Source organism: Eubacterium sp. Marseille-QA0814 (assembly GCF_965119675.1).
Taxonomy (GTDB): Bacteria; Bacillota; Clostridia; order Lachnospirales; family Lachnospiraceae; genus Eubacterium_G.
This window is the reverse complement of the sequence record NZ_CBCPMG010000001.1, coordinates 1,527,501-1,758,186: the sequence shown is the minus strand read 5'-3', so window position 1 is coordinate 1,758,186 and position 230,686 is coordinate 1,527,501. Positions and strand designations below refer to the sequence as shown.

205 protein-coding genes, 5 tRNA genes and 1 pseudogene (2 of these 211 only partly in view) are annotated in these 230,686 nt (G+C 34.5%); 192 read left to right on the top strand and 19 right to left on the bottom strand.

From position 1 onward, the window contains the following. The 6 genes from glgD to ACQY63_RS08120 form a co-directional block, all read left to right on the top strand. Positions 1–564: the 3' portion of a glucose-1-phosphate adenylyltransferase subunit GlgD gene (gene glgD / locus ACQY63_RS08145; RefSeq protein WP_412335301.1), read on the top strand. It extends 555 nt beyond the left edge of the window; only the last 564 of its 1,119 coding nucleotides appear in the window; its start codon lies beyond the left edge, outside the window; it ends in the stop codon at positions 562–564. A 25-nt stretch (positions 565–589) separates the two neighbouring features. Next, complete coding sequence (gene spoVG / locus ACQY63_RS08140; RefSeq protein WP_022164900.1) at positions 590–868, top strand: septation regulator SpoVG; 279 nt, start codon at positions 590–592, stop codon at positions 866–868. Positions 869–1,237: 369 nt separating this feature from the next. Continuing rightward, positions 1,238–1,792, top strand: a complete 555-nt coding sequence (gene pth, locus ACQY63_RS08135) for an aminoacyl-tRNA hydrolase (RefSeq protein ID WP_022164901.1) — start codon at positions 1,238–1,240, stop codon at positions 1,790–1,792. Positions 1,793–1,931: 139 nt separating this feature from the next. Beyond that, positions 1,932–5,429: a transcription-repair coupling factor gene (gene mfd, locus ACQY63_RS08130; protein WP_428245041.1), complete on the top strand. Its 3,498-nt coding sequence runs from the start codon at positions 1,932–1,934 to the stop codon at positions 5,427–5,429. 140 nt (positions 5,430–5,569) lie between these two features. Further along, complete coding sequence (locus tag ACQY63_RS08125) at positions 5,570–6,223, top strand: hypothetical protein (RefSeq protein WP_022164903.1); 654 nt, start codon at positions 5,570–5,572, stop codon at positions 6,221–6,223. Between the two features lie 238 nt (positions 6,224–6,461). Continuing rightward, positions 6,462–7,499: a D-alanyl-D-alanine carboxypeptidase family protein gene (locus ACQY63_RS08120; RefSeq protein ID WP_022164904.1), complete on the top strand. Its 1,038-nt coding sequence runs from the start codon at positions 6,462–6,464 to the stop codon at positions 7,497–7,499. A 366-nt stretch (positions 7,500–7,865) separates the two neighbouring features. Here ACQY63_RS08120 and ACQY63_RS08115 read toward each other — a convergent pair whose 3' ends face one another. The 3 genes from ACQY63_RS08115 to ACQY63_RS08105 form a co-directional block, all read right to left on the bottom strand. Beyond that, on the bottom strand, positions 7,866–8,369 hold the full coding sequence (locus ACQY63_RS08115; protein WP_428245039.1) for a hypothetical protein: 504 nt from the start codon (positions 8,367–8,369) through the stop codon (positions 7,866–7,868). A 145-nt stretch (positions 8,370–8,514) separates the two neighbouring features. Then, positions 8,515–9,938 (bottom strand): IS3 family transposase gene (locus ACQY63_RS08110; protein WP_428244771.1). Its coding sequence is split into 2 segments (ribosomal slippage): positions 8,515–9,449 and positions 9,449–9,938, totalling 1,425 coding nucleotides; the frame shifts between segments, so codons are not numbered across the junction. Between the two features lie 35 nt (positions 9,939–9,973). Then, positions 9,974–10,507: a hypothetical protein gene (locus ACQY63_RS08105; RefSeq protein ID WP_428245038.1), complete on the bottom strand. Its 534-nt coding sequence runs from the start codon at positions 10,505–10,507 to the stop codon at positions 9,974–9,976. A gap of 565 nt (positions 10,508–11,072) precedes the next feature. On the opposite strand from ACQY63_RS08105, the gene ACQY63_RS08100 reads away from it, so the two are divergent. Then, on the top strand, positions 11,073–12,566 hold the full coding sequence (locus ACQY63_RS08100) for a fibronectin type III domain-containing protein (protein WP_022164541.1): 1,494 nt from the start codon (positions 11,073–11,075) through the stop codon (positions 12,564–12,566). A 94-nt stretch (positions 12,567–12,660) separates the two neighbouring features. On the opposite strand, the gene ACQY63_RS08095 is transcribed toward ACQY63_RS08100, so the two are convergent. The 3 genes from ACQY63_RS08095 to ACQY63_RS08085 form a co-directional block, all read right to left on the bottom strand. After that, positions 12,661–13,419 (bottom strand): J domain-containing protein, encoded by a 759-nt coding sequence (locus ACQY63_RS08095; RefSeq protein ID WP_428245036.1) that lies wholly within the window; start codon positions 13,417–13,419, stop codon positions 12,661–12,663. Continuing rightward, positions 13,412–14,347 carry a DUF5685 family protein gene (locus ACQY63_RS08090; RefSeq protein WP_428245034.1) on the bottom strand — a complete coding sequence of 312 codons (936 nt, stop codon included), beginning with the start codon at positions 14,345–14,347 and terminating at the stop codon, positions 13,412–13,414. The genes ACQY63_RS08095 and ACQY63_RS08090 overlap by 8 nt, the downstream gene beginning before the upstream one ends. Before the next feature lie 72 nt (positions 14,348–14,419). Then, entirely contained in the window at positions 14,420–14,887 is a 468-nt protein-coding gene (locus ACQY63_RS08085; protein WP_428245032.1) for a hypothetical protein, read from the bottom strand. Between the two features lie 496 nt (positions 14,888–15,383). Here ACQY63_RS08085 and ACQY63_RS08080 point away from each other — a divergent pair, with 496 nt between their 5' ends. The 26 genes and pseudogenes from ACQY63_RS08080 (at position 15,384) to ACQY63_RS07955 (ending at position 49,114) form a co-directional block, all read left to right on the top strand. Next, entirely contained in the window at positions 15,384–16,835 is a 1,452-nt protein-coding gene (locus ACQY63_RS08080; RefSeq protein WP_428245030.1) for a sugar transferase, read from the top strand. A gap of 326 nt (positions 16,836–17,161) precedes the next feature. Next, complete coding sequence (locus ACQY63_RS08075; protein WP_428245282.1) at positions 17,162–18,400, top strand: nucleotide sugar dehydrogenase; 1,239 nt, start codon at positions 17,162–17,164, stop codon at positions 18,398–18,400. 239 nt (positions 18,401–18,639) lie between these two features. Continuing rightward, on the top strand, positions 18,640–23,343 hold the full coding sequence (locus ACQY63_RS08070; protein WP_022164546.1) for a glycosyl hydrolase: 4,704 nt from the start codon (positions 18,640–18,642) through the stop codon (positions 23,341–23,343). A 193-nt stretch (positions 23,344–23,536) separates the two neighbouring features. Next, positions 23,537–23,944 carry a hypothetical protein gene (locus tag ACQY63_RS08065; protein ID WP_302689375.1) on the top strand — a complete coding sequence of 136 codons (408 nt, stop codon included), beginning with the start codon at positions 23,537–23,539 and terminating at the stop codon, positions 23,942–23,944. Between the two features lie 172 nt (positions 23,945–24,116). After that, positions 24,117–25,244: a UDP-galactopyranose mutase gene (gene glf, locus ACQY63_RS08060; protein WP_022166155.1), complete on the top strand. Its 1,128-nt coding sequence runs from the start codon at positions 24,117–24,119 to the stop codon at positions 25,242–25,244. A gap of 67 nt (positions 25,245–25,311) precedes the next feature. Beyond that, positions 25,312–26,394, top strand: a complete 1,083-nt coding sequence (locus ACQY63_RS08055) for a glycosyltransferase (protein ID WP_022166156.1) — start codon at positions 25,312–25,314, stop codon at positions 26,392–26,394. Position 26,395: 1 nt separating this feature from the next. Further along, entirely contained in the window at positions 26,396–27,529 is a 1,134-nt protein-coding gene (locus tag ACQY63_RS08050) for a glycosyltransferase (protein ID WP_428245028.1), read from the top strand. Positions 27,530–27,629: 100 nt separating this feature from the next. Then, positions 27,630–28,082 carry an acyltransferase gene (locus ACQY63_RS08045; protein ID WP_022166158.1) on the top strand — a complete coding sequence of 151 codons (453 nt, stop codon included), beginning with the start codon at positions 27,630–27,632 and terminating at the stop codon, positions 28,080–28,082. Between the two features lie 21 nt (positions 28,083–28,103). Beyond that, the gene (locus ACQY63_RS08040) at positions 28,104–29,600 is read left to right on the top strand and encodes a hypothetical protein (RefSeq protein ID WP_022166159.1); all 1,497 of its coding nucleotides are present in this window, start codon (positions 28,104–28,106) and stop codon (positions 29,598–29,600) included. 1 nt (position 29,601) lies between these two features. Further along, on the top strand, positions 29,602–30,747 hold the full coding sequence (locus ACQY63_RS08035) for a glycosyltransferase family 1 protein (protein WP_022166160.1): 1,146 nt from the start codon (positions 29,602–29,604) through the stop codon (positions 30,745–30,747). Next, positions 30,722–31,870, top strand: coding sequence for a hypothetical protein (locus ACQY63_RS08030; RefSeq protein WP_022166161.1), 1,149 nt, complete (start codon positions 30,722–30,724; stop codon positions 31,868–31,870). Before ACQY63_RS08035 ends, ACQY63_RS08030 begins: the two co-directional genes overlap by 26 nt. Beyond that, positions 31,851–33,011 (top strand): glycosyltransferase family 2 protein, encoded by a 1,161-nt coding sequence (locus ACQY63_RS08025; RefSeq protein ID WP_022166162.1) that lies wholly within the window; start codon positions 31,851–31,853, stop codon positions 33,009–33,011. The genes ACQY63_RS08030 and ACQY63_RS08025 overlap by 20 nt, the downstream gene beginning before the upstream one ends. Before the next feature lie 26 nt (positions 33,012–33,037). Next, on the top strand, positions 33,038–34,129 hold the full coding sequence (locus tag ACQY63_RS08020; protein ID WP_022166163.1) for a glycosyltransferase family 4 protein: 1,092 nt from the start codon (positions 33,038–33,040) through the stop codon (positions 34,127–34,129). 15 nt (positions 34,130–34,144) lie between these two features. Beyond that, a complete protein-coding gene (locus ACQY63_RS08015; protein ID WP_022166164.1) occupies positions 34,145–35,155 on the top strand; it encodes a glycosyltransferase family 2 protein in 1,011 nt (336 codons plus the stop codon). Continuing rightward, positions 35,145–36,170: an acyltransferase family protein gene (locus tag ACQY63_RS08010; protein ID WP_022166165.1), complete on the top strand. Its 1,026-nt coding sequence runs from the start codon at positions 35,145–35,147 to the stop codon at positions 36,168–36,170. The genes ACQY63_RS08015 and ACQY63_RS08010 overlap by 11 nt, the downstream gene beginning before the upstream one ends. A gap of 89 nt (positions 36,171–36,259) precedes the next feature. Further along, positions 36,260–36,691, top strand: a pseudogene (locus ACQY63_RS08005) (acyltransferase family protein); the annotation flags it as partial. Positions 36,692–36,699: 8 nt separating this feature from the next. Continuing rightward, a complete protein-coding gene (locus ACQY63_RS08000) occupies positions 36,700–37,896 on the top strand; it encodes a glycosyltransferase family 4 protein (protein WP_428245023.1) in 1,197 nt (398 codons plus the stop codon). A gap of 9 nt (positions 37,897–37,905) precedes the next feature. Continuing rightward, the gene (locus ACQY63_RS07995) at positions 37,906–38,877 is read left to right on the top strand and encodes a glycosyltransferase (RefSeq protein WP_022166167.1); all 972 of its coding nucleotides are present in this window, start codon (positions 37,906–37,908) and stop codon (positions 38,875–38,877) included. Positions 38,878–38,889: 12 nt separating this feature from the next. Next, entirely contained in the window at positions 38,890–40,083 is a 1,194-nt protein-coding gene (locus tag ACQY63_RS07990; protein WP_022166168.1) for a glycosyltransferase family 4 protein, read from the top strand. A 40-nt stretch (positions 40,084–40,123) separates the two neighbouring features. Continuing rightward, a complete protein-coding gene (locus ACQY63_RS07985) occupies positions 40,124–41,245 on the top strand; it encodes a glycosyltransferase (protein ID WP_428245021.1) in 1,122 nt (373 codons plus the stop codon). Between the two features lie 216 nt (positions 41,246–41,461). Further along, positions 41,462–42,598, top strand: coding sequence for a polysaccharide pyruvyl transferase family protein (locus ACQY63_RS07980; protein ID WP_022166170.1), 1,137 nt, complete (start codon positions 41,462–41,464; stop codon positions 42,596–42,598). A gap of 15 nt (positions 42,599–42,613) precedes the next feature. Beyond that, positions 42,614–44,140: an oligosaccharide flippase family protein gene (locus ACQY63_RS07975; protein ID WP_022166171.1), complete on the top strand. Its 1,527-nt coding sequence runs from the start codon at positions 42,614–42,616 to the stop codon at positions 44,138–44,140. A 52-nt stretch (positions 44,141–44,192) separates the two neighbouring features. Beyond that, positions 44,193–45,167 carry a Coenzyme F420 hydrogenase/dehydrogenase, beta subunit C-terminal domain gene (locus ACQY63_RS07970; RefSeq protein WP_022166172.1) on the top strand — a complete coding sequence of 325 codons (975 nt, stop codon included), beginning with the start codon at positions 44,193–44,195 and terminating at the stop codon, positions 45,165–45,167. A gap of 22 nt (positions 45,168–45,189) precedes the next feature. Further along, positions 45,190–46,023 (top strand): immunoglobulin-like domain-containing protein, encoded by an 834-nt coding sequence (locus ACQY63_RS07965; RefSeq protein WP_022166173.1) that lies wholly within the window; start codon positions 45,190–45,192, stop codon positions 46,021–46,023. Between the two features lie 12 nt (positions 46,024–46,035). Beyond that, the gene (locus ACQY63_RS07960; RefSeq protein WP_428245017.1) at positions 46,036–47,442 is read left to right on the top strand and encodes a polysaccharide biosynthesis tyrosine autokinase; all 1,407 of its coding nucleotides are present in this window, start codon (positions 46,036–46,038) and stop codon (positions 47,440–47,442) included. Then, positions 47,435–49,114, top strand: a complete 1,680-nt coding sequence (locus tag ACQY63_RS07955; RefSeq protein WP_022166174.1) for a polysaccharide biosynthesis tyrosine autokinase — start codon at positions 47,435–47,437, stop codon at positions 49,112–49,114. The genes ACQY63_RS07960 and ACQY63_RS07955 overlap by 8 nt, the downstream gene beginning before the upstream one ends. Positions 49,115–49,256: 142 nt before the next feature. Here ACQY63_RS07955 and ACQY63_RS07950 read toward each other — a convergent pair whose 3' ends face one another. Together ACQY63_RS07950 and ACQY63_RS07945 are read right to left on the bottom strand one after the other, a co-directional pair. Further along, the gene (locus ACQY63_RS07950; RefSeq protein WP_022166175.1) at positions 49,257–50,429 is read right to left on the bottom strand and encodes a nucleotidyltransferase domain-containing protein; all 1,173 of its coding nucleotides are present in this window, start codon (positions 50,427–50,429) and stop codon (positions 49,257–49,259) included. Between the two features lie 226 nt (positions 50,430–50,655). After that, entirely contained in the window at positions 50,656–51,108 is a 453-nt protein-coding gene (locus tag ACQY63_RS07945; protein WP_022166176.1) for an Lrp/AsnC family transcriptional regulator, read from the bottom strand. Between the two features lie 161 nt (positions 51,109–51,269). On the opposite strand from ACQY63_RS07945, the gene ACQY63_RS07940 reads away from it, so the two are divergent. The 24 genes from ACQY63_RS07940 (at position 51,270) to ACQY63_RS07825 (ending at position 84,909) form a co-directional block, all read left to right on the top strand. Then, positions 51,270–51,566, top strand: coding sequence for a helix-turn-helix domain-containing protein (locus ACQY63_RS07940; protein ID WP_022166177.1), 297 nt, complete (start codon positions 51,270–51,272; stop codon positions 51,564–51,566). Positions 51,567–52,033: 467 nt separating this feature from the next. Beyond that, positions 52,034–54,079 (top strand): sodium-translocating pyrophosphatase, encoded by a 2,046-nt coding sequence (locus ACQY63_RS07935; protein WP_428245015.1) that lies wholly within the window; start codon positions 52,034–52,036, stop codon positions 54,077–54,079. Between the two features lie 213 nt (positions 54,080–54,292). Beyond that, a complete protein-coding gene (locus tag ACQY63_RS07930; RefSeq protein WP_302689401.1) occupies positions 54,293–55,261 on the top strand; it encodes a putative ABC transporter permease in 969 nt (322 codons plus the stop codon). 21 nt (positions 55,262–55,282) lie between these two features. Next, positions 55,283–56,278, top strand: coding sequence for an ornithine carbamoyltransferase (gene argF, locus ACQY63_RS07925; RefSeq protein ID WP_022166181.1), 996 nt, complete (start codon positions 55,283–55,285; stop codon positions 56,276–56,278). Positions 56,279–56,595: 317 nt separating this feature from the next. Then, positions 56,596–57,369: a basic amino acid ABC transporter substrate-binding protein gene (locus tag ACQY63_RS07920; protein ID WP_022166182.1), complete on the top strand. Its 774-nt coding sequence runs from the start codon at positions 56,596–56,598 to the stop codon at positions 57,367–57,369. A gap of 113 nt (positions 57,370–57,482) precedes the next feature. Further along, complete coding sequence (locus ACQY63_RS07915) at positions 57,483–58,247, top strand: amino acid ABC transporter permease (protein ID WP_022166183.1); 765 nt, start codon at positions 57,483–57,485, stop codon at positions 58,245–58,247. Next, positions 58,237–58,983, top strand: coding sequence for an amino acid ABC transporter ATP-binding protein (locus tag ACQY63_RS07910; protein WP_117999432.1), 747 nt, complete (start codon positions 58,237–58,239; stop codon positions 58,981–58,983). The genes ACQY63_RS07915 and ACQY63_RS07910 overlap by 11 nt, the downstream gene beginning before the upstream one ends. A gap of 56 nt (positions 58,984–59,039) precedes the next feature. Further along, on the top strand, positions 59,040–59,294 hold the full coding sequence (locus ACQY63_RS07905) for a hypothetical protein (protein ID WP_428245012.1): 255 nt from the start codon (positions 59,040–59,042) through the stop codon (positions 59,292–59,294). A 433-nt stretch (positions 59,295–59,727) separates the two neighbouring features. Beyond that, positions 59,728–60,276 (top strand): stage V sporulation protein T, encoded by a 549-nt coding sequence (spoVT, locus tag ACQY63_RS07900; protein ID WP_428245010.1) that lies wholly within the window; start codon positions 59,728–59,730, stop codon positions 60,274–60,276. A gap of 181 nt (positions 60,277–60,457) precedes the next feature. After that, positions 60,458–60,730 (top strand): HU family DNA-binding protein, encoded by a 273-nt coding sequence (locus ACQY63_RS07895; protein ID WP_118435686.1) that lies wholly within the window; start codon positions 60,458–60,460, stop codon positions 60,728–60,730. Positions 60,731–61,045: 315 nt separating this feature from the next. Next, on the top strand, positions 61,046–64,456 hold the full coding sequence (locus tag ACQY63_RS07890) for a cellulase family glycosylhydrolase (protein ID WP_428245008.1): 3,411 nt from the start codon (positions 61,046–61,048) through the stop codon (positions 64,454–64,456). Positions 64,457–64,591: 135 nt separating this feature from the next. After that, on the top strand, positions 64,592–71,971 hold the full coding sequence (locus ACQY63_RS07885) for a discoidin domain-containing protein (protein ID WP_428245006.1): 7,380 nt from the start codon (positions 64,592–64,594) through the stop codon (positions 71,969–71,971). Positions 71,972–71,991: 20 nt separating this feature from the next. Beyond that, a complete protein-coding gene (locus ACQY63_RS07880) occupies positions 71,992–72,180 on the top strand; it encodes a hypothetical protein (RefSeq protein WP_022166191.1) in 189 nt (62 codons plus the stop codon). Between the two features lie 30 nt (positions 72,181–72,210). Further along, a complete protein-coding gene (locus ACQY63_RS07875; protein WP_428245004.1) occupies positions 72,211–74,991 on the top strand; it encodes a cellulase family glycosylhydrolase in 2,781 nt (926 codons plus the stop codon). A 213-nt stretch (positions 74,992–75,204) separates the two neighbouring features. Next, positions 75,205–75,447: an RNA-binding S4 domain-containing protein gene (locus ACQY63_RS07870; RefSeq protein WP_022166193.1), complete on the top strand. Its 243-nt coding sequence runs from the start codon at positions 75,205–75,207 to the stop codon at positions 75,445–75,447. Between the two features lie 70 nt (positions 75,448–75,517). Continuing rightward, entirely contained in the window at positions 75,518–75,802 is a 285-nt protein-coding gene (yabP, locus tag ACQY63_RS07865; RefSeq protein ID WP_296964753.1) for a sporulation protein YabP, read from the top strand. After that, the gene (gene yabQ / locus ACQY63_RS07860; protein ID WP_428245002.1) at positions 75,802–76,302 is read left to right on the top strand and encodes a spore cortex biosynthesis protein YabQ; all 501 of its coding nucleotides are present in this window, start codon (positions 75,802–75,804) and stop codon (positions 76,300–76,302) included. Before yabP ends, yabQ begins: the two co-directional genes overlap by 1 nt. Then, the gene (locus ACQY63_RS07855; RefSeq protein ID WP_022166196.1) at positions 76,263–76,595 is read left to right on the top strand and encodes an FtsB family cell division protein; all 333 of its coding nucleotides are present in this window, start codon (positions 76,263–76,265) and stop codon (positions 76,593–76,595) included. The genes yabQ and ACQY63_RS07855 overlap by 40 nt, the downstream gene beginning before the upstream one ends. A gap of 96 nt (positions 76,596–76,691) precedes the next feature. Next, positions 76,692–77,021, top strand: a complete 330-nt coding sequence (locus ACQY63_RS07850) for a DUF2007 domain-containing protein (RefSeq protein ID WP_022166197.1) — start codon at positions 76,692–76,694, stop codon at positions 77,019–77,021. Between the two features lie 301 nt (positions 77,022–77,322). Further along, positions 77,323–79,026, top strand: a complete 1,704-nt coding sequence (locus ACQY63_RS07845) for a SpoIIE family protein phosphatase (protein ID WP_428244999.1) — start codon at positions 77,323–77,325, stop codon at positions 79,024–79,026. A gap of 73 nt (positions 79,027–79,099) precedes the next feature. Then, the gene (gene tilS / locus ACQY63_RS07840) at positions 79,100–80,467 is read left to right on the top strand and encodes a tRNA lysidine(34) synthetase TilS (protein ID WP_022166199.1); all 1,368 of its coding nucleotides are present in this window, start codon (positions 79,100–79,102) and stop codon (positions 80,465–80,467) included. 5 nt (positions 80,468–80,472) lie between these two features. Beyond that, positions 80,473–80,994 (top strand): hypoxanthine phosphoribosyltransferase, encoded by a 522-nt coding sequence (hpt, locus tag ACQY63_RS07835; RefSeq protein WP_022166200.1) that lies wholly within the window; start codon positions 80,473–80,475, stop codon positions 80,992–80,994. 39 nt (positions 80,995–81,033) lie between these two features. Further along, positions 81,034–82,863, top strand: coding sequence for an ATP-dependent zinc metalloprotease FtsH (ftsH, locus tag ACQY63_RS07830; protein ID WP_428244997.1), 1,830 nt, complete (start codon positions 81,034–81,036; stop codon positions 82,861–82,863). A 21-nt stretch (positions 82,864–82,884) separates the two neighbouring features. Next, the gene (locus tag ACQY63_RS07825; RefSeq protein WP_302689410.1) at positions 82,885–84,909 is read left to right on the top strand and encodes a glycoside hydrolase family 13 protein; all 2,025 of its coding nucleotides are present in this window, start codon (positions 82,885–82,887) and stop codon (positions 84,907–84,909) included. Between the two features lie 155 nt (positions 84,910–85,064). Here ACQY63_RS07825 and ACQY63_RS07820 read toward each other — a convergent pair whose 3' ends face one another. The 3 genes from ACQY63_RS07820 to srtB (ACQY63_RS07810) form a co-directional block, all read right to left on the bottom strand. Beyond that, positions 85,065–85,439, bottom strand: coding sequence for an NPXTG-anchored protein (locus ACQY63_RS07820; protein WP_022166203.1), 375 nt, complete (start codon positions 85,437–85,439; stop codon positions 85,065–85,067). A 92-nt stretch (positions 85,440–85,531) separates the two neighbouring features. After that, complete coding sequence (locus tag ACQY63_RS07815; protein WP_428244994.1) at positions 85,532–86,926, bottom strand: LCP family protein; 1,395 nt, start codon at positions 86,924–86,926, stop codon at positions 85,532–85,534. Further along, positions 86,910–87,668 (bottom strand): class B sortase, encoded by a 759-nt coding sequence (gene srtB / locus ACQY63_RS07810; RefSeq protein ID WP_022166205.1) that lies wholly within the window; start codon positions 87,666–87,668, stop codon positions 86,910–86,912. Before srtB (ACQY63_RS07810) ends, ACQY63_RS07815 begins: the two co-directional genes overlap by 17 nt. A 288-nt stretch (positions 87,669–87,956) precedes the next feature. Between srtB (ACQY63_RS07810) and ACQY63_RS07805 the strand changes: the two genes are divergently transcribed. The 19 genes from ACQY63_RS07805 (at position 87,957) to ACQY63_RS07715 (ending at position 104,424) form a co-directional block, all read left to right on the top strand. Further along, positions 87,957–88,038 (top strand) — tRNA-Tyr (locus ACQY63_RS07805). 31 nt (positions 88,039–88,069) lie between these two features. After that, positions 88,070–88,153: transfer RNA gene (locus tag ACQY63_RS07800), tRNA-Leu, on the top strand. A 234-nt stretch (positions 88,154–88,387) separates the two neighbouring features. Beyond that, positions 88,388–88,843: a ribose 5-phosphate isomerase B gene (rpiB, locus tag ACQY63_RS07795; protein ID WP_022165180.1), complete on the top strand. Its 456-nt coding sequence runs from the start codon at positions 88,388–88,390 to the stop codon at positions 88,841–88,843. Between the two features lie 112 nt (positions 88,844–88,955). Continuing rightward, entirely contained in the window at positions 88,956–89,342 is a 387-nt protein-coding gene (locus ACQY63_RS07790; protein ID WP_022165179.1) for a hypothetical protein, read from the top strand. 12 nt (positions 89,343–89,354) lie between these two features. Beyond that, positions 89,355–90,077, top strand: a complete 723-nt coding sequence (locus ACQY63_RS07785) for a hypothetical protein (protein WP_428244992.1) — start codon at positions 89,355–89,357, stop codon at positions 90,075–90,077. 198 nt (positions 90,078–90,275) lie between these two features. Continuing rightward, complete coding sequence (locus tag ACQY63_RS07780; RefSeq protein ID WP_412335202.1) at positions 90,276–91,856, top strand: sodium:solute symporter family protein; 1,581 nt, start codon at positions 90,276–90,278, stop codon at positions 91,854–91,856. Between the two features lie 291 nt (positions 91,857–92,147). Continuing rightward, the gene (locus tag ACQY63_RS07775; protein ID WP_428244989.1) at positions 92,148–93,164 is read left to right on the top strand and encodes a beta-ketoacyl-ACP synthase III; all 1,017 of its coding nucleotides are present in this window, start codon (positions 92,148–92,150) and stop codon (positions 93,162–93,164) included. 179 nt (positions 93,165–93,343) lie between these two features. Beyond that, on the top strand, positions 93,344–93,568 hold the full coding sequence (locus ACQY63_RS07770) for an acyl carrier protein (protein WP_022165175.1): 225 nt from the start codon (positions 93,344–93,346) through the stop codon (positions 93,566–93,568). A gap of 24 nt (positions 93,569–93,592) precedes the next feature. Continuing rightward, positions 93,593–94,531 carry an enoyl-[acyl-carrier-protein] reductase FabK gene (fabK, locus tag ACQY63_RS07765; protein ID WP_428244987.1) on the top strand — a complete coding sequence of 313 codons (939 nt, stop codon included), beginning with the start codon at positions 93,593–93,595 and terminating at the stop codon, positions 94,529–94,531. Positions 94,532–94,634: 103 nt separating this feature from the next. Further along, entirely contained in the window at positions 94,635–95,549 is a 915-nt protein-coding gene (gene fabD / locus ACQY63_RS07760; RefSeq protein WP_428244985.1) for an ACP S-malonyltransferase, read from the top strand. Between the two features lie 348 nt (positions 95,550–95,897). Next, positions 95,898–96,635, top strand: coding sequence for a 3-oxoacyl-[acyl-carrier-protein] reductase (gene fabG / locus ACQY63_RS07755; RefSeq protein WP_412335197.1), 738 nt, complete (start codon positions 95,898–95,900; stop codon positions 96,633–96,635). Between the two features lie 11 nt (positions 96,636–96,646). Continuing rightward, the gene (gene fabF / locus ACQY63_RS07750; RefSeq protein ID WP_412335196.1) at positions 96,647–97,882 is read left to right on the top strand and encodes a beta-ketoacyl-ACP synthase II; all 1,236 of its coding nucleotides are present in this window, start codon (positions 96,647–96,649) and stop codon (positions 97,880–97,882) included. A gap of 10 nt (positions 97,883–97,892) precedes the next feature. After that, positions 97,893–98,384: an acetyl-CoA carboxylase biotin carboxyl carrier protein gene (gene accB, locus ACQY63_RS07745; RefSeq protein ID WP_022165169.1), complete on the top strand. Its 492-nt coding sequence runs from the start codon at positions 97,893–97,895 to the stop codon at positions 98,382–98,384. 36 nt (positions 98,385–98,420) lie between these two features. Further along, the gene (gene fabZ / locus ACQY63_RS07740; RefSeq protein WP_022165168.1) at positions 98,421–98,843 is read left to right on the top strand and encodes a 3-hydroxyacyl-ACP dehydratase FabZ; all 423 of its coding nucleotides are present in this window, start codon (positions 98,421–98,423) and stop codon (positions 98,841–98,843) included. Between the two features lie 159 nt (positions 98,844–99,002). Further along, positions 99,003–100,361 carry an acetyl-CoA carboxylase biotin carboxylase subunit gene (locus ACQY63_RS07735; protein ID WP_022165167.1) on the top strand — a complete coding sequence of 453 codons (1,359 nt, stop codon included), beginning with the start codon at positions 99,003–99,005 and terminating at the stop codon, positions 100,359–100,361. Continuing rightward, the gene (locus ACQY63_RS07730; protein WP_302689421.1) at positions 100,358–102,163 is read left to right on the top strand and encodes an acetyl-CoA carboxylase carboxyltransferase subunit alpha; all 1,806 of its coding nucleotides are present in this window, start codon (positions 100,358–100,360) and stop codon (positions 102,161–102,163) included. The genes ACQY63_RS07735 and ACQY63_RS07730 overlap by 4 nt, the downstream gene beginning before the upstream one ends. Continuing rightward, positions 102,163–103,233, top strand: a complete 1,071-nt coding sequence (locus ACQY63_RS07725) for an NAD(P)H-dependent flavin oxidoreductase (RefSeq protein ID WP_302689422.1) — start codon at positions 102,163–102,165, stop codon at positions 103,231–103,233. Before ACQY63_RS07730 ends, ACQY63_RS07725 begins: the two co-directional genes overlap by 1 nt. Before the next feature lie 210 nt (positions 103,234–103,443). Beyond that, positions 103,444–103,773 carry a hypothetical protein gene (locus tag ACQY63_RS07720; protein ID WP_022164566.1) on the top strand — a complete coding sequence of 110 codons (330 nt, stop codon included), beginning with the start codon at positions 103,444–103,446 and terminating at the stop codon, positions 103,771–103,773. A gap of 84 nt (positions 103,774–103,857) precedes the next feature. Then, a complete protein-coding gene (locus ACQY63_RS07715; protein ID WP_428244981.1) occupies positions 103,858–104,424 on the top strand; it encodes a TetR/AcrR family transcriptional regulator in 567 nt (188 codons plus the stop codon). A 59-nt stretch (positions 104,425–104,483) separates the two neighbouring features. Here ACQY63_RS07715 and ACQY63_RS07710 read toward each other — a convergent pair whose 3' ends face one another. Both ACQY63_RS07710 and ACQY63_RS07705 read right to left on the bottom strand, forming a co-directional pair. Beyond that, complete coding sequence (locus ACQY63_RS07710; protein ID WP_302689426.1) at positions 104,484–105,128, bottom strand: sce7726 family protein; 645 nt, start codon at positions 105,126–105,128, stop codon at positions 104,484–104,486. A 186-nt stretch (positions 105,129–105,314) separates the two neighbouring features. After that, positions 105,315–106,898, bottom strand: a complete 1,584-nt coding sequence (locus ACQY63_RS07705) for an Ig-like domain-containing protein (protein ID WP_428244980.1) — start codon at positions 106,896–106,898, stop codon at positions 105,315–105,317. Positions 106,899–107,113: 215 nt separating this feature from the next. On the opposite strand from ACQY63_RS07705, the gene ACQY63_RS07700 reads away from it, so the two are divergent. The 15 genes from ACQY63_RS07700 to ACQY63_RS07630 all read left to right on the top strand — a co-directional run bounded on the left by ACQY63_RS07700 (position 107,114) and on the right by ACQY63_RS07630 (position 126,866). Further along, positions 107,114–108,103, top strand: a complete 990-nt coding sequence (locus tag ACQY63_RS07700) for an ABC transporter substrate-binding protein (protein ID WP_302689428.1) — start codon at positions 107,114–107,116, stop codon at positions 108,101–108,103. A gap of 21 nt (positions 108,104–108,124) precedes the next feature. Beyond that, the gene (locus tag ACQY63_RS07695) at positions 108,125–108,910 is read left to right on the top strand and encodes an ABC transporter permease (RefSeq protein ID WP_302689429.1); all 786 of its coding nucleotides are present in this window, start codon (positions 108,125–108,127) and stop codon (positions 108,908–108,910) included. Continuing rightward, on the top strand, positions 108,907–109,671 hold the full coding sequence (locus tag ACQY63_RS07690; RefSeq protein WP_302689430.1) for an ABC transporter ATP-binding protein: 765 nt from the start codon (positions 108,907–108,909) through the stop codon (positions 109,669–109,671). Before ACQY63_RS07695 ends, ACQY63_RS07690 begins: the two co-directional genes overlap by 4 nt. Positions 109,672–109,685: 14 nt before the next feature. Next, positions 109,686–111,266, top strand: coding sequence for a hypothetical protein (locus ACQY63_RS07685; protein ID WP_412622983.1), 1,581 nt, complete (start codon positions 109,686–109,688; stop codon positions 111,264–111,266). Further along, positions 111,263–112,873: an MBOAT family O-acyltransferase gene (locus ACQY63_RS07680; protein WP_428244979.1), complete on the top strand. Its 1,611-nt coding sequence runs from the start codon at positions 111,263–111,265 to the stop codon at positions 112,871–112,873. The genes ACQY63_RS07685 and ACQY63_RS07680 overlap by 4 nt, the downstream gene beginning before the upstream one ends. 29 nt (positions 112,874–112,902) lie before the next feature. Beyond that, positions 112,903–114,471 (top strand): class I adenylate-forming enzyme family protein, encoded by a 1,569-nt coding sequence (locus ACQY63_RS07675; protein ID WP_428244978.1) that lies wholly within the window; start codon positions 112,903–112,905, stop codon positions 114,469–114,471. Between the two features lie 20 nt (positions 114,472–114,491). Next, positions 114,492–114,713, top strand: coding sequence for an acyl carrier protein (locus ACQY63_RS07670; RefSeq protein ID WP_022166309.1), 222 nt, complete (start codon positions 114,492–114,494; stop codon positions 114,711–114,713). A gap of 175 nt (positions 114,714–114,888) precedes the next feature. After that, positions 114,889–116,616: an indolepyruvate ferredoxin oxidoreductase subunit alpha gene (iorA, locus tag ACQY63_RS07665; RefSeq protein ID WP_366557485.1), complete on the top strand. Its 1,728-nt coding sequence runs from the start codon at positions 114,889–114,891 to the stop codon at positions 116,614–116,616. Between the two features lie 2 nt (positions 116,617–116,618). After that, positions 116,619–117,194 (top strand): indolepyruvate oxidoreductase subunit beta, encoded by a 576-nt coding sequence (locus ACQY63_RS07660; RefSeq protein ID WP_117999387.1) that lies wholly within the window; start codon positions 116,619–116,621, stop codon positions 117,192–117,194. Beyond that, positions 117,194–118,030 carry an amidohydrolase family protein gene (locus ACQY63_RS07655; RefSeq protein ID WP_428244977.1) on the top strand — a complete coding sequence of 279 codons (837 nt, stop codon included), beginning with the start codon at positions 117,194–117,196 and terminating at the stop codon, positions 118,028–118,030. The genes ACQY63_RS07660 and ACQY63_RS07655 overlap by 1 nt, the downstream gene beginning before the upstream one ends. 201 nt (positions 118,031–118,231) lie before the next feature. Continuing rightward, complete coding sequence (locus tag ACQY63_RS07650) at positions 118,232–119,866, top strand: class I adenylate-forming enzyme family protein (RefSeq protein WP_022166304.1); 1,635 nt, start codon at positions 118,232–118,234, stop codon at positions 119,864–119,866. 405 nt (positions 119,867–120,271) lie between these two features. After that, positions 120,272–122,962: a YfhO family protein gene (locus ACQY63_RS07645; RefSeq protein WP_428244976.1), complete on the top strand. Its 2,691-nt coding sequence runs from the start codon at positions 120,272–120,274 to the stop codon at positions 122,960–122,962. 145 nt (positions 122,963–123,107) lie between these two features. Further along, positions 123,108–124,151, top strand: a complete 1,044-nt coding sequence (potA, locus tag ACQY63_RS07640) for a spermidine/putrescine ABC transporter ATP-binding protein (protein WP_022166302.1) — start codon at positions 123,108–123,110, stop codon at positions 124,149–124,151. 10 nt (positions 124,152–124,161) lie between these two features. Further along, positions 124,162–124,989 carry an ABC transporter permease gene (locus ACQY63_RS07635; RefSeq protein WP_022166301.1) on the top strand — a complete coding sequence of 276 codons (828 nt, stop codon included), beginning with the start codon at positions 124,162–124,164 and terminating at the stop codon, positions 124,987–124,989. Beyond that, positions 124,989–126,866, top strand: a complete 1,878-nt coding sequence (locus tag ACQY63_RS07630; protein WP_302689437.1) for an extracellular solute-binding protein — start codon at positions 124,989–124,991, stop codon at positions 126,864–126,866. Before ACQY63_RS07635 ends, ACQY63_RS07630 begins: the two co-directional genes overlap by 1 nt. 130 nt (positions 126,867–126,996) lie before the next feature. Here the strand turns inward: ACQY63_RS07630 and ACQY63_RS07625 are convergent, their stop codons facing one another. Next, positions 126,997–127,416 (bottom strand): hypothetical protein, encoded by a 420-nt coding sequence (locus tag ACQY63_RS07625; protein WP_022166299.1) that lies wholly within the window; start codon positions 127,414–127,416, stop codon positions 126,997–126,999. Positions 127,417–127,825: 409 nt separating this feature from the next. Here ACQY63_RS07625 and ACQY63_RS07620 point away from each other — a divergent pair, with 409 nt between their 5' ends. The 14 genes from ACQY63_RS07620 to ACQY63_RS07555 all read left to right on the top strand — a co-directional run bounded on the left by ACQY63_RS07620 (position 127,826) and on the right by ACQY63_RS07555 (position 140,676). Beyond that, positions 127,826–129,115, top strand: coding sequence for a serine/threonine-protein kinase (locus ACQY63_RS07620; protein ID WP_302689438.1), 1,290 nt, complete (start codon positions 127,826–127,828; stop codon positions 129,113–129,115). Between the two features lie 112 nt (positions 129,116–129,227). Continuing rightward, on the top strand, positions 129,228–129,827 hold the full coding sequence (locus ACQY63_RS07615) for a hypothetical protein (RefSeq protein ID WP_428244975.1): 600 nt from the start codon (positions 129,228–129,230) through the stop codon (positions 129,825–129,827). 177 nt (positions 129,828–130,004) lie between these two features. Then, positions 130,005–130,565: a CDP-alcohol phosphatidyltransferase family protein gene (locus ACQY63_RS07610; protein ID WP_412622978.1), complete on the top strand. Its 561-nt coding sequence runs from the start codon at positions 130,005–130,007 to the stop codon at positions 130,563–130,565. 109 nt (positions 130,566–130,674) lie between these two features. Beyond that, entirely contained in the window at positions 130,675–130,785 is a 111-nt protein-coding gene (locus tag ACQY63_RS07605) for a DUF6054 family protein (protein WP_412622977.1), read from the top strand. Positions 130,786–131,005: 220 nt separating this feature from the next. Continuing rightward, positions 131,006–131,078, top strand: a tRNA-Phe gene (locus tag ACQY63_RS07600). A 6-nt stretch (positions 131,079–131,084) separates the two neighbouring features. After that, a tRNA-Gly gene (locus ACQY63_RS07595) sits at positions 131,085–131,155 on the top strand. A gap of 306 nt (positions 131,156–131,461) precedes the next feature. Continuing rightward, the gene (locus tag ACQY63_RS07590; protein WP_412623076.1) at positions 131,462–133,183 is read left to right on the top strand and encodes a B12-binding domain-containing radical SAM protein; all 1,722 of its coding nucleotides are present in this window, start codon (positions 131,462–131,464) and stop codon (positions 133,181–133,183) included. A 15-nt stretch (positions 133,184–133,198) separates the two neighbouring features. Beyond that, on the top strand, positions 133,199–133,918 hold the full coding sequence (locus ACQY63_RS07585; RefSeq protein WP_412335164.1) for a 3'-5' exonuclease: 720 nt from the start codon (positions 133,199–133,201) through the stop codon (positions 133,916–133,918). Positions 133,919–134,226: 308 nt separating this feature from the next. After that, positions 134,227–135,630, top strand: a complete 1,404-nt coding sequence (locus ACQY63_RS07580) for a VanW family protein (RefSeq protein WP_428244974.1) — start codon at positions 134,227–134,229, stop codon at positions 135,628–135,630. A gap of 12 nt (positions 135,631–135,642) precedes the next feature. Beyond that, a complete protein-coding gene (locus tag ACQY63_RS07575) occupies positions 135,643–136,704 on the top strand; it encodes an AIR synthase-related protein (RefSeq protein WP_428244973.1) in 1,062 nt (353 codons plus the stop codon). Between the two features lie 132 nt (positions 136,705–136,836). Continuing rightward, positions 136,837–137,328 (top strand): Lrp/AsnC family transcriptional regulator, encoded by a 492-nt coding sequence (locus ACQY63_RS07570; protein ID WP_022166288.1) that lies wholly within the window; start codon positions 136,837–136,839, stop codon positions 137,326–137,328. Next, on the top strand, positions 137,328–138,506 hold the full coding sequence (locus ACQY63_RS07565) for an aminotransferase class I/II-fold pyridoxal phosphate-dependent enzyme (RefSeq protein WP_022166287.1): 1,179 nt from the start codon (positions 137,328–137,330) through the stop codon (positions 138,504–138,506). Before ACQY63_RS07570 ends, ACQY63_RS07565 begins: the two co-directional genes overlap by 1 nt. 85 nt (positions 138,507–138,591) lie before the next feature. Beyond that, on the top strand, positions 138,592–139,083 hold the full coding sequence (locus tag ACQY63_RS07560) for a tRNA (cytidine(34)-2'-O)-methyltransferase (protein ID WP_022166286.1): 492 nt from the start codon (positions 138,592–138,594) through the stop codon (positions 139,081–139,083). A gap of 234 nt (positions 139,084–139,317) precedes the next feature. Next, complete coding sequence (locus ACQY63_RS07555) at positions 139,318–140,676, top strand: uracil-xanthine permease family protein (protein ID WP_428244972.1); 1,359 nt, start codon at positions 139,318–139,320, stop codon at positions 140,674–140,676. A gap of 366 nt (positions 140,677–141,042) precedes the next feature. Here ACQY63_RS07555 and ACQY63_RS07550 read toward each other — a convergent pair whose 3' ends face one another. Next, entirely contained in the window at positions 141,043–141,678 is a 636-nt protein-coding gene (locus ACQY63_RS07550) for a Crp/Fnr family transcriptional regulator (RefSeq protein WP_022166284.1), read from the bottom strand. 393 nt (positions 141,679–142,071) lie between these two features. Between ACQY63_RS07550 and ACQY63_RS07545 the strand changes: the two genes are divergently transcribed. The 6 genes from ACQY63_RS07545 (at position 142,072) to ACQY63_RS07520 (ending at position 147,436) form a co-directional block, all read left to right on the top strand. After that, positions 142,072–142,614, top strand: coding sequence for a nitroreductase family protein (locus ACQY63_RS07545; RefSeq protein ID WP_022166283.1), 543 nt, complete (start codon positions 142,072–142,074; stop codon positions 142,612–142,614). Between the two features lie 56 nt (positions 142,615–142,670). After that, positions 142,671–144,743 (top strand): formate C-acetyltransferase, encoded by a 2,073-nt coding sequence (gene pflB / locus ACQY63_RS07540; protein WP_022166282.1) that lies wholly within the window; start codon positions 142,671–142,673, stop codon positions 144,741–144,743. Between the two features lie 25 nt (positions 144,744–144,768). Next, the gene (gene pflA, locus ACQY63_RS07535) at positions 144,769–145,536 is read left to right on the top strand and encodes a pyruvate formate-lyase-activating protein (protein WP_428244971.1); all 768 of its coding nucleotides are present in this window, start codon (positions 144,769–144,771) and stop codon (positions 145,534–145,536) included. Between the two features lie 12 nt (positions 145,537–145,548). Continuing rightward, a complete protein-coding gene (grcA3, locus tag ACQY63_RS07530; protein ID WP_022166280.1) occupies positions 145,549–145,791 on the top strand; it encodes an autonomous glycyl radical cofactor GrcA3 in 243 nt (80 codons plus the stop codon). A gap of 210 nt (positions 145,792–146,001) precedes the next feature. After that, complete coding sequence (locus ACQY63_RS07525) at positions 146,002–147,306, top strand: ATP-binding protein (protein ID WP_022166279.1); 1,305 nt, start codon at positions 146,002–146,004, stop codon at positions 147,304–147,306. Positions 147,307–147,363: 57 nt separating this feature from the next. Continuing rightward, positions 147,364–147,436 (top strand) — tRNA-Gln (locus ACQY63_RS07520). A 212-nt stretch (positions 147,437–147,648) separates the two neighbouring features. On the opposite strand, the gene ACQY63_RS07515 is transcribed toward ACQY63_RS07520, so the two are convergent. The 3 genes from ACQY63_RS07515 to ACQY63_RS07505 are packed head-to-tail and all read right to left on the bottom strand — an operon-like array spanning position 147,649 to position 148,903. Then, a complete protein-coding gene (locus ACQY63_RS07515) occupies positions 147,649–148,251 on the bottom strand; it encodes a manganese catalase family protein (protein ID WP_117999410.1) in 603 nt (200 codons plus the stop codon). Next, positions 148,251–148,508, bottom strand: coding sequence for a spore coat protein CotJB (locus ACQY63_RS07510; protein WP_022166277.1), 258 nt, complete (start codon positions 148,506–148,508; stop codon positions 148,251–148,253). Before ACQY63_RS07510 ends, ACQY63_RS07515 begins: the two co-directional genes overlap by 1 nt. Continuing rightward, positions 148,508–148,903 (bottom strand): spore coat associated protein CotJA, encoded by a 396-nt coding sequence (locus ACQY63_RS07505; RefSeq protein ID WP_302689750.1) that lies wholly within the window; start codon positions 148,901–148,903, stop codon positions 148,508–148,510. The genes ACQY63_RS07510 and ACQY63_RS07505 overlap by 1 nt, the downstream gene beginning before the upstream one ends. A gap of 131 nt (positions 148,904–149,034) precedes the next feature. Here ACQY63_RS07505 and ACQY63_RS07500 point away from each other — a divergent pair, with 131 nt between their 5' ends. The 7 genes from ACQY63_RS07500 (at position 149,035) to ACQY63_RS07470 (ending at position 157,583) form a co-directional block, all read left to right on the top strand. Beyond that, positions 149,035–150,279, top strand: coding sequence for a 6-phosphofructokinase (locus tag ACQY63_RS07500; protein WP_117999411.1), 1,245 nt, complete (start codon positions 149,035–149,037; stop codon positions 150,277–150,279). Positions 150,280–150,391: 112 nt separating this feature from the next. Then, the gene (gene fba / locus ACQY63_RS07495; protein ID WP_022166274.1) at positions 150,392–151,258 is read left to right on the top strand and encodes a class II fructose-1,6-bisphosphate aldolase; all 867 of its coding nucleotides are present in this window, start codon (positions 150,392–150,394) and stop codon (positions 151,256–151,258) included. 186 nt (positions 151,259–151,444) lie between these two features. Next, positions 151,445–152,434, top strand: a complete 990-nt coding sequence (locus ACQY63_RS07490; protein ID WP_302689748.1) for a class B sortase — start codon at positions 151,445–151,447, stop codon at positions 152,432–152,434. A gap of 264 nt (positions 152,435–152,698) precedes the next feature. Further along, a complete protein-coding gene (locus ACQY63_RS07485; protein ID WP_412623082.1) occupies positions 152,699–154,792 on the top strand; it encodes a glutamine synthetase III in 2,094 nt (697 codons plus the stop codon). 330 nt (positions 154,793–155,122) lie between these two features. Then, complete coding sequence (locus ACQY63_RS07480) at positions 155,123–156,136, top strand: calcium/sodium antiporter (protein WP_022166271.1); 1,014 nt, start codon at positions 155,123–155,125, stop codon at positions 156,134–156,136. A 703-nt stretch (positions 156,137–156,839) separates the two neighbouring features. After that, positions 156,840–157,361 (top strand): peptidylprolyl isomerase, encoded by a 522-nt coding sequence (locus ACQY63_RS07475; RefSeq protein ID WP_022166270.1) that lies wholly within the window; start codon positions 156,840–156,842, stop codon positions 157,359–157,361. A 12-nt stretch (positions 157,362–157,373) separates the two neighbouring features. Beyond that, positions 157,374–157,583, top strand: coding sequence for a DUF1858 domain-containing protein (locus tag ACQY63_RS07470; protein ID WP_022166269.1), 210 nt, complete (start codon positions 157,374–157,376; stop codon positions 157,581–157,583). Positions 157,584–157,723: 140 nt separating this feature from the next. Here the strand turns inward: ACQY63_RS07470 and ACQY63_RS07465 are convergent, their stop codons facing one another. Continuing rightward, entirely contained in the window at positions 157,724–158,263 is a 540-nt protein-coding gene (locus ACQY63_RS07465) for a DUF6465 family protein (protein ID WP_428244970.1), read from the bottom strand. Positions 158,264–158,722: 459 nt separating this feature from the next. On the opposite strand from ACQY63_RS07465, the gene ACQY63_RS07460 reads away from it, so the two are divergent. From ACQY63_RS07460 to ACQY63_RS07095, 74 genes are all read left to right on the top strand, one after another. Next, positions 158,723–159,184 carry an SH3 domain-containing protein gene (locus ACQY63_RS07460; RefSeq protein WP_428244969.1) on the top strand — a complete coding sequence of 154 codons (462 nt, stop codon included), beginning with the start codon at positions 158,723–158,725 and terminating at the stop codon, positions 159,182–159,184. Positions 159,185–159,376: 192 nt separating this feature from the next. Beyond that, entirely contained in the window at positions 159,377–159,805 is a 429-nt protein-coding gene (locus ACQY63_RS07455) for an NfeD family protein (RefSeq protein WP_022166266.1), read from the top strand. Between the two features lie 21 nt (positions 159,806–159,826). Then, positions 159,827–160,741, top strand: a complete 915-nt coding sequence (locus ACQY63_RS07450; protein ID WP_022166265.1) for an SPFH domain-containing protein — start codon at positions 159,827–159,829, stop codon at positions 160,739–160,741. Between the two features lie 182 nt (positions 160,742–160,923). Continuing rightward, positions 160,924–161,253, top strand: a complete 330-nt coding sequence (locus ACQY63_RS07445) for a DUF6145 family protein (protein ID WP_117999416.1) — start codon at positions 160,924–160,926, stop codon at positions 161,251–161,253. Beyond that, positions 161,253–162,023, top strand: a complete 771-nt coding sequence (locus ACQY63_RS07440; protein ID WP_022166263.1) for a type III pantothenate kinase — start codon at positions 161,253–161,255, stop codon at positions 162,021–162,023. The genes ACQY63_RS07445 and ACQY63_RS07440 overlap by 1 nt, the downstream gene beginning before the upstream one ends. Positions 162,024–162,042: 19 nt before the next feature. Then, positions 162,043–162,996, top strand: a complete 954-nt coding sequence (gene dusB, locus ACQY63_RS07435) for a tRNA dihydrouridine synthase DusB (RefSeq protein WP_302689745.1) — start codon at positions 162,043–162,045, stop codon at positions 162,994–162,996. A 232-nt stretch (positions 162,997–163,228) separates the two neighbouring features. After that, entirely contained in the window at positions 163,229–163,717 is a 489-nt protein-coding gene (gene greA, locus ACQY63_RS07430; protein WP_022166261.1) for a transcription elongation factor GreA, read from the top strand. A gap of 66 nt (positions 163,718–163,783) precedes the next feature. Beyond that, positions 163,784–165,328: a lysine--tRNA ligase gene (gene lysS, locus ACQY63_RS07425; protein WP_117999419.1), complete on the top strand. Its 1,545-nt coding sequence runs from the start codon at positions 163,784–163,786 to the stop codon at positions 165,326–165,328. A gap of 229 nt (positions 165,329–165,557) precedes the next feature. Continuing rightward, a complete protein-coding gene (locus tag ACQY63_RS07420) occupies positions 165,558–165,812 on the top strand; it encodes a DUF6462 family protein (protein WP_428244968.1) in 255 nt (84 codons plus the stop codon). Further along, complete coding sequence (locus ACQY63_RS07415) at positions 165,809–166,045, top strand: DUF6462 family protein (protein WP_428244967.1); 237 nt, start codon at positions 165,809–165,811, stop codon at positions 166,043–166,045. Before ACQY63_RS07420 ends, ACQY63_RS07415 begins: the two co-directional genes overlap by 4 nt. Further along, a complete protein-coding gene (locus tag ACQY63_RS07410; protein WP_118030578.1) occupies positions 166,045–166,254 on the top strand; it encodes a DUF6462 family protein in 210 nt (69 codons plus the stop codon). The genes ACQY63_RS07415 and ACQY63_RS07410 overlap by 1 nt, the downstream gene beginning before the upstream one ends. A gap of 10 nt (positions 166,255–166,264) precedes the next feature. Further along, the gene (locus ACQY63_RS07405) at positions 166,265–167,047 is read left to right on the top strand and encodes a ParA family protein (RefSeq protein ID WP_428244966.1); all 783 of its coding nucleotides are present in this window, start codon (positions 166,265–166,267) and stop codon (positions 167,045–167,047) included. After that, entirely contained in the window at positions 167,040–167,903 is an 864-nt protein-coding gene (locus tag ACQY63_RS07400) for a ParB/RepB/Spo0J family partition protein (protein WP_428244965.1), read from the top strand. Before ACQY63_RS07405 ends, ACQY63_RS07400 begins: the two co-directional genes overlap by 8 nt. Continuing rightward, positions 167,893–168,897: a DUF6017 domain-containing protein gene (locus ACQY63_RS07395; protein WP_428245281.1), complete on the top strand. Its 1,005-nt coding sequence runs from the start codon at positions 167,893–167,895 to the stop codon at positions 168,895–168,897. Before ACQY63_RS07400 ends, ACQY63_RS07395 begins: the two co-directional genes overlap by 11 nt. Before the next feature lie 174 nt (positions 168,898–169,071). Then, positions 169,072–169,995 (top strand): CAP domain-containing protein, encoded by a 924-nt coding sequence (locus tag ACQY63_RS07390; protein WP_428244964.1) that lies wholly within the window; start codon positions 169,072–169,074, stop codon positions 169,993–169,995. Between the two features lie 86 nt (positions 169,996–170,081). Continuing rightward, a complete protein-coding gene (locus tag ACQY63_RS07385; protein ID WP_428244963.1) occupies positions 170,082–174,395 on the top strand; it encodes an MSCRAMM family protein in 4,314 nt (1,437 codons plus the stop codon). Then, a complete protein-coding gene (locus ACQY63_RS07380; RefSeq protein WP_428244962.1) occupies positions 174,379–175,086 on the top strand; it encodes a class B sortase in 708 nt (235 codons plus the stop codon). Before ACQY63_RS07385 ends, ACQY63_RS07380 begins: the two co-directional genes overlap by 17 nt. A 55-nt stretch (positions 175,087–175,141) precedes the next feature. After that, the gene (locus tag ACQY63_RS07375) at positions 175,142–175,561 is read left to right on the top strand and encodes a nuclear transport factor 2 family protein (RefSeq protein WP_055147790.1); all 420 of its coding nucleotides are present in this window, start codon (positions 175,142–175,144) and stop codon (positions 175,559–175,561) included. Between the two features lie 47 nt (positions 175,562–175,608). After that, positions 175,609–176,037: a hypothetical protein gene (locus tag ACQY63_RS07370; protein ID WP_008118560.1), complete on the top strand. Its 429-nt coding sequence runs from the start codon at positions 175,609–175,611 to the stop codon at positions 176,035–176,037. A gap of 20 nt (positions 176,038–176,057) precedes the next feature. Continuing rightward, positions 176,058–177,059 carry a helix-turn-helix transcriptional regulator gene (locus tag ACQY63_RS07365; RefSeq protein WP_428244961.1) on the top strand — a complete coding sequence of 334 codons (1,002 nt, stop codon included), beginning with the start codon at positions 176,058–176,060 and terminating at the stop codon, positions 177,057–177,059. Between the two features lie 240 nt (positions 177,060–177,299). Further along, positions 177,300–178,067: a zinc ribbon domain-containing protein gene (locus ACQY63_RS07360; RefSeq protein WP_002594697.1), complete on the top strand. Its 768-nt coding sequence runs from the start codon at positions 177,300–177,302 to the stop codon at positions 178,065–178,067. Positions 178,068–178,255: 188 nt separating this feature from the next. Beyond that, positions 178,256–178,855: a transcriptional repressor LexA gene (gene lexA, locus ACQY63_RS07355; RefSeq protein ID WP_002587849.1), complete on the top strand. Its 600-nt coding sequence runs from the start codon at positions 178,256–178,258 to the stop codon at positions 178,853–178,855. Positions 178,856–178,997: 142 nt separating this feature from the next. Continuing rightward, positions 178,998–179,711, top strand: a complete 714-nt coding sequence (locus ACQY63_RS07350) for an ImmA/IrrE family metallo-endopeptidase (protein WP_240386305.1) — start codon at positions 178,998–179,000, stop codon at positions 179,709–179,711. Between the two features lie 556 nt (positions 179,712–180,267). Next, on the top strand, positions 180,268–180,855 hold the full coding sequence (locus ACQY63_RS07345; RefSeq protein ID WP_055291085.1) for a hypothetical protein: 588 nt from the start codon (positions 180,268–180,270) through the stop codon (positions 180,853–180,855). A 105-nt stretch (positions 180,856–180,960) separates the two neighbouring features. Further along, positions 180,961–181,527 carry a type II toxin-antitoxin system PemK/MazF family toxin gene (locus ACQY63_RS07340; RefSeq protein WP_428244960.1) on the top strand — a complete coding sequence of 189 codons (567 nt, stop codon included), beginning with the start codon at positions 180,961–180,963 and terminating at the stop codon, positions 181,525–181,527. Further along, a complete protein-coding gene (locus ACQY63_RS07335) occupies positions 181,514–181,720 on the top strand; it encodes an excisionase (RefSeq protein ID WP_002594704.1) in 207 nt (68 codons plus the stop codon). The genes ACQY63_RS07340 and ACQY63_RS07335 overlap by 14 nt, the downstream gene beginning before the upstream one ends. A gap of 99 nt (positions 181,721–181,819) precedes the next feature. Beyond that, positions 181,820–182,047: an excisionase gene (locus tag ACQY63_RS07330; RefSeq protein ID WP_002594705.1), complete on the top strand. Its 228-nt coding sequence runs from the start codon at positions 181,820–181,822 to the stop codon at positions 182,045–182,047. Continuing rightward, positions 182,013–182,294 (top strand): excisionase, encoded by a 282-nt coding sequence (locus ACQY63_RS07325; RefSeq protein ID WP_428244959.1) that lies wholly within the window; start codon positions 182,013–182,015, stop codon positions 182,292–182,294. The genes ACQY63_RS07330 and ACQY63_RS07325 overlap by 35 nt, the downstream gene beginning before the upstream one ends. A gap of 9 nt (positions 182,295–182,303) precedes the next feature. Next, positions 182,304–183,533, top strand: a complete 1,230-nt coding sequence (locus tag ACQY63_RS07320) for a tyrosine-type recombinase/integrase (protein WP_055291087.1) — start codon at positions 182,304–182,306, stop codon at positions 183,531–183,533. A gap of 506 nt (positions 183,534–184,039) precedes the next feature. Next, on the top strand, positions 184,040–184,192 hold the full coding sequence (locus ACQY63_RS07315) for a hypothetical protein (RefSeq protein ID WP_296965646.1): 153 nt from the start codon (positions 184,040–184,042) through the stop codon (positions 184,190–184,192). Positions 184,193–184,516: 324 nt separating this feature from the next. Next, the gene (locus ACQY63_RS07310; RefSeq protein ID WP_428244957.1) at positions 184,517–186,280 is read left to right on the top strand and encodes a sensor histidine kinase; all 1,764 of its coding nucleotides are present in this window, start codon (positions 184,517–184,519) and stop codon (positions 186,278–186,280) included. After that, entirely contained in the window at positions 186,274–187,827 is a 1,554-nt protein-coding gene (locus ACQY63_RS07305; protein WP_302690012.1) for a response regulator, read from the top strand. The genes ACQY63_RS07310 and ACQY63_RS07305 overlap by 7 nt, the downstream gene beginning before the upstream one ends. 116 nt (positions 187,828–187,943) lie before the next feature. Continuing rightward, complete coding sequence (locus ACQY63_RS07300; protein WP_428244956.1) at positions 187,944–189,257, top strand: ABC transporter substrate-binding protein; 1,314 nt, start codon at positions 187,944–187,946, stop codon at positions 189,255–189,257. A 20-nt stretch (positions 189,258–189,277) separates the two neighbouring features. After that, positions 189,278–190,162 carry a carbohydrate ABC transporter permease gene (locus ACQY63_RS07295; protein WP_302690010.1) on the top strand — a complete coding sequence of 295 codons (885 nt, stop codon included), beginning with the start codon at positions 189,278–189,280 and terminating at the stop codon, positions 190,160–190,162. A 9-nt stretch (positions 190,163–190,171) separates the two neighbouring features. Continuing rightward, positions 190,172–191,002 carry a carbohydrate ABC transporter permease gene (locus tag ACQY63_RS07290; protein WP_022164561.1) on the top strand — a complete coding sequence of 277 codons (831 nt, stop codon included), beginning with the start codon at positions 190,172–190,174 and terminating at the stop codon, positions 191,000–191,002. 510 nt (positions 191,003–191,512) lie between these two features. Beyond that, positions 191,513–191,932 (top strand): hypothetical protein, encoded by a 420-nt coding sequence (locus ACQY63_RS07285; protein ID WP_428244955.1) that lies wholly within the window; start codon positions 191,513–191,515, stop codon positions 191,930–191,932. 209 nt (positions 191,933–192,141) lie between these two features. Then, positions 192,142–192,330: a hypothetical protein gene (locus tag ACQY63_RS07280; protein WP_178515475.1), complete on the top strand. Its 189-nt coding sequence runs from the start codon at positions 192,142–192,144 to the stop codon at positions 192,328–192,330. Between the two features lie 569 nt (positions 192,331–192,899). After that, positions 192,900–194,063 carry a CAP domain-containing protein gene (locus ACQY63_RS07275; RefSeq protein ID WP_428244954.1) on the top strand — a complete coding sequence of 388 codons (1,164 nt, stop codon included), beginning with the start codon at positions 192,900–192,902 and terminating at the stop codon, positions 194,061–194,063. A gap of 113 nt (positions 194,064–194,176) precedes the next feature. Continuing rightward, complete coding sequence (locus ACQY63_RS07270) at positions 194,177–198,436, top strand: SpaA isopeptide-forming pilin-related protein (RefSeq protein WP_428244953.1); 4,260 nt, start codon at positions 194,177–194,179, stop codon at positions 198,434–198,436. A 76-nt stretch (positions 198,437–198,512) separates the two neighbouring features. Then, the gene (locus ACQY63_RS07265) at positions 198,513–199,457 is read left to right on the top strand and encodes a hypothetical protein (RefSeq protein ID WP_428244952.1); all 945 of its coding nucleotides are present in this window, start codon (positions 198,513–198,515) and stop codon (positions 199,455–199,457) included. A gap of 129 nt (positions 199,458–199,586) precedes the next feature. Beyond that, entirely contained in the window at positions 199,587–199,814 is a 228-nt protein-coding gene (locus tag ACQY63_RS07260) for a hypothetical protein (RefSeq protein ID WP_302810072.1), read from the top strand. A 68-nt stretch (positions 199,815–199,882) separates the two neighbouring features. Next, positions 199,883–202,234, top strand: a complete 2,352-nt coding sequence (locus ACQY63_RS07255) for a type IV secretory system conjugative DNA transfer family protein (RefSeq protein WP_428244951.1) — start codon at positions 199,883–199,885, stop codon at positions 202,232–202,234. Continuing rightward, positions 202,227–204,251 (top strand): pLS20_p028 family conjugation system transmembrane protein, encoded by a 2,025-nt coding sequence (locus ACQY63_RS07250; RefSeq protein ID WP_428244950.1) that lies wholly within the window; start codon positions 202,227–202,229, stop codon positions 204,249–204,251. Before ACQY63_RS07255 ends, ACQY63_RS07250 begins: the two co-directional genes overlap by 8 nt. 11 nt (positions 204,252–204,262) lie before the next feature. Further along, a complete protein-coding gene (locus ACQY63_RS07245; RefSeq protein WP_415993425.1) occupies positions 204,263–204,583 on the top strand; it encodes a DUF5592 family protein in 321 nt (106 codons plus the stop codon). After that, on the top strand, positions 204,570–205,139 hold the full coding sequence (locus tag ACQY63_RS07240; protein ID WP_428244948.1) for a hypothetical protein: 570 nt from the start codon (positions 204,570–204,572) through the stop codon (positions 205,137–205,139). Before ACQY63_RS07245 ends, ACQY63_RS07240 begins: the two co-directional genes overlap by 14 nt. Before the next feature lie 9 nt (positions 205,140–205,148). Then, the gene (locus ACQY63_RS07235; protein ID WP_428244947.1) at positions 205,149–207,068 is read left to right on the top strand and encodes a VirB4 family type IV secretion system protein; all 1,920 of its coding nucleotides are present in this window, start codon (positions 205,149–205,151) and stop codon (positions 207,066–207,068) included. A gap of 11 nt (positions 207,069–207,079) precedes the next feature. Further along, a complete protein-coding gene (locus ACQY63_RS07230; RefSeq protein ID WP_428244946.1) occupies positions 207,080–208,327 on the top strand; it encodes a lysozyme family protein in 1,248 nt (415 codons plus the stop codon). Between the two features lie 17 nt (positions 208,328–208,344). After that, positions 208,345–208,863: a hypothetical protein gene (locus ACQY63_RS07225; protein WP_428244945.1), complete on the top strand. Its 519-nt coding sequence runs from the start codon at positions 208,345–208,347 to the stop codon at positions 208,861–208,863. Positions 208,864–208,874: 11 nt separating this feature from the next. Further along, positions 208,875–209,189, top strand: coding sequence for a hypothetical protein (locus ACQY63_RS07220; protein ID WP_290851353.1), 315 nt, complete (start codon positions 208,875–208,877; stop codon positions 209,187–209,189). Next, positions 209,173–209,976 carry a coiled-coil domain-containing protein gene (locus tag ACQY63_RS07215; RefSeq protein WP_415993420.1) on the top strand — a complete coding sequence of 268 codons (804 nt, stop codon included), beginning with the start codon at positions 209,173–209,175 and terminating at the stop codon, positions 209,974–209,976. The genes ACQY63_RS07220 and ACQY63_RS07215 overlap by 17 nt, the downstream gene beginning before the upstream one ends. Next, entirely contained in the window at positions 209,973–210,902 is a 930-nt protein-coding gene (locus tag ACQY63_RS07210) for a DUF3991 domain-containing protein (protein WP_428244944.1), read from the top strand. The genes ACQY63_RS07215 and ACQY63_RS07210 overlap by 4 nt, the downstream gene beginning before the upstream one ends. Positions 210,903–210,918: 16 nt before the next feature. Then, on the top strand, positions 210,919–212,004 hold the full coding sequence (locus ACQY63_RS07205; RefSeq protein WP_428244943.1) for a hypothetical protein: 1,086 nt from the start codon (positions 210,919–210,921) through the stop codon (positions 212,002–212,004). Between the two features lie 11 nt (positions 212,005–212,015). Continuing rightward, entirely contained in the window at positions 212,016–212,165 is a 150-nt protein-coding gene (locus ACQY63_RS07200) for a hypothetical protein (protein ID WP_256278788.1), read from the top strand. Continuing rightward, a complete protein-coding gene (locus ACQY63_RS07195) occupies positions 212,155–214,854 on the top strand; it encodes a zincin-like metallopeptidase domain-containing protein (protein WP_428244942.1) in 2,700 nt (899 codons plus the stop codon). The genes ACQY63_RS07200 and ACQY63_RS07195 overlap by 11 nt, the downstream gene beginning before the upstream one ends. An 11-nt stretch (positions 214,855–214,865) precedes the next feature. Continuing rightward, entirely contained in the window at positions 214,866–215,525 is a 660-nt protein-coding gene (locus tag ACQY63_RS07190; RefSeq protein WP_256278786.1) for a hypothetical protein, read from the top strand. Beyond that, positions 215,512–215,814: a hypothetical protein gene (locus tag ACQY63_RS07185; RefSeq protein WP_178515528.1), complete on the top strand. Its 303-nt coding sequence runs from the start codon at positions 215,512–215,514 to the stop codon at positions 215,812–215,814. The genes ACQY63_RS07190 and ACQY63_RS07185 overlap by 14 nt, the downstream gene beginning before the upstream one ends. Before the next feature lie 394 nt (positions 215,815–216,208). Then, entirely contained in the window at positions 216,209–217,096 is an 888-nt protein-coding gene (locus ACQY63_RS07180) for a hypothetical protein (protein WP_428244940.1), read from the top strand. Between the two features lie 796 nt (positions 217,097–217,892). Beyond that, complete coding sequence (locus ACQY63_RS07175) at positions 217,893–218,543, top strand: recombinase family protein (protein WP_428244939.1); 651 nt, start codon at positions 217,893–217,895, stop codon at positions 218,541–218,543. A 673-nt stretch (positions 218,544–219,216) separates the two neighbouring features. Then, on the top strand, positions 219,217–219,501 hold the full coding sequence (locus tag ACQY63_RS07170) for a hypothetical protein (protein WP_290851368.1): 285 nt from the start codon (positions 219,217–219,219) through the stop codon (positions 219,499–219,501). Between the two features lie 61 nt (positions 219,502–219,562). Then, the gene (locus tag ACQY63_RS07165) at positions 219,563–220,447 is read left to right on the top strand and encodes a DUF5688 family protein (protein ID WP_428244938.1); all 885 of its coding nucleotides are present in this window, start codon (positions 219,563–219,565) and stop codon (positions 220,445–220,447) included. 63 nt (positions 220,448–220,510) lie between these two features. Continuing rightward, positions 220,511–220,780, top strand: a complete 270-nt coding sequence (locus ACQY63_RS07160; RefSeq protein WP_428244937.1) for a hypothetical protein — start codon at positions 220,511–220,513, stop codon at positions 220,778–220,780. Then, entirely contained in the window at positions 220,773–221,231 is a 459-nt protein-coding gene (locus tag ACQY63_RS07155) for a JAB domain-containing protein (protein ID WP_428244936.1), read from the top strand. The genes ACQY63_RS07160 and ACQY63_RS07155 overlap by 8 nt, the downstream gene beginning before the upstream one ends. A 544-nt stretch (positions 221,232–221,775) precedes the next feature. Then, positions 221,776–222,015: a hypothetical protein gene (locus ACQY63_RS07150; protein ID WP_428244935.1), complete on the top strand. Its 240-nt coding sequence runs from the start codon at positions 221,776–221,778 to the stop codon at positions 222,013–222,015. 9 nt (positions 222,016–222,024) lie between these two features. Then, entirely contained in the window at positions 222,025–222,228 is a 204-nt protein-coding gene (locus ACQY63_RS07145) for a hypothetical protein (protein WP_428244934.1), read from the top strand. A gap of 190 nt (positions 222,229–222,418) precedes the next feature. After that, positions 222,419–222,625 (top strand): hypothetical protein, encoded by a 207-nt coding sequence (locus ACQY63_RS07140; protein WP_302630215.1) that lies wholly within the window; start codon positions 222,419–222,421, stop codon positions 222,623–222,625. 80 nt (positions 222,626–222,705) lie between these two features. Next, a complete protein-coding gene (locus ACQY63_RS07135) occupies positions 222,706–222,963 on the top strand; it encodes an AbrB/MazE/SpoVT family DNA-binding domain-containing protein (RefSeq protein ID WP_302630216.1) in 258 nt (85 codons plus the stop codon). Then, positions 222,964–223,230 carry a type II toxin-antitoxin system RelE/ParE family toxin gene (locus tag ACQY63_RS07130; protein WP_290851381.1) on the top strand — a complete coding sequence of 89 codons (267 nt, stop codon included), beginning with the start codon at positions 222,964–222,966 and terminating at the stop codon, positions 223,228–223,230. A gap of 365 nt (positions 223,231–223,595) precedes the next feature. After that, positions 223,596–223,847 (top strand): hypothetical protein, encoded by a 252-nt coding sequence (locus ACQY63_RS07125; RefSeq protein ID WP_178514806.1) that lies wholly within the window; start codon positions 223,596–223,598, stop codon positions 223,845–223,847. Positions 223,848–223,891: 44 nt separating this feature from the next. Next, positions 223,892–224,302, top strand: a complete 411-nt coding sequence (locus ACQY63_RS07120) for a hypothetical protein (protein WP_178514804.1) — start codon at positions 223,892–223,894, stop codon at positions 224,300–224,302. 20 nt (positions 224,303–224,322) lie between these two features. Continuing rightward, positions 224,323–225,063 carry a class B sortase gene (gene srtB, locus ACQY63_RS07115; RefSeq protein ID WP_349181439.1) on the top strand — a complete coding sequence of 247 codons (741 nt, stop codon included), beginning with the start codon at positions 224,323–224,325 and terminating at the stop codon, positions 225,061–225,063. A 221-nt stretch (positions 225,064–225,284) separates the two neighbouring features. Further along, positions 225,285–228,251 (top strand): MobP2 family relaxase, encoded by a 2,967-nt coding sequence (mobP2, locus tag ACQY63_RS07110; RefSeq protein ID WP_428244933.1) that lies wholly within the window; start codon positions 225,285–225,287, stop codon positions 228,249–228,251. 119 nt (positions 228,252–228,370) lie between these two features. Beyond that, the gene (locus ACQY63_RS07105; RefSeq protein ID WP_428244932.1) at positions 228,371–229,186 is read left to right on the top strand and encodes a ParA family protein; all 816 of its coding nucleotides are present in this window, start codon (positions 228,371–228,373) and stop codon (positions 229,184–229,186) included. 51 nt (positions 229,187–229,237) lie between these two features. After that, on the top strand, positions 229,238–230,221 hold the full coding sequence (locus ACQY63_RS07100; RefSeq protein WP_428244931.1) for a ParB/RepB/Spo0J family partition protein: 984 nt from the start codon (positions 229,238–229,240) through the stop codon (positions 230,219–230,221). Between the two features lie 100 nt (positions 230,222–230,321). Beyond that, a protein-coding gene (locus ACQY63_RS07095) for a hypothetical protein (RefSeq protein ID WP_178514794.1) crosses the window boundary here: on the top strand, positions 230,322–230,686 show its 5' portion. Its footprint extends 7 nt past the window's final position; the window shows 365 of its 372 coding nt (coding positions 1–365); the start codon lies at positions 230,322–230,324; the stop codon falls past the right edge of the window.

Below are 230,686 nucleotides of genomic sequence, written 5' to 3'. Positions count from 1 at the left end.
ACATTGGTATCAACAGGAATTTATGTAATCAGAAGAAGATTGCTTATTCAGATGTTAGAAGAGTGTGTTGCAGAAGACAGATATGATATTGTTAATGACATTATTATAAGAAATAAGGAATCTAAAAAGATTTATGCATATCAGTTAGATTCTTACTGGAATAATTTATCTAGCATAGAGAAATTCTACAACGTAAATATGGATTTCTTAAAACCGGAAGTTAGGGATTTCTTCTTTAAACAATATCCGGATGTTTATTCAAAAGTTGAAGACATGCCACCGGCAAAATACAATTCGGGCTCAAACGTTAAGAATAGTTTGATATCCAGCGGATGTATTGTTAATGGTACTGTAGAGAATTCAGTAGTGTTTAAACAGGCATACATAGGAAATAATTGCACAATAAAAAATTCAGTTATTCTAAATGATGTATATATTGGAGACAATGCTGTGATAGAAAATTGTATTGTGGAAAGTCACAGTACAATTAATCCAGGAGATCATCTTGGAGAAGAAAATGAAATTAAAATTATAAACGAACGTAATTTTAGATATAGTTTGTAGGTTACAAGGAAAGGAAGACAAGCATATGAACATAACAGACGTTAGAGTAAGAAAGATGACTAAAGAAGGAAAAATGAAAGCTGTAGTGTCTATAACTATCGATGATGAATTTGTAGTACATGATATTAAAGTAGTAGAAGGTGAAAAAGGATTATTTATCGCAATGCCTTCACGTAAAGCAGCAGATGGAGAGTATAGAGATATTGCTCATCCAATTAACTCGGCTACCCGCAATTCAATCCAGAGTATCGTTTTAGAAGCTTACGAAAAAGCTTTACTTGAGCCGGATGAGCCAAGAGAATAATTAGGTTTACTTTAGAATTGCATCAGAGTAAGATGTGTGTTCCTTTAAAGTAATATATACACAATGAGACGGGGTACTGTCGTTTTCACGATTTAGAATCGTGAGGCGGCAGTTCTTTGTTTCTATAATAAGAAAATCCTTTAGAATTTCTTATTATAGAAATAACATTACACTATGGATGAACACTCGCTTTACTATCAATGCTTTGGGCTTTAACAATGCTTTTTTCATCACAGGCATTTAGCGAGTCAGTTTTTGCAGCATACAAAGTTTCAAATAATGTAAAACATCATTAAATCTCTTAAATTGAATTTAGGCCTTTATAATGGTATAATTATAATTTAAACAACGAAAAGGAATGGAATTAATATGTATGCAATTATAGGTCTGGGAAACCCGGAAAAGAAATATGACAAAACAAGACACAATATTGGTTTTGACGTAATAGATGAACTTGCCAGCCAAATGGGAGTGCAGGTTAATACAAAAAGACATAAGGCATTATGTGGTGTTGGACAAATTGGAAGCGAAAAGGTTATACTTGTGAAACCTCAAACATATATGAATTTAAGTGGGGAGTCTGTTAGGGCTGTAATGGATTTCTACAAGTTAGATCCAACAAAAGACATAATAGTAATCGCAGATGATATTAGTTTACCAACAGGCAAGATTCGTATTCGTGCCAAAGGAAGCGCTGGCGGTCATAATGGTTTGAAGAGCATAATTGCTCATGCAGGCACAGATCAGTTCACAAGAATCAAAGTTGGAGTTGGGGCTAATCAAGGTGACCTTGTAAAACATGTTTTAGGAAAATTTTCAAAGGGTGAAAGAGAAATAGTTGACGATGCTGTAAGAAATGCTGCATCAGCTTCAGAAGTTATTGTTATGTATGATGTACAAACAGCCATGAACAAATTTAATTAGAATATTTTTGATGAAATACGTGCAGAAAATATATTGGTTAAATAGTAGTGCAGAAGATACATTAAAATATGCAACGCAAGAAGTGTGGCACAATAAATAGGCAATGTAGAAAGCAAGTTAATGAGGCTCGGTATATAGTATGAATTATTTTGATTATTCACTAGAAAAATTAAATGAATATGAGCAGGTCAGGGACTGCTTATCCAGGAAGAAATCCTGTCAGGTGACAGGGTGCGGAGATTCCCAGCTGGCTCATTTTATTAACGGATTAAGCAATGGCTACAAGCAGAAAGTCATTGTTACTTTTAGTGCCATAAAAGCTAAAGAACTGTACGATGATATGAAAGGTTTTACAGATGATGTTGTAATGTATCCGGCAAAGGATTTGATTTTCTTTAGCGCAGATGTGCATGGAAGCTATATACTCCAGCAGAGATTAGAGTTTATCCAGAAGGTTGTGGAGAACAAGCCTTTTACGGTGATAGTTACGGTAGATGCTTTTCTTGATAAAATACAACCATTGGAAAAGATAAAGGATAATTATATTGAAATTGGCGAGGGTAGCATTGTGGAAATGGATGCCCTGAAAACAAAACTTGCCGTGATGGGCTATCAGGCAGTAACACAAATCGACAGCCCAGGACAGTTCGCAATTCGTGGTAGTATTTTGGATATTTACACTTTAACAGACGAGACACCTTACAGAATTGACTTTTGGGATGACGAAGTTGACATTATCAAAAGCTTTGACGTGGAAAGTCAGCGCTCAATTGAAAATATAGAAAGTGTGAAAATTTATCCGGCAAGCGAATATTTCCTTGATAAAAAAACAATTGAGGAAGGCATTGCCAAAATTAAAAAAGAATTAGAGAAATCTGAAAAGAAATTTAGAGAAGAATTTAACACAGAGGAAGCTAATAATTTAAAAAATACAGTTGGTGAGTTTTTGACAAATATGGATATTAATCCATATAGCGTGGCAATTGATAGTTATGTAAACTATTTTTGTGAGAATTTAGTGAGCCTTATGGATTACTTCGATGAGCCTATATTTTTTATAGATGAACCGGCAAGGGTGGAAGAACAGTTAAGAGTTGTGGAAACTGAATTTAAGGAAAGCATGAGCCACAGACTGCTTAAAGGGTATGTGCTTTCAGGTCAGACAGACATTTTATGGGACAAAAATTATATTTTAAATAGAATAAATGACCAACAAAAAGTCCTTTTTACAACTATAGCTCAAAAAGTAAAAAGCTTTAATGTGGAAGAGTTTGTTGATGTGGATGCGCGAAACGTCAGCCCATATAACAGCCAGTTTGAAATGCTTGTGGAGGACTTGAAAAAATACAAGAAACAGAAATATTCTGTGTTACTTGTCACATCATCAGCTACAAGAGGGAAAAGACTTGCCCAGGATTTAAGGGATTTTCAGATTAGTGCTTTCTTTGAAAGTGATAGCGAAAGAGAAGTCCAGCCGGGCCAGGTGATGATTGTAAAAGGCTCTCTTCGAAAAGGTTTTACCTACCCAATGATAAAATTTGTGGCAATTTCTGACACAGATATTTTTGGGGAAAAGAAGAAACGTAAAAGAAAAAAACACGGCTATTCAGGTACAACTATTTCAAGTTTTGCGGACCTGAATATTGGAGATTACGTTGTACACGAAAATCACGGTTTGGGAATTTATAAGGGAATTGAAAAAGTAGAAGTTGACCATGTGGTAAAGGACTATATTAAAATAGAATATGCAGGAGGCAGCAATCTTTATGTTTTGGCAACTCAGCTTGATATGATTCAAAAGTACGCTGATAGTGAAGCTAAACCACCAAAGTTAAACAAGCTAGGTGGACAGGAGTGGCGTAAAACAAAAGGCAAGGTTAAACGTGCTGTTGCAGATATTGCAAAGGAACTGGTGCAGCTTTACGCAATCAGACAGAACGGAACAGGCTATCAGTTTTCTCCTGATACAGAATGGCAGAAGGAATTTGAGGAAATGTTCCCATTTGAGGAAACTGACGACCAGCTAACTGCAATTAACGATGTAAAAAAAGACATGGAAAGCAACAAGATTATGGATCGTCTGATTTGCGGAGACGTAGGTTTTGGAAAAACAGAAGTTGCAATACGTGCGGCTTTTAAGGCGGTTCAGGACAACAAACAGGTTGCTTATCTTGTGCCAACAACAGTTCTTGCACAGCAACATTACAAGACTTTTAAACAGAGATTCAAGGATTTCCCTGTGAGAGTTGAAATGCTTTCCAGATTTAGAACAAAATCAAATATAGACAACACAATTAAAGATTTAAAAAAAGGATATGTGGACATAGTAATTGGTACCCACAGACTTTTATCAAAAGACGTAAAATTCAAAGACTTGGGACTTTTAATTATTGATGAGGAACAACGATTTGGAGTAAAACATAAAGAACAAATTAAAGAATTAAAAAATAATGTAGACGTAATGACTTTAACGGCGACACCAATTCCAAGAACTCTTCATATGAGTTTAATTGGAATTCGTGATATGTGCGTTATGGAAGAGCCACCTCAGGAAAGAATGCCGATTCAGACTTTTGTTATGGAATATAATGACGAAATCGTGAGAGATGCCATTAACAGGGAGCTTGCAAGAGGCGGTCAGGTGTATTTTGTTTACAACAGAGTGCAGGACATTGCAGACATGGCAGGCAGAGTGCAGAGTCTGGTGCCTGATGCAAATGTGGCTTTTGCTCATGGACAAATGGGCGAGAGACAGCTTGAAGAAATCATGTATGATTTTGTAAATGGTGACATTGATGTGCTTGTAAGTACAACGATTATTGAAACGGGACTTGATATTCCAAATGCCAACACAATGATTATTCATGGGGCAGAGCGTATGGGTCTGTCACAGCTTTATCAGCTTAGAGGGCGTGTTGGAAGATCGAACCGTATGGCTTACGCATTTTTAATGTATAATAGAAACAAGATGCTTACAGAAGTGGCTGAAAAACGTTTGGGAGCCATAAGGGATTTTACAGAGTTAGGTTCCGGTGTGAAAATTGCTATGAGAGATTTGGAAATTCGTGGTACAGGCAACTTGCTTGGGGCAAAACAAAGTGGTCACATGGAAGCTGTAGGATATGACCTTTATTGCAAAATGCTGAATCAGGCAATTGAAACTTTAAAGGGCAACAAAGTAAATGATGACTTTGAAACAAAAGTTGATTTGGTTTGCGACGCATACGTGCCGGCATCATACATTAAGAATGAATCAATAAAAATGGACGTTTACAAACGCATTGCCGGTATTGAAACTTTGGAAGAATACGAAGATATGCAGGATGAATTAATTGACAGATTTGGCGACATACCAAATCAGGTTGAGAATCTTTTACAGATTGTACTCTTAAAGGCAGCAGCCCACAAAGCTTTTGTGACTGAAATTTCAGGCAACAAAAAATTAATAAAATTAACAATGTGGAATCATGCAAAAATCGACTCAACAAGAATTCCACTTTTGGTGAGAGAATACAAGGGCAGACTAAAATTTGTTCCTGAAAAATTAACTTTTGAGTACGCACCAAAGTCAAACGACAACAGCACAGTAATTGAAAGCGCAAAGAAATTAGTGGAGGCACTTTCCACGTTGAGATAAAATAAAAAAGAAAAACGCAGATAGGAAAGTGGGAACACTTTTGGCGTTCGGGTAAGATAAAAAAGAAAAACGCAGGGAGAGTAGAGAACACACTTTCTGTGCTACAATAAGATAGGAAACGAAAGTACAAGGAGATTAAATTGAAAGTTTTAGGTAAAATAAAGAAAATATGTTTAGTTTCCATGGTGGCAGCCATGGTTCTAACACTTCCCGGGTGTGGAAGTTCAAGTAGCAAAAGTGAGCAGGAGTCATCTACAAAAACAGATGATAAAACAGTTGCCATACACGCAGGGAAAATCAAGGTATATTTAGATGAAGCCAAATACTACGCGTATACAGCCCAGGGAACTTACGAAACATACTACTTAACAAAGGGTAAAGATTTAAATTGGAACAAGAAGACAAGCAAAGGCGTTTCAATGGAAAATCTTGTAAAAAGCACAGTTCTTGATGATATTTGCAGGCGGGAATGTATGTATGCATTAAGGGATGAATATGCAGTTACATTGTCTCAGGAAGAAAGCGACCAGATTGACATAAAACTTTCAAATTACTACACGGAGACAAACGGTGAGTTACTTTCAAAAATCGGAATTAGCAAAAGCAGACTAAAGAAGGTTTTCGAAAAAAAAGAAATTGCCGACAAGGTTGAAAACCTTATGTCTTTTAATGACAAAAAATTACCAGACGAAATGTATAAAAAGTGGAAAAGTGACAATACTGTTACGGCAGAAGTGCAGTGGGAAAATATTTCATTTAAACACCATATTTTTACGTCAGATGATTTATATTAGAAGTGAAAGTAATGCAGGGGGAATTTCTACTATTGTAGATAAAATCGGAACCAGGTTCCATCTTTCGGGTTGAATAGCCTTTAAGAAATTTTGTTATTAATTCTACCATTATAGATGAGTAGACGAGGAGCATCCCTAAATTGCATTAAATTTTTTAGTAATTTAATTAAATAATTGATATTATATAGTTAATGTAAACAAGTAATTATACTGAAAGGAAAAACGAAGGAGTGATTTAATGAAAGCTCAAATAAGATGTTTGCTCAGTGCAATTCTTGTAGTGCTTTTAAGCATTGGAATTGTATTTTTGGGAGTAAACAGCGAAGAAAAAACAAAAACAATAGGTCCGGCCAAAACTGCGGTGCAAAGTGAAGCAGTTGTTAGGGATTTTATTCACGATAATTATGTGATTAGCGAAAAAAATCCATGGACAGATTACAGCCTGAAACCAATAGAGTATAAAGAAAGCAACCAGGAAATAAATAAGACAGTGGGTGCTAAATCGGCAATATTGGTTGATGTGAAAAGTAAAGATATTTTGTATCAAAAGAACGCAGATGAGAGAAGAGCACCTGCTAGCACAACTAAATTAATGACGGCACTTACAGTGCTTCAGACTTTGAATTTAAATGATGTTGTAATGATTGGTGACGAAGTATATATGATTGCAGCAGATTCAAGTAAAGCAGGTTTTACAAAAGGGCAGGTAGTTACAGTAGAGGAACTTCTTAACGGAATGCTACTTGCGTCAGGAAATGATGCTGCGTATATTTTGGCAAACGCCACGGGAAAAGCAATTTTTGAAGACAACATTGCAAACGAAGGAAAAACTTTTACACCTTCTCAATGTGTGGAGCGTTTTGTTCTTGAAATGAATAAAAATGTGCGTGATATGAATCTTGAAAATACACATTTTGCAACACCTGACGGATATGACGCAGAAGGTCAGTATACGTCAGCAAGTGATTTGTCGAAGATTGCAATGGAAGCGTACAGTAACGAAACAATTGCCAGTATATGTAAGAAGTCAAGGTTCACATCAGAAACTTTAGGCAAAACATGGACAAGTACAAACCAACTGCTTCTAAAAAGTGGCAATTATTATTATGAATATTGCCAGGGAATGAAAACAGGAACCACTGACAGTGCAGGAAAGTGTCTTGTGTCTGTTGCAAAGAAAGGGGACAATCAGTGCCTTAGCGTGGTACTTGGAGAAAGCACAGACGAAGGACGATTTGGCGACAGCAAAGGCTTGCTGGAAGCCGGCGTACAGTAGAGACTTGTTAGGATGTTGCGCAATAAAGAATTGTTGGAAACTTGCGTGAGTGAGACCTTTCAGGATGTTGAGCAATAAAGAATTGTTGGAAACTTGCGTGAGTGAGACTTGTTAGGATGTTGGCACAATAAAGAATTGTTGGAAACTTGCGTGAGTGAGACTTGTTAGGATGTTGCACAATAAAGAATTGTTGGAAACTTGCGTGAGTGAGACCTTTCAGGATGTTGGCACGAAGTAGAGAATTGTAGGAAGTAGTGGGCAGTTATATGTAATACTTAGAAAGTATGTAGTTATATGTACTATCAAGCTATATGGAAAATGTAGGTGAAATAGAGTGTATAAAGTGTAATTCACTAACATTTTCACTTATTTTAAAGAAGAAATATTAAAAGGGGTGGAAAACCCGGCAGGTTGCGAAGAAGCAAGAAAAGAAAAAGCCGGTAAATCCACCCCTTTGTTGTAGAAAACATCGAAAGGGGTGGAAAACCCGGCAGGTTGCGAAGAAGCAAGAAAAGAAAAAGCCGGTAAATCCACCCCTTTGTTGTAGAAAACATCGAAAGGGGTGGAAAACCCGGCAGGTTGCGAAGAAGCAAGAAAAGAAAAAGCCGGTAAATCCACCCCTTTGTTGTAGAAAACAGAGAAAGGGGTGGAAAAACCGGCAGGTTGCGAAGAAGCAAGAATAAAAAAAGCCGGTAAACCCACCCCTTTGTTGTAGAAAACATCGAAAGGGGTGTAAAACCCGGCAGGTTGCGAAGAAACAAGAAAAGAAAAAGCCGGTAAACCCACCCCTTTGTTGTAGAAAACATCGAAAGGGGTGTAAAACTCGGCAGGTTGCGAAGAAGCAAGAATAAAAAAAGCCAGTAACCCCACCCCTTTGTTGTAGAAAACAGAGAAAGGGGTGGAAAACCCGGCAGGTTGCGAAGAAGCAAGAAAAGAAAAAGCCGGTAAACCTGATGTGACCCCAAAAAGTTAGACTTTTATTGCGTAACAGGTTTTAATATCTGTTACGCATTTTTTATGCAACCAAGAGGCTGAGTCTGTATTGGACTGGACTCAACCATCCTAGTTTTTCTTTAATTCTTTTTTCATTGTAATATCTTATATATTTTTCAATTTCAGTTTTCAATTCTTCATAACTGTAATAAACAGTTCCATAGTATATTTCTTGTTTAAGCAGACCAAAGAAATTTTCCATGACTGAATTATCAAGGCAATTACCTTTTCGTGACATGCTTTGAAATATTTTCTCTTCTCTAAGTCTATGTGAATAAGCTTTCATCTGATATGCCCATCCTTGATCTGAGTGAAAGGTCCTTCGAAATGGGCAGTCAGAAGTTACCTCAATGGCTTCATTTAGTGCATTCATCACATTTGCTGCTGAAGGACGTTTATCTATTCCATAACTTATTATTTCACCATTGAACATATCCATGAATGGATCTAAATATAGCTTATGCATTGTCATTTTACCTTTAGAATCTACTTCATAGTATTTAAACTCTGTTGTATCAGTTGTAATCTTCTGATGAGGTATATGTGTATTAAATCTTCTTTTGATTCTATTAGGAGCAACCGTTCCAATTCTACCTTTGTAAGAACTATATTTACGGCTCTTCCTCGTAAATGACATCACCTGAAGATTATATTTCTGCATAATGCGTTGAACCTTCTTCTTGTTCACGATATAGCCTTGATTACGGAGTTCACCACACATGCGACGGTAGCCATAATCTTTGTTACGTTTATGTATTTCATGAATCTTTTCTTCTAATTCTATATCTGGATTTTCTCTATCAAATCTTTTTTGCCAATACATATATGTTGCCTTTGGAAAACCAACAACTGCGAGAATGTCTTTTAGTTTGAATTCTCCCCGGAGGCTGTGGACGATTCTCGCTGTTTTTTCAGAAGAGCTTCCTCCTCTAAACGCAGCCTCCTCAGTTCTTTTAAATATGCATTCTCTATTCTAAGCTTAAGAATTTCATCTTCAAGTTCTTTTACATGTTCAGTACTGGTATCAACTGGAACTGTAGTTGTATCTTGTTCAATATTTAACTTTTTGTTTGATGTACCCAATGTTTTCTTGCGACCTTTCTTATGTGGTCTCAATGCATCAGGACCGGCGATCTGGAAATCATTTACCCACTTACAGATTTGAGAGGGATTATATATTCCTTCACGAAGAGCCAGCTCCTGATATGAGAGTTCACTTGTTAAATATAATTCTACAACAGAAAGCTTCTTTTCAAAAGAGTATTTATCTTGTTTTCGCGAACGCATAAGTCCTTTGTCACCATGAGTTTCATAATTCCGAACCCATTTCTTAATGTTTGACCAGGCAGGTACACCATATCGTTTGGCTAAGTATTCATAGCCACCTTCACCACTAAGATATGCTTCAACAACCTGCTTTTTGAATTCATAACTGTATTTTGCCATAAAAATACCGACCTCCAATCGTTAGATTTTTAGGTCTAACTTTTGGGGGTCGGTACAACCCACCCCTTTGTTGTAGAAAACAGAGAAAGGGGTGGAAAACCCAGCAGGTTGCGAAGAAGCAAGAAAAGAAAAAGCCGGTAAACCCACCCCCTTTGTTGTAGAAAACAGAGAAAGGGGTGGAAAACCCGGCAGGTTGCGAAGAAGCAAGAAAAGAAAAAGCCGGTAAACCCACCCCCTTTGTTGTAGAAAACATCGAAAGGGGTGTAAAAACCAGCAGGTTGCGAAGAAGCAAGAATAAAAAAAGCCAGTAACCCCACCCCTTTGTTGTAGAAAACATCGAAAGGGGTGTAAAAACCGGCAGGTTGCGAAAAAGCAAGAATAAAAAAAGCCGGTAAACCCACCCCTTTGTTGTAGAAAACATCGAAAGGGGTGTAAAACTCGGCAGGTTGCGAAGAAGCAAGAATAAAAAAAGCCAGTAACCCCACCCCTTTGTTGTAGAAAACATCGAAAGGGGTGTAAAAACCGGCAGGTTGCGAAAAAGCAAGAATAAAAAAAGCCGGTAAACCCACCCCCTTTGTTGTAGAAAACAGAGAAAGGGGTGTAAAAACCAGAAAGCTCTCCTAAAACAAAAAACAGTGAATAGACAATGGAAAACAGTACATAAAAATTAGGAATTAAAGCATGAATAATAGAAAAAAACATACAAAATAACAAAATAACATAGAAAAACTACATAAAAACAAAAAACATTTAAAAGAACTAAAAGTATTTTTAACAGAAAAACGTTCCGCTAGGGATTAACCTTGGTGAGATAAGAAAGTAGTTGCATGGCAACACCTGATTGGTGAGTAGAATGTCGTAAGCGACATCGTTGTTCTTAAGCAAAAATAAAAGAATGAGACAAATGTAAACTAAAAAAGTTGGAAAAAATAATATAGCATATACATAAAATACAACAATGATCTTTAGAAATTTATTGTAAGACAAAATCATGTTGTAGGCACAATCCAATTGCAAGCTAGGACTTTATCATAAGGCAGGATTTTCATAAGGCAGGATTTTCATAAGGCAGGATTTTCATAAGACAGGATTTTGTCTGAAGTAAGATTTGTGTGAGCAGAAAGGAGAATGTATATGAAAAGTAAAATTTTAAGTTTTTTTATGACAGTAGCATTAATTATTACGATAATGCCACAAATGGTTTTGGGAGCAAATGGCCCATGCAGTGATGAATATCCACCGGCGTATGTTGGACTATTTTCAGAAAGTGCTTCAAAATATATTTTTTCTAATTTTTCACAGGATAAAGTAGAAAAAGTAAACGGAGTAACTTATGATAAAAAAACAAATACTTTAACATTAAACAACGTTAAAATGCAGGCATATAATCTTGTTACAAACGTTATGGGCGATGATTTTAAAGTTGTGGTTAAAGGTGAAAATCAGTTAAGAGCCATTTTAATTTGGGGTGATGGATATGGTGGAAATTTAACAGTTTCAGGAAATGGCAAATTAATCATAAACAAAAACAAAAAGCAGAAGTCAGCTATTTCTATGTATGCTGAGGGTACAAAAGGTTTACTTACAATTGAAAAGAGCGTAAATCTTGAAGCGTATTCGCAAAAAGGAGCTCCGGTAATTGAAACCGTATCAGCTTCAAATGGTGAACCGGCAAAAGCCATAGCCATAAAGGGAAAAACATCTGCCAAGGTTAATGTTAAACAGGTAAAAGAAAAGTACCAGATTCCTGTATCAGTTAAAGCCTATAGAACAGAAGACAGATATCAACTTGCTAAATTTGAAAAAGATGACAGGTACTATGGTGGAAATGCCAAGTATGACAACATGGGCGAAGAAACAGGCGAATATCAAATGTATGAAATGCTTCAGGATGAAAGCATAGAAGAGGGAAATATTGTATGGGTTGCAAAACCTATAGAAACACAAAGTAGCATAAAACCTGAAAAAAATGGATATACGAGAGTGGTTGAAAACGGTCAGAATGCAAAATTTAATGAGGTCATAATAATGGATACATTTAGAGAAACTTATTTATCAATGTATCATAGCACAGCTGACGGAAAGGATTATGGGGTATACACCGTAACATATATTAATGATGAGAATCCCGCCGGAATCCCAAAATATACTATTTATACAGTGAAAGATGACAGTATATTAGGCAAGGTTGCAACTCCGGTGGAGGGTAAGGTACAATTGTTGAAACTTCCAGAGGATTTTGAACAAAAAATAGAAGGGGAATATTATTCATATAATTATAGTGTAGGTTTGGAAAAACTCGCTATTACAGGAGATACTCAAACAGCACCTACAGTAAAGAAAATTGGAACAGCTAAAATCAAAAAAGCAAAAAACAATAAAAAGAAAGCTGTAAGTGTTACTTGGGGCAAGGTAAATAATGCCAGGAAATATCAGTTACAGTATTCTTTAAACAAAAAATTTGCAAACAATAAAAAGTACAAAACGAAAACAATTACCACTGCAAAGACTAAAGCTAACATAAGCAAGCTAAAAAAGAAAAAGATTTATTATTTTAGAGTAAGAGGTGTTAATGGAAAAAATGTTGGTAAATGGTCAGCAGTTAAAAGGGTAAAAGTGAATAAGTAGAAGAGATAAGCGATAAAATTAACAGATAATAAAAACCTCAAATATAAAGTGTAAAAACTTATATTTGAGGTTTATTAATTCTCTCTTTATATAATTAACATCTGCAACAAAGACTCATAATGCAAAGTGTTGTACATGGGTCGCTACAAATTGTAGCACCTGTGCCACCGAATTCCTGTTGTCTGCCTGCGTACCAGTCGCCACCACTTTCAAGAGTTTGTACAAGGCGCTGATATGTACTGTTTCCCGGTTCCATCTGAACTGCAGTTTTTGCAAAATCAAGGGCAAGGACATTATTTCCAACACCGTTGTTTGCAACAGCGCTTAGGAAGTACCAGTATGCTGAACGGTCTTCAATTGAACCAAGTACATTGAGCGCTTCCTGAAAATGACCAGTGTTAATGTAGTTTGATGCGGCAGTGTAATGTGGGTCCTGATTAGACGCATTAGCACCTCCGTAGCCATTGCCACCATTTGAACTGTAGCCACCAAAGAAACTTCCGAAAGGTCCAAAACCACCAAAAGGATCGTCATAGGCACCCCCCTGACCATAACTTCCATAGCCACTTGAACTTCCCTGACCGTAACTTCCGTAACCGCCAGAACCGTAACCCTGACCATAGCCGCCGGCACTTTGTCCGTAACCACTGCCGGAAGAACCGTACTTACGCTCGTTCATAATCTGGTCGTATGCCTGCTGAACTAACTTAAACATCTCTTCCGCCTTATCCTTATTAGGATTATTAATATTAGCATCAGGATGATATTTTCTACTTTTTTCTCTATATGCTTTTTTTACTTCATCGTCTGTGGCACTTCTGTCAATGCCAAGAACATTATATGGATCACTCATAATACTTTGTCCAAACTCCCGCGTATAATATATTTCTTAAAATATTAGCATTATCTAATATTGGTAAAAATTCAAATTCTTTCGAACAAGCTGCCATCATCATGGTCAGCATCTGCTTTATTCTATCATCAAAATCCTCATCCTTGCAAATATTTTTAAAAGGATTGTAACTGCCTTTTTTCAAATCTTTTTCCAAATCCTTGTAAGCATCCAGTATGTAAATAAACTTTCCAAGGAAAAATCCCATTCGGCTAAGAATAGGAGCCCATTGGTCATCTTTCGGCGTAAACAAAACGCTCATGATTTTCCCGAAAGAACCTGCAACTAAGTCAATATTAGTTTCCCCAGTTTCCTCATACTGCTGAAGCTCATCTAAATACCGGGAAATCAACTCAACTTTTTCCTTATATAGAATTGATTCGGATTTATCACAAAAATCAGATTCAATCTGGGTATCAAATTCAGTCCCGGAAACACTCTCCCTACCGAAATTTGACGCAGTGCTAGAAACACTTCTAATTCTTGAGTCAGCCCTTGAATTTTTCTTGGAAAATGATTTGCATTTTCTCTTCAGAATAGAAGAAAAAGCTAACATAATAATATTTTTGTCATCATACCAATCATCTCTTGCTTTAAAATAAGCAAGAACTACATTCATATCTGCTACATAGTCAGTGTAAGAACTGCTAAGCATCAGGTGTTTCCCCTGTGGATGAGAAATACAACGATGGTGTTCTTCTGTAACAGGGGCTTCGTACAGGCTGGTAAGAAGTAACGACAGAAATGTCATGTCATAAGTTAAAGTCACCTGACCTGTAATGCCATAACGCTCCTTTAAACAATGACAAAGACCACAATAGTAGCCTTTGTAAACATCGAACTCTTTAAATTTCAATTCAGGTTTGTTAATAACAACGTATCCGAACATAAAACTCCTTTGGAAAACTTCCCAATAATCAAATGTAAAACTCTGCCCATTGGCATGCAAATGGAAAGCTCCCTAGCTTCTTCTAATAAATTTGGTGCTGCACTTTGGACAGCGAATTTCAATTTTGCCATGTCCTCTTGGTATTCTGATTTTCTGAGAACAAGTAGGACATTTAAAATATTTGTAGTTTTTTCTATCCTGTGTGTTAGCACGACTTCCAGTGTAGCCTCCGCCATAATTGTTTTGGTAATTACCGTAGTTGTTTTGATATCCACCATTGTAACCATTGCCGTTACGCTTAAATTTGCCAATGAACTTTAAATACTTCTCGTTTTCTGCCGCTCTCTTGTAAATGTTTTTGGAAAACATTCTATAGTAAGTAAGAATAATTAAAACCAAAATAAGAAGGCTCATAAAACTGCCTTTGATGAATAATGACAATATGCATAAAATAAAAATAACTACTAACATAAATCTAGAAAGTTGATCAACTCCATATCTCCCGTACATAAAATTTGTGAATTTGTCTCGCCAATTCATACCAAAATCTCCAATCTAAATTTAAATTATCAAATTGTAAAAATAAAAAATAAATTCGTTAGGTCCTAATTAAAAGTGCAAAACCTATAATTAAAAACACAAACTGAATTTAATATTCTATAAACTAATATTAATATTATCCCCCTTTTTTCATAAAGGCAAGGTGAGAGCGGGACATTTAACAGTTAAGTCACAAAAGTTTACAAATAGGTAAAAAATAAGAATTTTACAAAAGAAAATAAACAGGGATTACAAAAAACTCAATAAAAAAATAAATATAAAAATCAATATAACATTATCTCATTTACACAATATTTGTATTAGTGTAAAATAAAGGAGATTAGATGAAACGGAATATAATGATAATTAATAGAAAATCATAATGTAATAAAAACATACAAATTGTGAATTAAGATTTTCGGGGGAACTAAATCAATTTATAAAAGAAAAACAGACAGATAAAATTTGTAAGTGCAGGAATACATAGGAGAAGAAAATGTACAGAAAATATAGACAAGGTTGGATGAAGCACTTGGATTTTATGATAATAGATATGTTGTGTTTGCAGGTGGCATTTATTTTGTCATACATAATAAGACATGGGTTTCAAAATCCGTATTTGGATATGGATTATCGCAATTTGGCAATATTTATTGAAGTGGCAGATATAGCTATTATATATATATTTGAGACTTTTCAAGACGTTCTAAAACGTGGCTATTATCAGGAATTTGCAGTAACACTAAAACATTCAATATTAATAATGCTAGTTGCAGTGTTGTTTATTTTTAGCTTGAAAGAAAGCACACAGTTTTCACGAATAGTTATTTTTATGACAACGCCGTTGTACGCATTTATTTCATATGTGCAAAGAATTATATGGAAACAGATGTTAAAAAAATACAGTTTGGATATAAATAACAGAACGCTTTTAATTATAACGAATAATGGTATTGCAGAAGATGTTGTGACTAAAATGAAGAAGAATAATTATGCAGGTTATAACATTAACGGTGTGGCAATAATTGATGAAAAAAGAGAGGGCGATGTAATTTCAGGAATCCCGGTTGTGGCAGATTATGATGATGTACTAAAGTACGTTTGTAGAGAGTGGGTAGATGAGGTTTTTGTAAAAATAGATATACCTGAAATACAAGCTCATAATTTTTTGGAAAAGTTAGTAGAAACAGGTGTTGTGGTACACTTAGGGATAGCACAGGAATTCGAAACCATTGGAAGTAAGCAAATTTTTGAACGAATGGGTGACTATGCTGTTATGACAACTACTATAAATTATGTAACAGCAAAACAAGCATTTCTTAAGAGAATGTTGGATATAGTTGGTGGGTTAGTCGGAACTTTTTTTACGGGAGTATTATTTGTTTTTATAGCTCCGGCTATTTTTATCAGTTCACCGGGCCCAATATTTTTCAAGCAGGAAAGAATCGGAAAAAATGGAAAAAGATTTAAGATGTACAAATTTAGAAGTATGTACAGAGATGCGGAAGAACGAAAGAAAGAACTTATGGAAAAGAACCGTATAAAAGACGGTATGATGTTTAAATTAGATTTTGATGAGAGAATCATTGGCAATAAAATAATGCCTAATGGTGAGAAAAAAACAGGAATTGGAGATTTTATAAGAAGAACAAGTTTAGATGAATTTCCACAGTTTATTAATGTTTTAAAAGGTGACATGTCATTGGTTGGGACAAGACCGCCCACTGTTGATGAGTGGGAAAAATATGAACTTCATCATAGGGCCAGATTGTCAATAAAACCAGGTATTACCGGTATGTGGCAGACAAGCGGTAGAAGTAATATTACGGATTTTGAGGAAGTGGTAAGATTGGATACGGAATACATAAAAAACTGGACACCTGGTTTAGACATAAGAATATTGTTGAAAACTGTTGTTTCTATTGTTAGCAGAAAAGGTTCTATGTAAGTTTTAGACAGAAGAGAATGGTGGAAAACAATTATTTCAGGAGAATACAGGGAGTATTATAGGAAAATGTACGACAATAGGTGTACATGTCATTAAATAATTTCTCTTTATATGATTATGTATTTGTGTTATATTAAGAAGGTTAAAGGGTCTATGCATTTAACTTTGTTAAATTTAAAATATCAAAACGAATTTATAATTTGATTGCAGTGTCAGGAAGTCTGATTACACATAATGAATAATTGGTGTGATTAGGATTTAGTTGTTTGACACCAAAATCATAAGTTAAAAACAAGTGAGGTAGAACAATGAGAGAATTTAAGGATTTGAAGATTGCGGTAGCAGGAACAGGTTATGTTGGATTATCAATTGCTACTTTATTATCACAGCATCATCAGGTAACTGCTGTTGATATTATTCCTGAAAAGGTTGAGCTTATTAATAATAAGAAGTCACCTATACAGGATGATTATATTGAAAAATATTTGGCTGAAAAGGATTTAAACCTTACAGCAACATTAGACGCAAAGGCAGCTTACGAAGATGCAGATTTTGTTGTTATTGCAGCACCAACTAACTATGACAGCAAGACACAGCATTTTGATACATCAGCAGTTGAAGCGGTAATTGATTTAGTAATGGAATATAATCCTGAAGCAATCATGATTATTAAATCAACAATTCCTGTAGGATATACAAGGAGTATCAGAGAAAAAACAGGTAGCGAAAATATTATTTTCAGCCCTGAATTTTTAAGAGAAAGCAAGGCTTTGTATGACAATCTATATCCTAGCAGAATTATTGTAGGAACAGATTTTAACAATGATAAGTTAGTAGAAGCTGCTCATACTTTTGCAAAGTTATTACAGGAAGGTGCAATCAAGGAAGATATTGATACATTATTTATGGGATTCACAGAAGCGGAAGCTGTAAAACTTTTTGCAAACACATATTTAGCATTACGTGTTGCTTATTTTAATGAATTAGACACATATGCAGAGTCAAAGGGCTTAAACACACAGGAAATTATTGATGGTGTATGTTTAGATCCAAGAATTGGAACACATTATAATAACCCAAGTTTCGGATATGGCGGTTATTGTTTGCCAAAGGATACAAAGCAGTTATTAGCAAACTATGCTGACGTACCTGAAAACTTAATCGAAGCCATAGTAGAAAGTAACAGAACAAGAAAGAGCTACATTGCAGACAGAGTTCTTCAGATGGCAGGCTACTATGATTACAGCAGTGATTATGATTACGATGATTCAAAAGAAAAGAATGTTGTAATTGGTGTTTATCGTTTAACAATGAAGAGTAATAGTGACAACTTTAGACAGAGCTCAATTCAGGGTGTTATGAAGAGAGTTAAGGCTAAGGGCGCTAAGGTTGTTATTTACGAGCCAACTTTAGAAGATGGTGATACATTCTTTGGAAGCGAAGTTGTAAATGACTTAGATAAGTTCAAGGAAATGAGTCAGGCAATTATTGCAAACAGATACGATAGTTGTTTAGATGATGTTAAGGAAAAAGTTTATACAAGAGATATTTTCCAGAGAGACTAGAATATTTAGTGAGTTGATTTGGAAGCCAAGAATTCAAATATTAATTACAATAAACATAGAAAAGCACAAGGTCGAAAGATTTTGTGCTTTTTTCACTAAAATAAACACTGAAAATAAAATAATTGCACTAACAAATTGTAAAAAAGAGATTTAATATATATATATATACAGGTAAAGCCATTAGAGTGTAAAATGGAAGTAATAGGCAAATTAAAATATTAAACAAAAAAGGAGACAAAATGAAGAAAGGACTTTTAAAAAAATCATTGGCGCTATGTTGTTCTATTACAATGTTGGCAACTAGTGTACCAATAACAAACGTATCAGCAGCAGATTTTACAGATGATTCTGTTAATGTGATGGTTGATAGTGGCGGATACAAAACAGAGGTTTTTGGCGTAAGGACAGAAGATTGGGGACAAACTTGGACTGATAGAAAAGATTCGCTTCCACCATCAAAGGTTTATTTAACCGACAATTATAAAGAAACAGTTGGAACAGTGCCAACAAACGATTGGGCAAGCTCAGTTGTTTTTGATCAATATTCAGAGTCGCTTTATGCACATCCACTTGCTTACAGAGCAGCAAGTAACGGAATGCAGATGGCATCACCGGCAGTAGTTGATGGCACTTCCTATGTTGACGGAGAGCCAACAGTAGAAAGCTTGTTAGAAGATGATACAGTGGAACTTGTAGTAGGTGGAGACAGCTTTAGTGCCAAAGATGCAAGCGTTGACAAAACGACAGACTGGAGTTACGAGATTGTAATGGCAAACAATGCAGGCAGCAGTTCCATGAGAGCGATTATTGCCAAGGGAACTCCTTATGCATACTATACTTTTGATAATATGTCACCAACAATTTCACTTGGTGCAGGCGCAACAGATTTAGCTATAGTAAAGAATACAACAGCTTCAAATATTATTGGTGTAAGTCTTAAGAACAAAAAAGACGGTAAGACACATTACTATATGTTAAGCGCACCTTCAGGAACTACATGGACTAATGCAGGTGGAAAACTTACAGCGAAGTTACCAGCAGGCAAAAACTATATGTCTGTGGCAATTCTACCGGATAGAAGCAACGAGGCTTTTTCATTATATGAAAAGTATGCTTTTAATTTTATTACGGATACAAAGGTACAGTGGGAATATCTTAATAATTCAGCCAAGGTTGTAACAAAATATAACGTAACAACTAAGAATATGGAAACAGGAGCCGTAGGTGGAGACACAATTATGGCACTTTATCCACACCAGTGGCGTTATACTGAAGCTGACTTTACAAAATACACATACAACACAATTCGTGGAACAATGAAAACTGTTGTAGGTTCAAGTTATGTAACTCAGATGCAGTACAACGGAATTTTGTCAACACTTCCAACAACAACTGATGAGGAAACAGTTGGCAAAATCAAGGAACAGCTTGGTTATTTATACGACTATAGAAAGAAAAAAGATGATCCAAAGTGGATTTGCTATCTAGAAGGTCAGTATGGTGGCTATGATACATATTGGGTTGGAAAGAATCTTAACACTATGGCAGATGCAATATGGCTTTCAGGTCAGCTTGATAACGATGATGCTGACATGAAGACTATTACTGATGAAATGGTTGATGGAGTAAAAGATTACCTTGAATTTTGGTTTGATCCATATCAGGGATATATTAGCGGAAATTATAAAGACGATTATTTTTACTATGACAAGAATTACGGTACTTTAATTGGGTATCCTTCATCTTATGATTCTGACAAACAGGTAAATGACCACCATTTCCATTACGGATATTGGATTAAAGCAGCTGCAGCAGTTGCCATGGAAAAGCCTGAATGGGCAAAAGAATGGGGTGGCATGGTTTACGAGATGATTGGTGATATTGCCAATGTTCATCGTGATGGTAAGGGCTACAACCAAAACAGTTCTACAAGATATCCATTCCTTAGAAACTTTGACATTTACGAAGGTCATTCATGGGCATCAGGCGTTGCCAATTATGAATATGATGAGAATGGTGAATTAGTAGACAAGAAGGGTGGCCTTGCAGGTGGAAACAATCAGGAGTCTTCGTCTGAATCTGTTAATGCCTGGGCATCATTAATTCTTTGGGGCGAGGCTGTTGGCGATAAAGAAGTTCGAGATGCAGGTATTTATATGTATACAACAGAAGTGGCAGCAATTGAGGACTACTACTATGATGTACATAATGAAATTTTTACAGATAAATATGAAGACAAAGATAATTATAATCTTCAGACAGTTACAAGATTGTTTGGCGGTCGTTATGATCACACAGCTTGGTGGACAGAAAATTCCATTGAAGTAACAACAATTACCATGCTTCCTATTTCAGGGGCAACTCTTTATATGGGAAAATACAAGGATAAAGTAAAAAATGTTGTGGACAGCATAGATGAGAACAGTAAGCAGTGGAAGCATTTTGTGGCAAATAAAAACCAGATTTGTGCAAATTACGGAAAAAAAGACATGCTTATAGATCCTAAAACAAATCAGGATGTAATTGCAGAATATTATGCCTATTATGATCCGGATGGTGCGTTGGCACGTTGGGATCAAAGTGATACTGGAAAGGTTGAAAACGGTGAGTCAAGGGCTCATACATTGTCATATATAACATCACTTCAGAAATATGGAAATCAGGATTTTTCTATTACAGGTAGCGATCCTCTTTCATTGGTTTTAAGCAAGGACGGTAAGAAAACTTACGTTGCAGAGAATCACACAGATCAGGTGAAGAGAGTTTATTTTACAGATGATACATATGTAGATGTTCCGGCTAACTCAAGTTATGTAGGCAAGAAGACAGGTGATGGATCTAATCCAAATATTGATGATAGTGAGTTACTTGGAAACATAACAAAAGTAACAGTAGAAAATTATTTAGAAAATTATGCAGGTAATGGCTACGACATGACTTCAAGTCAGGTTAGTGTAAAAGAAGGAGAAACAAGCTATACATATCAGCCACAGAATATTACAGGTTTTAATTTTGACAGTAGTAACAAAGGTAATGTTCTTACTACAGCTGTAAAGGAAGATAATTCATCAGTGGTGAAAGCTTACTATAAGCGTAACAACTACACTATAAGTTATGTTCTAAACGGTGGTGTATTTACAAATGCACAGCCAGGGGCTGCTGGACAGAATGCATACGGTGGTAATCCAACTAACTACCGATATGGTAGTAGCATTAAGTTAGTAAATCCTACAAAAGCAGGTTATAAATTCGAAGGTTGGTTTGCTGATTCTAATTATGAGAATGAAATTACGGAAATCACACCAACAACCGCAGGCAATTTGACGTTATATGCCAAGTTTGTTGATGAGTCCATAATTACAGATTTTACAGTTGAATACTATAAACAGAGTGAAGACCGAAGTGAGTATAATCTTGTGAAAGAAGATACTGTTAAAGTGACAAGTATTGTTGGTAAGGAAGTATCTGCAGTTGAGAAATCATATGACGGATACAAACTTAATGAAAATTCAATTACAACAGGTGCTGTTTTACCTAACGGAAAATTGATTCTGCGATTATATTATGACATTGACCAGAAAACTTCTACAAATACAGACAGAGGAGCATACATAGGAAGTGATGGTAAACTTAATTTTGTTGTAAAAGACAATGCAGGTAGAGTGTTACTTTACTACAAGGTTGTTAGCAAACAGGCAGAGGCACAGGCGTTTTACAACGAAGCTGTTGCAAGTAATGGCGGCAATTGCCCGGGATATTTTATGGAAAAATCAGGCGATGAGTTTAAGAAAGTTGCTAATGAAACTGTAAGTGGAAGCGATTATGTTATCTATAGATTTAACATTGATGACAAAGAATTTACTGATTGGAATTTGGCACAAATATCAGATTTGGGAAATGCCGGAACAAATAATAAAAAAGCAAATTACAGCGTGAAGTATTTTGTTCAGGATAAAGACCAAAATGAATATACTGAAAATAAAAACATGGCGGTAACTGTTGAAGGCACTGTGGGAGAAGCTGTTGTTGCTACAAAGAAAAATGTTGTAGAAAATAATAACGTTCAGGAAAACAACGGACAGGGCTTTACAGTAAATGTTAAAAAGAGTAGCCTTTTCGGTGTGGTAAAAGAAGATGGCAGCTTAGAATTAAAGGTGTATTATGATAGAAACACTTATGCTATTGACTATAATGGTTTAGGTAATGCTACACATAGCAACCCATCAACATATGTTTATGGAAATGCAGTTAAACTTACAAACCCGGTAGGCGGTGAAGAATTCCAGGGCTGGTATTTAGATGATAGTTACACACAACAAATTTCAGAAATAGCCGATGGTACTTTGGGAAATATTGTACTTTATGCAAAGTTTAAAAATTCACAGCCGGCGACAACAAAACCGGCAGAAACACCAAAGCCAACAACAAAGCCTGGTGAGACAACAAATAAGTCAGATGATGTTACAACAAAACCAAGTGGAACAACAGAAATTCCGGCAACAAGTAACCCTGCCACAACAGGAAATGGTGAAACAACAAAGCCGGGTACTACAACAGGAACAGGCGAAGTAACAACAGCTCCAGGAAAAACAACAAAATCTGGTACATCTGTTACAACAAAAATAAAACGACCTGCCAAGGTTAAGAAACTTAAACTAAAGAAGAAAATCTCTAAAAAGAGCAATGGCAAATTCAAGAGAAAAATTAGCATTAAGTGGAAAAAACTAAAAGGCGTAACAGGTTATCAAATTGCAATTAGAATTGGCAAGAAAGGCAAATTCAAAGTTGTAAAGAAAATCAAGAAAAACAAACGCAAATACATAAAGTCAAAGATTAAACCGGGAAAGACTTATTATGTAAAAGTAAGAGCTTATAGGAAAGTTGGCAAGAAAGTAGTTTATGGAAAATACTCGAAGGCTAAAAAGTGTAAGTTTAAGAAATAGTTTGAATAATGGAAGACAATTGTTATTTATTAGCACACACTGTGCCACCTGACAAATTAACGAAAGCACGCTCTCGCCGCCAAACGCTCGTAGCGGTTCTATAAAGTCGACTACGCTGCCTTTATGAACCGACGGCGTTAGAGCACTTTCTTTTAACTTTGTCAGTTGTCACAGTGAAGAGGAAGCAGTGAAAATGGCTGTGGACGAATGCATAAATGAAGATGTGTTGCGAGAATTTCTGCTGGAAAATAAGGCGGAGGTGGTAAAAATGTTCTTGACAGAGTATAACGAAAAGCAGACATTGGAAAACACATATAATGATGGTGTTGAAGTTGGAAAAGAGATTGGTAAAGAAAAGGGGATAGAAATTGGCAAAGCTAAGGGCATAGAGCTGGGCAAAGTGCAGGGAATTGAATTTGGAGAACGCAGAAAACTTATTGAAATGGTATATAAGAAAATAAAAAGAGGAAAAACTGTAGAAGAAATAGCAGACGATTTGGAAGAAAATATAGAAGTTGTTAAGCAGATTTATGGTGATATTAATGCCGTCGGCATAAACAAGAACTTGGAAGTAATCATAGAACAATTAACAATGAAATAGAGAATAGAAAAAAGTCCTGTAAGTGTTTTGAAAAATTAGAACACTTGCAGGTTTTTTCTTTCCTACAAAAGACCTTTTAATGTTCCTATATACGTGTTAAAATTATAATAATATGGGCTGTTATTCCATATAAGAAATAATAACTTAAAAATTAGAAAAGTGAGATTAAAATATGTACGATTTTTTAGTAGTAGGTGCAGGACTTTTTGGAAGTATTTTTGCACATGAAGCAAGCAAAGCAGGAAAGAAAGTTTTAGTTATTGATAAAAGACCTAACATAGCAGGTAATATATACACAGAAAACATTGATGGAATTAATGTTCATAAATATGGAGCACATATATTCCATACAAATAATAAGAAGGTGTGGGATTATATACAGCAGTTCGCAGAATTTAACAGATACACAAACTCGCCGGTAGCAAGGTACAAGGACGAATTATACAACCTGCCTTTTAATATGAATACATTTAATAAAATGTGGGGGGTTTTTACACCTGAAGAAGCAAAAGCAAAGATTCAGCAGCAGGTGCAGGAAGCGGGAATTACTGAACCAAAGAATTTGGAAGAACAGGCGATTTCAATGGTAGGTAAGGATATTTACGAGAAACTTATCAAAGGTTACACAGGTAAGCAGTGGGGCAGACCTTGCGACCAGTTACCAAGCTTCATTATTAAACGTTTGCCTGTAAGATTTACTTATGACAACAATTATTTTAATGATAAATATCAGGGAATTCCTGTAGGCGGTTATACACAGATTATTGAGAAAATGTTAGATGGCATTGAAGTGAGACTTAACGAGGATTTCTTTGACAAAAAAGAAGAGTACAAAAACATTGCAAATAAGATTGTGTTTACGGGAATGATTGATGAGTATTTTGATTACTGCTACGGAGAATTAGAGTACCGTTCATTAAGATTTGAAACAGAGGAACTTGAACAGGAAAATTATCAGGGCAATGCAGTAGTTAATTACACAGAGTACGAAATTCCATACACAAGAATTATCGAACACAAGCATTTTGAATTTGCATGTCAGGGTGGAAATGAAGGTAGCATACCTAAAACAATCATTACAAAAGAATATCCGGCAACTTGGAAGAAAGGCGACGAACCTTACTATCCAATGAATGACGAGAAAAATAACAAGTTATATGCACAGTACAAAGAGTTAGCTGAAAAAGAGTCAAATGTAATTTTTGGTGGCCGACTTGGAATGTACAAGTATTTTGACATGCACAATGTAGTGGAAGAAGCACTTAATTGTGTGAAAGAAAATATGTGTGCGAAAAACTGAGTCCAGAATACTAAGTATTCATAAGGAAAATTGAAAGGAAAATCTAGTATAGCATACGGAGAAGATTATGGCAAAAGAAAAAAAGAAAGTGCTGCATATGGTAGAAGCAATGGGAGGCGGAGTCTTTACATTTATAGTAGAACTTGCAAACGGGTTGTGTAATGATTTTGATATTACCATTGCTTTTGGAATGCGTGAAGAAACACCAAAGAATTATGCAGATTTTTTTGACAATAGAATACAGCTTGTGGAAGTAAAGAATTTTACAAGAAGTCTTAATCCAATGAAAGATTTGAAGGCGTATCTTGAATTAAGAAAAATCGTAAAAGATGTTCAACCGGATATAATTCATACTCATTCTTCAAAAGCTGGAGCTATAGGTAGATTTATGTTCTCAGGAAAATGCGAAAAAGTTTTATATACACCTCATGGATATAGCTTTTTAATGGAAGGCGTCTCAAAAAATAAAAAAAAATTATACAAGTTAATAGAAAAAATATGTGGTGCAAAGTCAAATTGCATTACCATTGCCTGCGGTGAAAGTGAATGGAAGCAGGGACTTACAGTTTGTAAAGAATCAACATACATTAGTAATGGCATCAATATGTCGAAAATGGACAGAATACTTGAAACTTTGCCATTGATAGGGAAAAATCATCAATACACAGTTTATACCTTGGGAAGAGTTACATACCAAAAAAATCCGGAAATGTTTAATGAAATTGCTAAAAGGCTTCCGGATATTAGATTCGTGTGGATTGGTGCAGGTGAATTAGAAGATAAACTGACGGCACCTAACATTTTTGTTACAGGCTGGGCAGATGGCGACTGTAGATATGATGTGGCAAATGCCGGAGATGTTTTTCTGCTACCGTCAAGATGGGAAGGCTTGCCAATAGCTTTGCTGGAGGCAATGTACATGGAGAAACCATGTGTGGTTTCAAATGTTACAGGTAACTGCGATGTGATAAAAAACAAGGTAAACGGTTATATGTGTAATACGGTGGATGAGTTTGTGAACGCTATTGAAGCGTGTAGGAATTATGCTCAGGACAATATTATAAAAGAAGCCAAAAAAAATATAAAAGAGAGTTTTAACACAGATATTTTGTGCAAAAAATATAAACAGGTTTATAATGGGGGATATTAAAATGAGGAAAGTAAAAGTATTGGTTCTGATTACAGCCATGGACAGAGGCGGCGCAGAAACAATGGTAATGAATTATTTGCGAAATATAGATAGAGAAAAAGTTCAAATGGACTTTTTAGTGATTAGAAAATATAAGTCAGATTATGAGGACGAGATTAAACAAATGGGAAGCAATGTATACCATTTAAATCCAATTTTTCTAAAGAATATAGGCAGATTCAAAAGAGAATTCAGAAAATTTCTGACGGAACATAGGGAGTATACGATTATACATTCACATTTAGAAGAGAGAAGCTATTTCCCAATGAAAATAGCAAAAAAAATGGGTGTTCCAGTGAGAATCGTTCACGCTCATTCAATACCAAATGACAAGGGACCAAAGCAGTGGGCGAGACTCTATATGCGAAATAGATTGAAGGGGCTGTACACTCATGGCTTTGCCTGTTCAGAAAAAACTGCTAAGTGGCTATTTGGCAACAATATGAAAAATATAACTATTATGAACAATGCAATTGATACTGAAAAGTTCAAGGCAAATGAGAAGACAGGTAAGAAGTTGAGACAGCAGCTAAAAATAGATGAAAAAACACTGGTAGTTGGTCACATAGGCAGATTTGTTAAACAAAAGAATCAACAATTTTTAATAGATATATTCAAAAATGTTAATAACCAAAGACCAAACAGCAAACTTTTGTTAATAGGTGGCGGAAAACCAAAAGCGGAGCAAAAGTATAAAAACGAAGTAATGAAAAAAATCAAGGAACAGGGCTTGGAAAATAAGGTTAAGTTTCTTGGAGTTAGAGATAACATAGAAGAACTTTTGCAGGTGATGGATGTTTTAGTGATGCCGTCAACAAGCGAAGGCTTTCCGGTGACTTTGGTGGAAGCACAGGCAGCAGGTGTCAGATGTATTGCCTCAGACAGAATAGACTACAAGGTAAACATTACCGATGAAATTCAGTATGAAGCTTTAGAAAGTGATGCTGTAGACTGGGCTAATCGAATAATTTCATTTACAAACACTGAACTTGATGCTGAGGAAATGAACAGAAAAGTAAAGATAGCCGGGTTTGATGTAAAAGAAAAGGCTAGAGATTTAGAAGAGTTCTATATTGGTGTTTCGAAAAGTATTTAAAAACTATTTATCAATAGCAAGAAAATATTTAAACTAAACCTGTGAAAATAAAAGTTATAGATAGGACACAGAATTTACAATGCATGAAGATGGAGGAACCATGAAGCTTATAAAAATGTGGTGCCATTTTAAGGCGAAGATAAAGAAGATAACATACAAATTAATATATGGCAAAAAACTAAAAATCGGAAAAGGAACTACATGGCGCAATGAGTTTCACGTAGCAATCGAGAATGGTGGCACTGTGGAAATAGGGGAAAACTGCTTTTTTAACAATGGTTGCTCATTAAATGCATTAGAGTTCATAAAAATAGGGGATGGAACCATCTTTGGTTCAAACAGTCACGTGTATGACCACAATCATGTGGTGAAAGACGTGGGACAGTCCATAAAAAGTCAGGGTTATACCTGCAAGGAGACTGTTATCGGAAAGCATTGCTGGATTGGAACTAACGTGGTGATAACCAAAGGCGTACATATTGGTGACAACTGCACAATAGGCGCAGGAGTTGTGGTGAGAGAAGATGTTGAGAGCGGAAGTGTAGTGAAGTAGTTGCATAAGAGGAGAAACATAGTGAATAGATATATCGCAAAAGAAAAACAAGGGGCTTGGCTAATAATAAAGATTCTTATAGCAACATCAGTGTTTTTATTAATATGCTCTCGTGCATCTTCCATGATATTGAAAACTTATGGGGATGATTCGGATATTTTTGTTATGTTAGGTAAACTTACAAAAGATGGAATGGTTCCATATAAGGAGTTCTTTGATCATAAAGGTCCGTTTATTATATTAGTAGAATATTTGGCATTTTTGTTACCCAATTATAAAGTGGGATTATTTGTTATAGAATTATTATTTATTACAGCAACATTAATGGCGGAATATAACATTTTTAAATTATATTTTAATGAGAACAAGTCTTGTATTTTTACAATTGTAAGTTTATTTGTATTAAATATATATTATCAGGGAGGAAATTTTACTGAAGAATATTGTCTTCCATTTTTGATGTGGAGTACATTCTTTTTTGTAAAATATTCCAATAGAAAAAATAAGAAAAATGTGGAGCACAATTTAGGGTATTCCTTTTTTTATGGTATCACATTTACTGTATGTGCTTTAACTAGAATTACAAATGCTTTGCCGCTATGTGCGATAATACTGGTATTATTTGTATATGTATTATTTGAAAAAAGGTATGATATTATTTTAAAAAATATTCTTTGGTTTGCGTTAGGAATACTGGTTAGCCTTACACCATTTGTTATATATTTGATTGCAAAAGGTGCTCTGAAGGATGCAATCTATGCAACATTTATATTTAATTTTAGATATGCAAAAGCAAGCACAAATGAAAAATATCTGTTAAAGGAACAAATTAAGACAATAGTTTATTTAATTCCAATTTTTACAGTATTTTTAGTAAGCTGTTTCAAAAAGAATAAGTTGAAGACAAAAAATATATTATCTATATGTATGGTTGTTATGAGTGTATTTGCGATAGTATTACAAATAAGTGGGCAACCATATCGACACTATCTTATAATATGGTTACCATTATTATGTATTGGTGTATGTATAGTTGACTTGAAATCGATAAAATATAGAACGTATAGATATGTTTTAATGCTTTTCCTTATTATAAGCTCGTGCATAGTGATAGGAAAAAATGTGAGTGTTTTAGCTGATAGTTGTAATCTTGTCACAAAAAATGAAGAACAAGATTATGCGAAATATGTTAATGATTTAAAGGAAAAAATTCCAGGTGATAAGTTAGACAGAGTTATTGCATATAATGTTTTAGCTAAGTTCTACATTATATCGGATATAAAGCCATGTTATAAATATTGTATATTACAAGATTGGCAGTGTAGTCATGATAGTAAAATGACATTAGAGTTTGAGAAAATGATTAAGTCGTTAAAGGCTCAGTACATTGTCATTACCAAGGATAGTATAAATGCTTATGACGGATATATTAATCAACATTATCATCAGAAATATGAAAATAAGTATTTTGAACTGTTAGAAATTAACTATAATACAGATTACGTTAAAGGAAGATAATATGAAAGCAATTCATGTTCTTGTTTTGGATACGGTAATGGATCGTGGTGGTGCAGAAACCATGATTATGAATTACATGAGAAATATAAATAGAGACGTAGTGAAGTTTGATTTCCTTACAAACAGGGATTATCGGGCTGCTTACGAAGATGAAATTGAAAGCCTTGGTGGCAGGGTATACCATATGTGTCCTATGTATCCCAGCAAATTTCATCAGTATAAAAAAGAAGTTAAGGAGTTTTTACAGGAACATCCTGAATATAAAATTATACATAGCAATTTAGAAGAGAGAAGTTACCTACCGCTTAAAGTGGCGAAGAAAATGGGCGTGCCTGTTAGAATATCCCATTCACACAACAGACCGTTGGGCATTAATCCAAAACTTTTTGTGAGATATTATTTCAGATTCATGTTGAAATACTATAACACTCACATGTTTTCCTGCGGAGAGGAAGCAGGGGACTGGCTTTATGGCAAAAAGAATCGGGACAAAGTAATTATTATGAAAAATGCCATAGATGCTAATGGGTATAGATACAATGAAGCTGTTCAGGATGAAATGAGAAAACAGCTTGGACTTACAGATAAGAAGACAATTGGTCACGTGGGAAGATTTTTCCCACAGAAAAACCACGAATTTCTAATAGATATATTTGACGCCATTCACAAAAAAGAACCAGACGCAGTGTTAGTGCTGGTCGGTGGTGGCGAGACAGATGACATCCTAAAAAATCACATTAAAGAAAAGGTAGCCAAACTGGGGCTAACAGATTCAGTGAAATTTCTTGGCGTAAGGAACGATGTGGAAAAAGTAGTGCAGACATTTGATGTATTCCTTTTACCATCGTTGTTTGAAGGCTTGCCTGTAACAATGGTGGAAGCACAGGCAGCAGGTTTGCCTTGCGTAATATCAGACAGGGTGCCGGTGGAATGTGACATTACAGGTAATGTGACAGTGGTGCCACTGGACGAAACACCTGAAAAGTGGGCGGATGTTGTGATAGACAAAATAATCAATTTTGAGAAAAAAGATACTTACAGCCAAATTGTAGATGCCGGGTTTGATATTAAGGCACAGGCAGTATGGTTGGAAGAGTTTTATAGGAAAGCGTTGGAGGAGAATGGATTTAAGTTATCAGAGAATTAGACAAAAGAATAGAGATACAACATTGTTATTAATACCTTTGGTAGCAATACTTGCAAAATTCATTCACTTGTATATGCTTCCGGATAACTATTACTTTGACAGTTGGAGACTACTTACCATGCTTACAGGTGGCAAAGGAATGGCTGCCTGGGGTGGATATCAAAGCACAGTAGATTTTTATAAGGCAATAAATTTCTTTAATTGGACAACGTTGACACAGTGGAGCATAGGACTTGGAATAATTCTTACACCAATAGCCATGATTATAATTTCAAGAACTAAAGAAATGGAAATGAGAGAATGTATTTTCACGTTGATGGTTGTAGGATTACTTAATATATATGTGTTCAGTATTACTAAAGAGACAATTCAGATTTGTTTCTTCTTTTTAGTGTATTTGATTATTCAGTTGCCTCTTAAAAACACATTACTTAAGGTAATAGGTTGTGCGTTAGTGTTTTATTGGGAGAGTACATTCTATAGGTCTTACTACATAATTATGGCGGCAATGACAATATTTATGTATTTGATTTTTGTATGGCTTAAACAGAGAGAAAAAATTAGACGAAAACATGTAGTCATTATTGTACTAATGTGCTTTATGGCGGTGTTTGCGTTTTTCTATGCAAGTCAGTTTGTATCACATGATGATTACATAAGTGCATTAAATTCAAGAGATGGCACAACGGAAATGAATGAAGGCGCAAGTACAAGTATTGAGAATCCAATAAAAGTTAATGGTAACTTAGGAATCTTTATGTATGATTATGTAATTAATGCGGTGCGTATGATGGTGCCAATAGAATTGGCGTTTAAGGGAATATTTTACTTGCCCTTTGTAGTTTTTCAGTTTTTTATATTGTATTACTACTTTAAGGCGATTAAGAATATTAAAAGTTTGGATGACAACATGATTGTTGTGGTGGCGTGCTATAGTGCCTACTTCTTCGGGTCGGTTGTTTTTGAACCGGACTTCGGTTCGTGGGTAAGACATGAGGCTGCAACATTCCCAATATTACAGCTTTTGGCATACAAGAGTAATTCGTACAAAAACTTGGAAGAAAAATCAGAAGAAAAACCAAAGAAAAAAAGGGTGGTTATTTATGAAACAGAGGATGTATAACACTTTCTCAAGGATATTTAAAAATCATGTAATTGCAAAAGTGCTGTCGGAAGTGGGCTATGCATTATTGATGGCTTATTATATGGTGGCAAGGAATTTTGTAAAGAGCAGAAGTGCTATTGATGTGAATTCAGCCAGAAATAAATTACAAAAATCTAGCAGTAAGCCGGCAATGGAAACTAATGCTGTTAACAAAGAATATAGCAAAGATTTGTCGATTGTTGTACCAGCTTACAATTCTGAAAAAACTATAAAAGAATGTATAGAGTCAGTAATAAAACAGACTACGAAATATGATTATGAAGTTATAGTTGTTAATGATGGTTCAACAGATGAAACAGGAAAAATCGTGAAAGCTATTGGAGATGAAAGAATTATCTTAATTAATCAGTCAAACAAAGGTTTTTCCGGAGCAAGAAATAGGGGAATAGATGAGAGCAATGGAAAGTATATTATGTTTCTTGATTCAGACGACACTTTGGTTGGTGAATGTATTGAGAGCATGATGAACAAAATTGTGCAGGAAAAAGCTGATATTGTACAGGGAAGTTTTTACAGTTATGTTGAGGGACAGAATAATCGCAATTATTGTCGGCTTGAAAATAAAATCATTAATGAAAAAAACAAGATGATTGGAAATCCCGGGTATCCATGGGCAAAAATTTATAAGAGAGAAATGTTTAATGAATTGAGATTCCCATTAGATGTTTGGTTTGAAGATACAATTGTATGTCTGATTTTGTTTAGAATGTGTCAAAAAATGGTGGTGACCTCTAAGGTTGTATATGCATACCGATTGAATCCAAATGGAATCACCTTAAAAGCACGTCATAACAAGAAATGTGTGGATCACTATTGGGTAATGGAATATGTATTAGGAAAAGCAAAACAGTTAGGGTTACCAAATGATGAACTCCAATACACATTAGTTAAAGGGCATATGTCATCACTATTATATAGAAGATTGTCATTACAACCTGAAGAGGTTATTGAAAGTGCTTTTGTAATGGCATGTGATTTGTTAGGAAATATACGTCCTACAAATCATGTAGAATCAGGAAGATTAATTGAAAAAGACATTGAAAAAAGTCTAAAAACACGAAATTATAAATTATGGAAATTAGCTAGTTTTATAGTATAGAGGCAGATATAAAAAACGGAGATAAAATGAAAAAGATTTGTTTTTTTTCAGGAGACATTACAAGAAGTGGTGGAACTGAAAGAGTTGGAACAGTTATAGCAAATGAATTACATAAAAGAGGCCAGTTTGAAATAAGTATTGTTAGCTTATGGGAAGATAAGAAGAAAACATTCTTTCATTTAGAACAGGGCATAAAAAGAGATACATTGTTCTCAGACCATATCAGTGGAAAAAGAATATTAACTTATGTGAAGGCTGTTAAAAAATATGTAGAGAATAATCAAATAGATGTGTTGGTAGATATAGATGGAATACTTGATTTGTATTCAATACCAGCATTAAAGAAAACGAAGTGCAAGTTAGTGTCATGGGAGCAGTTTAACTACTATGTTAATCCTTATGTAAGCTACAGAAAACTAACAAGAAAAATGGCAGCAAAAAAAGCAGATGCCATTGTAGTTCTTACAGATGAAGATAAACATTTTTATGAAAAAGAGACTGACGTGAAAACAAAATTAGTGAGAATTCATAATCCGATGCCTGGTAATGTTAATACTACAAGTTACAATATGGATAGTAAAACAATAATTAGTGTTGGCAGATATACAGAACAAAAAGGGTTTGACATGCTAATAGATGTTGCAAATCAAGTGTTCAGTAAACATTCTGATTGGAAATGGCTTGTTATTGGTGATGGTGAAGATAAATATGATTTGCAACAGAAAATAGAAAAATATAAGTTGCAAAAAAATATTATTTTGAAAGAACACGTGGATGACATAAATGAATACTATAGGAAAGCTGCAATGTATGTTCTAACATCACGCTATGAAGGTTTTGGACTTGTTCTTACTGAAGCTAAGACGCAGGGATTACCATGTATTAGTTTTAATTGCCCTGCAGGTCCAAAGGAGATAATTGCAGATGGAATCAATGGTTATCTGGTAGATTGTTTTGACATAGAACAAATGGCAGGAAAGATTAATGAACTTATAGAAAATGAAAGCAAGAGAAAGTTATTTTCTGAGAATGCGTTGGTTGGAACAGAGAAGTTTAACATAGAAGAGATTGTTGAACAGTGGAGTGAACTGTTTACACAATTGTTGACAAATGATTAGATTAGTGGAGAAAAAATGGAAAAGGTTTCGGTTATATTACCCATATATAATGTTGAAAAATATTTGAAAAATTGCATAGAGTCAGTTAGAAATCAAACTTATGAAAATCTTGAAATCATATTAGTTGATGATGGTTCAACAGATAATAGTGGAAAAATATGCGACGAAATCGCAAAGTCAGATGAAAGAGTTATGGTTATTCATAAGCAAAATGGAGGACTTGCAGCAGCGCGAAATACAGGATATCAGGAATCAACAGGAACATATCTCATGTATGTAGATAGCGACGATATTGTGAAGAAAGATGTTGTAAAGAAATGTGTTGAAGCAATTGAAAAAGAGAACTCAGACGTTGTGATTTTTGGATACGAAAAAGTAGACGAAACAGGAAATATTATCGAAACATTTAAATGGGAAAATGCGACGTACACTAATGAACAAATGCTTAGAAAACTGTATGATTCGATTCAGGAAATGTCTTTTGGTTATGCATGGAATAAACTTTATCGTAAATCAGTAATAGATGAGTCAAAGATTCTTGGAGACGCAAAAGTAATTGATAGAGAAGATTTAATTTATAACTTGGAACTTCTTAATTATTGGGAAAAAATTACTTACATAGATTACGTTGGATATGAATATTTGCAACGAAGTACAAGCTTACTTCATAATTCTAATCTGGCAAGATTAAATGGAATTGAATATTTCGTAGAAAAAATATTTGATACAGAAATAAAAAATAATGAAGTAAAAAAGAAAGTTTTTAATATGGTTGTACTTCATTATATGGCAGATGCAATTACAAAAAATATTATTTGGAATAATGATTTGTCAGGAAGAGAAAAGAAAAAGCTGATTAGGAAGACAATGGAAAGATGCAGTCATCAGGAAGAATTATATTTAGATAAAGATAATCCAAGATATTTGCAGCAGATGTATAAAAGTATTAGGAGTGGAAGAAGCGGGTACTTTTATTGGTATGTGAAGTTGGGGGATTGGAAGAGAAAGGGAACAGATGGAAAATAAATATAAGTTTACAAAAGAACATACACAGGTTGCAAAAGGTGTAGCATTATTGTTGATGTTATTTGATCATTTATATTGGATGGATTATGGAAAATATACTGCATTTATAAAATTACCAAATGTAAATGATATTCCTTGGTTAATTGGCTCAGTAGGAAAAATATGTGTAGCAATGTTTTTATTTTTGTCCGGTTATGGAATGTTTTTTTCTCAACAAGGGAGAAGTTATTCAATAAAGGATTCATTAAAAAGAATATATAATATATGGATTCAATATGCTTTTATAACAATTATAATTATTGCACTTGACTTAACTTTGGGCAAAATACAGTTAGATATTAGAAAAGTAATATTAAATATTTTTGCATTAGATTATTCATATAATAAATTTGCGTGGTTTATGATTACATATATTGTAATTATTTTTGTATTTCCTTTAATAAACAAAATATATAGCAAGACAAACGGGATTGTGCAAATAGGAATATTAGTAGGAATCAAAGGTGGAATAACTGTTATAAATACAGTGTTACAAAGTAAATGGGTAGTTCCAGAAATTATATATAAGACGTTTATTGAACCATTTATGTTTTTGCCTGTATTTTTAATTGGCTATGTATGTGCTGAATACAAGGTGTTTGAAAGAATATTAATTTTTATTCAGGATAAGATTACTAAAAAATACAAACTAGGATTAGGAATAATATTAATTGGAATATGCATATTTATGCTACAAATTCAGGCTACGGTATTTGATAATATAACAGCACCATTATTGTGCTTTACAATACCATACATATTGATAAATGGAAAGGTAGCAAAGATTTTGCAATATATAGGAAAGATGTCAACTAATATGTGGTTAATACATTATCCGATTATGGTGACTTTGGCAAATGCGTTAGTGTATGCGCCTAGATATTGGTTATTGATATTAGTATGGTTAGTGGTAATTATGATTCCGATTTGTTATTTGATAGATTGGGTTTGTAAATATGTAAAAATAAAAAGGTAATGGTTTTGTGCTTAATTTGGCTGTTGATTGCATATGATGTTTGGCGACAGACTGAAAATGGATTTATAGGATAATCTTTACCATTTGTATTAGGAATTATTTTTGCTTTTAGTGATTTGAAGTGGGTAGAAGAAAAGTTAAATGATTTAAAAAAATATATCTTAATAATTATTAGCTTTACGATAGTGTTTTCTTTTACCTTTTTTACTTGGAGTATTTTAAAATGGCACATTGATTTTCCAGTATATTTTATATCAACAATAGGAATAGTTTGTCAAAATATATTTGTAATTTTAGTAGTATTGTTGGCAATGAAATTTATTAGTAATAGCATCATTGGAAAATATATTGGAAAGGTGTCTTATGAAATATTTTTGCTACATCAAATTGCTATAGATATATTTAAGAATCTTTCTCAAAACATAACAGTAGTAATAATATGCTCAATAGGATTGGTAATCTTGTTGGGCAGTGCATTTCATTGGATAATGGAAAAGTTAATAAAAAGAGTAAATAGGTGATAATGTATATGAAACGTATGGCAGTGATTTCAGCAGGCTTTGTACCTGTTCCAGCGGTAGATGGTGGAGCAGGCGAAGTGCTTACGACGGAGCTGATAAATGGTAATGAAATAGCTGGAGATTTTTTTATGGATATATATACAATAGAATCTCCAAAGCTTAACAAAATTAAATACAAGAATGCAGAAATAATTCAAGTACATATTAATCCAATTAGGTGGTTTTGGTGTAAAGCAAGAAATGCTTTTTTGAAGTTGTTTAAGTTTAAGTATCGTTTTATACCATATAACCAGGAATTGATACATAAATACTTTCGGGATAATTATGACATTATTTTGGTAGAGAACAATATGCAGGTGTTTGAAGATATATATAATCATGCGAAACATGGGAAAAATCACATGATTTATCATATGCATAATGACATAGATGGAACTACAAAACCTGAATACCTATGTAGATTTATTGCAGATAAGGCAGAGAAAATACTGACTGTAAGTGATTATTTAAAAAAGCATTTTAATCAGGTTGCACCAAATGACAAAACAGAAGTTTTTTATAATTGTGTGGATTTAGCAGTTTTTAATCCAGACAAACTTAAGAAAACAGCGGAGTTGAAGGAAAAATATAAAATCAATAATAATGATTTCGTGTACATGTATACAGGAAGAGTTTGTCCCGAAAAAGGAGTGTTGGAATTAATTAGAGCTTTTAAAAAGGTGTTAGCTAAGGCACCAAATGCTAAGTTAATGGTTGTAGGTAGCAGATGGTATAATCAAATTGATAAAGATGAATATTTTAATTCTTTAATTGAAGAATCAGAAGAAATTAAAGATAAAATTATCTTTACAGGTTATATATATCCAGAGGATATGCCGGAAATATATGGTTTGGCTGACGTTTTAGTAATACCTACACTGTGTCAGGAAGCTTTTGGTATGGTGGCTCTTGAAGGGATGGTAATGAAGATTCCAATTGTTGCGACGTATTCGGGAGGAATGACGGAAGTTTTGGAGGGTGTAGCATATCTTGTGAAAAAAGATGAGTTGCTAGTGGAGAATCTTTCAAATGGGATGGTGGAATATTACAAAAATGTAGATCAGAGAAATAAGATAACAGAGAAAGCATATAGGAAAGTGACAGCAACTAGAGAGTTTAATAAAAATAATTATTATTCAGAGTTTATTCAGAAAATAAAAATATAGGTAATGAAAATGAAAGTAAGCATAATAGTACCTGTTTACAATGCAGAAAAGTATTTAGATAGGTGTGTTGAAAGTATAATAAAACAAACTGAAGAAGATATTGAAATTCTTTTAATAGACGACGATTCTACAGATTCATCAGGCAGAATGTGTGAAGAATGGGCAAAAAAAGATTCTAGAATACGAGTGTTTCACATAGAAAATATTGGTGTATCTAATGCTAGAAATCAGGGAATCAAAAATTCTAACAGTCCATATATCATGTTTGTAGATAGTGATGATTGGATTAAAAAAGATATGGTGGAATGTCTGCTGAAAAACATTGAAGAATCCAAGTCACAAGCTGTGTTCTGTAATTATATAACTGTAAGAGATGGAGAAGAGACTCCATGCGAAGGTATATTAGAATACAAAGTATATCAGAGTGATGAAGTAGCTAAGATAATCAGTAATATGTTTGGAGGAGGTAGATATTATTCATCAATATGGCGTGGTATTTATAAAAGAGAAATAATAGAAAACAGGAACATTTGTTTTCAAAATCTACAGTTTGCTGAGGATTTGGTTTTCAATTTAGAATATTTGCTGAATTGTAGCAGAGTTAAAATAATAAAAGATGAATTGTATTATTACAGAGTAAATGGTACATCAGCATTACAGTCATTAAAAAATAATGTAGATGAGATTCAGAAGGTACCGTATGAGATTTATTCCTTAATAACAAAGTATAATTGTTTAGAAAAATATAGTGCGGAGATGCTTAGCGAGTTGTCTTTGACGGTTAAGAGACTATTTGACATTAATAATAAGTATTCTAACTTTAAAGTAAATGCAGCAAATTTTAGAAAATGGAATTTTAAAGAAATAGAGAAATATTCAAATAACGACAGAATATCTAAAATGTATTTTCAAAGAAAATGGATAAAGTTGTATGTTTATTTGTGGATTGAGAAAATTAAAAATCATATACATAGAGAATAGTTGGAGAAACAGATGAAGATAGCAATGATTACTCCTGGGTATTTGCCTGTTCCGGCCGTAAAAGGTGGAGCTGTTGAGGTCTTAATAGAAGAATTACTAAAGGGAAATGAAATAGAAAATAAATGCACGATAGATTGTTACACAATTGATGATGAAAATATCCAAAAAAGAGGCTATAGAAATACAAATATTAAAGTAGTAAATATAAAAACATTTACAAGGATAAAAAATAAAATAGTTAATAGTCTGTATGCTTTATTTAAAATAAAAAAATGGAGAACTTCCTTTTCCAGAGAACTTATTAAGTTACTAAAAAAGGAAAGCTATGATTATATAGTAATACATAATAATACTATGGCGTACAGGGACATCTATGAAAAAACAGCCAATAAAAATAATTTGATTTACGTTTTACACAATAACATTGGTGATGACCCAAATCATATAATCATCGCAAAATTAATTGGAAAAACAGCAAGAAAAGTATTAGCAGTTAGTAATTATACAAAGAATGATTTTATAAAAATAACAGGATCAAAAAATGTAGATGTATTATATAATTGTATAGATTTTAAAAGATATTTGGTTAAGATATCCCATAAGGAAAAACAATATATGAGAGCGGAATATGGAATTAGTAGTAAGGACTTTGTTTTCATATATAGCGGAAGAATAGATATTTATAAAGGAGTCTTGGAATTAGTAAAAGCTTTTAAGAAAATAAATAGAGAAGATGTAAAATTGTTAGTTGTTGGAAAATCGTGGTTCGGCGATGAAAATGTTAAGGATGAATATACTTGCAAAGTACAGAAAGAAGCAGAAAAGGTTAAAGAAAAAATTATATTTACTGGTTTTGTTGATCCTGAGCGAATGCCTTTAATGTATCAAATGGCAGATTGTTTAGTGGTGCCTTCTATTTGGGAAGAACCATTTGGAGTGGTTGCTTTGGAAGGAATGGCATCAGGACTTCCTTTGATTGTTACTAATTCTGGAGGCTTGCCCGAAATTGTTAATGACAAATGTGCAGTTATTGTTAATAAAGAAAAAGATATTGTCAATAACTTAACAGACGAGATGAACAAAATGATGATAAATGAGGCAAAAGCTAAGAAAATGGGAGAATGTGCAAGAGAAACTGTACAGAGTAATCTAGAGTATGATTCCAGAAATTATTTTGGATTGTTTTTAAAAAAAACAATAGGTTAAAATTCGAAGATTCTTATTGTTTTATGAGGTGACAGATTCTATGAAAAGAAAGAAAATACTTTTTTATTGTGATTCTATGAATAATGGGGGAACAGAAAAAGCTACACTAGATTTGGTAAACAATTTGTCTAGTGATAAATATGACATAACGGTTATACAATTGGAGCCAGACGGTAGATATCAAAAAGAATTAGGCAAACATATACACAATAAGCAAATTTTGCCGGTTGGGCCTGAAGATAATTTTAAATATTATTGGAGATTGAGAAGATTATATGAGTCAATACCTTTGAAAGTGTTACATAAATTAGTAATAGGTGACAAATATGATATAGAGATAGGCTGTGGGTATAGTTTTCCAACAAAAATAATACAAAAGTCAAAGACGGCAAGAAGAATTTCATGGATACATATGGATGTGGAATTAGACAAAAATTATGTACCAAGTCTTACAAGAGAAGAAGGACAGGCATATTTTAAGGATGTAGATGAGTTTGTATGTGTGTCAAAAGATTGTGCAAAAAAATTTAATAACAAGTTTGGATTTAACGAAAAAACAAAGGTTTGTTATAATATTGTGCCTGTTAAAGAAATAGAAAATAAGGCAAAAGAAAAACCGGAAGTTTATTTAAATAAGGACAAATTTAATATCGTAAGCATAGGCAGATTAACGAATCAGAAAGGCTTTGATATTTTAATTGATGCTGTAGAGCCAATAGTAAAAGAAAATAAAAATTGTGAGTTATATATAATCGGAATGGGGGAAGATTATGAAGCGCTATCAAATCGAATTGAAAAGTTAGGATTAAAAGATAATGTACATTTACTTGGGTATGTTAAGAATCCATATTCGATATTGGCTCAAGCGGATGTTTACGTATGTTCATCAAGACATGAATCTTTTAGTTTAACAGTGGCAGAAAGTTTAATATTAGGTATACCGGTTATTTCCACAAGATGTACGGGACCTATAGAATTACTTGAAAACGGAAAGTACGGTATGCTAATTGGACACGAAAGTTCAGACATTCAAAATGCTGTTGTAGAATTAATAAATGATAAAGAAAAATTAGAACAATATAGAAAGATGGCTTCGCTAAGGAAAAGTTTCTTTGAAGTCGAGAAAAATATAAAAGAATGGGAGACAGTTTTGGATAGGTAAATTTGTTTGCAAATAAAACAATAAGTGAAATAGGAGTATATGTTGATTTTTTTTATGAATAATTGCGAAAATAATACTGTGGAAGCAAAGAAGGAACATAAAAAGCAAGTAAATTAATATGGAGAGTATGGGATTATGTAGAGTTGCCACTAAAAGAGAAGAGAGTTACTTTACATAACAAGGAGTGTTAGTTTAGAGAATGGATGGAAAATTAAAATGAAGGATGTAGAAGTGATGAAGAAAATTGGGATAATTACGTCAATAAGCAAAGGAAATTATGGAAATAAATTACAAAATTACGCATTATTAAAAACACTGAAAGATTTAGGTTGTGAGGTTGAAACTGTAAACAGAAAAAAGGAAGACAAAGTTAAATTAATATTTTATAAGTTAAAAACATTAATTAGGGACATATTAAAAATAAATTATAGATCAGGAATTTGTAGAAGAGAAAATATTTTTAGAAAATTTGACAAGAAATATTTAAATATAAGTAGGTATTGGACACATGAAAATCATTATAAAAGTGGGATCAATGAGGAATTCGATTATTTTGTATGCGGAAGTGATCAGATATGGAATCCGATGTATGATACATGTTTAGCTGATATGGAAGGAGCAACAGCATATTTTGCACCATCTGAAAAAAGAATTGCTTACGCTGCTAGTTTTGGGGTTGGCGAATTACCAAAGAAATATATGAACATGTTTAAAGAACTTTTAAAAGATATGAAAAAAATATCTGTAAGAGAAGAATCTGGGGCAAGAATTATAAGGGACATACTTAATGTTAATGTTTCGGTAGTGCTAGATCCAACATTGCTTTTAAGTAAAGAAGAGTGGTGCGATTTTCAAAATAAACCTAATGTTGAATTACCAGAGAAATATATAGCAACTTATTTTATAGGAAATAAGAGTGAGGAAGTTAAAAGTTATATAGATAGTTTATCAAAAAGATATAATTATCCAATTGTAGATATATATAGTGAATGGTTGTGGGATAAGGATATTGATAATTTAAAATATTTTTCGTTTGATCCAACAGAATTTGTATATGTAATATCTCATTGTCAAATCTTTTTTACAGATTCATTCCACGGAAGTGTATTTGCAACAATTTTTGACAAACCTTTTAGAGTTTTTGAAAGAAATGATGATGTTCCAGATATGTGGTCGAGATTGGAAAACTTAATTAAGATTATTGGAAATAATAGCGTTATCGGACAGATTGATGAAAATTTAGACAATATAATAGGGGAAAAAATAAAATATAATAAAGAAAATATAGATATGTTAAAGGATAAATCAATTAGATATTTAAAGCAATCTTTAAATTTTGAGACAGAGTTATAAATTTGAGGAAAGAAAATGAAAATCGAAAGAACAAAAAACGCAACAAGAAACATAATATACGGAGTGTTCCTAAAAATTTATCAATTATTAGGACCGTTCATTCTAAGAACTATATTTATATACACATTAGGCATGGAGTATTTAGGCTTAAACAGCTTATTTACTTCCATTTTAAGTGTGCTTAATTTAGCAGAATTAGGAGTTGGTTCAGCTCTTGTATTTAGCATGTACAAGCCGATTGCTGAAGATGATACAGAGAAAATTTGTGCATTAATGAATCTGTACAAGTTATATTATCGAATCATTGGTGCTGTAATCTTAGTAATAGGACTTATATTAGTACCGTTCATTCCTAAATTAATTTCGGGAAGTGTGCCTGAAGATATAAATATTTATGTTTTATATTTAATGAATTTAGGAGCAACAGTTTTATCTTACTGGTTGTTTGCATATAAAACATGTTTATTTGGTGCACATCAGAGAAATGATGTAACTGCCAAAGTAACTATGATTTCATCTACTTTGCAGTATATAATACAGGCGGTGCTATTAATAATTGTGGCTAACTACTATTTGTATCTGGCAATTACGCTTGTAACAGGTGTGTTTAATAACTTATATGCAGCATGGAAATGCAATAAAATGTTCCCTAATTACAATGCAAGAGGTCATTTGGATAAGTCAGAAGTGAAAGTAATTAGTGGAAAAGTCAGAGATTTATTTACCGCAAAACTTGGTTCAGTTGTAATTGATTCAGCAGATACAATTGTCATTTCAACCTTTTTAGGATTAACAACTCTTGCAATATATAATAATTATTTTTATATAATGTCATCCATATATGGATTTATAATGATTATTTTCAATGCCTGTATGGCGGGTGTAGGAAATAGTCTTATAGTTGAAAGTGAAGATAAGAACTACAATGATTTAAAGAAATTTTTATACATAGTTTGTTGGATAGCATCAGTTTGCACATGTTGCCTGCTTGGATTGTATCAACCATTTATGAAAATGTGGGTGGGCGAGAAGTCTATGTTAAGTTTTAATTTGGTTATTTGCATTTGCATATATTTCTTTGTGAGAAATATAAATACGCTTATTAATATGTACAAGGATGCAGCAGGAATGTGGCATGAGGATAAGTGGCGACCACTGGTAGTTTCTTTGGCTAACCTTGGCTTAAATCTAATATTAGTTCATTATATAGGCTTGTTTGGAATTTTGCTTTCCACAATTTTAACAATGGCATTTATTGGTATGCCTTGGTTAATATATAACCTGTTTACTGTTATTTTTAAAAGAAATGCAGTTGAATTTATTTTGAAGATGCTTTTCTACACAGGTTTGGTTTGCGTTATGTGTGTAATTACTTATGCTATTTGCGTAAATATAACCTTAACCGGTGTAATAGGATTCCTTGTTAAAGGAATAGTTATATTTGGCATTGCAAATGTAATATTCTTAGGAGCAACCTTCTTGATGCCTGAGTTTGGTCAAACAAAGGAATTAGTTTTGAAAATTATAAAGAGAAATTTCTAGAGTTAAAAATCATCACTCAATGCAAAAGAAGTAATAGATGTAAGGAAAAAACATGATTAACAAAAGTACAATTAAAGCCTATGCCTGTATTAATAAAAACACATCAATAAGACAGAAGAGTTCCTCCGGTGGATGTTATTTCGCTCTTGCAAAAGATTTTATTGAACAAGGTGGAATGGTGTACAGTGCAAGGTTCAATGATGGGTTTAGCGTGGAGCATGCAAAATGCTCCAGTGTAAATGAGCTTGCACAGTTTATGGGAAGTAAATATGCACCAAGCAGATTAGGAAATACTTTTAAAGAGATTAAGGAAGGTCTTGAAAAAGGAAAAAAGGTAATGTTTGTTGGCACTCCCTGCCAAAATGCAGGCTTAAGTTCCTTCTTAAAGAAGGATTATCCAACCCTTTTAAAGGTTGATTTTATATGCCATGGAATGCCTGATGAAAAAGTGTGGGACAGGTATTCGGATTACTTAAAAGAAAAAGGTGAAATAAAAAATATTTATTTTAGAAATAAAGATAAAGGTTGGTATGATTATAATTTTAAGGTAGAATATGTAGATGGAACCGTCTTTGAGGAAAATCATAGCGACAATATTTACATGCGTGGCTTTTTAGCAGATTTGTTTTTGAAAAAAGCCTGCTATGAATGTAAGAATCGTGGCTTTAATAGAGTAAGCGATATTACCTTAGCTGATTATTGGGGAATAGATGATGCCATACCTGAAATGTTTGATAACCAGGGAACTTCGGCAGTTTTTGTGAATACCTTAAAAGGCGAGAAAATATTTAATAAAATTAGTGAACAGTTTAGTATTAGACAGGTTAATCTAGAAGAAATAACAAAATATAATCCTTCATATTTTTATAATGCTAACATGCATAGAAACTATAATCAATTTATGGAAAAGTTGGATAATTGTAAGGATGTAATAAAGCTAATTGAAAACTGTTTAAAAGATAAATTTATTGTAAGGGCATTAAGAAAAGTTAAGAGAACAATCAAAAATCTCTTCCATATTTCATAGCCCCCCACCCAAAGGAGAAATCATGAAGTACGTTAAATATATAATAATTGTTATTTTTTTAGCAGCAACAATTACATATGTAATCAACTGGGCGTATACCAAATCTCACACCAATGAGAGCGCACCAGTTATATCTGTAGATAATGCAGGTCAGGTTAAAAAAGTATCGGTCAAGGACAAGGATGCTTTATTAAAAGGTGTTGTTGCAAAGGATAGCAAAGATGGTGATATTACATCAAGACTTGTTGTGGAGTCGATATCCAAATTTGTGGATAAGAAAAATCATATTTGTAATATTACATATGCAGTTGCCAATTCAAGAGGTGTAGTAACCAAGGCAACGAGAAAAATTCAGTTTACAGATTATAAGAAACCAAGATTCGTTTTGTCGCAGTCCTTGTGCTTTGACACAGGTACAGATGCTGATGTTAAGTCGGTTATTGGAGCAACTGATGTGTTCGACGGCGACATTAGCAGAAAAGTAAAGATTTTGTCAAAGGATATTTCGACAAATATTTCAGGTGATAATACTATTACGGCTCAGGTAACTAACAGTCTGGGCGATACAGTGAAATTAAAAGCGGTTGTAGTTATTAAGCAGGATAATAATTTAAGCCCTGTAATTAAGTTGTCGCAAAACATTGTTTACACAAATGTTGGAGAGTCTTTTAATCCAAAGAAATATATTCAAAGCGTAGAGGATAATAGTGGAAAAGCGATTTCCAAAAACAATGTGCGTGTAACAAGTTCGTCTGTAAAAACAAAAAAAGCAGGTTGCTATTTAGTTGAGTATTCTGTAAAAGATTTAAGTGGAAATGAAGGAACAGCCTATTTGACAGTTATGGTTGAAGAGTAGCGAGGTTTACCAATGAAGAATAAAATTATTAATTTACGAAATATAGATTTGTTTAGCTTAGCCAAAGATGTTATTAGCAGTTGGTGGATAATCGTTATGGTGGCAGCAGCAGGAGTCATGTTTACCCATGCTTATATTAGCACTACTTATGTTCCTGAATATACAAGTACAGGTATTTATGTAGTTACACCAAAGCAAAGCACAGGCTATGTTTATACAAATAAAATTTTTGCACAAAATGTTGTGGAAATTTTTCAGAATTTAATGAATTCTGATATTATGAATAATAAAATCAAAGAGGACTTGCATGTATCATCTTTAGATGCAACTATGAATGTTTCCCTAATTGAAGAAACTAATTTAATGAAAATTTCAGTTACATCAAAAGATCCTATTTTGTCATTTAAGACAGTAGGAGCAATTATGGATAATTATGCAGATCTGTCAGGGTATTTAACATCTGATGCAGTATTTGATCCTCTTGAGGCACCTATTGTGCCTACTTTTGCAGACAATTCACTTATGCCTAGAAAGAAATCTCTTCAGGTAGGTGGCATATGTGGGGTAATTACGCTTCTTGGATTATGTTTGGTTAGTATTTTAAGAAGGACAATTAAGACCGAGGCAGCAATTGAAGAACAGTTAGACACAGACTTGTTTGGTACAATTTATCATGAAAATAAAAACAGAACTGTGAAATCAAAAATTGTTCAAAGTGTAAAAGCTCTGCTTATTACAAGTCCCATTATTACAACTAAGTTTATAGAATCTTTTAATAACATAAGAATAAAACTTGAATACGAACACGACCGCAAGCCATCTAAGAATGTTTATTTGGTGTCAAGTGTTTGTGAGAACGAAGGAAAATCTACGGTGGCGCTTAATATTGCCTTGTCTCTTGTAAAAGAAGGCAAGAAAGTTATTGTTATTGATGCAGATATGCGTAAGCCTGCCATTTGCAAGATGCTTGATATTCCAAAAGAGCAGGTAACTGATATGGTAAGACTTTTACAGGGGGAATGTGGTTTAGATCAAACCATGTATCGTGATAGGCAGGGGCTTAATCTTGTTATGTCCACAAAGGGCCATAGTAGCACTTATGAATTTGTAAAATCAGGTGCCATGAAGGACTTAATTAAAAAGTGTAGAAAGTTTGCTGATTTTGTAATTATAGATACACCACCAATGTCATTACTTTCAGATACGGAAGCGTTGCTTGATGATGTTGATTTTTCATTGCTTGTAATCAGACAGGATTTTTCTTATGAAAAAGATATTGAAAACTGCATTAATATTATGAATGATGCAGATAGCAGATTCTTAGGCTGTATTTTAAATGATTATAAGAAGTTCAAAATAAGAGAAACTGCAAGTGTATTTAAGAATTTTGAAGATGGGGAGGAGGTTGCTCATGAATAGTTATAATACTAGGAAAACTGTTGATAAGGAGCCTATGGACCTGTCTCAGATTATTTCCAATTTTTTTAAGGCATTAAAAAAACTCTGGATAATAATGGTAGTTGCCATTGTAGTTTGTGGATTTATTGGTCATCATAATTATTCGTCGGGCTATTCACCTAATTATGAGACAAAGGCAACTTTCTCAATTACAGCAGCACAGTATGATGGTCGAGAGGACCGTTCATACACCAACAATACCCAGTTGGCATCTATTTTAAGTGTAAGTTTTAATTACTTAATTAACAACGAAGTTTTTTATGAGGTAATTAAAAAAGACCTGAACATTGACTATATGCCATCAACTATTACAATTTCGGCTGTACCTGATACAAATATTTTAAGTATAGTTACAGCAGGTCCTAATCCACAAATGAATTATAAGGTTGCACAGTCTGTAATGAAAAATTATGGCAGTGTGGCAGAATTTGTAATTGGTGACACAAAGCTTGATGTGTTAGAAGAACCGGTTGTTGCTGAAGTACCAACGAATCCATATTCACCATGGAAGCAGACTATTATATATGCTTTCATTGGTTTATTAATTGGAATTTTACCAAGTATTATTTACGGATTTTTCGTTAGAACTATTAGAAACAGGGAAGATGTTGAGAAATATCTGAATGTAAATTTTCTCGGCATTTTGCCGGGAGTTTCTCTTAATCAGAGAAAAAATAAATTGAAGAACTGCTCTATTTTAAATAAAGCTGTTGGTTTTAGATATTTAGAGGCTATGCGTTCTGTGAACTCAAGGTGCGAGAGAGAATTTGCAAAACATAATGCGAAAGTTATATTGGTTACAAGTACAGTAAAGGGCGAGGGGAAAAGTACAGTGGCTCTCAATCTTGCGTACTCATTGTCAAAAAGCCAACATACGGTAATGCTTATTGACGGCAATCTGCGTACACCGACTTTACATAAAATGGTAGACATGGAGACTTATGACTTTCAGATGGACAGCTTCCTTAAAGGTGAACTTAAAAGTAGTGGCGCCATTGTGAATTTAAAAGGTACCAGAGTGTTAATGCTTGCTCCCACAGTGCCATCAAAGGATCCCATTAAACAGTTGAATTCTGAAGCCATGGGGAATTTCATTAACAACGCAAAAGCAAAAGTTGACTATGTAATCATAGATGCACCGCCATGTAGTGAATTGTCTGATGCGGCAGTTCTTGCAAAACACAGTGATGGTGTAATTTATGTGGTAAAAGAAGACTGCGCAAAAGTAAATAAAATCATTGACACAATTCAGGAATTTTCATATACGAGAATACCGATTTTAGGTTGTATTTTAAACGGCTCTGCCGGAAAACTTAATATTACATACGGCTATAACTATGGAAAACATTATGGTTATGGCTATCGAAAAGGATATGGTAGCAAGTATTACGGAAAGTATGGCTATAATTATTATGGTGGCTATGGTACATACGGCGATTACGATGATGAAGAAAAGCCGGTACCGGGAGGTTACGGAAAAGTTTCAGAAAAAGAATTCGGAGCCAAAGAGCAAAGTGTTTCAAATAAAATTTATGTAAGAACCACCGACCGCCAAAAAGAGAAAATGGCAAAAAAAGAAGGCGAGAAATTTGAAAAGTATGCCGAGAAAATGAATGATAAAGACAAAGCATAAACGTGGACGATATTGGGAAATACAAATGTAGGTCTGTATTTTAGATAGACTACATTAGTGATATCGATTGTGTTATTTGTTTTCTTGGAAAAAATAAATAAAAAGGCTCCTTAGGATAAAATCTATCATAAGGGGCCTTGAATTATAGCAGTCCGCAGATTGTAAAAACTTCTTTTGTATTTTTGATGTCCTCATCACTTAAGGATTTGATTATTTTTAGTTTTGCTTTGCTTTTTTTATCAAAACGAAGCAATCGTTCTATATTAAGTCTTACCCAATACAGTGGCAGAAGCCATTTATGATTTTTCAGGAATGAGCCGTAAAAATTAATCATTGTATTAATTGGTGGGAAGAGTTTGGCTATTAAGGAAGTCTTCTTCTTTCCACTTTTGGCTAATGAACCTGCTTCCTGATTCTGTGAATTACCAAATGCTCCACCAAGGAAAATATATTTGGTTAAAAGTTCAACATCTTTATGGTTATCAAAATTATTCACACCATCAAACCAGTATAGGCAAAGGTTTTCTATTGTATTTTTGAACTGTAGAACACCTAAAGCTTCAAGACAGGAATCCACCTTAGCACTTTCAATATATTTGTTTTTATTCATAATATATAAATCCAGAAAATGCTTAATTCCGATGCCACCATTTAGAAAATGTTTTGCCATATGTATAACATGATAAATGTAAAAATCTTCTTTAGTCATTAAATATTGATTTGGTTTGTCAGGCAATAAACTGCAATGTTCCCAGATTTTTTCGAGATAGTTGTACCAAAGAGTGTAGCCTTCATCAATCAAGTGAGTTTGCATTTCAACTAGCAGGTGGTTATTTTTATTTATGCAACAAATATCTTTGGCACTACTGTGGGCAATGCCGTAACCCATAGCTTCAAATAATTTTGTGACCTCTTTTAAATCTGCCCCCCTAAAAAGTATATCAATGTCGTTCATTGGTCGCATTGAAGAATCAATGTAAAACTTTTTTGAAACACTTCCCTTTAAAAATATATAATCAATATTATTTTCGGCTAAAGTTTTTTCGATTCTCTCTAATTCGTAAGCTCTGTTGACATCTAAAACAATATTCTTTTTATAATCAAGAGAATATTCTTCAAGGTGAGTAATTGAACTCTTATAATCGTCAGGTAGTTTTGAAATACTAAAGTATAACGTTGAAGTCACCTTATGAAGTTTGGCGAATTTGTAAACAACTTCCCAATTAATTTCTTTTTCGGCAGGTTTCGGAACTATGTCCGCAACTGCACATTTTAACAAATATAAAAAATAGTTTATTTCTAATTGATATTTCATAATGATAATCCGTTTCTTAATAATAGTTGTAAATGATAATTTTTATCATAAAACATGGTTCAAATTTATTAGACTAAAAGTATAACTATGGTAAAAGTATAACCATGATGCCATAATATAAAAACATAGAATTTTGTTCTCAAGTTATTAACGTATTTATATGGTATCATTTTAAAGGCGAAAAAAAAAGGATGAGAACAAGTCTCATCCTAAAAAGTTTCATTTCCTAATCATCTGACATTGGAATTCCACGATGTTCAACGGAAGTTGAGAAAACTATCTGAGTCTTAGTACTTCCAAAAGTTTGTAACTCGCCGATGAAATGGTCTAATTCCTCTGTGCTCTTGAACATTACTTCAACAAGCATTGCATAATCTCCTGTAACACAGTTACATTCAACAACGTTGTTGCAACTCTTAATATATGGATAGAAATCCTTTTTCTGATCAGGATTGACTTCCAAATTAATAAAAGCCTTAATGTGATATCCAAGCTCTGCCGGGTTAACCTTTGCAGTGTAGCCTGTAATGATTCCTGCATGTTCTAGTCGCTCAATTCTTGCTGAAACAGCAGGAGAAGATAAAAAAACCTGGCTCGCAATAGTTTTAAGGGGGGTGCGGGCGTTTTCGTGAAGAAGTTTAATTATCTGCTCGTCGATGTGATCTAATTCATGTCTCATATGCGTACTCCTTTCATATTTTTCAGTTATATTTAATTTTGTAAAGTAAAAACTTCACAAACCAAATAAAGTATAACATAAAAGTTAAGAAAAATAAAATACCAAATTGAAAAACAGAATATCTCAAGAAACAAAATATAATATTGAAAGGAGCAGGGATTATGAGTAAGGCAAAAATAAATCCAAGAGGTTCATCTTGGGATGAATTGGAAAAACAATTATTTACGCCAGAGGAAATTGCCGAAAGTAAAGTACGTGTTGACATTATAAGTGAAATGATAAATGCAAGAGAAGAGAACGGTATTACACAAAAGCAACTGGAAGCAATGAGTGGAATAAAGCAACCTGTAATTTCAAGAATGGAAAAAGGAGTTACGGATCCACAGTTATCAACTGTTTTGAAGATATTAAATTCTTTGGGAAAAACTCTTCAGGTTGTACCAATGAAAAGAAAGTAAGTAAAAGTAGCATCTGGAAGGAAGAAAAGTTAGAGTCTACCAGATGCTATTTTCATATAATAAGAAATTAGCTATTGTGCTAAAATATGTTTTTGCAGAAGATACATTATCACGAAGAGAAAATAATAACGGAAACAATATTCTTTGCCTAAACTTAATAAATTGTAGAAAAAGCACATTAAAACTTAATAAAATTAACTTTTATTAGTTGAAACATTACATAATTAATAACGACTAAAAACCTTTATAGACAAAAGGTACAAAATATTTTCACTTTATATGGTGAAAAATCGGAAATTTGAAATAAGAAAAAATTATTGAAATAATCAACCTTTGATGATAAAGTATTGAAATATCTCGAAAGTTTGTTATAATTTTAACAATACCGTGTTCAAAAAAAAGATAGAGTGAGCATGGAAAAAGACAATGGAGAAAAAATCACTTCATTAATATTGAAAGGAGAAAAAATGGAGAATTTAATTTATTTAGCTCCAATCGCTGGTATCATAGCTGTTATTTTTGCAGGCATTAAGGCAGCAATGATTAACAAAAGCGATGCAGGAAATGAAAAGATGAAAGAAATTTCCGGCGCTATTGCAGAAGGCGCAAAGGCATTTTTATTCTCAGAATACAAGATTTTAATTGTATTCGTTGCCGTACTTTTCGTAGTGTTAGGATTTGGTATTGATTGGCTTACAGCAGTTTGCTTTATTGTAGGTGCTGTACTTTCAACATTAGCAGGATACGTTGGAATGAACGTTGCTACAAAGGCAAATGTTCATACAGCAAATGCTGCAAAGGAAAGTGGTATGAACAAGGCACTTTCAATTGCATTCTCAGGTGGTGCAGTAATGGGACTTTGCGTTGTAGGTTTTGGTATTTTAGGACTTAGCGTAATTCTTATTATCATTATGAACACAACAGGATTTACAGAAGAAGCAGTTAGCGTTCTTACAGGATTCAGTTTAGGTGCTTCATCAATCGCTCTTTTCGCAAGAGTTGGTGGTGGTATTTACACAAAGGCTGCTGACGTAGGAGCTGACCTTGTAGGTAAGGTTGAAGCAGGAATCCCTGAAGATGATCCTCGTAACCCAGCCGTTATCGCTGATAACGTAGGTGACAACGTAGGTGACGTTGCAGGTATGGGAGCTGACCTTTTTGAAAGTTATGTTGGTGCTTTAGTATCAGTTGTAACTTTAGCAGTTGCTTCATTAGTAGCAGGTGGAGATGATTTCGGAATGGAAAGAATCATGTTCCCAATCGCAATGGCAGCAATCGGTGTGTTAGCATCAGTTATTGCTACATTCTTTGTTAGAGGAAAAGAAGGTTCTGATCCTCAGAAGGCTCTTAACTTAGGAGAGTACACAGCTACAGCAATTCAGATTATTGCTTCAGCTATTTTAAGTTATACATTATTTGGTGAATTCAAGGCATTCTTTGCAGTACTTGCAGGTTTAGTTGTTGGTACAGCAATTGGTAAGATTACAGAAATGTATACATCAGAAAAATATAAGAGTGTAAAAGAAATTGCTGAAAGCTCAGAAACAGGATCAGCAACAAATATTATCAGTGGTTTATCAGTTGGTATGAAGTCAACAGCTATTCCAATTTTATTTATCGTACTTGGTGTACTTGTTTCATTTGAATTACTTGGTATGTATGGTATCGCACTTGCAGCTGTAGGTATGTTATCAACAACAGGTATGACAATCGCAGTTGATGCTTATGGTCCAATCGCTGACAATGCCGGTGGTATTGCAGAAATGTCAGGACTTGACAGCAGTGTAAGAGATATTACAGATAAGCTTGATGCAGTTGGTAACACAACAGCAGCTATTGGTAAGGGATTTGCTATTGGTTCAGCAGCTCTTACAGCTTTATCATTATTCGTATCATACGCAGAAGTTGCAAAAATTAAGAACATTAACATTTTAGATTCAACAGTAGTTATCGGTCTTTTAATTGGTGGTATGCTTCCATTTATTTTCTCAGCTCTTACAATGAGCTCAGTTGGTAAAGCTGCTAACAAGATGATCGAAGAAGTTCGTCGTCAGTTTAGAGAAGATGACGGTATTTTAAAGGGAACATCAAAGCCTGATTACAAGTCATGTGTAGGTATTTCAACACAGGCTGCTCTCCATGAAATGATTATTCCTGGAGTTTTAGCAGTAGTTACACCTCTTGTTGTAGGATATTTACTTGGTGCAGCAGCACTTGGTGGTATGCTTGCAGGAGCATTAGTTTGTGGTGTTATGATGGCTATCTTCATGTCAAACGCAGGTGGTGCTTGGGATAACGCTAAGAAGTACATCGAAGGTGGTTTCGGTGGCGGAAAAGGTAGCGAAGCTCATAAGGCAGCAGTTGTTGGTGATACAGTAGGTGATCCATTCAAGGATACATCAGGACCATCAATTAACATCTTAATCAAGTTAATGACAATCGTTTCACTTGTATTTGCTATGACTTTCCCAGCACAGGGTTACTTATATCAGTTACTTGACAAGTTATTCTAGTTGGAAATTAATTTGATAATTAAATAGTTTGTTTGCCATGTGGAATTACCACATGATATATACAAGGCGCGGAGTACTCTGCGCCTTGTTTTGGGATTAATTGGATTTAATACAGCACCTTTTTATATATATTTGTGGGTTGTGTCAGTTTTGTTTTTTTCCTATAATAATGGGAAACGTTGTTAACAATAATTTGTTTTACCTGGAGGGGTTATGATTTTCTCAGTTTATGAAATAATGCTTTTGTTTTTTATATACAGTTTTCTAGGCTGGTGTGTGGAAGTTGCCTTTGTGGCAGTTACCACCGGGAAAGTAGTCAACAGAGGCTTTTTAAATGGACCGGTGTGTCCTATATATGGTTGTGGAATGGTGGGTGTTCTAATAATATTACTGCCTGTAAAAAATAATGTATGGTTATTATTTTTAGGAGGAATGATTATATGTTCAACTGTTGAATTATTTGGTGGTTGGATTCTTGACAAAATCTTCCACATGAGATGGTGGGATTATTCGGAGAAACCATTTAACATAGGCGGCTACATTTGCCTTCCTTTTAGTATTATGTGGGGATTTGCTGTTGTATTTGCGGTGAAATTCGTACACACACCAATTATGTTTTTAGTAAAAAAGATGCCAGACATGGGCAAACTTGTTTTAATTATTTTCTTCGTGATTATTTTTACAGTGGATATGATTGTCACATTGAAAAATCTTATTGGAATCAAGAAGAGTCTTGGACAGCTCGATTTAATTGCAGAGGAGTTAAACAACATTGGAAATCAGATAAAAGATGTTGTGGGAAATTCAGCAATTGATATGGCTGACAAAGCAGAGCAGGCAAAAGATGAGTTAGGCAAGAGTGGCAACGAGTACATTGAGAAGCTGATTGAAAAGAAAGATGAGTTAGGCAAGAGCGGCAACGGGTATATTGAGAAGCTGATTGAAAAGAAAGACGAGTTAGGCAAGAGCGGCAACGGGTATATTGAGAAACTGAAGGCAAGAAAAGCTGAACTTGAAAAGAGCAGTTCAGGTTACGTCAATAATATTAATAAATATAGGAAACATATATTTAATACTCTTCCAACATTGAATAAATCAGGAAAGAGTATTAAAATACTAGAGTACATTAAAGATATTATAGAATCTAAGGAAGATAAAAAGGAAAATAAATCTGATTCTTAAAATAATACAATGGAGGTCATTATGAATTTTACAGGAAGACATTTTTTAAAGTTACTTGATTTTACACCAGAGGAAATTGGAGCATTAATTGATTTAGCAGCGGATTTAAAGGCAAAGAAGAAGGCAGGAAAATTAGTTGATGTTTTAAGAGGAAAGAACATAGCAGTAATTTTTGAAAAAACAAGTACACGTACAAGATGCTCATTTGAAGTGGCAGCTCATGATTTGGGAATGGGTGTTACATACTTAGATCCAACAGGTTCACAGATTGGCAAGAAGGAAAGTATTGCCGATACAGCCAGAGTTTTAGGTAGAATGTTTGACGGTATTGAATATAGAGGTTTTGGACAGGATTTAGTAGAAGAGTTAGCACAGTACGCAGGAGTTCCTGTATGGAATGGTCTTACAAATGAATTTCACCCAACACAGATTCTAGCAGATTTTCTTACATTAAAAGAAAAATTCGGCAAGTTAGAAGGCTTGAAATTTGTATACATGGGTGATGCAAGATACAACATGGGTAATTCACTTATGGTTGGATGTGCAAAAATGGGTATGCACTTCGTAGGTTGTGCACCAAAGAAATACCAGCCAAACCCTGAATTAGTAGCTGAGTGTCAGAAGATTGCAAAAGAAACAGGTGCAATTATTGAATTTGAAGAAGACCCAATGGTTGCCACAAAAGATGCTGATGCTATTTACACTGATGTTTGGGTTTCAATGGGTGAGCCTGATGAAGTATGGGAAGAAAGAATTAACGACTTGCTTCCATATAGAGTAACAATGGATTTGATTAACAATGCAAAGGGCAGCGTGGTATTTATGCATTGTTTACCAGCATTCCATGACTTAAAGACAAAGATTGGAAAACAGATTAACGAGAAATTCGGTCTTACAGAGATGGAAGTTACAGACGAAGTATTTGAGTCAGAACATTCAGTTGTATTTGATGAAGCAGAAAACAGAATGCATACAATTAAAGCTGTAATGGCAGCAACTTTAGGAGCTGACCTATAATCGATGAATATAAAGTACAGTCTGTGCTTATGGCGAGTGATGTTTATGACAAAGGGGCGCCATTAGCAGAGGCTGTTTTTTACTTAATAAGAAATTCTTTCAGAATTTCTTATTAAGTAAAAAATGTTCCACTAGGGATGCACACTCGCACGAAAGGAAAAATGTTGCTAAAGCAACAGGCGCTCGGTGCGTAGAATGTCGCAAGGGACATTCTTTTTATTAGTTAAAAATCTTTATTGTTGCAAATATATGCATTTTTAAGTATAATTGTGTATAGTTTTGTAATAAAATCAATATACTTAGGAGGATAAAAAATAATGAAAAAATTACTAGCATTATTAATGACAGTAGTTCTTGCTGCAACAATGTTTACAGCTTGCGGAAGCAGTAAGAGTGGAGATGATGGAGATAAGACATTAATTATGGGAACTAACGCAGAATTTCCACCATATGAGTATCGTGAAAACAATGAAGTAATCGGTATTGATGCCGAGATTGGTAAAGCGATTGCAGACAAATTAGGAATGGACTTCAAGATTGAAGATATGGCTTTTGATTCAATTATTCCTGCTGTTCAGTCAGGAAAAGTTAGCATGGGTCTTGCAGGTATGACAGTTAGCGATGAAAGAAAGGAAAGTGTAGACTTTACAGATTCATATGCAACAGGTGTACAGGCAATTATCGTAAAAGAAGGCTCAAAGATAAAGACTAACGAAGATTTATTAAAAAAGGGTGCCAATGTTAAGGTTGGTGTTCAGCTTGGTACAACAGGTGATATTTATTGTACAGATGATTTAAAGGAAGCAGGCTCAGGAACAGTTGAAGAATATAACAAGGGCGCTGATGCAGTTCAGGCACTTGTAACAGGAAAGATTGACTGTGTTGTAATCGACAATGAACCAGCTAAGGCTTTTGTTAAGGCTAACAAAGGACTTAAATTACTTAAAACAGCATACGCAGAAGAAGATTATGCTATCGCTGTTTCAAAGGATAAACCTGAATTAAGAAAGAAAATTAACAAAGCATTAAAAGAATTAATTGATGATGGTTCAGTTCAGAAGATTATTAACAAGTATATTAAGGCAGAATAATTAAAGAACAAAAATACAAATTAGGAGGTGCCGCAATATAAAGTTAAGATATTACATTGTGAATATCCGATTTATATTGAACACCTCTTAATTTTTAGGAAAAAGAGGTAAAAATGGAGAGTTTATTAAACGTTTTAACAACAAAAGTTAATATAATTTCCGCAATATCTTTAAAACGTCAATTTGAAATAAGTTTTATAGATAAAGACAGATGGCAATTATATTTAGAGGGTCTGGGAAATACATTAATTGTAACTTTCTTTGCTTTAATTTTAGGTATTGTAATAGGTGCTGTTGTGGCTATAGTAAGAGCATCTTATGACAAGAATTATAGCGAAATGAAAGGTGGACTTGGAAAAATCCTTCTAGCTATTTTTAATATAATATCAAAAATTTATCTTACAGTTGTAAGAGGAACACCTGTAGTAATTCAGATTATGATTATGTATTACATTATATTTGCTACATCAAACAATAAGATTTTTGTGGCAATTCTTTCATTTGGTATTAACTCAGGTGCTTACGTTGCAGAAATCTTTCGTGGTGGAATTATGTCAATTGACGAGGGACAGTTTGAAGCAGGAAGAAGTCTTGGATTTAACTATGTTCAAACAATGGTTTATGTAATTATTCCACAGGCGTTTAAGACTGTACTTCCAACGCTTGGAAACGAATTTATTGTTTTATTAAAGGAAACAGCAGTTTCAGGTTACGTTGCATTAATTGATTTAACAAGAGCAGGAGATATTGTAAGAGGAGCTACGTATCAGGCATTTATGCCATTGTTTGGTGTAGCAGCAGTTTATTTGATTATGGTAATGTTTTTCTCTTGGTTACTTGGTAAATTAGAAAGGAGACTACGAAATGATGAACGATAATAGCTCTCTTATAGTTGTAGATGATGTGAAAAAATATTATAACGATGGGGAAATTAAAGCGTTAGACGGTGTTTCCACAGATATTAGAAAAGGTGAAGTTGTGGTTATTATTGGACCATCAGGAAGTGGTAAGTCAACTCTTCTTAGAACTTTAAACCTTTTAGAACATCCTACAGATGGAAAAATTATTTTTGACGGTGTAAACTTAATGGACAAAAATGTAAATATTAACTTACACAGACAGAAAATGGGGATGGTTTTCCAGCATTTTAATTTATTCCCACATATGACAGTTTTAAAGAATATGACAATAGCGCCAATGAAGTTATTAAAGAAGTCAAAAGAAGAAGCTGAGAAGAAGGCTATGGAACTTCTTAATGTAGTTAATCTGGCTGACAGAGCAGAGGCATATCCTGCACAGCTTTCAGGTGGACAGAAGCAGAGAGTTGCCATTGCACGTTCACTTTGCATGGATCCTGAAGTTATGCTTTTTGATGAGCCTACATCTGCCCTTGATCCGGAAATGGTAGGCGAAGTTCTAGCAGTAATGAAGGATCTGGCAAATCAGGGCATGACAATGGCTGTTGTAACACATGAAATGGCATTTGCAAGAGAAGTTGCCTCAAGAGTAATTTTTATGGCAGACGGAAAGATTGTTGAAGAAGGAACACCAAGTGAAATTTTTGATAATCCAAAAAATGAACGTTTAAAACAGTTCCTTTCAAAAGTAATCTAAGAAGTGGCTAAAACTAATCAGGTCTAAAAACTTAATTAGAAGAAAGAGGTCGTAGCATGAAATTAAATGAAAAATCTAAACAGATTATATTTGAAATTGTGCCTACAATATTATTTGTATTAGCATTAGTAATACGCTTTGCTGTTGATATTGAAAGACTACAGTGGGGCTTGATGGAAGTGGCAGCAATTTTATGGCTTGTAGATAATTTAGAAAAATACAAAAAAGAACATACAAAATTAAACTTACTGGATGTAATTGCATGTATTCTGCTAGTGATTGCTGGAATGCTTTTATTTATTGTAGGTTAGAGTAAAAAAGATATCGGTTGCGAGACCGATATCTTTTTTGTGTTATGGGAACAGATAAGTTTTTAGAAAAGACGTTACGGCAAAATGTTTTAATGAAAGAAATTAAATACTTAAATGATAAGCTACCGTTAGTTGTTCAAGGAAGATATACATTTTTAAAAATTAAAACAAATCTTTGTTATAAGCTATTTTGCTAAATGATGATTACTATAAAATTTTATTGGAGGGTAAGACTGTTGCAAACGGGCTTTCTGTTCTACGACCAGAGTATTTGATTAAATATATAAAAAATAATTTATTCATACATAATCTATGAAATGCACATAAAGAAAAGAATAATTTTCTGTGTCTTCCACATACTAACTCCAAAACTAATATATAGCAAAAGAGTGAAAATCGCTTTTGCTTGAATATGAAATTGGAGGAAGTAATAATGAAAGCAACAGGTATTGTTCGTAGAATTGATGATTTAGGGCGTGTAGTAGTGCCAAAAGAAATTAGACGGACACTTCGAATTAGAGAAGGTGATCCAATGGAAATTTTTACTAACAGGGATGGAGAAGTAATCTTAAAAAAATATTCGCCAATCGGAGAAATAGATGCTTTTGCAAAACAGTATGCGGAGAGCCTGGCAGCAGTATCCGGTTGTTATGTTGTTATTAGCGACAGAGATCAGGTTATTGCAGTATCAGGCGGTGTGAAAAAAGAATATATTGGCAGAAGAATAAGCCATGAATTAGAGGAAATTATGGAACAAAGAAAAACTGTTAATACAGACACTGATAATGTAAAAACAATAACAATAATTGATGGACAGGATGTTTCTCATATGGGACAAATAATTTTTCCAATAATATGTGAAGGTGATGTTATTGGGAGCGTGGTTTTGATGTCAAAAACAGAAAAACAGCAGGTTAGTGACACGGAAAAAAAGCTTGTATCGGTGGCTGCAGATTTCCTTGGAAGACAAATGGAATCTTAATTTGACTTAAAGTGAAAATGAAAACTCTCATAATTCGTCAAAAAGCCCTTGAATAAAGGGGTTAAGACCATAAAAAACGGGTTTTATCTTGACAAAAACTGTATAATAGAGTATATAACTTATAGATACGCGCGTATGTGTCGCGTAGATGTATCGCAGAATTTATCAAGGAGGAAATACGATGAACAAGACAGAATTCGTAGAAGCTATTGCAAACGAAGCTGGATTATCAAAGACAGATGCAGCTAAGGCAGTTAAGGCTTTCACAGATGTTGTAGTTAAAGCTATGAAAGAAGGAGATAAAGTACAGTTAGTTGGATTTGGAACTTTTGAGGTATCAAAGAGACCTGAACGTCAGGGAATCAATCCTGCAACAAAGGAAAAAATCACAATTGCAGCAGCTAACGTTCCTAAGTTCAAAGCTGGAGCAGCTTTAAAGAAAGAACTTAACTAATCGATAAATATTGTTAAGTAATATAGAAAAGATCACTAAATAGGTAGTGGTCTTTTTTTGCGGCTCTTTGTGAAGCATGGGGGTAACCCAAGTTTATAATGTTCTTTGTCAGGTATGGGACTATTCTTTATTTATACATTTTTAGAAAATGTATAAATAACATACTATTATCAGAAAAAAGGTATCTTTTTTTGAAAAATTAAAAAAAAACAATTTTTCTAAAATTTAAAGACTTGATACCGATAACATTACGACATAGAATATTAATAACGTAATAGGCGAAAATTTTTTGATAGTATTAATAAGGAGGTACTTATGAAAATAGTTAGAAAATTGGTTAGTATGTTATTGGTATTTGCAATGACATTTAGCATGGCTATTTCAGGAAAAATTACAGGCATTACTCAGGTTAGTGCCAGAGAGGCTCTTGGAAGTAATGACTTTTTGAAGGTTAACGGAACACAGATAAGAAAACAAAAAGGAACAGGAGATGTTGTTTATTTAAGAGGAACCAATGCAGGAGGATGGCTTGTTCAGGAAAACTGGATGAATCCAACCAATGCGTCTGACCAGAAGACGATGATGACAACATTGGCAAATAGATTTGGAACATCAAAGAGAGATGAGTTGGTCTCAACATACGAAAATAATTATTGGACAACACAGGATTTTGATAATTGTGCAGAAATGGGAATGAGCGTTATAAGATTACCATTTACATACATGAATCTTTGTGATGACAATGGAAATCTTAAATCTAATGCTTTTGACAGATTAGACTGGTTTGTACAAAACTGTAGCCAGAGAGGTATGTATGTTATTTTAGATATGCACGGAGCATTTGGTTCTCAAAATGGTATGGATCATTCAGGAGAGATTAATGATGGAAAACAGTTATATTACAATCAGAGCAATAAAGATAAAACTTTAAATTTATGGAAAAAGATTGCAGAACATTTCAAAGGCAATCCGGCAGTTGCAGCTTACGATATCTTAAATGAACCGGGAATTAAGGCAGCTGCAACATATAGTTTACATTGGGATTTTTATAATGAAATTTACAATACAATCCGTTCAAAGGATAGCAATCATATTATTATAATGGAATCATGTTGGGATGCAGACAATTTGCCAAGACCTTCACAGTATGGCTGGACAAATGTAGCATATGAATACCATTACTATCCATGGAGTGCACAAAATAGCAGTGATGCACAGAAGTCATACTTTTCAAGTAAAGTTTCAGACATTGCAAATCACAATTATGGAGTGCCAACATTTGTAGGCGAGTTTACATGCTTCGAACAGTCAGAAGGCTGGAAGGCAGCAATGTCAACTTTCAACAGTCAGGGATGGCATTGGACAACATGGTCATACAAAGTTACAGGAAACAGCTCATGGGGTATTTATAATCATAACCCTGAAAAAGTTGATATTTATAACGACTCAGCAGACACAATTAAAAATAAATGGTCAGCTGTAGGTACAGCAAACGGATGGAAAAATGACAAGATTTACAATTTGGTAAAGCCATATCTTTCGGGAACAGTAACATCTACAGGTGGAAGCACAACAGATGATAGTGATAACAACAGCACATCAGGTGTGGCAACATTATATGAACATTCAAATTATGGTGGAAGGGCAGTTTCATTAGAAGAAGGTTCATATGACTACAAAGATATTTTAGCAAAAGGAATTGTTAATGATCAGATTTCATCACTTAGAGTAAGTGACGGATACAAAGTTACAATATATGATGACGAAGGATTTAAAGGAAAATCAAAAGAATTTACCAGTGATGCGTCATATGTTGGAGATGAAATGAATGACAAAACTTCATCAATTAAAATTGAAAAGATTAACAATCAGACATCAACTACAACATCATATAACACAGTCAAATTGCCAAATGGAAAATACAGCATCAAAGCTGTTGCAAATGAAAAATATGTTGCAGCAGAAAATGGTGGAAGTGATCCAATAGTAGCAAACAGAGACAACTATAGCGGTTCATGGGAGACATTCTATATTGTTAATAATGATGATGGAACAGTAAGTATAAAAGCAGATGCAAATAACAAATATGTGTGTGCAGTTTTAGATGAAGAAAATCAATTGACACCTAGAAGCAACAGCATTAGTACATGGGAAAAATTTAAGATTTACAAAATAAATGACAGTGAATACGGCATTAGAAGTGCAGAAAACAGAAAATATGTAAAGGCAGACTTGGATAAAGGAGGCAAATTAATAGCCGGAAGTGATTCTATAGCAGGAGCCTGGGAAGCATTTCACATTGAAAAAGTCGGTGATACAACAAATGATAATGTAGCAACATTCTATGAAAATTCAAACTATGGTGGATGGTCAGTTTCATTACCGGAAGGTACATATAATTATAGGGATATCATTGCAAAAGGTATTAAAAATGACGCTATATCATCATTGAAAGTAAATTCAGGTTACAAAGTTACATTATATAATGATGAAGGATTTAATGGAACATCAAAGGCATTTACAGGTGATGCATCATATGTTGGTGATGAAATGAATGACAAAACTTCATCAATTAAAATTGAAAAGTGGAATGGCTCATCAAGTGTTACATATAATACTGTTAAATTGTCAAATGGAAAATACAGTATCAAATCTGTTGCAAATGGAAAATATGTTGCAGCAGAAAATGGTGGAAGTGAAACAATAGTAGCAAACAGAGACAACTATGGCGGTTCATGGGAAACATTTTATCTGATAAATAATGATGACGGAACAGTAAGCATAAAAGCAGATGCAAATAACAAATATGTATGTGCAGTATTAGATGAAGAAAATCAACTTGTTCCAAGAAGTGATAACGTTGGTACATGGGAGAAATTCCAAATTTATAAAATAAATGACAGTGAATACGGCATTAGAAGTGCAGAAAACGGAAAATATGTAAAGGCGGACTTGGATAACGGAGGCAAGTTAATAGCCGGAAGTGATTCCATAGCAGGAGCCTGGGAAGCATTTAATATTGAAAAATTGGGAGATGAGACATCTTCTGCAAAAGCAACATTTTATGAAAATTCAAATTACAGTGGTTGGTCTGTAGCATTAAGTGAAGGAAGATATGATTATGGCACAATGATTTCTAAGGGAATTAAAAATGATCAGATTTCTTCAATTAAGGTAGCAGATGGCTACAAAGTTACATTGTATAACGATGCAGGATTTGCAGGAAGTAAAAAAACATTATTCACAGATGCATCAGGCCTTGGAGATTTTAATGATAAAACTTCAGCGATCGTAATTGAAAAAGTAGAAAAGGCAGATTTTAATAATTCAAATGCATATATTACATCCATAGCAAACGGACAGGTAGTTTGTGCAGAAAATGGTGGAAGTGAAACAATAGTGGCAAACCGTTCATCATGTGGAGGTGCATGGGAAACATTCCAGATTGTAAATAACGATGATGGAACAGTATCCCTGAGATCCGTATCCAATGGAAAGTATGTATGTGCAGTAATAGATGAGAAAAATCAGTTATTACCTAGAAGTGGAAGTATAGGTACATGGGAGAAATTCATTATTGAAAAGATTTCAGATGGAGAGTATGCACTTTACTCATTGGCAAATGGAAAATATGTTCAGGCAAACTTAAACGACGGTGGTAAACTTTTTGCTACAAGTGAAACTGTTGCCGGAGCATGGGAAGTATTTGACATTAACAGAAATTAAAGTTAAAATTCATAATAATTAAACAATTCAAAGGCTGTTTGCGTGGATTATATATGCAAACAGCCTAATTTTGGTATATATGTTAGTAAAAAAATAAAAAATGAACAGAGGAAAAAACTTTAGGAGGAGAGAAAATTGAAAGGTTTATTTTGGAAAAAAGCGGTAGCCGTGATTTTGTCGGTAGCCATGGTTTTAACAGGAGTGACTATTACGCCACAAAATGTTAAGGCAGATGCGGCCATTATGGCAACCAATAATGTAACAGCAGTTATTGCTGATGACTCTAAAACAGGGTATAGCTCTGAAAAAGATGGAGATTTGTATAACTATGTAAGATATGGTGCATCAGCAGTGGCAGATGATAAGACAGGTGACTACGTGGCAACTAATGCAATTGATGGCAGTGCTGATACAAGATGGGCAAATGAAGATAAAACAAAAGGTCATTACATTACAATTGATTTAAAACAGTCATATGAAATTTCAAAAATAAATATAAGCTGGGAAGTTGCAAGCTCAATTGACTATAAAATTGAGGTATCTAACGATGGAGTTTTATTTAAGTCTGTTACAGCAATAAGCCTAAATGATTATACTACAGCAAAAAACAGAATAGATACATTATCACTGAAAAATACCGTTATTGGGAGATATGTAAGAATTACAGATGTAGGAGAAAAATACATAACAGATTCTTCAAACAACAGACGATATGGAATATCCATTTGGGATGTGGGCATTTTTGGAAAAGATGTAAAAGCAACTAGAGAATCAGCGGTGGAAGCCACAGGCTCTTTCAAAAAAACAACCGAAGGTGAAACTTTTCAGGATATTATAGATAGCAGATATTACAACTACACACGTTATAATGGTGTGTCAGCAACTGCAAGTGGTCAGGAAACAATTGACCGTACACCAAAAGCAGCAATTGACAATGATAAAAGTACAAGATGGTCTGCAACAAATGGTGATTCTACATATTACGTTGTTGATTTAGGAGAGACCTATAGTGTTGAAAAATTATATTTAAGCTGGGAAGCTGCAAATGCAACAGTTTATAACATATATAAATCGGTTAACGGCACAGATTATAGTTTGGTTACAACTGTAAATGCCATAGGAATATACGAAAACAATGCAACCAATGGAAATAGAGTAGACAATATAGAATTTGGAAGTGTAAGTGCCAGATACATTAAGGTACAAGCAGTACAGCGTTGCTATAAAGGGGCAAATTATGGTGGCGGACAATATGGTGGAATGTCTTTATATGAAGTAGGTGTGTACGGCACAGACATGGAAAAATCATACAGCAAAAAGGCATTTAACCAGTTTAGGGTAGGAAATAAAGAAACTATTGGAAATATAATAGAAGCAGAAAATGCTGATGAAATAGACAGCAATATAAAAGTAGAGACTAATGAAAATGCCAGTGGACAGAACTTAGGTGGCCTTACAAACAACACATGGGCAGAATACAATATTAATTTTGACAGAAAAACTTCAAGAATTTATTTAAGATACAGTGCAAACAGTAATGACGGTGGAAGAATACAGATGTACGTTGATGACAGTACAATGTCTACAACTCCTGTAGCATCAATTGACGTAAATTCAACAGGTGGAGGGTCCAACTATACTGATATTTCACAGGAAGTAGTTGTGCCATCAGGTAATCATAAAATATATTTTAAATTTGTAACTGCTGAAGGAAATGTGTGCAATTTGGATTATTTTAAATTTGAATTCGCACCTGAAAGTATAAGCAACACAGCTGATTTACACGAAGCAGAGAATGCACATGCCTTTGTAAGAGGTTCAGCAGCACAGAGTAGCACTGTGCAAAGTTCTGATAAGTATTCAGGTGGAAAGGCTGTGGGCAGCATGAACACTTGGATTGAACGTGACCGTTCTTATTTGACTACATATGTTAAAGCAGAAAATGCAGGATACTATCAGTTTGAAGTTCAGTATGCCGGAACAATGACTACACTGCTTCAGTACAGAATCAACAGCAGTGATAACGACAAATGGAAATCAAAAATCATCAGCAGTGTGGATTCTAACTGGGAAAATACCAACAGGGTAACTATGCAGATAGAATTACGAAAAGGATTAAACAAGATTGATATATCAGGTGCTGTTTGGAAATGGGTAGAGGGTACTGAACATGGTAGAACAGATGGCAAAAACGTAAATGATGAATGGTTAAATATAGATAGTTTTTCATTAACATATAAAGGTGAAAATAAAAAAGCATTTAACAGTGTTTTAGATACAGATTTAAAAGGAAATAAAATTCAGGCTGAAGATTTTAATGAAAGTTCAGGGGATATAAAAGTTGAAGGAGAAAGCGACAGCTTTGTAGACGGAAAAAATCTTGGTGGTCTTACAGATGGAAAATGGACAGAATACAATATTAACTTTGACAGAAAAGTTTCAAAAATTTATTTGAGAAACAGTGTAAGAGATGGAAATGGTGGAAAAGTAGAAGTATATGTTGATGACAGTACTATGTCCGGGACTCCGGCTGCCACAGTTACTACATCTTCAACAGGCAGTGACTGGAGTAAATATACTGACACAGCAGAGGCCATCAGCATACCATCAGGTAATCACGAAATTTATTTGAAATTTGTGGCATCTGGCTCAAAAGCAGTGTGTAATCTTGACTGGTTCCAGTTTGAATATGAACCTGAAACAGTAAAAGATTCAGGAGACATACACGAAGCAGAAAATGCACATAGATTTGTTCAGGGAGATGCAGAAACAGAACACACTCTTCAGGCAGATGGAAAGTTCTCAAACAATCTGGCTGTAGGTGGAATGAATGCATGGCCTGACAATGGAAGAGCATATCTTACATCTTATGTAGATGTGAAACATCCCGGTACGTATAAGCTGACAGTGGCATATGCATCAGGAAGCAATAAGGATACAAATATAGATTGTAGAGTAAATAGTGTAAACGACGGTGACTGGAAAAGTATATCAGCACCTACAACCGGCGGATGGACTACAGTAAAGAAAATAACTACCGAAGTGACGCTGAACAGAGGTGTAAATGTGATAGACATAACTGGGGCTGCAAATATTCCTTATGCAGAAAGTAATGCATGGCAACAGGTAAATGTGGATTACTTTACATTGGAAAGAGTGCCTGAAGATGGTGATTTAGCATATGGAAAAAATGTTGAAGTATCAGGTTCTCAGAGTGGTTATGATGGTTCCAATGCAGTGGATGAAGATGAGGATACAAGATGGGCAAGTAAAGAAGAAGGTGACAAGGCTTATCTGATTGTAGACTTAGAAAAATTGTATGAAATTGAAAAAGTGAATATTATGTTTGAAAGGGCATATCCAAATGATTTCCAGATTCTTGTATCAAAGGACAAAACCAATTGGACTGTGGCGAGAACAGTAAGAGGTTTTAAAGCAGATAATGTTGATAAAAAGGTATATGAATCAGATGGAGTTTGTCTTGGAAAAGCAAGATATGTAAAAGTACGATGTCTTAACATGGCATTTCACAATGCAATGTCCATAAGAGATATAAGGATATATGGAACAAAAATAAAAGGACAATTGTCTGATCTTGCTCTAAATGCAGAAGTAAAGGTAAGCAGTTCGGATAGTAGTGCTGAAACTTCAAATCCTGCTAATGCAGTAGATGGATTGGATAATACAAGATGGGGAGCACCTAAGACAGATAGCAATCCATGGTATGAAATTAATTTAGGACAACAATGCAGAATAGATTCTGTTGATTTAAAATTTGAAAGGGCATATCCCAAGAGCTTTAGGATACAGATTTCTGATGATGGAAAAACATGGAAAGATTATAAAACCATAAAGGATTGGACTGAACCGGGAGATTCAACAGAAATTCAGAAATCGAATTATTATGCCAATCTGGAATTTGGAAACAGTATCCATATGGATGATGTGAAAACACAGTATATAAGATTGTATGCTGATGCAAAAATCATAGACAACAACTGGGGAGTTTCAATTTATGAATTTGAAGTATGGGGAACTGAAGTAGCAAAGAAAGATTATTGGAGCAATCAGGCAAAGAAAACGTATGGAATATATCCTGTTTCAAAATTGCAAAATACAGAAAATAACGGATTGATTGACAGTAGCCTTGTACAGGGTGATGTTATTGGCAGTGGTGATACATATGAAGTGGTATATGAACCCGGTCAGAGTATGTATTTCTATGCAAATCCAAGAGATTTGTATTTGGATTTATCACAACACACGATATGCTGGTCGTCATCTAACTCAGGAAAGAACCTGTGGGGTGCTACAAGTCATGATGAAAATATTGCAAAATATAAAGGACAGGCGCAGGCCACGGTGCAGTATATAATGCCTGATAACATTGATTTTGGAGATAAAGATTATGTAGAGACAGAAATAGGATGTCAGATTTACAATCAATCAGAATTAAAAAATGAAAATCCTAGTCCAAAGTTTAGCCTTACATATAAAGTAAGAATATGGAAATCATCATTAATTATACAGGATAAACTAAGTGAAAGCGGAAGTCTTAGTGTAAAGAATCCTGAAAATGGAGCTACATATCAGTGGCAAAAGAGTGTCGATGGAAATACATGGAGTGATGTTTCTGAAAAGAGATATGATTTGCAAATTCTTAGTGGAAGTGGAAATGGTATTAAAAATGATGTGGTAAATGTTGCTCATGACTTAGGCGGTGGACAGTATTATCGTGTACGAAAAGAAGGAACAACCCAGTGGTCACATCCATATAAAGTTCAATATTACAACGACATTCAAAATGGAGATTTTGAGTATCCGGCAATGTTTTCGTCAGATGAAGACAACAGGGTATTTCCGTTTAATATAAACGAAGATGAACAGCAGTATCCTAACGGATATGAAGGTTTAATGTGGAAAACAACAGCACCGGGATGGACTAACGGGCCAAATAGTAACCGTGTAGGACATGATATTGAAATTGTAAATGGAAGAAAGTTAAAAACCTCAGGAGAAAAAGAACAGGTATCCCAGTTCTCCGTAACACAGGATGAAATGTATAAAAACAATGCTCATGGAGACCAGTTTGCAGAGCTTAACTGTGAAAATGTAGGTGCATTATATCAGGATATTTTAACAACACCAAAGTCAGAGTGTTATTGGGACTTAGATTATGCAGGACGTTGGTGCCAGAATAGTATGTATGTTGTTGCAATGTCAGCTAATGGTGCACAAAATTATACAACATCCAAACAGATTGAGGCATTAATCGAACGTAGTGATGTAAAGGCTATTACAACTAATCAGGAAGGCACAAAAGGTACAACAATTAAATTGCCTGATGGAGTTACTGCTACGTTGTGGAAAGTTACAAGTAAGGAAACAGCAGGGCAGTGGAATGATCATAACGGTATATATAATGTTCCTTCCGGAGAAAATAATTATCTTACAAGATTTTTCTTCGTATCAGCAGGTGGTGCAAAGAGAAATGACGGTGATACACCGAATATGACTGTGGGAAGTTTACTTGATAATGTAAAATTCCAGCAGAAAAAGGATTATGTTATAGAGTATTATGTAAATGGAGTAAAAAATGATGGTTTGACTGTTAAAGGCACAGTAAACCCTTATGACAGAGTAAGCATACCGGCACCGGGGGCAGTAAGCGATTATACTTTATACGATGCAAAAATCAGTGGAGAAAATAATGATGGAAGTAAGGCATTTTATGTGGATGATAAAGACAGAAACATGACAGTAGCTTATAACCATAATGTATTAAAACTCTACTATAAGAGTGGTGTAGTTGTTGCCAATGTAAAAATACAGGGACTTGAAGAATTACCTAACGATTATAGCGTAATTGTAAATCTGAAAAACAAAGCAGGCGAAGTTTTACAGTCGACTGAGCCTGATCATCCAATGAACAAAGATAAGTTTACTAAAATTGAAAAACCAGGTGGTGGAGGAGTTGAAGGATATTTTGATACAGTGACTTTTGATGGCACAACTTTGAATGTCGGAGAACCATATACTGTTGAAGAAATTATCGTAAAAAATAACTATTTACCATACTATTTGGAAACAGTTGATAAAAATGGAACACCGGAAGCTGTTGGAAAAGATAAAATAAACATAGATAACCTGTCATATACAGCAACGTTTACGTATTCAGCGGGAACAGACAATTCAGTTAATTTTATTAATATTTATAACCCTATTCGAAAAATTACCATTAGCAAAAATGTTTCCGGAAATATGGTAGATGATAACGAGAAAAATAAGTCATTTAACTTTAGTATTAAGATAGAAAAAGACGGAAATACCATAGATGCAGCTAAAATAATAGATAATAAGCTTAAAAGTACAGCAACAGGACAGTATACATTTGCTCTTAAACATTCAGAAAAGGTAGAACTCTATGTATACAACAATTGTAAGGTAACTGTTTCAGAAGACGATTACAGTAAGAAGAGAGATGTGAATACAACGATTTTCAGCGATGATTATTATGTAACTTCATGGGAGAAAGACTCTAAGGTTACAGATGGAAGAATCATAAGCATTGACAGTGTTAATTCAGATCAGGAACTTGTTTGCAACAATGTTTACAATGATTTAGGAGATGTTGAGGTACAGGGCTTCCAGATGAATGGTAATAAGGATTCAGGTGGTGTGTCAGAGTTTAGTCCATCATTCAGAGTAGTATGTCGTGTAAGTAGAAATACAATTAAAACAAAAAAAGTCAGCAAGTTTGGTGTGATTTATGCAATAGCAAACGCTACCGATGGAAAAACAAGAGCTGAACTTGAAGAAATGATGACAATAGATAAGGCTGATAATAAGACAATAAAGGTACATGAAGAGACAGAAAACGGAATATATCCTGACTGGAGTACAAAGAGTGATTCACAGTATTCCACAAAGTATTGGAAATATTATGGACTGACCTTTAAATGTCTTGATTATATGTTCTACACATTACAGGAAAATATTACTGTAAGAGCATATGCATTAATGGCAGATGGAAGCATTGAATATGGAGATAACATTTATACTGTAAATATGTATGAGATAGCAGATTCTCTGTATAAAAACCAGAAAATGAGTACATTGAAGGGACATAATTTCTTATACAATAATGTGTTAAATCTTGTGACAATTAACAACAACAGACTTGATATATTAAAATCAATGATGAAGGCCTTAAATGTAACAAGTACATCAAATCCATACTATGCTACATTAAATAAATTGTACAAGGACATGAACAATTATGTATATTGTCAGCAGGAGTACAAAGGAAAATATCAGGAAAGGGAAGAATTTGTTCCGGCAACACTTACAAGTGAGGAGCAGAAAGATTTGTTAAGTGCCTTAAATAACAAAACAGGAACTTCTTATTCAGATATAAATGATTGGATATACAATCAGACAGAAAAACAGGGCAAATATAATGGCTATTATAAAAAAGTTCAATATGCATGGGACAATGGAATTTATGTTAAGTAGTAAAGAATGAGGTGAAGGAAATGAAAAAAACAAAAGTTTATGAGACACCGGAATTGATAGTGACAAAGTTTGAGGTGTCTGAAAAAATTATGGACTCTGGATCATTTTTTGAAACTACCAATCCAAACGAAAAACCGGGAGATATAGTTACAAGAGAATGGGAATCCACTCCTGATGTTCCAGGTGGGACCCTTCCAATTGAATTTTAAGAAAATTTGTTTAGAAATTAGGAGAAATTTATGAAAAGATTAAAGAAAATAATTGGAATAATACTTGCCGTCTCTTTTGTAATAACAGGAATACCACAGCTGGGTAGTGTAAGAGTAAAAGCAGTTTCTACCACAAAGGAAAGCTATCCCGGATTTATAAAAGCAGATGGTAAGCAGTTAAGAAATGACAATGGTGATATCGTGCATTTGCGTGGAGTAAATGCAGGTGGTTATATGTTGCAGGAAATCTGGCTGTGTGCAACATATGGTGGAACTGATGACAACTCAAGTGGAAATATCAGATGCCAGAAAAACATTCTGGATACTTTAAATTCCAGATTTGGCAGTGAAAAGGCAAAAAATCTTGTTAGTGCATATGAAGACAATTATTGGACAACCGGTGATTTCGAAAATTGTGCAAAACTTGGCATTAATTGTATCAGACTTCCAATTTGGTACAGAAATCTTGTTGATGAAAATGGCAACTGGTATGACAATGCCTTTGATAAAATTGACTGGTTTGTGGAAACAGCAGGTCGATATGGCATATATGTAATTATTGATATGCATGGTGCATATGGTTCACAAAATGGCAGTCACAACTCAGGTATTTACGGTGGAAGCACAAATCAGCAAAAAAAGGACAATTCAAATTTGTTCTTTGGAACAGATGCAAGTACAAATCAGGCAAAATATTTGGATATGTGGTTAAAAATTGCACAGCATTACAAAGATAATCCTGTTGTTGCAGGTTATGATTTGCTTAATGAACCAATGGCAGATTATATGAATGCGACAGATGTAACCGGAACAAAGGCCGAAAGACTTAGTACATTGTGGAATGTATATGATAAGGCTTACAAAAAGATAAGAACAGTTGACCGCAATCACGTTATTATTATGGAAGCCGTGTGGGATGCAGACACTCTTCCCGATCCTTCTGATAAAGATTGGACAAACGTAATGTACGAATATCATCAGTATTTATACAGTGATTACAGTGACAAAGACAAACAGGTTGCTGCAATGCAGAGCAAAATCAACAATATAAAAGGTGCAAATTATAATGTGCCAAGTTATATTGGAGAATTTAATATGATGTCAAACAGTGATTCATGGAGTGAAGGTGTTAAATTATTAAATGACAATAATTTAAGTTGGACAGTTTGGAACTACAAATGTACAAAACAATATGGAAACTGGGGATTATTTAATACTCCGGGAAACGGTAACGGCAACGATGCTGATACTAAAAAGTATTGGGCAGATGTAGAAAATGATTCTTATGAAACCATATTATCAAAATGGTCAAATCAGGGAAGCGTTGACAGAAATACAAATGTAACGGACAAAGTAAAAAGTTATTTTCCGGGTACAGTGGACAATCTTGCAGAGTCTAAAATTAAAAGTGTAAGCCTTGTGAATGCTGATGGAATGTTAAACCAAATAGATGTAAACTGGTATCCAAAGGCAGGTATGGCTGATGATACAAAGTACAACATTTATATTGATGACAGTACAACCAGTGTGGCAACTATATCCAAGTCTGATATAAAATCAGACAGTACAGTTATAAAGGCAACAGATTATACAAATCAAAATGGTGTAACAATAGATAAGGACAGCAATAAAAATCCGGTAAATATAGGTGGAACCCATAATGGTGACTGGGTAGAATACAAAGATATTTCAGTATCAAAGCCTATAACCTCTGTCACTTTTAACTATTCATGTGATAAAGATGCAAACGGTACAATTTATGTATATGATAAAAGTATGGATAGTGTTCCTATTGGATCTATTAAAATTACACCACCAACTGCAAATGCAGGATGGGGAGACTATGTTACAAAAACAATTGACTTGTATGAGCCTTTAAAAGAGGGGAAACATACTATTTACTTAAAATTTGTAAATGATATTTCAGGCAATGTTGTGAATTTAAAAGATTTTACATTAATAAGTTCATATGGAAATGTGAAGCTTGAAAATGTGGCTGCAGGAAAGCATAAAGTTACTGTACAGGCAACTTTAAATGAACAGGTATCAAAAGGAACAACATCAAATGAAGTTGAAGTTGTGTCAGAAAATACAATGTTAAAGTCTGACAGCATTACAGTTGAGGGATTTCAGATTAAAACAAATGGAAATAGGTATTACAACACAAAGGGCGAAGTTTTATTTGATGAAGAAGGAAGTGAGAAAAAAGTAGCCTTTAGAACAATTTGTAAAGCACCTGATATTGGACAGAACATTACAGTTTCAGGAAAGAATTACACCGTAAAAAATACAGGGGTAATATACACAATCGATCCTAACAGTTCAGGAAATTCGGCTGATGATGTATTGGATAACACATATTCAATACTAAATACTCAGGCTATTAGTGGTAATGAATATACCTATAGAGGAGCAAGGCAATACAACAACATGGATTATACATATGGCTATGTGACAACAGACAATGGAATATTAAGCAAAGAAGATGGCATAATGAAGTATGTCAGAACAATGAGTAACAACTCATATTATAACAATGGCATACTAAATGTTATGACAAATTCATTCCATGTAAGAGGTTTTGTTGTGGCAGAAGATGGTACTTTGATTTACGGCACGGATACAGTAACAATGTCCATACCTGAAGTTGCAAATTACCTTTACAAAAATGTGTTGTCATCAAACTACAATGGTCACGCATATCTTTATGATACAATTTTAAGTAAAATAGATAATAAAAATCCTTACTATTATAATCATAAAGTGGATTACGGTTGGAATGACAACCTATATGATCCTGGCAAAAAATAAATATAGTCTTTATAGAAAATCAAACATATATTATAATAATGCCGGAGAGAAAAAATCTCCGGTATTATTTTTATATGTAAATAGGAAATTATTTTTTAAAATGTAAATTTAATAATATGGAAAATTGTATTATAAAAATTAACCTAATAGTAGAAAAATATATATTCTAAGCACATAAATTTAAAAATATTAATTAGAACAAAAGGAGATATCATGAGAATAGATAAATTTTTAAAGGTTTCAAGAATAATAAAAAGAAGAACAGTGGCAAATGAGGCATGTGATGCAGGAAGAGTTTTGGTAAACGGACAGCCGGCTAAGGCTTCAAGAGATGTAAAAGAGGGAGACAAAATAGAAATTCAGTTTGGTCAAAGAACTGTAAAGGTGGAAGTTTTAAGCACAAAAGAAACAGTTAAAAAAGAAGAAGCAGTAGACATGTACAAAGAGATTGATTAAAATGCAACTGCAAGACATATTTCTCACATAACCTAATATATTATTATATAGAAAACTTTTCGAGGTTAATATGGAAGCAGGCAGTACACCAAGAACCCACAAACTTTCAATGGACAATAGAAAGCAGATGAATTTGACAGGGATTAAAGACGTAGTGGCTTTCGACTTGAATCAGGTTTTACTTGAATCAAATTTAGGTATGGTACATATAAAGGGCAGCGACCTAAAGGTAACTAAGCTTACAATTGAAAAAGGCGAGGTAAATATTTCAGGAAAAATTGACAGTATTGTTTATTCAGACGTAAAGGATTATGGAGAAAAAAGTAAGTCTATTTTGAAGAGGATGTTTAAATAATGAGTCAGCAGATTTCTCAGGAAGCATTGCTTATTGTAATGAGCCTGTATGGTGGACTTGTTTTAGTTGTCTGCTATGATATGGTTCGGGTTTGCAGAAGAATTTTCAAAGTGGGAATTGTTTCCATGATTATTCAGGATGTTATTTATTGGACGATTTCTGCAATATTTATGTTTAATATATACTTGAAATACAATTACGGCAGACCTAGATTCTTTTCAATAATCTTTACATTAGGCATAATGGCTTTGTATGAATGGTTAGTTGGAAGAAAAATTGTTGACAGGGTTGCAAAGTTTCTGTGCAAAGTAAAAACCAAACTTTCTAAAATGTTAAAAAAATTAAACACTTGCGTGTTTGGTAAAGTAAAGAAAATTGTGACAAAAATGTTAAAACCATTGCAAAAGTTATACAAATTAGATAAACTAAAAAGAGTTAAAAAAGAAAAAAGGAAGAGAAAATGGCAACAGAAAACAGAAAAGTATCAACAAGAAGATTAAGCAACGCAAGAAGAAAGCGTATTCAAAATAGAAGGATGATGATAGCTATATCAGCAGTAGTTGTGGCATTTTGTATTGTCATTGGTGGACAGATGATAAGCAAATACAGCACATTGGCTGATTTAAGAGAGCAGGAAAGAAAATTAAAGAATCAATATAAGAAAGAACTACAGTTATCTGAAGAATTAAAGGATCAGGAAGAATATGTTAAAACAGATGATTATGTAGAACAGATGGCTAGAAATTTAGGTTTATTATATCCTAACGAAGTAATTTTCAAGCCGGAAGATTAATAAATCAGTAGAATGAAGAATCAATATTAGCGAATCAGATATGAATTTAATAATTTAAACAATAGGGTAGTTAAATTTTATTACGAGGTTAAAGAGATGAAACAGGTTTACGAAACAAACGATGAAGTAGAACTACAAATGCTTATAGGGCTTTTAGAAAGCAACGGTATATATACACAAATATACACAGACGGGGCTGGAGATTATCTTAGAATAAAAGGTTCTGATTTTATGATACCTAAAGGCGTGCTTGTAAAAGATAAAGACTGGAAAGAAGCATTAGAGATAATCAATGCAAACGGCTTTGGAAAAAAGAAAAAAGTAAAAAGAGGCAGAACGCAAATTTGGGCAGCAAGAATAGCTTTAGTATTATTTTTAGCTGCTATATTAGGAAACATAATCTATAGTTTAATTGAAAACTTATAGCAATATTGAAATTGAATAGAAATTAACAATATAAGTGAAGATTAAATGATTTTATTAAAGAATTAAATAACGATTAATTATAAATGCCATATTAAAACCCAGTGGAATACCAAAAGTTTTGATATGGTTTTTTCTATAAGAAATTTTTTCAAAATCTTCTGTTAAAAAAATACGTTCCACTAGGGATGTATTTTAACAATCTAATGTCGAAATATCTAACGATTATCATACCTTGCTTTGACAAAAAAACATAAACAGAGCTTGTATACTATTTCTTGTGAAAAAAACAAGGAGGGATGGTATGCAAAAAATATTAAAACCAATATTGATAATAGCCATGAGTGTATTAACCTGTTTAATGCCAATGCTTGGTTACTATACAATAGGAGAAAGCTGGTATGGGGCATTGTGTCAAATGAAAGGCGTGCCTTTAGTTACATTGCCACTTATGATGTACACAATATTTGTAAACGGTGGTTTTATGGTTGCAGTGAAATACGGCACGATTATGGCAACCACCGGTATATGCATAACCCAGTATAAAAAAATCAGCAATCAGTATAACCCATATGTGGTGGCGGTAATTGCCACAGTTATTACTGTGCTGGTGGAGGCGGTTGACTGGTCAATAGACGGAATGATGAAAATTGACTTATACGGTTTAGTGCCAATTGTAATGCTTACCTGGTCAATGACAGTAATTTTTACATACTTTATAAAATATGTAAGTGATTATGTTCCAAACCATAAGTCGTTGCAGGAGGCAATAAGCAAACAGGAAGATATAAGAAACGAAAGTATTTTACGGACCTCAAAGGCATTTAAAAATCTTGCATCAGAGCTTAAAAGAATGAGTGGTATTGATAGGGATTACGACGTATCCATGGAAGGTTGTGTGGAACAGGAGATTGCAAACAGTTCCTGTAGAGGTTGTGCCAACGGTCAGATTCAATATCTGGAGCGGGCAAAAATAAATTACTTATGGTACAACAAACTGCTGGAAACAAGAGAAGCAATGGCTGTGCAGTTTAATGAAATGGCAAAAGTAATGGAAAATTACACTAAACCAATTTACAGCGAAAAGAAAACAATTCTAGGAATGGACGATTATATAAAACATAAGTTACGGGAAAACAAAGTTATAGCAAGAAGAATTTATATAAATGAAAATAGTAAAGGCATGTTAGAGGTGAGACTTTTTGCCAAAAAAAAGAAAAAAACTGATGTTAAATCAGATGTAATTAAAAAGGTAGTAAGTCAGGCTTTAGGCAAAAAGGTACGCCTTTCCATGGACAGCATTGTTAATATTACGGAAGATTACAATGAGTATGTTTTATTAGAAGAAGTAAATTTTATGACAATAAGTGGAACTGCCAGACAGACAAAAAATAACGAGAACGTTTCAGGAGACAATTTCGCTGTTATGAATTTAAACAGTGGGCAGACTTTTATGAGTATATGTGACGGTATGGGTTCCGGAAAAAGAGCAGGGGGCTATAGTGAACTTATAATTGATTTGCTGGAAAAAATGATAGACAGTGGCTTTGAAGAGGGAACAACTTTGAAACTTGCCAACTCGATAATGCTAACAGGAAATCAGTGGCAGGAGCCGGCAGCAGTGGACATGGCTTTAATTGACCAATACTCAGGAACGTGTCAGTTTTTAAAATTAGGTGCAGCCTGTACTTATATTAAACGTGGAAACTGGGTAGAATGTATTAAGTCCACATCTCTTCCAATGGGAGTATTCCAGGAAGTGGATATGGAAACTATAACGAAAAAACTGTACGATGGCGATTTTGTAATCATGGTTTCAGATGGAATTGTAGATGCCCTTGATGAGCCTGACAAGGAGGAGGCTATGGGTAGAATTATCATGGACATTAAAACATCCAATTCAAAACAAATGGCAATGGAGATTTTAACCAGAGCATTAGCCAGGTCAAAGGGGGTGCCGGAAGATGACATGACAGTTATTTGTACGGGAATCTGGGAGAAAATCTAATAAATTAGTCATAAAAATAGTTTTACTTCTTTGAAAGTTTGACATCGAAACACCCATAAAGTATCATAGAATTATGTTGAAAAAAGTGATAAGTTACATTGAAAAAAATAAAATATTACAAGATGGAGACAGCGTCTTACTTGGAGTTTCCGGGGGCGCTGATTCTGTCTGTATGCTACATGTGTTGTACAGCTTAAGAGAAAAGTATCACTTGAAGCTATACGTTGTTCACGTAAATCACGGAATCAGAGGCAGCGAGGCAAAACGCGATGCAGATTTTGTAGAACAAATGGCTGAAAATTTGCAAATACCTTTTAGAGTTGTGACGGCAAATATACCTGAAATGGCAAAAGAACAGAAATTATCAGAGGAGGAAGCCGGAAGAATATTCAGATATAACACTTTTGAACAGGTGGCAAATGAAGTTGGAGCAAACAAAATAGCAGTGGCTCACAACTTAAATGATAACAGCGAGACGGTTCTTTTTAATTTGTTTAGAGGTAGCAGACTGAAAGGTTTAACGGGAATTTCTCCAATGAGAGGGCAGATTATCAGACCCCTACTTTGCTGTAGCAGAAATGAAATAGAGCAGTATCTACAGGAAAACAATTTGAGTTACTGTATTGACAGCACCAATAAAGAGACAGATTACAGCAGAAACAGGATTCGCCTTAAGCTAATGCCCTATATAAAAGAAAATATTAATCAAAAAGCGGAATATAATATAGTAAATGCGGCTGAAAATTTATCTCAGGTGTATGAATATATTTACGGTGAGGCACAGAAGGCATATAAGATTTATGTGAAAGATAATGTTTTACTTAATTCGGCAGAAGATCTTAATGTTGTAATTTTACAGGAGGTCGTCAGAATGTGGATTTTGGAAAACACTGGTAGACTAAAAGACATAAAGGCTAATCACGTTAATATTGTAATTGGGTTATTGTCAAATCAGGTCTCAAAGAAATCGGAACTACCATACGGCTTAAAGTTAATCAAAACCTACGAAGGTGTGAAAGTTTTACCTGAAAATAACGAAGGAAAAGACAGCAACAGGCAGACGATTATTGAAGACGGTAAGATTTTTAACACAGAAAAGATTACAGTTACAGTGGAAAATGAAAGTTTTGACAAATCAAATATCCCTGATTTGTTATATACTAAATGGTTTGATTATGATAAAATAAAGGGATTGACATTGAGAAAAAGACTTCCGGGAGATTATATTGAAATTAGCGGAAGTGAATCGGGAAGAAGTGTAAAAAAGAAACTGAAAAAATATTTTATAGATAATAAAATTCCACAGGAAGAAAGAAACAATATATGGTTGCTGGCAGACGGGAATCATGTTGTGTGGATTGTTGGATATAGAATAAGTGAGATGTGCAAGGTAACAGATAGTACAAAAAGAATTATTAAAATCACATACAATAAGGAGTAAGGATTATGATACACAAGATTTCAGAGTACATTAGTGAAGAAAAATTAGATAAGAGAATTAGAGAGATTGCAGCAGAAATCAGCAAAGATTATGCAAAGAAAGAAATCAGACTTGTTTGTATTTTAAAAGGAAGTATTTTCTATACATGTGAGTTGGCAAAAAGATTAACTGTTCCTGTTACACTTGATTTTATGAGTGTTTCAAGCTATGGCTCAGGAACAGAAAGCTCAGGCGATATCAAAATCAAAAAAGATTTAGATGAAAGCATTGAAGGCTTAGATGTTATTGTAGTAGAGGATATCATTGACTCAGGCAATACATTAAGCAAATTAATTCCAATGCTAAAGGATAGAAATCCTGCAAGCATTAAGGTAACAACATTACTTGATAAGCCTGACAGAAGAGAAGTTGACATGAATGTTGACTATGTAGGTTTTGAAATTGAAGACAAGTTCGTAGTAGGTTATGGTTTAGATTATGACCAGAGCTACAGAGATTTACCATATATTGGTATCGTAGAACTTTAATATAAATTGACACAAATTATGAAATGCGAGGAGGAAGATTTGAACAGTATAGGCAGAAATAGATTTTCTAAGTTTTATTTTTTAGGGATTGTAGTTTTGGTTTGCTTAATCATCTACAGTTTTAGCCAGAGTTTTGTAAACAATGATTATGCTTACAGTGATTTCTTAACAGACTTAAAGGCTAACAACATTAAGCAGTTGACAATTAAGCAAAACAAGGAAGTTCCTACAGGTAAGCTGGTAATTAAGTTAAGCAATTCAAATGAATCAAAGATTGTTTATGTAACAGATGTTAATAAAGTTATTAGCGATATTGACAAAGTAAAAGCAGACAACAATAAGATTAAATTAAAACCATATATACCTGATGTAAGTAGAGACAGCGTATTCTTAACAAGCGTGTTACCTATGATTTTGTTAGGTATTGTTGTGGTTGTTGTACTTATGATGATGAATGCCAATGCCGGAGGTGGCGGTGGCAAGATGGCAAACTTTGGAAAGAGCAGAGCCAAGATGGTTGTTGAAATTAAAAACATGGATTTCACAAAGGTTGCCGGACTAGAAGAAGAAAAAGAAGAGTTAGAAGAAATAGTTGATTTCTTAAAGGATCCTAAGAAATATATTAGCTTGGGAGCACGTATTCCAAAAGGCGTTTTATTAGAAGGTCCTCCGGGAACAGGTAAAACATTACTTGCAAAGGCTACAGCAGGAGAAGCCGGCGTACCTTTCTTTACAATTTCAGGTTCTGATTTTGTGGAAATGTTTGTTGGTGTAGGTGCTTCAAGAGTTAGAGATTTATTTGAACAGGCTAAGAAAAATGCACCATGTATAGTTTTCATTGACGAAATTGATGCAGTGGCAAGAAGAAGAGGAACAGGTATGGGTGGTGGCCACGATGAACGTGAACAGACACTTAACCAGATGCTTGTTGAAATGGATGGTTTCGGAGTAAATGAAGGCATCATAGTAATGGCAGCTACAAACCGAGTTGATATTCTTGATCCGGCTATTTTAAGACCGGGACGATTTGACAGAAAGGTTTTAGTTGGTAGACCTGATGTTAGAGGCAGAGAGCAGATATTGGAAGTTCATGCTAAGAACAAGCCAATTGGTGACGATGTTAATTTAGAAAATATAGCTAGAATTACTGCAGGATTTACAGGTGCAGACCTTGAGAATCTTTTAAATGAAGCAGCAATTTTGGCAGCAAAGGGTGACAAACCATATATTACACAGGCAAATATTGACCAGGCAATGATTAAAGTTGGAATTGGAAAAGAAAAGAAGAGCAAGATTATTTCTGAAAAAGAAAAGAAGATTACAGCTTATCATGAATCAGGTCATGCAATTTTATTCCATGTTTTACCTGATGTAGGACCTGTACACACAGTTTCAATTATTCCTACAGGCGCAGGTGCAGCAGGATACACAATGCCACTTCCTGAAAAAGACGAAATGTTCCTTACAAAGGGCAAGATGTTACAGGAAATTATGGTAAGCCTTGGTGGTCGTATTGCCGAAGAACTGATTTTAGATGACATAACAACAGGGGCATCGCAGGATATAAAACAGGCAACATCAACAGCAAAGGCTATGGTTACAAAGTATGGATTTTCAGATAAACTAGGTTTAATAAACTATGATGACGATTCCAATGATGTGTTTATTGGAAGAGACTTGGCACACTCTAAAGGCTATGGAGAAGCAACTGCTTCAGCAATTGATCAGGAAGTTAGAGATATTGTTGAGAGTTGTTATGTACAGGCGAAAGCCATTATTGAAGAACACATGGAACAGCTTCATGCTTCAGCTAAATTATTGTTAGAAAAAGAAAAGATTAATCAGGAAGAATTTGAAGCGTTGTTCTAATAAGGAATAGAAGGTAAAAATATGTTTGTTAATCAAGATATATTATTTCATGACGGAACAAAGCAGTTCTGTAAATATAATGAACAGCAAAAAACATATAGCATCATTCTTAGAGCAAATAAAGGCACTGTTAGTAGTGTCTTTGTGTGCGTTAATGGAAATGAATTGCAGATGACAAAAATAAAAACTACAGAGGACTTTGAATATTTCGAAGCTCTGCTGGATGCCGGTGAAAAGATGTATCAGTATTATTTTAAATGCGATATAAATGAAGGCTGTATTTTTTATAATATGTTTGGAATAATGAAACAGGCTGTAAATGATGGTTATTTCGAATTGACACCTGGTTTTGAAACTCCCGATTGGGCAAAGGGAGCGGTTATGTACCAGATAATGGTTGACCGTTTTTACAATGGGGACAAAACAAACGACGTAGTTGACAATGAATATGTTTATATTGGAAAAGCAGTTACAGCAGTGAAGGATTGGAACGAAAATCCTGCAGTTGATGGAACAAGACAGTTCTACGGTGGGGATTTGCAGGGGGTCATTGACAAGCTGGACTATTTAGAAAAATTAGGTATTGATGTAATTTATTTTAATCCTATTTTTGTTTCACCATCAAACCATAAGTATGACACACAGGATTATGACCATGTTGATCCGCATTTAGGAAAAATTGTTGTGGATGGTGGAGAAACTGTACCTGATTACGCAACTGATAATAAAAAAGCAAGCAAGTACAAAACAAGAACTACTAACTTGGGAAACCTTGAGGCAAGTAATCAGTTATTTATAGAATTAGTTGAAAAAGCTCATGAGCATGGAATTAAAATAATTATCGATGGAGTTCTTAATCATTGTGGTTCTTTTAACAAGTGGTTAGACAGAGAGGAACTTTATAAAGGAAACAGTGATTATGAAACAGGGGCATATCAGTCAAAGGAAAGCCCATATAATTCTTATTTTAAATTTAGCACAGATAGCTGGCCTGATAATTACAGTTATGAAGGTTGGTGGGGATTTGATACTCTTCCAAAATTAAACTATGAGGGTAGTGAAAAGTTGTGTAATTACATTTTGCATATAGCTGAAAAATGGGTGTCACCTCCATTTAATGTTGATGGTTGGAGACTTGATGTGGCAGCTGACTTAGGACACAGCCCTGAATTTAACCATAAATTCTGGAAGCGTTTTAGAGACAGAGTTAAACAGGCCAATCCTAATGCAATTATTTTGGCAGAGCACTATGGTGATGCACACTCATGGCTTATGGGTGACCAGTGGGATACGGTAATGAACTATGACGCATTTATGGACCCTGTCACATGGTTTTTAACAGGTGTTGATAAACATTCTGACAATGCAAACCCATACATGAGAGGTAACGGAGAAGTGTTCCATAACACAATGCAGTATCAGCTTTCACGTATGCAGAACCAGTCAATTCTTGTGGCAATGAATGAATTATCAAATCATGATCATTCAAGATTTATGACGAGAACAAATAAGATGGTTGGTCGAATCGGTACAGTAGGAGCTGCAGCAGCAGCAGAAAATATAGATAAAGCAATATTTAAGCAGGGCGTTATTATGCAGATGACATTGCCTGGTGCACCTACTTTATACTACGGTGATGAAGCAGGTGTATGTGGTTGGACAGATCCGGATAACAGAAGAACTTATCCTTGGGGTAAGGAAGATTTAGAATTGCTTGAATTCTATAGAGAGGCAATATGTGTTCACAAACAGAATCAGCCATTAAAAGACGGGTCTTACATGTTGCTAATTGCTGACACCGATTTGGTGTGTTATGGTCGCTTTAATGAAAATGATTCAGTATTAACAGTAATCAACACATCTGACATAGACAAAGAGATTTCCGTTCCCGTTTGGAAGTTGGGACGAAGTGTTTCACAGTGGGAAAGATTGTTGGAATCAAGTAGAGAATTCTATAACTGTGGAAGAATAATCTATGAAGTAGAAGATGGCAGTTTGAACTTAACAGTCAAAGGAAATAGTGGTTCAATCTACCGCAACAAATAAATAACAATTCACAATCTGGTGAAAAAGCAGATAAATAAAAAGGAATTCAGACAAGTCATATTTCTATTGTCTGAATTCCTTTTTATTTTCTCGCTTTTTCTATTGAGTTATGAATTGCTTTCATTTGCCACTAATGGCTATCTGTTATTTATTATTTAGTTCTTATTTGTTAATTCTTTTCTGGAAACTACAATTGCACCTGCGGCTACTAACAAGCCGGCAATTGGGATTATAATATTTGAGCCTGTTTTTGGAGAAATGTCTGAAGGATTTCTCTTTCCTGTTTTACCTGAGCCGGTTGTTGTTTCGTCTTTCTTAGTAGTTTTTTGCTTTTTTTGTTTTTTCTTAGTTGTTTCGTTGCTCTTAGTAGGCTTTACTGTTGTTGGTGCTTTAGTAGTTGGGTTAACTGTAGTAGTTGGAATAACTGTAGCAGTAGGACTACTTTTGGCAAAACATGTTGTAGCAAAAGCCAATGTAAATATTAAAGTCGCTAGAAGAACTATAATATTTTTTTTCGCAGTTTTATTCATAGTTTTTACCTCCGTAATTACACATTATACAAAATGTGAAGCTTTTCTTATTCTATTATACATATATACGCTTAAAAATCAAAGTCATACTTTTAATCAATCTGTTTATAGTAAAAATCCAAAACAGTTTCAAAAAGTTTTTTCTTGGAAATTTTATATTCTGCAGAACTGTCTTTTGGGGAGTCCACATATTTCCCGGATGTACTTTGTATATTTAACCCGGTATAGTTTGTAGTCAGTGACCAACCTAAATATGTAAGTATCGGTGCAGAAATATTTGTAACTGTATTTGTTGTTGTATCTTGGTATAAATCCAAAGACACGTGGAAATCTTTTCTTATTGCAGGCACAATGGAACTGGCAAAAGCTGTAAGATATTGTTTCTGGCAATCCATTCTTCTAAGGTTGTCATCTAATAAGCTGGTGTCTCTATGACGAACAAATGCCTCTGCCATATCGCCTTTTAAGGTAACAGTCTGCCCCTTTGTGAAACTTTCAAATGTATAGTCAGGTGTAACAGTAACCCCACCAACATCATCATTTAAAATTTTTATGGCATCCAAATCAATTGCATAGTAAGCGTTAATTGGAATGTTGTATAAAAGACGTTCCGTAGCAGTTACCTGATTTTCAGCGCTTGTTTGTTTGCCGTCGCCATAGGCATATGCCAAACAAAGCTGGGCAGTTGCAGTGTCCACGTAGTTACCGCCCTCATCATATCGGCTAATATCAGTCATGATATCACGATTAAGGCTGAGCACTTTTATATGACCGCTCTTTGTATCGTAAGTAAAAAGATACAAAGCATCAGCTTGGCCGCCTGTTCCAGAGACTGCATTATCTTTTAGTTTGCGATTATCAATACCCATAAAAAGTATGCTTGCAATATTGTCATTAAATTCATAAGTATGTCCATTGTAGTATACAATTCGCCCGTCATCTTCATATTGTATTCCTGATGGAACATTAACATGGAGATTTCTGTAATTAAGTAACTTCCTCCTGCCAATATAATTTAAAACTCCCAAAACAATTGCAATAATTATAAGTAGTGAAAGTAAAATAATCAAAAAAATCTTTAGCTTTTTATGTTTCTTTTTAAGATTTTGATTATCATCTTTTGCCTTCTTATGCTTGTGGTTATTAGTTTGATTATCATCTTTTACATTCTTATGTTTGTGTGTATTAGTTTGATCATCTTTTTTTAACTTATTATGTTTTTGCTTGTTAGTTGAAGCATTGGCGTCAAAATTCTCAGACTTATCTACGTTAGTAGAGCTATTATTGTTAAAGTCTGTAGGCTTATCTGAGTTCGACGAATTGTGATGTCTATGGTGTCTGTGATGATGAGAGTCGTATTTATAATTTTTCTCAACAGTTTCCCAGTCAACATCAAATTCCAGATTATTCCTAGTGTCTTTAATGACGTTAGGATTAGCAATGTTTGAATTGTCGCTTATATTATTATCATTAGTTTGTTTGCTCACGTTTAATTAAAACCCCCTGTACTAGATATCTTGTGTTTTCGGCACCGTTTGTGCAGGTACTTAAAGTTAAAATTTTACTGTCCTTATTTAATGTAACTTTTCTTGTATTTTTATTCATTGAGTCAGGATTAAGAGTGTATTTCTGATATTTTTCCAAAACACTTTTGTTACTAAAATCAAAGGAATTTAAAATATGTCTGTCGTCATATACATACGCTGCATAGATTTTAAATGTCAATTTTTGACTTGGCATGTAAATATAAATGTATTTATTTTTCTTAAAAAAATCAGGTTTCTCAAAACTATGCAAAGTCTTAAACATTGAACCGTTGTTCATATTGTGCCCGTATAAAACTGTTACAGGATCAGAGTAATCGGTTGCATTTTGCATTTCGCTGTAAATTGCACCGGCAAATTCTGATTTCTTCTGTATATTGTGATTTAGGTAAAAGTCATCATTGTCTGTTGTTGGCTGAACAACAGGATAATCAACCTTGGTATTTGGAATATAAATCCAACTATATATGTCAGAGTTATCTTTTTTTAATTTTTTCCAGTTAATGTTGTGGCTGTCAGCATATTCTTTTGAATTCTTGACATGCCTAGAGGTAGTTTCGGTCAAATATTTTTTTGTATTTCCACCGTTGCTGCTTCCCTGTGAAAGTAGCAGGTAGCAACAAATAATAAAAATAGCAGTAGCTATAACCAAAACAGTTCCCCATATAATTTTCTTACTCTTCATATAAATTTTAGAATCCCTTTCAATAACGATTGTTTGTAACTATAAGTATAGTGGTTGGAAGAATGTATGTCAAAGAGAGAAATTTCGAGAAAATTTCTATTATATAAAAAAATAATTGCACTTTTATAGTATTTATGGTATAAATGTATATTGTTGGGAAGAGCAGTTCGCAAACGTTGTTTGCTCACTGTCATTTGCTTCGCAAATGACTTTTCCTTTTTCAATAAACTTATACATGCGAGTATGTAAAGTTCATTAAAAAAAGAAAAGCGCTTTCTAAGTTATTATGGGCAGATTCCCGAGTGGCCAAAGGGGGCAGACTGTAAATCTGTTGGCACCGCCTTCGAAGGTTCGAATCCTTCTCTGCCCAGTCTATAATTAGCTTTTAGCTGGTTATGAATGCCGGTGTGGCGGAACTGGCAGACGCGCAGGACTTAAAATCCTGTTGTGGCAACACAGTACCGGTTCGATTCCGGTCACCGGCATGTTTAAGTTTTTCAAAGCTTTGGGCGTACCTGATTTTTTTAGGTATGTCTTTTTTTATGTAATAAGAAAATCCTCCATAATTTCATATTACATAAAAAGTTCAGTTAGGAATGTGGTAGAAATACCTTATTTATTATACAAATATAAAAGTTTGACATGAACTTTTAGATTAGGTAGAATAAAAAAGTTAGGGATAACAGATTGTTAATAATAAGAAATGTGAGGAATTTACAATGAAAATAGGTTTTGGTTGTGATCATGCAGCAATTGATTTAAAAAATGAATTAGTTGAATATATGAAAGAAAAAGGATATGAATGTGTAGATTATGGAACAGGTTATGATGAAAACGGTGAAATAATCAAATGTGATTATCCTACAAAGGGTGAAGAAGTAGGTCGTGCAGTAGTAAACGGAGATGTTGATTATGGTGTACTTATGTGCGGAACAGGAATTGGTATTTCTATAGCAGCTAATAAGGTTCCTGGTGTTATTGCGGCAGTTTGCAGCGAACCATATTCTGCAAAGCTTACAAAACAGCATAACAACGCCAACATCATTGCATTTGGTGCAAGAGTTGTAGGTGTTGAACTTGCAAAGATGATTCTTGATGAATTCTTTGGAGCTGAATTTGAAGGTGGAAGACATCAGAGAAGAGTCGATATGATTAGAGAAATCGAAAAAAGATAACAAGTTTAGGTGAAAGAATATAATTTTCTAATTATAAAAGGAAAGCTAAAATAGTTTGATGGCAGACTATTGGTTAGTAGAATGATATAAATGAAAAAACTTAGGATAAATAATGGTAACAATAAAGGAAGTTAAAACCAGAAAAGATTTAAGAACTTTTGCTGGTTTCAATGAAAAAATGTATAGAGATGTGCCACAGGCAATGCCTGATTTGATTTCAGACGAAATGGCGAATTTTAATCCTAAGAAAAATCCGGCATTTGAGTATGCTGAATCAAGACAGTGGTTGGCATACAAAGATGGAGAGTGTGTAGGAAGAATCGGTGCCATAATCAGTCATAGGGCAAATGCGAAATGGGATAGAAAAAGAATAAGATTTACAAGAGTGGATTTTATTGACGACTACGAAGTTTCAGAGGCTTTATTTAAGGCTGTTGAAAATTGGGGCAGGGAAAAGGGACTTAAAGCAGTTCATGGACCAATGGGATTTTGCGATTAGGACCAGGAAGGAATGCTTATTGAAGGTTTCGAATATGATGGTATATTCATAACGATTAATAATGCACCTTATTATAAGGAGCATATGGAACGCCTTGGGTATGTAAAATCTGTGGATTGGATTGAAAACAGAATAGATATACCGGATGAAATACCACCTGTTTTTGACAAAATGTGTGAGAGAGTTTTAAAAGACAATAAACTCAAAATTGTAAAAGTTAAGAACAGATTACAGCTAAGAAAATACATAAAATATATATTTGATGTTGTAAATGATACTGCAAAGATATTATATGGTGAAGTGGATTTATCTGAGGCACAGATTAAAAAGTATGTTCATCAGTTCATATTAATGGTTAATGTTGGATTTATTTCATTACTTGTAAATGAAAAAGATGAGATGGTTGCTATTGGAGTGACTGTTCCTTCAATGGGCAAGGCTTCAAAAAAATCTCATGGAAGATTGTTTCCTTTTGGATGGGCAAGACTGCTTTATGCACCATATTCTAAACCTGACACATTGGAACTTTATTTAGTTGGTGTAAGAGATCAGTATAAGAAGAAAGGCTTACCGTTAGTTTTAATTACGGAAATTCTAAAAGCAGCCATTGAAGATGGAATGAAATATGCTGAGACAGGACCAATGCTTGAAGATAATATTAAGGTTCAGTCTATGTGGAAAAGATTTAATAAGATTCAGCATAGAAGACGTAGATGTTGGATAAAAGAAATATAAAAAAGTCGGCTGTGGATGTGCTCTGACATGAAGATAGGAGCAGGAAAAGGAAACAGTTGATAGCTAACAGGTGCTTTGTTATTTACAAAGCATCTTTTTTTTTATATAATCACTTTAATGCTTTAAAACGTAACGGTTTAAAGTTTAACGCTTTAAAGGCTCGGAATATATTTTAATAATTTTAATGGAGGGAACATTATGACAGTAGTATTATGTTCAATTATGCTAGTTGTATTTTTTGCTGTAATGATCTTTGTAGGTTTTTACACTAGAAAACATGCAACAGACGTTACAGGATTTGTTCTGGGAGGCCGTTCAGTAGGCCCTTGGCTTACTGCCTTTGCTTTTGGAACATCTTATTTTTCTGCAGTTATTTTCGTAGGATACGCAGGACAGTTTGGATGGAATTTCGGACTTGCATCAACTTGGGCAGGCTTAGGAAATGCATTCATTGGTTCTTTACTTGCATGGAATGTGTTAGGTAGAAGAACAAGGGTTATGACACAGCACGTTGATGCAAAGACTATGCCGGACTTTTTTGGAAAAAGATTTAATTCAACACCTTTAAAAGTTGCTGCATCAGTTATTGTATTTATTTTCTTAATTCCGTACACAGCATCACTTTACAATGGACTTTCAAGTTTATTTGGTTTAGTGTTTGACATTCCATATTGGGTAGTTATTGCGGTAATGGCAGTGCTTACAGGATTCTATGTAATTTTTGGTGGTTACATGGCAACAGCTATTAATGATTTTATTCAGGGAATCATTATGTTATTTGGAATTTGTGCTATTATTGGGGCGGTTTTAATGGACAACGGTGGTCTTTTACAGGCAACAAAGAGCCTTGCAAAAGTTACAGGAGATGCAGGTTGGGAAGGCGCTTACACAGCATTTTTAGGACCTGATCCATTAGCATTATTATTTGTGGTTATTTTAACATCACTTGGTACATGGGGACTTCCACAGATGGTTGGAAAATTCTATGCTATTAAAAGTGAAAAAGACATACATAAGGGAACAGTTATTTCAACAGTATTTGCAATTATTGTAGCAGGAGGCTGTTATTTCTTAGGCGGATTCGGCAGATTATATAGCGATAAAATTGCAATTAATGAGGCAACAGGTAAGCCTTTATTTGACACAATAATTCCAACAATGTTATCAACACTTCCTGCAATAGTGGTTGCAGTAGTAATTGTTTTGGTTTTATCAGCTTCAATGTCAACACTTTCATCATTAGTTTTAACTTCAAGTTCAACATTTACATTGGATGTAATTAAGCCGGCATCAAAGAAGGAAATGTCAGATAAGAAACAGGTAACAATAATGCGTTTATTTATTGTTTTCTTTATACTTGTTTCAGCAATAATTGCCATTTTCAAGGATGCACATCCTGAAGTAACATTTATAGCACAGATGATGGGTGTTTCATGGGGAGCTTTAGCGGGAGCATTCCTTGCACCATTTTTATATGGACTATACTGGAAGGGCATTACAAAAGCAGCGACAATTGTATGTTTCATCTGGGGTTGCGGAATTGCTGTTGTACAGCTTGTAATTACACTTGCAGGAATTGATACAACAGGTTGGGGAACAGTTCTTTCATACGTATTTAAGTCTTCAATCAACTCAGGTGTAGTTGCCATGGTTGGTGGCTTGATTATTGTACCGATTATTAGTTTATTTACAAAGAAACAGGACCAGAAAGAGTTAGAGGATTTATTTGAATGTTATGAAGAAAAAACAGAAGCAGTAGCAAAGGAACATTTAAAATAAAGGCTTCTGGAGTGTAAAATGTAGAACACTCTAAGGGCAAATAAAATTGCTACTCAAATATAAAATTTAATAGACAAATCAGAAAATAGATGTCCGATAATGAACAAAAACAAGAGGAAATGTTCATTACAGGACATCTTTTTTTCATGTTGTTTAGCTTTGCCAAATTCTATTGACCACTAATTTTTAGGTGGCTATACTGTAGGCGTTCTAAAACAAAAGAAAGACTTAAATAAATCGTAACAGGGAAGGAGTACAAAAAATGTTAATAACATTTTCTGTAAGGATAATATGTTTGGAAAAATAATTGGAACAGGTTCATATGTTCCTGAAAATATAGTTACAAACAATGATTTAACAAAAATTGTTGAAACAAGTGACAGTTGGATTGAGGAAAGAACCGGCGTTAAGCAAAGACACCTTATGAAAAATGAAACTACTGCTACTATGGCAACTGAGGCAGCAAAAAGAGCAGTGGAAAATGCAGGAATTAAGCCAGAAGAAATTGATGTTATTGTGGTTTCTACAGTATCTTCTAATTTGATTCTTCCAAATACAGCCTGCTTTGTTCAGGAACAAATTGGAGCCATAAATGCTTTTTGTTTTGACATTAATACAGCCTGTACCGGTTTTATGATGGCATACAATACTGTCCAAAGTTATATTAATTCAGGTTTAGTGAAGACAGCGTTAATTATTGGAGCAGAGGGCTTGTCAAGAATTGTTGATTGGAGTGACAGAGGAACCTGTATTCTTTTTGGAGACGGGGCAGGAGCTGCAATTGTTAAGGCAAGCGAGGCTGCAGTTTTTGAAACTGTTATGAAATCTGATGGTAGAAAAGGTTCAGCACTTACATGTTATAACGGGTTTGCAACAAGACCAAGAAAAATTTTTACAGAAGAAAAACAGGAAATTTCAGATATATATGAAAAAACGAATGGTCAGGAAAGCTCAGACACCTTTGTAAAGATGGATGGTCAGGAAATTTTTAGGTTTGCCGTAAAAGAAGTTCCAAAATGTATTAATGAATTAATGGAAAAAATGAATATAACAAGTGACGATGTGGATATGTTTGTTTTGCATCAGGCAAATTTAAGAATTTGTCAGGGGATTGCCAAGCGTTTGAAAATCAGTATGGATAAGGTGCCAACAAATGTTTCAGAATATGGCAATACATCATCTGCCTGCATACCAATATTGCTGGATGAGTTGTTTAAGGCAGGCAAACTGAAAAAAGGCGACAAAATTATAATGTCAGGTTTTGGTGCAGGAGTAACCCTTGCTGCAACATATTTGGAAATTTGTTAATGGCAGTTGTAACTAAAACCGTAAAATATTTTTTATTAGTTATTAACCGGTACAGCCGGATTATATAAAATTGCTTTTGAAAATAAAAAATTATATGGAACTTAAAATAGTAGTTTTTTATAAACAGGTTTTCAAAAAGCAAAAAAAAGCCAATTATAAAAGAATAAGGAGATTAAAAAATGTTTGAAGAAATTAAGGAAATTATTGTTGAAGAATTAGGAGTAGATGAAGACAAGGTTGTGGAAACAGCAACATTTAATGAAGATTTAGGAGCTGACTCATTAGATTTATTTGAACTTGTAATGGCATTTGAAGATAAGTTTGACGTAAAGATTCCTGAAGAAGATTTAGAAAAAATCAAGACAGTTGGAGATGTTGTGAAATATATTCAGGACAATAAATAATAGAAAAGCGTAGGAAATTTCGTTATGAAAACAGAGATAACAGAATTACTAAATATTGAATATCCCATAATTCAGGGTGGTATGGCATGGGTGGCTGACTATCATTTAGCAGCTGCCGTTTCCAATGCCGGCGGACTTGGGCTGATTGGTTCAGGTGGAGCACCTGCATCCTGGGTAAAAGACCAAATTAGGGAAGTAAAAAAATTAACTGATAAACCTTTTGGGGTAAACATTATGTTAATGAACCCGGAGGCAGATGAAATCGCAAAAGTAATTGTAGAAGAAAAAGTACCTGTTGTTACTACAGGAGCGGGAAATCCGGCAAAGTACATTAAAGAATGGAAAGAAGCTGGCGTGAAAGTAATTCCTGTAGTTGCAAGTTGTGCCTTGGCAAAAATGATGGAACGCTGTGGAGCCGATGCAGTAGTTGCAGAGGGAACAGAGGCAGGAGGACATATTGGGGAGATTACAACAATGTCTTTGGTGCCACAGGTTGTTGATGCAGTGAATATACCTGTCATTGCAGCAGGCGGGATCGCTGATGGAAGAGGTTTTGCTGCGGCACTGATGTTGGGAGCTAAGGCAGTTCAAATGGGAACTCATTTTGTTGCCACAAAAGAATGTAACGTTCACGAAAATTATAAGGAAAAAATAATAAAGGCAAAAGACATTGACTCAAAGGTAACAGGTCGCTCAACAGGACATCCTGTACGTGTACTTAGAAATCAAATGAGCAATGAGTACATAAAAAAAGAGCAGGAAGGTGCCACATTGGAAGAGTTAGAACTTTTAACTTTAGGTGGTTTAAGAAAAGCTGTTGTTGAGGGCAACGTAAAAGAAGGAAGTCTAATGGCGGGGCAAGTTGCCGGTTTGGTAAAAAAACAATATACCTGCAAGGAACTTATCGAAAAGGTTGTAACCGAAGGACAACAGGTAATAGAAAACAGATTGGCAGAGTTTTAAAGCTGGAATTTTGACGTGAGATTTTAAAAGTAAAATTTAGCATTCATATCTAAAAAACAGTGGAGAAAAATTAGAGTTGTATTTAAAATTTTTGGAGGAGCATATGAGTAAAATCGCATTTGTATATCCGGGACAGGGTGTGCAGACAGTAGGCATGGCACAGGACTTTTATGAAAACAGTGTTTTGTCAAAAGAAGTATTTGACAAGGCAGATCAGGTACTTGATTTTGATATAAAGAAAATCTGTTTTCAGGAAAATCAGGAAATAAATGATACAGAGTACACACAGGCGGCTTTGGTTACTACATATCTTGCAATAACAAAAGAAGTAGAAAACAGGGGAATTAAACCTGACGTTACAGCAGGACTAAGCCTTGGAGAATATGCGGCAATTGCAGTAAGCGGTGGCTTTTCTTACGAAGATGCCATAAAAACGGTAAGACAACGAGGAATTCTTATGAACAGGGCTGTGCCAAAAGGTGAAGGTACAATGGCAGCAATTCTTGGAATGACAGCTGAGCAAATAGATAACATTGTAAACAAGATGGAAAACGTGTCAGTGGCAAATTATAACTGCCCGGGACAAATTGTAATAACCGGAAAAAAAGATGCCGTTGAAAAAGCAATGGAATCATTGAAAGAAGCCGGAGCCAGAAGAACAGTAGAATTAAACGTAAGTGGGCCTTTCCACTCACAATTCTTAAAAGAAGCCGGAAAAAAACTAGGAGAGCAACTTGAAAAAGTACAATTCACACCATTAACAATACCATACGTTACAAACGTAACAGCACAATATGTGGAAGATGTTAATAAAACAAAAGAATTGTTAATAAAACAGGTCTACTCACCGGTTCGATGGGAAGAAAGTGTAAGAAACATGATAGAAAAAGGCGTAGACACATTTATTGAAATAGGTCCCGGAAAAACAATCGCAGGCTTCTTACGCAAAATAGACAGAAATGTAAAATGCATAAACATAAGTCAATATGAAGACTTAAAAAAACTAAATCAAAATTAAAAATTAATAAGATAATTTAACTCTTTTTTAGAAAAGTAAAAAATATTAAAGAATAAAATCAAGATAATCAAAAATATAGCTTTTCTTCTTTCTGCTTTGCAGATATACATTCACGAAAGCACGTTACACTTAGGATACTGCACGTACAAGCCTTCCCAGTACGTTGCACATAGGTAATAAACATTCTAAGAAAGTGCTCTGAAGCCGTGGGTTCACAAAGGCAGCGAAGTCGGCTTTGTAGAACCGCTACGAGCTGAAGGCAGAGGGAGCGTGCTTTCGTGAATGCATATTGCCTATGTGCATGGGAAAGAGAGTGTAGATTTTGATTATCTGGAACAGAGGTTTTATATGGAAAATAAAGTAGCAATTGTAACAGGAGCTTCAAGAGGCATAGGAGCTGCCATTGCAAAAAAACTAGCTTCACTGGGTGCCACAGTAATTGTAAACTACGCAGGCTCCAGAGAAAAAGCAGAAACAGTAGTAAAAGAAATTGAAAATGCAGGTGGCAAGGCAACAGCCATGCAGTGCGACATTTCAGATTTTAATAAATGCAGTGAATTTACTAATGAAGTAAAAGACAGATTTGGTTCCATTGATATTTTAGTAAACAATGCAGGTATTACAAGAGATGGTTTGTGCATGGCGATGAAAGAAGAAGACTTCGACGCTGTAATTAATACTAATTTAAAAGGAACATTTAACTGCATTAAATTTGCTTCAAGAATAATGATGAAACAAAGACATGGAAAAATCATTAACATGACTTCAGTTTCAGGAGTTGCAGGTAATGCCGGACAGGTTAATTATTCAGCGGCGAAAGCAGGAGTAATTGGAATTACAAAATCAATGGCAAGAGAATTGTCATCAAGAAATATTAATGTAAATGCAATTGCACCGGGATTTATTGAAACAGACATGACTGCAAAATTATCTGACAAGGTAAAAGAGCAGGCAGTTTCACAAATTCCCCTTAACAGATTTGGAAAGCCTGAGGAAGTTGCCGAGTTAGTGGCGTTTTTAGCAGGTGAAAAAAGTAATTATATAACAGGACAGGTATTTCACATTGATGGTGGAATGGTAATGTAGCGAGGTGTCATATGAGAAGAGTTGTAGTAACAGGTATGGGTGCAATAACACCAATTGGAAATAGTGTAGATGAATTTTGGCAGGGAATTAAAGCAGGAAAAGTTGGTATTGACGAAATTACCAAATTCGACACAACAGATTATTCTGTAAAATTAGCAGCAGAAGTTAAGGACTTTGTGGCAAAAGAAAGAATGGAATTTAAGGCGGCAAAGAGAATGTCACCATTTTCACAGTATGCTGTGTGTGCAGCAAAGGAGGCACTTGAACAGTCAGGGCTTGATTTGACAAAAGAAGACCCTTACAAAGTGGGAGTAAGTGTTGGCTCAGGTATTGGTGGCATGAAGGATATGGAAGAAGAAAACAAAAAGCTTCTGGAAAGAGGTCCCGGCAGAATTAAACCATTGCTTGTGCCAATGATGATTACAAACATGGCGGCAGGTAACGTGGCAATCGCCTTTGGAGCAAAAGGAAAATGTATTAATGTGGTAACTGCCTGTGCAACAGGAACACATTCAATTGGCGAGGCGTACAGATCAATTCAGTGTGGCGAAGCCGACGTAATGATAGCAGGGGGAACAGAAAGTTCAATTACACCTTTAGGGGTTGCAGGTTTTACAAGTCTTACAGCATTAACAAAAACAACTGACAAAACACAGGCATCAATTCCATTTGATAAGAAACGTAGTGGTTTTGTAATGGGAGAAGGTGCAGGAATAGTTGTTCTTGAAGAACTGGAACATGCCTTAGACAGAGGTGCAAATATTTTGGCGGAAGTGGTAGGTTACGGAGCAACCTGTGATGCTTACCATATTACATCACCTGCTGAAGATGGAAGTGGAGCAGCAAAAGCAATGGAACTTGCCATAAAAGAAGCAGGGGCAAAGCCGGAAGACGTTGACTACATTAACGCTCATGGAACAAGTACACATCACAATGATTTATTTGAAACAAGAGCCATTAAACTTGCACTTAAAGAGGCAGCAAAGAATGTAAAAGTAAATTCAACTAAATCAATGATTGGACATTTGCTAGGTGCCGCAGGTGGTGTTGAATTTATTACATGTGTAAAGAGTATTAACGAAGGTTATATACATCAGACAGTTGGTTTAACAGAGCCGGATGAGGAGTTAGACCTTGATTATGTAATGGGACAGGGCGTTGAAACAAATGTTGATTTTGCACTTAGTAACTCATTAGGTTTTGGTGGACATAACGCAACTTTAGCTGTAAGAAAATATAGCAAGTAAAGGGGAAAAAATGGACATTAAGGATATTAAAATTTTAATAAATGAAGTATCAAATTCTAATTTATACGAATTTAGATATGAAGAAAATGGAGTAAAATTACAACTTTCAAAAGGCACAATTTATGACGAAAAGAAAACGGTTGCCATAACAGATGCAAAAACTACAGCTACTATTTCTCAGGAAAATGTTAATCCTGCTAACAATCAGGAAAATTTGGGAAGCAGTGAGAATAGCGGTAAGCAGTCTGAAATTGAAAAAGAAATAAAAGGAAACATTGTTACATCTCCGTTAGTTGGAACAGTTTATCTGGCACCGGCAGAAGATGAGCCACCTTTTGTTTCAGTGGGTGACAAAGTAAAAAAAGGACAAACACTGGCAATTGTTGAAGCTATGAAACTAATGAATGAAATTGAGTCAAAGTTCGATGGGGTGGTTAAAGAAGTGTTAGTTGACAATGAATCACCTGTGGAATTTGGTCAGGAAATGTTCGTTATAGAATAGAAGAAAAGTTGTAAAAAATTAGAAAGTAGGAAATAAATGCTAAACATAAAACAAATACAGGAAATTATACCTCACAGACATCCTTTTTTATTGATTGATTATATTGAAGATTATGAGCCTGGAGTTTATGCTGTTGGCTACAAATGCGTAACTTACAGGGAAGATTTTTTTAAGGGACATTTTCCGGGGATGCCGGTAATGCCTGGAGTTTTAACAGTAGAGGCATTGGCACAGGTTGGAGCAGTTGCAATTTTAAGTCAGGAAGAAAACAAAGGAAAAACAGCATTCTTTGGTGGAATTAACAAATGTCGCTTTAAAGGAAAAATAGTTCCCGGTGACAAGATTAAGCTTGAAACAAAAATAATCAGACAAAAAGGACCTATGGGAATTGGAGAGGCAAAAGCCTCCGTTAATGGAAAAGTGGTAGTGACAGCAGAACTTACATTTATGGTTGGTTAAAAATTAATAAAAAGACCTATTGCAGTTGAAAAACAGTGACAGGATTTAATGCCAGTTTAAAGCAATATAGAATGTGGGTGGCAAAGAAACCGGCAGTTTTGATGTGGATAGGAAGATTAATTTAATAAAACAGATAATTGGAAATTAGAGGTGATTTTGGTGATACGAAAAATGTTAATTGCAAACAGAGGTGAAATTGCAGTAAGAATTATAAGAGTTTGCAGGGAAATGGGGATAGAAACTGTTGCAGTATATTCTGTTGCAGACAAGGAAGCATTGCACACCCAGTTAGCAGATGAAGCTGTTTGCATAGGTGAAACAAAGTCCAGCGAAAGTTACCTGAACATGGAAAGCATTATTAGTGCTGCCATTACAACAGGCGCAGATGCAATTCATCCGGGTTTTGGCTTTTTATCAGAAAATCCAACTTTTGCAAAATTATGTGAAACATGTAACATCACATACGTTGGACCAAATCATACAGTTATTGAAAATTTAGGAAACAAAGTACAGGCGAGAACAACCATGATAGAAGCTAATGTTCCGGTAATTCCCGGAAATGATAGTGGAATTGTAGAGGTTGAAAAGGGAAAGCAGGTAGCTGAGAAGGTTGGATATCCCATTATGATTAAGGCAGCGTCAGGTGGTGGTGGAAAAGGTATGAGAGTGGCTTTTACACCGGCGGAATTCGATAGTGCTTTTAAGGCTGCACAAAAAGAAAGTGAAATGGCATTCGGAGACAACACCATGTACATTGAACATTTTGTGGAACATCCACGTCATATTGAATTTCAGATCTTAGCAGACAAATATGGAAATGTAGTGCATTTAGGGGAACGTGACTGTTCTCTTCAGAGAAATCATCAGAAAATTATTGAGGAGGCACCGTCTAGTGCCTTGTCAGAAGAATTAAGAAAAGAAATGGGCGAGACGGCAGTAAGAGCTGCAAAAGCAGCAGGTTATGAAAATGCCGGCACAATTGAATTTTTGTTAGAGAAAACAGGTAAATATTATTTTATGGAAATGAATACAAGAATTCAGGTGGAGCATCCAATAACAGAAAACATAACAGGTATAGATATTGTAAAAGAGCAAATTAAAATTGCTCAGGGAGAGAAACTTCCTTTTACACAAAATGAAATTGAAATTAAAGGCCATTCAATAGAGTGCAGAATTAATGCGGAAAATCCAGAGGAGAATTTTAGACCAAGTCCCGGAAAAATTACAGAAATGCATTTTCCAGGTGGAAATGGCGTACGTGTTGATTCAGCTATTTTTACAGGGTACGAAGTTACACCTTACTATGATTCAATGTTAGCAAAACTTATAGTTTATGGTGACAACAGACAGGAAGCAATTAACAAAATGCGAAGTGCCCTTGGAGAAGTGGTGATTGAAGGCATTGATACAAATATAGATTACGAATACGAAATAATAAATAATGAAAAATTTATTTCGGGGGATTTTGACGTAGATTTTATTGAGCAGTTTAATAAGCAGAGGAGAGCTGTAAGTTGAGACTAAAAACAAGAATAAAAAAACAAAGAAGTGGATATGTGACAATAAAAATTCCAAAGCCGGATGTGCCAAAAGGACTTTTTGGAAAATGTAAAAAATGTGGTCAAATGGTATTGTCAGAAGAGGTTAGGGAGAATGGCTATATTTGCCCTAAATGTGGCGGTTATGTGAGAATGCACGCAAAGCGCAGAATCAAAATGCTTGTTGACAAGGGAACTTTCGAACCATGGTTTGAGGGACTGGAAATTAGCAATCCACTTGGAGATAAAGAGTATGAAAAGAAATTATTGGAAGTAAAAGAAAAAACAAAATTAGAAGAAGCAGTAATAACAGGAAAAGCTTTAATTAACGGCAGTGAAGTTGCTTTGGCGGTAATGGACGGGCGTTTCTTAATGGCAAGTATGGGAGAAATTGTTGGCGAAAAAATTACACGAACTGTAGAGAAAGCCACAGAAGAAAATCTTCCACTTGTAATTGTGGCATGTTCCGGTGGGGCAAGAATGCAGGAGGGAATTATTTCCCTTATGCAAATGGCAAAAACATCGGCAGCCCTAAAACGTCACAGCGAAAGTGGAAATCTCTACATATCTGTTTTAACTGATCCAACAACAGGTGGGGTTACTGCAAGTTTTGCAATGCTTGGGGATATTATTATGGCAGAACCTGACGCGTTAATAGGTTTTGCAGGTCCCAGAGTAATTGAACAGACAATCGGCCAGAAGCTGCCAAAAGGATTTCAGAAGTCAGAGTTTCTGCTTGAACATGGTTTTATAGATTTAATTGTGGAAAGACAGAATTTAAAAAATAAGTTGTCAGAGATTATTAAACTTCATTATCCCAAGAAGAGCAGTGAAGAAAATTGTAAAGTTGTAGATGAAAAGGACTTACAGAAATTAAATGAAGAGAGCAACGAAATCAAGGTGGATAGGAATTGGAAGAGAGAAAATTCCGAAAGTGATTCAAAAAAATCTCCGATAGACGACGGAAATTGTGAAACAGAAAATGAGAGGTTTAAGAACAATTTGACACCTTGGGAAAAAGTTCAGATTTCACGAGAGAACAAACGTCCTACAGGACTTGATTATATAGAAAAACTTGTGGAGAATTTTACAGAGTTGCATGGTGACAGATATTTTGGAGATGATAAAGCAATTGTCGGTGGAATTGGAACTATTAACAATAAGCCGGTAACAGTTATCGCTCAGGTAAAAGGTCACAACACAAAGGAAAATATTAGCAGAAACTTTGGAATGCCATCACCGGAAGGCTATAGAAAGGCTTTGCGTTTAATGAAAGAGGCAGAAAAATTCCACAGACCTATAATATGTTTCGTTGATACTCCGGGAGCATTTTGCGGTTTGGAGGCAGAAGAAAGGGGTCAGGGTGAAGCCATAGCAAGAAATCTTTTTGAAATGTCAGCAATAAAAGTACCTATTCTTTCTATTTTTGTAGGAGAAGGGGGAAGTGGCGGCGCCTTAGCCATGGCAGTTGCCAATGAAGTTTGGATGCTGGAAAATTCAGTGTATTCGATTTTGTCGCCTGAAGGCTATGCAAGTATTCTTTGGAAAGATGGAAAAAAAGCTGACAAAGCGGCAGAAGCCATGAAAATGACAGCGGATGATTTGAAGCAGTTAAATGTAATTGAAAAAATATTTAAGGAACCTGTTGACTATAATGTTACAACCATTGAATTTGTAACTGATAGGCTAAAAACAGAAATAGACCAATTTTTAATTAGCAAATCTCATTTATCAGAGAAAGAAATTGTTAATGAAAGATATAATCGATTTAGGAGAATGTAATGAATATTAAACCTTTAAAAATAGGGGAGTTGCAGGCGAAAATCCCATTAATTCAAGGTGGAATGGGCGTTGGAATTTCTTTGGGAAATCTTGCAGGAGTGGTAGCAAATGAAGGTGGTGTTGGAATTATTTCCACAGCACAAATTGGATTTAAGGAAAAGGATTTTTACGTTAATACCTTGGCAGCTAATTTACGTGCCATTGAGAAGGAATTGAAAAAAGCCAGAAAAATTGCTCCAAAAGGAATTTTAGGCTTTAACATAATGACTGCGCTTACCAATTATAAAGAGCAGGTGCTTGCAGCAGTGAAGGCAGGGGCAGACATTATTATTTCCGGCGCAGGACTACCGGTGGATTTACCTGCTTTTGTGCAAGGTTACAAAACAAAAATAGCCCCCATTGTATCAGGTAAAAAGTCAGCTCAGGTTATTTTAAAATACTGGGATACACGATACAAGAAAACAGCCGATTTAGTGGTTATTGAAGGACCAAAAGCAGGTGGTCATCTTGGATTTAAAAAAGATGAGCTGGAGAAGTATGGTTTTGGCGCATGCAAAAAGGATTACAGTGAGGAAGTTCTGGAAATTAAAAAAGTAGTTCAGGAATACGAGAATAAATATTCAAAAAAAATCCCCATTGTTTTGGCAGGTGGAATTACAACAAGAGATGATGTGAAAAATGCATTTGACTTAGGAATGGACGGAGTTCAGGTAGGTTCATTATTTGTGACAACGGAAGAATGTGACGCTCACATTAATTATAAAAATTCTTATGTTAATGCAAAAGAAGATGAAATTACAATTGTGAAAAGTCCGGTGGGGATGCCTGGAAGAGCCATCAAAAATAAGTTTATGAGTCAGGTTATGGCAGGAGAAAATTTTCCACCAAAGAAATGCCTTAAATGTCTCAAAAAATGCAATCCGGCAAACATACCATATTGCATTACAGAGCGTTTAATTAATGCGGCAGAGGGAAATGTAGATAACGGTTTACTATTTTGTGGAGCAAATGCCTACATGCAAAATGAAATTACAACAGTTCATAGGGTTATAGAAAAACTGTTTGGGTAGTTTAAAGGTTGCATAAAAAAATGAAAATGTTATACTGTGGATATATAGATGGGTACGTGAATGAGAAGGCAGTGAAGAACTTAAGATTTTAGAAACATTAATACTAATAAGAATATAAGAGACTCTGGCATAACAGTTAATGTATCAGATATAATCTGAGAGACTTGCTGTTGTGGCAGAGTTTTGTTTTTTATACACAAGGAGGTAAATATGAAAAAGAAAATAAAAATAATTGTAATAGTTGCCTTAATTTTAATAATTCTTGTGCCATATATTTTTGTGGAAGGTAACACTCTTTTATTTGGAAGTGAATTTAAGAATCAGTATAAACAGACAAACATGATTGACGACATAGAATACTATAAGGTTTTTTATAATACAAATAAAACTGCCAAAGTGTATTATGTGGAATCAGACCATGAAGCAGGTCATTTTATTTGGTTCAAAAAAGAAAAGTCAAAATGGAAAATGACAAAATGGACTACGGTATGGTCACAGTATGGTAGTGCCAGCGGAATAACTTTTCCTTTTTACAAGTAGGCTTATTTTACAATTTTACTAATATGTCTAAAAGTGGTAAAATACCATTTTGAGGAATATCCTTCAAGGTATAGGAGGCGCAAAATGGAAAACACTTGTAAGGTAGACAAAAGAATAAGACGAACAAAAAAGATACTTACTGAGGCTTTAATTGAAATACTGAAAGAGAAAAATGTTATGGATGTTACAGTAAGCGAGTTGGCGAAAAAAGCTGATGTGACTAGAACAACTTTTTATCAGTATTATCGTGACCCTGTGGATATGCTTGAGCAGTTACAGGATGAAATTGCCGAAGATATTCAAAAAATTGTTGAGGCTACAGAAGGAGGAAACGCAGAGGGCTTTTTCTATGGTCTGTTTAACTATTTTTATGAGGATAAAATCAAAGCAGATTTGTTGTGCTTTAGTGTGAACAACCAGACCGGTTATGAAAAAATGGGATATTACATACATGACAAGTATATGCTTAGATGGAAAGATAAGTTTATGGATGAATCTCTGAAACAGTTTAAATATTACAGATACTATATAGTTTTTGGCTGTACGGCTGTTGTGGAAAACTGGGTTCGTGGCGGAATGAAGGAAACACCACAGGAAATGGCAACAATAGCCAAGAGCTTCCTACCAAGAGAAAAAATTTATTTGAAATAATAGAAGGTACTACTAAATATTCGAGAATGATATTCTTAATTTTAGTAGTACCTTTTGATTTATACATGCTTTCTGGTAATTTTTTTTGTTTTTCGGGAACGTCTTTTCTTAACAGGCTTTTGATTTTCCTTCTTATAGTTTGCGATTATGTCAGCAATCAAAGTATAGTCCCGCTCAAAAAGTTCAGTGCTGATTTCTAAATCAAGTTGCTCTCGTGGAAGTTTTTCAATAAGCTTGTTTACAACAAAATCCTTGCTTTTCTGTTTATACTTTGGAAGTTCATTTCGTTCCTGAATATGTGCAAGTTCAGGTCGCCATAATAAACTAAGCTTACGCTTAATACGCTGGCGTTTATTTCGTGTAGGTTCTCGTAGTACATAGAAGTCCATGTTGCCGTCAATTAGCTCAGCAGAAATAATTCCCCAACTGTCAGGTATATGTTCATTAACGTGTTTTGCGTGAGTTGAACCAACTACAACATAATTATAGTCAAAGAAAAGATTATAGTCTTTTACCTGTCTTTCTAATCTTACATATGTATCTGCGTCGCTTTTTATTTCAAGTCCCACTAAAGAATCGTCAGTAACCATAATAACATCAGCTCTTGAGCGGGCAATTTCTACTTCTTCAAGTATTCGTATTTTTCCGTAAGAATCCTCCAAATAATCAAACAGAGGCTCTCTAATATCTGCATCATGTAACATAAATTCACCTTTAATTAAAAAAATGATTATAATAGAAATTTTTTTATATTTTCTAGTTATAAATCTCAAAAGTAGATTATAACATTATTTCAATAAAAGGTGTTAGATTACTTCATTAGAAAATACAGCAAGTTTGTTTATAAAAGTTTTTATTATGTTCTTTAGTACATTCCTTATTATATCTCTTTACTGTAATTTGATTTTAGCAGCAGATGATTTATAGCTGTTACACAATGAGCTTGAATATACTGCTACGATTTTGTAGTAATAGGTTTTACCTTTTTTAACATTAGAATTAATAAACTTATTAGTAGTTGTAGTAGCTATTTTAGTATATTTTGATTTACCTAATCGTCTTCTGTAAATGTAGTATTTAACAGCAGATGAATTTTTCTTCCAGGTTACTTTAACGTTTGAATATTTATAGCTTTTTGTAGAACCGCTGGTTTTAACAGCTTTTACTGATGTAGGAGTTTTAAGTTTAACTCTTACATATCGGGTCAATTTAATCCCACTATCTGTTTTGGCAGTAATTTTCCCAGAACCGATTTCTTTGGCTTTCACTGTGCCTGTCTCATCAACAGAAACTACAGATGGATTACTACTTGTCCAAGTGATTGTATCAGTGGTGTCAGTTGGATAAATTTCCGTAGTGTACTTTGCAGTATCTTTTATGTGTAGGTAAATACTACCTTCTTTTATAGTAAGAGAGGTAGAAGGCTGAACAACATTTACTGTGCAGAATGCCATAAGTCCGCTATCTGTTGAAGCTTTAATCATTGAAGAACCATTTCTAATTGCAGTAATGGTTCCCTTTTGTGAATTTACACCTACACTTGATTCGTTAGTGCTTGAATATGTTATTGTATTTGAATAATTTGCCATAACAGGGTTTGTGTCAGTGAAAGTGATTTTGGCATTCACAGAGGCTTTTTCCCCTTTTTTAAGAGTAACGTTATAGGTAGATAAATTTATCATTCCGTCAGCTACATTCTGAAGTTTTTTTGCAGTATCATTATCTAATTTATCTATAATATGGCTGGTGTCGAATTCACTTCCTGACAAAAAAGTATTGTTGTAAGCTGATGTTTCAAAGATTGTCTGAAAAAGTGTGCAGGCAGCCAGATAACTTCCCTCTAATGTTGGATGAATCATGTCGGAATTATATAAGCTGATTTCAGGATATTCTTTCATGCATCTTGTATAATTGACACCTACAGGTGCAACTTTGCAGTCAAATTTATTTCCAAGAGAAAAATAGAATTTAGTCATATAATTTTGCAATGTAATATTGTCAAAGTAAATTGAAGTGCCATCAATTATAAAATCATTACCAATATAATCTGCCTGAGTTTCATATAGTATTGTCTTTGCACCTGTGCTATCAATTTTTGATTTTAAGTTTGTGATAGCATTTTCAGTTGCTTCTAAATTACCCATTATATTTTCGCGGTGCTCCTGCAAAATAACAAAATCCCATTTCTCTTTTGATAGAGCATTAACAATTTCTGTGTTATAAGCATTGCCCGTTGTGGCAAATTGAGTAAGTTTATAGCCAGAGGCTGTAATGTATTTGACCTCACAGTTAATATTGTTAGCTTTAGCAAGACCTTCCACCATCAAAGGCATTTGATTGCAATATGTTGAGCTGTTTCCGATAAATAAAATTCGTGTTGTTGAAATATCGTTAGATGTGGCATAGGTTGGGGTACAATTTATGCCAAGAAAAATTAATAGTAAAAGAAAAATAACCTTATAATATCTCTTCATTTTTTGTCTCCTTATGTATTTTGTAAATAATCTGCTAAAAGAGTAAAGTCGAAATTTGATGGAAAATTTATATCAAAATTACATCATATCAGATTGATAAAATCACAAAGATATTAGTAAAAATGGGCAAAATAGGATTTTTAGAAAAAATAAAAAGAAATATAACCAAAAGAAAAACAAAAAACAAAAACATTAAATGAAAGGAATTTAAAAATATGAGAATTATTAAAAAAGTTTTGAGCTTCGCGCTGATTACAGCTATGGCAGTAACAATGACAGCATGTGGAGGCAGCAGTAAGGAAAGCAAAAATGATAACAAGATTGTTATCAGATACCAGAAAAGTATTGCTTATGCACCGGTAATGATAATGGCAGAAAAGAATATGATTTCAAAATATTATGACAAGGATTTAGAAGTTGATTGTCAGGTTGAGAAAGATGGAAACACAATTAAAGAAGGCGTATCAAGTGGAAGCATTGATATTGGAACATTAGGATTGCCACCGGCAGTTGTTGGAATTTTAAGTGGCAGTAAATACAAAATCTTTTCAGGTATTTCTTCACAGCCATATTCAATTGTTACAAATCAAAAGGATATAAACACTTTAAAAGATTTAAAAGATAAAAAAATTCAGATAGGAGTTTTAAGTACAAACAGCCAGGGACATATTTTACTTGGTATGGCTGCTAAGGCTGAACTTGGAGATGCTCATGCATTTGATAATGTGCTTAATTCGGTTGACAATGCATCAGGATTTGACGGAATTAAAAGTGGTTCAATTAAGGCACATATTGTAATTTCACCGTATAATTTCAAAGAGTTAGCTGTGGAGGGAACTCATGAAATTGCTATTAGTGAAGATGTGTGGGTGCCTGGAGATACATCTATTGTAGGAATTGCTTCAAAAAATCTATATGAAAATAACAAAGATTTATACAATGCTGTTTGCAAAGCACTTGATGAAGCTATGCAGTATGTAAAGGACAATCCTGAAGAAACAGCACAACTTGTAAAAGATAAATTAGAACTTGATGACAGCGTGGAAGATATTGTTAAGTGGATGACTGATTCAAAATCACAATATTCAACAACACTACAGGGTGCAGGAAATTTTGTTCAGTTTATGCAGGATGAAGGATTTTTAGAAAACGAATATTCAGGAAATCTTAGTGACATTGTATACGATGGTGTAAAAGGAAAATAAAGTTACAAGGAGACAAAAGCAGTGAAGAAAAAAACAAAAGGTTTATTGTGTCAGATTATTTTTATAGTAATAGTTGTGGCTATATGGCAGATTGTGGCATACAATTTTGCACAAAATGGAAACGCAAATCTGTTCCCATCCATAGGAATGATTTTTGAAAAAATGATATGGGGATTTGCTGAAAAAGGTTTTGGTGGCATTATGCTTCACTCACTCTTACTAATGTTAGAGGGATTAGGTATAGGGATAGTTTTAGCAATTGTATTATCAGGTATATCTGTTATCTCAGATTCATTTGCGGCAGTTTACAACATGGTTGTATCTATGTTTGACCTGATTCCCGGAATTGCTTTAATTTCAGCAATTATAATTTTTCTATATGGACAAAACGATACTGCCATTGTGATTTTGGTAGTTCATTCAGTTGTGTGGCCTATGTCACGTAGTATTATTGATGGCTTTAATGCTGTGCCAAAATTATATTTGGAAGTTGGACAAAATATAGGTCTGTCACCAATAAAACTTTTGTTTGGAGTTTTCATTCCAGCGGCAATGCCAAGAATTTTCTCAGGCATAAAAGTTGGTTGGGCGAGAGCCTGGAGAGGGCTTATTAGTGCGGAAATGGTTTTTGGTGGAGCAGGAACTATTGGTATGGGATATTACATTTCTCAAAGAAGAGATAATAGTGACCTTGCAAGTATATATGCAACAATAATCATAATTATAATTATTGGACTTGTTGTGGAATACGGAATTTTTAGAACTATTGAAAATAGAACATTTAAGAAATGGGGTATGACACGATGAGCAATAATGAGATTTTAAAAATAGAAAATTTAAAAAAGATATATAGCAATACTACTGAACCTGTTTTGAAGGGAATAGACTTAAGTATTTATGAAGGAGATTTCTTGTGTGTGCTTGGACCATCAGGTTGTGGAAAATCAACCATGATTAGATGTATTGCAGGTTTTGAGGATTATGAAGGAACAATTGAAGTTAGTGGCGAAAGTGTAAAAGGTCCCGGTACTGACAGAATTATGGTGTTTCAGGACTTCAATCAGTTGTTTCCGTGGAAGACAGTTCTTGGGAACATAACATTTCCTTTAAAGAGCAGTGGCATGAAGGACAAAAAAGAAAGAATAAAGAGAGCTGAGAAATATTTAGACAAGGTGAATCTTTTGCAATACAAGGACTACTATCCACATCAGCTAAGTGGTGGTATGAAACAGAGAGTAGCTATTGCTAAAGGAATGGCATTAGGTTCAAAAATCATTATGATGGATGAGCCATTTGCAGCATTAGATGCAATGACAAGAAATCAAATGCAGTCAGAACTTATGCACATAAAAGAAAAAGAGAAAATGACGGTTTTATTTATTACTCATAACATTCAGGAGGCAATTGCCCTTGGCAACAGAATTATGGTTATGTCAAAGGATGGTTTAATTAAGGAGCATATGTATAATCCAATTGAAAAACCGGTAACTCCTGCTAGTGAAGGATACGGAGAGTTATGGGAACATTTGAATAGCATGTTGACAGAAGAAAATACTAAAGAAAATTAATGCGGAGTTAGACAATGAAAAGAAAATTGAAAATATTAGCAAAAATAGTTTGTTTTTGTCTGATATTTGTCCTACTACTTGATTTTGTTAATGGGTTATTTAAGCCAAAGTGGTTAGAGGACAGATGGACATCTTCAAAAACAAATGTAAGTTTTTATAAGCTGGAAAAGAACAGTACAGATGTGTTGTTCTTTGGCTCCAGTGTTGTAGCTGCGTCAGCGGATCCTTTTCAATTATACAATGAATATGGAATATCTTCTTACAATTTGAGTGTGGTTTCCCAAACTATGAGCGGAACATATTTTTGGGTAAAGGAAGCTTTACAGACACAAAAGCCAAAGGTGATTTTTGTTGAGGTTAAAACTCTAGGAAGAAAGCATGACAAGTTAGAAAGTAAGGCAAGAAAGTCTTATGATTATATGCGACTTGGAAAAACAAAATTAGAGTACGCTTATGCCACAGTGAACTCTGATAAGGAAACAAAAGATAATGAGGAAGCACAGGGAATTTTTGAATATCTCTTTCCACTTTCACTTTATCACACAAGATGGTCTGAGTTAGACTATGACGATTATGATTTTGTTTTGGGCAACAATAATTCAGATACAAAAGGCTACGCTGCATTAACAAATACTTTTAAATATACATCAAAATATGATAAGGCAAGTGATGATGCAGGAAAGTATGATGGATTCGATGCAAAAAAAGTTAAGTACAGCAAATATAACACCACAAATAAAGAGTATGTTGAAAAGATTGCAAAGTTAGCAAAACAAAATAATGTGGAGCTTATTTTATACAAAACACCGGATACAAGCTGGAGTGTTAAAAAGTACAATTATGTAAATGATTTAGCAAAGGAATTAGGCGTTAAGTATTTAGATTTTAATTTGAAGTCTATGAGAAAAGCTGTAGGCATTAATTTTGCTGAAGATGGTGCAGACAATATCCATATGAACATTAGTGGTGGAAAAAAGGTAACATCTTACATTGGAAAATATTTGACAAAGAATTTTAATCTTACAAATTATAAAGAAAAAGATTCTAGTGTGACAAAGAGTTTTCAGTCAGAAATGGCAACTTATGAAACTCAGATGAAAAATGCAAAACTTTTAAAGGAAATGAATTTAAATAATTACCTTAAATTAATAAATGACAAAGATTATGCATTTATTGTAGTTGCAGGTTCATCATCACATAAGTTGAATTTTTCAACAGAGCAGTTAGATCTTTTTAAGGATATGAATATAAAAATTGACAAGTTCCAAAAAGATTCTGTTTATGGAAATAATTTTGTTTATGTATCAGAGGACGTAAAGTCAGATGCAAGTATCAATATATCAAAAGAAGAAGACAAATACACAACAGCGGTAATAGATCAGGGGGGACAGTTTAGTGATGGAATGTCTTACTCAGCAAAAGTTAGCGTTGGACTTTGTTCAGTGAGAGTAAACAACAATGCCTGTGGTGATGTGTATGAGGATGCTATGAATATTGTTGTTTACGATAAGAAAACAAAGTCAGTTATAGATACAGTAAGATTAAAAAATAATGCTTATGGAACTGTAAGTATAGGGAGAAAGGGCAAAGGATGAGTTTTACAAGTTTAAGTTTTTTAGGTTTTGTACTTGTGGTTGCAATTTTGTACTTTACCCTGTTTAGAAAGTGTCAGTGGTTTTTACTGCTACTTGCAAGTATTGCTTTCTATATGTTTTCAGGCCCAAAGTACATAGTTTATATTAGCATAACTGCTGTTACAACATATTTGTTTGCAGGAAAGATACAAAAACTTCATGATAGAGAAAAGAAGATTATTGTAGAACATGATTTCTCAAAAGAAAAGAAGAAATCCATAAAGAAACAGTTTACAGCAAAAAGAAAAGTCTGGTTATTGCTGGATTTAGTTATAAATTTGGGTATGCTGTGTGTAATTAAGTATATGGATTTTGCACTTCGTGGTATGTCCGCAGTGCTTGCAAAGTTTGGCGTTGACTGGTCAAAATCTGTGAGTTTTGTTTTACCACTTGGTATATCATTTTATACTTTTATGACAGTAGGATACATACTCGATGTTTATTGGAAGCGATATAGAGCAGAGAAAAATATTTTGAAGCTTGCTTTGTTCACATCGTATTTTCCACACATAGTTCAGGGACCAATTGGCAGATATAACAAATTAGCAGAACAGTTTAATCAAAGACATAAGTTTGATTATGACAGAGTAAAAAAAGGTTTGCTGTTAATGTTATGGGGTTATTTTGAAAAAATGGTTATTGCAGACAGGTTGGCTATTTTCGCTAACGGCGTATATGCAAAGTGGGACGAGGTTACAGGTTTACCGTTAGTGCTTGCAATTATATTTTTCTCAATGCAGTTGTATTTAGACTGGACAGGGTGCATGGATATTGCAAGAGGTGTTTCACAGATTTTTGGAATAGAGTTGGAAAGAAATTTCTGGCATCCTTATTTTTCAAAAAACATGCCGGAGTTTTGGAGAAGATGGCACATTACACTTGGAGCCTGGTTTAAGGATTATTTACTTTATCCTGTTTCAATGTCGAAGCTTTGTAAATCAATTAACAGATTTACAAGAAAGAAGTGGGGCAATCAGGCATCAAGAGCATTTTCAACAGTAATCCCTGCAGCATGCGTATGGATTGTGACAGGTATGTGGCATGGAGCGGCAATGTGCTACGTGCTATGGGGTGTGTATCATGGAATCTTGATTATACTTGGAGCAGTGTTTGATGTACCAATACAGAAATTAAATAAGTTATTGCATATTAACACTGAATGTTTTTCATTTAATTTATTTAGAATGGCAAGAACATTCTTATTGTCCGCCATTGGTAGAATATTTTTTGTATCTACAGCAGGTTTCCATCATGCAGTATTGATTATCAAAAGAACTTTTGATTTGAGAAATTTTGGATTACATACATTATGGGACGAAAGCCTATATTCTTTTGGACTGGACAGACATGGGTTTACACTATCGCTTATTTTAATTGGGTTAGTTTGGTGTGTTAGCATGTTACAGGAAAAATTTGATAAAGATAACAAGGGCATTAGAGATGTAATTTGCGAACAGAATATTATTTTCCGTTGGATATTATATTTTGGTTTAATATTCGGAATTATTATATTTGGTATATATGGTTCAGGATATAATGCAGGAGCATTTGTTTATGGACAGTTTTAGTAATCTCTAATTGAAGAAAGGACACAAAAATGGAAGAACAGATAAGTTCAATTGTTGAAGCATTAAAAATAAATGCTGAGAAAACACCTGACAAATTATGTGTAGGTGATAAGAAAAATCAGGTTACTTATAAACAATTTTGGAACATGGTAAAAAAGGCGGCAGTTTATCTTCAGGAAAAAGGCGTACAAAAAGGAGATATGGTTGTTATTCGAGGAGCACAGAAAGTTGAATTTTTGTTAGGAGTTTTCAGTGTACAACTAGCAGGTGGTGCTGTTTGCCCTCTTGAAAAAGCCATAAAAGACGACCGTATTATAGAAATAATGAATTTCGTTGATTCAAATATTTATTTAGCAGAAAGACCTGTAAAGAATACAACTGTTAATAATATTAGTTTGAAGGAAATGTTTAAGGTTGTCCAAAATAATGAGGCAGTAACACCAAATGAAAATACAGACAACAGTGAAAATGTAGTGTTAAACGAAAGCTCAGACAGTAGTGAAGCCGTTAATTCAAAAGAATTTAGTTTACCGGCTAGTGATGATTTGTCAGAAATTTTGTTTACTACAGGGACAACAGGAAAGTCAAAAGGAATTGAAGTTACATTTGGGTGTAATGTAGCTATTGCACAAAACGTTATTGACAGTGTTGGTATGGAAAAGGATGAGATAGAATTGATTACTACACCAATTAATCATTCCCTGGCAATAAGAAGATCTTACGGTGCAATTTACAATGGAAGTTCAATTGTTTTAACAGATGGAATCAAGTTTGTAGAGGACTTTTTCAAATTATTAGACAGATACAAAATTACAGCAATTACTTTTGTACCTGCAATACTTGAGCAGGTTCTAAAATTTGCAAAGGACAGATTTGCAACCTATGATAATCAATTTCACTATATTCAGTTAGGTTCAGCACCATTGTCTGAAACAAATAAAGAAATATTAACAAAAATGTTTCCAACTACAAGATTGTACAATACATACGGGGCTACAGAGTCAGGTTGTACAGTGATTTTGGAATTTAGCAAATATGGTCACAAGAAAAAATGTATTGGCCGAACAACAGTTAATACAGAAATCTTATTTGTAGATGACAAGCGAAATATAGTAGAAGCTTCGTTGGAAAAACCGGGCATACTTGCTTTTAAAGGTAAAATGAATATGCGTTCTTATTACAAGGAACCTGAAATTACTAAAGAAGTGATGGATGAAAAGGGTGTTGTGTATACAAATGATTTAGGATACTTAGGTGAGGATGGCTTAGTGTATCTTCTTGGCAGACAGGGAGATGTTATTAACATGGGTGGAATCAAAATTGCACCTACTGAAATAGAAGAAGTAGCTATGAAGCATGAAATGATTAAAGATTGCGCATGTATCCCGATTAAAGATGAAATAACAGGTGAAGCCCCTAAGTTGTTTGTAACTTTAAATGAAGGATATCAACTGGATCAAAAAGAGCTTTCCAAGTATCTTTTATCAAAACTTGAATCTTTAAAAGTGCCAAAGACTTTTGAGGTTATAGATGAAATTCCAAGAACTTTCAATGGAAAAATCATAAGAAAACAGTTGAAAGCATTGGAAAATAATTAAAGAAAGATTGGAGAATGAATATGAGAGATGAAGTTATTGAAATTTTAGAAATGATATGCCCAGACATTGATGTAAACGATGAGGACATGAACCTTCCGGAAGATTTAGATTCCATGGACATAATTGCGTTAATTGCAGAACTGGAAGATAAGTTTGATATTGAAATAACAATGGAAGAAAAAACAGAAGAAAACTTTGAAAACATTGACACATTAGTGGCTATGATTGAAAGACTTCAGTAGAAGTAAAAGGCATCCCGTGTTGCAGGAACAGGCACAAAGGGATGCCTTTTCTAGTGGTGGGTTTCATTGACTTATAGAAATGGATAAATTATAATATACTTTATGACTTTAAAGCAGTGAAAAAATGTCTATTTTAAAAGAGAGGTAGGATATAAAAGTGAGTAAAAAGACAATTATGTTAGGCAATGAAGCTATTGCCAGAGGTGCTTACGAAGCAGGAGTTAAGGTGACATCAGCATACCCTGGGACTCCAAGTACAGAAGTAAGCGAAAACGTAGTGAAATATGATGGTATTTATGCAGAATGGGCTCCAAATGAAAAGGTTGCTGCCGAAGTGGCTATTGGTGCATCTATGGCAGGAATCCGTTCTATGACAATGATGAAGATGGTTGGTTTAAATGTAGCAGCAGATCCACTTTATTCAGGTTCATACATTGGAGTAAATGGTGGTATGGTAGTAGTTGTTGCAGATGATCCGGGAATTTACAGTTCACAGAACGAACAGGATACAAGAATGGTAGGCCGTGCGGCAATGATTCCCGTTATTGAACCATCAGACAGTGAAGAAGCAAGAGTGTTTACAAAGAGAGCGTATGAAATATCAGAAGAATACGATACACCAATTATTTTAAGAACAACAACAAGACTTGCTCATTCACAGGGAATTGTTAATTTAGAAGATAGAGTAGAAGTAGAAGACAAACCTTACGAAAGAAATGTTGCAAAAAATGTAATGATGCCAGGAAACGCAATTAAGGCACATGTACGTGTAGAAGAACGTATGAAGAGACTAGAAAAAGATGCATGCACATTAGATATTAACAAGGTTGAATACAACGACACAAGCATCGGTATTATTACAAGTGGTATTCCTTACCAGTATGTAAAAGAAGCATTACCAAATGCATCAGTGCTTAAACTTGGTATGGTTCATCCTTTAGCAAAAGATTTAATTAAGGAATTTGCAAGCAAGGTTGACAGAGTTGTAGTTGTAGAAGAACTTGAACCTGTAATTGAAGAACAAGTTAAGGCAATGGGAATTGAATGTGATGGTAAGAATTTATTTACAATTCAGGGAGAATACAGTGCAAACATGTTAAGAGAAAAACTCCTTGGGGAAAAAGTGGAAATAGCAGAAGCAGAAGAAGCACCTGCAAGACCACCAATTCTTTGTCCTGGTTGTCCACATAGAAGTACATATTCAGTATTAAAGAAATTAAGAATTCATGCAGCAGGCGATATTGGATGCTACACATTAGGTGCAGTTAATCCACTTGGAGTAGTTGACACTACATTATGTATGGGTTCAAGTATTTCAACTCTTCATGGTATGGAGAAGGCAAAAGGTAAAGAATACATTAAGAATTGGGTTGCAGTAATAGGTGACAGTACATTTTTACATACAGGTGTAAACTCACTTATGAACATGGTATACAACAAATCAACAGGAACAGTTATTATTCTCGACAACTCAACAACAGGTATGACAGGTCATCAGGATCATCCGGCTACAGGAAAGACTTTGGCAGGAGAACCGGCTTATGCAGTAGATTTAGTAGATTTATGTAAGGCATTAGGTGTACAGCACGTAGAAGTTGTTGATGCATTTGATGTTGACAGATTAGCAAAGGTTGTAAAAGAAGAAGTTGCAAGAGACGAAGTTTCTGTAATTATTTCACAGTCACCATGTGCATTGTTAAAATCATTTGTTCCAAAGGGCAAGTGTTACACAATTCCTGAAAAATGCGTAAAATGTGGTCAGTGTTTAGTTCCAGGTTGTCCTGCAATGACAAAGAATGCAGACGGAACAGTTGCAATTGATAAGACAATGTGTAACGGTTGTGGACTTTGCATGAGTAACTGTAAATTCGGAGCAATTGAATTAGAAAGAAGAGGAGAATAATCATGGCAGAAACAAAGAATATTATGATAGTAGGCGTTGGTGGTCAGGGTACTCTCCTTACAAGTAGAATTTTAGGTGGTATCACTGTAGAAAACGGATATGATGTAAAACTTTCAGAAGTACACGGTATGGCACAGCGTGGCGGTAGCGTTGTTACTTATGTAAGATATGGCGAAAAAGTAACAGAGCCAATTGTTGAAGAAGGTCAGGCAGATGTGCTTATTGCCTTTGAAAAATTAGAGGCATTACGTTACGCACATTTCTTAAAGAAAGACGGAGTAATTATTGTAAATGATCAGAAAATAGATCCTATGCCTGTTGTAACAGGTGTAGCAAAATACCCTGAAGGTATAATTGAACATCTTTCTGAGAAATATAAAGTTATATCAGTTGATGCTCAGAAAGAAGCTTTAGAATTAGGTAATTCAAGAGTATTTAACGTAATTATTCTTGGTGTTGCAGCAAGCAAAATGGATTTTGAGAAGGAGCAGTGGATTGAAGTAATCAAGAAAAAAGTTCCACCAAAAACAATTGACATCAACGTAAAAGCATTTGAGAGAGGTTACGAAATAGGTTAATGATAATTGATATTCATGCACATACATTTCCTGAGGCTATAGCAGATAAGACTATAGCCAATATGGAAAAAGAAATCTTAAAAGGTCAGAAGATGGTGGTAAAACACGAGAGAATACCAACATTGCAGGGATTAATAGAAAGCACCTACAATGCAGGCATAGACCTGTCAGTGGTTTGTCCCGTAGCTACCAACACAAGGCAGCCTGAAAAGATTAACAGACTATCAGTGGAATACAATGAAAAAATGTCAGAAAACAAAATCTTTTATTTTGGGGCAATTCATCCTGATTGTGAGAATTACAAAGAGATAATTGATGACATTGTGGCAATGGATTTAAAAGCCATAAAACTTCATCCTGACTATCAGAATACTTTTTTTGATGACGAAAAGTATTTAAGATTAATTGATTATGCAGCAAACAAAGACTTGGGAATTATTGTACATGCAGGTGAGGACGTAGGTTTCCCAGGCAGAGTGCATTGTACCCCTAACATGGTTCTTAATTTGTGGAAACACATTCAGCCGGAGAAGCTTATTTTGGCACATTTAGGCGGTTGGAGAATGTGGGATGAAGTAGAAGAAAAATTAGCCGGTCTTCCAATGTATTTTGACACAGCAGCTGTATTAAATAAAAAATTCCCTGTAAAAATATCACAGGAACAATTTGCGAGAATAGTCAGAAAACATGGGGCAGACAAAGTTATTTTTGGAACAGACACTCCATGGTACGACCAAAAGCAGGCTTTGGAAGATTTTGAAAAAGTAGGATTATCAGAAAAAGAAAATAAAATTATTTTAGGCGAAAACGCAAATAACTTATTTAATTTTTTCTAGGTTAGAGATTATAAGGCATTTAAACTATAAATCATAATTAAGAAGTTCTAACATAAAAGAAATTAAAAACGTAACATTGTCAGGCAGTGTTATATTGCAGAAATGAAACAATATTCATAGACAATGTTTTAGTGTAGAAACTAAAAATAACATTTATAGATAATGTTATACATCAAAATAAAGAGAGAGAAGGACAAGTAAATGCCAATTACAGAATTATTGGAGAGAAATGCAAAAGAATTTGCAGATGATGTGGCTTTAGTAGAAATTAATCCTGAAATTCAGGAGAAAAAGAGAGTTACATGGCGTGAATATGAATTGATTCAGCCGGATTTGCGTCAGCAATATAGAAGAGAAATTACATGGCATGTATTTAACGAAAAGGCAAACAGGGTTGCTAATTTGTTAATTAGTCGTGGTGTCAGAAAAGGAGACAAAGTTGCCATTCTTATGATGAACTGTTTAGAATGGTTACCTATTTACTTTGGTATTTTGAAAATGGGAGCTTTGGCAGTTCCAATGAACTTTAGATTTGACGAACATGAAATTAAATACTGTTTAGAATTATCAGAAACAGACGTGCTTTTCTTTGGACCTGAATTTATTGGAAGATTAGAGGAAATAGTTGATGAAATAGATGAAAAGAGAATTCTTTTCTATGTAGGCGGTGACTGTCCATCATTTGCCGAGGACTACAATGAATTGGTATCTAACTGTTCATCACTTTCACCGGACGTGAAAATCACAGACAAGGACGATGCAGCTATTTATTTTTCATCAGGTACAACAGGATTTCCAAAGGCTATTTTACATAATCACGAAAGCCTTATGCATGCAGCAAAGGTTGAACAGAATCATCATGGACAAACAAAAGATGATGTATTTTTGTGCATACCACCTCTTTACCATACAGGTGCAAAAATGCATTGGTTCGGTAGCTTATTAACAGGTGGCAAGGCAGTCCTTCTAAAAGGTGTAACACCAAAAACAATAATGGAAACAGTTTCTAATGAAAAATGTACAATTGTATGGTTATTAGTTCCTTGGGCTCAGGACATTCTTCTTGCATTAGACAGAGGAGAAATTAAAAAAGAAGATTATAATTTAGACCAGTGGAGATTGATGCATATTGGAGCACAGCCTGTACCACAGAGTCTGATTAAACGTTGGAAAGAATATTTTCCACATCATCAGTACGACACAAACTATGGTTTAAGCGAATCAATTGGACCTGGTTGCGTACATCTAGGCGTGGAAAACATACATAAAGTAGGTGCTATCGGTATCCCCGGCTATGGCTGGGAAGCAAAGATAGTTGATACAGATGGCAATGAAGTGGCTCAGGGTGAAGTTGGAGAACTTATTGTAAAAGGTCCCGGAGTTATGACATGTTACTATAATGATGAGGAAGCAACAGCAGCCTGCTTAAAGGATGGCTGGCTTTACACAGGTGATATGGCTGAAATGGACGAAGACGGCTTTATTTACTTAGTTGACAGAAAGAAAGACGTTATCATTAGTGGCGGTGAAAATATTTATCCTGTACAGATTGAAAACTTCTTAAGCAAGCATCCAAAAATAAAGGACGTTGCCGTAATCGGCTTAGCGGATGAACGTTTAGGTGAAATCTCCGCAGCAATCATTGAATTAAATCCTGATACAGAATGTACAGAAGAAGAAATCAATGAATTCTGTAAGGAACTTCCAAGATATAAGAGACCTAGAAAGGTGATTTTTGCGGAAGTACCAAGAAATGCCACAGGAAAAATCGAAAAGCCAAAGCTTAGAGAAATTTACCATAGCAAGAATTTAGTAGACGCACAGAACAGAGGCTAGACATTATTAAAGAATATATTGGTATCAGATAGAAATTAAAAAAACATAAATAATTAAATAATAAAAATCGTTGTATCAAATAATGGATACAGCGATTTTTTCGCCCTACTGTCCATATCTTAAGATTTCCTTAAGTTTTAATTAATTCTTATTTAAATGCAATATTTTTCGCAATTTTTACGTTATTATTATTAGAACAACCTATGAACTTCAAAATTACCACAAAGAAAAAGCAAATAATTTAAAGGAAAAGTGGTTCACAATAATTTTAGTAAAAATCAAGTTAAAGTAGTTCATAACAATTTAAGTAAAAAGCGAATTAAAGTGGTTCATAAGAAAAGACGGGGTAAAGATGACAGAAAGAGGAAATTGTGATATAATGTTGATGACTAAAAGGAGAAAAAAATGAAAAATTATAGTAAAGCAAGAAAGGCGGGGATATTTTTACTTGCCTATACTTTGTTGTTTGTAGGGTTAGCCTCTTGGCTAAGCTATGTTTTTGCCCAAAGTGGCAAGACTTTTATTTGGAATGTTGATGGAGCATTTCAGCATGTGGTTGTATTGAAATACATAAGACAGGCTCTTATAACATTTTTTACAACCGGGAAATTTGCTATGGTAGATTACACCATAGGACAGGGATTTGATGTAATTGGAACCCTTAATTATTATGGTCTGGGAGACCCTGTTACATTATTAACAGTGTTTTTCCCAAAGGATTCGTTAGAATTAACATATCAGATTCTGGCACTTGTAAGAATGTATTTAAGTGGTTTGGCAGTTGCGTATTTATGCAAAACAATAGGTAGAACAAATATTTATTCTGTTTTGCCGGCATCACTTTTGTATGCGTTTTCAGGTTTCGCACTAATAGGTGGAATCAAACATCCAATGTTTTTCTGCGGCTTAATGTATTTGCCACTTTTAATTGCAGGTGTGGAAAAAATAATAAAAAACAAAAAGATAGGCACACTTGCAGTGGTAGTTGCTTTTGCATTTGCAAGCAATTATTATTTTATGTACATGAGTACAATAATGGCGGCAATTTATTTCTTCGTAAGACAAATTGGAATGTACAAGTCAGAAGGAATAAAGAAGTTTTTTGTCAAAATCGGCAAAACAATTCTGGCTTACGTCTGGGGAATTGCAATGGCAGCAGTTATATTATTTCCATCAGTTTATGCATTCCTTAACAATCAGAGAAACAGTGCAAAATTAGTAACGCCGCCATTAATCGGCAGTAGCAAATATTTTAAGATAATGTTTAAAAGTATGTTTGTGTCATCAAGTGTTTTAAATGACTGGTGTTTACCTGGCATTGGCATACTTGGTATTTTGGGAATTATCATTATAATTGCCAATTGGAAAAAATCAGACAGAAAAATAATATTAGGCTTTTTAATAATACTATTAATGTTATGCTCACCATACGTGGGAAAAGTAATGAATGGCTTCTCGTATCCAACAATGAGATTTAGTTATGGTATGGTACTTGTTTTGACGATAATGCTTGTAATATCAATTGACAGACTAAAAGAAATAAAGAAAATACCGGCTATAGTTTCAAGTGTTTTAATGTTGTTAGCAGGCGTGATTGCTTTTCTAATTGGAAAAACACAAAGAAAGCCCTTTGTATGCTATGAGGCAGCAATATTGGCAATTATTGCGACAATTATCTTAGTGGTTTATTTCTTAATAAGAAACAAGAAATACTCATACATACTGTTATATGGCATGACTTTGGTAGCAGCTATAAATATAGCCTGCAACAGTTACGGTCTATTTAGTTCAAAGGAATTATTTACCTGTGCAACTTATGTGGACCGCGGCAATCTTGATAATTATATGGGAATTAATGGGGCAAAAGTAGCATCTGAAATAAAGGATGATTCATTTTACCGAATCGAGAGAGATATTGATATGAAAAACAGCTCCACATATTTTGGTTTTAACCAGCCGGGATTTTATTGGAGCGTTATACCTAGTGGTATGTCAGATTTGTATGTATCAACGGGTATTTCCAACTATTACAAAACCTATGTCATGAAAGGCCTTGAAACACGTTCAGGTTTGATGGCTTTAGCAGGAGTTAAATATTATGTAACATACGGCTTTTTAAAACCTTATGGTTTTGAAAAAATAGATACAAAAGTTTCAGACGGCTTTACCTACAATATTTATGAAAATAAATATGCCCTCCCTCTTGGAGTAACATATTCCAATTATATGACCAGAGAGCAGTACGATAAGCTTTCATTAGTTGAGAAAGAATATGCATTACTTGGAAGTGCAGTTGTAGATAATAAAGTAGATGGAATCGAAAATAAATCAAAGTCAGTTACAGTGAAAAAACTGCCTTTGAAAGTTAAGAAAATTGACAAGGTTAAAATTAAAAAGAAAAAGAAGATTAACCAATTCAAAATGAAGGTGCACAAAGGTGGCATTTACAAATGCTCATTTGATGGCAAAAAGAACAGCCAAAGTTACATAGTTTTTGACAATGTTTATGCTAAAGATACAAGTGTAGACAGACATGCTGCAAAATTTAACAGCCGACATGGATATGGAAGATTACGTGTTATTGGAACAAAGACTGATAACTATTTTGTAAAAAGAGGAAACGTACTTAATTTAGGTTACTCCAAAGAAGAGCAGAATCAGTTTAGATTGAAGTTTTATGAAAAGAGAAAATACTACTTCAAGGATGCCTATGCAGTTACAATACCTATTTCAGAGTATGCAAACCGAATTAACAAGCTAAAAGAAAATACTCTTGAAAATGTTAAGATGGACACAAATCTTATTACAGGAACAATTAAGGCTGACAAGGATGAAATTCTACAGCTGTCGGTTCCTTACAGTAAAGGCTACACAGTATACGTTGACGGAAAGAAAACAGATACTTTCAGTTCAAGTATAGCGTATCTTGGTGTTAAACTTTCAAAAGGAAACCATAACATACGTGTGGAATGCATGACACCGTTCTTCATGCCGGGATTAATTGTTACAATTTTAAGTGCCTTGATTTTCTTGGGATATCTGTTACAGGATATAGCAAAGAAAAGAAGCTTAAAGTTAGATAAAAAGGAAGTTTAATATTAAATATAGAAAGTGATTAGAAAGAACAATGTTTTTAAATTATAAAGCATTGTTCTTTTTATTTCTTCTTTTCAGAAATATATTGACTTTAATACAAATGTTTTATATAGTAGCGTTGATTATTTTTGGAGCGTGTGTGTAAATGGGAAAAAAGATTATAGAATTAAAGAATTTATCAAAGAATTTTGGCGATAATCAGGTGTTAAAAGGAATCGACTTAAACATTTATGAAAATGAATTTTTAACACTGTTAGGACCAAGTGGTTGTGGAAAAACAACAATACTTAGAATCATTGCAGGATTCGAAGAACCAAGTCATGGTCAGGTAATGTTTAACGGTGAGGATATTGCAAAAGTTCCCGCCTACAAACGTGAGGTAAATACAGTTTTTCAGAAGTATGCATTATTTCCGTTTTTGAATGTTCATGATAATGTTGCTTTTGGTCTTAATTTAAAGAAAAAAGACAAGAAGGAAATTGATGAGAAGGTAACAAAAATGCTTGCGTTAGTTGGTCTTGCCGGCTTTGGAAACAGAGATATTACAAGTCTGTCAGGTGGTCAGCAGCAGCGAGTTGCCATAGCAAGGGCTTTGGTAAATGAACCAAAAGTTCTTCTTTTGGATGAACCACTAGCGGCATTGGATGCAAAACTTAGAAAAGGCATGCAGGCGGAGCTTAAGAAGATTCAAAAGGAAGTAGGAATTACATTTATCTTTGTAACTCATGACCAGGAAGAAGCTTTGTCAATGTCAGATACAATTGTTGTAATGAATGACGGAATCATACAGCAGATTGGTACACCAATGGATATTTACAACGAACCACAAAACAGATTTGTGGCAAATTTCATTGGGGAGTCAAATATAATTGAAGGTGTAATGCCAAAAGACTGCCTTGTAGTTTTTGACGATGTACAGTGGGAGTGCGTGGACAAGGGCTTTAAAGAAAACGAAAATATTGAAGTTGTGCTTAGACCTGAAGACATGCAGGTGGTAGAACCACAGGACGGAAAAGTTTCAGGCAAAATTGTGTCAAAAATATTTATGGGTGTTCACTATGAATATCTTGTGGAGACAAATATCAGAAAATATAAAGTGCATACAACAAAAAATATCGAAATGGGTAGTGTTATCGGACTTACAATTGATCCATTTGATATACAGGTAATGCACAAGATGGATAACTAAGGAGGCACATATGAGTCATTACAAAGGAATGGTAAAGCCATATATTATATGGTCGTTTTTGCTTATTGCACTACCCTTAGTTTTAATAGTGCTTTATTCCATTACATCAGGAGACAATTCATTACTTACAATTCATTTGACATTAGATAATTTTAGAAAAATCTTAGATCCTGTGTATGTAAGTGTATTTGTAAAATCCCTTGAAATGGGTGTAATAACAACAGTAATATGTCTTGCATTGGCATACCCAATGGCATATTTTATTGCAAAATTTGATGAAAATTCACAGAGTATTTTGATTTTGCTGGTTACAATTCCAATGTGGATTAACACACTTTTAAGAACTTATGCATGGATTAGTCTGTTGTCAGATAACGGAATTGTAAATTCATTTTTGAAAATGATAGGACTTAATCCTGTTAATATGATGTACACAAACTTTTCAGTAGTTATGGGACTTGTGTGTGATTTGGTGCCGTTTATGGTAATACCAATTCACACATCCCTTGCAAAAATGGACTATTCATTAATTGAGGCAGCCAGCGATTTAGGCGCCAGCAGATTTAAAGTATTCACAAAAGTAACTTTGAAGCTGTCGTTGCCGGGTGTAATTAGCGGTGTAACAATGGTATTTTTATTATCAATATCAGCCTTCGTTATTCCTGTTTTACTTGGTGGACATCAGTTTGTACTTATTGGTAATTTAATTGAAAATCAGTTTATTTCAGTGGGAGATTGGAATTTCGGAAGTGCAATTTCAGTAATTTTGGCAATAGTCATTTTATTTATGATGCGCATAATGAACAAGATTGATCCTGATAACAAGGGAGGTATGTAATGAAGAAAAAACTTTCCATAGGACCAAAACTTTATATAGCGCTAATGTTCCTGTTTTTCTATTTACCGATTTTGGTGACAATGATATTTTCATTTAATTCATCAAAGTCCTTAACTAAATTTACGGGATTTTCTTTAAAATGGTATGAGAAATTAGTAACTGACAGCAACATTATTTCGGCAGTTTATGTTTCTATCAGTATTGCAATAATTGCAACTTTGGTGTCGACAGTTCTTGGAACAATTACGGCAATCGGTCTGTCAAGAAGCAGAAAAGTTGTAAAAGAATGGCTTTTAAATGTAAACAATATGCCGATTATGAATCCTGATATTGTAACGGCAATCGGATTAATGATTTTGTTCACATCTGCAAGAATGGAGAGAGGCTATGTGACAATGCTTTTGGCACATATAGCTTTTTGTACACCTTATGTAATTATAAGTGTGTATCCGAAAGTAAAAACAATGGACCACAATCTTGCAAACGCGGCAATGGATTTGGGTGCAACACCTTTTCAGGCGTTAACAAAAGTAATTCTTCCAATGATTAAGCCGGGGATATTTGCCGGTATGCTTTTGGCATTTACAATGTCAATTGACGATTTCGTTGTTTCCTATTTTGTAACAGGAAATGGCGTTTCTAATATATCAATTGTAGTTTACAACATGACAAAACGAACTAACCCAACAATTAATGCACTTTCAACACTGCTTATTCTGGTGGTTGTAATCATTCTTGTTTTGGTGGAGTTTGTGCCAAAGATTGTAAAAAGAAAACGAGCAGAAAAAGTTACAATGGAAAATGCATCTTCAGGTGTGTTTAAGAAAGTTGCAATTACAGGTGGTGTGGTTGTAGCATGTCTGGTGACAGTTTTATGTATTACAAAATTTTATCATATTAACAACAGACCTGTTCTTAGGGTTTTTAACAGTGGTGAATACGTTGATACTAAGTTAATTGATAACTTTGAGGAGAAGTATGACTGCAAGGTAGTTTATGAAACTTATGATTCTAATGAATCTCTTTATACTAAACTTCAAAGTGGTTCAGAATACGATATTGTGGTTCCTTCAGATTACATGATTGAACGTTTAATCAAAGAAGGTGAACTACAAAAAATTGATTGGAGCAAAATAACAAATAAGAAAAATATTGTACCGTCTCTTTTAAACAGAGAGTTTGACAAAAAGCAGGAATATTCAGTCCCTTATTACTGGGGAACAGTAGGTATTGTTTATGACAAAACAAAAGTGGATAAAAAAGACTTAGAGACAGGTTGGGATATTCTCAAAAACGAAAAGTACAGGGGTCAGATTTATATGTATGATTCAGAGAGAGATTCTTTTATGGTTGCCTTAAAGAGTTTAGGATATTCAATGAACACTACAAATAAGGGGCAGCTGCAGAAGGCTTATAGCTGGCTGGAAAAACAGAGAGACATAATGAAACCTGTTTATGTAGGTGATGATGTTATTGATAACATGATTTCCGGTAACAAGGCAATGGCAGTTGTTTATTCAGGAGATGGTGCTTATATAATTTCCGAAAATGAAAATATGAGCTTCTTTGTACCGAAACAGGGTAGCAATGTGTGGACAGATGCCATGGTTATGACGAAAAGTTGCAAAAACGCAGACTTAGCGTACAAGTTTATGAATTATTTTCTAGAGAAAGATGTGGCAAAGCAGAATACTGCATATATTGGATATGATAGTGCAGTGCAATCTGTATACGAGTATTATCGGGACGAGGAGTACGCTGGAAATCCCGGCTGTGCACCGGATACATCTAATCCAAAGAATGAAGAATTCGGCTATCAGAAAAGAGATATAAAGGAATATTGTGCAGGTCTTTGGACAAAGATAAAATCCAAATAAATAATATTTGTAAAACAAAAACCTTAAAGATTAGTTTAGGTTAATCTTTAAGGTTTTGTTTTTTATATTTAGCATTTTAAAATATTTTATAGAAATATAATCATATTATTTCAATTATTCTAGTATTCAATTATTCAAGAATTGCTTCATCCATTTCGTGAAGCGTAATGTTAATGTCTATTAAAGATGCTTTCTTTTCTAACCCAAAGCTGATTATACTATCACGTTTAATTCTAGGATAAAGAATACTGTGTCCGGCCAGAGTTAAAAGTGTATTAGCTTCTTTCATATGTAAACCAATAGCGAAACAAAGGCACAAAACTTTATCTCTTGAAGGTTTTTTAGAACCATCAAATATCTGATAAGCATAATTCTTCTGAATATTTGAGTTGTTAATTATCTGAGATTTTGTAAGATTATATTTTTTCATTAAAGCATTCAAATATTCTGTAAAAGAAATGTTAGAAAAGTTATCTTTATTATTTTCTAAATATGTCTCAAGATTATCACTGTTTTCTAAGACTTTAATTAATTCATCAGTAGTCTTCATATGTATATTCAACGTCCTTTAATATTTTTTTGATACTCAAATAAAATTATACATTTTGTGACAAATATTTTGTTATGCTGACAGCATAATTTCTACCAAATTAGCAGAAATAAATATATATTCCAAGGCTTGAAATGGGCTTTGCCACCAAAGTGTAGTAAGCAGTTTGTCACCATAGTATTATACAATATAAACGGAAAGGCAAGCAAACACTAAAGTAGAAAAATAAAATAGTAAAATAGGATAATTAAAATTCCTAATTGAAAATTGTTATGTGATAAAGCAATGGAAAAAGTAATAGTAAAAAAGTAATGAATGAGTAATAGATAAGATATGCTATAATTAAATGTAGTTTAATTATAAATTTAAGAAGAACAAAAGAAACTTCAGGATATAGATAGGAAAAATTATGAATTTTACAATGGAGTATTATCTTTCAAAATACGAAGAGTTATCGGTATTATCGGATACAAAAAAATGCAGAACATCTTTAATGAGAAACAAAGACACCGGAGAACTTGTGGTAAAAAAGGAAATGGGAAAGGAAAGCTTTTCTGTTTACAGTCTCTTAAAAAGTATAAAAAATAAAAATCTTATAAAAGTTCTAGAGTGCTTTCGGGATGAGGATAAAACCATAGAGATTGAAGAGTATGTAAATGGAAAAAGACTGGATGATTATTTTCGGGAAAAAAAGGCAACTTTAGAACAGGTTGTTGATGTAGGGATAGCTTTATGTGAAGGCTTAGCACCTATGCATAAATTAAACCTTGTACACAGAGATATTCAACCTAAAAACATAATAATTACAAACGAAGGTAGCTTGAAAATTATTGATTTTGATATTTCAAGAAAAGAAAATGAAAACGCAACCCACGACACAACTTTGCTAGGCACTGTGGGATATGCAGCACCGGAACAGTACGGGTTCGCCCAGACAACTAATCGAAGTGACATATATTCCATTGGTGGGGTTCTAAAAGAGTTATCTTCTTTTAGTGAATTGGATAAAATAATTGCTAAATGTATGGAAATGGATCCTGCAAACCGTTATGAAAATGTCGAACAGCTAAAGAATGAATTAGAAAAAATAAAAGATAATGGTTTCGGAAGCGGTAGCTATAATGATATGGAGTTTGGCACTGAAACTAACAGAACCGCTAAAACTATAAAAATCGGCAATTATACCATCAGGATTAATAATGGAGTAACACAAAAAATAGATAGCCTTAGGAAGAATAATGTGGTAGCGCAAAAAATAGATAATATTAGAAAGAATATGGAAAATAAGGCTACCCCTAATAATAGCAATAGTGAGAATAACAATGGTGAAAGTGATGAATTACCGAAAATTACACTAAAATATTTCATAAAAACAATTCCCGGATTTAGAAGAGGCAATTTTATTTTTATGATAATTGCAATTATGATGTATGGAATGATTTTGTATGCACCATATTCAGTATTCATTGAATATAAATACAATACACAGTTACAAAGAGTCATAGGCGGGATTTTTTATATGCTTGGTTGCATAATACCATATATGTACTTTGCAAATATAGGAGATATTGCAAGACGATTGCCGCCTAGACAGTTTAATTCAAGACTATCACGAATACTGTATCAAATAGGTGTGGGGCTTCTTTTAATGATTGTTTTTTGGGGAATTGCAACCACAGTTCTCCCGCCTACAAATTAATACAACAATTATGCTATTAGCATAACAAAACTCATGTCACAAAATGTAGAATTATATTGATACAAATATAATTGTGACGTGAGTTTTTTACGTTGTTTTAGGAGGTAATTTTATGGGAAAAGAAAATGTAGAAGTAACAAAGAAACCAATCTATAAAAAATGGTGGTTTTGGGTAATTGTTGTTGTAATAGTTGCTGCAGTGGGATCAGGTTCTGCAGGTAGTTCAGGGGACAAAAAAGAAAATGCTGATACAAAAACAGAAGCTGTTGCAAATAATGATAATTCAAATGAAACAGAAGCTGCAAAAGAGCAAAAGACAGAAAAGAAGACAGCTAAGAAAGAAGAAAGTAAGGAAAAAGTGGTTTACAACAAAAACAATATTTTAATAAAGTTTACAGGTTACGATTTCCATTCTGTATTAGGATATTTAGAAGTGAAGATGTATATTGAAAATAATAGCGAAGAAGATTTGACTTTTAGCATGGACGGAGATGTTAGTTTAAATGGATATTCATTAAATTCATCATTATATGAAGAAATTAATAAGGGTACAAAGAAAAACGTAACTTTGAACATATATGATTTACAGGATAATAATATTGAAGAAAAAGATTTATCTTCTTTAAGCTTTAAGTTGGATATTTACAATCCAGATGTCTTCCTTACAGATGGCTATGTTGAAGATAACTTAAAAGTTAAATATAAGTTCTAAATAGAATAAACTCTATATAGAATTTGAAGAACAAAAAAGCTCGCTTGTGTATTCAGGTGGGCTTTTCTGTTTTAAAAATATCAATTTTGGAGTATACTAATGGCAGTGAAAATAGGAGCAGGAATGCTTTATGAAATTTTAAATATGGAAACAATAATTAAATGGAGTTGATTAGTTATGAAAAATGAATTTGTAAAAGAATATTTTTCAATCCCAAACATAATGGGGTATTTTAGAGTAATTCTAGTTTTTGTATACATGAGTTTTTTCTATAATTCATTGCAAGGGGGTCCGTATTGGCCCGTAATTGCAACAATTATCGTCTCAGGTTTGACAGATTTTTTTGACGGAAAAGTTGCACGAAAATTCAACATGGTTACTGATTTTGGAAAAATGCTAGATCCAATAGCCGACAAAATTACAATAGGAGCCATTATTTTAACGATGGCATTTAAGTATAAAATGATTATTTATATGGTAGCGTTATATATTTTAAAAGAAGGCTATATGGCAATAATGGGAGCCATCCTAATTGGAAAAGGACACAAAATCGAAGGAGCAAAGTGGTATGGAAAGGTATGTACATTTGTTACATATGTAATATTAATTATACTTTTGTTATTCCCGGCCATGAACACAAAAGTGGTTTGGGTATTAACTACTGTGGATATGGTTTTAATGATTTTTACCTGGATAAATTATATTGTTTATCATAAAAAAATACTGGAAAACATATAAAAGCTACAAAAACAGAAGGTCTTTTATATTGTAGGAAAAAATAGCAAAATTAGAAAAAGTAGTACATGGAAATTTTGATACAATATTAAAAAAGATTGAAAGAGGAATAATGGGAGGCAGTGTTTCAGCAATTTCTGCTGGAGGAAGCAAAGGTGTATTCCTTAAAATAAATACTTTTGGTGAAGAGGCGTTTTTAAGTAAATTAAGAGAGTTACTGTAAATAGGTGGTTTTAATGAAAGCAGAATAAGTAATAGAAGAAGTGGTAGATAATTTGCCGACACTTTACAGTGTGGATTTGTTAAATATGGGCACTTGTAGAAACGAACTACTTTTGGAGGATATAAAAGAATATGGACGGAAAATTTTATAGAAGATTTGCTTGACTTTTAGAATGAAGTAGTGTAGAATCGTACGTGCGTCAAGATATGAGGTATCGCAAGCCTGGTTAGCTCAGTTGGTAGAGCAGAGGACTGAAAATCCTCGTGTCTCTGGTTCGATTCCGGAACCAGGCAGTATTCGCGGGTGTAGTTCAGTGGTAGAACACCAGCCTTCCAAGCTGGATATGTGGGTTCGATTCCCATCACCCGCTTTTTTGATGCAATGAAATCGATCATGGTAATTGTAAGAAACAATTATTGTGGTCGATTTTTTGTATAATAAGGATTTATGAAGTAATTTCTTATTATACAAAAACGTTCCACTAGGGAGGCATCTTGGTGCAAGAAGAAAATAGCTGCAAATGGGCACGCATTCGGTGTGTAGAATGTGACAAGCAACATTCTTGGGCTGGCTTTATTTTTTTATGGAAATATTTTTCTTATAAAAAGTTCATGGAAACTTTGACAATTATTTCATATTAAACTATTGTTGTATTAGCAAAAACAAGGAGCGTAAAATGAAAGTTTTATTAGTAGCAATAAATGCAAAATATATACATTCTAATTTGGCTGTGTACAGTCTAAAAGCTTATGCCGAAAAATACGGCCTAAACAAGCACCAAATTAAAATAAAGGAATACACAATAAACCAATATCCGGAGGAAATATTGTCTGACATATATTCGGAGAAGGCAGATGTGGTGGGCTTTTCCTGTTATATATGGAACATTGCACTTACCAAGGAAGTTATTAATGACTTGAAAGTGGTAGCTCCCAAAACCATTGTAATTGTGGGCGGACCGGAGGTTTCTTACAATCCAAGAAATGTGCTTATGGAAAATCCGGCAATAGATTACGTTATGTGTCAGGAAGGGGAGGAGCCTTTTAAGGAATTTTTGGATAACTACGATGACGAGTTGACGGACAAAAATATAAAAGGGTTGGTTTATCGTCAGGGCAACGAAATTATTGAAATTCCAAACACATGCCCTATGGATTTGTCGAAGGTTCCTTTTGTGTACAAGGACATGAAGGATTTTGAAAATAAAATAATCTATTATGAAACAAGTAGAGGTTGCCCTTTTTCATGCAGTTATTGTCTTTCATCCATAGATAAAAGAATTCGCTTCAGGGATATAGATATAGTCAAAAAAGAGTTGCAGTTTTTCCTTGATAACAACACTGCACAGGTAAAATTTGTGGATAGAACTTTTAACTGTAACAAAAATCACGCCATGGAAATCTGGCAGTATATAAAAGACCACGACAATGGAATTACCAATTTCCATTTTGAAATAGCGGCTGATTTAACGACAAAAGAAGAACTTGAATTAATGAAAACAATGAGACCAGGGTTGATTCAGTTAGAAATAGGCGTTCAGTCGACTAATGAAAAAACACTTGAAGCCATTAACAGAAAAACGGATATTAAGGAAATTGAAGAAATAACGTCTATTATTAAAAAAGGAAAAAACATACATCAGCATTTGGATTTGATTGTGGGGCTTCCTTATGAAGATTACCAATCTTTTGGAAAATCTTTTAACGATGTTTACAGAATGAAACCGGACCAGCTACAGTTAGGATTTTTGAAGGTTTTGCATGGCTCAATGATGGAAGTTGAAGCAGCAAAATATGAAATAGAATATAGTAAGAGACCACCTTATGAGGTACTTAAAACTAAGTGGGTATCTTTTGATGACGTACTGAAATTAAAAGAAGTTGAGGCTGTAGTAGAAATTTATTACAACAGTTTGCAGTTTGTGAATACAATGGAAGCATTAGACAAGTATTTTGAGACACCCTTTGAAATGTTTGAAAAGCTGGGAGAATTTTATAAGCAAAACAGTGAGAATGGCGTGAAACATTCAAGAGTAAATAGATACAATTTGCTTCTTGAATTTATCAAGAAAACATTGAATTTGCAAAGTGAAGAGTTAGAGAGGTTCAGGGAACTTCTCACATTTGATTTTTATTTAAGAGAAAATGCAAAATCAAGACCGACCTTTGCCAAAAATCAGGAACAGTATAAGAAGCAAATTAGAAGTACTTACAGAAATGAAGCACTGCTTGAAAAGATGGATTTCTATAAAGAATTCAATTCAAAGCAGTTTGAGCACATGACACACATTGAGGTGATTGACGGTAAGTATTTATTGTTTGATTACAAAAACAGAGATCCGTTATCAAAGGCAGCAAATATTATAAATGTAACAAAGTATGTTGATGGGAATGAATAGAGAGAAGGAGTATTAATGGATTTAATAAAAGATTACGTTTGTGTTGATATAGAAACAACAGGCGTAAGACCAAAGTGGGACAGAATTATAGAAATTGGAGCCGTAAAAGTAAGAGACGGCAGGAAAGTTGAAACTTTTTCTAAACTTATATATCCAGGAATCCCAATTCCTGAACGAATTACAGATTTAACTGGTATTACAAACGAAATGATTAAGGGGCAGGATAAGATCCAGCAGGTTTTACCTGAGTTTATTGAATTCGCAGGAGATGACTTGCTTTTAGGACATAATATAAGATTCGACTATAGCTTCCTTAAACAAAATGCCATAAACGAAAAACTGACTTTTGAAAAATCAGGTATGGATACCCTAAAAATTGCAAGAAAACTTCTACCTGATTTAGAAAGCAGGGCATTGGATTTTTTGTGTGAGCATTATGGAATAAAAGATGAAAATCATCATAGAGCGTTTAATGATGCAAGTGTTACGTCACAATTATATTTGATTTTGTTAGAGCAGTTTGGAGAAACTAATCCGGAAGTTTTTAAGCCTTACGAGTTTTCTTACAAGGTTAAGAAAATGCAGTCAATTACGGATAAACAGAAAAAATATTTACGTGATTTAATGAATTATCACCAAATAAAAGTGGATTTTGACATTGATACGCTAACAAAGAATGAAGCATCTAGAAAAATAGACAAAATTCTTTCTGAAAAGGGCAAAATTTTTGACTAGGACAAATAACATAGTTATGGTATACTTTCCTAAAGTAGGGTGCCATAGTAGGCACAAAATCTGGAAAAATAAAGCAAAGAGGTGAAAAAATGAACTTTTTTTATAACAAAAAGAATCAGAAAATAATAGCAGGAGCAATTGCATTAATACTTGTTGTAGCTATGGTTGTAACAATGGTTGCAAGTTTTTAATTAATCTGATTAGTTATGTTAGTTTGCATTTTCTGGAATACGCAGGCCGACATTTGAATAAAAATACAAATAAGAAAATAAAAACTAATTTACAAAAGGAAAACACTCGGAGGAAAAATGAAAGGATTAAAGAAAATATGCATTATCCTTTGTGTAGTGATGATGCTATTAGGCATAGGTTATGTGGCAAATGCAGCAGAAGACTCTGATGAAGTAGTTAAAGAAGGAGTTAAAATCGATTCTGTTAATGTTAGTAACATGACAGAAAAGGAAGTAAAAAAAGCCGTAAAGAGCTATGTGAAGACAAAAACAAACACAAAAGTACAGTTACGGATTAACAAGGACAAAATTACTACTACCCTGAAAAATTTGGGCTACAAGTGGGAGAATACGGAACTTGTGGAACAGGTAATGGAAGTAGGAAAACAAGGTAACGTTATAAAAAGATACAAGGACAGTGTTGATTTAAAGAAAAATGGCAAGACATTTGAACTGAAAATGGGCATTGACCAGAAGAAAATGAAAGCAAAATTGGAAGAGTTATGTAAAGCTTTTAACGTTGATGCAAAAAATGCTTCTTTAAAGGCAACAGGTCATGGATTTAAGATTATTGCTGAAAAAGAAGGTTGTGAAGTGGATTATGAAACGACAGCAAATCAGCTTGTTTCATACATAGAAAAGCAGTGGGATAAGAAGTCTGCCATTCAGTTAGAAGCAACTACAAAGATTACAAAACCTAAGTACACAACAAAGGATTGTAGGAAAGTTTCTAACACACCAATGGGTAGTTACACAACGCAGTTTACTGCAGGTGTTGTAAACCGTAACGCAAACATCAGAAATGGTGCAGAAAAGTTAAACGGCAACGTTGTATATCCGGGAGAAAGATTCTCATGTAATGAACATTTAGTTCCATGGACAGAGGACAATGGCTGGAAGCCGGCCGGTACATATTCAGAAGGTTCTGTGGTTGATAGTTTAGGTGGAGGAATCTGTCAGGTATCAAGCACTTTATACAATGCTTTACTTAATGCAGAAATTAAGGTGGTTGAGAGATATCCACACTCAATGGCAGTATCTTATGTTCCATTATCAGCGGACGCTGCATTAGCAGGTGATTACAAGGATTTAGTTTTTGAAAATAACACAGATGCACCAATTTATGTGCAGGGTGTTTATACAGAAGGTGCTATAACATTCAACATTTATGGTCATGACACAAGAAAGAAAGGTCATTCAGTTGAATATGTAAGTAAGACTACCAAGACTATTCCAATTAAGACGGCAACAAAGAAGGATCCAACATTACCGGCAGGAACAAAGAAAGTTACACCGGGTCATGTAGGTTATGTTGCTGAATTGTACAAGATTACATACGAGAACGGAAAACAGGTAAGCAAAGAATTAGTACATACAAGTACATACGCAATGGCACCGACAACAACTTTAGTAGGTACTAAGAATACTAGCTCAAGTACAAAGAAAAGTCCAAGCAAGGATAAAGACAAAAAATCTGAATAAGGTGGTACATCTATGAAAACAGAAAAAATTTCCGAAATCGCTTATAAGCGTTCAGTTTTAAAAAAAGTTACTGACAAAACTGAGGGAATAAAAGTGGGTGTAGATGCGTCATATATTAAGTTAGAAGATGTTACGGCAGTAATGTCTTCTAATTTTATATTAAGCTGGTTTAAAGGCGCGGAAGAGTTCTACGTTCAAAAATCAATAAATGAAATTTATGTGGCGGGCGGCACGCCTAAATACCTTCAGTTGGAAATAACAATACCGGAAGAGTTTCCTGAAAAACAACTGGGACGAATGGTACGTAATTTTAATGAAAGTGCCCAAATGCATTCGTTACAAATTATGCAATGCAAAACTTACATTAGTGACATTACAGAACCTATGGTTCATATAAATGTATTAGGCGTAGCAGAAAAAACATGGTCCACCTCAGATATAAAACCGGGCATGGAAGTAGTTATGGCAGGCACAATTGCAATTGGTGCCACATCAATAATGACGAAAAAATATTTGAACCAAATAAAAGAAAAGTTTAACGCTAAGTTTGTGGATGATTGCTTGGAAATAAGTGATTTTACAGATGTGAAACCAATCATGGATGCGGTGCTGGAATCAGATGGCAAGAATGTATCCTATACGGAAGAACAAGGCGAACAGGCACGATGTGATGGGAAAAGTATTAAGGTTAAATATTGCGGGAAAGAACATTGCAAGTTTGCACATTGTGTGGGAGATAGAGGCGTTTTCTCAAGTGCGTGGGAATTAGCATCTGCCATAGATAAAGGCATCCAGATAGAACTTGAAAAGATTCCTGTTTGGCAGGAGACAGTTGAGATCGCAGAATTGTTTGATTACAATCCTTATCTGGTTGACGGCACAGGGGCTGTGCTTTTTGTTACAGAAAATGGAACCCAGTTAGCTGCATTGCTAAATGACAATGGATTTTATGCAAATGTTATTGGAAAAATCACTGACGGAAACGATAGAGTGGTTGTACATGGTGACGAGAGAAGGTTTTTGGAGCCACCAAGACATAACCAGCTAGAAGAAGTTTTCCAAAGGTATAAGTAAAGCTATTTTATTGATTTGTATATATGATGTTAAAAAAAATCAAAAAAATATAAATAAAAGTCTATGTTTATATATGTAATTTGTTGTATAATGGCAAGGTACGACAAATTTTTTAGTAAAGGAGATTATGGCATGAAAGAAGGCAAGAGAGAAGAAATTTTAAGATTAATTGAAAACAAAAGCAGAATCGATCTTAAAGAGGCCGCGATTTTGTTAGGTATGGAGGAAGCAGAAGTCGCCAATGCCATAGCGGACATGGAGAAAGAAAAAGTAATATGCGGATATTACACTATGATAGATTGGGAAAAGACTAACGAAGACAGAGTTACAGCTTTAATTGAGGTAAAGGTTACACCACAAAGAGGAACAGGTTTTGATGACATCGCTGACAGAATTATGAGATATGACGAAGTTAAGGCAGTATATTTAATGTCAGGTGGTTTTGACTTCACAGTAATTATTGAAGAAAAGACAATGAAGGAAATTGCTCAGTTTGTAACAAGCAAACTTTCAACTCTTGATTCAATATTAAACACAGCAACACATTTTATACTTAAAAAATACAAGGATTATGGAACAATTCTTGTAGAAGACAAAGAAGAAAGGATATTGGTGACACCATAATGAGAGACCCATTGTCAAAAATAATGACTGATATTAAGCCATCGGGAATTAGAAAATTCTTTGACATTGTTAGTGAAATGAAAGATGCAATTTCTCTAGGTGTTGGAGAACCTGATTTTGATACCCCATGGCATATAAGAGAAGAAGGTATTTACTCTTTAGAGAGAGGCAGAACATTCTATACATCCAATGCAGGATTGAAAGAATTAAAAATCGAGATATCAAACTATTTAAAAAGAAAAATAAATGTAGAATATGACTACAATCACGAAATAATGGTTACAGTAGGAGGTAGTGAAGCTATTGATTTGGCCATGAGAGCCATGCTTGATCCAGGAGATGAAGTGTTAATACCACAGCCAAGTTATGTTTCATACGTTCCTTGTGCACAGCTTATTCACGCTGTACCTGTAATTATTGAATTAAAAGAAGAAAACGAGTTCAGACTTACAAAGCAGGAATTGCTTGACGCTATTACTGATAAAACAAAAATGCTTGTAATGCCTTTCCCAAATAACCCAACAGGTGCAATTATGGAGAAAGAAGACTTAGAAGAAATCGCAAAAGTCTGCGTGGAAAAAGACATTTTTGTTTTGTCTGATGAAATTTATTCGGAACTTACATATAAGGATAAGCATGTGTCAATTGCATCGATGCCTGGAATGAAAGAAAGAACAGTTGTAATTAACGGTTTTTCAAAATCATATGCAATGACAGGTTGGAGATTGGGATATGCAGCTGCCCCACAGGTGATTTTAGAACAAATGCTTAAGATACACCAGTTTGCAATAATGTGTGCACCAACAACGAGCCAGTACGCAGCAGTAGATGCATTACGAAATGGCGACAAAGATGTTGAAAAAATGTGCGAAGCATATAATCACAGAAGAAGATATCTTTTATACGAATTTAGGGAGATGGGCTTAGATTGCTTTGAACCATACGGAGCATTTTATGTTTTCCCTAGCATAAAGAAATTTGGCATGACATCTGAAGAGTTTGCAACAAGATTATTGGAGGAAGAGAAAGTGGCAGTTGTTCCAGGAACAGCTTTTGGTGACTGTGGCGAAGGCTTCCTTAGAATATCTTATGCATATTCTTTAGAAAATTTAAAAATTGCAATAGTACGAGTAAAAGACTTTGTTAAGCGACTAGAGCAGGAACAGAAGAATGATTAATTAGATGACTAATTACTGCAAACTAAAAATTCTTATTACAAATGAAAGTGTGCATTAGTCAAAATAATGTTGGAGAGAAGAATATATGAATGTTGTTTTATTAGAACCTGAAATCCCACAAAATACAGGAAATATAGGAAGAACATGTTGTGCCACAGGCACAAAGTTGCATCTTATAGAACCAATGGGGTTCAGAATTAACGAGAAATCATTAAAAAGAGCAGGCATGGATTATTGGGACGATTTGGATGTTACAATTTATGATTGCTACAACGATTTTGTAGAGCAGAATCCAAATGCAAAAATCTGGTATGCAACTACAAAAGCACCAAAAAGATATTCAGATGTGGAATTTGGCCCGGATGATTACATTATGTTTGGAAAAGAAAGTGCAGGAATTCCTGAAGAAATTTTGGTAGACAACAAAGAACAGTGCATCAGAATCCCAATGAATCCTGAAATTCGTTCTTTGAATCTGGCAAATTCAGTGGCAATTGTTTTATACGAAAGTTTAAGACAAAATAATTTTGCAGGAATGCAGATGGAAGGACATCTTCATCATTTACATTGGAAGTAAAAGCAAAATAAAAGAAAAATCAAAAAGAGCATCCCTAGTAAGCTTAAATCTAAATTGTTATTATAAAATTAAATTCTAATTATATAAGATTAAATCCTAATTATATAAGATTAAATCCTTAAATTATTATATTGAAATAGTAATTGTATTTTGATAGAATTGAACCGTTTAAGGTATTTTAGGACGGAAACGGAATATGACCAATGACAAAATGTATAAGGGAGGATTTTGACAATGTCAAAAGAAAAAATCAATGTCGGTAGGGAGCCGGTATATGATGCAAGAAAATTAGGTTATGGCAAAATGGGCGTTCTTGGTTTTCAGCATATGTTTGCCATGTTTGGGGCAACAGTAACAGTACCACTTTTAACAGGACTTAATGTTCAAACAACACTTTTAATGGCAGGTCTTGGAACTTTATTATTTCATTTATTAACAAAATTTAAAGTTCCTGCATTTTTAGGCTCATCATTTGCATTCTTAGGCGGATATGCAACAGTAGCACCTATGGCAAAAGATGGTTCTGCAAATTTAGAAATGTTACCATACGCATGTTTAGGTGTAGTTTTTGCAGGCTTGCTGTATTTAGTGCTTGCATTATGTATTAAGTTAATAGGTGTTTCGAAAGTTATGAAATTATTCCCACCTGTTGTAACAGGACCTATTATTATTGCAATTGGTCTTTGCTTAGCACCATCAGCACTAAATAACTGTGTAACATGTTGGCCACTTGCTATTATTGCATTAGCAATTGTAATTTTCTTCAATATTTGGGGAAAAGGAATGACAAAGATTATTCCTATTTTATTAGGAGTAGTTGGAGCATATTTAATCGCTTTGATTTTCGGTAACGGATTTGGTGTTAGCTGGATTACCCCAATTGACACAGACTATATTGCAAAAGCAGCTTGGATAGGTTTCCCTATTGACTGGAGCCAGACAATTTTTGGTGGTGTAGATTATGCTGACACAGCAAAAATCACAACAGCATTAACAACAATGATTCCAATTGCCATTGCAACAATGATGGAACATATTGGTGATATTTGTGCTATCGGAGCAACAGTTGGAAAAGATTATATCAATGATCCGGGACTTCACAGAACTTTAATCGGTGACGGACTTGCAACATCATTATCATCATTATTCGGTGGACCTGCAAATACAACATACGGAGAAAACACAGGTGTTCTTGCTTTATCAAAAGTATACGATCCAAGAGTTGTAAGAATTGCAGCATATATTGCAATTGTATTTTCATTCTGCCCTAAGTTCGCAGCAGTAATCAATGCTATGCCAATGGGAATTGTTGGTGGTATTTCATTTATCCTTTACGGAATGATTGCAGCAATCGGTGTAAGAAACGTAGTTGAAGCCGGAGTTGATTTCCAGAAGTCAAGAAACGTAATTGTTTCGGCAATAATATTTGTATGTGCTTTAGGAATTAACTTTAGTGACGCAGGTGCAGCAACATTTACAGTCGATGGTGTAACAATCAGCCTTTCAGGTTTAGCAGTTGCAGCTTTAGTAGGAATTATACTTAATGCAATATTCCCTGAAAAAGATGAAGTTAAGTCAATTGATTTAAAATAAAATCGAAAAACAAAGAGTTAAGCTTAACATATACTGATAAAAATATACAAAGTTAAGCTGAGGACAAACTGATAAAAATCAAGTATATAAAAAGTAAGTTAAGACATGCTGATAAAATTAAATATTTAAAAAGTAAGTTGAAGACATGCTGATAAAATTAAATATTTAAAAAGTAAGTTGAAGACGTACTAATAATAAAGAAAAGATTCTACTTAGTTCTTAAATTTATAAAATGTATCAGGAAATTAGAATGAAAAATCTAATGCTGATATAATTTGATTAAATTAGAACATGTAGAATCTTTTCTCTATTTAATAAGAAATGTTTCCCTAGGGATACACAATTGAATGCTTATACAAAAACTTTCTATAATAATGTAATCTTTCTTTTTGAAACTTCTATAAGCTTATCTTTTCGCATTTTCTGTAATTCTCTGCTCATGGCACTTCGGTCTACGGACAAGTAGTCTGCCATATCACTTTTGGTAAAAGGTAATTCAAAAGTTTTGGAATTATTTTGTCTTGCCAGGATTTCAAAATAGCATAGAATACGTTCTCTAATGGAACGTTGGCTGAGAACTTCCAAATGCTCACATATTTGCTTGGTCTTGTCCTGAATCATTAACAAAACATTACTTACCAGTTGGCTGTGGTGTGCACAGGCTTTTTCACAACGTTTTATTAAATGTTCGTAATCAATGTATCTGATTAAACATGAATCAGTGGCTTCAACAGTAATAGTGTCTTTGGGAACATGAAAATAAAAAAGTCCGCCAAAAATATCCCCTTCATTTAAATTCTCTAAAATTGTTCTGGAACCGTTAGGAAGAATGTCGACTACGCATGCTGAACCACTTTCAACTATACCAATGCCTTTATTATCGCTGTCAAAAAAGGAAATAATCTCGCCGTTAGAATACTTTTTCGTGGTTGAATGAAAACAATGCATCATTGAAGTCTGAGATTCTTCGCTTATATTATAAAAAAGTTTACTTTTTTCCATAAATCACCTCATAAAAATACATTAACGTGAATAATTATTCTAAATAATTATGTATAATCTTACAAAATTTATATAGAAAAAATATAACAAAAAAATAAAAAAGTTGCAATTGCAACAGAAATAAAAAATAAAATATTTATAATTAAAATTGTAAAGTAAGCATATGCAGAAATACTAACACTTATTGAAGTATTTTGCACTATTTACATAGTGAAAAAAAGAAATTTGCATTAACAAAATATTCATCGTTTTATGATTGCAAAACCATTTATAAAGTGTTATATTATTCACAGTTAGTGAAAATGACGTTTTATGTGTGTTATTGCGTTTATTCGACGCACAAGTCATTAAGTTATCACGTTATACTAACTAGAATATAATGGAGGTGAACTTATGGATACTATTACATGCATAAAAACAAGAAGAAGCATTAGACAGTTTAAGGAACAGGAAGTTACAAAAGATGTTCTTGAAGATATAGTACAAACTGCTTCATTTGCTCCATCTTGGAAAAACACACAGACTACCCGTTATATTGCCATAACGGACCCTAAAGTCAAAGCCAGATTGGCAGAGGAAGGCTGCAAGGATTATCCTTTTAATCAGAAGAATATTAATGCGGCACCTGCAATAATTGCAACTACAATTGTTGATAAGCGTTCAGGTTTTGAAAGAGACGGTAGTTATTCTACTGTTCGTGAAGATAACTGGCAGGCATTTGATAATGGAATTGCCACACAGACATTGTGTTTGGCAGCTCATGAGAAAGGTCTTGGAACAGTTATAATGGGCTTGTATGACATTAACAAGGCAGAAGAAATCTTAGAAGTTCCAGAAGGACAGAAACTTATGGCTTTAGTTGCTGTAGGTTACCCTGCTGAAGAACCGGTTGCTCCAAAGAGAAAGACCGTAGAAGATTTACTTACGTTTCGTTAGTCATTCACTAAATAAATTATTAAGCTTTACATTTATTTTTAGGAGGAAAAAAAGAGATGAGAGAAGAATGGAAAGGATTCAAAAACGGCGCTTGGGAAAAAGAAATCAACGTCAGAGATTTTATCCAGAAGAACTACGAACCATATGATGGTGATGCCAGCTTCTTAGCAGGACCAACACAGAACACAACAGATTTATGGAATCAGGTACTTGATCTTCAGAAGAAAGAAAGAGCAGCTGGTGGTGTTCTTGATATGGATACAAAGGTTGTATCAACAATCACATCACATGGTGCAGGATATTTAGATAAAGACAAAGAAACTATCGTTGGTTTCCAGACTGATAAGCCTTTCAAGAGAAGCTTACAGGTAAACGGTGGTATCCGTATGGCTATGAAGGCTTGTAGCGACAACGGATATGAAGTAGATCCTGAAGTTGTAGACTTTTATACAAATTATAGAAAAACACATAACGCTGGTGTATTCGATGCTTACACACCAGAAATCAGAACATGTAGAACAAACCATATCGTAACAGGTCTTCCTGATGCTTACGGACGTGGACGTATCATCGGTGACTACAGAAGAGTTGCTTTATATGGTGTTGATACACTTATCGTTGACAAGGAAGCACAGAAGGCTTCTACACCAACAGAAATGAGACCTGACGTTGTCCGTGATAGAGAAGAATATTCAGAACAGATTAGAGCTCTTAAGGAATTAAAAGAATTAGGTAAGATTTACGGATTTGATATTTCAAGACCAGCTCAGAACGTACAGGAAGCTATTCAGTGGTTATACCTTGGATACTTAGCAGCAGTTAAGGAACAGAATGGTGCAGCTATGTCACTTGGACGTACATCAACATTCATCGACTGCTACGCTCAGAGAGATTTAGCAAACGGAACATTTACAGAAGAACAGATTCAGGAATTCATCGATCACTTCATTATGAAGTTAAGATGCGTTAAGTTCGCAAGAACTCCAGAATACAACTCAATCTTCGCTGGTGATCCAGTTTGGGTTACAGAATCAATCGGTGGTGTAGGTATTGACGGACGTCACATGGTAACAAAGACATCATTCAGATATCTTCATACATTAGAAAACTTAGGTGCAGCTCCAGAACCAAACTTAACAGTTTTATGGTCAACAAGACTTCCAGAAGAATTCAAGAAGTACTGTGCTAAGATTTCTATTGATTACTCATCAATTCAGTACGAAAACGATGACTTAATGAGACAGTACAATGGTGATGACTATGGTATCGCTTGTTGTGTATCTCCAATGAGAATTGGTAAAGAAATGCAGTTCTTCGGAGCTAGAGCAAACCTTGCTAAATGTTTATTATACGCTATCAATGGTGGTGTTGATGAAAAGACAAAAGTACAGGTAGGACCAAAGTACAGACCAATTACAGCAGAATATCTTGATTATGATGAAGTAATGGATAGATATGAAGACATGATGAAGTGGTTAGCAGGAGTATATGTAAACGCTCTTAACATTATCCACTACATGCATGATAAATATTCATACGAAAGAATTCAGTTAGCATTACATGATGCTCACGTTAAGAGATGGTTCGCAACAGGTGTTGCAGGACTTTCAGTAGTAGCTGACTCACTTTCAGCTATTAAGTATGCTAAGGTTAAGGCTATCAGAGACGAAGATGGTCTTGTAGTAGATTACGAAGTAGAGGGAGATTTCCCTAAATATGGTAACGATGATGATAGAGTAGATAGTCTTGCAGTAATGATCGTTGACAAGTTCATGGGTTACTTAAGACAGAACTACACATACAGAGACAGTGTTCCTACACAGTCAATTCTTACTATTACATCAAACGTAACATATGGTAAGAATACAGGTAACACACCTGACGGAAGAAAGGCTGGACAGCCATTCGCACCAGGTGCTAACCCACTTCATGGTAGAGATACACACGGTGCTGTATCATCACTTGCATCAGTTGCTAAGATTCCATTTGAAAACGCTAGAGATGGTATCTCAGATACATTTACAGTAGTTCCAGATGCTCTTGGTAAGGATTGCCAGGTATTTACAGGTGATTTAGATGCTGATGATTTAGGATTAGACATTGATGATCTTATCAAATTACAGCAGTAATTATTATAAATAGAGGAAATTCAGAATGACAACAGGAATAATTCATTCAATTGAAAGTTGTGGAACAGTAGATGGACCAGGAGTAAGATTTGTAGTTTTCTTTAAGGGATGTCCTATGAGATGTGCATACTGTCATAACCCTGACACATGGTCAATGGCTGGTGGGACAGAGATGACAGTAGATGAAATTCTTGAACAGTATGAGAAGAAACGTCCTTTTTATAAAACCGGTGGAATTACTGCAACAGGTGGAGAACCAATGGTACAGATAGACTTCTTAACAGAACTGTTCGAAGAATCACACCGAAGAGGAATTAATACCTGTCTGGATACGTCAGGTGTAACTTTTAAACCTGACGATCCGGAATATCTGAAAAAGGTAGACAGACTACTGGCGGTAACGGATTTGGTTATGCTGGACATCAAACATATTGATCCGGAAGAACATAAGAAATTATGTAAACAGCCAAATGATAATATTTTAGCCTTTGCCCGTTACTTAGATAAAAAAGGTATAAAGATTTGGATAAGACATGTTGTAGTTCCACATATAACTATTAATAAGAAATATTTATATGAACTTGGACTTTTTATTGGTCAGTTAAAGATGGTAAAAGCATTAGATATTTTGCCTTACCATGATATGGCAAAGAAAAAGTACAAGGAACTAGGCATTGAATATCCATTGGAAAATATAGAGCCAGCCACAAAAGAGATGGCAATGGCTGCAAAGAAAATAGTGCTTGAAGGATTCAAAGAATCCAGAATTAAACTATTAGAAAAAGAGAAATAGGAGGTAATTGAAATGGCAGCAAGTGCAAAACAGGTTGATAATTTAGTTTCTTTAATAGACGGATATGCAGAAGAAGGAGGATATCATCTTAACGTTAATGTATTAAACAGAGATACATTATTAGATGCTCAGAAACATCCAGAAAAATATCCTCAGCTTACAATCCGTGTATCAGGATATGCTGTAAACTTCATTAAGTTAACAAAAGAACAGCAGGATGATGTTATTAGTAGAACATTCCACGGAAGTCTATAAATAGCAGTTTAATATGTACGTATTTGCGAAGATGCGTATTAGTGTAAAGAGGTCGGCGTATGCTGACCTCTATTACTTTAAATGCACAAATTTATAAACGGATATATATATATGCATTTATGGGCAGAAAAATTAATATGCACATATGCATTTTGTATAAATAATAGAGAGAAGTATATCTAAATCAATAGAAAAGAATGAGGCGAAGAAATGTATAATATTGTATCAAAATTAATTATATATGGTGATATGGATAAAGATTCAATTTTAATGAAATTGAGTGATATTATAAGAAAATATAAGGAAACAGATTATAAGAAAGATGAAATTATCACCGAATTATATTGTCAGGTTAAAAGAATTTTAGAAGTGTCAACAGATTATGGCTTTGATGATAATTTATGGCACAATTATCTTACATATTTGTTAATAACAGATGAAAATCCTTTTAGCTTAACTTGTGAAAAAATTGGTGCAAATAATGGAAGTGTAAATCATTTTGCTGAAAATGATTTTAAGCAGTTTAAAGCTTTATTCGACTATGATTTTGCATCGATGGAAGAAGATTTAGGAATTGATTGTTTTAAACAGTTATCAAATTATAAGGCAATTGGAAAACCTGAATTAATGTATAACAAAAATGTAAGCGAAAAAGTAAGAACATTAAGTAAGAAGCTTGAACAGTCAAAAGATGAAAAAGAATTTTTTGAGCATGTTACAAATTTCTATAAGGATTATGGTGTTGGAATGTTTGGCTTGAATAAGGCATTCAGAATAACGGATACAGTTCCTTTCAAATTCCATGCAATTAATAATATGGATAAGGTAATGCTGGATGATTTAGTTGGCTATGAAATTCAAAAGAAAAAGCTTGTTGATAACACAGAAGCTTTTGTGGAAGGGAGAAAGGCAAATAACTGCCTTCTATTTGGTGACAGCGGTACAGGTAAGTCAACAAGTATTAAGGCTATTGTCAACCAGTATTATGACAAAGGCCTTAGAATGATTGAAATATATAAGCATCAGTTTAAGGACTTATCTAATGTAATAGCAGCAATAAAAAACAGAAACTACAAGTTTATTATTTACATGGATGATTTATCATTTGAAGAATTCGAAATTGAATATAAGTTCCTAAAGGCTGTTATTGAAGGTGGCGTGGAAACAAAACCTGAAAATATTTTAATATATGCTACATCAAACAGACGCCATTTAATAAAAGAAACATGGAACGACAGAAGCGATGTTCAGGTTGATAATGGTATACACAAATCAGATACAATGGAAGAAAAATTATCATTGGTTAACAGATTTGGTGTGACAATTAATTATTCCAAACCAAGTCAAAAAGAATATTTTGAAATTGCAATTCAGTTGTGTAGACGTTTAGGCGTTGAGCTCTCTGATGATGAAATCAAGGCAGAAGCAAACAAGTGGGAACTTAGCCATGGTGGAATTTCAGGTAGAACAGCACAGCAATTTGCAAATTATTTAGCAGGACAAGAAAAAAAATAAAAAAAGTGCTTGCATTGTTTCCGACATTGTGATAATATATTCTCTGTCGCGAGACATTGGCCCATCGCCAAATGGTAAGGCACTGGACTCTGACTCCAGCATTTTCAAGGTTCGAATCCTTGTGGGCCAGTTTTAAACCACATGATTAAGTTCATGTGGTTTTTTTGTGCAATAAAAAAAGGCTCTAAGCTTTACTGAAACGCAAAACTTAGAACCGTTATAGTTCATATAATATGAACTTAAACTAGATTGTACCGTTATATTTATACATCTTATGACTTTGAAAGTTAATTTACTACTTATCTTTTTATGCAGTTTATAGTTTAAAAATTAATTTATAGCTTATCTTTTTATACAACTGCTAGGATTAACTGCGTAGAAATTCTTTTTATCCATTTCTTCAGTAACCATTCTGAGAGCTTCACCAAATCTTTGGAAATGAACGATTTCTCTTTTTCTTAAAAATTTAATTGGATCAGCAACTTCGCAATCTTTTACCAAAGATAAAATGTTATCGTATGTTTTTCTTGCTTTCTGCTCGGCAGCCATATCCTCTACTAAGTCAGCAATAGGATCTCCTGATGACTGGAATTCAGTAGCTGTGAAAGGCACACCACCGGCAGATTGAGGCCATACGCCAAGAGTATGATCCACGTAGTATTTTTCAAATCCGGCTGTGTCAACTTCATCGCAAGGTAAGTCCTTAACAAGCTGGTGAACGATAGTTCCCACTATTTCAAGGTGTGAAAGTTCTTCACATGCTATATCATTTAAAAGTCCTGCAACTCTAGGATTTTTAAAAGTGAATTTCTGAGACATATATCTGAACGCTGCGCTAGCCTCACCGTCAGGACCACCATACTGGCTGAGTATGAACTGGGCAGTTTGAGGATTTCTTATTTTTATATTAACAGGGCATTGCAGTCTTTTTTCATATACATACATTAGCAACTACCTCCTTCCCAAGGCATATCGCCTTTATTCCATTGCCAGTAATCTTCATCATTTACTTCGTAAAAAGTAAGCGGACCAAAGTTATCAACATATTCTCGCCATGCACTCTCCCTTGTTTTTTGCACCTTGTTATAAAACATGATAGCCTCCTGACAGTTGGGATGTGTGTCTAAAAACAGTCTTGTGTCGTCAAGTGCAAAACTGGTTTGAGTAATAATTTTCATTAATGATTTTTTATCGCATTTCATTATTTACACTTCCTTCCTATATATGACTTGTCAAGTTGAGCAAATATTGTGCCTCTGGCAAATCCTTCTTCTGGAGAATAAATGTCTTCCCATTTCTGCCATGGAACATAACACATACCGGGAGCCATATGGTCCACATGCTCTGTGCCTATATCGCAACCGTCAGTTTTCATACAGCCACAACCGCCGGCTTTTTTACAACCACAAATATTACCTGAGGGACCACAGCTTTGCGTAGTATTATTGGAATATCCACAACCTTGCGTAGCATTATTAGAACAACCAAAACCCGACATGTTATTAGGACGATTACCACCGGACATGTTGCATGAGCGACCGCAACCGGACATAGTATTGCCACTGCAATTGCAGTTTCTATTCATTGTACAATTCATTATTTACATCCTTTTTTTATTTTACAATAATAAGGTATGCAATTTTTTGACTGTTGTTCTAAATATTGATGTTGGTTTTTGGTGAAAACTGGGGTATACTTATATGGAATTAATTTATCGGAGGAAATCAAATGAGAAATTGTTTAGTTGCTCAGTCAGGTGGCCCAACAGTAGCTATTAATGCCAGCCTTGCCGGTGTTATACAGGGTGCAATTGACAGCAAAGAGTTTAAAACAGTATATGGCTCTCTTAATGGAGTTCAGGGGTTACTAAATGGACGACTTATGGATTTGACTAAAAAAGTTGAGGAAACACCTATGTTCATAGAATTACTTAAGAAATCACCTTCTATGTACCTAGGTTCATGTAGATATCAGCTCCCACATTATGAGGAAGATGATGCACCATACGCATATATTTTTAAGAAATTTAAGGAATATGAAATAGATGCATTTTTCTATATTGGTGGTAATGATTCAATGGATACTGTAGACAAATTAAGTCAGTATGCAAAGACAATTGGAAACAATATTAAAATTATTGGAATTCCAAAGACAATTGATAATGACTTGTGTGTTACAGACCATACGCCAGGGTACGGTTCAGCCGCTAAATATGTAGCATCTACATTATTAGAAATAGGTCATGACACTTCAATTTACCCAATTAAAAGTGTTACAATTGTAGAAATTATGGGACGTGACGCTGGTTGGCTTACAGGCGCATCAGTATTAGCCAGAAACAAATATAATTTTGCACCACACTTAATTTATCTTCCGGAAGTTCCTTTTGTGGAAGAAGAATTTATTGAAGACGTTAAGGCTGCAATGGAGAAATACAATAACGTTGTAATTGCTGTATCTGAAGGTATAAAAGATGCAAATGGCAAGTACGTTAGTGCTACAACAGCAGTGGAAGATACATTTGGTCACAGCCAGCTTAGTGGTACAGGCAAGTGTTTGGAATATATTATTAAGCAGAATATACAGGTTAAGGTGCGTTCTGTTGAAATTAACATTCTTCAAAGAAGCGCCGCCCATATGTCATCTATTACTGATATAGGAGAAGCTTTCAGATTAGGAAGACATGCTATTAATATTTCCATAGAAGGAAAAACAGGTGTTATGGTTACAGCCATTAGAAAGGCAAACGATCCATATTGTGTTACAATGTCTGACACACCTGTACAGAATGTTGCAGGTCTTGTAAAACATGTGCCTAGAGAATGGATTAACGCTAGAGGCAATGATGTAACTCAGGAATTTATAGATTACGCATATCCTCTTATTTTAGGAGAACCTGTTGTAAAATATCAGAGAGGAATCCCTGATTATTTGGACATATCGCATTTGTTCCCTAATATGAACGACAAGTAACATAGTGCAAAAATAGTGCAAAATAATGTTGGCAATTAGGATAAAATGGGGTATACTAAAATTAGTTGTTTAAAATTTAACAATAAAGTATAAGATTATATGGAGGTACATTATGTTAGTATCAGCTAAAGAAATGTTAGAAAAAGCAAAAGCAGGACACTATGCTGTTGGACAGTTCAACATCAACAACCTTGAATGGACAAAGTCAATTCTTTTAACAGCAGAAGAATTAAAGAGCCCTGTTATTTTAGGAGTGTCTGAAGGCGCTGGAAAGTACATGACTGGATTTAAGACAGTTGCAGCTATGGTTAAGGCTATGGATGAAGAATTAGGAATTACAGTTCCTGTAGCTCTTCACTTAGACCATGGTTCATACGAAGGATGCTACAAGTGTATTAAGGCTGGATTTACATCAATTATGTTTGATGGTTCACATTATCCAATCGAAGAAAACATTGCAAAGACTAAGGAATTAGTATCAGTAGCTCATAACATGGATATGTCAATTGAAGCTGAAGTTGGTTCAATTGGTGGTGAAGAAGACGGAGTTATCGGTAGAGGCGAATGTGCAGATCCTGATGAATGTAAAGCAGTAGCAGACCTTGGTGTTGATATGCTTGCAGCAGGTATTGGTAACATCCATGGAAAATACCCAGACAACTGGGAAGGACTTAGCTTTGAAACTCTTGATGCTATTCAGGCTAAGACAGGAGTTATGCCATTAGTTCTTCATGGTGGTACAGGTATCCCTGAAGATATGATTAAGAAGGCTATTGATCTTGGAGTATCAAAGATTAACGTAAACACAGAATGTCAGTTATCATTTGCTGATGCAACAAGAAAATATATTGAAGCTGGAAAAGACTTAGAAGGAAAGGGATTCGATCCTAGAAAACTTCTTGCTCCAGGTGCAGAAGCTATTAAGGCAACTGTAAAAGAAAAGATGGAACTTTTCGGTTCAGTAGGAAAAGCTGAATAATTAATATAAAATAACATATTTTATTAAAAAACAACTGGGATGTTACATCCCGGTTGTTTTTTTCTGTAATAGGAAATTCTGAAAGAATTTCCTATTACAGAAAAAACGTTCCACTATGGATATACTTGCCTTTTTATGCTAATAATTTTATACTTAAATAAGTATATTTAGAAGGAAGACAAAACTGTGGAAAATCGAGATAAGAAAAAAGATGAATTAAATAAAAAACAACAGAATAATGCTGATAAGAAAAACATTGAAGACATGAATGAAACAACAAATAATACTGATAAGAAAAATATTGAAGATATGAATGAAACAACAAATAATACTAATAAGAAAAATGTCGAAGATATAACTGAAAGAAAGAAGACAGGCAAAAAACTGAAAATTTCAAATCGAGCTTATAACATTATCAGGTATGTTGCTTTAGTGTGTGCGGCAGCAGTGCTTATTTATGCATCATACAGCCTTACGGATTCTTATTTGAATTACAAAGAGGATGAGGCAAAGTATGCAGAAATAAACAAAATGTTCACACAGAAGACTGAAAATAAGAAAACTAAAACAAAGAAAAATAAAAGTGAATATTCTTCATCTCTTACAACATGGGTTTGGAATTACAAAGCAATGTTGCAGTACAACGATGAAGCAAGAGGTTACATTAAATTAGATGGAACAAGAATACAGTATCCAATAGTAGAACATAGTGATAATGACTTTTATTTAAAAAAAGGTTCAGACAAAATATCAAATGGCGCCGGTGCCATATTCATTGACTATAGAACGGCAGGTCTTGATGGCAAAATGTGTATTTTGTACGGCCATAACATGCTTGACGGCTCAATGTTTAAAGGACTAATGAGTTTTAGAGAGAGCAAGTTTGCTAAGGCACACCAGATATTTGACATATACGTTGGCTATAAACATTATCTATATTATGTTTTTTCAACATTTACTGCAAAAGATAACAATGAAGATGTTTATAAATACGGCTTTGATGATGATGTTGCCTTCCAAAAATGGATTAATTTAGTAGCTGGAAAAAGCAGTCAGAAATTTGATTATGGCATTCCGGGAGTGGATGATAAGATTATAATGTGCTCTACCTGTGTAGACGATTATGGCAACAGACAGATTGTTTGTATGTATAGAGGAGAAGAGGTAGTAGATTAGCAAAAGTTGTAAAAATATGTAAAAATAAGGGGTAAACTTAATTTAATTAAGAAAAAGGTTTAAATAATTAGATAAATACCTTGATGCTATTGATTTTTATAAAGATATGATGTAAATTAGTCTGCGAATGAGGGAGACCTCACCGCTGAATGAGATTAAGGACAAGGGCGTTCTTCAAAATGAATATTTGGAGAAGTGCCTTTTTCTTTTGGGTAAATTAAAATAGCGGAAGAAATATGTTAGTAGAGAAAGGAACAGAAAACTATGGGAGTTAATATTGAAAAAGTATTTGGAGAAAACGTATTTGACGACTCAGTTATGAAAGTTCGCTTACCTAAAAGTGATTTTGAGAGAGTTAAAACTCTTATGCATGAAGGTGGAGAAATAACAGAAGATTTGGCAGATGTTGTTGCTCAGGCTATGAAAGAATGGGCATTGGAAAAAGGTGCTACACACTATACACATGTATTTCAACCATATGTTATTTCAGTAGGAGCTGAAAAACATGATTCATTTGCATCAGTACCAGTTGATGGAAAAATTGAAAATACATTTACAGGAAAAGAATTATTAATGGGAGAACCTGATGCTTCTTCATTCCCTTCAGGTGGACTTAGAGAAACATGTGGAGCAAGAGGATATACAGCATGGGACATTACATCTCCTGTTTACATTAAAGAAGATACACTTTGTATACCGACAGCTTTTTGCTCATATACAGGTGAATCACTTGACACAAAGACACCACTTCTTAAGGCAATGCATGCAGTAAGTAAGCAAGGTGTAAGACTTATGAGATTATTTGGAAATGAAAACACAAAGAGAATTTACTCATATGTTGGACCTGAACAGGAATACTTCCTTGTGGATAAGGAAAAATATTTGAAGAGACCTGACTTAATTTACTCAGGACGTACATTATTTGGAGCACCTGCTCCTAAGGGACAGGAAATGGACGACCAGTATTTTGGCGCAATTCCTCCAAGAGTAAAAGCATTCATGGAAGACATAGATGCGAAATTATGGAAGTTAGGAATCACAGCAAAAACAGAACATTGCGAGGTTGCTCCAGGACAGTTTGAAATTGCCCCAATCTTTTCAATTTCAAATGTTGCTTTAGATAACAACCTTTTAGTAATGGATATTTTAAAGAAAACAGCAAGACAGCATGGTTTAATTTGCTTACTTCATGAAAAACCATTTGATGGAATCAACGGTTCAGGTAAGCACAACAACTGGTCACTTACAACTGATGATGGAATTAACTTATTTAAACCTGGAAAAAAACCTGAAAATAACTCATTATTCCAGTTAGTATTAGCTTGTACAATGGCAGCTGTTGACACACATGCAGTTCTTTTAAGATTAGCAGCTTCAAATACAGGTAATGACCACAGATTAGGAGCTAATGAAGCACCACCTGCAATTATCTCAATGTACTTAGGAGATCAGGTTGGAGACGTTGTAGATCAGATTATTAAAAATGGTGAAGCTACATCAAGTCTTTCATCAGGAGAAATTGATTTTGGTATTAAGAAACTTCCAAAACTTGAGAAGGATCCTACAGATAGAAACAGAACATCACCATTCGCATTTACAGGTAACAGATTTGAATTTAGAATGGTTGCTTCATCAAACTCAATTGGTGATGTAAATACAGTTCTTAACGCAATGATGGCTGAACAGTTTGAAAAGGCTGTTGAAGTGTTAAGCAAGGCCGATGATTTCGAAACAGCAGTTACAGAATACACAGCTAAGTTAATGAGAGAACATCAGAGAATTATCTTCAACGGAAACGGATATTCAGAAGAATGGCCGGTTGAAGCTGAAAAGAGAGGTCTTCCAAACTGCAAATCTATTATTGATGCAATACCTGCATTATTAGATGATACAACAATTGAAATGTATGGTAAGTTTGGTATTCTTTCTAAGGCTGAATTAGCAGCAAGAAAGGAAATCTTATTTGAACAGTATGCAGGTGTTAGAAATATTGAAGCATTAACAATGGTAGATATGGCTAACAAGTTAATTATTCCTGCAACAGTTAAATATACAAAAGAACTTGCAGATACTGTTTTAGCAGTAAAAGAAGCTGGTGTAGATGCAACAATTCAGGCAGAAATGTTAGCAGATGCTACAGCAAAATTAGCTGAAATGAAGAAGGCAGTTAAGAACTTGTCAGAAGTAACAGAAAAAGCTGCAAACGCAGGAGATGCACAGGCAGTTGCAGTTGCTTACAAAGATAAAGTTATGGAAGCAATGGCTGAACTTAGAAAACCGGCTGATGAACTTGAAGTAGTTATGCCAAAAGAAGAATGGCCAATGCCTACATACGGTGATTTAGTATTTGAATTATAATTACTATTTATAATAAAACCTCAAAAGGAGTTTGCGATTTTTATCGCAAGCTCTTTTTATGTAATAAGAAATTCTTTCAGAATTTCTTATTACGTAAAAACGTTCCGCTATGGATGCACACTAGCACAAAATGAAAAATGTTGCTAAAGTAACACGCGCTAGGCGCGTAGAATGCCGCAAGCGACATTCTTTTTGTTTAACAAGAAATGTCCCGTACTACATTTTTCTTGCGTTGTTTTGCATAATTGTATAGAATAGTATTTATTCGTAAAAAGATAATAAGTAAAAGCCTGCAATATTAAAAGTGGGATTAAGGAGAGAAAATTAAAGATGAAAGTAATATTGGATATTCTATTGTTATTAGTAGGATTTTTATTCCTTATTAAAGGGGCTGATTTTTTCGTAGATGGAAGCGTGGCAGTTGCCAGAAGATTGAAAGTTCCATCAATTGTAGTGGGACTTACAATTGTTGCGGTGGGAACATCGCTACCTGAACTTGCCGTAAGTTCATTTGCTTCAGCAAAAGGCTCTAATGCTATTGCAGTAAGTAATGTTGACGGTTCAAATACATTTAACCTTTTAATGGTTTTGGGTGTAACAGCTCTTTTTGCAAGCATTAAGGTGAAACAGTCTATATTGAAGAGAGAGTTCCCATTTTTAGCCATAATTTCCCTTATATTGATATTTTTATTAGGAGATGCATTGTGGTTTGGAGATATAATCGGAAATGTGAATTTGCTTAAATTTTCAAACGGAAATGCTACAGTAGGGTCTGTTGGACGAATAGACGGCATATTATTGTTGTTACTGTTTGTAGGTTTTATTGCATGGACAATTTCTTATGCTTTAAGAGAGAGAACACAGGGCGATGATGGAGATATTCTAATGTCTAAGTCCAAATGTGTTTGGTTTATTCTTGGTGGTATAGTAGCAATTGTTGTAGGTGGAGAGGTAGTTGTAGATTGTGCCAAAAGTCTTGCATTGGCGGTAGGTATGAGCGAAACATTAGTAGGTCTTACAGTAGTAGCAATGGGAACATCTTTACCTGAACTTGTTACATCAGCCGTTGCTGCTAAAAAAGGAGAAGCAGATTTGGCAGTGGGAAATGTAGTTGGCTCTAACATATCAAACATTTTATTGGTGTTAGGCGTTTCGGCTACAATATCACCTGTAACAGTTACTTTAAATAATGCGATTGATGCGGTTGTAGCACTACTTGTGGCAGTGATAGTTTATGTAGTGGCAATTACAAGTAAGAAGATTGAAAGAAAAGAAGGTATATTACTAATCTTTATTTATTGTTTATACATGGCATATATTATTTGCAGACAATATATGGCGTAAGTAAAAGATCACAGATTTGTTGGAAATGAATTTTTCACAAGAAGTTAGATATAACAATCTAACATTTGCGAGCGAGTTCATTTGAAGATTAATTGAAAACAAATCTGTGGTCTTTTTTTAGACAGCAAAAAGGATGCATCTCTGCATCCTTTCCGCAAATATATTCTAATAATAAAAAAGGGAGGGAATCGGATAAATCCGATCCAAAAAAATTATGAAAAAACATAAACAAAATGTATAGCAACTTTTGTTTATGTTTATATAATAATTTGAAAACGTGAAAAAAGAGTGTTTTCGATGTAAAGAAATTATGAACAAGGTGTAAAAAAGAAAACTAAAATTGTTTCAACGTAAAATACGTGTTCCTATAGCTGAATTTCTGCACGAAATGTAAACAGTTATTGAGTAAGTGCGTCTCTACAAAAAAGAATGTATCTTTTGCTACTATATGCACCGATACAATGTAAGAAAAAGTAAATTATGCCGGTACATAAAAGCGCTACATTATTAAGAATAAAAGACGCGTTTTATATTGAAAAAGAGGCAAGTTTCATATTGGAAAAGAGGCAAGTTGTACTGTGAAAATAAATGTGTTAGAATATTTAGAAATCCGAAATTTAATTTTGGACAAAATAAGAAAATGGTTGTCAGGGCAATATAAAGTCTGGCACTTAGAATATTTTAATAGAAAGGAACGAGAAAAATGGCACAGAATCCAATAGTAACAATCGAAATGGAAAACGGAGACGTAATGAAGGCTGAATTATATCCTGAAATCGCTCCAAATACAGTAAATAACTTTATAAGCTTAGTAAACAAAGGTTTTTATGATGGAGTAATTTTCCACAGAGTAATCAGAGGTTTTATGATTCAGGGTGGAGATCCACAGGGAACAGGCGTAGGTGGACCTGGATATTCTATTAAGGGTGAATTTTCATATAATGGTTTTGCAAATGACTTAAAGCATACAAAGGGTGTTCTTTCAATGGCAAGAACAATGGAACCAAATTCAGCAGGGTCACAGTTCTTTATTATGCATGAAACATCACCACATCTTGATGGTCAGTATGCAGCTTTTGGAAAAGTTGTAGAAGGTGAAGATATTATTGATAAGATTGCAGCAGTTGCAACAGATTATATGGATAAGCCTTTAGAAGAACAGAAAATGAAAAAAGTTACAGTTGAAACTTTCGGTCAGGATTATCCTGAACCTGAAAAGATGTAATGGAGGATTTCAATGGCTAGAATAACAAAAGATATGATTATTTCAGATATAATTGACATTCACATGGGATGTATACCAATTCTATTAAGTGAGGGAATGCATTGTGTGGGCTGTCCATCTGCTCAGGGAGAATCTTTAGAGGAAGCATGTTTGGTACATGGACTAGATGCAGACGCTTTAGCAAAGAAATTAAATGACTTTGTAGAAAACGTCAAAGAATAGAAGACGTACCACTATAGATGAGCTGGTACAAAAAAAGAATAATTTTAAAAAAATAATTGCAAAAAAATAGTTCCAAAGATATTTGTTTTGTATGTAACAATATCATTTGGAACTATTTTTTATGGATTCTTAATTAAATCCTATAAAGCAACATCACCGATGATGCCATCGATAACATAGTATGCTTTCATATCTTCAGGTTTTACATAAATAGAAACTGAATTTATTGTTCTCTTTTTATTTTTTGCCTTGAAGTCAGCCTTTACAGCTTCTTCAATCTGCTTAGCATCAAATTCCATTCCCTGGAACTGAACATATAAGTTTGACTCTTTTTTAGTAGTCTTTTTAGCTGCTGTTTTCTTAGCTGTAGTCTTAGTAGCTTTCTTTTCTGTTGTTGTAGCTTTCTTTGTAACTGTTTTCTTAGGCTCTTCAACCTTCTTAGCAGTTGCTTTTGTTTCTTCAGCTTTCTTAGCTGTAGCTTTCTTTGCTTCTGCAGTAGTCTTCTTTGTTTCAGTAACTTTTTTTGCTTCAGTAGCAACAACCTTCTTCTCTGTAGTAGCTTTAGCAGTAGTTTTCTTTTCTGCTTCTGCGTTGAATATTGAAGAAACAGTAACCTGCTTTGGTTCTGTTTTAGTTTCAGCTGCTTTTGTACTGATTGTGTTTCCCTTTTTAGTTGCCATAATAAATAATCCTCCTTGAATTTAACCAGGGTGAATCAAGTCATGTATTAATGTATTAGTATATATCAACCCTAATTTAATTGTCTTTCACGCAAATATCATACATCTACTAAATAAATTATGCAACGATTTACCTTGAAGTTTGTAACATTTGCCAAAAAAAGCGAATATTTTTGTAATAAAATTATGGAAATAAAAGTTAAAAATAATATATATGTGGACAAATAAAAGATTATAAGGAAGATTGGAAGTTTATGTACATAGGAAGAAAAGCGTAGATATTTCATTGACACTATGTCGAAAAATTGTTAAAATTTTATTACAGATAACGAACACAAATTTAACATATGTAACAAAAATGAATTATTAAATTAAAGATATAGAATTTCTATATAAATACTAATTGTAAGTGACTACATTTGTTAAAGCATTAGATAGATTAGTTTGGGTGTTAATAGGATGAACATAAATAATAAAGAAGAATTAAAGAAACAGTTGTACATACATAGAAATAGAATATTTTATATTGCAGTATTTGCAATAGCTTCCATTATTACAATCGCATCAGTAATTGGAAGAAATGACAAGATTGTTTTAGTAGACAGCTCTCAGTTGGTTGTTAGTGAGAAAGAATCAATTGATGTGAAAAATAAGGATGAGCAAAAAGTAGCGGCAGTTGATAGAAATGATGAAACAGTAGAGGACACACATATTGAAACTGAAAACACAACAGGCTCTAAGATAGTTATTAATACTGATATTTTGAATGTTAGAAAGGATGCCACAGAAGATTCGGAGGCATTAGGAATCGCTGAGCAGGGAGATGAATTTGATATTATTGCAGAAGACGGTGAATGGATAGAAATTGACTATAATGGCAATAATGGATATGTAAAACAGGAATATGTACAGTTTAAATAAAATACATTTAAGAAATCCTTTATAATGGGATTTCTTTTTTTTATCACAAATGCTATAATGCTCTTTAACTGAACAAATATTAGGGTTACAAAAGATAAACACATTATATTGGGAATTTATACATAATATAATGTAGACATTGTGACCGTAAGAGAAATGTAACTAACAGTTAAATATAGAAAAGGAGGGCGTATGAATTATATTGGATGGTTAATAGTGTTTGTAGTTTTTGCGGCACTGGAGTTGATTTCCCTTGGAATGACCTGTATATGGTTTGCAATTGGAGCTTTGGCTGCCTGTGTTACATCATTGTTTACCGGGAACTGGATTATTCAGGCAATTGTTTTTATAGTTGTTACGGTAATCGTATTGTTAGTGCTTAGACCTATTGCGGTAAAGTACATTAATAACAAAGCCGAGAGGACTAATGTGGAATCAATGGAAGGAAAGACCGGAAAAGTTATTTCTGAAATAGACAATATTAATGCAAAAGGAATGGTTCTTATTGACGGAATGGAATGGACAGCCAGAAGCGTTAATGAAGATATAATACCGGAAAACACATTAGTTGAAGTTGTAGCCATTGAGGGTGTTAAGGCTATTGTGAAAATTAAAGAATAGATATAAATAAGGAGGAGAAAAATGGAAATTTTATTAGTAGTTATAGTGTTGGCAATTGTTGTCACATCAACATGTGTAAAGATTGTACCACAGGCACATTCATATGTTATTGAAAGATTAGGCGTATACAAAGAAACATGGTCTGTAGGAATTCACTTTAAGGTGCCTTTTCTTGATAGAATATCAAGAAGAGTTAATTTAAAGGAACAGGTTGCAGACTTTGAACCACAGCCTGTTATTACAAGAGATAATGTAACAATGCAGATTGATACTATTATTTTCTATCAGATTACAGATCCAAAGTTATATGCTTACGGTGTTGAAAATCCAATAGTGGCAATTAAGTCACTTACAGCAACAACACTTAGAAATATTGTTGGTGATTTGGAACTTGATGAAACACTTACATCAAGAGAAACAATAAATGCAAAAATGCGTACAGAATTAGATGTTGCAACTGATCCATGGGGAATTAAGGTAAACAGAGTCGAACTTAAGAACATTATTCCACCAAGAGATATTCAGGAAGCAATGGAAAAACAGATGCGTGCCGAACGTGAGAAACGTGAACAGATTCTTAGAGCTGAAGGTGAGAAGAAGTCAGCGGTTCTTATTGCAGAAGGTAAGAAAGAAGCAGCAATCTTAAATGCTCAGGCTGACAAGGAAGCAGCAGTTCTTAAGGCTGACGCTGAGAAGCAGAAGAAGATTCTTGAAGCTGAGGGTGAAGCCCAGGCTATTTTGAAGGTGCAGCAGGCTACAGCTGATGGTATTAAGGTAATTAAGGAAGCAGGAGCAGATGAAGCTGTTCTTACAATGAAGAGTTTAGAAGCCTTTGCCGCAGCAGCAGATGGTCAGGCTACAAAGATTATTATCCCATCAGATATTCAGGGAATTGCAGGAAGCGTAAAAGCACTTGCAGAAGTTATTAAAGAATAATATTATGTAGAAATCAGAAAAATTAAAAACTTAATATAATGTAGAATTATGAAAATTCAGATTATTAAAGTTTAGTTATAATACTTGGGGCATATTTGATGTTAAAGAATACTTGAAAAGTAATGTATTTTAATGTAAGATATGCCCTGATATTAAGCAAAAATAAAACAGGTGAAAATATTATGTACAATGAAGATAGAGTTTTGTGTGGGGCAAATTCCTATGAAAAAAAATATTATTTGAATCCTAAATTTAACAATTTACCGGAACAGGTAAAACAGGAATTACAAATTATGTGTGTTATGTTTACTGAAGAGGTAGGTGGAACACTGATAGTTGAATATGATGAAGATGGTTACCTGCAGCTTATAACTCAGGCTGACGAGGGCGACTTGCTATATGATGAAATCGGAAGCGGATTGAAGATTCATCAGATTCAATTAGAGAAAAGAGAGCTTTTAGAAGCTCTTGAAATGTACTATAAAGTGTTTGTTTTAGGAGAAACGGAATAATGTTACTAACAGTAGATGTAGGAAATACAAATATCACATTGGGATTATTTAAAGGAGATAAAGTTTTTGCAAATTTGCGACTTAAGACTCAGTCAGCAAGAACATCAGATGAATATGGTTCATTGATTGCTGAAATGATAGTGAGAAAAGGCATAGACATTTCATCCATAAGCGATGTAATAATTGCCTCTGTTGTTCCAAAAGTAATGTATTCACTAAACAGTGGTATAATGAAGTATTTTGGAATCAAACCTATTATTGTAGGAGTTGGCACAAAAACAGGAATAAAAATCAACAGAACTGATCCAAGAGAAGTAGGAGCAGACAGAATTGTAGATGCTGTTGCAGCTTATGAGTTGTATGGTGGCCCATGTATTGTAATTGATTTTGGCACAGCCACAACTTATGACCTTATAAGCGAAAACGGTACATTAGAAGCCGGTGTTATTTCACCAGGAATTCAAATATGTGCAAAAGCATTATGGGATGGAACAGCAAAACTTCCTGAAGTTGAAATCAAAAAACCTGACTCTATTTTAGGAAAAGACATAATCACTAACATGCAGGCAGGAATTGTGTATGGTTATATAGGTCAGACTGAATATATTGTCAATAAGATTAAGGAAGAAAGCAAAATAAAAGACCTTAAAGTTATTGCTACAGGTGGTCTTGGAAATGTTATATACAAAAACACAGACTGTATCGATGTATATGATAAAGAACTTACTTTGCAGGGAATGCGAATTATATACGAAAAGAATAAAAAATAACTAATAAAGGGATAGAATAATGAAAATTGGTAATCTTGAAATTCAAAACCCTTTAGCGTTAGGACCAATGGCAGGCGTAACGGACCTGCCATTTCGTCTGCTTTGCAAAGAGCAGGGATGCGGAATTTTATATTCTGAAATGGTTAGCGCAAAGGCTATTTTATATAACAATAAAAAAACAAAAGATTTACTTGCTATTGACGAAGACGAGCATCCAATAGGAATTCAGTTGTTTGGCTCAGATCCGGATATAATGGCAGAAATTACAGGCAGAGTTTCCTATGGAGCCTGTGATTTTATTGATATTAACATGGGCTGTCCGGTTCCTAAAATTGTTAATAATCATGAAGGTTCATATTTATTAACTCAGCCAAAGCTTGTTGAAGAAATTTTAACAAAAATGGTTAAGGAAAGCATTAAGCCCATAACAATTAAAATAAGAAAAGGCTTTAAAGATGGAGAACTACAGGCAACGGAAATTGCAAAAATTGCAGAAGCTTGTGGTGTATCAGCCATTGCAGTCCATGGGCGTACAAGGGAACAATACTACAGTGGAAAAGCTGACTGGGATGCAATCAAACAGGTAAAAGAAGCGGTTAATATACCCGTTATTGGAAATGGTGATATTTTTACACCGGAAGATGCCAAAGCAATGAAAGAATATACCGGGTGTGACGGGCTTATGGTTGGGCGTGCAGCAAGAGGAAATCCTTGGATATTTAAACAGATAAATGAGTATTTAAACACAGGAAAGCTCATAGACAAGCCAACATCTGGGGAAGTAAAGGAAATGATTTTAAAACATGCCAACCTTATTGTGGAGTACAAAGGTGAATATACCGGAGTTCACGAAATGCGAAAACACATAGCCTGGTACACAGGTGGTTTGCCACATTCTGCTGAATTAAGAAGATTGTGTAACACAATGGAAACATATGAAGAATTAAAAGACTTAATAAATGAGAGATTATAGTGCGTATGCTAAAAGACTTAATAAACGAGAGAATGCGGTATAGATGTGCTAAAAGAGTTCTTAATAAATGCGAGATTACAATATATATGTACTTACAGATAAAAAAGCTGGAAAACCCTTAATTTATCTAGGAAAATAAGGAAAATATAAAGGGGTTTTTGTTGACAATGGCAAAGGCTCTTGTTATTATAAAGTGTAAAACTTTGAACAAATTTGATTGGAGGAAGCAATAATGGCAGATAATGCAAAGAAAAATATACTTACTTATGCAGGTCTTCAGGAACTTGAGGCTGAATTAGAAGATTTAAAGGTAAATAAACGTAAAGAAGTTGCTCAGAAGATTAAAGAAGCAAGAGAACAGGGTGACTTATCAGAAAATGCTGAATATGATGCAGCAAAAGATGAACAAAGAGATATTGAAGCTCGTATCGAAGAAATCGAAAAAATCCTCAAGAACGTAGAAGTTGTTGGAGAAGATGATATTGATGATACAAAGATTAGTGTTGGATGCCATATTGTAATTCATGATTTTGAATATGATGAAGATCTTGAATTTAGCATTGTTGGTTCAACACAGACTAACAGTTTACAGGGCAAGATTTCAAACGAATCACCTATTGGAACAGCTTTAATCGGTCACGAAGTTGGTGATGTTGTAGAAGTTGAAATTGGTGAAACAGTTTCAAAATACAAAGTTCTTGAAATTAAGAAGACTAAATAAATATATTTAAAATATAAAGAGCGCACTACGGGTGCGCTTTAAATTGCGAAAACAGAGGAGAGAAAAATGGCAGGACAAAATAAGAATAACAACCAGGAAGTTGATACAAAGCAACTTTTAAAGGTGCGTCGCGAAAAGTTAGCTGACTTACAGGAAAGAGGCAAAGATCCTTTCCAGATTACAAAGTATGATGTAACACATCACAGCATGGAAATTAAAGAACATTTTGACGAATTAGAATGTGGACATGATGAAGAAGGCAAGTTAATAAAAGATCCTTCAAAGCTTGTATCTGTTGCAGGTCGTATTATGTTAAAGCGTGTAATGGGTAAGGCTTCATTCTGTAACATTCAGGATTTACAGGGAAATATTCAGGTTTACGTTGCAAGAAACGAAATCTGTGAAGAACCATTTGAAGAATACAAAGACTTCAAGAAGATGGATATTGGTGATATTGTTGGAATTAAGGGATATCCATTTAAGACAAAGACAGGTGAAATGAGTATTCATGCAACAGAAGTAACTTTACTTACAAAGAGTTTACAGATTTTACCTGAAAAGCATCATGGTTTAACAAATACAGACTTAAGATATCGTCAGAGATATTTAGACCTTATTATGAATCAGGAAGCAAAGGACGTATTTGTTAAGCGTTCAAAGATTATCGGCGAAATTAGAAGATACTTAGACGGACAGGGATTCATGGAAGTTGAAACACCTATGCTTGTACACAATGCAGGTGGTGCAGCAGCCCGTCCATTTGAAACTCATTTTAATGCATTAGATGAAGATGTTAAACTTCGTATTTCATTAGAGCTTTACCTTAAGAGACTTATTGTAGGTGGCTTAGAAAGAGTATACGAAATCGGTAGAGTTTTCCGTAATGAAGGTGTTGATACAAGACACAACCCTGAATTTACACTTATGGAATTATACCAGGCATACACGGATTACAACGGCATGATGGATTTAACAGAAAATCTTTACAGACATCTTGCAGAAACTGTATGTGGTAGTGCAAAGATTGTTTACAATGGAATCGAAATGGATTTAAGCAAGCCATTTGAAAGACTTACAATGGTTGATGCAGTTAAAAAATATGCAGGAGTAGACTGGAACGAAGTTGAAACAGTTGAACAGGCTAGAGAACTTGCAAAAGAACATCATGTAGAATACGAAGAACACCATAAGAAGGGTGACATCTTAAACTTATTCTTTGAGGAATTTGTTGAAGAACACCTTATTCAGCCAACATTTATTATGGATCATCCAATTGAGATTTCTCCTTTAACAAAGAAGAAACCTGAAAATCCTGAATATGTTGAACGTTTCGAATTCTTCATGAACGGCTGGGAAATGGCAAATGCTTACTCAGAACTTAACGATCCAATTGATCAGAGAGAAAGATTCAAGGCTCAGGAAGAATTATTAGCACTTGGTGATGAAGAAGCTAATACAACAGATGAAGATTTCATGAACGCACTTGAAATCGGTATGCCACCAACAGGCGGTATTGGATTTGGTATCGACAGAATGTGTATGTTACTTACAGATTCAGCAGCTATCAGAGACGTGTTATTATTCCCAACAATGAAACAGTTGGACAAATAAAGCCCATAAATAAAGGGTTTGCAGAGGCTTAAATTAAATTTGACATCAAATTGACATCAAATCAGAAGGTTTATACGAAGAGTTATGTATCAATATGAGATATATAACTGTCAAACAACTATATAATAGTTAATCCTAATTAGGACACTTTTTAAAAAATAATTTTTAAGAAGTGTCCTTTTTTGTTGCAATTTTGTCATAGGCTCAATTTTTATTAAGGAGATTTATTATGGAAAGAAAACAAGAATTTATGCCAATTAAAGAAGTTAAGGAAAAAAGGAGAAATCTTGAAAAGAAGTTTTTAAGGTATCAGGAAGCAGAACATGTTTATAGTATTCAACATAAAAAATTGTTTGAATTGGCAAGCAAGGCTGGGGCTATTTACAGAATTGATGGATATGTATTGATTAACAGAGATATTTTTAATGAATATTTAGAGCAATTTCATGAACCAGCAAAGAAAGAGGAGGCGAACAGAATATGAGTGGAAATATTTGGAGGTATTCATATGACATTGATGAACAGGATATTGACATGTTACAGAGGGATTTTATTACCTTCAAGCAAGGTGCAGAGTATTACAAGATGGGAATGAAACCTTTTATAAGAATATGTAGAGAGTCAGGTGCAGTTTATAAGATTGGCAAAATGGTAAGAGTTAACAGACATATTTTAGAACAACACATCAGAAAACTTAGATTGAAGGAGGAAAAATAATGGTTAATAGTGCAGGAACAGTAAGAGAAACGAAAGCATTGGCTAAGAAATTTGTTAGATATAAAGAAGGTGCAGAACTGTACAGTATGGGACATAGCAAGTTTGAACAATTAGCTAAAGAAGCAAAGGCAACCTATAAGGTTAATGGGATTGTGTTGGTGAATTGCGAAATCTTTGAGAAATTTTTAGAAAAATTTAGAGAATTATAGGAGGAAGTATATGAGTAAAATAATTGCAATAGCAAATCAGAAAGGCGGTTGTGGAAAAAGCACAACCGCAGTTAACCTAGGAATAGGTTTAGTAAGAAAAGGAAAAAAAGTTTTGATAGTGGATGCAGATCCACAAGGAAGTGCATCAATCTGTTTAGGTGTAAATGAACCGGATGAACTTGATTATACACTAGCAAATGCAATGTTGGATGTAATCAATGATGAAAAAATTGATTATAAAAAATTAATCCACCATCATTGTGAAGGGGTAGATTTTATCCCAGCAAATATTGAACTGTCAGGTTTAGAAGTATCAATGGTAAGTGTAATGAGTAGGGAAATGGTAATGAAGTGTTTGTTAGGAGAACTGACGGAACAATATGACGTCATATTAATTGATTGCATGCCAAGTTTGGGTGTTATTACCATAAACGCGTTAACATGTGCAAATTCGGTCATTATACCTAGTCAGGCGGCATATTTGCCAGTCAAGGGTCTACAGCAACTTATAAAAACTATAAGCCGAGTAAAGAAACAGATTAATCCGAGCCTTATAATCGAGGGCTTATTACTTACGATGGTTGATATGCGTTCCAATTATACAAAGGACATTATTGAGGCATTAGGAAATACATATGGAGAGAGCATAAGAATCTTTGAAAATAGGATTCCAATGTCAGTAAGAGCGGCAGAAACAAGTGCAGTAGGCAAGAGCATATATACACATGATGCTAGAAGTAAAGTTGCAAAGAGTTATGAATTATTAACAGAGGAGGTTTTAGAGAATGAGTAAATTTGGAGAAAAGATAAAATTAACAAGTTATGATGAATTACTTGGTGTGAATAATGAAAATGAAGGAACAAAGGAATTAGACATTAACTTATTAAGAGAGTTTGAAAATCATCCATTTAAAGTGTTGGATGATGAAAGAATGGGGGAACTTGTAAGTTCCATAAGAGAAAGAGGAATACTGTCCCCCATTTTGGTAAGAAAAAAGGATAACTTTTACGAGGTAATATCAGGGCATAGAAGAAAGAGAGCTGCAGAAATAATAGGACTTGAAAAAGTGCCTGTAATAATAAAGGAGTTAACGGATGATGATGCCACAATAATTATGGTTGATAGTAATATTCAAAGAGAGGAAATATTACCGAGTGAAAAGGCATTTGCCTTTAAGATGAAGATGGATGCCATAAGTCACATGGGGAAAAAAGGTGAAAGAAGTCGTGAAATTGTTGGAGAAGATAATGGACTAGGGGGGAGACAAGTCACCAGATATGTCAAGTTAACAAATTTAATATCTGAATTGTTAGATATGGTAGATAAGAAGGAGTTAACAATTACAACAGCTGTAAAAATTGCTGATTTATCGGAAGAAAAACAGATAGAAGTATTAAATTACATTAATCAGGGATACAGCATTAATGATGAGCAAATTAAGCGTATTAGAGAAATGAATGAAGAAAGTAAGAAAGAGATTTATGAAAAGGTTGAAAATGTTGATTTGAAACAAAGAAAAAAGAAAAAAGTAATATTACCAGAGAATAAATTAGAAAAGTACTTTCCAGAAGACTATTCGAAGAAAGATATGGAAAAAATAATTTATCAGCTTCTGGAGAAATGGAAGAGTGAAGGATATGGCATTTGATTATTATTATGGAACGCAAGCCGACCAATTCAATTTCATAAAGATACCAAAAACAATGATAACAGATCCAATGTTTGAAGATTTGTCAGTTAATGCAAAACTTTTGTATGGAGTGTTGCTGGACAGAATGAATCTATCAATGAAAAACAGATGGTTTGATGACGAGAACAGAGTGTACATAATATATCAGGTTGCTGAAATAATGGAAGATTTCAATTTTAGCAAGAAGACCGCAGTAAAGTATCTTAATGAACTGGTTGAATTTGGCTTAGTTGAAAAGAAACGAAGGGGATTAGGTTTACCAAGCCTGTTGTATGTTAAAAGCTTTATAATTGAAAGAGATTATTCAGGAGACAAAGAAGATATTGAAACTTCTCATGATAATTGCGGTAATTCCAGAGGTGTAACGTCTTACACTTCAAGAAGTGTAGGAGAGGAAACTTCAAGAGGTGTAAATATTACACTTCAAGAGGTTACCGATGCTACACCACTTAATAATAAGACTAATAGTAGTAATACTAATATAAATAATACTAATGAGAGTCATATCACATCTAATCATATCACAGCTACTACAGTTGATGGGATGGGAAGAGATATGATAAAACTAAAATACGAGGCATACGAAAAATTGATAAAACACAATATTGATTACGATTGCCTGATACACAACAATATAACATCCAGAGAAGAAATTAATAATTTGGTTGACATTATGGTTGAGGCAATAGTAAGTGATAAGGAGTATCAGATAATCAGTGGCAATAGAGTTTCAACAGAAATGATAAAGTCAAGATTTTGTAAATTAGACAAGAGTCATATTGAATATGTTTTAGATTGCCTGAACCATAATAGCTCTGATGTAAGAAACATTAAGAAGTATTTGCTAGCGACGTTATATAATGCTCCAATGACAATCGACAGTTATTATAAGGCATTGGTTCAGCATGACATGCCGGAACTGGCAATGAGAACAAAATTTAGAAGTGATTAAAAAAGAACCATAGTAGACTCAAAAAAGGTTAAAAAAAGACCATACTAGAGTTTTGTTTTATAGATTTGTTGTGCTATGATAGTCCTATCAACAGTTGATGTATTTACCACTGCATTGATGTTGATAAATGTTTGTTATAAATGGACTTAAATTTTGCGCAGAAGGGTTGGTACCATGATTAAGAAAATTAAATATGTGATTATAGTAATGTTGATTATCGCCAATGTGATGGGTTCAAGTAGTGTTAATGCTGCAGAAATATCCAAGGTGACTAATGTAAAGACAAGAGAAGTTACTAAAACTTTCAAGACTATTAAGGATGCAAGTCTTGCAACAACCAAGTTAAAGTACATAGCAGGTTACAAGATAAGCTGGAAAAAACAAAAGAAAGTTGAAGGTTATAATGTTTATGTTTACTATCCGGCAACAAAAAACTGGAAGAAAATAAAAACAACAAAGAAAAATTACTTTACATTAACTAATTGCTTTCAAGGTGAAAAAGTTAAAATAAAGATAAGAGCATATAAAAAAATTGATGGAAACAATGTATATGGACAGTTTTCAAAAGTGAAAAGTATTAAAATCAAAAAAGCTCTTTATTCAAGAACAAAATGGGGCAAAATCAAAAAGCCCTTCACAGACAGAATAGCATCTGAAAAAGCATTTGAACTTCAAAATGAATACCGAAAATCCGCAGGTTCTGACAAAATTAAATGGTCAGAGAATTTATATAATGTTTGTTTGGAAAGAGCAAAGCAAATTAGTAAGAATTACAGCCATAATGGATGGTATGAAACAACGATGAAAGTTCTTTCAAAAACATACAAGATAGATGACGAGTTTATTTGGATTAAAGAAGGAGATTCCGAATATGGTATAAATTATGCTTCCGGTGAAAATATTCTTAATGGAGCGTATTCATACAAGGAAGCAATGAAACAATGGAAAAGAAGTAGTGCTCATTACAACAATTTGACATTAAGAAGTCATGTTAAGGGAGCGATAGCATGCTATAAATCAAAAGGAGATTATTATTGGGTCGCATTGTTTGCAGATGCGGACATTGATAAGCTCCTAGAAGAAAAATGTAAAAAATGAATATATGAAAGATAACGCCTTATTAAATCATAATTGATTTGATAAGGCATTTTTTTGTTTTTTTCAAGAAAGGAAAGAGGTATAAGATGTTTAATAAAATGAAAAAAATGGTAGCAGGATTATTAGCTACAATAATGATTACAACAAATGTTTGTCCAATGTTTCCAGTAAGAGCTGCAAGTGGAGTTGCCAGCTTGGAATCACTGGGAAAACTAGGAACAGTAAACATAGGGTCAAAGAGTGAGAGTGGAACATGGCTTCAAACTCAAGTAGATTCAAAGCCGGTTTTTTGTATGGATTTGGGAAAGGCATGTCATACGGGATATACTTACAAATCTGAATCAAAAACAATTAGTAGCGATGATGCCAACACAAAGAATAAGTTAGAGGCTAAGATTGGATATTGGTATGATCAAGTGAAAAAAGGCAGTAATAAGGCCTGGGTTTATGCACAGTGTCTTATTTGGAGCGTTGAAGAGGGACACACGAGTGAAAGCAATTTAAAAAGTGTAATTAATCAGGTTAAAAAAAATACAGGATATTATAAAGATGATTCATTATATTCAGATATTTTTGAAGTAGGTAAAAAAGTAGAATGTGATATTTATATATGGAAATATTCAGGAACTACAGATGACAGTGAAGTTCAAAAGCTATTGCAAATCAAATCAACTGATGAAGAATATAAGTATTTAGCTACAAATGGAAAAAGATACTACAGACAAAGAATAACACTTGAAAAAGTTGATGAAGATGGAAATGAGCTTCCAAAGGTTGCTTTTAGGTTTACAGCTAAAAACATAAAGGAATTATATTCCTATCAGTACAATGGTTGGGGAGATTCAGTGAAAGAGGATGTTGATGAGGATGCAACAAAGTTTAGTCAGGATGTAATGACAGATTCAAATGGAAAAATTGTATTTAGATTTACATATATCTTGAATTCAAAAAAATATTATTATGTTTCTGATGATGAATTATCAAAGATGAGTTCATCTGACAAAAAGCAAATGAAAGACCTATTAGATGATAAAGGATATAATTATGCATCTGATTTATCTAAAACTGGTGCCGAAAAATTAAAAGAAGCAGATCTTGATGACCAGATGGATGATATCAGTAACAAGTATGTTATTAAGGAAGTAAATTCAGGAAATGACAATATATTAACTTCTTTTGTGGTAGATAAGGGAAATAATAAGATAACAGATGCAACTAATAATAAAGTGACAGTGACACTGACTAAGTCTGATTCTTGGACAAGAAACAGTGACGGCAAGTGGCCTGAAACAGCAGAAGAATCATACAGCAATTACAAGCTTGCATACAAGCCTGTTCTTAAGGACAAGTATAAGAAAGTGAAATTAACTGCCGTAAAGATTGATGAAGAAACAGGCAAGACTGCTCAGGGTGATGCAACACTTGAAGGAGCAGTGTATGGAGTATATTCAGATGCAGCATGCACAAAGTTAATTAAGTCATATAAAACAGACAAGAACTACCAGTTTGAAACAGACTACATGAGATGTGGAAAGACGTATTACCTAAAGGAAGTCACACCACCAAGGGGATATCTTAAGAATGACAAGGTATATGACATTGTTGCCGATGGTGCCAAATTCACTGCAGAATACAATTCGGTTGAAAAGCAGGTTTCAGAAAAGCCAATCAAGGGTTATGTGGCAATAATTAAGGGCATGGGTAACGGAACTGCAGGCATTGTACCATTTGAAAAGAGTGCACAGTTTCAGATTTATCTTGCAAGTGCAGGCTCTTATGCCAAGGCAAAAGCCACTGAAAGAGACATTTTAACAACAGACTTAAACGGTTATGCCAAGTCAAAACAGTTACCATATGGTACATATGTGGTTCATCAGACTGTTGGAGCAGACAATACCGAAAAGTGTCCAGACTTTTATGTGAATGTAACTGAAAACGGGAAGACTTATCAGTACTTATTAAATAATCCTGAATTTACAGCATATCTAAAGATTGTAAAGAAGGATTCAAAGACACATCAGACAGTTTTAAAGAAGGGCACAACATATCAGATTTACAAGGTTGACAAGGAAGGCAATGAAACACTTGTAACACAGAAGTACAGCAACGGCAACAAAATGGTGGTTGTTGACAGATTTGTAACAGATGAAACCGGAGAAATCATTACTTATGAGAAGCTTAAGGCTGGAACATATAAGGTATATGAAATAGAAGGTCCTGAAGGCTACAAAGTAAACAAAAGTCCTGTTACTGTAGAAATAAATAGCGATTCATATAAGACAATGAAGGATGAACTTGGAAATGAATACCTTTATGCAGAGTGCGAGTATTACAATGACGTGACTTATGGAAAGTTCACATTGGACAAAACAGGTCCTGAATTATGTGGAAGAAATGATGAAAGCAGTGCAGAAGCAAATGAAACAACTGATAAGCCAGAAAGCAAGGCAGACATGGTTTCAGAAAATGAAACAGGTGCATCAGGTAGCAATGATAAAACAATAGAGGTCAAGGTTAATCCATTTGATTATGATGATGTAAAGCTTAACGGTGTTGTGTTTGAACTTACTGCAAAAGAAGATATCATGTCACAGGACAATCAGGGAACAGTGCTTTTTAATAAGGATTCAGTTGTGGCAACAATTATAACAGGTGAAAAGGTTGAGTTTACAAATGACTGTAATGGTATTTGTAATTACACCCTAAACGAAGATGGCACAATGACATTAAACGTACCACTTGGTGAATACACATTAAAGGAAGTAAAGACAAGGTACGGTTATGTTCTTCCAAAACAGGCATCATGGGACTTAAGCTTTAAGTGGAATAACAAGGATGATGAATATGTACTTGATGTTTCTGAAAATTCCAAGGATGGAAAGGTAGATGTTTACAATGAACTTGTAAAGACAGACATCACCCTTGAAAAGCAGGATTCAAGAACAGGAGAACCTGTTGCTGATGCAGTGTTTGGATTTTATTCAATGGACAACATTTATGACCGAAAGGGAAACATAATTGTAAATGCAGGCGAAAAGATTGCAACAGTTACAACAGATGAAAAAGGTGTGGCAAATGTACCATTTAATGTGCCGGTAATGGATGAAGGTTACGGCAAGGTTAATGAGCAGGGAAAACTCATTAATGAGGCATTAAATTCAGGCAATTATTATTTTATTGAGGAGAGTGTAAGTGACAGCTATTACATTGACAGGGAAATGCATGATGTTCACCTTGAATACAAGAATCAGGACACAGCCATGGTTTCAGCAAGGGTAATGGTTAAGGAAGACCAGACTGAAACAGTGATCAGCAAGAGAATGATTGCATCATCAGTGGAAATCAAGGACTGTCATTTAAGGATAAATGATGACAAGGGCAATGAAATCATAAGCTGGGTTTCAGGTGACATTTCATCAGTTAAGTTAAATGAAAATCTTAAGAAAATGGGATATTCCAACGTTCATGTCGAAAAAGACAACGATTATGCATTAAAAATCAATGGACTTCTTAAGGACAAAGAATACACATTAACTGAAACAAGACCTGCAGATGGATTTGTAACTGCAGATGCCATTACATTCAAGCTTGTTGAAAGCGGTAGCAATAATTGTAGGACAAAGGTTTATGTTAAGAGTGGAGACAGCTTCAAGGAAAATATTGATAATCAGGTGGTAATGTATGATGACACAACAAAGCTTGAATTTTCCAAGAAGGACATTACAAACGGAAGAGAACTTTCAGGCTGTAAGATGCAGGTAACTGAAAAGGACACAGGTGTTGTAATGGACGAATGGGTTTCAACAGAAGAAAGCCATGTGATTGAAGGAAAGTATGCAGTAGGCAAGACTTATGTATTAACAGAAAAGCAGCCAAGAGACGGTTATGCAACTGCAGCAAGTGTTGAGTTTACCGTGGCAGATGACGGCAATGTTCAGAAGGTAAGCATGATTGATGACACAATAAAGGTTCAGTTTAACAAGACCGGATCAGACACAAAGAAGCAGCTTGGTGGTGCAAAGTACAAGGTGTATGACAGCAAGGGAAGAAAGGTTTATGAATTTACAACAGGTAAAAATGCAGAACTTATTGAAGGAATCCTAAAGGCAGGAGAAACATATACCTTTAAGGAAGTCGAGGCACCAAAACATTACAAGGTTGCAAAGGATAAGAAAATCAGGATAAAGGACACAGGAAAGCTTCAGAAGCTTACAGTGGTTGATGAAAGAATCCCTGAAGTACCTGACACACCACAGACAGGAATTAAGGGAAAGACTGCAGGAATGATGATTTCACTTATCTCATTATTAATGGCACTTGGATGCTTTGCATGCGTGAGAGCAAAGGATAAGTCAAAATACAATTTTAAGAAAGGCAAGGACAATGAAGAAGATAACTAAAATATCTCTGTTACTTCTTTTAGTGGGGATGGCTGTGATTGCAGCCGTCCCTTTTTTAAAGGAAAAAGAAGCAGAAAAGAAAAGCGAGAATGGATTTAAGGAAATACAGGAAAGTGTGACAGACAAAGAAGACAAGACAATAAATGTGGAAAAACTTAAGGGAGAAAATGAGGACTACATTGGATACTTGGAAGTGTCAGGAACTAGCATAAGTTATCCTATAATGCAGATAAGAGACAATCCGGATTTTTACTTAAATCATGACTTTAATAAGAATTATAGCTTTTATGGAACACCATACTTAAGTGCGTATTGTGACTTAGAGAAATCTGATAACCTGATAATTTACGGTCATAACATAAATGGAGGGAAAATGTTTGGAGAATTGGAGAAGTACAAGGATAAGGAGCTTTTTGATAAACACCGAAAGATATATTTTATAACGGACAAAAGAAGAAAATATGAAGTGTTTGCTGTCATGAGTGTGAACATAAGGGAGTTTGAATATTGGAAGTTTGTAATGGCAAAGGATGAGAAGGATTATGATGAATTTGTGGAGAAAGTGTTGGAGCATAGCCTGTGGAATATAGAGGAAAAGCCTCAGTATGGAGAGCAGATGTTGATGCTGTCTACCTGCGATAATGGAAAAGGAGATGATTGGAGAATTGTGGTAGTGGGGAAGGAAATATGATACAATAAATTATAATGTTAAGTAAAATACAAATCGGAAGTTGTGGAGGTGCTTTATGAACGAGAGAGAAAAAATTATACGATTATGGTTTGATATGTGGATTAAGAAAGCAGATTTAGGAATTGACAATATTTTTACAGATGATGTTGTATATACTGAGAGTTGGGGTCCTAAATATGAAAACCGCAAAACGGTAAAGCACTGGTTTGACGAATGGAATACACGTGGAAGTGTTCTTGTCTGGGAGATTAAGCAATTTTTTCATCAAGGCAATCAAACAATCGTGGAGTGGTATTTTAAAAACAAAATGAATAATGGAAATGTTGAAGAATTTGACGGAATATCTTTAATTGTATGGACACAGGATAACAAAATAAAATCATTAAAAGAGTTTGGTTGCAATCTTCATAATTACAATCCATATCGAGATAGTGATATTCCCGTATTTCGAGAAGAAAAAGCAAATTGGTTTTGAGAGGACTATAAATTCAAGTTTGTCGAGCAAAGGAGGTGCTGTAACAGATGGATGAACATTCCTATGACGATATAATCAATCTGCCGAATCCGACATCGAAGAACCATCCTCGTATGTCACTTCACGACAGAGCAGCACAGTTTGCACCTTTTGCGGCACTTACAGGACACGATGCAGCCATTAAAGAGACTGCAAGGCTAACAGATGAACGGTTAGAGTTAAGCGATGAAGTCATTATGAAATTAAATGACCAATTAAATATGATTAGAGATAATATCGGCACAGAACAGGAAATATCAATAACTTATTTCGTGCCTGATGATAAAAAATCCGGAGGAGCATATCTCACGCATTCCGGCATAGTGAAAAAGATTGATGAATTTGAACGCAAACTGATTATGCAGGATGAAACAGTAATTCCGACTGAACAAATCAGCGTGATACAGGGAGAAATGTTCAAAGGACTATATGAGTAATAGCTTGGAAAGGGCAAACAATGGAAACAAAGCCGAGAATATTATACTTAAAGAAAATATTAGAGGAACGAACGGACGAGGAACATCCGCTTTCGACGACGCAGCTAATCAATATATTGAATGATGAATACGGAATATCTGCACATAGAACGACGGTCACAAAAGATATTGCTGCACTTCAGGAGTTTGGAATGGATATTGTTACTATCCATTCTACTCAGAGCAAATACTTTGTAGCCAGTCGTAAGTTTGAATTGCCGGAACTGAAACTGCTGATAGATGCAGTGGAGTCATCGAAGTTTATTACAAAGAAGAAAAGCAAAACGCTGATTGAGAAGATACATACGATGACCAGTCCGGGGCAGGTGGCAAAGTTGAAGCGTAATAACTATGTGGTCAATCGAATTAAGCCGGATAATGAGCAGATATATTATATCATTGACGCTATAAACGATGCCATCAATACAGGTAAACAGATTTCTTTTCAGTATTATGATTATACCGGATTAAAGAAAAAGGTTCTGAAGAACAAGGGCGAAGTGTATAAGCTCAGCCCGTATAAACTTCTCTGGTGTGGGGACTATTATTATGTTCTCGGATATTCAGAGAAGAAAAGAAAGGTTATCAATTTCAGGGTAGACCGTATTGCTTCCAAGCCGGAGATATTGGATAAAGATATTATTCCTATGCCGGATGATTTTGATATTGAGAATTACACAAAGGAAGTTTTCTTTATGTTCTCAGGCGAGAAAGTTCTTGTGGATTTACGGTGTGATAACAGCTTGATGAAAACAATGGTTGACCGTTTTGGAGAAGATGTGACAACTCTTGCGTATGATATGACTTCTTTCAGAGTACAGACCGAAGTATCAGCCAGTCCGACCTTTTTTGGTTGGGTGTTTGGCTTTAATGGCAAGGTACAAATACTTGCACCGGAAAGTGTGAAAGAACAGTACAGGCAGATGATTGCACAAGCCGATGAGGGTATGCAGCAAAAAGAAAACAAAGAACAGGAAATCTAACACTCCAAAGCATACGATGTCAAGAAACGGCAGAATCTTCTTGAAAAGCTCGCAGTATGAATATGCCGAGGGCGTGGAGTTTGAAGTTTATCCGTCTGCGGATACAACCGACCCAAACTATTATTGTGAAAATTTGTTAGCCGTGAACGAAAAAGCTGAGTAATAAGGACAGCAACTGCGAGTTGCTTGTTTGAGATAATGCGTGAGACTATAATAAAGGTGTAAGGGAGGTACTGCATAATGGATACAAAACAGGTTATACTTGAACTTCGCACTCAAAAGGGAATGTCGCAGGATGAGCTTGCAGAAAAAGTTTTTGTAAGTCGTCAGGCAGTTTCACGTTGGGAAAACGGAGAAACAGTTCCGAATACGGAAACATTGAAATTGCTGTCAAAAGTATTAGATGTTTCCATAAATACACTTTTAGGCTCACCGAGAAAGCTTATTTGTCAATGCTGCGGAATGCCGCTTGAAGATGATGATATTATTGGACACAATCACGACGGTTCTTTCAACGAGGACTATTGTAAGTGGTGTTATGCCGATGGAACATATACTTACAATGATATGGACGATTTGATTGAAGTTTGTGTTAAGAATATGGTAAGCGAGAATTTCACGGAGGAACAAGCCCGTTCTTATATGAAAGAGCTGCTTCCTACTTTGGATTACTGGAAGAAATATGATGAGCTTAGTGATAACGGTCAGTTTGAAGAATTCAAGAAAAAGTTAATCAATGAAATTAACGAATTGAATGTTGACGGAATGCCAAAGGTGGAAAAACTGAATACCCTTGTGGGAAAGTATGTGAATCTTGAGTACCGGCTTCCGAATGGGCAAGCGGCTAAGTTTTTGAATGAGGCAAAGACATATCTGGGCAATCAGCTTGAATGTGAATACGGCGGCGATAGATGTTTCGGCGTTGTTGCAGATATGGATTTTATTCTTATTTGCACTTATGAAGAAGACGGTAAGAATCCGGAACTTGTATTGTATAAGAAAAGATGAGGATAGAGAAAAATAGTAAGCCATTGGAGTTAATGATTTCAGTGCAAGCAAAGAAATTTTGAGGTGTTAGCAAATTGCGACACCTCTTTTCTTTTGCGAAAAACCTACTTGAAAAATTTTTCGTATCAGGTATAATAAAACTATCGAAAGCAAACTGCTTCCGATAGAAAAGAAAGCGAGGTGCAGGTATGAGAAGCAAGAGTCCTGAACTTATGAGTGAGATAAAAAAATATATCGAGGATTATTACCTGCAAAACAGACAATCCCCATCGACTACAAAGATTGCTGAAGCTGTTGGTATTGCCAGAGGTACAGCATACAAATACTTGGTAGAAATGGCTGAGAAGAATATGATTGAGTACGACGGGCAGGAGATTCGCACCAATGTGACCCGTAAGTACAGTGGCGAACAGACACAGACACCGATTGTAGGTTCTATTCCTTGTGGTAGTCCTCAGTATGAGGAAGAAAATATTGAAGAATATGTATCACTTCCTACTGCTATTTTCGGCAAAGGAGATTTCTTTATATTAAGAGCAAGCGGTCAGTCTATGATTGAAGCAGGGATTGATGACGGCGACCTTGTGGTTGTCAAAAAGCAGGTAGAAGCCAATGAGGGCGATATAGTAGTTGCCCTTGTGGATAATCAGAATACATTGAAACGTTACTTCAGAGATGATGAGAATAAGAAAATCATTCTCCATCCGGAAAATAAGAAGATGAAAGACATCATTGTAGATGAGTGCTGCATTCAGGGTGTGGCTTGTCACATCATCAAAGAACTATAGCAGAGGACAGACGAATGAGAACACTTGAAGGAATTCGCTATCTAATCAATTTGGATAGTGCGGAAATACAACAGAACTTTGCCGGAGGAGTTGCACCGCCGGACAAGGTGGAGTCGGAGGTGGACACAACTTGAGTATTTATATGTCAAGAGCCGAGTTGGAAGAAATCAGCGAAGGCTTGATAACAGCTTATGCTAATAAGTTTAGCAATCGAGTGATTCAATCCATCGACATAGAACATTTCATTACAGAATTTCTTATGTTACGAATTGAATACGCTTCTTTCGCAGAAGATGATGCAGGCAGGATTGGTTTTCTGGCAGATGGAGCAACACCACTGCTGGTACATCAGGACGGAAAAATTATTCCCTTTGTTTTCCCGAAAGATACCATCGTACTTGATAAATTTCTTCTTGCTGAAAAGGAGCAGGGACGTCGCAGATTTACAATGGCACACGAAGCGTCACATCATATCTTGAGTAAGATGTATGCAATGCCGAGTGAAGGACGCTTTCATGCAGAGTATGACAGTGAGCGTAGTTATTCCAAAGAGGAACTGGCTCAGATGTTTGCGTCTGTTGAGTGGCAGGCAGATACAATGGGAGCTTCGCTTCTTATGCCGAGAAGAATTATTGAAAATGCCTTGGCGAAATATAATCAGTCAAATCCGATAAGAGTTTATGGCGATAATACCATTACTTCAAAGGATAAAGCAGTTATCCGCAGAATGGCAGCTTATATCGGAGTATCTTATACAGCCTTGGTTATCAGATTGAGAGATATGGGGCTATTTGAGTATCACAATATCCTTGAGTACATTTCCAATGAGTTAAATCTGGGAGGTGTTTCACAATGAGGTTACAGACTCAGGTAGCACCTGAAATACAAAAGAGATTGCTTCTGTCAAGAGTAGAAGCAGAAAGTCTGAAAGAGCGTGATATTCTCTGCCCGACTTGTGGGTTCAGGATACAAAGAGTTTTTTCAGACGCAACCGGACATTTGAGTGTGAAGTGTCAGAAATGCAAGAATGTCCATATCTTAAATCTCGCTTACTTCCGCAGAATCCGTAGGAACGGATATGGCAGGAATTGCAGGCGATGAAGATTACAAGTAAATATCGAAACGATTTCTAATCGAGTAAGCGGAGATAAGCAATTTATTTGCTAAACTACCAAGCACCGTACGAAGCCGGATAAGTGAAGAATAGAAGTATTCTTTGCTGTCCAGATTCGACGGTGCTTTTTTTGTTGCTGTTTTATTCGATTATGCTTCGTGCAGTATTAGGTCTTTTCCCTTACTTGGGAAAGGACTTTTATGTTTTATAACGTATGGCAGTGCCAGATAGCTGAGTACCCGTAATCTCCGAATTTTGAAACTTATCAATTTTTCAAAATTCAAAGGAGATTACGGAAATGAAAAACAAACTTACATTAACAGAACAAGAAGAATTATTTGTAAAGGATTGTAAACTGATAAATCTTAAATACGAATATAACGGTTATACCGGAGCTGAAAGATGGGCGATTATTACGGAATTATCGGTAAAAGAGCTTTGGGAGAAGTATCCCCTTGTTATAGAAAGATATTCTCCGTTTGTTCATCTTTCCATTGCACAGGGAGAGGTAATTGACGATGCAAACCGAAATGAGGACAAGTATGCAAAGAGAAGCAGTCGCACACTTGACTGCTATGGATATGACGATGAAATGTCCTCACAGTTCCATAAAGAACTTGCCATTATGTTTGACGACCCGTTTGAAAGAGCAGAGGAAGAAAGGCTTGAACTGGAAAGAGAAGAATTGCGTCAGTGTGAAATCAGGAAAGCAAGGATAGCACTTTCAATGTTGCAGCCACTTCAAAGGGAACGCCTTATGAAGAATGTGTGCTGCGGTCTGAGTTCCAGAGCGATTGCAAAGCAGGAGGGCGTATATTACAGCTCCGTAGATAAGTCTATTGCAGCGGCGAAGAAAAACTTTATCAAATTTTATGAAAATCTCTGATTTTGGGTGTGCATTTCAGCACCCTTTGTCCAAATGAGTGAAGGGGTTATTTCATTCCGGATACGAATGACACTTTAAAAATTAGATTCTTGTGAGGTTATGCATATGAAAGAAAAAATGATTTGTCGTGGGGATTTATTCTACTATGACTTTGGAGATAACAGTGGTTCAGTACAAAGCGGAGAGCGTCCGGTGCTTGTCGTTCAGGCAGACGATTATAACCAGAATGCTCCAACGATTATTGTTGCAGCGGTTACAAGTGTAATCAAGAAAAGATATTTGCCATCACACATTATTCTTGGCGAGGAGTTTGGACTGAAGAAACCGTCAATGGTTCTTCTGGAGCAGATACGGACAGTCAATAGAGAGGATTTGCATGAATACATAGGTACGGTAGATGACGATAAACTTTTTAGGCAGATAAACGCAACTTTGAAAAAGACTTTTGGACTTTGGGTTTACAAGCCGGAGGGGAAAGAAAATATTCGTTGTCTATGCCCGAAGTGCCTGAATGATTACATCCACAATCCGGACTATATTGTAAGGCGACTTGACCCATTTGCAAAGCGAAAAGACAGATGTGATAAGTGTGATGGGGATGGTTGGGATTATGTTGTTACCGACAGATATTCATCCAAGAAAGAAAAGAGGGGGAGCAATGACAGAAAATAAAATCATTATTCCTATCTGGAAGAAGTCCAATCTTACAGTAGAAGAAGCCGCAGCTTATTGTGGTATTGGCTCAAGAAAATTAAGAGAAATGTCCGACTCGGAGTTTTGCCCTTTTGTTCTTTGGAATGGAAGTAAGCGACTGATTAAAAGAAGAAAACTGGACGAATATCTTGATAATGCGTATTCGATATAGCTGATTTGTAAAGTGTGCGATGGGTCGGTTCGCATAATAGGCTCATCGCTCATTTTAAATTATCATAAGGGCAGAAAAAAACAAGGAGGTGCTTCCGTAATGGCAGATACAGAAAAGATTATCCGAAAAAAATATGATGTGCCGATATGGCATAAGTCTAATTTGACGATTGATGAAGCAGTTGAATATTCTGGCATAGGTAGAGAAAGACTGAGAAAACTAACAAGCCAAGAAGAATGCCCATTTGTTCTTCATATAGGAAATCGTCGAATGATTAAGAGGAGGATTTTTGATGAATACATTGAAAAACTTACTTTCCTTGAATGATGATGAACGCTTACTTGCCGGAGTAAGAACATATCAGGAAAAACTCATAAGCAATGCTGAAGAACCGATATGGGAAAGAAAGTGGCTGACAATCGAAGAAGCCGCAGCATATTCCGGTATAGGAAGAACGAAGTTGCGTGAGTTGTCTAATCAAGCAGGTTGTCCCTTTGCAATATGGATAGGCAATAAAATCCATATTGTGAGGGAACGACTGGACAAATATATAGATAAGCAGTTTAGAATTTAGGAGGACACAATGGCGACAAAAAGAAAAGATAAATCAAGGGTTGTTCTGAAAACCGGAGAGGTTCAGAGAAAAGACGGTACTTATCAATTTAGCTGGCAGGACAGCCAGATGAAAAGAAGATTTGTTTACGCAAGAACTTTAGATGACCTGAGAGAAAAAGAAAAGCGTATTCAGAAAGATAAATGTGATGGTATTAAGACCGAAGCACGATACACAACCATTGATGAATTATTTGACCTTTGGGCAAATATGAAAAGAGGGCTGAAGAATAATACCTTTGAAAATTACAAATATATGTACAATACCTTTGTGCGACCAGTGATTGGAAGTAAAAGAATATCAACGCTGAAGAAATCAGATATTAAGAAATACTACAATTATCTTGTTGATGAAAGAAATTTGAAGCCTTCAACGATTGATAATATACATACGGTTCTTCATCAGGTTTTACAGATTGCTGTCGATGATGACTTCATCAGAAATAACCCGTCAGATAATGTGTTGAGAGAATTGAAAAAAGCACATTGTTTTCAGTCGGAAAAGCGTAGAGCGTTGACGAAACCGGAGCAGGAGCTATTTCTGAATTTCCTGAAAACCCACCCTGTATATGAACACTGGTATCCAGTCTTTGCAGTAATGATAGGAACTGGACTTCGTGTGGGAGAAGTGACCGGATTGAGATGGTGTGATATTGATATGGAAAGTGGAATGATTGATGTTAATCATACTCTTGTATATTATGACCATAGGACTAAGGGAAGTAAAAGCGGCTGTTATTTCAATGTAAATACAACGAAGACTCCGGCGAGTATGAGGCAGGTTCCAATGCTTGGTTTTGTGAGAGAAGCATTTGAACAGGAGAAACAGAAGCAGGAAGATTTAGGACTTCATTGCGAGGTCACGATTGACGGATATACAGATTTTATTTTCATCAATCGTTTTGGTCAGGCACAGCACCAAGCCACACTCAACAAAGCAATCCGAAGAATTATCCGTGATTGCAATGATGAGCAGTTTTTGCACAGTGATGAACCTGATGTGTTACTTCCTCATTTTAGCTGTCACTCGCTTAGACATACATTTACAACAAGAATGTGTGAAGCTGGAGTAAATATAAAGGTTATTCAAGACGCACTTGGACATTCAGACATTTCAACCACACTGAACATCTATGCTGATGTTACAAAGGAAATGAAAGCGGCAGAGTTCAAAGGATTGGATAGCTACTTCATAGTATAATATTGGACTTCACATACGGAGAGAGAACATACAGAGTGTTGTGTGTTCTTTTTTCTTGTTCTGAAGCAGGAAAAGATAAGGCTGCGTTACTTTGATGTGGATTGACATTGTAAATAAGAGAAGTTATAATTTCTTGTATATGACTATGCTCTTGCATATACTACTATCGCCCTACATCATTTACATCATATTTTACATCATTTGCCCGCAAAGTGACTCAAAGTAGAGCAAAAATATGAAGTATGGGGGATAATTGGAATATGGAGAATCTAATAGTATTAACACCAGCTTGGTCGAGTATGAAAGAACCACAAAAAGGGTCCCGACAATGAAGCAATTGGATAAATAATTTATTAAATAAAAAGATTAAGCACTTTCTAAAAAGAGATTTTTAGGAAGTGTTTTTTAAAATAAAAATAAGTCAGAATAAAAATGAAATTCTACTGACCTAAAAGTACATATAAATTATACTTACTTCAATAAATATTAGTTGGAGAATATATATAATGGATGCTCTACTTGGAAATTTTGATCGTCATGGAGCTAACTGGGGATTTATAAAAGAAGACAATAAGTATACAATAGCTCCAATATTTGACAATGGCTCATGTTTGTTCCCTAATTTAGTAGATGAAGAAGAGATGAAAGAAATTATGTAAAAGAGGTTGATAAAATGAAAAAGATAGTAACCCAAGGAGATATCTGTTTACAGGGTGATTATGATTTTGTATATAAGGTCGCAGAAATAACTTATACTTTGTGAGAAGACGAAAATCGAAAGCAGTATCATGATTTATTAAAGCCATTCTCCCACTATAACTGTAAGCAAATATATAACAAAATCTTTGCCCTAGCCTTTCTATTATATAAAAAAAGATACATTGACAAAAAATGAGGAGTTTATTTTTTCCCTATATTCAACTAACATTAAACCCTAAAATTGCAACAAGGACATATAATTAACATTAAATAAAGGGGCTAAGGTGAAAAAAATAACAAAATACTGGAAAAAATTAAAAATAAGAACTCAAATTATTTTAGTTTACATACTTATACTTATCTTATCGTTTGCACTAACATTTACTTTCGTATCAGTGGTTAATAACAAATACACCAAAATGGAAGTTGGAAAAGCAGGGGTACAGACTGTTAGTGCAGTTCAGGGAAACTTATCCCTTGTTTTTGAAAATGTAATACAACTTTCTACATATATATATTTTGATGATATAGTACAGGGCTCATTGAAAAAGATTAATTCCAAAAATATTGAAATTGAATACCAAAAGAGCATAACAAAAAGTTTGTTTAATATGATATTATCGGGAGATTATATTTCAGGTGTGTACATTTTTGACAAATATGATAATTGTTACAACTCTTATAGGAAAACACCAAGAAAAATAGATAAAAACATTAGGAAAACTAACTGGTATCGAAAAATGGAAAAGGCAAACGGAAATGGCTTTTTCTATAAAGGAAGCGATGGAACTATTGATTATTACCAAAATAATAACTATTTGTGTTATGTAAGACAAATTGTTGATAAAAATAATTACAAACCATTGGCAACTTTGTTAATAACTCTTGACCCAAATGTATTACAGGGATATTTTGATCAGGTTTCTGATGACAAAAATCAGTTTTACATTGTGGATTCAAAAGGAGAATACGTTGTCGAACCGGAAAACAAGCAGGAAAATTTTGTTAAATATACAAAAGATACTAAAAGAATGTCACAAGGCTTTGAAGAAGTAAAAACTTCTAAAGGAAAATGTATTGCTGTAGGTCATAATATGGGAATACAGGATTGGAAAATAATAGGAACATTTTCCCTTGATGAAATATCTGCATTAACCCCTTACTATTCCACAGTAATCATTATTATCATGTGTCTTAACATTATATTTGTATTTTTGTGCTCAACCTTGCTAACGTATTTGATTTTTAAACCTATTGGAAAAATTGAAGAACATATGAAATTAATAGAAAATGGTAAGTTTATTACAATGGAAAGTGATGATTACGAAAACGAAATAACCAACTTGCGTCAGGTTTTTAATCATATGATTTTGTCAATAAAAAAACTTATGAGCAAAGTAAAAGAAGAGGAAGGAATTATTGCCAAAGGAAAACTGGATATAATTTACGCTCAAATTAATCCGCATTTTTTATACAACACATTAGATGCAGTGTCGGCATTAGCCTTAATGAAGGAAAATGAAAAGTGCTTTGAAATAACTCAGGCATTGGGAAATTTTTATAGAAATAGCTTGAACAGTGGCCTTGATTACATAACTGTGGAAGATGAAATAGACAGTATTAAAAGCTATATCACTATTTTAAATATGAGATATGACAATCAAATTAAGGTGGACTATCAGATAGAGGAGTCAGTGAAGAAGGAAAAAATATTAAAACTTTTGCTTCAACCGTTAGTTGAAAATGCAGTCCATCATGGATTGAATGGTGAGGAAGGTACTGTAAGCATTAAAGCTTTTTCTCAGGATGATGAAATTATTTTCATTGTGTCAGATGATGGCGTTGGAATGAGTGAAGACAGGGTCGAGGCAATATTGCATGGGAAGAATATAACAGGAAAATCAGGCTTTGGTTTGCACAGTTTAATACAGAGAATCAGACTTTTATACGAAATAGAAAATCCTGTTATTATACAAAGCGAAATTGGAAATGGAACAGAAATAATTGTAACAGTTAAAAAGATAAAGGGGGAAAATTATATATGTTAAATGTACTATTAGTGGATGATGAAAAGTTAGAGCGGGTTTTAATTCACAAAGGCTACAGCTGGGAGGAGAATGGTTTTCGAATTGTAGGAGAGGCGGCTTCTGGAAAAGAAGCATTGGAATACATGGCGTACCATCATGTAGACATTGTTGTAACAGATATAAATATGCCGGTTATGGATGGCTTGGAATTTTCCGAGAAGTTATTAGAAAAGTATCCAAAGTGCAAAGTGGTAATAGTAACCGGATTTAGAGAGTTTGAATATGCTAGAAAAGCCATAAAACTTGGAGTGGAGGAGTTCCTACTAAAACCTATTAATATAAAAGAACTGGCAGAGGTAATGAACAACTTAAAAAATAAACTAGCCAAAATCAAAGAAGAAGCTTCAAAGGTTGCAAAACTTAAGGAAAGTGTGGAAAAGAATTATGACATACTAAAGGAAAGTCTACTTTTAAGATTAGTAGAAAAAAGAATTGATGAAGAAGAAGCTTTAAAGAAAATGAACACTTATAACTGCATAAAACTTTTAGATGGTGTAGTGTGTGCAAATATTAAAATCACAGAGACTCAGGAAAAAGAAAACTATCGAAAGGTGTTCGATTTTATTCAAAATAACAGTGGTGAAAATGCTATTTCCTTTGTACATTTTATGCACAATATAGTAATTCTTTTTGAGAATACAGATTTGAAAGAATGTATGGCTTATGTTAATGACTGGCATAAAAAAATTAATTCTATGGGGATAAGTGTAACTATTGGAATTAGTGAAGAAAACAGTGGCTTTGGTGGTATATCAACGTCATACAATCAAACCAACAAAGCTATTGAAGCGTCTGTTCTTTTAGGCAGAAATAAAGTTATTGGATATTCAGAATACAAGAAAATTATGAATCAAAATAACATAAAAAAAGAAATTGACTGGGATGAATTTTTAGAAGCGATAATTAACTGCAAAATGAAAAATGTTGAAAATCATTTAAACGATTATATAGAAGTAATCAAAGATACTAAAATTCCGGATGAAGAATATCTTAAATTAATGACTATGGCAATGATTATGCGCGCAGGTTCCACTTTAAATAAATATGGAATAAACTTATATGAGCTAATAAGTGAAGAAAAGGTGTTTAGTGATGTAAGAGGAATTACAAGTTTAAAGGACGTTTCCGTATGCACAAAAAAATACATTGAAACTATTTGCGAGTACCACAATCAGAAGAAAGCCAAAAGAAATACAAATGTAATTAAGGATGCACTTGAATATGTAAATAGAAATCTATATAACTCAAAACTTTCTTTGAAAAAAGCAGCAACAGATTTATATACAAACGAGAGTTATTTAAGCAGGGAGTTTAAGAAGGCGTATGGTATGAGTTTTGTTGAATATGTATCAAGGAAGAGAATTGATGCAAGTAAGAAGTTACTTAAGGAAACTAATCTGAAGGTATATGAAGTGGCTGAAAAAATTGGTTTTAAAGATGCACATTATTTTTGCATATGTTTTAAAAAACAAACGGGTCAAACAATAAAAGAATACAGAGGAGCATAATAAAAAAGGTTAAAAATTTGAGTAAAATTTTTAACCTTTTTTAGTCAAAATATTAAATTGAGATAGGCATTATGAATAAAGTATACTTTGGTTATAAAATTTGAGGAGGAGATACAATGAGAAAGAGATTTTTTAAGAAAGCGTTGGCACTTACTTTAGCGTCAACAATGGCATTCTCAATGGTAGGATGCGGAAGCAGCAAGGATAGCAGCGAAGGAAAAAGTGATGATGGAACAATCACTTTAAATGTTTGGCACCAGTGGTCAAACGACACTAACGAACTTAAGAGCAGATATGAAGAAGCTGTAAAAGCGTATGAAAAAGAAAACCCTAAGGTAAAAATCAAAACAGAAACTTTAGACACAGAAGCGTACAAAACAAAAATTAATGCTGAATTTGCAGGAGATGCAAAGGGTATTGATGTATTTTATTGGTGGGGCGCAGGCACAGCTAAGAAGCTAGTTGATGCGGGAAAAGTAATGCCTTTGGATGATTACATAACTGATGAAGTTAAGTCAAATATGATGGAAGGCTCAACATCAGCCTTTGAATATGATGGTAAGTTATATTCAGTTCCAATGTTTTCATGGTACATGACATTGTTCTGCAATAAGGCATTATTTGAAAAGGCTGGCGCAAAGCTTCCTAACACATATGATGAATTAGCAGATGCTGTTAAGAAGTTAGAAAAATTAAAAGGCGTTACACCAATGGCTGCAGGAGCAAAGGACGGATGGAATGCAGCTTTTGTATATCAGGCATTAGCGTTAAGAGAAGTTGGAGCAACAGGTGTAAACGAAATGTTATCAGGAAAGAAAGAATTCGGTGACGAAGGTTACACAAAAGCAGCAGAAAAAGTAAAAGATTTATATGAAATGGGTGCATTTGGCGACAATCCTTTAGAACAGGGTAACGATGATGCAAATGCAGCATTTGAAAATGGAAAAGCAGCAATGAGAATTATGGGAAGTTGGTTTGCTAACAATGTATACACTGACAAGGCAGCAACAGTAAAACCAGAAGATGTTGTAGCATTAAAGATTCCTACAATTTCAGATGGAAAAGGTGAAGCAACAGATTATTGTGGTGGATTCGTTGAATCATTCTGGGTAAACAATAACACAAAATATAAAGAAGAAGCAGCAAAGTTTGCCATTTACATTAATGAAAAAATGGGTGTTGCATCATACGAAACAGGTTCAGGATTTAGTGGATGGAAAACAAAAGCAGACGAAAGCAAGTTAAATCCATTATTTATTCAGATTAAAGATTTATTATCAGAAGGAAAGCAGGGCGTACTTGCATGGGATACATCTTTAGAAGCAGAACCTGCAGCAGTACATAATGAACAGGTACAGACTTTATTTGCAGATGGAGCAGATGTAAAAGCATTTATAGAAGAACATAAGGCAGCAATTAATGGTAAATAGTAAGTGAGGCGGGAAGTATTATGAACAAAATGCTTGGAAATAAAAAGTACATATTAATATTTATATTACCGGCGTTAGTTTTATTTATAGGATTCACATTGATTCCGTTAATAACATCAGGTATATACAGTTTCTTTGAGTACAACGGGATTGGGAGCAAAACATTTATCGGCATAAAAAATTATATACAATTATTTACTGAGGATAGATATTTTCCTCTCGCAGTTAAGAATTCATTAATACTTGTGGCAGCATCATTATGTATTCAGCTACCAATATCTTTAACATTAGCTTTGGTATTATCAAAAGGTGTAAAAGGAGACAATTTTTTTAGAACCATATATTTTATTCCAGTTGTAATATCAAGTATGGTTATTGGTCAGTTGTGGTTGAAAATGTTTAATAGTGACTACGGTGTAATTAACACCGTAGTCAGATATTTTATACCAGGTTATGAACATTCGTGGTTAACTAAAAATGCATTTCTGACAGTATTGATCCCCTCTATATGGCAATACATTGGTTACCATTTGATTATTTTCTATGCTGGTATTAAATCAATATCAACTGATTACTATGAGGCAGCCCAAATTGATGGGGCATCAACGTTGCAAATTTATAGAAAAATAACTTTACCGTTGTTGGTACCTGTAATAAAAACCTGCGTAATATTTGCAATAACAGGTTCTCTAAGAGCATTCGATTTAGTTTATGTTATGACTGGTGGTGGACCAAATCACGTCAGTGAAGTTCCTGCCACATTAATGTATAACAACTTATTTAGAAAAGGTTTATATGGTTATGGAAGTGCTCAAGCCTTTTTCATAGTAGTAGAATGTTTAATATTTACATTTATTGTAAATAGGATATTCAAAAAAGCAGAGAAAAATGTGTCAGCAGTGTAGGAGGGGAAAATGAACAAGAAGAAATTAAAATCAATACCAAAATTTACAATATTATTGTTAATTGCAATAACTCAAATTTTCCCCTTATATTGGTTAATAACATTTTCTTTAAAAAGCAACACGGAAATATTTGGAGAGAATGTTATAGGATTACCAAAGGTATGGAGATGGGACAATTATGTAACAGCTCTAAGTTCTTCCAACTTAATACGATATTTTCTGAACTCTGTTTTATATACAGTAGTTACAGTAGCTGTAGCTGGCGTAATAGCAGCTATGGCAGCATACGCAGTTTCTAGAATGATATGGAAAATGAGAAATATTGTCTACGGATTATTTATGATAGGAATTATGATACCGGCGCAGGCAGCGTTACTTCCACTATTTCAGATTTTGGATAAATTAGGCTTAAAAGGTGGTTATTTAGGACTAATGATTCCGTATATAGCAGGTGCATTACCTATGAGTATTATGATTTTAGTAGGCTTTTATAGAGGTATACCAAGAGAAATGGAAGAGGCAGCGTACATTGACGGATGTGGAATTTTTAAATGCTTTGTACAAATTATTTTACCTATGGTAAAACCAGCAATAGCTACAGCTTCAATATTCACATTTTTAGGAACATGGAACGAATTAATGTTAGCTAATACATTTGTGGATAGCGATAAGTATAGAACACTTCCTGTTGGAATAATGTCTTTAGCAGGTCAGTATTCAACAGAATGGGGACTAATTGGAGCAGGTATGGTTATAGCAACTTTACCTACGATAATTATATACTTCTTCCTAAGCAAACAGGTTCAGGAAAGTTTGGTTGTGGGAGCTGTAAAAGGTTAAAATTGAATTATAATTACAAATGAAATAGAAGCTAATCTCAAAAAGTTGAAAAGAATGTGCACTATTTCTTTCAGGTGTAAAAGACAGAAAATTCAACAATAGAGATTAGCTTATTATTTAATGCTAAATTTCTATATGATTAATATTACTTTATACTATGGTAGTTAAATATATTAGAAAATTACAAATCAAATACAGAAATTTAAAGTTGTTACAGTATTTCTGTGCTCATATTAGGCAAAACAAAGACTACTTTTTGTCATAATGTATTAGCGGTTAAATAAGATTATTTGGTAAAATAATCGAAAAAAATAGAAAAAATAAAAAAAAGCGTGAAGATTATAATTAAATGCAAATAGTACTAGAAATAGTACTGTTTGCATTTATTTTTTTGCAATTAAGCGAAAAAAACTGTACAAATTCTAAACAGTTCAGGATAGCAACAGAAGTTAAAAAGGATGAGGAAAGACAGGGTGACAACTTTGTCCCCTAATTTGAGTGGTGACAGAAATGAGAAAAATTAAGTATTTTGATAGCGAGCTATCAATTGAGGAATATATAAAAATACAGATAGTTAGAAATGATGGAATTAGGAGTTTAGTATATAGAAAAGAATTAATTGAGGAATGTGCATCAAGAAACATTCAGACGAAAGCCACATCAACAAAAGAGCAGCTTGTGGAGTTGTTAGTTAGTAATGGAGTTACTTATAAAGAGCTGGCAAATATATACAAAATCGGAGTAACAAGTAAAGCATATCAGGATACGTTTGGAATAAATCATAATCAGGTAAAGAAGCTGGAAAAGAAGAAAGTAATTGATGTAGTTGGTCAATATGAGTTTAGAGCTTATGGTCGAAATCTAAAAGCACCTTTATATGATATATATCAATTTGCTTCTATACCGGAAGAAATTATTAAAAATTTGTAGGAAGTAAAGCAACAATTAATGGAGGGGATTAATTAAATGCAACAGAGTGAAAATCAATTAACAAGATTAAAAAGGAAATGTGTACCTGTAACGGTGGTTACTTTGATAATGGTAATTATGGCAATAGTGATGTCAATAATCATATTTAGGATGATATTACTTAGATGCTGATTACATAAATAATTTTAAAAAAAAAGGAGGCGGCATGTATGCCAAGAGCAAGAATATCATACGAACAGAGAGTAATAATCGAGGACATGAGAAAAAACGGATATAAGGCTAAGGACATATGTGAAGCCATTGGAATAAGTTCTTATGACTATCAGAGAGAACTTATTTTAGGTTTTACGGAAGATAAGAAATACAGTGCGATGAAGGCACAGATGTCACTAAAATAGGAGGCTGAAATGGAAAACGAGAAGATGACAGCAAAGGAACTATATGAGGCAATGATTGAAGGTAAACTTGAATACACGATAGATTACAGTGTCCTCAAAAAGAAGAAAAAGAAAAAAAGAAAAAAATAATATGAAACGCACATTGAAAACAGAATACGTATGAATTGTTTAATTACTGAAATCTTTACCTATTATTCGACTACAAAATATATTATAATTGGATAACAGAAATTATTAAAATTCAAATTGAAACAATAGTGAACTTAGACGGGGAACTGAAGGGGCGATATATCGGCTGCCGGAATACATATGAAGGGAGCTGATGCCAATGGTTACATATGGAGATTTATTCAACTTTGTAATTATGCTTTGCACTGTTATTACACTTGTATTAGCTATCATTAATGCAAAAAAATAACGCCCCTGTCTGGCAATGATGTGGGACGTTACTTTTTGTAACCAAACAATCAACCGGCGGCTAGGTTTTCACCCAGCTTTCAGTTCTCTGTTTAAGTTCATTATAACACAACGATTTGAATTTTCAACCGATTATGAAGAGGAGGGATTACATGAAAAGGTTAAAACACGTAATGGCAGGAATTGCTTTTACATTTGCAGTAGGATTGATGCTAAGCTGTCAGGTAAAGGCAGAAACAACTATAGACTTAAATGGAAACAAGGTTGAGGTTTCAGTTTGGACCAAACAGACTTCGATGAAAGACGGAAGCTACAAGATCATATCATCAGAAGCAGGAACAATTGCTTACTTTGATAAGGATGGAAATTTGCTAAAGGTAGAAAATAAGTCTACCGGGAAAATCATCCTGAACAACATAAAAGAACCGGAAACAACCACAAAACAGGTTGAAACTAAGGTTGCAGATAAGATCACGATGCCAAAAGTAAAGAAGCTTAAGAAAAAAACAAAGTATTCTTATTATAAGGGTGTTAAGTCAATCAAGAAGAATGGTAAGCCAAATTGGGGCAAGATTAAATATAAATATGGAATCAGGCTTACATGGAGCAAGGTAAAGAATGCAAAAGGCTATGAGGTATACAGATACGAAAATGCAAAAGGATGCTGGACCAAAATCAAGACAGTCAAAAAGCCAACGTACACTCTTACGAACATGCTTGAAGGTGAAAAGGTTAAGATAAGAGTAAGAGCATACAAGAAAACAAAAAGTGGAAATGAATACGGTAAGTATTCAAGTGTTTTGAGTTTTAAGACAAAGGACATGTATACTAAGATATATAAGAATGCAAAAACTAAAGGTTTTATAAGTAAGTTTGGTTCAGAAGATGCATTTGTATATCAAAATAAGTTGAGAAAAAAGGAAGGAGTTAATCCTTTAAAGTGGAATGATATATTATACACTATAGCTGTTCAGAGGACGAAAGATAAAGAAAGTACACCACATGAAAAAACAGATAGCACAAGATTTAATATTTTGAAGAGCTTAACATCTGAAAGCAGAGCTAAGGAGTTAGATGATACATTAAATCTATTAGTTGGTGAAAATATGGTATATGGAGGAAAATGTAGCATAGAAAAACCGGCAGATGTTTGGTATGAAACAAAGTTTTATGAAAAGGGTTATTCACATTACCATAATATGGTTTCTAAAAGCTATCAATTGGGTGCAATTGCAATAGCAACCCAAAAAGGTGATGCCAGTGGTGTTACATCAGGAATATATGGCTCTGATGATTGGAATAATATAACAAAATAATATATTAGAAAACAGTTCATGCGTAAAAGTATGGACTGTTTTTTAATGCATTAAGTTAAATGTTAAATATCCTTGGATATATGACATAAATACAACACAGGAGGTTATTAAAAGTGAAAAAGAAGAAACTCTTAAACAGATTGTTGTCTGCTTTGTTGGCAGTAATAATGACCATAGGTTTAATTCCAATGGGGTCAGTTACAGTCAAGGCAGAAACAAAGAACGCAACACTGTCTAACCTGGGGGCACTGGGAACAGTGAAGATAGGCAGTAAATCAGAAAGCGGCACTTGGTATCAGACCGAAGTCGCAGGAACCCCGGTGTTCTGCTTGGACTTGGGAAAGGCCTGCCATACAGGCGATGTTTACGTAAGCAGTGATGCTACATATTCAAGCGACAGCAAGAATGAAAAGAAGGCCTTGGAGGCGAAGATTGGTTATTGGTATTCAGTAACCAAAAATGAATCTACAAAATCATGGGTTTATGCACAGGCACTCATGTGGGCTTGTGAGGAAGGTGAGACTTCCGAAAAAAAACTTACTGATGTAATAAGTCAGGTGAGAAAGAATACCGGTTATTATGACAGCAAGAGCGCTGCAGAATTGTATGCTGAAATATTCAAGATTTCCGCTACAGTTTCCTGCAAGATTAAGATGTGGAAATATGGTGGAAGCGGAAGCTACAGACAGGTCTTACTGGAAATTGTTGGTACACCAATATTACCAGTATATGAAAAAATCAATGACACCTTGGTTTATCGTCAGAGAATTACAATTGACAAGACAGATGAAGACGGTAATCCGGTATCACAGGTTCCGTTTGAAGTCACAGCACAAAATTACAAGGAACTGTATGACTACAAGGTTAACGGCTGGGGCGATGCTGAAAGTGGTGATGCTGACGGTGAAAGCGTGTTCACATCAATTGCTGAAACTGATGCAAAGGGAAGAATAACATACAAGTTCAACTATCAGATCCAGAGTAAGAACTATGGATATGTTAAGGCCTCTGATTTGGCAAATATGACTGCTGATGACAAGAAGTCAGTTAAGGATAAGATGGATGACAAGAACATTAATTATTCATCTGACCTTACAAAGTCAGGAGCAGAAAAATTAATGAAGGCAGACCTTTCCGCACAGATGAAGAAAATCAGCAATCAATATGCAGTCAAGGAAGTTGGTGCCGGAAGTGATGACATGCTTGTCAATTCCGAGTATGCAAATGGAAAGATAATCACAATTGAATCTGCAGGAAGCTGGACTAAGGTTAACGGCTCATGGCCTGAAACAGCAGATAAAACTTATGCAGATTATGGTAAGGCAACAAAACTTGGAATTGTAAATAAGTACAAGAAGGCAACTATTGTTGTAAATAAAAAAGTTGAAAACACATCAGACAACACAGCTCACGGTGACACATCTGTTGATGGAGCAGTTTACAGAATGTACACTGATGCAGCCTGCACAAATCCGGTTACAACAGTTTATGATGCAAACGGAAATGCAAAGGCAGCATCTGATTACACAATCAAGAATGGAACACTTGAAACTGATTACATAAGAACAAAAGATACGGTGTACATTAAGGAAATCAAGGCACCGGAAGGATTCTTCCTTGATCCAACAGTTCATCAGATTAAGGTGGATGGTTCACAGTTCGATGTTGAATACAAGGCAAAGGCAGTTATTGAGGATTCTTACGAAAGTGAGAAAAAGGGATTCTTTGAAGTGTACAAGATGTCATCTGACGGTTCTACAGGACCTGCAGATTTTGAAGAGGGAGCAGAGTTCCAAATTTATCTTAGATCAAATGGAAGCTATGACAAGTGCAAGGATGACGAGCATTCAACACTTACAATTGATAAAAAGGGAAGTGCAAAGACTGCATCAGCTTTGGCTTATGGTACGTACGTGCTTCATCAGACAAAGACAGGTGCAAAGGACACTGAAAAGATTGATGACCAGATTATCGAAATCGGTAAGGACATCACAAGTGAGGGACTTAACTATAAGGTATACACATATCTCTATAACAACAAGCCGTTTGAGGCATATCTTAAGGTTGTTAAAAAGGATGGAGACACAGACAAGGCAGTACTTAAGGCAAACACAAAGTATCAGATTTACAAGGTAAACAATGATGGTAGCGAGACAAAGGTTGTACAGCAGTATTCAAACGGAAACAAACTTGTAGATGTTGATACTTACGTAACAGATGAATCCGGAGAAATAATGACAGTTAAGGCTCTTAAAAGCGGACAGTACAAGATTTACGAAATTGACAGTGCATCAGGGCTTGTAATTAAGGATGAATTTATTGACGTAACAATTGGAAGCGACAATCCAAATTATACATCATGGACTGATTCAGACGGAAACAGCCACGCACTTGTAACAGTAAATTACGTTAATAAGGAAGCAAAGGGTAAACTTACACTCACAAAATCATGTGAAATGTTAAAGAGTTTTAGCAGTTATGCTTCAAATCCTGAAAACAATAAGTTTGTGTTTAACACAGATTATTTAAAGGGACAGAAATTTACAATTTATGCTGCAGAAGACATAGTAACTCAGGATAATCAGGGAACAAACTGGTTTGACAAGGGCGAAAAGGTTGCGACAGTAACAACCGGGAACGGAGCAGAATTTACAAAGCAGTGCAGCGACATCACAACTTCAACAGTTGATGATGAAACCGGAGCAGTAACTATATATCTCCCACTTGGTAAGTATACAGTGAAGGAAGAAGAAACACTTTATGGTTATGTAATTCCTGACAAGAATACATGGGACATTGAATTTAAGTGGAATGATGCAAAGACAGATGTTGTTAGCAATTCAACAAAAGACACAGACAAGGAAGGCAATCTTAACATTAAGAATGAAAGAGCAAAGGCTGATGTCGAAATTAACAAGAAGGACATGACAGCAGACCTTGGAGTGGCAGACACAGTATTTAATTTTTACACAAAGAATGACATTTACAATGCAAATGGTGAATTAATTCTTAAGGCTGATGAGTTAATAACAACAGTAAAGACAGACAAGAATGGCAAGGCAAGTCTTAACACTGACCTTCCACTAATGAGTGAGGGATACAACAAGGCAGAAGACAAGACCGGTCTTAACAGCGGCGATTATTACTTTGTGGAAGACAAGATTTCAGACAGTTATTACATTGACAAGACACCTGTAGAGATTCACTTGGAATACAAGGATGCAAAAACTGCAAAAATCAAGGCAGAGGCAAAGAAGCTTAACAAGTCAACTGAAATTAAACTGTCAAAGGTTAAGCTTACAGACAGTACAGAACTTGCAGGAGCATCACTTAAGGTTAGTGATGTTAATGGCAATGAAATCATTTCTTGGATTAGCGGAAATGCTGATTCAATAAAAATAACTGACAAGGCAGATGAACTTGGTTACAGAAATCTTAGGGCAACAATGGTAAACGGCAATCTTGTAATCAACGGTCTTTTACAGAATGCAGTCTATGAAATGACGGAAACAAGACCGGCAGACGGATTTGCAACTGCAGAAAGCATCAGATTTAAGTTAACAGAGGGAAATGCTAACGGAGAAGTCAAAACAATAGCTACAGTTATTGGAAATGACGGAAGTGAAAGCGTTCAGCCTGAAAACAAGGTAGTAATGAAGGATGACACAATCAAGGTCAACTTCTCTAAGACAAAGATTACAGGAAGTAAGGAACTTCCGGGATGTAAGCTTGAAATAACAAATGAAAACGGAAACGTAATTGAAAAATGGACTTCCGGAAAGAAACCACACATTGTTGAAGGTAAGCTTGTGGCAGGAAAGACTTATAAGTTTACAGAGACAAGACCTGCAGATGGTTATGCAACTGCAGAAAGCATTAAGTTTACTGTTAGTGATACAGGAGAAGTTCAGAAGGTAAGGATGAAGGATGACACAATCAAGGTTGAAATCCTAAAGACAGACAAGAAGAACAACAAGAAACTTCCTGATGCCGAATTCACATTTAAGCTTGATGGCAAGAAAGTAGTAACAGTTAAGACAGACAAAAATGGTGTGGCAAAAATTGATGGAAAACTGATTGCAGGAAAGACTTATGATGTTGAGGAAACAAAGGCACCGGAAGGTTACAAGACAGTACCCGCATTTAAGTACAAGGTAAAGGACACAGGAAAAGTTCAGAAGGTAAAGGTATCTGATGAAAGAAGTGGTGATGCAACACCGGCAACACCAAACTGGAGAGATTCAGGAGCAAATTCACCACAGACTGGCGATTTTAGTAATCCGCTATTCTGGATTACATTATTCCTTCTTTCTTTTGTGGGAATTGTAATTTCAAGATACAAGATACGTAAAAAAGATGAAGAAGCAAACTAAATTAAGAATTATATCTTTTTTTTCACTTTTGTTTTTGTTGTCGTTTTCGGTTTCCGTTTTTGCGGAGACCGAGACGGTGACAAAGATTGAAACATATAAGAGCAATGATAAAAATGAAAAAAGGGAGAGTGAAAAACAATTTAGCAAGGATGGAATTAAGTACAAATTCCTAGATGAAACTTACGAGATTGTTAATCAGGAAGATAATTTTGACAGCGAAATTAAGACATTAACGATTAACAAGGAAACAAGAAGCAAGACATATTCACCTAAAAAGATAATTAAGAAAAATGGCATTACCTACAAGCTTAAAAATGTGGAAAACAGCGTTAGAACAGTCAAAAAGAAAAATGGTAGAAAGGTGACAGGTTATCTTTCGTTTGATTCCAAAAGTGAGGCTTTGAGTGCACCAGCAACAAGAGTATTTAGCGCAAATGGAGCCACTGCAAAATGCAAAAAAAAGAACATGGTAAAGGAAAAGGCTGCAAGCTGGCAAAGCAGTTGGATAGACTTTACATTTACATCGTCAGACAAGGATTACTATGAATGGAATGGACATGAGATTGATGGAAAATCCAAAAATCCATTAAGGGGATATGATGATGAAATTCTAAAAAGCATTAACGTGGATAAGAGTAATTATAAAATAGGCGATACTTATTGGAAGGGTTCGGCACATAAAAAGAATGGCATTTACACAAGAAAACTCCGGGTGGAAGTTAAGAAAAAAGTGCCACATTACAGGGTTAATTATGAAGGCTATTCAGATGATGAAACAGAGGACATAATAACTTACAAACTTACATATGAGGGAACAGTACAGATTAAGACCGGGACTACATATGACATTAAAAAAACAGCTTACTATGAAAAAGTTCCTGAATCTAAAAAAACGGTCAGGGAAGTTCTTATTAGCATCGGAGTACTGATTCTTGAAATATCTTTTGTGGGAATATTATTCATTATCTTCTTTAAGAAAGGTAATGAAATAAAACAAAAAAATATAATTAAGAAAAAGTAACAGCGTAAATGTAAAACATTTATGCATGGCAACTGATAACATTTTTTATATGTCAATTAATATATATCACGAAAAAACTTTTGTTAAATGGCATTAACTAAAACAAAGAAGAGAAAGAGGAATTTATAAATGGATAAATTTGCAGAAAACATAAAAAATTTATTGAGTGCATGTACACCTTATGCATGGCTTCTTCCGGTTATTGGATTTGCAATAATCGGAATCGCAATGGCAATACCAAGTGAAAAGACAAAGGAATTTGCTAAAAGTCACTGGGGTGGAGTAATCATTGGAACAATAATATTTGCAGGATGCATATACATTGGTAACTGGATATTTGGAAAGATTTCATTTTAATTTAGATGAAAAAATACATTCTTCTGCCATGAAAGTGGCAGAAGAAAATTAAAAGGTCAGGAGGAATTATGAAAAAGAAAAAAAATCCCAAAAGAGTAATGCAAATAGAAAGATATTTAAGTGATACAAGATTTATAGTGGCAATAATTGTTGGAATTGACATATTCTTTTTCATGATTTTGAATTACGTGGTTAATTCATTAATTGCCATTCCTGACATGATTAAGGATTTGGATAATCCGGGAAAATACATAGGTCTTTTTAATGTGTTACCAAACATTACAAATTTTAAGGAATACGGTGGAATATATTTTCCACTGATAATCATTCTTATTGTTTTTTTAGTATTTTTGGATATTTATACAGCGTACAAAATGAAAGTGGCGTGGTCAGAAGAATATTTTAACATTGGTCAAAAAGGTAATGAACGCTGGACCACAGATGAAGAAATCAAGGCACAATTTTTGGAAATACCGGAAAAGAATGAAAGTTTTCCGGGATATGGTGGAACGATAGTTTCAAGAATTAAGGATAAGTTATACATAGATACATCACCTGTTAACAATCTTGTCATTGGTATTACACGTTCAGGTAAGGGGGAAATGTATGTATTCCCTTCAATAGATGTATATTCAAGAGCAGAAAAAAAGGCATCAATGGTCATAAATGACATGAAGCTTGAATTATATAAAAGTTCCAAAAAAACTTTGGAAAAAAGAGGATATAAGGTATATCTTTTAAACTTTGACGATCCGATGCATTCTATGGGATTTAATCCGTTGACAGTCATAGTTACGCTGGCGGTCAAGGGAGATTATGAAAGTGCTGAATTACTTGCCCAGGCATTTGCATTTTCAATATTTAATCCTGACGAACCAACTAACACGGACAGATTTTGGAATGATGCATCTTCATCACTTCTTGCAGCTCTCATATTGGCCCATTTGGAAGATTGTTTGAGAATGGATGAAATGGATAACGACAGAAGATATAAGATATGGACTAAAAAAAGAGCAGCATATGACGGACTTGATGATGATTTAAAGAAAAAAGCAGATAAATTATATGAGGAAAAACTAAATAAAAAGGAAAAATCAGACATTATATTAAATCCTGCAGTCATGTACTTACCGGAAGATGCAGGATATGAAAAAACTTATGAAAACATAAAGAAAATAAACATGTATTCAATAATAAACACATTTACAGAGCTTGCAAGGATTCGTAATCCGGAAAATCCGGACATAACGGCGCTTGACATGTACTTTTCAAGACGTCCACAGCTTGACAGGGCAAAACTTAAGTATGCAGCCATTGAAATAGCGGGAGACAAGCCTAAGAGTTCGGTGTTTTCGGTTATGCTTTCAAGACTTACAACATTTACTTATGAGAGCATGGCAAAGATGACTGCAGAGAGCAGTTTTGATTTGGAAGAAATAGGTTATGGAGATAAGCCGGTGGCAGTATTCCTTGGACTTCCTGATTACGATAATTCAAAACATTTTTTATCAACAGTATTTGTCCGTCAGCTTTCACTTGTCTTATCTAAAAGAGCAAGCAGGGAAAAGAGTGGAAAGTGCAAGAGACTTGTTAAGTTCATTCTTGATGAGGCAGGTAATATGCCGGCAATAGAAGGACTTGAAACCAATATCACAATGAACCTTGGACGTAACATTAGTTATGATTTCTACATACAGTCTTATTCACAGTTTGAAAAAAAATATGGAGAAGGATATAAGACAATTAAGGGAAACTGCGGTAATCAGATATACATTCTTACAAGTGATGGAGATACTGCACAGACCTTTTCGGAAGATTTGGGAAATGAAACAATAGTTGACTTACAAAGAACAGGTGAGAAGCTTTCAACCCACAAGCATTTTATGGAAAACACACAGGAAAAGCCATTGCTTAACAAAAACCAGTTGATGCGACTTAATGAAGGTGAATGTGTGGTTAAGCGTGTAATGAGCAGAAAGGATTTGAATGGAAACAGAGTTGAACCAACACCGATATTCAATTCCGAGGAATCAGGAAAGCGATTTAAGTACAGGTATGAATATTTAACTGAAACATTTCCAAATCCGGGAGATATTGACTTATATGAAATTAACACAGCAGACAGAAGCCATATTAACCTTAAGGATCGAGTATGGAACTATGAAATATCAATGACATGGCTTACACACAATGTCATGGAAGATGATAAGGAAAATCCAATAATAAAGAATCTTTCCAATGCAAAGGCAGTCATGAATGCATTGGAAAGGGTATTAAATGAAGAAGACATAAGAGAAATAAACGAAAATACGGAGCTGTCAAAACTGACGGATCTAATCTACAGAAAGATAGATAAAAAGGATGAAAGAGATGCAGTTTTATCTCTAATTAAGATAGGAAGTGAGGCAGATAATGAATAAACCCCATAAAGGAAAAAAAAGAAAAAGAATTATATTATGTGCAGGATTTTTTACATTAATGTTTTTTCTTTTTGCGGGAAAAACAATAATGGCTGCAGGTTATTCAGACGAGGAGCTAATTAAGATATACACCGATTACAGTGACCTGTTTAAGCAAAACAATTTGGTTTCTAATGCATTCAGATCACTTGGATGTGGAGTACTATCACTCCTTGTAGTCATTGCGGATGGTGCATCAGGGCTTTTTGAAAAATCCTTTGGAATGATTGACTTTACAAAGTATCAGCCTGTTCAGGATTTCATATCAGACTGGCAGGTTGTATGGGTTGCGCTGTTATGTGTGGCCATTGGCTGGCTTGGAATTAATCTTGTTTTTAATTCGGATAAAAATCCAAAGATTGCCACTAACATATGTGTGGCAATACTTGTGGTTACGTCCATGACATGGATGGTAAGTCAGATGAACACTCTTTTAACTAAGGGTATAAGAAATGAAATATTGGGAACAACAACCACTAACACAGTGTATGCGACATTAGGAAATAATGTGCATGATTTAAGATACATTGATTCGGTCGTTGGACTTGGAAATCTTGGAAGTAAGAATGCAGATGGTGTGACGTATGCTAAGGCAGGAACACCAATGACAAAGAAAATATGGAAAGCGTTAAAAATAAATGAAATAGTAAACCCTGATGATGTTAAGGATGAAAGTAAGGACATCGTGGAAAATTATAAGACTGACATTCCGACAGCGGATGGCAAGGTTAAGTCTATGGTATCTGAATGCTACGACGGTGTAGTTTGGACTGATTTACTTAATACATATTACTACAGATATGAAATAGACTGGCTGGAGTCGTTTCTTGAAATAATCAGTATTGCAATCATATATTTGTTCTTTTCATACAAAGTCGTTAGAACTCTTTACGAGGTTGTTTTTTCAGAAATATTGGCAATGCTTTATTCTCCAAATTTAACCAATGGGCAAAAAACCATTAAGATTTTGGATGGAATAAAGGACAGTTACATCATCATCATGTTATCTCTTGTGTCGGTCAGGTTATACATGATTGCAACAGAATACATATCAGGAAAAAACTGGAACGGCTTTACTAAGGGAATGTTTTTACTTTTTATTGCCTTTGCCGTAATTGACGGACCAAATCTTGTACAAAGAATAACCGGATTGGATGCCGGACTGTCTGATGGCATGCAGAAGGTAATGAGTGCATATTATGCAGGTGGAATGATGGCAGGAGCAGCAAGAGGCGCAGGACACATTGCATCAGGAGTTGCAAAAGGTGCAGGCAAGTTTGGTAAGACAATTGGAGGAGCTGTAAGAAATGGAAGTAAGAATGCAAATGTAGATGCATTAAACGGAGCAATGGGCGCAGGTGCCGGAGCAGGTGCGGCGGAAGCATTTAACAATAACAATGATGAAAATAACGAACAGAATGAAAACAAGAATAATCAGAAAAATGATGAGGGAATACAGTTTAATGAGGCTAATGAAGATGTTACACAAAATGAAAATGGTGAGGCTGGCAATAGTTCTTCTGTAAGTGAAGATGGTAAAAATTCACTTGATGCAAATGCAGATGCTGCAGGTAACAAGAGAGCAATGGATGATGCAGGAATTAACGGAATGAATCCTGATAATGCAAAAGCAGATGCACTAAACGGTATTAATCCATTAGGTGATGGTGGTTCAATGATTGACAAGACAAGCAGGATGGATAAGGAACTTGACATGGAAAATGCTACATCAACCTTTAACGGAAACGGTGAAAGAGGAGTTCTTTCCTCAAAATCTGATTTGGCAGGCAAGTATGGAAAGGCAGGAGCAAATTCAGGCTTTACTTCAAGGGCTGGAGATAACTTTGGAAAAAACGGAGCAAATAACTATGTAACAGGCACTAAAGAAAATACTGGAATAAGTCAAAGTTCAAATAAAAAAGCTTCAGGAGGCAATGCAGCTCAGAAATTAAAGAAAGGTGTTTTTAAGAACAAATAGGAGAGGTGACTATGGATAAGTTTAAGTTTATAGCAATGGATGAAACCAAAAGTGAAACAAAGGTTGCCGGCAACATTTACTTATATGATTTGTTTTTCATTTTAATTTATTTTACTGTAAGCGCAATGCTTGGAACAATAGTGTCATCAGCTTTAAGAATACCTTACTATGCGTTTAATATAATATGCGCATTGTGGCTTACGATGAAAAGCCATAGCAACAAGCAGAGAAGAAATTACCAAAGCATAGTATTGTTCTTAAGACGTGACTATAGGGTTTATAAGGATATTGTTGTTGAAGATAACAGAAAGGACACCAATGAAGAAAACTAAAACGACCAATAAAAATAATAAAGCGAATAAGACACATGTATCAGACACGGTAAAGGACATCATTGACATTTATTTTTATGATGAAAAACTGAAATGCTTCATAAAAAAGGACAAGACATACATGGACATTATTCAGATTAACACAAAGGATTTGGTAAGCGCATCCAATGATGACATAGAGTATGACATCATGCGCTACATAAAGCTTTACAAGATGTATGCAGATGACATAAAAATTGTGGCAATGAACTTTCCCTGCAGAACGGGCAAACAGCAGGAATATTTCAGACACAAGATACAAAACACTTCAAATGAAATTTACAAGAAATTTTTACAGAGAAGTCTTGATGAACTTGTATGGATTGAGAAAAACGACATGGTAAGGGAATATTACTACATGATCTTTGGGAAAAAGGAATCTGACATAAAGAAAAACAGAGACTTAATGTTCAATGTTTTGGGAAAAGGCAGAAATGAACTGTTAAGTGAAATTGATAAAAATAAGAAGATACAGATTTTGGAACGTATGAACAATAAATGCTTTTTACTTAATTAGGAGATTAACATGATAGCAAAAAAAGAAAAGAGAACAAAAAAACCAGAGAGAGACATGAATCTGTTAAATGAAATTAAGCCTGCAGGAGGCATTACATTTAAGGATGTTAAATACATTACCACCGGTTCAGGATATGAAGGATGCATTCACATTTACAAGTTTCCTGAGAATATTGATACATACTGGATGGCAAAGGTTTGTAACATAAACGGAACAGTTGCGTTGGTTGACATTTCAACAGATAACATGTCAGAAGTTAAGAAAAATCTAAACAAGTCAATGAAGGAGCAGGTAGGAAGAAAAATTGGAGCAAGGGATTTTGCTGAACTCTATGATGCAGACAAAAGACTTGATGAAATGAAGAGAATGTATGATGAAATACAATCATACAACGAAGTTATAAAGTTGGTCCACATAAGAATTTTTCTTGCCGACAGAAGTTTTGAATCACTTGAAAAAAAGATTAAGAACATAATGGATAAGTTGGAAACTGATTCAGGATTTTTAACAACCATATATTTGAATGAGAGCAAATCAGAGTACAAGTCAATGACAAGGTCTTATAAAAAACAAAAGGAAGAAATGTTTTTCCCAAAGGGCCAATCACTTACTGCAACCGGTGTTGCTCATGGTGATCCGTTTCACTTTTCAAGTCTTAATGATGAGACCGGGGAATTTTTGGGAACAACACCTTGTGGCGGAAACGTATTACTTGATATTTTTCAAAAGACTTCAACAAGACTTTATTATAACTTTTTGGCAATCGGAGAAATGGGTTCAGGTAAGTCAACACTATTAAAAAAACAGTTTAAAAGCAATGCCATAAAAGGAAATTATGTAAGAACTTTTGACATATCAGGAGAATTTACAATATTAACAAAGACCTTGGGCGGAAAGGTAATTAAGCTTGATGGAAGCGAGGGTATCTTAAATCCGTTGGAAATCCTGAAAGCCGGTGACGATGAAAACATATCATTCACTCGTCATATATCAAAGGTTAGTACTTTTTATAAGTTTCTGGTTGGTGGAAGTGTTGATGCAGAGGAAATAGCAGAGTTTGAGGATGTTTTAAAACAGTTGTATTCAAACTTCGGCTTATGGTCGGATGACAGACGAAACATTCAGTGTACCGGATTACCTGCAGCAAGCTATCCAACATTTACTGATTACTTAAACTTCCTTACAGAAAGTATGGAAGAAATGCAGAATGAAAAGTATTCTCACCTTGAAGAAAAAGTTATCGTTAAGACACTTTTATTAAGGGATAAGATACGTAAGGTAATTAAGAACATAGTTGATACGTATGGAACTCTTTTTGACGGTCATACATCAATTGATAACATTCTTGATGAACAGATAGTAACCTTTGACATTTCAACACTTAAGGAGCTTAAGGATGAGGTCTTTGATGCAATGATCATCAACATAATATCATTGTGCTGGGATAACTGCGTAACTAATGGAAAGTTAATGCTTAACATGTTAAGGGAAGGAAAAATCAAGTTATGGGATGTAACAAGATTTCTGATTTTAATAGATGAAAGTCATAGATGGCTTAACGCTAAGAAAACACATGCACTTGACTTGGTATCCGTATATTTAAGAGAAGCAAGAAAGTATTTTGGTGGAATTGGCCTTGCCTCACAGCGAGCTGCCGATTATGTTCCGGAAGGATCTGACAGTGATGCAGTTAACAAGCTTAAGAACATATTTGAACTTACGCAGTACAAGTTTGTATTCAGACAAAGTTCCAATGCAAAGAAGCTGTTATATCAGATTTTTGATGGAGAGTTAACAGGAACACAGATTGAGAAAATACCAAAGCTTGAAATAGGACAATGTATTTTGTTAATCAGTGGTGACAAGAACATTGAATTTAAGGTACATCTGACAAAAGATGAGGACATGCTGTTTTCAGGAGGACTTTAAGAGAGGTATACATGAAGAAAAAAATAATTGCTACTGTAACAACCCTATGTGTGCTTTTTTTGGTAACTGTAGTAATTCTTGGAAGTGTGATATCAAGTCTTGCAGCCGTACTTTCAGGTGGAGGAGAAGAAGAACAAAACAATACGGATAATGAATTTGTTTATGAAAATTCGCCGTTATCTCCAACAGTTCTTGCACTTAGGGATGAGATTGAAAAGGAGTTAAAGAAGTATGGAAAGGAAAAATATGTTTACCTTGTCCTGGCACTTGTACAGCAGGAATCAGGAGGAAACGGAGAAGACATTTTTCAATGTTCCGAAAGCCTTGGAAAAGCTCCAAACTCAATAGACAGAAAAACATCCATTGAACATGGTGTAAAGGTCATTTGCAATCTTCTTAATCATGAAAAGATAAAGGTATCATCACCGCAGGACTTGGAACACATAAAAATTGCACTGCAGGCTTATAATTATGGCTCCGGTTACATTACATACATTAATGACACATCAGGATTTGGAAGGGACACAACAAAGGAACAGGTTCAAAACATAGGAAAGTGGACACAAAGCAATGCCCTTGCATATCAGAAGAAAATGAGTGCACAGCTTAATGGAGGCGTTGCAAAAAAAAGAACTGGAAGCTCTGCAGACATACTTGGTCCATATGCTTACGGAGACGCTTATTACGTATCACACGTATTAAGATACTACTCTGCAGATGGCAGTGACGGAGTTTCAGTAAAAGGCGGGGATGCTGCAAAGGTCAAATATGAAGACAAGCAAAAATTCATATGGGAAGGTGCTGCAGTTCCAAAAAATCAGTCAGAAGTTTCAAAATATCTCGTACCAATAACAGTCAAAATACATGACGAAAAGGGAAAGAGCACGACAATGACATTAACTGTACACAAGAAGCTTGCAGAAGAGTTTAAGGCAGTATTTGAGGACATGTACAAGATTAAGTTTAGAATAAAGGCTTCACAGACTGCAGCTTACGTTTGGAAGAACATAAGCGGTACAGGTACCATATCACAACATTCATATGGACTTGCAATTGACATTAACTGGAATGATAACCCTTGCTTTTATAACACCAACGTTGATGTGTCTAATGGATATGGTGGTTACAAGCCTGGAGAAAATAAGTTTAGTGTCACGAAAAAGGTAATCAAAATATGGAAATCACATGGCTTCTATTGGGGAGGCGATTGGTCAGGTAAAAAAGACACGATGCATTTCTCATACACGGAAAAGCCGTGATGATGGAAAGGAGATTCATGGATAAAAGAAAAGTACTTGGAATAGCAATGATTTGTATAGCAATATTCATTGCAGGCTATTATTTTTTACATCCATTGTTTAATAAAAAAGATACAGATAAGGAAGTGACCACAACGGTCGAAAGTGCGGAAATTACAACGCATGATATTCCTGAAAGTACAAGTTATGAGGAAATAACAACAATCGAAGAAACAACAGCCGAAAATGTAACGGTTGATGAGTACAGGGAAGAACATCTTGAAATGCAGGGCATAGAAATAAAACTTCCAAGTGATGATGTAATGGCATTGGTTGAAAATGACGTTGATGGGCTGAAAAATGCAGTACAGGCATTTGTTAACGGATATGGATATGGAAATGCCAAATATGCCGATTATGCAGGCGATGTTCAGATTAATACCAATGACGGCATTGTTGAAATGACATATTATCTTAAGTTTGAAAAAAGCAGGGCACTATATTTTTATGTAACTTATGACAAGAATACAAAGCAATGGACTACAAGACTTGCGTGAAAGGAGACCAAATGAAAAATAACAGAAGAGCATACTTATGCTGCAACGATAAAATGGAAGGTTTTTACAAGGGACTTTGGGATAAAAGATTAGGAGAGTACATAACAAGAGTTAAGTCCATTGATGATGCAACAGGTGTATATGTCATTGATAAGGACAGCATCAATAAGGACAAATTAAATAAAGTATTGGAAGAAGCACAGATAAAAGGAATACGTGTATGGAATCTTAACAAGGAACTGGTTGATGAAGAGTTGGTTGAAGCACTGTATAAGGACAAACTTAATTCAAGAATTAAAGGAGCAAGCATTGAAATTGAAAGATAGAATAAGCATGAAAAGAAACAAGGATGCCATAAGATTTTTCATTATCATTTTCTTTTTTGTGGGAGGATACGTGTTTTTCTTTAGTTCTACCTATTGGATGCCAACATCTGCAGATGCATCATATCTTACAAAGATAGGAGTTACCAATTCGTGGGAAGACAGAGAGGTGACTATTAACAGATGGCAGTATTCCGAAACACAGCAATTAATGGAAATTGACCTTGATGTTGCAAACAAGTCATATGATGGCATAAACAAATATAAGTTTTCTGCCATGGACTTAAAGGGTAACAAGTTGAAATGCGATGTGATGATTGAGGAAGATGATTGGATTATCTTAAGAATATCAGGCATTCCAAAAAGATGGAGTGATGTGTCATTAAGAATGGAAATGCCTGATGGAACCGGAGACAGACTAAAGCTCTATACGAACGTTGTTGATGTTGAAAAAGTGGCAGAGTTAAAGAGCATGGATAGAAACGGCTACATGGCACAGAAATTTAACATTGAAATATCAAACATGCAAAAGGAAGTTGAGGCAGATAATAAACAGATTGACAAGCTTAACAATGAAATAGCAGAGGTTCAGAAGGAAATTGAACGTATAAACAAGGAAAAGATATATCAGACAGATAAGGAAAAGACTGAAAGTGATTCATTGATTGCAGAAGCTAATTCGACAATTACATCAAAGCAGAAAGACATACAGGAGCTGATGGCTGACATTGATGAAATAAATAAACGTATTGACATGAAAAATAAGGAAAAAAGCGATTTGGGACTATGACAAGCAAGGAAAAATTTGATTGGATAAAAGAAAACATAAGTATTGTGGATTATGCATCTTCAATAGGTTTTACGCCTGTAAGAAAGGGTAAGTATTACAGTTTAAAGGAACATGATTCAATAATCATAGATACTCATAAAAACGTGTATTGGCAAAATTCCATTTCAGGTTATGGAAAATGCATAGGAGAAATGGGTTCAATAATAGATTTTGCCATGAAATTCTGTAACATGAGTTTTTATGAGGTTATCAGGCAGTTTGAGGGAGACATCCCAAGGGACAGTCAATGTCAGGTCAGAAAGGAAAAAAGAATTTCTGATAAAACACTGAAACTTCCGGGAAAGGATTCAAACATGAGAAAGGTGTATGCATATCTCATTAAGACAAGAAACATAAAACCGGATGTAGTACAGTTTTTTGTTGATAATAAAATGTTGTATCAGGATAAAAATGGAAATTGTGTTTTTGTTGGATATGATGTCAACAATGGAATGGTTCCGGTGTTCGCCTGCAGAAGAGGTACGAACACATTTAAGCCGTTCTATGGTGATGTTGCAGGATGCGATTATGCCAAATGCTTTTATGTTGATAATGAGAGCAATGTGTTGGTGGTGACAGAATCTGTCATTGATGCAATGAGCATCATGAGTCTTGTTGACAGTAATGAAAAATATAATTATTTAGCCCTTGGTGGCGTTGGAAAATGGGAAGCAATTAAGACTTATCTTGATAGGGGAAACATTAAAAAAATCGTAATTGCGACTGACAATGACAAGACAAATGACAATCAGGGCGGAATCCCATGCGCACAGCTTATGTGTTCATTCGTTAAGAAAAATTATCCTGATGTGGTAAGAAAATGGAAATTGCCACCAAAAAAATACGGCAAGGATTGGAACGATGTTCTGCAGATGAGAAATAAATGAAACGGAGGAAAAGGCAATGATTATTTTTGTGGGAAGTAAGGAAAAAGGATATTTTTGTGAAGATGTTGCAGCTAAGTTTGACCAGGCGGTTGAATACATAGACACAGACATTCACATAGTAAATCAAATACCGGAGATAATGAACTATAAGGAAAATTGTGAATATCTTGTAGTTGATGTGGAGCAGTATGCAGATGATGCAGATGTAATCATAGATTCATTAATGAAAGTAAAGGAAGCTGTAAATACAAAGATAATCATATACGCTGTAGCATTTTCTCCAAAGTCTGAACTTCTATCAGGATTGTATTCAAGAGGAATACGTAATTACATATTTTCGGAAATGCTCAGTGACAAGAAGAAAGACCTAACCAACTGCATAAACGGTTTTTATGAGCAGTGGGGTTATGAAAGTCTGGGAATATATTTTGAGGGTGAGGATGAAGATAATGCAGAAGAACTAACAAAAAAAGAAAAGGTAAAAACGATAGGAGTTGCCGGAGCAGTAAGAAGAATGGGAACAACAACGCAGGCATTACAGATTGTTAAGTATCTTAAATTTAACGGATATAAGGCTGCATATTTTGAAATGAACAATCATGGATTTGTAAAGGCAGTCAGGGAGTTTTACGAGGATTCACAATATGATGAGATGGAAGGACTTACAGAGTATCAGAATGTTGACATGTATTACAAGGCAGAAAGATTAAAGGAAGTACAGGACAAGGATTATGAATACATAGTATATGATTATGGCGTTTATAGCGAACATGATTTTAACAAAGTCTCATTTCTTGAAAAGGACATACAGATATTCGTTGTTGGAAGCAAGCCTGATGAATTTGAAAAGACATATGAACTAATCAAGAGCAATTTTTATAACGATGTATTTTATGTATTCAATTTTACTGCGGAAACTGAAAAAAAGGACATTAAGGAATTAATGGAAGACAAGGCAGACAAGACATTTTTCGCAGATGAATCAAAGGATCCTTTTACTTTTGGAAATTCAGAAATTTATAAGAAAATGATTCCAATAGAAAACAAGAGCGAAGAGAAAAAGGAAAAGAAATCAGGATTTTTCAGAAAAAGAAAAAAATAAGGAGGAAGACAATGGATAGCAGAACAGAAAAATTTATGAAATTAATGGAACAACTTGGGGCAGACATTGACATCCCGGATGAATTTGAGTTCGAAAAGCCTGATGAAGAAGTAATTCATGAGTGGGATGAGTTAGAAGGTGGTGGTACGGATGAAGCTTAACAGAATGCGTGAGGAAATGATTAACAGTTTTATTGACTGTCTTAAAAAAGATACCATTCCATGGCATAGAAGCTGGAGTGCAAAGCAACGTCCGTTTAATGCTGTTACAAATACGGCTTATCACGGAGCTAATTCATTATGGCTTTCATATAATCAGTTTGCCAGAGAATTTGAGGATCCAAGATGGTGCACATTTAAGCAGGCACAGACACAAGGCTGGAAAATAAAGCCCGGTTCAAAAGGAACAAGAGTGGAATTTTGGTCTTTATATGACACGGAGGAAAAGAGAAAACTTACTCAAAGGGAAGCTAAACAGTTATCCGATGAATTAACACTTGAAGAGTTCAAGAATAGAGTAAAACCAATATCCAATGTGTATACGGTGTTTAATGGTGAGCAGATAGATGGAATTCCGAAATATGAGGAAAAAACATACGAGTTAAACACGGAAGAACTTTTACAGAAAAGAGACACCTTACTAAAAAACATGAATGTTGATTTTTCGGAAGGTGGTGACAAGGCATTTTATAACCCAAGTCGTGACAGAATAACATTACCTGAAATGAACAAATTTGAGACTGAATATGATTACATGGCAACACTGCTTCATGAAGCAGGACATGCAACAGGTCATATAAGCAGACTTAATAGAGATATGACAGGGGTGTTTGGAAGCCCTGAATATGCAAAGGAAGAATTAAGGGCTGAAATTGCATCAGCTTTTACTGCGCAGGAATTAGGCCTTGATTATGAACAAAATGAGCACATGGAAAACCATGAGGCTTACGTGCAAAATTGGATTGATGTTTTGGAAAACGAGCCAAATGAACTGTTTGCAGCCATTAAGGATGCAGAAAAAATTTCAGATTATCTAATAGAAAAGGGCGAATTTGGATTAGAAAAAGAAACTGAAATGTCAAGGGATGCATCTTTCATTAAAAACATGGATACGTACGTTGCTTTGCACAGAGAATACATCGAGGAGGTATCACAAAATAAACAGCCGATAGTAATAAACGGTTATGGCGGGCCGGGAGCAGGCAAGTCCACAGCATGCATGGAAATTACTGCAGCCCTGAAAAAGGAAGGCTACAATGCTGAATATGTTCAGGAATATGCAAAGGAACTTGTTTATGAAAATGACATGGAAATGTTGGACGGATCTCCGGAACACCAATATGAAATTTTGAAGGAACAGACAAGAAGAATGGACAGGCTATATGATCAGGTTGATTTTATAGTTACGGATTCTCCGGTAATGTTAAACACAATTTACAACAAGCAGTTAACACCTGAATATGAATCGCTTGTAAATGAACTGCAGGGAGAATACATTAATTATTCTTTTTTTATGGAGAGGGATGCCTCAAACTTTGAAGAAGAGGGACGTATTCACAACCTAACGGAAAGCATTGAAAAAGACAATGAAATTAAGGATATGCTTCAAAAGAATGAGATTAAATACAAAACCTACAATCACGAAAATGTTAATGAAATAGTTAATGATGCAATAGATTTCTATGAAAAAATTAACGAAGGAAAGAGTAACGAAAAAGAGGTGGTTAGGGATGCAGAAAACATTCAATTAACCGGTGCAGAAGCTGCAAGATTTAGAATGGCCATGAAAGGTCAGGAACGTGCGCTTGACATGTTCATGAATGATGAAAGCATTCCTGAACACATTAAAAGTGACAGCATCTCCATAGGGAAAGAGGTTGAGAAATATTTTAGTGAAGGATTAAGCATTGGTGAAGTTATCATGAATCATACACAGGACATAGATAATTCATGCAACATTTTTAATCCAGCGTACACAAAAAATCTTCTTTCAGGATTGTACGCAAAAACTAATGATGAATATAGAAATCTGAAGGAATTGCCTAACTTATGGAATGAAAGAGAACTGGTGGAAATATCGGAAGGACTGGCAGAGCAGCTCATAAATGAACAGATACCAATAGCATCAGGAATGTTCGCTTTGGATCAGGTAGATAATCCTAGGAACTTTCAAGGCTATAAGGGTTCCAAGTTTTTTGTAAATGAAAACGTGCTAATAAATGCATGTGAAAATGGCAAGGTTAATCTTGTTAAATGTGAGCAGGTCGAAACATCGGGATTTGAAACGGGTAAGTATTATACGGTAAGCGAGTATGATTTTATATCAAGGGAAATCGACAGAGAATATACGCAGGGCAATAAATATCTTTGGGACAGATATAAGACGCAGGAGAATATTGCTAACATAAAAAATCCGGAAGAGCAGAAATACATTGAACCAAAGACTAACAAGTTTAAACTTATCCTGAAAGGAAAGGAACATTCGGATGGCATTACATTTGGAGAAGGAAAAGGCGGAATCGTAAAACAAATGTCAGGAAAGGCATTTTCAGACGAAGTGGCAAATGCCTTTAAGAAAGATGAACAGTTCAGAAGCTTTACAAACAAGGTAAAGGATGTTTATGAATTTGAAAACAGCAAAGGAATACCAAAAGAGTTCAGAACAACCACGGATGACATGGAAGTAATCAATAAGGACATGTTACTTACACAACATGAGTTAATTTGCAACATGAAGCAACCTGAAATGAAAGCACCGGAACAAAATGTCATGGATTTTTTCAAGAATACCGGAACTAAAACTAATACAAAAGCAAGGGGGATGAACAGAAGAATGGAAATGGAATTGTAAGGAGGATTTAAATGAAAGAAGAGTATATATATTCAGTGCAGGCAGCTTTTCTTTTACAAAAAACAATGCGGGAAATACAACATATGTGTGAAAAAGGAAGACTTAGGGCTACAAAAATAACAAAAGGAAAGGAGAAACTTTTAATTGATGCATCATCGGTGGAAGACATCTTTTATAAACAGATATCAAGATATAACAGAGTTTATAAGTACCTTAATTTGTCCGAGGAAGAAAGACTTGATTACTGGAATAATGTTGAGAAAAACATACAGATAAAGTTAAACACTGTAGATTATCTAAGCTTAAAGCAAGTGGCATATCTGCTAAACGTATCAGGTCAGGCCGTAACAACAATGATAGATACAAAAGAAGTAATGTGCTTCAATCTGTTTTATAAGGGAAGGGAAAGAAAATTCATCGATGAAATTTCCCTGGCAAAATTTGTCAAGAGACGTCTTGATGAAATTAAGGAAAAATATAAGTACCTCATATCCTACATTAATACGGAAAACAAGATGTTATTTTGGGAGGAACATGAGGAGGACATCGAAAAAATAATTGATTTTGACAACAAGAAAAGAGTGAGACAGTTAAGAAATCAAAGAGAAAGGGAAAGAATGAGTAAGCAGACGGAAACGTTAGCTGATAATAAGGAAAATGGCAAAGTTTAAAAAAGGTTTAGTTAATGACATAAGAGATGAATACGACAGAGAAGAAAAGCAGAAGAAATTAAGAGAAAAATATGAAACTCCGGAAGATGTTTTAATTGTTGAAAAAGACAATACTGTTAAGTTTTTTGTAAGAACAACCGGAAACGTTATTAAGCTTGTTGTTGGAATCATAATATTCATTCTTGCAGTCATTGGATTAACAGCAATTATATATCCTGAAACAAGAAATGAACTCATTCATCAGGGAATGGCTGTAATTAAGGAATTAAAAGGTTATCTTGGATTTTAAGAAAATAAAAAAAGCACCCTGCTGATGCTTTTTCTAAATATAATGTTAAAAAAATGTTGTCAATTGTTTTTGGGAAAAACAATTGACGTGGGGATAAATCAAACAATTCATGGAACAAACGAAAATATAAAAAGCTTACTAGAGGGATAAACCAACAAATGAAAATATAAAATCTTTATAAGTAAACAAATTTATATTTTATGCATAATGAATTGATATGACGGTTAGCATAACTAACTAATTAATTAACCTAACCTAACCTAGCCTAACCTAGCCTAACCTAATCTAGCCTAACCTAGTCTAACCTAGTCAATTTTCATTATATGTTAAAAGAAATATATTGTCAATTGGCTCCAACTAATTAATTAGAAGAACTTATAAGAGGAGAAATATAATGAAGATAAAAAACAAAATTTTAACAAAATTAACAAACTTAACAGAATGTGAGTGGAAGTTGTTTGAATACATGATCAGACGACAGGACAATTCAGGAAAAGTATTTGGTGTTCATAATAAAGCAGTCTGTCAGACTACAAAAATGTCAAAGCAGAGTTTTTATAATGCCCTAAGAGGGTTGGCTGAAAAGAAAGTAATAACATATGAAGCGGGAGTTCCTGAATATACAGTTAATCCGGTGGCAAAACATAAGATATTTGGCAGAAGCATTGATTACAATGTTACCATCATAGATAACGATTTTTCTTATGATGGAGCAGAACGGGAGGGCTATGTATCCCTTCAACGCAAATTATTCAGAAGCAAGGAATATGCATCATTGAAGGCAAATGAAAAGTTTCTGTTGTTTTGGTTCGCTCACTTAACCAACGAAAACACTCAATCATACAAAAGAAAAGCCAAGGAGTTTTTAGGGCAGTACTCAGCAATGCTTGGCGTGAGCAAGCGTGTAGTTCGTTCGTACATGCATACTCTTAAAAACTTTTTTGCAATCGGCGTAAAGAAAGGAATATGCTACATTACATATTTGCATGAAAAATTTGAAAAGGACTACAGTTCAAATCAGCGAAATAATGTTCAGGAAAATTACATTCAGGGACTTGTTAGACATATGAAAATAAAGAAGGCAAGCACAAGAGACATCAAGGATACAGCTTATTTAATGTCGCAGTATGATAAATTAGCAGAAGTGCATGGACGTGACATTAAGCTGCTGATCACAAAGATAATCATGTCTTGTGCACGTAAGGAAAAAGAACCAAAGAACAGAGTACTTAATGCAAAGTACATACATAAAATAGTGAGAAGTGAATTGGCACTTTTTTAAAATACATATCTTAATTTCATAAATATACTCTACAGCCTGCAGGTCAGGTTTATTTGTCGTGCATTAAAAAATTAATAAGCTATTCCGGGAGAAAAGTAAATACACAATATTTTCAAAAATAAGATGAAATTCAGAAAAAATCTAAAAAAGCTGACTTTTTTCTTGTTTTTTTACATTAAGTCAGTCTAAATTTATGTATGTTTTTTACTATATGGTCAAAATAATATGATTACTATTTATTTTTCTAGTCAAAATTACTGCAGAATGTTTTTGTGGGAATCCCTTATGATAAGGGGATTTGTGGGAGGCTGAAAGTTTTCTATATATATTCTTTCTTTTTTATTTTTTCTATTTATATATTCTTTTAGCAAATAAGGTAGCGTTGCTCATTTAAATGTGTCCTTCGGCCACGGATCAACGCAAGATAGCTAACGCTATCCTAAACTTGTCGTGGAAGAATATAATTTAAAGGCTTACATTTTATGTTTTTCTTTTTTTAAGGGAACATCCCTTAAAAGAAAAAATGAAATTGATTTTAAACCGTATCGCTTATACAATTTAAGCAGGAATGTAATAAGTGGAGGTGCAGTATGGTAGAACCTACATTATTTAATGGTGGAATAGAATTATATTGATTAATAAAGTGTTCAGAACTGTTGAGTTTTGAATACTTTATTTTTTTGTAATACATTAGTAACATTTTAGAATTGACATGTATTTTTATAAATGCTAAACTATATTCATAAGTTATGTTCATAAGTAAATGGACAATTTTGTAACATTTGAGGTGATTTTAATGAAATATGGTTATGCGAGAGTGAGCACACATTGGCAGGCTGCAGATGGTAATTCTTTAGAGGCGCAGATTGAAAAATTGAATGCTGCAGGTGCCGAGAAGATATTCATGGATGAGTATTCCGGGAAAACCACAAGGCGGCCACAGTTGGAAGAGTTGCTTTCAGTTATTTCTTCCGAGGATGAGTTAATTGTCACAAAGCTTGATAGAATTGCCAGATCAGTGATTGAAGGCTCTGAACTTATTAAAAAATTGCAAAATGATGATGTAGTGGTGAATGTGTTAAACATGGGATGCATGGATAATAGCCCGACAGGTCGTTTAATTACAAATGTGATGTTGGCATTTGCAGAATTTGAAAGAGACATGATCATTGAACGTACTCAGGAAGGTAAAAATGCAGCCAAGAAGAATAATCCTAATTTTAAGGATGGAAGGCCTTTGAAATTTGGAGAAGAACAGATGGAGTTGGCATTGAAATTATTAGAGAAACATAGTTATAAGGAGGTGAGCAACATGACAGGAATTAGCAAGTCAACATTGCAGAGAGCAAAGAAAAAAAGATTGATTAAATATTTTGAATTATGTAATAATGTTGAAAATTTAGAGGAAAATGTAAAGAAAAAGCTTGATGAAGCCAAGAATGATTAAGCATGATTTTCAGGGTGACAATTTTGTCACCTTTTTTCTTTTGAAGTTTTGTAAGTATTTTTAGAGTTTTTTTTAGCAAACTATTAGCAAGAATTTTTTGACAAGTTTTTGGAATTTTATTTTTGGAAGAAAAGTTTGGAAGAAAGATTTTATTTAGGTACCATTCCTACCCAGTCAGCTACGCTGACAGCCCTGCCCGTCTCCCAGGGCATTATGAAAAGATGTGGATATTAAGCCCTGCTTAATATCTTTTATGAAAAGCAGAGAAAAGTCCGAGGTGTCGGACTTTTTTTATTTTTCTCAACCCTCCAACCCCCGAATCACCGGGGGCTTTAGCTTGTTGGTCGCACCCCGCCACTGTATAGGCAATTTTAGCGGCTACTAATTAAAATTTAAGTTCCGGCAGTTTCCATCTGATGAAATTATCAATGTGCCTGTCTTGCTTGATGCCATATTACTGCAGAACCTGCTTTATTACTGCAAGGATAAAATGTACGTGCGAGCACGTCCTTGCAGTACGCAGAACCTGCAGTTTTTTGATGTCATCGCAAGACGATAAAGGCACATTGACAATTAAATATCATCAGAAGGGAAACAAGCCTTGAAACTTATAAATTTTCAATAATAAGTAGCCACTAAAAATAAAACTAAACAGTGGCAGAAGGAGCTTAATATGTTAGTTGAGTTTAATTCTTATTCCATTAATGACAAAGTCATAACATTGTATTGTACAAATGTTGAAGACATCTTCGACAGAAACAGACATTACCCTCAGGAAGTAATGTATAGCTTTGATACTTCAAAGAAGTACCAAACAAGAACACTCATGAGCTGGCTGTTAAAACAGAAAGCTGTTAAAGAACTTAAAGGAACTAACCCGACATGGGGAGATGTTCTTACATCCATTCTTGGAACGGTTGTAAACGTAAGCTGGAGTAAATATAGAGTCTACGCCTAAGTAGGCTCTTTTAATTTATAAAAATAAATTTTTAAGCCCAAAGGGCGGAAAGGATAATAACATGAATACTTTAAAAGAAGAAATGATTAAGAGAGTAGAGGAACTTAATGAAAAGTTAGAGGGAAAGGAATTTCACCTAGAAGTTAAGGAAGCTTTTAAAAATAATGGTAACAAGTTTGGAATTACAATTTTGTCCGATAATAATAAGTGCAAAATGTGTCCAACAGTTTACAAGGAATGTATGGAAGATATTTGGTATGACGATGACAAAGTAATTGAGTTCTTGGAAAGGATATATGAAGAAAACAAAGACAAAAAGCTTGATGTTAAAACGTTATGCAGTCGAGATTATATCTTGGAAAATGTAAGATTAAGAGTTGTTTCAGATGCAAATATAGGTGAAGTTAAGAAAATGAATATAGCTTATAAACATTATCTTGACATGTTGATTTTATTTTACATAGATGTTTCAGAAGCTTCATCGGTAGATGCTACTGCAAGCGTAACATTAAGAAAAGAAGAATTAGCAAGAGCAGGCATTGAACAGACAGAACTTCTTAATAGTGCCATAAGAAACATAGAAAACGACTACGTTGTATCTAGTATGGAAAAAGTAATTTGTGAAATACTGGATATCCCGGTAGAAGAAGCACCTGACATGTCAGGGGACGTTGAAATGTATGTAATAACAAATTCACATAAGATATTCGGAGCTGCTTCAATTTTAAGTACAAGAATACTTAATGCGGTATCTTATCTTATCGGTGGTGATTTTATCATTCTTCCATCAAGCATACATGAATGTATTGCTGTTCCTTATGGAAAGATGGAATCAGAAGAACTTAGAGAAATGGTTAGAGAGGTTAATGACAATCAAGTTTCACCAGAAGACAGACTTACATACAATGTATACAAGTATTCAAAAGGTGAGTTAAGCATTATGTAGAATAAAACTGAAAGAGGGAGAAAAGCTTTGCTTCTCTCCTGATTTCAGGAAAGGAGAAAAATCATGGAGTTTAAGTTGGATTTAAGGGACTGCAGAATTAGTGGAAATGAATTAATTCTTTGCGACAAGCAGATTGTTGCCATACACAATTTTTTTGAAAGACAATGCATGCTTGAATATGTTGGAAACAATAATTGCAACTGGCCTGATGAAAAGATTGAATTTGTGGCCGGCAGAGCATATGAAATACTTCAGGAAGATGTTGATGATGAGAATGAACATTATGCAATTGAAAGTGCATTGGAAGAATGGGAGGAAAAAAAGTATGCTTAGAAAATATGAAATGGAATTGGACGAACTTAAACATCCGTTAATGGTAGAAGAAAGCTCTTATGAATGTCCGGACGAAAGGCTTAACAGCCCGGAGAAAATAGTAAAGCTTCTTAATGAATGTTTCAGGCTTGATAAAAAAGCAGAGGAATATGTATACATGCTTGCATTTGATGCAAAATGTAATCCGCTGGGAGTATTTGAATTAGGTCATGGTTCAGTGAACGCATGTATTTTGAATCCCAGAGAGATTTTTCAAAGAGCATTGATATGTGGAGCAGTGAACATAGTAATTGCTCACAATCATCCTTCACATGACACTACCCCATCAAAAGATGATGATGTTGTTGCATCGAAGATAAGTGAGGCAGGAAAGCTTATGAAAATTCAGCTTGTTGATTTTATCATAATAGGCAAGGGTTATTTTTCGTATGCAGAAGAAAAGAGAATATGAAAATAAAAAAGAAACAGAGATATCAAATTTTGATATGCTCTTTTTCTTTTTTATGGGCCGCCCCTCCCCGCCTGATTTGTTTACATCCAGATTCGCACTTCACACGTTGCGTTTTGTGCGGAATCTGTCATACAAACAAATCAGTTGCCGAACCCCCAACCGTAGGGACGGCCATTGTGTTTATTCCTTATCTCACCACGTTATTGGAAACGGACGTTGATATTTTCGTTTTCATGCATCTCAGGTCATTCTTTAAATTATGTTTCCTGATATGTTGGAAGGTTTGCTTTTTTGCACCATTAAATCATTGAAAAAATGTTCTGCAAGGGTAAATTGCACGTGCGATGCACGCCCTTGCGAGAAATTTTCACAATGATTTTTTTAATGTGCAAGCAAACCAAAAACCAACATATACAGAAACAAATTTAATTTAAAGAAAGAAGGAGATGTAGCATGAAAACTTAATATCAACTAACAAAGGGAAGCACCCAATCCCAAACATGCCAGAAACAAATTTTAAATTTAAAAATCGGAGGTAAAGGAAGTGATTAGAAAAAATAGCAAAGTAAAGGTTCACATATTCGACAGCAATAATAAGGTGATTAAGACAAGGGTACATGGAGAAGTATTTAACGTGTATGAGGAAAATGGAAAGTTAGGAATAATATGGAACAAGGAATTTAAACCATTTAGCCACTTTGCTCCAAGTGTACACTTTGAAAACGTGATGACTGGTAGAGAATACCATTTTAGCAGCATAACAGATAGATTGGAAAGGATATAGGTGGCAGGAATGGAAGATTTACAAAAAGTATGCGACTTACTTACAGATACACTAAGGGAAACAAGAAATTTAAGAGAATTAAAAAAATTGTATTACGACAAATCAACGGAAATAGTCACGGCAACATTTGAATGTGGAGGTATAAAAATAGCAAATGTTGCAGGTGATTCAGGAACGGCAATGATTAGCGACATCATAAAACAAGTAGTTTAAGGAGAAAACAGATATGACAAGAGAACAAAGAAAAAAGGAATTAAAGGGAAATATTCAGTTAACAGTTATTTTAATAATGTATATGTGGATGGTTTCGGCTATTTTAATTAGACTTTTGTAATAAAATATTATATGGTATATTAAATACCATATAATGTGATAAATAAAGAAAAAGGAAAGGAAGAAAGAAATGTATAGAGATTTTTTAAAAGTAAAAGGAGTAAACCTTACTGTAAAGGAATTAAAAAAACAGAATAAAGAGGAAAATTTGTATGATGTAGAAATCATAGATGAATTTTTTAAGGATTGTGACGAAGATGAAAAAGTTTTAATTGCTGCACAAGGATGGGCAGAAGAAAAGAATGGATTTACAATTTTATTTGAAGAAACAACATAATATTGAAAAAAATAAAACATGTGAATATAATAAAAGTAAGAAAGTAAGAAAATCTTATTGTTTGAAATGGAGGTATTAACATGTTGACAGAATTAAGACAGAAATCACAAATAACAATTCCAAAGGAAATAGTTACAAAGTTGGGTTTAGCAGAAGGAGATAAACTGAACATTATGGAAAAAGACGGAATGATTTATATAATGCCAGTTACGGTATATCCGAAAAAATACTTGAACGAGCTAAGAAATGAAATTGATGATGTTAAGGAAAAATTAAAGGCAGGGGAACAACCTGTATTTGATAATCTGGATGCATTGTTTGATAAGTTGGAGGAATAAATGGCTTTTAGAATAACATATACACCAAGGTTTGAAAAAAACTTTAAGAAATTATCAGATAAGGAACGGGCACAATTTAAAAAGAAGTTAAAAATATTTGTTGAAAATCCATTTCACCCATCGCTTAGAACAAAACGCATTCAGGGAACGGAAGACTTGTTTGAGTTCAGTGTGAACATGGACATAAGAGTAATATGGTATTATGAAAATGATGAAATAGTCATGATTGTTGATATAGGACATCATGACATTCTTAAAAAATTTTAAAACGGTGCCAGCAGGCAGGAAAGTATCACAGAATGTGGTACTTTTTTTTCGCCCGAATTATTAAATTTTTTCTTTTAAGGGGGGACGGCGTAGCCGCCGATTTTTCAGCTAGGTTTTCACGAAGCAGTGCGGACAGCCAGTGAAAAAAGAGCATAAGAGGAAACTGATATCAACTGCGTTGATAGTTAGGCAGTGCCTAACGTTTCCGTGATATTACTTATGCCCCTTAATACACACTTTTGTACAACCTAAAAGGTGTGTATTAAGCAAATTTTGCACCAAAAGTGTTGCAAAAATATCTTGTCAGATATAATATATATCTATATCTGAATGACAATATAAAAAGAAAAAATGAGGTGAAATGAATGAACATATCAATAAGGGATGTGGACCCGGTGGCAATTAAGAAAATAGATGAGCTGGCTAAAAAGAAAGGCATTAGCCGAAATGAATATCTTAAAAATCAGATTGCACAGATTGCGGTAATGAAGGATTTAAATGAAATTGAAAACAGATATTCAAATCTTGTTGATGCAGTGGCAGACAGATTGGAGCAGGCAAATGATGTGATAAGAGAAAACAGCATGCTACTTGAAAACATAAGGGATAAATATTAGGGGACAATTTTGTCCCCTAGAATATAAAGTGAAAGGAAGAAAGAATGGCAATAAGGAAAAATATATATTTTGATGAAAAGGAATACGAAAAACTGCAGGACATGAAATTAAAGTATGGATTAAAAAGTGATAGTGCAGCAATAAGCTTCTTGTTGCAGTCGGAAAGTTTAACCGATGACATTGCAAAATCCGTGGTAAAGGAGTTCGAGGAAAGTTATATGAAGAGCGAAAGACTTAAATGGGCAACCAAGACGGCTGAACAAAATAGTATAGTCATATTGGATGCAATAAATACGCTGCTTCACATGTTCAAGGCCGATGCACTCATATCTGCGGAGCTTGCACCTAATGTTGTTGTGGAGCAGTCACAGAAAAACATAAAAGATAAAATAGCATACTTTAAACAGAAGAGTGATGAGAGAAAAAGAAAGCAAAGTGACAATTCGGGGAAATAAATTAAGAAAAGGTAGGAAAAATGAAAAGAGTTATAAACAAATTCATAGTCATTATATTATCTGCAACATTTCTTTTTAGTGGGTTTAAAATTGTAAATTACTATTATGAAGCTTATAAACAAAAAGAACTTTTTGATAACGTGGAGAACAAGATAAACAAAAAAGTAAATGGAAAGACAGATGTAAAAGGAAAGACGGTTCAAAATAAATATCTGAAATTATATAGAGAGAACAGTGATTTTGTAGGATGGATAAAAATAAAGGATACAAAAATTAATTATCCCGTGATGAAAACAACAAAGCAATTTGATTATTACCTAATGAGAAATTTTGAAAAGGAATACTCCATTTATGGAACACCTTTTATCGGAGAAAACTGTACAACAGATATTTCTGCGTTTAATGCAGTAATATACGGACATCATATGAATAATGGAACGATGTTTTCTGACTTAATAAAGTACAAGGATAAAAATTTTTATGACACTCATAAATATGTTAGCTTCAACACTTTAAATGACAATAGAAAGTATATAGTTGTTTATGCTTTTGTTTCAGATGTAAACAAGAAAAATTCATTTGAATATTACAATGTTAACATCTGGAAGAATAAAAAGAAAAAATATATAAAGCAACTTGAAAAAATAAAACTTTATGACACAGGAGAAAAGATTTCGTTGAAAGACAAGCTGCTTACATTATCAACGTGTGACAACACAAATAAAAACAGCAGAATGGTAATTGTGTGCAAGTTAATTTAGGGGACAATTTTGTCCCCTAAAAAATTAAGAATACAGGGTGACAATTTTGTCCCCTAAAAAATTAAGAATATAGGGTGACAATTTTGTCCCCTAAAAAATTAAGAATATAGGGTGACAATTTTGTCCCCTAAAAATTAAGAATATAGGGTGACAATTTTGTCCCCTAAAAATTAAGAATACAAGGTGACAATTTTGTCCCCTAAAAATTTAAGGAGGAAAAAATGGGGAAAATTAAGGCAGGAGTTGTGGTGGTGACTGAATTTTGCAGACCTAATGACAACCGGTTCCAAGGATATATTGATTACATTAATAGGAGCAAGGCAGTAAGAAATAAGAACACCGCAAAATATAATCTGTATCAGGATTACATGGGAAATCCAAATAAGACAAGCGGACTGTTTACGTCTGAAAAGGATAACTTATCGGAAGATGAAAAGATGCAGTTAAAGGAAATATTTGAACAGGCACAGAGCAATGAATCAGTGATGTGGCAAACAGTAATATCCTTTGACAATCGTTGGTTAAAACAAAATGGAATAATAAGTGAAAATGATGATGCAATAGATGAGGCAAAATTAAAGGAAGTTGCAAGAGGCGGAGTTAACAGAATGCTTGAAGCGGAAAAGTTGGATAATGCAGTCTGGTCGGGGGCAATTCATTTTAATACTGACAACATCCACATTCACATTGCAACTGTCGAGCCTGTTCCAATGAGGGAGAAGAAGGAATACACACAGTACGAATATGCATATCAAAATGGAAAAAGAATCAGAAAACCAATCTTGGATGAAAATGGAAAGCCACTAACCAAGATGGAATATAAGGGAAGGTTTAAGCCAAAGAGCATAGAAAAATGTAAGAGTTATGTTGTTAATGAATTAGTAAATGACAAAGAAAATAACATAAAGATTAACCAAATAATCAGGGACAGCATAGTGAAACAGAAGAGTGAGCATCCGCTTGTACAGGATGAAGAACTTGTAAAACTTTTTGAGGACCTGTATCAAAAAATGCCTGACTGTAACAGGAACTTGTGGAACTATAACAATCCGATAATGGCAAGGCTGCGAGCAGACATTGATAACATAAGCACCAATTATTTGGAAAAGTATCATTCAGATGAATTTAAGGAATTGAGAGAAAGAATAAACACGCAGGAAGAAGTATATAAGCAGGCTTACGGTGACAGTAAGAAAGATTACGGTAAAAACAAGATGAAGGATTTGTATACAAGACTGGGAAATGCAATTCTTAAGGAAATAAAAAAGTATGATAATGAACTAAAAAACGCAGAGGAAAAACTAGGGGACAATTTTGTCCCCTTAGATACAGATGATGAAAAAGAGTTAATTGATAAGGTTTATTCAACAGAAATTTATGGTGATGAAAATGAAATGAATGATGTTGATGCGGATGACTTCATAGAGCCGGAAGCGGATGTGGAGGATTCCTATTATGAATGGAGCAAAAAATATAAAAAGGCAAGAAGACTGATACATCAAAAAAATCCTGATTATGAAACAGCAACAATGCTTCTGTTGGAAGAACATAATGCCGGCAACATTCTTGCTACATATGAGTTAGGAGAAGTTTATAAAAAGGGAATTGGAACAAAGATAAATACAAAAACAGCAGAGCATTATTACCAAAGAGCATTCAGGGGCTTTGAAGTTCAATTGAAAAATTGTTCAAGTGAAGACAAAAAATCAAGTTACGTAAATTACAGGTTAGGAAAAATGCATTATTATGGTCAGGGAACAGAAAAGAATTATGAGCTGGCAAAACAGCGATTTGAATTATCTGAAAATGATTATTCAAGATACATGCTTGGAAAAATGAAATATTATGGTCAGGGTATGGATAAGGATTTTCGGGGAGCGTTTAGTGACTTTGAATCGGTTTCTGAAAATAACGGATATGCAGCCTATAAGGCAGCCAGCATGATAGAAAATGATGAGGTAAATTTAGGGGACAATTTTGTCCCCCTCGAAAAAAAGGAAGAATTATATGACAGTGCATTCATTCAATTTTCAGAAATGGAGAGAAAAAATCCTGATGATAACTTGGAGTACAGAATTGGAATGATGTACTTGAATGGTCAGGGAACAGAACAGAATAACGAAAAGGGAAAGGAATATTTAGAAAAATCTGCAGAAGCAAAAAATGTGTATGCAATGAACAAACTGGCAAAAATTTATCTTGAAGAAAAGAACATTGAAATGTTACCTAAAGCATTGGAATATCTAAAGGAAGCTGCAACAGTCGGGAAAAGCGACATGGCAATGTATGCATTGGGAAACGTATACAGTGATAATGAGTATGGAATGAAAGATAAACTGGAGGCTGAAAAGTGGTACAGGATGGCAGAAAAAGAAGGAAATGGATATGCAGCTTATAAGCTTGGAAAGTTAAAAATTGATGATGGAAACATCAGGGAAGCAGTTGAGCATCTATCAATGGCAGACAATAAGTATGCATGGTACAAGTTGGGGAAAATATATTTAAATGAAAACGAGGAAATGTTTAATCCTGAAAAGGGAATAATGTATATGGAGAAGTCTGCAGAAGAGGGAAATTCATTTGCACAGTATCAGATTGGAAAAATATACAATAATGGAAAGTACATTGAAAGGGATGAAGAAAAATCCATGTATTGGTTTGGCAGGGCATCGGAGCAGAATAACGAATATGCTGCTTACCAACTTGGAAAAATTTATTATGACAAAAAGGACTATCCAAATTCAGAGCAACAATTTTTAAAGTGCGAAAATGAAAGCATCAAACCATATTCAGATTATTACTTGGGTAGAATGTATCTTGATACGGAAGGTCAGCTCTATAATCCAAACAAGGGAATTGAATGCATGGAATGCTCAGCCGGGGCAGGCAATGACACGGCTGCGTTCATGCTTGGAATTACTTATCTGAAAGGAGAAGCAGTAAGACAAGATAAAACATTAGGACGGCAATGGATTGAAAGAGCTGCAGAAAATGGAAATGAATATGCATCGGATTTTTTGAAAAAAATGAATGATGGGAAAAATGCAAGTTTCAGATTAGGACACAGAAAAGCAATGATATTATCCAATGCTACCAGAGCATTAAAGAAAGCATTGAAAGAGGAATGGCAAAAGAGGCAGAATGAGAAGGAACACGAAAAACTTGTTGAGGAAAGCATTGATATTTAGAATGTAGAAATACAAGGGGACAAAATTGTCCCCTAAATTTATAAGAAAAACTTGACAATATATGGTCAAAGAAATATAATTGTATTGTCAAGACAATATATAGAAAGGAAGACAAAAAAATGAAAACAATTGCATTTATAAATAACAAGGGTGGCGTAGGAAAGACTGCTTCGGTAACATCAGTTGCACATATGCTTGCGACAAGATATAATAAAAAAGTATTGGTGGTGGATACGGACCCACAGATGAATACAACAATGATGTTCAGCAATGTGGACTTTGTAAGCATTTTCAATAAGATATATAAAGGTGGAATGGAGAATACGGCAAAAAACATAGAGACATTGCTACTGGATAGAAATGTAGACATACATGATTGTATCTTACATACAGATTATGAAAACTTAGACATTATTCAAAGTTGTTTAACGTTGTCGGAGGCAGAAGAAAGAATTAAGGGAGATGTTATTTCACCTCAACAGTTTAAACTTAAAAGACATTTAAAGAAAGTTGAAGACGAATATGATTATTGCATAATCGACACCAGCCCATCATTATCAATCATTAATATTAACGGATTGGTAGCGGCTGATGAAATTTATATTCCGCTTAAATGTGATGGAGGTTCACTTTTAGGAGTGGCAATCATTATGAGCATAGTTGATGTTGTTAGGGAAAGCAATCCGGAATTGAAGGTAGGTGGAATGTTCTTTACACAATGGAATGGAAGAAAGAATGTGTCAAAGGCAGTGTACGAATTACTTAATGATTCCTTTGGCGAATACATCATTCCCATTACAATAGCAACAAACAAGAATATTGAGGAAGGCAGCCTAATGCAGATCCCATTGCTTGCTTATGACAATGGAAAGAATAAATGCAAGGCCACAAAGGATTACATAGAACTTACAGAATACATTTTAAATAGAAAATAGCTTAATGAGACAAGGGGACAAAATTGTCCCCTAAAAGGGAAAGGAGACAAAATGGGAAAATTCAGTGTTAATTCCATAAGAGGAAATGAAGACGGAAAAGGATTAAAGGTTGATGCAGTGCCGGGCGAAAAAAAGCTAAGACTTGGAGAAGGTCTTCTTAATGATGCATCAAAGGATGTTATCAAAATGAGAATAGTTAATCTCGATAGAAATAAAATAAGGAAAAATTCAAAAAACAATTACAGTATCAAGGACATAGATTCGCTGGCAGAATCAATAAGGATTTATGGAATTGCTTCACCTCTTAATGTAAAGAAAATAAATGATAATGAATACATGCTTTTAGGTGGAGAACGAAGAATAACAGCTATAGACAAACTGATAGAGGATCCAAATGTTCCGGAATGGAATGAAGATACATTGATACCATGTACGATAAAGGACTTGGATAAAATAAAATTGCCATTATCAGATGAGGCTAAGGAACAGTATGCTTTAATTACAACTAACAAGGAAGCTAGAAAATATACTGATGCAGACAGATACATTGAAGTTCAGGCATGGAAAAGAATAATTGATGAACTAAGAGCGAATGGTGTAGACACAATCAACATGGAAGACAAGGACATTCAAATCAAGGGAGAAAAGACAAGAGACATATTGGCAAGAACAACCGGAATGTCACAAGGCCAAATACAGAGATACAACAAGGTTGAAAACAATGCAACTGCAAATTTGATTAATTCAGTGTTAGATGATGAAATAAGCATTGGTGTTGCAGAAAGAGCAGTTGATATTCTAACACCTAGAGAGCAGGACAGTCTGGCAGAGGCTGCAAGGTCACAGAAGATAGCTCCAATAGATGTTGATACCTTTAAAAAGGAAGAACCAAAGGAAGAATACACAGACAAGGTTAATTCAGATGTTGAAGAATTATTGGAGAATATTAAGAATAAGAAAATCTATTTTACAGAGAAGCAGGAAAGGGAATACACAAAGCTGATTAAAAAACTTGCAAATATTCTTAACAAATAATAAAATATAGAAAGTAAAAAATGTGGGTGACAATTTTGTCACCTACAATTTAATGAGATTAGGGTGACAAAGTTGTCCCCCTGCTTGGAAAGGATATACGATGGCAAGAATGAGAAAAAATGCTGTAGCATTTTCAAGCTATATTACGCAAGATTTAAAAAACATAATGGAGTTTTTAATAGAGAGAGAAGAAATAACCAAGGTTGTGTTTATTAGAAAAGCAGTAAGATATTTTCTTAGTGGTGACAGGGTAATTGATAAAAGAGTAATGATACCAAGAGGAGAACCAAATTACATATCAAGAAGTGCTCTTATAACCAGTTACATTGACATTGACCAGAAGAAAGAATTGGAAGACATAGCATGGTCGCAAGGCTCTAATTTTTCTGCAGCATTATATCAGGCGTTATTAGAGTATAGCGCAATGATGATTACGATAGATGATACAGGTTTTGTTTACAAGAA

Excerpts from the sequence above, each read along its gene's own strand:
- spoVG (WP_022164900.1), top strand. The coding sequence starts at position 590 with ATGAACATAACAGACGTTAGAGTAAGAAAGATGACTAAAGAAGGAAAA.
- pth (WP_022164901.1), top strand. The coding sequence starts at position 1,238 with ATGTATGCAATTATAGGTCTGGGAAACCCGGAAAAGAAATATGACAAA.
- mfd (WP_428245041.1), top strand. The coding sequence starts at position 1,932 with ATGAATTATTTTGATTATTCACTAGAAAAATTAAATGAATATGAGCAG.
- ACQY63_RS08120 (WP_022164904.1), top strand. The coding sequence starts at position 6,462 with ATGAAAGCTCAAATAAGATGTTTGCTCAGTGCAATTCTTGTAGTGCTT.
- ACQY63_RS08100 (WP_022164541.1), top strand. The coding sequence starts at position 11,073 with ATGAAAAGTAAAATTTTAAGTTTTTTTATGACAGTAGCATTAATTATT.
- ACQY63_RS08095 (WP_428245036.1), bottom strand. The coding sequence starts at position 13,419 with ATGAGTGATCCATATAATGTTCTTGGCATTGACAGAAGTGCCACAGAC.
- ACQY63_RS08090 (WP_428245034.1), bottom strand. The coding sequence starts at position 14,347 with ATGTTCGGATACGTTGTTATTAACAAACCTGAATTGAAATTTAAAGAG.
- ACQY63_RS08085 (WP_428245032.1), bottom strand. The coding sequence starts at position 14,887 with ATGAATTGGCGAGACAAATTCACAAATTTTATGTACGGGAGATATGGA.
- ACQY63_RS08080 (WP_428245030.1), top strand. The coding sequence starts at position 15,384 with ATGTACAGAAAATATAGACAAGGTTGGATGAAGCACTTGGATTTTATG.
- ACQY63_RS08070 (WP_022164546.1), top strand. The coding sequence starts at position 18,640 with ATGAAGAAAGGACTTTTAAAAAAATCATTGGCGCTATGTTGTTCTATT.
- ACQY63_RS08065 (WP_302689375.1), top strand. The coding sequence starts at position 23,537 with ATGGCTGTGGACGAATGCATAAATGAAGATGTGTTGCGAGAATTTCTG.
- glf (WP_022166155.1), top strand. The coding sequence starts at position 24,117 with ATGTACGATTTTTTAGTAGTAGGTGCAGGACTTTTTGGAAGTATTTTT.
- ACQY63_RS08055 (WP_022166156.1), top strand. The coding sequence starts at position 25,312 with ATGGCAAAAGAAAAAAAGAAAGTGCTGCATATGGTAGAAGCAATGGGA.
- ACQY63_RS08050 (WP_428245028.1), top strand. The coding sequence starts at position 26,396 with ATGAGGAAAGTAAAAGTATTGGTTCTGATTACAGCCATGGACAGAGGC.
- ACQY63_RS08045 (WP_022166158.1), top strand. The coding sequence starts at position 27,630 with ATGAAGCTTATAAAAATGTGGTGCCATTTTAAGGCGAAGATAAAGAAG.
- ACQY63_RS08035 (WP_022166160.1), top strand. The coding sequence starts at position 29,602 with ATGAAAGCAATTCATGTTCTTGTTTTGGATACGGTAATGGATCGTGGT.
- ACQY63_RS08030 (WP_022166161.1), top strand. The coding sequence starts at position 30,722 with ATGGATTTAAGTTATCAGAGAATTAGACAAAAGAATAGAGATACAACA.
- ACQY63_RS08025 (WP_022166162.1), top strand. The coding sequence starts at position 31,851 with ATGAAACAGAGGATGTATAACACTTTCTCAAGGATATTTAAAAATCAT.
- ACQY63_RS08020 (WP_022166163.1), top strand. The coding sequence starts at position 33,038 with ATGAAAAAGATTTGTTTTTTTTCAGGAGACATTACAAGAAGTGGTGGA.
- ACQY63_RS08015 (WP_022166164.1), top strand. The coding sequence starts at position 34,145 with ATGGAAAAGGTTTCGGTTATATTACCCATATATAATGTTGAAAAATAT.
- ACQY63_RS08010 (WP_022166165.1), top strand. The coding sequence starts at position 35,145 with ATGGAAAATAAATATAAGTTTACAAAAGAACATACACAGGTTGCAAAA.
- ACQY63_RS08000 (WP_428245023.1), top strand. The coding sequence starts at position 36,700 with ATGAAACGTATGGCAGTGATTTCAGCAGGCTTTGTACCTGTTCCAGCG.
- ACQY63_RS07995 (WP_022166167.1), top strand. The coding sequence starts at position 37,906 with ATGAAAGTAAGCATAATAGTACCTGTTTACAATGCAGAAAAGTATTTA.
- ACQY63_RS07990 (WP_022166168.1), top strand. The coding sequence starts at position 38,890 with ATGAAGATAGCAATGATTACTCCTGGGTATTTGCCTGTTCCGGCCGTA.
- ACQY63_RS07985 (WP_428245021.1), top strand. The coding sequence starts at position 40,124 with ATGAAAAGAAAGAAAATACTTTTTTATTGTGATTCTATGAATAATGGG.
- ACQY63_RS07980 (WP_022166170.1), top strand. The coding sequence starts at position 41,462 with ATGAAGGATGTAGAAGTGATGAAGAAAATTGGGATAATTACGTCAATA.
- ACQY63_RS07975 (WP_022166171.1), top strand. The coding sequence starts at position 42,614 with ATGAAAATCGAAAGAACAAAAAACGCAACAAGAAACATAATATACGGA.
- ACQY63_RS07970 (WP_022166172.1), top strand. The coding sequence starts at position 44,193 with ATGATTAACAAAAGTACAATTAAAGCCTATGCCTGTATTAATAAAAAC.
- ACQY63_RS07965 (WP_022166173.1), top strand. The coding sequence starts at position 45,190 with ATGAAGTACGTTAAATATATAATAATTGTTATTTTTTTAGCAGCAACA.
- ACQY63_RS07960 (WP_428245017.1), top strand. The coding sequence starts at position 46,036 with ATGAAGAATAAAATTATTAATTTACGAAATATAGATTTGTTTAGCTTA.
- ACQY63_RS07955 (WP_022166174.1), top strand. The coding sequence starts at position 47,435 with ATGAATAGTTATAATACTAGGAAAACTGTTGATAAGGAGCCTATGGAC.
- ACQY63_RS07950 (WP_022166175.1), bottom strand. The coding sequence starts at position 50,429 with ATGAAATATCAATTAGAAATAAACTATTTTTTATATTTGTTAAAATGT.
- ACQY63_RS07945 (WP_022166176.1), bottom strand. The coding sequence starts at position 51,108 with ATGAGACATGAATTAGATCACATCGACGAGCAGATAATTAAACTTCTT.
- ACQY63_RS07940 (WP_022166177.1), top strand. The coding sequence starts at position 51,270 with ATGAGTAAGGCAAAAATAAATCCAAGAGGTTCATCTTGGGATGAATTG.
- ACQY63_RS07935 (WP_428245015.1), top strand. The coding sequence starts at position 52,034 with ATGGAGAATTTAATTTATTTAGCTCCAATCGCTGGTATCATAGCTGTT.
- ACQY63_RS07930 (WP_302689401.1), top strand. The coding sequence starts at position 54,293 with ATGATTTTCTCAGTTTATGAAATAATGCTTTTGTTTTTTATATACAGT.
- argF (WP_022166181.1), top strand. The coding sequence starts at position 55,283 with ATGAATTTTACAGGAAGACATTTTTTAAAGTTACTTGATTTTACACCA.
- ACQY63_RS07920 (WP_022166182.1), top strand. The coding sequence starts at position 56,596 with ATGAAAAAATTACTAGCATTATTAATGACAGTAGTTCTTGCTGCAACA.
- ACQY63_RS07915 (WP_022166183.1), top strand. The coding sequence starts at position 57,483 with ATGGAGAGTTTATTAAACGTTTTAACAACAAAAGTTAATATAATTTCC.
- ACQY63_RS07910 (WP_117999432.1), top strand. The coding sequence starts at position 58,237 with ATGAACGATAATAGCTCTCTTATAGTTGTAGATGATGTGAAAAAATAT.
- ACQY63_RS07905 (WP_428245012.1), top strand. The coding sequence starts at position 59,040 with ATGAAATTAAATGAAAAATCTAAACAGATTATATTTGAAATTGTGCCT.
- spoVT (WP_428245010.1), top strand. The coding sequence starts at position 59,728 with ATGAAAGCAACAGGTATTGTTCGTAGAATTGATGATTTAGGGCGTGTA.
- ACQY63_RS07895 (WP_118435686.1), top strand. The coding sequence starts at position 60,458 with ATGAACAAGACAGAATTCGTAGAAGCTATTGCAAACGAAGCTGGATTA.
- ACQY63_RS07890 (WP_428245008.1), top strand. The coding sequence starts at position 61,046 with ATGAAAATAGTTAGAAAATTGGTTAGTATGTTATTGGTATTTGCAATG.
- ACQY63_RS07880 (WP_022166191.1), top strand. The coding sequence starts at position 71,992 with ATGAAAAAAACAAAAGTTTATGAGACACCGGAATTGATAGTGACAAAG.
- ACQY63_RS07875 (WP_428245004.1), top strand. The coding sequence starts at position 72,211 with ATGAAAAGATTAAAGAAAATAATTGGAATAATACTTGCCGTCTCTTTT.
- ACQY63_RS07870 (WP_022166193.1), top strand. The coding sequence starts at position 75,205 with ATGAGAATAGATAAATTTTTAAAGGTTTCAAGAATAATAAAAAGAAGA.
- yabP (WP_296964753.1), top strand. The coding sequence starts at position 75,518 with ATGGAAGCAGGCAGTACACCAAGAACCCACAAACTTTCAATGGACAAT.
- yabQ (WP_428245002.1), top strand. The coding sequence starts at position 75,802 with ATGAGTCAGCAGATTTCTCAGGAAGCATTGCTTATTGTAATGAGCCTG.
- ACQY63_RS07855 (WP_022166196.1), top strand. The coding sequence starts at position 76,263 with ATGGCAACAGAAAACAGAAAAGTATCAACAAGAAGATTAAGCAACGCA.
- ACQY63_RS07850 (WP_022166197.1), top strand. The coding sequence starts at position 76,692 with ATGAAACAGGTTTACGAAACAAACGATGAAGTAGAACTACAAATGCTT.
- ACQY63_RS07845 (WP_428244999.1), top strand. The coding sequence starts at position 77,323 with ATGCAAAAAATATTAAAACCAATATTGATAATAGCCATGAGTGTATTA.
- tilS (WP_022166199.1), top strand. The coding sequence starts at position 79,100 with ATGTTGAAAAAAGTGATAAGTTACATTGAAAAAAATAAAATATTACAA.
- hpt (WP_022166200.1), top strand. The coding sequence starts at position 80,473 with ATGATACACAAGATTTCAGAGTACATTAGTGAAGAAAAATTAGATAAG.
- ACQY63_RS07825 (WP_302689410.1), top strand. The coding sequence starts at position 82,885 with ATGTTTGTTAATCAAGATATATTATTTCATGACGGAACAAAGCAGTTC.
- ACQY63_RS07820 (WP_022166203.1), bottom strand. The coding sequence starts at position 85,439 with ATGAATAAAACTGCGAAAAAAAATATTATAGTTCTTCTAGCGACTTTA.
- srtB (WP_022166205.1), bottom strand. The coding sequence starts at position 87,668 with ATGAAGAGTAAGAAAATTATATGGGGAACTGTTTTGGTTATAGCTACT.
- rpiB (WP_022165180.1), top strand. The coding sequence starts at position 88,388 with ATGAAAATAGGTTTTGGTTGTGATCATGCAGCAATTGATTTAAAAAAT.
- ACQY63_RS07790 (WP_022165179.1), top strand. The coding sequence starts at position 88,956 with ATGGTAACAATAAAGGAAGTTAAAACCAGAAAAGATTTAAGAACTTTT.
- ACQY63_RS07785 (WP_428244992.1), top strand. The coding sequence starts at position 89,355 with ATGCTTATTGAAGGTTTCGAATATGATGGTATATTCATAACGATTAAT.
- ACQY63_RS07780 (WP_412335202.1), top strand. The coding sequence starts at position 90,276 with ATGACAGTAGTATTATGTTCAATTATGCTAGTTGTATTTTTTGCTGTA.
- ACQY63_RS07775 (WP_428244989.1), top strand. The coding sequence starts at position 92,148 with ATGTTTGGAAAAATAATTGGAACAGGTTCATATGTTCCTGAAAATATA.
- ACQY63_RS07770 (WP_022165175.1), top strand. The coding sequence starts at position 93,344 with ATGTTTGAAGAAATTAAGGAAATTATTGTTGAAGAATTAGGAGTAGAT.
- fabK (WP_428244987.1), top strand. The coding sequence starts at position 93,593 with ATGAAAACAGAGATAACAGAATTACTAAATATTGAATATCCCATAATT.
- fabD (WP_428244985.1), top strand. The coding sequence starts at position 94,635 with ATGAGTAAAATCGCATTTGTATATCCGGGACAGGGTGTGCAGACAGTA.
- fabG (WP_412335197.1), top strand. The coding sequence starts at position 95,898 with ATGGAAAATAAAGTAGCAATTGTAACAGGAGCTTCAAGAGGCATAGGA.
- fabF (WP_412335196.1), top strand. The coding sequence starts at position 96,647 with ATGAGAAGAGTTGTAGTAACAGGTATGGGTGCAATAACACCAATTGGA.
- accB (WP_022165169.1), top strand. The coding sequence starts at position 97,893 with ATGGACATTAAGGATATTAAAATTTTAATAAATGAAGTATCAAATTCT.
- fabZ (WP_022165168.1), top strand. The coding sequence starts at position 98,421 with ATGCTAAACATAAAACAAATACAGGAAATTATACCTCACAGACATCCT.
- ACQY63_RS07725 (WP_302689422.1), top strand. The coding sequence starts at position 102,163 with ATGAATATTAAACCTTTAAAAATAGGGGAGTTGCAGGCGAAAATCCCA.
- ACQY63_RS07720 (WP_022164566.1), top strand. The coding sequence starts at position 103,444 with ATGAAAAAGAAAATAAAAATAATTGTAATAGTTGCCTTAATTTTAATA.
- ACQY63_RS07715 (WP_428244981.1), top strand. The coding sequence starts at position 103,858 with ATGGAAAACACTTGTAAGGTAGACAAAAGAATAAGACGAACAAAAAAG.
- ACQY63_RS07710 (WP_302689426.1), bottom strand. The coding sequence starts at position 105,128 with ATGTTACATGATGCAGATATTAGAGAGCCTCTGTTTGATTATTTGGAG.
- ACQY63_RS07705 (WP_428244980.1), bottom strand. The coding sequence starts at position 106,898 with ATGAAGAGATATTATAAGGTTATTTTTCTTTTACTATTAATTTTTCTT.
- ACQY63_RS07700 (WP_302689428.1), top strand. The coding sequence starts at position 107,114 with ATGAGAATTATTAAAAAAGTTTTGAGCTTCGCGCTGATTACAGCTATG.
- ACQY63_RS07690 (WP_302689430.1), top strand. The coding sequence starts at position 108,907 with ATGAGCAATAATGAGATTTTAAAAATAGAAAATTTAAAAAAGATATAT.
- ACQY63_RS07685 (WP_412622983.1), top strand. The coding sequence starts at position 109,686 with ATGAAAAGAAAATTGAAAATATTAGCAAAAATAGTTTGTTTTTGTCTG.
- ACQY63_RS07680 (WP_428244979.1), top strand. The coding sequence starts at position 111,263 with ATGAGTTTTACAAGTTTAAGTTTTTTAGGTTTTGTACTTGTGGTTGCA.
- ACQY63_RS07675 (WP_428244978.1), top strand. The coding sequence starts at position 112,903 with ATGGAAGAACAGATAAGTTCAATTGTTGAAGCATTAAAAATAAATGCT.
- ACQY63_RS07670 (WP_022166309.1), top strand. The coding sequence starts at position 114,492 with ATGAGAGATGAAGTTATTGAAATTTTAGAAATGATATGCCCAGACATT.
- iorA (WP_366557485.1), top strand. The coding sequence starts at position 114,889 with ATGTTAGGCAATGAAGCTATTGCCAGAGGTGCTTACGAAGCAGGAGTT.
- ACQY63_RS07660 (WP_117999387.1), top strand. The coding sequence starts at position 116,619 with ATGGCAGAAACAAAGAATATTATGATAGTAGGCGTTGGTGGTCAGGGT.
- ACQY63_RS07655 (WP_428244977.1), top strand. The coding sequence starts at position 117,194 with ATGATAATTGATATTCATGCACATACATTTCCTGAGGCTATAGCAGAT.
- ACQY63_RS07650 (WP_022166304.1), top strand. The coding sequence starts at position 118,232 with ATGCCAATTACAGAATTATTGGAGAGAAATGCAAAAGAATTTGCAGAT.
- ACQY63_RS07645 (WP_428244976.1), top strand. The coding sequence starts at position 120,272 with ATGAAAAATTATAGTAAAGCAAGAAAGGCGGGGATATTTTTACTTGCC.
- potA (WP_022166302.1), top strand. The coding sequence starts at position 123,108 with ATGGGAAAAAAGATTATAGAATTAAAGAATTTATCAAAGAATTTTGGC.
- ACQY63_RS07635 (WP_022166301.1), top strand. The coding sequence starts at position 124,162 with ATGAGTCATTACAAAGGAATGGTAAAGCCATATATTATATGGTCGTTT.
- ACQY63_RS07630 (WP_302689437.1), top strand. The coding sequence starts at position 124,989 with ATGAAGAAAAAACTTTCCATAGGACCAAAACTTTATATAGCGCTAATG.
- ACQY63_RS07625 (WP_022166299.1), bottom strand. The coding sequence starts at position 127,416 with ATGAAGACTACTGATGAATTAATTAAAGTCTTAGAAAACAGTGATAAT.
- ACQY63_RS07620 (WP_302689438.1), top strand. The coding sequence starts at position 127,826 with ATGAATTTTACAATGGAGTATTATCTTTCAAAATACGAAGAGTTATCG.
- ACQY63_RS07615 (WP_428244975.1), top strand. The coding sequence starts at position 129,228 with ATGGGAAAAGAAAATGTAGAAGTAACAAAGAAACCAATCTATAAAAAA.
- ACQY63_RS07610 (WP_412622978.1), top strand. The coding sequence starts at position 130,005 with ATGAAAAATGAATTTGTAAAAGAATATTTTTCAATCCCAAACATAATG.
- ACQY63_RS07605 (WP_412622977.1), top strand. The coding sequence starts at position 130,675 with ATGGGAGGCAGTGTTTCAGCAATTTCTGCTGGAGGAAGCAAAGGTGTA.
- ACQY63_RS07590 (WP_412623076.1), top strand. The coding sequence starts at position 131,462 with ATGAAAGTTTTATTAGTAGCAATAAATGCAAAATATATACATTCTAAT.
- ACQY63_RS07585 (WP_412335164.1), top strand. The coding sequence starts at position 133,199 with ATGGATTTAATAAAAGATTACGTTTGTGTTGATATAGAAACAACAGGC.
- ACQY63_RS07580 (WP_428244974.1), top strand. The coding sequence starts at position 134,227 with ATGAAAGGATTAAAGAAAATATGCATTATCCTTTGTGTAGTGATGATG.
- ACQY63_RS07575 (WP_428244973.1), top strand. The coding sequence starts at position 135,643 with ATGAAAACAGAAAAAATTTCCGAAATCGCTTATAAGCGTTCAGTTTTA.
- ACQY63_RS07570 (WP_022166288.1), top strand. The coding sequence starts at position 136,837 with ATGAAAGAAGGCAAGAGAGAAGAAATTTTAAGATTAATTGAAAACAAA.
- ACQY63_RS07565 (WP_022166287.1), top strand. The coding sequence starts at position 137,328 with ATGAGAGACCCATTGTCAAAAATAATGACTGATATTAAGCCATCGGGA.
- ACQY63_RS07560 (WP_022166286.1), top strand. The coding sequence starts at position 138,592 with ATGAATGTTGTTTTATTAGAACCTGAAATCCCACAAAATACAGGAAAT.
- ACQY63_RS07555 (WP_428244972.1), top strand. The coding sequence starts at position 139,318 with ATGTCAAAAGAAAAAATCAATGTCGGTAGGGAGCCGGTATATGATGCA.
- ACQY63_RS07550 (WP_022166284.1), bottom strand. The coding sequence starts at position 141,678 with ATGGAAAAAAGTAAACTTTTTTATAATATAAGCGAAGAATCTCAGACT.
- ACQY63_RS07545 (WP_022166283.1), top strand. The coding sequence starts at position 142,072 with ATGGATACTATTACATGCATAAAAACAAGAAGAAGCATTAGACAGTTT.
- pflB (WP_022166282.1), top strand. The coding sequence starts at position 142,671 with ATGAGAGAAGAATGGAAAGGATTCAAAAACGGCGCTTGGGAAAAAGAA.
- pflA (WP_428244971.1), top strand. The coding sequence starts at position 144,769 with ATGACAACAGGAATAATTCATTCAATTGAAAGTTGTGGAACAGTAGAT.
- grcA3 (WP_022166280.1), top strand. The coding sequence starts at position 145,549 with ATGGCAGCAAGTGCAAAACAGGTTGATAATTTAGTTTCTTTAATAGAC.
- ACQY63_RS07525 (WP_022166279.1), top strand. The coding sequence starts at position 146,002 with ATGTATAATATTGTATCAAAATTAATTATATATGGTGATATGGATAAA.
- ACQY63_RS07515 (WP_117999410.1), bottom strand. The coding sequence starts at position 148,251 with ATGTATGTATATGAAAAAAGACTGCAATGCCCTGTTAATATAAAAATA.
- ACQY63_RS07510 (WP_022166277.1), bottom strand. The coding sequence starts at position 148,508 with ATGAAATGCGATAAAAAATCATTAATGAAAATTATTACTCAAACCAGT.
- ACQY63_RS07505 (WP_302689750.1), bottom strand. The coding sequence starts at position 148,903 with ATGAATTGTACAATGAATAGAAACTGCAATTGCAGTGGCAATACTATG.
- ACQY63_RS07500 (WP_117999411.1), top strand. The coding sequence starts at position 149,035 with ATGAGAAATTGTTTAGTTGCTCAGTCAGGTGGCCCAACAGTAGCTATT.
- fba (WP_022166274.1), top strand. The coding sequence starts at position 150,392 with ATGTTAGTATCAGCTAAAGAAATGTTAGAAAAAGCAAAAGCAGGACAC.
- ACQY63_RS07485 (WP_412623082.1), top strand. The coding sequence starts at position 152,699 with ATGGGAGTTAATATTGAAAAAGTATTTGGAGAAAACGTATTTGACGAC.
- ACQY63_RS07480 (WP_022166271.1), top strand. The coding sequence starts at position 155,123 with ATGAAAGTAATATTGGATATTCTATTGTTATTAGTAGGATTTTTATTC.
- ACQY63_RS07475 (WP_022166270.1), top strand. The coding sequence starts at position 156,840 with ATGGCACAGAATCCAATAGTAACAATCGAAATGGAAAACGGAGACGTA.
- ACQY63_RS07470 (WP_022166269.1), top strand. The coding sequence starts at position 157,374 with ATGGCTAGAATAACAAAAGATATGATTATTTCAGATATAATTGACATT.
- ACQY63_RS07465 (WP_428244970.1), bottom strand. The coding sequence starts at position 158,263 with ATGGCAACTAAAAAGGGAAACACAATCAGTACAAAAGCAGCTGAAACT.
- ACQY63_RS07460 (WP_428244969.1), top strand. The coding sequence starts at position 158,723 with ATGAACATAAATAATAAAGAAGAATTAAAGAAACAGTTGTACATACAT.
- ACQY63_RS07455 (WP_022166266.1), top strand. The coding sequence starts at position 159,377 with ATGAATTATATTGGATGGTTAATAGTGTTTGTAGTTTTTGCGGCACTG.
- ACQY63_RS07450 (WP_022166265.1), top strand. The coding sequence starts at position 159,827 with ATGGAAATTTTATTAGTAGTTATAGTGTTGGCAATTGTTGTCACATCA.
- ACQY63_RS07445 (WP_117999416.1), top strand. The coding sequence starts at position 160,924 with ATGTACAATGAAGATAGAGTTTTGTGTGGGGCAAATTCCTATGAAAAA.
- ACQY63_RS07440 (WP_022166263.1), top strand. The coding sequence starts at position 161,253 with ATGTTACTAACAGTAGATGTAGGAAATACAAATATCACATTGGGATTA.
- dusB (WP_302689745.1), top strand. The coding sequence starts at position 162,043 with ATGAAAATTGGTAATCTTGAAATTCAAAACCCTTTAGCGTTAGGACCA.
- greA (WP_022166261.1), top strand. The coding sequence starts at position 163,229 with ATGGCAGATAATGCAAAGAAAAATATACTTACTTATGCAGGTCTTCAG.
- lysS (WP_117999419.1), top strand. The coding sequence starts at position 163,784 with ATGGCAGGACAAAATAAGAATAACAACCAGGAAGTTGATACAAAGCAA.
- ACQY63_RS07420 (WP_428244968.1), top strand. The coding sequence starts at position 165,558 with ATGGAAAGAAAACAAGAATTTATGCCAATTAAAGAAGTTAAGGAAAAA.
- ACQY63_RS07415 (WP_428244967.1), top strand. The coding sequence starts at position 165,809 with ATGAGTGGAAATATTTGGAGGTATTCATATGACATTGATGAACAGGAT.
- ACQY63_RS07410 (WP_118030578.1), top strand. The coding sequence starts at position 166,045 with ATGGTTAATAGTGCAGGAACAGTAAGAGAAACGAAAGCATTGGCTAAG.
- ACQY63_RS07405 (WP_428244966.1), top strand. The coding sequence starts at position 166,265 with ATGAGTAAAATAATTGCAATAGCAAATCAGAAAGGCGGTTGTGGAAAA.
- ACQY63_RS07400 (WP_428244965.1), top strand. The coding sequence starts at position 167,040 with ATGAGTAAATTTGGAGAAAAGATAAAATTAACAAGTTATGATGAATTA.
- ACQY63_RS07395 (WP_428245281.1), top strand. The coding sequence starts at position 167,893 with ATGGCATTTGATTATTATTATGGAACGCAAGCCGACCAATTCAATTTC.
- ACQY63_RS07390 (WP_428244964.1), top strand. The coding sequence starts at position 169,072 with ATGATTAAGAAAATTAAATATGTGATTATAGTAATGTTGATTATCGCC.
- ACQY63_RS07385 (WP_428244963.1), top strand. The coding sequence starts at position 170,082 with ATGTTTAATAAAATGAAAAAAATGGTAGCAGGATTATTAGCTACAATA.
- ACQY63_RS07380 (WP_428244962.1), top strand. The coding sequence starts at position 174,379 with ATGAAGAAGATAACTAAAATATCTCTGTTACTTCTTTTAGTGGGGATG.
- ACQY63_RS07375 (WP_055147790.1), top strand. The coding sequence starts at position 175,142 with ATGAACGAGAGAGAAAAAATTATACGATTATGGTTTGATATGTGGATT.
- ACQY63_RS07370 (WP_008118560.1), top strand. The coding sequence starts at position 175,609 with ATGGATGAACATTCCTATGACGATATAATCAATCTGCCGAATCCGACA.
- ACQY63_RS07365 (WP_428244961.1), top strand. The coding sequence starts at position 176,058 with ATGGAAACAAAGCCGAGAATATTATACTTAAAGAAAATATTAGAGGAA.
- ACQY63_RS07360 (WP_002594697.1), top strand. The coding sequence starts at position 177,300 with ATGGATACAAAACAGGTTATACTTGAACTTCGCACTCAAAAGGGAATG.
- lexA (WP_002587849.1), top strand. The coding sequence starts at position 178,256 with ATGAGAAGCAAGAGTCCTGAACTTATGAGTGAGATAAAAAAATATATC.
- ACQY63_RS07350 (WP_240386305.1), top strand. The coding sequence starts at position 178,998 with ATGTCAAGAGCCGAGTTGGAAGAAATCAGCGAAGGCTTGATAACAGCT.
- ACQY63_RS07345 (WP_055291085.1), top strand. The coding sequence starts at position 180,268 with ATGAAAAACAAACTTACATTAACAGAACAAGAAGAATTATTTGTAAAG.
- ACQY63_RS07340 (WP_428244960.1), top strand. The coding sequence starts at position 180,961 with ATGAAAGAAAAAATGATTTGTCGTGGGGATTTATTCTACTATGACTTT.
- ACQY63_RS07335 (WP_002594704.1), top strand. The coding sequence starts at position 181,514 with ATGACAGAAAATAAAATCATTATTCCTATCTGGAAGAAGTCCAATCTT.
- ACQY63_RS07330 (WP_002594705.1), top strand. The coding sequence starts at position 181,820 with ATGGCAGATACAGAAAAGATTATCCGAAAAAAATATGATGTGCCGATA.
- ACQY63_RS07325 (WP_428244959.1), top strand. The coding sequence starts at position 182,013 with ATGAATACATTGAAAAACTTACTTTCCTTGAATGATGATGAACGCTTA.
- ACQY63_RS07320 (WP_055291087.1), top strand. The coding sequence starts at position 182,304 with ATGGCGACAAAAAGAAAAGATAAATCAAGGGTTGTTCTGAAAACCGGA.
- ACQY63_RS07315 (WP_296965646.1), top strand. The coding sequence starts at position 184,040 with ATGGATGCTCTACTTGGAAATTTTGATCGTCATGGAGCTAACTGGGGA.
- ACQY63_RS07305 (WP_302690012.1), top strand. The coding sequence starts at position 186,274 with ATGTTAAATGTACTATTAGTGGATGATGAAAAGTTAGAGCGGGTTTTA.
- ACQY63_RS07300 (WP_428244956.1), top strand. The coding sequence starts at position 187,944 with ATGAGAAAGAGATTTTTTAAGAAAGCGTTGGCACTTACTTTAGCGTCA.
- ACQY63_RS07295 (WP_302690010.1), top strand. The coding sequence starts at position 189,278 with ATGAACAAAATGCTTGGAAATAAAAAGTACATATTAATATTTATATTA.
- ACQY63_RS07290 (WP_022164561.1), top strand. The coding sequence starts at position 190,172 with ATGAACAAGAAGAAATTAAAATCAATACCAAAATTTACAATATTATTG.
- ACQY63_RS07285 (WP_428244955.1), top strand. The coding sequence starts at position 191,513 with ATGAGAAAAATTAAGTATTTTGATAGCGAGCTATCAATTGAGGAATAT.
- ACQY63_RS07280 (WP_178515475.1), top strand. The coding sequence starts at position 192,142 with ATGCCAAGAGCAAGAATATCATACGAACAGAGAGTAATAATCGAGGAC.
- ACQY63_RS07275 (WP_428244954.1), top strand. The coding sequence starts at position 192,900 with ATGAAAAGGTTAAAACACGTAATGGCAGGAATTGCTTTTACATTTGCA.
- ACQY63_RS07260 (WP_302810072.1), top strand. The coding sequence starts at position 199,587 with ATGGATAAATTTGCAGAAAACATAAAAAATTTATTGAGTGCATGTACA.
- ACQY63_RS07255 (WP_428244951.1), top strand. The coding sequence starts at position 199,883 with ATGAAAAAGAAAAAAAATCCCAAAAGAGTAATGCAAATAGAAAGATAT.
- ACQY63_RS07250 (WP_428244950.1), top strand. The coding sequence starts at position 202,227 with ATGAATAAACCCCATAAAGGAAAAAAAAGAAAAAGAATTATATTATGT.
- ACQY63_RS07245 (WP_415993425.1), top strand. The coding sequence starts at position 204,263 with ATGGATAAGTTTAAGTTTATAGCAATGGATGAAACCAAAAGTGAAACA.
- ACQY63_RS07240 (WP_428244948.1), top strand. The coding sequence starts at position 204,570 with ATGAAGAAAACTAAAACGACCAATAAAAATAATAAAGCGAATAAGACA.
- ACQY63_RS07235 (WP_428244947.1), top strand. The coding sequence starts at position 205,149 with ATGATAGCAAAAAAAGAAAAGAGAACAAAAAAACCAGAGAGAGACATG.
- ACQY63_RS07230 (WP_428244946.1), top strand. The coding sequence starts at position 207,080 with ATGAAGAAAAAAATAATTGCTACTGTAACAACCCTATGTGTGCTTTTT.
- ACQY63_RS07225 (WP_428244945.1), top strand. The coding sequence starts at position 208,345 with ATGGATAAAAGAAAAGTACTTGGAATAGCAATGATTTGTATAGCAATA.
- ACQY63_RS07220 (WP_290851353.1), top strand. The coding sequence starts at position 208,875 with ATGAAAAATAACAGAAGAGCATACTTATGCTGCAACGATAAAATGGAA.
- ACQY63_RS07210 (WP_428244944.1), top strand. The coding sequence starts at position 209,973 with ATGACAAGCAAGGAAAAATTTGATTGGATAAAAGAAAACATAAGTATT.
- ACQY63_RS07205 (WP_428244943.1), top strand. The coding sequence starts at position 210,919 with ATGATTATTTTTGTGGGAAGTAAGGAAAAAGGATATTTTTGTGAAGAT.
- ACQY63_RS07200 (WP_256278788.1), top strand. The coding sequence starts at position 212,016 with ATGGATAGCAGAACAGAAAAATTTATGAAATTAATGGAACAACTTGGG.
- ACQY63_RS07195 (WP_428244942.1), top strand. The coding sequence starts at position 212,155 with ATGAAGCTTAACAGAATGCGTGAGGAAATGATTAACAGTTTTATTGAC.
- ACQY63_RS07190 (WP_256278786.1), top strand. The coding sequence starts at position 214,866 with ATGAAAGAAGAGTATATATATTCAGTGCAGGCAGCTTTTCTTTTACAA.
- ACQY63_RS07185 (WP_178515528.1), top strand. The coding sequence starts at position 215,512 with ATGGCAAAGTTTAAAAAAGGTTTAGTTAATGACATAAGAGATGAATAC.
- ACQY63_RS07180 (WP_428244940.1), top strand. The coding sequence starts at position 216,209 with ATGAAGATAAAAAACAAAATTTTAACAAAATTAACAAACTTAACAGAA.
- ACQY63_RS07175 (WP_428244939.1), top strand. The coding sequence starts at position 217,893 with ATGAAATATGGTTATGCGAGAGTGAGCACACATTGGCAGGCTGCAGAT.
- ACQY63_RS07170 (WP_290851368.1), top strand. The coding sequence starts at position 219,217 with ATGTTAGTTGAGTTTAATTCTTATTCCATTAATGACAAAGTCATAACA.
- ACQY63_RS07165 (WP_428244938.1), top strand. The coding sequence starts at position 219,563 with ATGAATACTTTAAAAGAAGAAATGATTAAGAGAGTAGAGGAACTTAAT.
- ACQY63_RS07160 (WP_428244937.1), top strand. The coding sequence starts at position 220,511 with ATGGAGTTTAAGTTGGATTTAAGGGACTGCAGAATTAGTGGAAATGAA.
- ACQY63_RS07155 (WP_428244936.1), top strand. The coding sequence starts at position 220,773 with ATGCTTAGAAAATATGAAATGGAATTGGACGAACTTAAACATCCGTTA.
- ACQY63_RS07145 (WP_428244934.1), top strand. The coding sequence starts at position 222,025 with ATGGAAGATTTACAAAAAGTATGCGACTTACTTACAGATACACTAAGG.
- ACQY63_RS07140 (WP_302630215.1), top strand. The coding sequence starts at position 222,419 with ATGTATAGAGATTTTTTAAAAGTAAAAGGAGTAAACCTTACTGTAAAG.
- ACQY63_RS07135 (WP_302630216.1), top strand. The coding sequence starts at position 222,706 with ATGTTGACAGAATTAAGACAGAAATCACAAATAACAATTCCAAAGGAA.
- ACQY63_RS07130 (WP_290851381.1), top strand. The coding sequence starts at position 222,964 with ATGGCTTTTAGAATAACATATACACCAAGGTTTGAAAAAAACTTTAAG.
- ACQY63_RS07125 (WP_178514806.1), top strand. The coding sequence starts at position 223,596 with ATGAACATATCAATAAGGGATGTGGACCCGGTGGCAATTAAGAAAATA.
- ACQY63_RS07120 (WP_178514804.1), top strand. The coding sequence starts at position 223,892 with ATGGCAATAAGGAAAAATATATATTTTGATGAAAAGGAATACGAAAAA.
- srtB (WP_349181439.1), top strand. The coding sequence starts at position 224,323 with ATGAAAAGAGTTATAAACAAATTCATAGTCATTATATTATCTGCAACA.
- mobP2 (WP_428244933.1), top strand. The coding sequence starts at position 225,285 with ATGGGGAAAATTAAGGCAGGAGTTGTGGTGGTGACTGAATTTTGCAGA.
- ACQY63_RS07105 (WP_428244932.1), top strand. The coding sequence starts at position 228,371 with ATGAAAACAATTGCATTTATAAATAACAAGGGTGGCGTAGGAAAGACT.
- ACQY63_RS07100 (WP_428244931.1), top strand. The coding sequence starts at position 229,238 with ATGGGAAAATTCAGTGTTAATTCCATAAGAGGAAATGAAGACGGAAAA.